Raw genomic sequence first — 230,686 nt, forward strand, 5'->3', positions numbered from 1 at the left:
GGGCCGGGCCGGCCCGGCGTCGAGCAGCACGGCCTGCAGCACTCGGCCGTCGGCGGGCGCCAGCCGGGACGCCGCCGCGGCGAGCTCGTCCTCGACGCGGTCCGCGGACACCGGGCCGTCGGTGGTGACCCGGCGCAGCACCGACGCCGCGGGCACCGACCCCACCGGGCCGAACGTGAGCGCGGGCGGCGCGGCGGCCCGGTCGAGCCGGGCCCGCAGCGCGTCGTGACGGTCGAGGACGGCCTGCAGGGCCCGTTCCAGCGCCGCCGCGGCGGGCGCCGCGGGGAGTTCCACGACGACCGACATCCGGTGCTCGTCGGCGAGGGGGCCGCGCTCGGCGAACGCGCGCATGATCGGCGTCAGCTCGACCGGGCCGACGCCGTCGGCGTCCCCGGGTGCCGCGGTGGGCCCGCCGTCCGCATCGGTGACGACGGTCGTGGCGGCGGCCGCCAGCGACTCCACCGTGCGGTGCGCGAACACCTCCCGGGGGGTGAACGGCAGGCCCTCCCGGCGGGCGCGGCTGACCAGCCGGATCGCCAGGATGCTGTCGCCGCCGAGCTCGAAGAACGACGTGTCGAGCCGCACCGACTCGACTCCGAGGATGTCGGCGAACAGGGCGGCCAGCGTCGTCTCGGCGCCGCTCGCGGGCGGTCGCGCCGGGCTGGCGGCGGCCGGGTCGGCGCCGAAGCGGGGGGCGGGCAGGGCGCGCCGGTCGACCTTGCCCGACGGCGAGAGCGGGAGCGCGGGCAGGAAGGTCAGCGTCGCGGGCACCATGTGGTCGGGAAGGGTCGCGGCGGCGTGGGCACGCAGGGCCGCGGCATCCGGTTGTGCGCCGTCGGCGAGCACCAGGTAGGCGGCCAGGTACCGGCCGCCGGGGCCGTCGGTGCGGGCGGCCACCGTGGCCTGGGCGACGCCGGGGGCGGCGAGCAGGACGGACTCGATCTCGCCGAGCTCGACCCGGTGGCCGCGGATCTTGACCTGGTCGTCGACGCGGCCGAGGAACTGCAGCGCCCCCGACGGCAGCCGCCGCATCAGGTCGCCGGTGCGGTAGAGCCGCGCACCGGGCGGCCCGTAGGGGTCGGCGACGAACCGGGACGCGCTCAGCCCCGGCCGGTTGAGGTAGCCGCGGGCGAGCTGCGCCCCGCCGATGTACAGCTCGCCGGGCACGCCGAGGGGGGCGAGGCGCAGGTTCTCGTCGAGGACGTGGCAGGTCGTGTTGGCCACCGGCGACCCGACGGGGACGGCGCCGACGGTTCCAGTCCCGTCGGGGGCGGCGTCCACCGGGTGCAGCAGGGCGCCGACCGTCGTCTCGGTCGGGCCGTACTCGTTGATGACGGCGAACCGGTCGTCCGCCGGCCGCCTCCACTTCCACTGGTCGAGGGCCTCGCCGCGCAGCTCCTCGCCGGCGATGACGAGGGTGCGCGGGCCGTCGTCGGCGAAGCGCACCGACGCCAGCAGCGGCAGGTGACTCGGCGTGATCTTGAGGAAGGTGGCCGCGCCGGCGGCCCGGGCGATGGCGTCCGGCGAGTCGGCGCACAGCTCGACCGCGCCGCCGCAGGTCAGGGTCGCCAGCAGCGGGGTGACCGAGAAGTCGAACGAGATCGAGGAGTGCATGAGGGTGTGGCCGGCCAGTCCGGGGAAGCGCGCCACGGCCCAGTCCAGGTGGTTGGCGAGCGCCCGGTGGGCGACGACCACGCCCTTGGGCACGCCGGTCGACCCGGAGGTGTAGATCACGTACGCCGGGTGCTCGGGGTGCAGGGGGGCGACCAGCTCGGCGTCGGTCAGGTCGTGGTCGGGCAGCGCGCCGAGGCGGGCGAGGGTGTCCGCGGCGTCGAGCAGCACCGCGCGCAGGCCGTCGACGGCGGGCAGCGCCCCCTGCCCGGCGGCGGTGGTGAGCAGCAGGACGGGCCGGGAGTCGGTCAGCATGAGCCGCACCCGGTCGGGCGGATAGTCCGGGTCGACCGGCACGTAGGACGCGCCCGCCCTGGCGACGGCGAGCACCGCCACGACCATGTCGGCCGAGCGCGGGATCCCCAGCGCCACCACCGACTCGGGGCCGGCGCCGTGCTCGACGAGCAGCCGGGCCAGCCGGTTCGCCCGGCGGTCGAGCTGCCGGTAGGTCAGCCGCTCGCCGTCGGCCAGGACGGCCGGCGCGTCGGGCGCCGCCGCCGCCTGGGCGGCGAACCGTTCGGGCAGCAGCTGCGGCGCCGGGACGGCGGCGGTGTCGTTCCACGCGACGAGGAGCTGGTCGCGCTCGGTGTCGCCGAGCAGCTCGATGTCGCGCAGCGCGACGTCGGGGCGGGCGAGCACCACGTCGAGCAGCCGGTCGAGGTGACCGAGCAGGCGGGCGACGAGGGCACGGGCCGGGCCGGTCGACGGGTGGTTGGCCTCGACGGTGACGGTGTCGCCGTCGATCTCGACGGCGAGGGTCAGGTCGAAACGGGCGTCGTCGCCGGGCACGTGCCGGCGCCGTGCGCTGATCCCGGCCGCCCGGAACGGCTCCAGCATCGAGGCCCGCAGCGAGAGCACGACGCCGAACAGCGCGGCGTCGCCCCGCGCCCGCTCGGGGTCCGCCGCCCGGCCGATGTCGTCGAGATCGACGTCCTGGTGGGCGTAGGCGGCGAGGCAGACCCGGCGCGCCTGGGCGACGACGGCGGCGAAGGTGTCCGCGTCGTCCAGGCGCAGCCGCAGCGGGATCGTGTTGCCGAGGTAGCCGACGACCTCGGCGCCCCCGTCGACGTCCCGGTTGACGACCGGCACGCCGATGACCACGTCGCGCGCCCCGCCGTAGCGGCGCAGCAGCACGGCGACGGCGGCGGTGAGGATCATGAAGGTGGACGCGCGGTGCTCGCGGGCCGCCTCCCGGAACCGGGCGGCCAGCCCGGCGCCGAGCACCCGCGTCTGGTCGACGCCGCCGGCACCCCGGTCGGCGGCGGTGAGCTCGGGCAGGACGAGCGGCTCCGGCGGCGGGTCGAGGACGCCGCGCCAGAAGGCGAGCCCGGCCGCGGGGTCCTCCGTCACCGGGCGCAGCGCCACGTCGGCGAACTGCGGCGCGGCGGGCAGGACGGCGCAGCGATCGCGCAGGAACGCGACCAGCTCGCCGAAGAAGATCGCCGTGGTGCTGTCGTCCCAGGCAATGTGATGGGCGACGACGATCAGAGTCAGTGCCTGCGGGCCCGTGGTGAACAGGCCGAGGCGCAGCGGGGAGTCGGCGGACAGGTCGAACGGGGTCGCGGCGAGCGCGGCGCACAGCTCGCCCGCGCGGGCGGACCGCTCGCCGGCGGGAAGGTCGGTGAGGTCCCGCTGGTCGACGACCGGCGCGAGCGCCGGATGGACCACCTGAACCACCTGGCCGGCGCCGTCCATCCGGTAGGTCGTCCGCAGCACGTCGTGCCGGGCGACGACCGCCTCGGCCGCGGCGCGCAGGGCGTCCGCGCGTACCGGTCCGGTCAGGTCCAGCGCGAGCCGGACGTTGTAACCGGTCGTGCACGGGTCGAGGTTCTGCAGCGACCACATCCGGCGCTGTCCGGCGGACAGCGGCCGGTCGCCCCGGGCGGACGTCCCCCCGGCACCGACCGGCGCCGAGGTCGAGCCGGGCGCCGATGCGGATGTGGCGGCGGATACAGGCGTGGGCGCGGAGGGGGGTGTGGACGCGGGGGGACCGCTCGGGCGCGGTGTGGAGGCGAGGCCCTGTTCGGCGAGTCGCCGCCGGGCCAGCTCACGGCGCAGGGACCGCGGGTCCTTCGCTCGCTCGTCGACGCTCACGGCGCGGCCGTCCGGCCCCGGCCGTCCCGCGCCACAACCGGCCCCTCGCTGTTCGTCGGGTCGAAGAAGTGACCGCCGTCGTCGTCGAACGGGTTCACGGCCATGCGGCCAACCTCCGATTTCATCGCCTTCGGGCATGCGGAACCAAGCCGTTGGCTCTGTGCGTCGCAACGGCGAAGAGAGAACGGATCAGAGAACGAATTGGCGCAGGGGAAAGCCCAGGTTCATCTCGGTCGGGTGAACACGAGGGCGACCCTGGCGCTAAGATCGGCGTCGCCTGGGTGGCATGCCTCCGGGCTTCGCGGAGATCGGGCCCACCGAGGCGGTGATCCGGTGGTGCGCGGAGCCGCGGGTCGGGTGTGTCCCGTGGGCGTGACACCTCCCGTCAGCGGTGGCCAGCGGCGCGCGTCGATAAGGTTAGGTTTAGCTAAGCTGGTGCCAGCTTGCAGTCGGTCATGCCTTCTGTCAAGGGAACGGCCCCTACCGACCCGGGCCGCGGGCAGCGCCAAGGACCCGGCACGGCCGGCCGAAGCCGCCGATCCGCAGGTGTTGGCTGCCAGCCTGGGTAGGCGATGACGCTCTGACGGCCTGTCCGCGCCACGCGATCCGGACCAACCAGGCGTGGACGTCGGAACACAGCGTGACCATGGAACTCGAGATCGCCATAACCCGGCGCCTCCGAGACACCGGAGTTCGCAGCCGACGGCGTGGCGGCGGAGTAAACACGACACCAGAACCGCCGCTCGCCGAGGATCGTCCACGACGCAGAGTCGACCGGAGCGGAGAGAAACGTGCTCCACCGGGCGCGTGACGCGGTTCCGCGGAACCCCGTGATGCAACAGGGCGGGGATGGGATCAGACTGCGATCTTCCCGTACCCCACCGATCACGCGCAGATGCGGAGATCGGTCCGCGGCAGTCCCCGGCCGGCGGGTAGCAGGCCGGGGACGGCGGCGGGGCCGTCCGAGGAGGCGGCGGCACGGCGCGATGCCGGCACCGGCGCCGGCATCAGTGGACGACGTCGAAGACGTTCTTCTGCAGGCCGTTGGCGTAGACGCCGTGCTCGACCAGGGTCAGCTTCTGGGTGTCCTTGTCCGTGGTGCTGAACAGGCGCTTGCCCGCGCCGAGCAGCAGCGGGAAGACGAGCAGGTGGTAGCGGTCGATCAGGCCCGCGTCGGACAGGCCGTGGTTCAGCGAGGCGCTGCCGTGGACGATGATCGGGCCGCCCTCGGTCCCCTTCAGGGCGGCGACCTCGTCGAGCGAGCGCAGAATCGTGGTGTCGCCCCAGTTCGAGACCAGGCCGTCCTCGGTGAGGGTGGTCGACACGACGTACTTCGGCATCGTCCTGTACTCCGCGAACTCCGCCATGTCCGGCCACACCGGACTGAACGCCTCGTAGCTGACCCGCCCCAGCAGGATCGCGGTGGCCTCCTGCTGCTCCCGTCCCTTGATCTCGAAGGCCTCGGGGAGAAACTCGACGTCCTTGAAGGTCCAGCCCGCGTTCCGGTAGCCGGCTTCGCCGCCCGGGGCCTCCACGACGCCGTCGAGCGAGATGAAGGCGGTGCTGATCAGGGTACGCATCCAGGTCTCCGTCATGTCTCGTGTCCGGTGGTGGGGACATGAAAGCGTGTCCGCCGCGCACGGCCTCCGGCCGGGTTCTGGCGTCGGACGCGGACGCCGCCACCCCGTCCCCACGCGGGACGGGGTGGCCTGTCTGGTGCCTCGGTACCCGCGCGGGCCTAGCGGGTGATCGGCGTGACGTCCAGGGCTCGGGTGTGCTCGTTGCGGACGGCGCTCAGCTCGTTCGGGTCGAGCCCGAGCAGCGTGAGGATGGTCGGGGCGATCGAGGTGGTCTCGACCGGAGCCCCGTCGACCCGGCCCGCGTGGGCGCCGGCGCCGGCGCCGGAGACGACGAGCGGGACGTTGCGGTCCTGCGGGTCCGCGCCACCATGCTCGGCGATCTTGCTCGTGCCGCCGGTGTAGACCACGCCGTGCGCGACGATGCCGACGACGTCGGGATGGCGGGCGTCGCTCGCCGGGACGCCGAAGAAGCGGGCGGCGCCGGCGCCGGCGTACGCCGTGGTGAGCCCGGAGGCGGGCAGCGTGCGGCTCGCGCCGCTGATCGTGTTGCCGGTGGCGTCGTGGGAGAGCACGAAGGTCCGGGCGAAGTCGGCGGCGGCCTGCGACCGGTCGCTCAGCCAGAGCTGCAGGATGTCATCGTCCGTGGAGAAGGCGACCAGGTCGGCTGCGCCGGGGTGCGCCTTCGCCCAGTCCGCGTTCAGCGCCTTGATGACGGCGCCGTCGTCGATGCGGGTCAGCGCGTTCGGGTCCGTCGGCGACTGGGCGTGCTTGGCCGACAGAATGATCACGGTGCTGTCCGCCTGCCCCGTCCGCGTCAGCTCGGCGACCAGGGCGCCGACCTGGTGGTCGACGAAGTCGAGCGCGCCGGCCAGCAGCGGCCCCGGCTCGGTGCCGCCCGGCAGGTAACCGCCGGTCAGCCCGTCCGAGGTGGGCAGCTTCTGCGCGGTGGAGACCGACTGGAGGTTCAGCCCGAAGATCGCCGGGGTAGGGACCCGGCGGGTGCGGCCGTGATCGTACCCGTCGATCTCGTTGCGGACCGCGGTCACCTTGTACGCGTCGTACTGCCGGGTGGCCGCGTTGTCCTTCGTCCAGTCGCCGCCACCGGGGTAGCCGAGAGCGGTGCTGTTGATCTCAGGAGTGAACAGGTCCTGGACGCCGGTGCCCGACGGGCCGTTGAGGATCTCGTAGGCGGGATGTTTGTCCGACCAGGCCGTGCCCAGGCCGTGGGTGCGGGCCACCTCGAAGACGGTGTTCGCCGTGAGGTAGGAGTGCGGGTAGACCGGCGTGCAGGTCTTCGGGTCGACCGGAAGCGTCTTCGGGTCCAGCAGCGTCCGGGGCGACCCGGTCATCGACAGGATGCTGCCGGGCAGCCCGGCGAGACCCTGCCCCGCGTCCAGGGAGCTCGGGTCGCGGTCGGCGGCCTCGGTGAACGCGACCTCGGCACCCGGCTTCGCCCCGGCACAGGACGTCGTGCCGGCGGGCAGCAGGCTGTGGTTGAAGGTGTCGTCGTAGTAGATGCCCGTGGTCGCCGGATTGCCGCCCGTCACCTGAGCGATCAGCCCGGGGAACGAGTCGGACGGCACCGGGGTCGACGCGTGAGTGTACGAGACGCCGGCGCCGACCAGGCCGGCCAGCGCCGAACCCGGATGCGTCCGGACGTACGCGCTGAGATCCGCCTGGTGCAGTCCGTCCACGGACAGCAGCAGGACGTGCCGGACCGGAGACCGGGTGTGCTCGGGTGACCCGGCGACCGCGGGCGTGGCGGCCGAGAACGCCACCAGTCCGGACAGGGCCAGCCCGGATGCCGCCATCCCGACTGCCCGTCGGGTGGGAGAGCGGAACACGAATTCCTCCTCGAACGCACCGGACCATACCGGCGCGCTCCGTATTGCTAGCCCGCCCGGATGGCCGATCGTCGACGCCCGAGAGAACTGAGAGGTAAGAAATCACGCGTGCTACGCCGAATTTCTCGCCGCTTCTCATCCGTCACCCAAGAAATGACTGTCCGAGGCTTTTCACATCGTCCTCACATCAGCCATTCTGTAAAGCGGCCGAGCTCTCGCGCAAGATCGACAAGGCGCCCGGGAGACCGGTCAGGCGAGCAGGTCGTGGACCGCCACCGGGGTGAGGCCGGCCGCGCGGAGGTTCGCGACGATGCGGGGAAACGCCGCGACGGTGCCCGGGTAGCCGAAGTGCATGCTCACGATGGAGCCCGGTCGGGTGCCGGCCCGGACCCGCGCGACGACGGCGTCGGCTCCCGGGGAGGTGTAGTCGAGCGGGTCGACGTCGAAGTCGACGACCGTGCGGTACCCGGCGGCGCCGGCCTCGGTGAGGATCAGCGGTGTGGCGGTGCTCGTGCCGGAGGGTCGGAAGTAGCGGCCCTGGGTCGGCGCCAGGCGGGCCAGGACGTCCCGGCAGCCCGTGATCTCGGCGGCGACCTGGTCGGCCGGCAGTGCGGTCAGTGTCGGGTGGGTGTAGGTGTGGTTCGCCAGTTCGTTGCCGCCCGCGAGGATGGCCGGGACGAGATCCTGGTGGGCATCCAGCCATCGCCCGACGGCGAACACCGTGATCGGCACGGCGAGCCCGCTGGCGTCGGCGAGCAGCTGATGGGCCAGGGTCAGGTCCTGGCCGGTCTCGTGCGGGCCGAGGTGGAAGGTGAGCGCGACCCGGGGCCGATCCCGCGGACCGTTGGCCACCGCCACCGCGCTGCCCCCCGGGACCAGGCCCGGGCCGCCTGGGTCCGCAGCCGCCGCGGACGCGGCCGATGGGCCGCCGCCGGCCGCGGCGGATGCCGGCGACGGTGCCGACGGCGGCGACGAAGGCGATGGTTCGGTGCGGGTGGATCCGTCGGCGGCGCAGGCCGCCAACCCAGTGGCGGCGACCATCGCGCCGGCCCCGGCGAGGAAGCGTCGACGCGAGGAATCACGGGAGTCCGGCTCGGGCATGGGCGCAGGCTATCCGGCACGGAGGTGCGGCCGGCCGGCCACATCCGGCGGAGCCTGAGTGAGCCGCCAGCCGGGGGCCGCCAGCCGTAGGCCGCCAGCCGTAGGCCGCCAGCCGTAGGCCGCCAGCCGTAGGCCGCCAGCCGGCGATCGCCGGCCGGGGGCGGTGTGCGGTCAGCCGACGGCCCGAGAGGTGCCGAACATGGTGTCCAGGGTGACCGGCTCCAGCTGACGCTGCTCGATCAGCTGCTCGATCTGGTCGAACAGGCCGAGGACGGTCTGGTGGTTGGCGTGGCCGAGCATGATCGTTCCCGGCTGGAGGTACTGCCGGGCGAGCCCGATGAGCTGTTCCGGGCTGAGCAGGGTCGAGTCGCCGAAACTGCCGTCCCACAGCAGGATCCGGGTGTACCCGAGTTCGCCGGCGAGTCCGTCGACGTGATGGTTGTGGGCACCGTAGGGCGGACGGAACCAGGGTCGGCTGGTGATGCCGAAGGTCTGCTGGATCCACTGTTCGTTCTTCTCGATGTCGGCGCGGATCGCGGCGTCCGTCTCGTGCAGCAGGTTCTTGTGGGTCCAGGTGTGGTTGCCGATCTGCAGCTGGCCGGTCTCCACCAGCGGACGCAGGACCTCGGCATGACGATCCCACACCGCCCGGTAGGCGCCGTTCGGCGAGAACGTGATGGGGATCTTCGATCGCTGGGCGAACGCCACGTAGCCGGCGACCGTCGAGGCGTCGTAGCCGTCGTCGATGGTCAGGGCGATTCTCCGGGTCCGGCCGGGCGCGTGCGAAACGACGACCGGACGGCCCGGATGCGGGGCGGGAATCGGCGCGGGCGACGGCGCGGGGCCTGCGTCGGCTCCCGGGACCGCCGCGGCGATCGGCGCCGCGGTCGGCGAAGGCGACGCGGCCGGCGAAGGCGACGCGGTCGGCGCGGTTTCGGGAACGGGGGCCGCGGAGTCCCTCGACGCGGAGCCGGTCGAGCATCCGACAAGAGCCTGCGCCGCGCCGATGCTCAGCAGCGACAGAAGCACTCTTCGGTCCATAGTCCGACATTCTATGAAACATGATCATGGTTGGGCCCGCGGTGTACCGCACCATCGCGCGACAGCGCGGAAGGATTGACGCCAAAACGGCCATCCGCCCGGACAGTCACAGGTCAGGATTCGTTCGGACCGGGAAAGATGCGGTGGCCCGTGGGTGGCTGCAGCAGGTCGACGGGACCGGCGTCGGCTGGCATGGCTAGGCTGACCGCGTGGCAGCCAGGGGATCCCCGACTCGCCACCGCGACCGGCACGCGTTCCGGCAGCGGGGGCTACTGCTGGCGGCCGGGGTGGTCACAGCGATCGTCGCTGTTGTCGCAGTCGCCCTGATCGCCTCCGGCGGCGGCGGCGCGAACGCCGAGGCGTCGCACGACCACGCGACCGCCTCCTCGCCCAGGCCGCCCTCGCACCTGCCGGCGGGCCCGGCCTCCGCTCAGGGCGACGACCCGCAGCCGGCCGTGGACGTCTACGCCCACGCGCATGGCGGGATGCTGAGCCCGGTCGTGAAGGACGATCCGGCGCTCGTCTACGTGCCGAACCTCGCCGACGGCACCGTCAGCGTCATCGACCAGCAGTCCCTGCGCGTGGTGGCCTCCTACCGCACGGGACGCGCCCCGCAGCACGTGGTCCCGTCCTGGGATCTGCGGACACTGTGGGTGAACAACAACCTCGGAAACAGCCTGTCACCGATCGACCCGCGGACCGGGCGGCTCGCCGGCCCGGCCGTGCCGGTCGCGGACCCCTACAACCTGTACTTCACCCCCGACGGCACGAACGCGATGGTCATCGCCGAGGCGATCCACCGCATCGACTTCCGCGACCCGCACACCTTCGCCCTGCGCCACAGCCTCGACGTGGGCAGCCTGTGCGCGGGCGTGAACCACGTCGACTTCTCCCCGGACGGCACCTACGCGATCGCCACCTGCGAGTTCGCCGGCCGGCTCGTCAAGATCGATCTCGTGCACCAGAGCGTCCTGGGTTACCTCGACCTCGGGCGCAGCGCCGCCCCCCAGGACATCAAGATCGAGCCGGCGGGCCGGATCTGGTACGTCGCCGACATGAACGCAGGCGGTGTCGACCTCATCGACGGCGACGCCTTCACCAAAATCGGCTTCGTCCCGACCGGGCCGGAGGCCCATGGGATGTACCCCAGCCGCGACGGCCGCTACCTCTACGTCGCCAACCGGGGCGGCATGATGACCTCCGACATGGTCCCGTTCCCCCACCACGGCGACCAGGGCTCCGTGTCCGTGATCTCCTTCGCCACCAGGAAGATCGTCGCCACCTGGCCCATCCCCGGCGGTGGCACCCCCGACATGGGCAACGTCAACGCCGACGGGACCCGGCTGTGGCTGTCCGGGCGGCGCAGCAATGTCGTGTACGTGTTCGACACCGGCGGCCAGGGCGGAGCGGACCCGACGACCGGCCGGCTGCTGACCGAGATCCCCGTCGGCCACGAGCCGCACGGGCTCGCCGTCTGGCCACAACCCGGGCGCTACTCCCTCGGCCACACCGGAATCATGCGCTGACGTCCCCGACCCGCCGGGACGCCCGGCTGCCGGACGCGGCCCGCGACTTCGTCTCCGCCACGGCCGCCAGGGACTAGGTTGTTGATGTACCAACAATCGCGCGACCGGCGAACCCCCACCGGTTCGGCGACATCCCGGTGCGGGTCGCCGAACCGGTCCGGCCACAGGAGGCACCCATGAGCGACCAGCAGGTACGGATGATCGTCCTGTCGACGGACGATCTCGAGGAATCGATCAAGTTCTACACCGAGACCCTCGGCTTCCCGCTGAAGTTCCGCGACGGCGCCCACTACGCGGCTCTCGACGGTGGCTCGGTGACCCTCGCCCTGGCCACCGCCGTCGATCACCCCATCCACGGCCAGGTCGTCGTGGGCATCAAGACCGACGACGTCGACGGCGCGGCCAAGGCGATCGAGGACAACGGCGGCGCCATCGTGAAGGGCCCGTACGACGACGCCCACGAGCGCCGCGCCGTGGTGTACGACAACAAGGGCAACGGCCTGGTCTTCTACAAGCCGCTCCCCCGCTGACGCACCCGTGATCCGCTCCCGCGCGGGCCAGGCATCGGCCGGCACGGGAGCGGATCACACCGACCGACGGCGGGGGCTGCGGTCGACCCCACGATGGTTCGCGTCCTCGTCGCTAGAGACGAGCAAGATCAATCTTGACCGGGAAAGGCGCGACGGCGTCGACGACGCCCGTGAAGACCTCACCGTCACGGTAGGCCCCGGTTGCCGGGTCGAGGACGTAGGTGTGGACGACCGGGACACCGGCGGGAGGCTGCTCGACCCTCCAGTAGTACGAGATCCCCGCCCTGGCGTACTGCTCGGCCTTGACGATCCGGTCGGTCGTCTCCGAACCCGGCGAGATCACCTCGGCGACGAGCAGAATGTGCTCGGGACGCGCCGGCATGATGTCGATCGTGTCAGCCCGATACAGGACGACGTCCGGACGCCGATTCGTCAACGGCACGTCCTGAAGCCGAACATCGAAGTCGAAGTCCGCGTTCCAGTCCGGCCCGGCCGCGGCCTCCAGCGCCACCGCGAGAATCTTGATCAGGCGATTGTGCCGCTTGGACGCGCTGGGACTCACGACGACCATCCCGTCCACGATCTCGATGCCCGCGCGCTGCTCCTCGGACCAGGAGTCGTACTGCTCCGCCGTGACCTGCTCGTGCATCCACGCGGGAGCGATCATCTCCGCGGTGATGACACACCTCCCTCAGAAGGCCCGACAGGCCTGATCCCTGCGAACCAGCGTAGCGCGGTCACCTGCCGGTGTCGGGCTGCAGTACGCGTCGGCGATGACGGATTCCCGGCGGGCAGGTCTCGGCGCTACGCGGCGGGCGCGGGGGCGCCGAGGTCGGCGAGCAGGGTCTCGAGGACCGACTCCTCGTGGATGGCGACCCCGCAGGCGATCATGGATGCGGCGAGCTCCGGATCCCAGACCGCCTCCACCGGCTCGCCGCGCAGGGCCAGTGCCGGAGCTGCACGGCGCTGGGACTCCCCGACCGCCCGTTCGTAGTCGTCCGCGGACATGCGCCACGGCTCGGCGCCGAACCGGGTGGCGACGCGGTTCGCGAGCGCGACCCCCGGCCAGTCGAAGTCGCCGTGGTAGCTCAGCCGCGCGCCGGTGTCCCGCAGGCGTCCGAGCAGGTCGAGCACGACCGTCGACGGGTTGCCCGCCGTGCACACCAGCGCCACGTCGGTCAGCCCGGCCGACGCGGCGGCCTCCACCACCCGCGGGTTCTCGCAGACGCGGACAAGCGCGCCCGCCGCCCGGCTGCCCCCCGTGCCGGCGAGCGTGCCCCACTCGACGACGGCGACCTCGCGCAGCGTCAGATGGGTCTCCTGGCCGTGGTCGGCCCGCTCCACGAGGCCGCGTTCCCGCCAGCCCGTACCGGCCGGCCGCAGGCCCTAGGTGAGAACCGTGGAGGACACCTCGTCGACGACGACCCCTGCGGACCGCCACAGCGCGCGACGGGCGGGCGCGTCCCGGGTGGCCGACGCGGGATCCTCGCCGGCGGCCGTCGCGATCCCACGCAGGACGAGCCGGGCGAGGACGGTGCCGTCGTCGAGCCCGTGGGCGGTGCCGGTCACCTGCTGGGCGAGCTCGCCGCGACCGACGACCCGCTGCTCGGTCCCCGCGCGTCGCACGACCACGGCCAACGCCGTGACGGCCTGGGCGAGCAGGTCCGAGGCGCCCTGCGGGCCAAGGCGGGTCAGGCTTCCGGTCTGGCGGACGGCGTTGAGCCACCGGTGGGGCCACTCCTCGTCGCTGAGCGCGCCGGCGGCCTGCCCCGCGTCGACCCAGACCTCGTCCCAGGCATCGCGGCTGGCCCGCCGGGCACCGGCGCGGTCCTGCACCGGCTGACCGAGCGCGGTGAGCACGCCGACGACGCCGCGCGCCGCGGCCGAGGCACGAAGCCGGGCGTCCAGCAGGTCGAGGCGGATCGCCGCCGCACCGTCGCGCAGCGGGACGGTGCCGCCCAGCAGCTGGCCGAACGCCTCGCGTTCCTCGACGGTGACGTTGCCCAGCCGCAGGATGCCCCGGGCCTGCAGTCCGTTCGCCTCCAGCCGCCGGCGGGCGGAGTCCCACAGCCGGCTCAGCGCCGGCTGCCCGAGCCAGCCGGCGGTCGCCGCGGGCAGCGACGCAGTCAGCGCGTTTTGCGGTGCGGCCGCGACAGGTCGTGGCGCGGTCACGGCGCGACCAGGTGGATGCGGTGGCCGTTCCACTCGTAGTGGAGCGTGGCGACGCCACGGACCAGGGGATCGCGCAGGCACTCGTAGATGTGCAGGCTGGGCACTGCCGGGGCGTTACCCCACAGGCGTTCGCTGGTCAGGATGAAGTCGAGATCGAGGTCGACGAGCAGTTCGAGCAGCTTCGCGTGGGTCGGCTCGTCGACCTTCGCGAACGCGTCGTCGAGCAGGATCATGCGCGGGACCCGCGGCTCGTTCTGGGCGAGCGAGGTGAAGTGCGCGGCCGCCGCGGCGAACAGGACCAGGTAGGACACGACGCGCTGCTCGCCCTGGCTCAGGCCGGTGCGGGGGCCGAGCCGGCGTTCCCGTCCGAAGGCGTCGGTCACCCGCACGTCGAAGGCATGCCAGTCCCGGTAGTCGAGGGCCTTGCGCAGGTGCGCCGCGTAGCCCGCGGACGGGTCCGCGGCCCGTTCGGCTTCGATCAGCCGCTGGAGCGCGCCTCGAGGCCGGCCCGCTCCGCGGCGTTGACGCCGTCGGCGAAGTCGACGAGCAGGTAGAGGGGCGCACCCGTGCCCGGGGCCCGGTCGTGAGCGCAGTACCGGGAGCGGGGCGGGGCGGGGCCGGGTCGGCCTGCGCGAGCACCGCGCGCTGCCGGTCACGGGTCTCGCCGAGCTCCCGCTCCCGGTCGCGGACCGTGCTGACCGCGGCGTCGCGCGCGTTGTCGACCATGCGGACGACATCCGCGAGGAGCTCGTCGGCGAGGCGTTCCACCTGGTTCGGAAGGTCGCGGGTGGCCTCGGCCCTCTCCGCGCGCACCTCGGCCGTGCCGACCGCCTCGTCGGCCGCGTCGGCCTTCGCCCGCGCCACCCCCACGGCCCGCAGCTCGTCACGCAGAGTCGCCGCGGCACGGAGGCGGGCCCTGACGGCGAGCCGCACGTCCCGAAGCCGGCGCTCGAGATCGTCCGCGCCCGCGCGCACGACGGCGACGTCGACCCTCGACACCTCCGGGGTCAGGCCCTCGACCGGGGACCGCGGCGCCGGTCCCAGTAGCGCCGCGTCGATGCCGGTCCTCGGGGTTCCCCAGCGTCGGACAGCGTGTGGGGTGCTGAACTGCCGTGCAGGGGACTTCGCATAATGGCTGGCTGTGACCACTGCCCGTTCTTCTGCTGACGCCGCGCGTCAGGCGGTGGTGGAGGGGGTGCTGGAGCGGATCACCTTCGTCAGCGAGGAGACCGGCTACACCATCGCCCGGCTGGCCACCGAGCGGTCCGGTCCGGACCTGCTGACGGTGGTCGGCCCACTGCTGGGTGCGCAGATCGGGGAGAGTCTGCGGCTGACCGGGCAGTGGGGTAGCCATCCCCGGTACGGCAGGCAGTTCCAGGTGCACTCGTACACCACGGTGCTGCCCGCGACGATCCAGGGCATTCGCCGCTACCTGGGCTCGGGGCTGATCAAGGGGATCGGGCCGGCGATGGCCGAGCGGATGGTCGCGCATTTCGACACCGACATCCTGCGGATCATCGAGGAGGAGCCGGCCCGGCTGATCGAGGTCCGCGGGCTGGGACCCAAACGCACCAAGAAGATCGCCGATGCCTGGGAGGAACAGAAGGCGATCAAGGAGGTGATGGTGTTCCTGCAGGGAGTGGGGGTGTCCACCTCCCTCGCGGTGAAGATCTACAAGAAGTACGGCGACCAGTCCATCGGCGTCGTGCGCACACAGCCCTACCGGCTCGCCACCGACGTGTGGGGAATCGGGTTCCGGACCGCCGACACCATCGCCCAGGCGGTCGGTATCCCCCACGACAGCCCCGAACGGATCAAGGCCGGCCTGCAGTACACCCTCTCGCAGGCCGCCGACGACGGGCACTGCTTCCTGCCCGCCCCGAACCTGATCACCGATGCGGCGAAGATCCTCGAGGTCGAGCGGGAACTGATCGGCCCGTGCCTGGACCAGCTCGCCGCCGACGAGGGTGTGATCCGCGAAGGCGTCCCCGCCGGGGACGCCACCGTCCCGGCGGTCTACCTGGTGCCGTTCCACCGCGCGGAGACGTCCCTCGCCGGCGGGCTGCTGACGCTGCTCACCTGCGCCGAGGAGCGGTTGGCGTCGTTCGCGGACGTGGACTGGGACAGGGCGCTGGGCTGGCTGCGGGGCCGGACCGGTCAGGACCTCGCCGACGAGCAGGCGGAGGCGGTCAGGCTCGCGCTCACCCGCAAGGTGGCGGTGCTCACCGGCGGGCCGGGCTGCGGCAAGAGCTTCACCGTCCGGTCGGTGGTGGAACTCGCCCGGGCCCGCAAGGCCCGCGTGGTGCTGGTCGCGCCGACCGGGCGGGCCGCCAAACGGCTGGCGGAACTCACCGGCCACGAGGCCTCCACCGTCCACCGGCTGCTGGAGCTGCAACCCGGCGGCGACCCCAGATACGACCGGGACAACCCGCTCGACGCCGATCTGGTGGTCGTCGACGAATCCTCGATGATGGACGTCATCCTGGCCAACAAGCTGGTCAAGGCGGTCCCGCCGGGGGCGCATCTGCTGCTGGTCGGTGACGTGGACCAGCTTCCCTCCGTCGGCGCCGGGGAGATCCTGCGCGATCTGCTCGCCGCCGACGCGATCCCCAGGGTCCGGCTGACCAGGATCTTCCGGCAGGCCCAGCAGTCCGGCATCGTCGTCAACGCCCACCGGATCAACGCCGGAACACCCCCGCAGCTGACCGGTTTCAGCGACTTCTTCTGGTTCACCTGCGAGCCGGCCGACGACTCCGGCCTGCATCCGGCGGAGGAGACCGCGAAGATGGTGGTGGACATCGTCGCCCGCCGGATCCCGCAACGTTTCGGGCTCGATCCCCGCCGCGACGTGCAGGTGCTGGCGCCGATGCACCGCGGGCCCGCCGGAGCCGGAAACCTCAACCTGCTCCTGCAGGAGGCCCTCACCCCGGCCCGCGAAGGCGCACCCGAGCGCCGCTACGGCGGGCGGGTGTTCCGCGTCGGCGACAAGGTCACCCAGCTGCGCAACAACTACGACAAGGGTAAGGCCGGGGTGTTCAACGGCACCGTCGGCGTCGTCACCGCCATCAACACCGAGGACCAGACGCTGACCATGCTCTCCGACGAGGACGAGAGCCTCGTCTACGACTTCTCCGAACTCGACGAACTCGCCCACGCCTACGCCGTCAGCATCCACCGCTCCCAGGGCAGCGAATACCCCGCCGTCGTCCTTCCCCTCACCACCTCCTCCTGGATGATGCTGCAACGCAACCTGCTCTACACCGGCGTCACCCGCGCCAAGAAGCTCGTCGTCCTGGTGGGCTCCCGCAGGGCGCTCGCGGCCGCGGTCCGCACCCCGGGCGCCGGGCGTCGCCACACCGCCCTCACCCACCGCATCGCCCCGTCGGTCGAGCCTGCGGCGCCGCGGACCTGAGGTACGACGTTCGGCTGGCACCCGCCACGGCTGGGCCGGCCGATCACCGGCCGTCTGGCCGCGCCGGTCAGCCGGCCAGCTCCGCGCGCTCCCCCAGGTCGGCCAGTTCGGCCAGTTCGGCCAGCCACAGGTCCGGCAGTGTCTCGTGGCGGGGGACGCTCTCGCTCGCCGTGAAGGTGGCACGGGCCTGCTCGCCGTAGCCGAACAGGCCCACGGTGAGGTGCTGGCGGCCGACGAACAGCGGAGGCAGCCCGACCAGTCCGGTGACCGGCCGCCCCGCGACGGCCAGCCGGCCGCGCAGGCTCCCCGGGTTGGAGGCGACGAGGGCGACCTCGCGGGTGCGCGAGCCCGAGCTCGCGACGTGAGCGAGGAAACGCTGCGAGGCACCGGGCGACAGCTCGGCGAGGGCCAGGTGATGACGCTCGACCACCCCCAGGCCACCACCCCGCTTCAACCGGCGCGTGCGCGCGGCGACGCGGGCGAGCCGCCGGCCGGGATCCGGTTCGCCGCAGGGCAGGGGGACGCGGACCCCGGTGGTGAAGTTCGACAGCAGGTCCTGCTCGGCACTGGTCCGGATGCTGACGGGCATCAGCGCGTGGATGGGTCGACGGGTTCGGCCCCATTCCGGCAGCGACCACTGCCGCAGCGCGCCGGCGAGGGCCGCGAGAAACACGTCGTTGACCGTGACCGCCTGCCGGCGGGCGATCCGGCGCAGCGTGTCGAGTTCCGTCGTCGCCCAGGTGTGGCGGGCGGGGCCGCGCGACGGTCCACCCCAGGCCGCCAGGGCCCGGGTGGGCGCCAACCCCTGCAGGTTGCGACCGGCCAGGCGCAGGTAGTCGCCCGCCCGGGGGGCGGGAAACGCCGACGGCAGGGCCAGACCCGCCTCGTCCCCCTCGCCGAACAGCAGCTGTAACGCCCGGTAGAGGGCGCCGCCGTCCTGGTGCACGTGACTGGCCCGGTAGAGCACCAGGGTGCCGGGAAGGCAGTGCCCGCGCAGGAGGTGGAGCATCCACGGCGGTCGAGCGAGGTCGACGGGCCGGGTGGCGAGCCGGTCGATCGTGCGACGCACGCCGTCGTCGCCCGACCCCTCCGGGACGGTGGTGACGGTCACGTGGTCGTCCACGTCGACGTCGCCACGCGAGGCCCACCGGGGCAGGGTCTGCGTGGCCTGCGACCCACGACCGCGGCGGTCCCCGGCAGCCGCCGCGGCAGGCGCCGCGGCGGCATGGAGTCGTTCGGACAGCCGTGGCGCCCCGCGCAGCCGGTCGGCGACGTGCGCCCGCAGTCCGGCGAGGTCCAACGGCGGGCCGCCGACATACAACAGCGCCCCGATGTCGAGGAACTCACCGGGGAAACGGCGGGTGAAGGCCAGATAGGCGTGATCCCCCATCGTCAACGACCGATCGTGCACGGAGCCATCATCCTGCACAGCGCCATCCCCTCCGCGGTCGGGCATTCCCGGGGAATCATCGCAGCAGCCCGCGTTCCCGCGCTCTCCTCAGTCGGGGTAGGGATTCCTCAGGACCATGGGCGTGCGGGCGATGTCCAGTGCCGGTTGGGGGAAGCGGGGGCCTGCCGTGTAGTAGCGGGCCCGGGTCCGACCGACCGGTTCCAGGACTCCGGCGGTGGTGAGGTCACGGAGATCTCGTTGCGCCTGCTGCAGGCTCAGGCCCTCGGCGTGTTCGTAGCGTGAGCGGCGGACGCGTCCGGCCATGGCCACGTCGTGCCGGGCGGTGACGACCCGCTCGTCCAGACCGGTGGTCTCCGCGAAGGCGGCGAGTGCGCCCCTACCCGTCCGGAGCGGTCGAGTCGGCCCTGGACGGTCTGCGCCTGCTGATGGTAGGCGGTCAGGTTGAAGCGGATCCAGCTGGAGACGTCCTGGTCGGGAAGGTACGTCGGGCCCCGGTCGGCGAGTTCGCGGTAGTACTCCCAGGCGGCAGCGAGGGCGGCCGCCGCCGCCGCGGTGTCGTCATGAGGTCATGGCGCAGGTGGCGGCCGTGGGCCGTGGCAGAGTCCGGGCATGCGCGAGCCACGCGACGTCGTCGACGACCTCGAACACCGGTCACACGTGCGGCCAGCCCGGACGAACGGGGTGGCTCAGCAGGATCGGCGGCCTCCGGCGGGCGAGGACCGGTTCGCGGGCTACGGGGTCATGGGCCTTCCGTTCCGTTCCGGGCACGTCCTGGGTCTGCGCCGGTTTCCGGCGTCCTCGCTCGGCCCCGGCTACCGGTCGGTCTGGCATCGCGACCCCGCCGGCCGCTGGACCTTCTACCAGGACCAGCCCGCCGAGCTGGCCTGCACCCGCTACTTCGGCTCGGCCGTCGACGAGGTGCGCCAGGGCCCGATCCACCTCGACTGGACTGGTCCGCGGACATTCCGTGTCACCGCCGCCGACGGCGATCTCGACTGGACGGTGACGGTCGGGGCGACACCGGTGACCCGACTCTTCAGCACCCTGGGTTCCGCCCTGCCGGACCGCGCCTGGCGTTCCCGCCCGCTGCTCGGCGCCATGTCGCGGCTCGCCGGCGCCGCGCTCGGGGCGGGCCGGGTACGGCTGACCGGCCTCGCCCCGGACGGGCAGCAGTTCGCGGCCCATCCCCTGCGCCTGTGGGTCGTGACCGACAGCGCCGCGACGGTCCGCGGTGTACGTCTCGGCGAACCGGGGCCGATTCCCGCCCAGGCATTCCTTCGCGATTTCGCCATTCCGCAGCGCGGAGTCCTCGTCGTCGGGCGGGCGGTTTTCAGTGACCCAGGCGCTACCGTCGCGAGTCGCTGACTCGCTGGCTGGCAGTAGGCGGCGAGGAGAACTTGGCGGTGACGTGTGTCTGAAGGAGGAGACTTGAGTACGCCACTCGACACCTTCGAGATCCTGGTCGACCACGAGGCGGCGACCGACGGCCCGACTCTGCGGCTGGCACCGAACGCGACACTCGACGACGCGCTGGCTGCCGTCGCCGGGATCTTCGCGCACGAGACCAGGTTGGAAGCGATTCGGCTGGCCGTCGGCGGGCGTTCGATCGGCAGCACCTCCCGGTCGTACCTGCGCCTGTTGTTCGGATTAGGCGCACCCGGCGCGGGCTTCACCACGACGCGCGGCATCGGGGACAGCGACGGCGCGACACTTCCCGGTTCCTCGACCCGGTTTGTCGTGCTGCGGTACCTGTGCCCCACCGATGCCGCTCACCCGGCCGAGTTTCGCGTTGTCCATGACGACGGCAGCCCGCCCCGCTGCGTGGCCTGCGACGCGGCAATGGGACTCGCGACGTGACGCTCGGGGAAATTGCCCGGCCGGCCCAGGCACTGCTGTCGGGTCGGTTGCTGCTGGTGGGTTACGTACCCACGGCTGCCGGCGCGCTGGCCGTCCTGACGTTGGTGTGGGCAGGAGCCCCGGGCAGCCCGCCGTCGGCACACCGGGCCTGGCAGACCGCGACCGACGCCAGCGCAGGCGAGGTCGTGGTGGTCGGCATGGCGCTGCTGGTCGTCGCGCTACTCGCAGCGCCGCTGCAGTTGTCGATGGTGCGGGTCCTCGAAGGCGGTTGGCCCCGATGGCTGGGCCTCGACCTCGCGCGGCGCCGCCAGGTGCGCCGACGCCGCCAGTTGGCGACGTTGGCGGTGCCCACCGTGTCAGGAACGGCGACCGCACCGTCCGTCGAGGAGGTCCAGCGGGCCGGGGCGGTCGCCGTGCGGCTGCGGACCCACTATCCGAGCGCGGAGTATCTGGTCCGTGCTACCGCGCTCGGCAATGTTCTGGCGTCCATGGAGGACACCGCCGGACGCGAGTATGGATGGGACGCGGTCGTGGCCTGGCCTCGGCTCTATCCTTTGCTCGGCTCGGCGAACCGAGCGATCGTTGACGACCGGCGCGACGGCTTGGACGTGGCGGCCCGGCTGACCGTCACCTTCGCCGCCGTGGCAGCCGCCGCGGTCGGGTTGCTCGCCACAACCGGGTGGTGGTTGCTGATAGCGGCGGTGCCGCTGCTCGCCTCGGCTGCGGCCTACCGAGGCGCGGTGGCGGCGGCAGTCGCTTACGCCGATGCCGTGCGAGTCTGCTTCGACCTGCACCGCTTCGATCTCATCGCGGCCGTCCATCTTCCTTTGCCGGCGAATCGAGGCGAAGAGGTTGCGGTCAGTACCGCGCTGAGCGTGCAATGGCGGCAGAACGTCACGACAGCGGTGACGTACCAACACCCCTGACGATTCCCACAGCGGGGGTGAACGGTACGACCGCCCAGGACGAACGGCATGGCACGCAGGTGGACGGGGAACTACGGGGATGACGACACAGCGCGCCGACCAGCTTCGCGGCCTGGGCCGGTGGGAAGAGGCGCTCACGGCCTACACCGACCATCTCGCCAGCCACCCCGACGACGTCGGGGCGCGGTTCGGTCGAGGGTTGGCGTTGCTCGCGGTGGGGCAGGTTCCAGCCGCGGTCGACGAATTGAGCTGGGTGTTGGTTCGCGCCCCTGGTAATGCCGACGCCAGGTACAACCGGGCAATCGCCTATTCGCTGGAGAACCGCGTCGCCGAGGCTTTGGCGGACCTCGACCGCCTGATCGACGACGATCCCGAAGCGTGGTACCTGTGGTCGGATCGCGGCGGGGTGCGGGCGCGCTCCGGCGACCTGCGCGAAGCGCTGGCGGACCTGCGAGAAGCTGTTCGGCTCGGCCCCGGCGAACCAGCCGCCCATCTCAACCTCGGCGTGGTCCTCCAGGCCGACCCGGAATCGATCGACCAGCTCGCCGAGGCCCACACCCACCTGTCGATCGCCGCCCGCGCCGGACTCCCGGCCGCAGCCGCCGCCCGAGACGACGTCCGCGACCAGATGTTTCTGCGCATCGACCCTGACCTGCGCAACGACGTCGTCGGTCACCTGCTCGACCTCGACCTCGGATCAGACGGGCAGGTGGCCGAGCTGGTCAAGGAATGGCCCTTCCTGCTGTCCCGACGCTTCCTCAAGACCATGGAGACCCTCGCGCAGGAGCATCCTGATGTGGTCTCCCCCGTCGCGTGGCGACGAATCGCCGACCTACGCCGGTTGGCATCAGCCGCGAGGCCGGCGGCGCCCAGTCGCGGAGCAACTGCGGCCCAGGTCGACCGCTCAGACCAGGGCGTCGCCCGCCGGCCTGCCGACGACGACGGCGGCGACGGCGGCGGCGACAGCCAGGCCGAGGTCGCTCGCTACCAACGACTGGCACGCCGACTGCTCGCTCTCGAAGCCGAGGGCGCGCTGACCGCAGCCGCCGAGCTGGCACCCGAGGTGACAGAACTCGCGCGGCGGATCTACGGCCAGGGCTCCGCCGAGCACGGCCAGCAGTTGGCCAACACCGCCGTTCTGCTGTACCGGACCGGCTCGACGCAGGAGTCTCTCGACGCCTTCGACCGCGCGCTCAGCGTCCTGCAGCGAGGTGACAGAGCAAGGCTCCCAGGTCTGCTCGCCAGCTACGGCACCGTGCTCACCGAGCTGGGCCGGTTGGACGAGGCGACGACGGTCTACGAGCAGGCGCTCGGCATCCTGCGCGACGGCGAGGCGACGGTCGCCCCCGCCGACGCGGCCCGCGTGTTCCGCGGCCTGGCTGCAGTCCTGGTCGGCAACGGTCTGCCCGGCGAGGCCGAGTCGGTGCTGCGGGAGGCCGTCGACGACCCGCGCTTCGAGACCGCCGACGCAGTCGACGCGCTGGCGCGGCTGCTGACCAGCCTCGCAGAGGTGATCTTCGACCGGGGAGCGCCAGCCGATGCCGTCGACCTGTGCGAGCGGTCGCTGCGGCTGCTACGCGACGCGCACGGCGACGTCCACCCGCGAGTCGCGCAGTCGATGCGTGACATCGCGCGGGTGTGCGAGGCGGCCGGCCGTACCGACGACGCCCGCGCCTGGCTCACCCGTTCCCTCCACGTGTGGCGGCAGCTGGACGCAGGCGTCGCCGATCGCGCCGAGCAGGCGCTGACCGAAAGCGATCTTGCCGCGCTGAACGCCTCGGTCGGCGCCCGTGACGACGCGCTCGAGGCAGCCGCGGCGGCGCTGGCGACCGTCGCCGCGTTGGACGACCCGCTCGACCAGCAGATACCCGAGGTGCTCGGGAGAGTCGCGGCCGCGTATTTCGGGCTCGGCGACATCGAGGCGGAGCTGCGGGTGCGCCAACAGGTCGTCGACGACGCCCGCCGTCGCCCCGGCGGGCCGCGCGGGCACCAGCTCAATGCCGTCGCGGACGTCTACTACCGGATGGAACGGTACGACGAGGCGCGCGCGTGGTACACCGGCGCGCTCTCCTACGTCCGAACGCACACTCCCGACGACCAGACGGCGCTGTTCGCGATCAGCCACAACCTCGCCAACGTCCACTACCGCACCGGTGACTTCGCCGCGTCCGTCGAGCTGCACGAGCAGGCACTCGCGACGCTGCGGGGGCACTGCCGACCCGATGACCCCCGGCTGGTCGAGGAACTGGTCGAGCTCGCAGAGGCGTACGCGGACGACGGTCGCGGGCAGGAGGCGGCTGCTCGCCTCGCAGCGGCCGTGCCCTACCTCTCGGCGCTACCGCGTCTGGAGGCGCGCGCCGCGGTACTCGCCGAACAGCTCGCCGCCGACCGCAGCGCCACCGCCGACAGCACCAACAGCACCACCAGCACCGACGACGCGGCCGTGGGCGCACTCACGCCCGGCTGGAAGCGCTATCGCCTACTTGCCGAACAGGCGCGCGAAGCCACCGACAGCGGCGACCTCGCCGAGGCCGAACGACTGCTCGACACCGCGCTGTCCGTCGCCAAGGATGCGGTCGGCCGGCGCGACCCGGACGTGGCGGCGTTGCAGTCCCGACTCGCCGAGACCCAGTCTGCGCGCGGCAACCTCACCGGAGTTCCAGAGCTCCTGCGCGATGCCCTCGACATCCTCACGACTGCCGACGAACGGGACGAGACCCGCATCGACAACGTCCGCCTTCAGCTCGCGCTGGCCCTCGCCGCGACCGGCAAGGACCAGGCTGCCGCCGAGCACCTGACCGTGCTCGCCGAACGCGCATCGGCGCTGCGCGGCAGCATGCTGGGGCAGACTCACACCGCTCTCGGCGGCGTCAGGCAACGGCAGGGAGACGTCGATGGCGCTCGGCAGCATTTCGAGCAGGCCCTCCAGCTCGCCGAGCACCGCGATTCCAGCACGGACAACCGGGTCACCGCTCGCACCAACCTGGCCTCGCTGCTACTCAACAACGGGCAGTCCGCGCTGGCGCGGCCACTGACCGAACAAGCTGTGGAGCTCGCGGCGAACGCCTGGGGTCCGGACGACCTCCGCACGGCGGAGGCGCTGCTGGTGTATGCCATGGCACTGCGCGCCGAGGGCAGCTTCGCGCAGGCCGAGACGTTCGTGCGGCACTGCCTGGGCCGCCTCGAGCTGGCGCACGGGCGCGGCAGCCCTCGGACCGCCAACGCGCTGAACGAACTCGCGGTCTGCCTCACCGGTCAGGGGCACCCCGAACGCGCCAGATCCTTTATCGAACTCGCCCGCGCCGCTTTGTCCGGCTCCGGTCAGGACGACACCGCCCTGCTGCTCAGCCAGGCACGGATCGTGGCCGAGCTCGGCGAGATCGACCAGGCGATCGAGCTCGCCACGACGGCCACCGAACGCCGCGGGCGGGAACTGGGCAGCCAGCACCCCCGCTACGGCGCGGCCCTCGGGATCCTCGGCGAGCTGGAACTTCTGAACGGAAACCGGTTCGCCGCGTCACAACATCTGACGACCGCGATTCAGATCGTCCGCGCCGCCCTCGGCGACGACCATCCGCTCGAGCTGCAGCCCCTGGCTCCACTGGTGGCGCTCTATCTGAGTATCGGCGCGCACCGGACCGCGATGTCGTTGGCCGAATCGGCGGTGCGGATCGCGGGGGCCGTCTACGGGCCGACGCATCCCGGCTGTGCTCTGCACCTCACCCAGCTCGCCCGTTGCCAGGCGGTCACCGGCAGCCCTCGCGCCGCCCACCAGCTGCTACGTGAGGCGGTCGACATGGCGCCCACGGCGACGGGCAGCCTGCTTGCCCTCGCGCACCTGCAGGCGGCGCTCGGCGAACGAGACGCCGCCAGGCAGCTGTTGGACCGAGTCGTCACGATCGAGGACGAGCGGCTGGAAGACGTTCTGTCCAGCAACTCCGAACGAGCCAGGACCGTCTATCTCGCGCAGCGGTGGGCCACGGTCGAGGCCTACCTCACCGTGGTCTTCGCCGACCCGGACGTCGGGTCGGACGTCGGGTCGGACGTCGGGTCGGACGTCGGCGACGGTTCCGCCGCGGCCGAAGCAGGCCAGCCTGGTCCCATCGGCGCCGCGCTCGCGCGACGGCTGTGGGACCTCGTCGCCGGACGCCACGCGCTGAATGCCGCCTACCTTCGGTACGAGCGGGAGATCGGGCTGCGCGGGGACGCGCCGGAGCTAGCCGGAATCCTCCGCGAGTTGGCGCGGGTGCGGGCTCGGCTGGCGCGAACGGAACTGGATCGGCGGCCGTCCGGCGACGGGCCGGCCGAAGCGGACCGTCTTCGGCGGCGTCGGGAGGAACTCGAGCGACTGCTCGCCGGCCGCCTGCCCTTGCGGGACCGCGACACCCGGCTCGGCTCGGTCGATCTCGATCGGCTGGTCGAACGGCTTCCGGCAGACGCCACTCTGGTGCATTTCGTCCGCACTGCGGTGGTCGACTTCGCCAACGCAGCGCTCGGTCACCCGCCTCGGCACCGCGCCCCGGAGGGCGACCTGTTCGACGTCAGCCATCCGATGCGCTATCTGGCCTTCGTCGTCGTGCCCGATCCCGAGACGCCGCTTGAGGTGGTGGACCTCGGCCCTGCCGGGCCGATCGACGAGCACGTCGCGGGTTTGCGTAGCCTGCTCGACTCCGGCCGGCTGCCGGCCGAGGCACCCGACCAGGCCTTCCGTCGCGCCGTCGCGCGCGAGACGCATGCCCTGGCCCTCTGCCGGGCGCTGGTCGACCCGATCCGCCTGCACCTGAACGGCGCGGGCAGCACCCTCCTGGTCGTCGCGGACGGCGACCTGACCCAGCTACCACTACAGATACTGCCGACCGCAGGGGGACGGCGATTGATCGACGAATTCACCATCAGCTACCTGGCGTCGCCACGTGACGTCCTGACCTGGGGACCGTCGAGACCCGGGACCAGCGGACCGTCCCTCGTGCTCGCCGACCCCGACTACGACCTCGCTTCGTCCCGTCCCCGTCCAGGTTCTGCTGGCGACCAGGGCACGCCGTATTTCCCTGCACTGCCGTCGACCCGGTCGGAGGGGCAGGCGATAGCCGACCTGCTGGCCGTCGCACCGCTGCTGGGTACCGACGCGCTGAAGGGCTTCGTGGCCGACGTCCGCTCGCCCCTCGTGCTTCATCTGGCCACCCACGGTCTGTTTCTGCCGGAACCGACCAGCGCCGACACGAGCCACTACGAGACGTTTTACGTCCTCGACGTTCCCGGCGAAGGCGTCTTTCCGCTTGCCGGGGAGTTTCCGGCCGCCGCCGAGACACCCGCCGGCCTGCCGGCAACCGGCACCGATCCGCTGCTACGCTCGGCGCTCGCGCTGGCCGGCATCAACACGTGGCTGTCCGGTGGTGCGACTCCTCCCAGCGCCATCGACGGGATGCTCACCGCCGACGACGTCTGCGCGCTCGACCTTCGGCACACCCGACTCGTGGTCCTGTCCGCCTGCGAGACGGGCCTTGGGGCGAACCGGCGGGAAGAAGGCGTCGTGGGGCTGCGATGGGCGTTCGCCGCCGCCGGTGCCCGAGCCGTCGTGACCAGCCTGTGGCGCGTCGCGGACAGCGCGACCGCGGACCTGATGACCACCTTCTACCAGCGACTTCTTGACGGCGCCCCAGTTCCCGTCGCACTACGGGACGCCCAGACCGGGGTCCGCGACAGGTTCCCAGACCCCTACCTGTGGGGAGCCTTCGTCTGCCACGGCGACCCGGCCGCGTTGTTGCGATGAACTCGATCCCGACGACAGAACCCGGCCCATCACCAACAACCACCATGTGATTACCGACAGGCTCACTCGAAAGACGCCAGCGCACGCCACGACGGGCGCGCCATGTGAACGTAATCTGTCACTTACGTGTTGTGAATACCGGTTTGTGACGATCGAGCGATGGTGGGCCTCGAGTTCCGGCTGCTCGGCCGCGTCGAGGTGTACCGGGACGGTCAGCCGGTGGACCTCGGCGGGCCCAAGCATCGCGCTGTCCTGGCCTCGCTGCTGCTCCGCGTCCGCCGCGTGGTGTCGGTCGATCAGCTCATCGACGACCTGTGGCCGCAGCAGCCCCCGGCCCGGGCGGCGGCCACGGTGCAGGTCTTCGTCTCCCAGCTGCGCCGGGCACTCGAACCCGGCCGTTGCCGTGGCGAGGCGGCGACCGTCCTGGTCACGGCGTCGCCTGGCTACCTGCTCGACGTCTCCCCCGACGCCGTGGACGCGCATGCCTTCGCCGACCTGGTCGTGCGCGGCCGGGCGGCCCTCGACGCCGGGGATCCCGAGCGGGCGGCGCGGGTGCTGCTGCGCGCCGAGGGGATGCTGCGCGGGCCGGCACTGGCCGACGTCCCGGTCACCCCGTTCGTCGGGGCGGCGGCGGCCCGGCTGACCGAACTGCACCTCGGCGCGGCCGAGGACCGGATCGACGCCGAACTCGCCCTGGGCCGGCACGCCGCTCTCGTCGCCGAGCTGGAACAGCGGGTGCGCAGCCACCCGCTGCGCGAGCGGCTGCGGGCACAGCTGATGCTGGGGCTGTACCGGTGCGGGCGGCAGGTGGACGCGCTGGCCACCTATCGCGAGACCCGCCGGGTGCTGCGTGACGAGCTGGGGCTCGAGCCGGGCGTGCGGCTGCGCGAACTGGAACAGGCGGTGCTGCGGCAGGACCCCGGCCTGGCCTGGCAGCCGCTCGCGCCCGCGCCCGCACCGCCGAGCGTGCCCGCCACGGCGGCCCAGGCGGCGACGCCGGGCCGCCGGAGGACGACACCGGACCACCGGGCACCGTCCGCGGATCGGCCGGGCAGGGTGCTCGTGGTCGACGACACCGCCGTCAATCGCACGCTCCTGGCCGCCGCGGTGACCGAGCTCGGCCACGAGGTGGAGACGGCCGAGAACGGCCACCAGGCGCTCGAGGTCCTGCGGGCCGCCGATGACGGTACGCGCGGATTCGACATCGTCCTGCTGGATCTGCTCATGCCGGTGCTGGACGGCTACGCGACCCTGGCCGAGATCAAGGCGGATCCCGCCCTGGCCGCCGTCGGTGTGATCATGGTGTCGGCGGTGCCGGAACTGGAGAGCGTGGTGCGCTGCATCGAGCTGGGCGCGATCGACTACCTGCCGAAGCCGTACAGCTCGACGATGCTGCGGGCCCGGCTGCGCGCCTCCCTCCAGGCCAGACGCTCGACCGCCGAGCGGGAGTCCGCCCTGCGCACCGAGATCGCCACGCTGCGCGCCGAGGTCTCCCGGGCTCGGACCGGCACCGCACCCGAACACCGATGACCTCCGCGCCGACGACCTCCGCGCCGACGACCTCCGCGCCGATGTCGCTGCGCGGCCTGGTCCGTAGCGGTGTCGGCATCGGCGTGGTCCTGCTGGCCGCGCTGCTGCTGGTCAGTCTGAAGGCCGAGAGCAGCACGCGGCAGGCGGCCTCGGCCGAGGCCCGGCGGTCGCAGTCGCTGCGCCTGGCCTACGAACTGCGGCAGACCTCCGACGACCTGACCCGGATGGCGCGGACGTACGTGGTCACCGGTCAGCCGCGCTACCGCGCCTGGTTCCAGGAGATCCTGGAGATCCGCGACGGCACGGCGCCGAGACCGCAGAACTACGGCAACATCTACTGGGACGTCGTGACCGACACCGGCCGGCGGCCCTCGCCGTCCGGTCCCCCGGTCGCCTTCGCCACGCTGGCCGCACAGGCCCGGTTCACCCGCCCGGAGCTGGACCTGCTCGCCACGGCCAAGGCGCGGTCGGACGCCCTGGCCACCGTCGAGGAGCAGGCGTTCACCCTGGCCGTCCACGGGGGTGCGGCCAACCGCCAGCGGGCCACGGACATCCTGTTCGACGCGTCCTACCTGCGGGCCAAGGACGAGATCATGCGGCCGATCGGCCAGGTGCTCACGCTCGTCGACACCCGCACGGCCCGGGAGACCGCGCGGGCGACCGACCGGGCCCGGGCCTGGTCGGCGGCCGCGATCGCGGCGGCGCTGCTGCTGCTCGCGGGGATGGCGGTGTTCGCCGCCGTGACCCGCCGGGCGGTGCTCCGCCCGGTCGCGGAACTCGACGCCGCCACCGCCCGCATCGCCGCCGGGGCGCCCGACGTCCGGGCGCGGGTCGCCGGAGTCGGCGAGCTGCGCACCCTGGCCAGGCGCTTCAACGAGATGACCGAACGGTTGTTCCGCACCGCCGACGCCCTGCGCGACGCCGCTTCCACCGCCCAGAGCGCCAACGCCGCCAAGAGCGCCTTCCTGGCCACCATCAGCCACGAGATCCGGACCCCGATGAACGCGGTCATCGGCATGTCGGGGCTGCTGCTGGACAGCCGTCTGGACGCCGACCAGCGCCACCTCACCGAGGTCGTCCACGACAGCGCCCACGCCCTGCTCCTGCTGATCAACGACATCCTCGACTTCTCCAAGATCGAGGCCGGCCGCCTCAGCCTGGAACAGGTTCCGTTCGACGTCGCCGCCTGCGTGCAGGCCGCCCTCGATCTCGTCTCGGCCGATGCCGCGGCCAAGGACATCGCTCTGGCCTGCACCCTCGAACCCGGCACCCCGCAGGCCATGGTCGGCGACCCCACGCGGGTCCGCCAGATCCTGCTCAACCTGCTGAGCAACGCGGTGAAGTTCACCGAACGAGGCGAGGTGACCGTCACCGTCGGGGCGGCGCCGCGCGGCGCCGAAGGGCTGGGCGGCACCGACGGCACGTACGCGTGGCGCTTCCTGGTGCGCGACACCGGCATCGGCATCCCGGCCGGCCATCTTGAGTCGATCTTCGAGGCGTTCACCCAGGTCGACACCTCCACCTCGCGGCGCTACGGCGGGACCGGGCTGGGCCTGGCGATCTGTCGCCGGCTGTGCACCCTCATGGGCGGGACGATCACCGCCGCCTCCCCGCCCGGAGCCGGCACCACCATGACCGTCACCGTGCTCGCCGCGGCGGCGACGGTGGTACCGCACCACCCGGACCGACCGATCCACCCGGCCCCGCTGCCGCTCCACCCGGCCCCGCTGCCGCGCGCAAGGACCACCGCGGCCCTGCGGCTGCTGGTGGCCGACGATCAGGCCGTGAACCAGCGACTCGTGCTCCGTCAGCTCCACGGCCTCGGCCACCGTGCCGACCTGGTGAGCAGCGGCGCCGAGGCGGTGGCCGCGGTCCAGCGCGGGCGCTACGACGTCGTGCTCATGGACGTCCAGATGCCCGACGTCGACGGCCTGGAGGCCACCTGCCGGATCCGGGCTCTCTGTGACGGCCGCGGACCCTGGATCATCGCGCTCACCGCCAACGCACAGGCCGGCGCGCGGGAGGCCTGCCTGGCGGCCGGCATGGACGACTACGTCACCAAGCCGCTGGTGACCCCCGACCTCGTCGCCGCGCTGGCTCGGGCCCGGCCGCCGGGGGGCCGGCCCGTGCTGGACCCGGGCGCGCTCGAGCGGCTGCGTGAGCTTCTCGGTGGGAACGCCGCGGCCCTGTCCGGCCTGATCACCGACTTCCTCACCGACACGTCGGTGCTGGTGGACACGCTGTCCGCGACCGGCTGCGACCCCGACTCGGCGCACCGCGCCGCGCACACGCTGAAGGGCCTCGGCGCCACCTTCGGGGCCACCGACCTGGCCCGGTTGTGCCAGCAGGTCGAGACCCACACCGGTGCCGCCGGCGAGGTGGGCCCGCTGGTGCGGAAGATCGTCGCCGAACACGAACGCGTGGCCCGCGCCCTGCGCGCGCTCGACTGAGGCCGCCCGAGCCCCGCTGAGACCGCCCGAGCCCCGCCGAGGCCGCCCGAGCCCCGCCGAGACCGCCCGCGCCCGGCGGTGGCGGGGCCGCTTGGCCGTTGCTTAACACTTGCTTAGCGGCCGGATGTTGGCTGGTCGGCAGGGGTCAGCGTCGCTCCCGTCGCCCGTTCGTCCGTGTCCTCGGACCCGCGCCCGCTGAAAGGCCAGCCTGCGATGAGCACCGTCAGTCCCCCGCACGAACCCGCAACCCACCACCTCGACGACACCGGGTCCGCGAAGGAGACCCTGGAGGACTACACGCTCCGGTTCGCGCCGCGCAGCTACCGGCGTTGGGGCACCGGCATGGTCGCGATCTCGGCCCTCGGCGGCATCGCCTACCTCGCGGACTTCGCCATCGGGGCCAACATCGGCATCTCCTACGGAACGACGAATGCCCTGTGGGGCATCGGCGTCTTCGCCGTCGTGATCTTCCTGACCGGTTTCCCCCTGGCCTACTACGCCGCCCGCTACAACCTGGACCTCGACCTGATCACCCGAGGCAGCGGATTCGGCTACTACGGCTCGGTCGTCTCGAACGTGATCTTCGCATCCTTCACGTTCATCTTCTTCGCCCTCGAAGGCTCGATCATGGCCCAGGGCCTGAAACTGGGCCTGCACATCCCGCTGTGGCTTGGCTACGCGACCTCCACGATCATCATCTTCCCGCTCGTGGTCTACGGCATGAAACTGCTCTCCACGCTGCAGCTCTGGACCACACCGCTGTGGCTGGTGCTGATGGTGCTGCCGTTCGCCTACCTGTTGATCAGCCATCCCGACTCGATCAGTGGGTTCTTCGACTACGGCGGGCAGGACGGCAAGGGCGGCTTCAACCTCGGCTCGGTCTTCCTGGCCGCCGGCGTCTGCCTGTCGCTGATCGCCCAGATCGCCGAGCAGACCGACTACCTGCGCTTCATGCCGCCGCGCACACCGGAGAACTCGCGCCGCTGGTGGACCGCGATGGTGCTGGCCGGCCCGGGCTGGGTCGTCTTCGGCGCCATCAAGCAGATCATCGGCATGTTCCTCGCCGTCTACATCATCGCGAACGTCGCGGACGGCGCAGGCGTGGCCAACCAGCCGGTGCACCAGTTCCTGGAGATCTACCAGGACATCCTGCCGCACTGGGCCGCACTGGCCCTCGCCGTCGCGCTCGTCGTGATCAGCCAGGTCAAGATCAATGTCACCAACGCCTACTCCGGCTCGCTGGCCTGGACCAACTCCTTCACGCGAATCACCAAGACCTATCCCGGTCGGCTGGTCTTCCTCGGCTTCAATCTGGCCGTGGCGCTGATCCTGATGGAGGCCGACATGTTCAGCTTCCTGAACACGATTCTCGCGTTCTACGCCAACTGCGGCATGGCCTGGATCGTCGTCGTCGCCTCCGACATCACGTTCAACAAGTATCTGCTCAAGCTCTCTCCGCTGCAGCCCGAGTTCCGCCGCGGCATGCTCTACGCCGTCAACCCGGTCGGCTTCGGGTCGATGGTGCTGTCGGCCGGCATCTCGATCATCGACTTCTACGGGGGCCTCGGCTCCGGCCTCAAGCCCTATTCCCCGCTCGTGGCGATCGTGCTCGCGCTCGTCCTGCCGCCGATCCTGGCCGTGGCCACGAAAGGCCGGTACTACCTGCGCCGCACGGACGACGGCATCGACCTGCCGATGTACGACGAGCACGGCAACCCCTCGGGCGAGACCCTCAGCTGCCACGTCTGCCACCAGGAGTACGAGCGACCGGACATGCTCCGGTGCCAGACGCACGATGCCTACATCTGCTCCCTCGACCTCTCGACCGACAAGGTCGGCGACCACGTGCTCCCGGCCCAGTCCTCACTCGTCCGTCCACGGAGCTGAACGTCTGGTCAGGTTACTGAGCAGACCTTTGACTGCGGATCGGGGTGCCGTGACGATGGACACACCTCGCTGCCCCCGTTCCGAGAGCGGCGACATCTCAGAAGGGTGCGCCGTAACCATGGTCATCCGTGAGCAGTTATACGTCGGCGGCCGCTGGGTGGGCAGCGACTCCACCGAGACTCTGACCGCGATCAACCCCGCGACCGAACAACCACTGGGGGTGGTGCCACAGGCGTCCGCGGAAGACGTCACCCGGGCGATCATGGCCGCGCGCGAGGCCTTCGACGACGGCCCTTGGCCCGGAATGAAGCCGTCCGAACGGTCCCGCGTACTGATGCGGATGGCCGAGGTCATGCGGCGACGTCAGGCCGAGCTCGTCGACCTCGACGTCGCCGAGGTGGGTCGAGCTCGGATGCTGGCCGAGTCGGTCTTCGTCGACGTGCCGATCGAGCACTTCGAGGACATGGCCGAGCGGGTGCTGCTCTCGTTCGAGTTCGACGAACCCATGCTGCCCTACGAGACCCCGCTCGGCGTCGGCCAGGGCGTCGTGCGCCGCGAGCCCTACGGCGTGGCTTCGATCATCACGCCGTACAACGCGCCGTTCTTCCTGGCCGCCTTCAAGCTCGCACCGGCGTTGGCCGCCGGGTGCACGACCGTGCTCATGCCGTCGCCCCACACTCCCCTGTCGGCGTTCCTGGTCGCGGAGATCGCCGAGGAGGCGGGCCTGCCGCCGGGAGTGTTCAACGTCGTCACCGGCACGCCGGCGGCCGGTGAACTGCTCACCTCGCACCCGGCGGTGGACATCGTCAGTTTCACCGGCTCCGACACGGTCGGTCGCAAGATCGTGAAACAGGCGGCGGACACGCTCAAGAAGGTCGTGCTCGAGCTGGGCGGCAAGTCGGCGAACATCGTCTGCGAAGACGCCGACCTGACCAAGGTGATTCCCGACGTCGTCATGAACTTCACGGTGAACTGCGGTCAGGGCTGTTCGATGCTGACCCGGACCCTCGTGCACGAATCGATCCACGACGACCTCGTCGCGGGTCTGAAGAAGGCCATGGACCATGTCAGAATCGGCGACCCGGCCGACCCGACGGTGACCATGGGCCCGCTCATCAGCGCCGCCCAGCGGGACAAGGTGGAGACGCTCATCCGCGCCGGCCTCGACGAAGGAGCGCAGCTCGCCTACGGCGGCGGCCGCCCGACCCACCTGCCGAAGGGCTTCTTCGTCGAACCGACCGTGTTCGTCGGGGTCGAGAACTCGATGACGATCGCGCAACGCGAGTTCTTCGGGCCGGTCACCGTCGTCATCCCGTTCCGGGACGACGACGAGGCTGTCCGGCTGGCGAACGACAGCGACTTCGGACTCGGCGGCGGAGTCTGGTCAGGTGACCCGACGCGGGCCTACCGCATCGGGGGCCGGATCCGCGCAGGCATGGTGTCCCTCAACGGCGGCACCGGCGGACTGAGCCCGCACGGACCCTTCGGCGGCTACAAGGCCAGCGGGATCGGCCGCGAATGGGGCAAGTGGGGGCTGTCCGAGTTCCTGCAGCACAAGTCGCTGGTGTGGCCGATGGCGTCGGGCTAGGTCGCGTATGTGGTTGTGATCAGGCGGCGTGATGGTGCCACCTGACTCCGGATCGTCGAGGCATGGCCGTGGGACGGTGTGGTCGTGGGCGTCGGGGTCGCCCTGACGTCGGGGTCGTCGGTGACGTCGGGCTGGCCGCCGGCGGCGCCGGCGCGGTTCCGCGGAACCGTCGGCCGCGGTGCCCCCACCGTGATCACCGTCCTGCGCGTGCCGACGCGCCAACGACGTCCAACCGAGATACCCAGGAGTACCCCGCGGCCCGACCGGAGGAGACAGCAAGCGAACGTGGACGCAGAGTCATCGAAATCCTGTGCGTGCATGGCGCGCGGCTGGGTTTCGATGTGGCCCGCGAATATCCGGTTCCGGGCGGCCGGCTCGACGTCGTCTGGCTTGCAGCCCAGGGCTGCGCGATACCGAGATTCGAACGTCCGCTGCCAGTGGTCGGCTTCGAGGTGGAGTCGGGCCACCGGACGCGCAAGTACATCAAGGGCGATTACCTGAACCTCGCTGATCTTGGCGCCGGGCTCGGAGTCATCGTCCTCCTCGGAGACGGCGAGAAGGTGGCGGCAACCCGCCGATTCGCGGAGACCTTCATCGACCGGCCCGGCCCGCGGATCCTCGTCTGGTCCGAGCAGGACGTGTACCGGCTCCCGCCCACGAGCCCCAGGCACCGGTCATGACACCGGACACTGCCGACCAGGCACCGTCTGGCGGCCGGCCACCGTCGGCGACGACGCGGGCACGTCGCAGGCGGCGACGAATACCCATCCCGGGAAGTACGGCGCGTTGTGGGCCTGGCTCCGTGCCCAGACCGCGGATCGTCCCCCCTGCACCTTCGCCGAGATCGAGGACATCATCGGCATGCCCTTGCCGCCGTCGTCCTGGTGCACCGGCGCGGCGGCCGCGCTAGGACTGCGCCGGTCCCGCGGGGCAGCGCGAGGCGGTGTGGTCGGCGAGCCGCTCGAGTTCGTGGGCGTCCCGGGGCTGCCCGCAGCTGCGGCAGATGTCCACCCGCGCCGGCGCCGGGCGCGGCGGCGCGTCGAGCGAACCGAGCTGCGCCGGCCCCATGACGCTCAACAGGAAACGGTAGAAGCGGCTGGGCCGGTCCCCCACGCCACTCGCCGTGCCCAGCCCGCCCACCGTGCCCGTCTCGTCCGCTCCGGCTGCGCTGCCGACGGTGGTGCTCCCCTGAACCTTCATCCGTCGCCCTCCCTCGTCGGCGCCGCGGGTGTCGCGTCGCGGGCCGAAGCTTGGCACCCAATTAGTTCGTGCGCATAAGAATCGTACGCGATCGCTTCGTCGGCGTGCCAGGTATCCTGGACCATGACGCACGCCACGAAGGGAGGGACCGGCCCGTGATCGAGGACGACGCAAGCATCGGCGAGGACCTCGGGGAGGACCCCCTCGCGCTGGACCGGCAGGTGTGCTTCGCCCTGTCCGTCGCGTCCCGGCTGGTGATCGGGGTGTACCGGCCGCTGCTGGAGCCCCTCGGTCTCACCCATCCCCAGTACCTGGTGATGCTGGCCCTCTGGGAACGCTCACCGCGCTCGGTGAAGGACCTCGGCGCCGCCCTGCTGCTGGACTCGGCCACGCTCTCGCCGCTGCTCAAGCGGCTGGAGTCGGCGGGCTACCTGTCCCGGCGCCGGGCCGCCACCGACGAGCGCCTGCTGACGCTCGAACTCACCCCGGCCGGCAGCGCGTTGCGGCAGGAGGCCCTGAAGATCCCCCACGCCGTCGTCGATCGGCTGGGTGTCGAGGTCGCCGATCTCCAGGAGCTGCACGGCGCGCTCACCCGGATCATCGAGGCCGCCCGCCAGGTACCGGCCCGCCGACCCTAGATCTTCGCGGCCGGGGTGAGGACGGCGGCGAGGAGGCCGGGGAAGCGTGCTTCCAGGTCCTCGTGGCGGATGGTGATGACGCGGCGGCGGCCCTCGACGGTGGTCGTGGTCAGGCCGGCATCGCGCAGCACGCGGTAGTGGTGGGAGACGGTCGGGGCGCCGACCTCGACCCCCTGGGCGATCACGGCGCAGTCGACCGGGCCGGTCCGGGAGTACATCGCCTGCATCAGCGCGAGCCGGACCGGGTCGGCCAGGGCGGCAAGGACCGTGATCAGGTTGATCGAGTCACGGCTTGGCTGAGGGAGCTGTCGAGACACCGCAGGCTGCCCGCTTCAGCCTCTCGGCCGACCAGTCGGCCGGTCACCCAGCCGGTCGGTTCGCCAGCCACCTCGCCGACCGCCCGACCGGTCGCTTCGCCGATCCCGATGCTTTGACACCCATCGAACGTACCCCTAGCCTCACCTTGTGACGGTTCGACAAGGATCGAATAAAGAGCCCGGGAGCGACGAGCCCGGGAACGACGAACCCGAGGACGACGAGCCCCGGAGCAAGGACGGACTGCGCGGCTGGCAGCTCGGGGTGCTGGCGGCCGGCACGTTCACGCTCGGCGTCGACGGGTTCGTGCTCGCCGGCCTGCTGCCCGCCATCGCCGACGACCTGTCCGTGCGCGTGTCCACCGCCGGCCAGCTCACCACGATCTTCTCCGTCACCTACGCGGTCGGCTCGCCGGTGCTCGCGGCCCTCACCGGCCGCTGGGACCGGCGCCTGCTGCTCGGCGGCGGGCTGGCGCTGTTTCTGCTCGGGATGGCCGGCCAGGCCCTGGCCCCCTCGTACGCCGTGATGGCCGCCGGGCGGGCCGCCGCGGCCCTCGGTGCCGCCGCGTTCCAGTCCAACGCCTACGTCATGGCCGGCATGCTCGCCGGCGGCGCACGGCGCGGGCGCGCGCTGGCCGCCGTCACCGCGGGGACCTCGCTCTCGACGGTGCTCGGGGTTCCCTTCGGCGTCCTGGCCGGGCAGTGGTTCGGCTGGCGAGCGGTGCTGTGGGTCATCACGGTGCTCGCGGCGCTCACCGCGCTCTGCGTGCCCCTGCTGCCCCGGGCCCACGTCCCGCCGACGAGCATGCGCGCCCGGCTGGGCGTGCTGACCCGGCCGCCGGTGCTCATGGTTCTGCTCGCGACGGTCGCGGTGGTCACGCCGCCGTTCCTGCTGATCTCGTACCTTCCGGTCGTCCTGGGCATGGACGGCACGGACGGCCGGCTCGTGGTGATCCTGCTCGCGTTCGGGCTGGGCAGCCTGACCGGCAACCGGCTGGTGGGACGCCTGGTCGACGGTCGCGGCGCGCTGGGAGTGCTGCTCGTCGCCGTCGCCGGGCTCGCCGCGTCGTTCGCCGTGCTGGTGCCGGCGCGCGAGGAGTACGCAGCGGCGCTGGTCGTCCTCGTCGCCGTCGGCGCCTTCCAGGGACTGTCGATCACACCGCAGCAGCACCGGCTCTTCGTCCTCGCCCCGGACGTCGCCACCGTCGCCCTCGGTCTCAACGGCTCGGCGATCTACCTCGGCAGCGCCCTCGGCGCCGCGCTCGGTGGCGTGACCCTCGACGCGGCCGGGGCGGCCACGATCCCGGCCACGGCCGCCGTGCTGGCCGCGGTAGCGCTCGCCCTCATCGCCACCACCGCCCCGGAACGACGGCGTCGATCCGCCGCCCCGCCCGTGGCCACACCCGCCATCGCCACCGACTCCCACAGCCGATCATGAATTCGCATCACGACCGCTGAACGACGTGCCGCGGAGTGGGTCCGGCCCCGCGGTAGTTCAGGGGGCGGTGGCGACGAAGTCGGCCGTCGTGACGGGGACGGTGGCCAGGGGGCCCGTGACGTCTCCGACCAGAACGGTCCAGCGCCTGCTGGTCCTGTCGATGCCGCCGGTGGGCGAGTTCTGCGGCGCCCACACGATGTCGCGCGGGCCGCAGGAGTAGTAGCCGACATAGTCCGGATGGTTCTGCGGGGATCCCCAGGCGCCGCCGTCGCGCAGCCGGCAGCGGTCCCCGTTGGCCAGATCCAGGCCGAGCGGGACGGGGTTCCTGGGCGGGGAGACCCGGGCGACGAGCGACTGGGCCGTGAGCGCGGCGAGCGTGGCCGAGTAGGGGTCGCGCAGGCAGAGCATCCGGCGGGCCTGGGGTGTCGGCCAGCAGGCATCGGCGCCGGCGGCGCTGGGCGAACAGTAGTAGATGTCGCCGCTGACGGCGGCGGGCGACGGGTCCGCCCGACTGGTGTCGCCGCAGTCGATCGGCGCGTCCGGATCATCATCGTGCCCGTCGACGGTCCAGCCCCTCGCCGGTTGTCCGCTGCGCCCGACCGGAGCCAGGTTGACCAGCCGCGTCACCGGGCCGCCGCGCGCGCCGGCCGCCCCCGAACTTCCCGCCCCGGCGCCTGTCCCCGCGGCCGAAGCCGTCCCCGCGGCCGGCGCCCTCGTCGCAGCCGGCACCCTCGTCGCGGCCGGGACCGTCGTCGCGGCCGGGACCGTCATGGCGGTGGAAACCATCGGCGGCGTCGTCGCAGCCGCCTGCCCGCCAGGCCGCCCCTCGCTGGCACAGCCTGCAAGCACCGTGACCGACGCTGTCACGAAGACGGCCGCCCACCGGCGCAGGCCTGTCTCTCGCCGACCCGTTCTGCCTGCCCACACGTCCGCCTCCCGGCCAGGTCCCGCCGAGTCGACACGTGACCCGACCCGCGGAATGTAAGCCGCCCGCGGCCCGCTACCGCGCGCCCTGTCCGACACCCGACGACCGCACGCCAGGTTCTTCTCCACGGGCTGGAGTTGCGGCGTCTCGGGCCGAGGGTCACCGTCCCCGCCTCTGGCAGCCGGCCCCCGGCTGCTCGAGATCGCGCCGACCGCACGCGCTGGTCCTGTCACAAACCCGTCAGCTTCCCGGCGGTCGAGGTCGAGCCGACGATAGTGGCCGCACTGCCATCCACGGCGGTGCGTGCACGAGTTCGAGGGGGACGCACAATGACGGTGGACGAGCCATCACCCGGCATGCCAAGGCGGACCCTTCTGGTGGCCGGACTGGGGTTGGCGGCCGTCACGGCAACGGCCGCGCTGTCCTCACCTGCCGAGGCGTCAGGGATATGGCACCCCGACTGGCGCTTCTGCAACAAGTGCTTCGGCCTGGTCCGGAACCTGCGGCAGGTCCACAACCGATGCCCCGCGGGCGGCCTTCACGTGATACAGGGCTGGACCTTCAGGATACCCTTCACCAACAGCACCGACCACCACGCCGGCGAGACGGCGTACCAGCAGAGCGACTGGCGGCAGTGCTCGTCCTGTGGCCTTCTCTACTACCACGACTTTCCAGGTGTCTGCGCCGGGCGCGGCAGCGGGCCGCACACCGGCGTCTACCCGCAGAACCTTCTCTGGCACGACCGGAACCCAGTTCCGCGGGACTTTCAGAGCGCATGGCGCTTCTGTTTCAAATGCAGCTCGCTCTATTTCGATGGATACCAGCCGAATCGCGGCGTCTGCCCAGGGAATCCGGGATGGGGACATGCCGCCGCCGGCTACCTGTTCCAGCTGGAGGTGTACTCGTACACCTGAGTACCTCTTCTTTCTGAGGTCTGCGGGCACCGGTGACGAGACGCAGGATCTCGCGGAGCGGTACCGGACCGCGATCCGGCCACTCCGGACGAGGCCCCGTCGTTCACTTCCTCGCGGTCAGGCGGCGAGCCGCAGGGGGAGCGTCTGCAGCCCGCGGATGATGCTCTGGTTTCGGTATGTCGGCGTACTCCCGATCAGAGCGAGCTCGCTGGTGCGCTCGAGAAGCAGACGGAAGATGATCTCCGCCTCCATCCGGGCCAGGGGGGCGCCGAGGCAGTAGTGGACACCCGTCCCGAACGCGAAGTGGCGCGCGGCCGGAGTGGATCCCGCGTAGCGGGCGACCAGGAAACGGTCCGGCTCGTCGAAGGCGTCCGGATCTCGGTTCGCCGAGCCGACGAGCAGCAGAGCGCCCTCACCGCGGCGGAACTGTCGTCCACCGACCTCGGTGTCGCGCAACGCCGTCCGCGGGATGAACTGCACCGGAGAGTCGTGCCGCAGCATCTCCTCGACCGCGGCGGGGATGAGGCCGGGGTCCGCGCGCAGAAGTGCCAGCTGGTCGGGGTGCTGCACGAGGGCGAGAACCCCGCCGCCGATGAGGTTGACCGTCGTCTCATGCCCGGCCACCAACAACACGGCGCAGAGCGCGAGGACCTCGCTTTCGGTCAGCGCATCCTCCCCGAGGTGGATCGCGACGAGCTGGCTGACGAGATCGGTGCCCGGCCTGACCCGGACGCGCGCGATGAGGTCCCGGAAATAGGCGTCCAGCTCCCGCGCCGCCCGGCGGCGCTCGGTGATTTCGTCGGGAGTCAGCAGAAAATCCGGGTCGATGCCGCGAATCAGCGTCTCCGACCACTCGCCGAATATTTTTTCGTCCGCGGCCGGAACGCCGAGCAGTCGGCATATCATGCGGGTCGGCACGGGCCGGGCCAGTGCCCTGATCGCGTCGATCTCACCAGCCTCCAGCGCCGCATCCAGCAGCCCGGCGACGAAGGAAGTGATGTCGGGGGCAAGCTCGACGAGAGTGCCGGGCGTGAACGTCCTGCTGACCAGTCGACGTAGCCGCGTGTGATCTGGCGGATCGGATCGCAGGAGCGACTCCAGCCCGTCGTCGGCGTCACCGTCGGGACGGAAGGGGCTGATGTTCTCCTTGTAGCCGTGCCCGAAGGCGGGGTCCTGGAGCACGGCGGCGGTGTCGCCGTGCCGGGTGACCAGGGTCACCCGGTGGCCCGCCAGGTCATGCCCGGCCAACGGGTCGGCCTCGCGGATGGCTCGGTAGGTGGAGTAGGGATCGACCTGGCGCGCGGCGTCGAAGGCCGCCAGCAGCGGCGAGCGCCGCTCGCTGGCAGAGCGTGAGGCCGGGACGGTGGCCATCTCGTCAACTCCCTGTCTACGCGTGCGTGGCGTCACCGACGCAGTCCGATCCTGCGGTACGAATGGTGACGGCGGGCACCGGTGCCCTCCCCCGCCGGGTCGTTGACACCTGCAGATCTTCAAGAGATTCCCTGCCGACAGATTTCGTCACGATTGTGGCTATGACCGGCCGGTCATGTCCAATAGGCACTCCGAATCGGCCGATCGGTTTCGGCACGGGATTTTGATGGTGCGTCCTTCGTCCGCTCGCATGTTTCGCGACAGGGCCGAGCGTGATCGTGGGGATCTGCGTTGTTCGGCACCACGAGCTGCGTGTGCAACGCTGGGCGGACCTCGTCGATCCCGGGCGGATGAGGCGTGGCCACGCGACAGGCGGTGCGGCGCCGACGTGCCAGCGATCGAGCGGCTCCCGGGAGACTACTGGCCGCGTCGGTGAATCTCGCGAAGCGGGTCGCGCCCGAGATCGCGGTGTCAGTAGGCGAGGAAGAGGATCTCCTCTCGGCTGTATTCGTGGCTGGGATGCTGCTCGGCAAGATGTTCCTGGGTCTTGCGGACCAGGTCGTCCTCGTCGACGCCCTCGATGTGCTCACCACAGGGGCAGTTGAGCCTCTTCACCGCGACTCGTCTCCTCTCTCACCTGGCGGTCGTGCGGCCGCCCCTCCAGTATGTGCACGCCGCAGGCGCCAGCGAGACCGTCTTCCCATTCCGCCGGGCCGCGCCGGAGTGAACATGGCGTCGAACGGCGAGCGGAGCCGCCCAAGGAGCAGCGGTTCTCCTCGACGGGGGCGTGGTCCTGCCCGAGGGCACGACCTGCTCACCAGTCCCGTAGGGCGAGACAGCGCTGGCCCTCGTACGTGTCCATCATCAGGGCCTGATACTCGGCGAATGGTCCAAGCCCGACGGCGGCTCGTCGTTCGTCAAGGCGGTCCAGATCAGCGATCGGTTGGGGCTGCAGCCCGCCATCACCGTCGGGTCCGTACCAGAACTGGGTGCCGTAGAGCTGGGGTTCGCCGCGGGCACGCCGGACCCGGTCGGTGAGACACCCCAGGTCGGCCGAGGACGCCTCGCCGGCGTCGACAGCCGCGACCAGCAGGGTGAGGCAGTCGGCCTGGAAAGCGTGGTCGTGATCGGCATGTTGGGCCAGCAACCAGGCGTCGTGCGCGCCTTTCTCACCGACCAGGGATCGGCCCGGCCAGCCATGCTCGGCGACAACGCGACGCAGCCACGCGGTGTTGTCCTCGTCGACCGCGCCACACTCCGCCGGTTCTTCCTCGCTGATGCGGTCGCTGCGGCGAGCCGTCCACGCCCTGCGCATCGCCTGGTCCGCGTCGACCCGCCGCGCCAACTCGGCCCGCAACCCTTCGTCCACACGGCCAGTGTGCAACGGCCTCCCGCGAATCGGACGCGTCTCCTCCGCTCACGCCCAACCCAGTGCGGCCGGGCATCGTCGGCAACCGCGACCACATGATCGTTATCCTGGCGGACGGACCAGCGCGCCCCGTCAGCGGCCCCGGCGGGTGTTGAGCCGGGCGGCCTGGCGCGTCAGGTGGTCGCGCTCCGCGATGGTGGAGGCCGCGTGGGCCGCCTCGGCGTACAGACGTGCCGCCGTCGCCAGGTCGCCGTCGCGTTCGTGGAGGTACGCCGCCACCGCGGCGTGGCGGGGCAGTGCGTCGTCCAGCGCGGCCAGCGCCGCCAGGCCGGCGCGTGGCCCGTCCGCCTCGCAGACGGCCACCGCGCGGTTGAGCCGGACGACCGGGCTGTCGGTCAGGCGGGCGAGCTCGTCGTACCACTCGACGATCTGCACCCAGTCGGTCTCCGCGGCGGTGGGCGCGTCCGCGTGCAGTGCCGCGATGGCGGCCTGAGCCTGGAACTCGCCCAGCCGGTCGCGGGCGAGGGCGGCCTGCAGGATCGCGACGCCCTCGGCGATCAACGCGGTGTCCCACCGGCCGCGATCCTGCTCGGCGAGGGGCACCAGGCTGCCGTCGGGCGCGGTCCGGACCGCGCGCCGGGCGTGGTGGAGCAGCATGAGGGCGAGCAGGCCCGCCACCTCCGGATGGTCGATCGCGGCCGCGAGCTGCCGAGTGAGCCGGACGGCCTCGACGGCGAGGTCGACGTCGCCGGAGTAGCCCTCGTTGAAGACCAGGTAGAGGACGCGCAGCACGGTGGCGACGTCGCCGGGCCGGTCGAGGCGCACACCGGACACGGTGCGCTTGGCCCGGCTGATGCGCTGCGCCATGGTCGCCTCGGGGACCAGGTAGGCCCGGGCGATCTGGCGCGTGGTCAGTCCCCCGACGGCGCGCAGCGTGAGCGCGACGGCGGACGACGGCGTCAGCGACGGATGGGCACACAGGAAGTAGAGCTGGAGCGTGTCGTCGACCGCGGACGCGGGTCCGGGCGCCGGCTCGTCGTCGACGAGGCCCTCCCGACGGCGGCGCGCGACGTCCGCGCGGGTCGCGTCGAGGAACCGGCGCCAGGCGACGGTGACCAGCCAGCCCTTCGGGTCCCGCGGCGGGTCGGCCGGCCAGACGCGGACCGCCTCGACCAGCGCGTCCTGCACGGCGTCCTCGGCCGCCGCGAAGTCCGCTCCGCGGCGGACGAGGATCCCGAGCACGCCCGGCGTGAGGCTGCGAAGCAGGACCTCGTCCACCCGCGGAGGTCCGTTCACTTGAAATGGCACTCTGTGACGGTGTGCGTCGCGGACAGGAACGGGCGCAGCTCGAGCCACTCGTGGATCGGCCTCCCGCCCGCCCCGGGGGCGGCCGACAGCTCCCCGGCCAGCTCCACGGCGCGCTCGTAGCTGTCGACGTCGATCACCATCCAGCCGGCGACGAGGTCCTTGGTCTCGGCGAACGGGCCGTCGGTGACCGGCGGGCGGCCCTCGCCGTCGTACCGGACGAACGTCCCCGTGGGGGCGAGCGCCAGGCTGTCGACGAACTCGCCGGTCCCCTCGAGCCGGGCCGCGAAATCGTTCATGTACTGCACGTGGGCCGAGACCTCCTCGGGCGTCCACTGCTCCATGGGCACGTCGTTGACCGCGGCCGGGGCGCCGCGGTAGTGCTTGAGCAGCAGGTACTTGGCCATCGTGGTTCTCCTCGGTGCTGGTGCGACCCTCTCGTCGCGTTCTCCCCCGGGACGGAGTCAACCACCGGTTCTCGACATCGCCGCCGCATCTTCTTGGCGCTCTCGGGGGCGAGTCCGGGTGAGCCGTCGCGCGGTGTCCGGATCTGCGGCGTCGGGCGGGGGGCGAGACCATCCCGCGGCGTGCGGCGTGCGGCGAGCGGCGAGCGGCGACCGGGATCGGGATCGGGATCGGCTCGGTCGCGCCGGGGACAGCCCGCCGCACGGGCAAATGCGGGGAATCTCCGCTGCACGGGACCGTCGTCGACGAGGGCCAGGGCGGCGCACAGGTGAGCCAGGAACCGATTGTCTCAGCGGAACATCCGCGATGGCGCCGGGATTGAACGCGACATGACTGTGTCTTCGAGTGATACGGCGCCGCCGAATCGTGCGGCATCTTCAGGTGTTACGGCAACTTCGGGTGTTGCGGCGTCCGCGGGTGTTGCGGTGGCGCCGTCCCCGTTGAGTAGCGAGCGCCTGCTGGACGGGACGGACGCCGCGCCGCTGTTCACGCCGTTCTCCCTGGCCGGCGTCGAGCTGGCCAACCGGTTCGTGATGGCGCCGATGACCCGCAGGTTCTCCCCGGGCGGCGTGCCGGGCGAGGACGTGGCCGGCTACTACGCGCGGCGGGCCGCGCACGTGGGCCTGATCGTGACCGAGGGCACCTACGTGGATCATCCCTCCGCCGGGAGCAGCGACCGGGTGCCCCGGTTCTACGGCGACCAGGCGCTCGCCGGCTGGCGCCGGGTCGTCGACGCCGTGCACGCGGTGGGCGGGCGGATCGTCCCGCAGCTGTGGCATCTCGGCGCCGGCCGCGAGGCGGGTGCTCCGCCGCATCCGGAGGCGGCGGTGTTCTCCCCGTCGGGCCGGCGGGGCGACGGGACGGTGGTCGGCGACGAGGCCAGCACCGCGGAGATCGACGAGGTGATCGCCTCCTTCGCACGCGCCGCGGCCGACGCGCGCCGCGCCGGATTCGACGGCGTCGAGCTGCACGGGGCGCACGGCTACCTGCTGGACCAGTTCTTCTGGCTGCGGACCAACCGGCGCGCCGACGGCTACGGCGGCAGCCTGGCCAACCGGGCCCGGCTCGGGGCCGAGGTCGTCGCCGCGGTCCGTGACGAGGTGGGCCCGGACCTCCCGGTGATCTACCGGTTCTCCCAGTGGAAGGGCGGCGACTACGACGCCCGTATCGCCGAGAACCCCGAGGAGCTCGAGACGCTGCTCACCCCGCTCGTGGACGCCGGCGTCACCGTGCTGCACGCCTCCACCCGCCGCTACTGGCAGCCGGCGTTCGACGGCTCCCCGCGGACCCTGGCCGGCTGGGCCAGGAACATCACCGGCCTGCCCACCATCGCGATCGGCTCGGTCGGCGTGCCGACGGCCTTCCGCGGCGACGACGAGAGCCCGGCGGCGACGCTGAGCCTCGCCCCGCTGCTGGAGCTGTTCGAGCGCGGCGAGTTCGACCTGGTCGGCCTCGGCCGCGCCCTGCTCTCCGAACCCGCCTGGGCCACCAAGCTGCGCGATCGCCGCCTGGCCGAGATCCGCACCTACGACAGCGCCGACGACTCCCGCCTGACCTGACCACCGGCAGCCGGGGCCGCCGGCCGCCGGCGGCGACCTGACGTCCGGCTGCCGGGACGTCCGGCCGCCGCCACCGTCGACCTCGCGGCCCTCGGGCGAACTCCCGATCGCCCGAGGGCCGACGGGATCTGTCGTGACCCGGACCAGGAAAGTGTTGCACATTCATGGCCGAGAAATGTCCGTGGCCCCGGCGAGGATTGCGGTTTCCGGGCGCCAGAAGTAATGTTCGCATGCGCCATGACGGTTCGTACGCGGGAGGTACGCCGTACGGCATTTCCCGCCCGATCGGCGCACCGGCCCGCGCCGCGCCCCCTTCCGGATCGCGGTCCTCTTCGGCAGGAATTGCCACGCACCCCGAGGGAGTCACGGTGACCGCTATCCGTACCGCGCCCCACGACATCCGCCCGGCCAGCCCCGTCCTCGGCGCCGAGGTCGTCGGCGTCGATCTGGCCGGTGGCGTCGACGACGCCACCGCCGAAGCCCTGCGCGAGGCGTTCTGGCAGCACAAGGTCCTCGTCTTCCGCGACCAGCACCTCTCGCCCGACGCGCACGTGCAGGCAGTACGGATCTTCGACGAGCCCTTCGACCACCCGAAGTGGCTGTACCGCCACGAGGACAACCGGCTGGTGTACGACTTCCAGCTGGAGAAGGCCGGGGGCGCCTCGACCTGGCACGTCGGCGGCACCTGGCGGACCCCGCCGTTCCATCTGGAGTCGCTGACCTACCAGGTGGTCCCGGACATCGGCGGGCGCACGCTGTGGGCCGATCTGCAGGCGGCCTATGACGGCCTGTCCGAGCCGTTCCAGCACCTGCTGGAATCCGTGAGCGCCGTGTACAACGCCGATCCGGGCGACGGGACCTACAACCGGCCGCCGGTGACCGAGACCGTCGAGCACCCGGTCGTGCGCACCCACCGCCACACCGGTCGCAAGGGACTCTTCCTCAGCTCGTCGGCGCTGCGGCTGACCGGCGTCGGCCCGGCCGAGGGCGCGGCCCTGCTGCCGTTCCTGCTGGCGCACGCCTCCTCGCCCAACTACACCGTCAGCTTCGGCTGGAAGCCCGGGGACTTCGTGACCTGGGACAACCTGGCCACCTGGCACTTCGCGGTCAACGACTACGACGGCCCGCGCGTCTACCGCAAGGTCATCGGCGGCTGACCCACGGCCACGGCGGGTTCGCCCCCCCAGCTTCGATCGCCGCCCCGCCGGCTCCGACAGTCGAGGAAACCCTGCTATATGGGGCGGGACCGCGTCTCTACCGTCGGTCTCCGTTTGCCCGAAGGCCGCGCCGAGCTTCTTCATCGCCGACGGTGATCCGACGTGCGACAGCACCGACTGGGCGACGATCCGCGGAAACTGGGTGTTCGGCCTGGCCAGCGTGACCGCGAGCGTCCGGGCGTCGACCACCGAGGTCGACGCGATCCGCCGGGCGTAGCCGGCAGCGGCCGAGCCTCTGGCCGGGTCGGCGTCCACCTGCCAGTTGTACTGGACGGCCGCGGCGTCGAAGGGCGTGCCGTCCGAGAACGTCACCCCGTCGCGCAACGTCAACGTCCCGTGCACGTTGTCGTTGGTCGTCAGTGACTTCGCAATACGATTGCGCAGTCCGCCCGACGTGTCGAAGGCGATGAGCGCGTCGTCGATGGCGAACCGCTCGTCGGTGCCGCTCTGCGGGCCGGCGTCCGCGACCGTGCGGTACGGGGACAGATCCTTGATGGCGGCATCGGTGCCCGACCACACCCAGGTCAGGGTCCCGCCGTGCGTGGGCGCACCGTTGGTTCCCCCGGTGCCCGTGCCCGTGGTGGACGACGATGCGCCGCCCGCGCCCGCCAGGAGGACGGCTGCAACACGCACAGCCGACGCCGCGGGTGTCGGCGCGTCGCTACCCCGCCTGCGACTCGAAGAGTGATTGCCTGACTTCAATGCGTATTCGATGGCGTGGCGAGGGTCGGCCACCGTCCGGGAGGCGTCGATGGGTGCGGTGCGGGCGATCAGGGTCGCGGCGGCAGCGACGGTGATGGCGGCGGCGACAGTGACCGGCGCCGTCCTGTCGTCCGGAGTGGCGGTGGCTGCCGCACCCGCTGCCGGGCCCGTACGGCCGGTCGATCTGGGCGCCCTGCCGGGCATCACCCACAACGGCGCCACCTCGATCAACAACCGCGGTGACGTCGTCGGCTCCGGCTACAGCAGTCCGTACGACAGCCACGGATTCCGCTGGTCGCGGGGGGTCCTCACCGCCCTGCCCGACACCGCGCGAGCACCCCTCCTGATCAACGACGCCGGGCAGATCGCCGGTGTCCTGCCGGGTCGCTTCACCTCGTCCGGCTTCGTGATCCGTCCCGACGGCGCCGTGGTCGATCCCGGGTTCACCCCGGTTGACCAGAACGAGCGCGGCCAGGTGGTCGGGACGGGTCCGGCCGGCGGGGGGACGCACGCGATGAGCTGGCGCGACGGCCGGACCGTCGATCTCGGCGCGCCCGCGGGCTACACCAGCCAGGCCATCGCGGTGAGCGACAACGGGTGGATTTTGGGTGAGCTGCAGCGCAAGGACCACCCCGACGACCAGTTCGCCCGCTGGTTGCGCGGCCGCTGGGTGCCGCTGCCCGGCCCGCACGGCCGCGCCGTCGACATCAACGACCGCGGGGACGTCGTCGGCTGGGCCACGACCCCGGCGGGCATCACCCACGCCACGCTGTGGCAGCGCGACCGCGCCATCGACCTGGGCCCCGAGGACGCGGCCCTCAGCCAGGCACTGGCCGTCAACAACGGCGGCCAGATCGTCGGCTCCACGTTCGATCCGGACACCGACGCCGGGCACGTCCTGCTCTGGGACCATGGCCGCCAGAGCGACCTGGGCACGTTCGGCGGCTCCTTCGCCCGGCCGCTCGCCCTCAACGACCGGGGCGACGTCGTCGTGCAGACCAGCACCGGAGCCTTCCGCTGGCGCCACGGCCGGACCGTGCGCCTCGACGGCTCCGCCGAACCGGCGGCGATCAACAACCTCGGTCAGGTCGTGGGCTCCGTGCTCCGGCCCGACGGCACGAGCCACGCCGCCCTGTGGAACTGACCGACCGGCGATCCGTAGGCAATCCGTTCGGGGAAGTACGCGTTCCGCCAGGTGGTCCGAATCAGTTGGGTTGCGTGCCGTCCGTCCAATTCTTCCAATAATCTCCAGCCATCTCCCTCGGGGTTCACCGAGAATCACGGAGATCGCAGGGAGATCACACGCAAATCACCGTGTACTTGCCGCTCGAATTTTCCAACCATTTTTGCCGCGAACACGCCGACCACAATCCTTCCGGTCAGCACCACGCGCCGCTAGCCTTTTCACTGCAAGGAGATGGTCAACAATCTCGATGACGGGAGAACCATGGGAAGACCGCTGAAGGGGAAAGCTGCCGCCGCCGGCCTGTCCGCCGTGGCGGCGGTCTGCATGACGGTGGGGCCGCTGGCTTCGGGCGCCTGGGCCGGCGGACATGTTCCGCCGCCAGCCGTCAACCAGTGGCACGGCCCGGACCGCTGGGACTGGAACAGGAACAGGCCGGTTCAGAACTGGGACCGCCAGAACTGGGACCGTCAGAACTGGAACCGCCGGAACTGGTGGCGTCAGGACCAGAGCCGTAGGGGCGGATGGTACCCGGACAGGTGGCACCCACAGCCAGGTCCGGGTTGGTACGGCCCGCGGGACCGGGATCAACGGCCGATCGTGATCGTCCGATAGCGCGATAGCACGGAACATCGCCCGGCCGGCCGGCGCCTTTGCGTCGAATCGGCCGGGCGGGTGCCGGCAACACGGCCGGTGAAGGCAACACGGCCGGTGAGAGCAGCCCGTCGGTGAGGGCAACACGGCCGGTGGAAGGCGACCCGCGTCCGTCGGCATGATGTCCGGCCAGCCGAGGTGTTTTCGCGTTTCTCCGCCGACCCCGGGATCGCCGCGCCCGGCTTCGGACGACGACCCCCGACCTGCGTCAGACGAGGCTGCCCACCTCTGCGGCGGCCCGCGCGGCGAGCAGTGTGTTGCGCAGCAGCATGGCGATGGTCATCGGCCCGACGCCGCCGGGGACCGGGGTGAGCCGGCCGGCGACCTCGCGCACGGCGTCGAAGTCGACGTCGCCGCGCAGACCCTGCTCGGTGCGGTGCATGCCGACGTCGATGACGGTCGCTCCGGGCTTCACCGCGTCCGCTCCGATGATCGCCTGCTTCCCGGCTGCGACGACCAGCACGTCCGCGCCACGGCAGACGGCGGCCAGGTCCCGGGTGCGGGAGTGGCAGATCGTGACGGTCGCGTTGCGCCCGACCAGGAGCTGGGCGACCGGGCGGCCGACCAGCTCGGACCGGCCTACGACGACGGTGGGAGCACCGCTGAGCTCCACGTCATAGGCGTCGAGCAGCTCGATGATCCCCGACGGCGTGCAGGGCCGCAGGCCGGGCAGGCCACGGGCTAGCAGGCCGACGCTGGCCGTCGTCAGGCCGTCGACGTCCTTCTCCGGGGGAATCCGGCCGACCAGGGCCGCGCCGTCGAGCCCCTCGGGAACGGGAAGCTGCAGCAGGATCCCGGAGACGGCCGGGTCCGCGGCGAGGGAGTCCAGCAACGCGGCGATCTCGTCCTGGGGGGTGTCGGCGGGCAGGTGCTGGTGCAGGTCCGCCATGCCCGCCTCGACGCAGGACCGACGCTTGCCGCCGATGTAGACCGCGGACGCCGGGTCGTCGCCCACCAGCACCGTCGCGAGGCCCGGCTGGCGGCCCGTGGCCGCGCGGAACTCGGCGACGTCCCGGGCCACGTCCGCCCGCACCCGGGCGGCAACGGCCTTACCATCGATGATCACAGCGCTCATGTCGGCCTTTCGCCCTCACGTTGTCCGGTCGGATCCGCCGTCGCGACCCGGCTCGCCGCCCCGCCGCGCGCCGCGTCACGCGGCCGGCGTCGGCGACGGCCCGACCGAGCACGCTACGCCATCGCGGCCCGGCGTGACCTGCGGGCATCGCCGGCCACCCGTCGAGAGGCCTAGCCTCGACGGGTGGCGGAATCCGTGAGCTTCGATCGCATCGCCGACCGATACGACGCCACCCGGGGCGGTGAGGAGCGGGGCCGGCTCGTTGCCGAGGCGGTCGCCGCGCACCTGCCCGGGCGGCGGTTGCTGGAGATCGGTGTGGGCACGGGACTGATCTCGCACGCCTTCGCCGCGCGGGGCCGGTCGGTGGTCGGCGTCGACCTGTCGGCCCGCATGCTCGCGCAGGCCCGTGGGCGGCTGCCCGGGCGGATCGTCCGCGCCGACGCGGCGGCCCTGCCGTTGCGCACCGCCACCGTGGATGCCTGCCTCGCCGTGCACGTCCTGCATCTCGTCGGGGATCCCGATCGGGTCCTCGCCGAGGTCGCCCGGGTGCTGCGGCCCGGTGGTCGGCTCGCGGTCGTCGGCGCGGGGCAGCACGAGAGGCACAGCGACGTGACCGCCGTGCTGCGAGACCTCGACGAGGCGCTGCGAGCCGAACGACCCCGCCGAGACCGGCCGGAGCTCCTGCTGCCGGCCGCGCAGCGCAGCGGGCTGCGGCTGGTCGAGGAGTTCTCCTTCGCCCGGGAGGAGCGCGAGACGCTCACCCCGGCCGAGGCCCGCGCGCAGATCGAGAGCCGGGTGTGGTCGACCCTGTGGGACCTCTCGGATCGACAGTGGGCGACGATCGTCGAGCCGGCCGTGGCCGCGCTGCGCCGGCTGCCCGACCCCGACCGGCCTCGGCCCGGCGGCCGTAGTTTCCACGCGATGATCCTGCGACTCGCGGACGGCGGCGGCCGGACGGCGGAAGGCGGATCAGGTGCCGAGCGGGCCCGCGGACAGTGACCGCACCATCGGCAGGCTCGGGGCGGCCACCGCCCCGAGCCACAGCCGCACCTCCCGGGCGGTGCACAACCGCACCACCCGGGCCGCGGCACCGTGCGTGTCGAGGGCCCGCAGCAGGCGGACCCGGCTGTCGCGCGGGTAGTTCCACAGCCAGCGCAGGAACGCCAGGTCCAGCTTCTCCGGGCACCCGGGGGCGGCGTCGGGACGGTTGCGCCCACGCCACCGGGCCCACCGGCGCAGTACCCGGGTGATCGTGATTCGCCGCGGCAGGTCGAGGAAGACGATGAGCTCGGCGGCGGGGATGCGCAGGTCCAGCGTGCCGCTGTAGTTGCCGTCCATCACCCACGCGGGCTTCGCGACGAGGCTGGCGACGATCGCGCGCCACTCGTCCACCGGCGTCGCCACCCAGCCGGGCCGCCAGAAGTGCCGGTCGAGGTGCACCGCCGGCAGGCCCGCCTGGCGCGCGAGCTCGCGGGCGAGGGTGCTCTTGCCGGCGCCGCCGCTACCGACGACGAGGACCCGCTGGACGTCGGAGGTCATCGACGGCGGGCCCTGCCTGCCCGTCCCGAGCGCATTCACGACGCCATTGTCCCACCGAGGCGATCGTTCCGCGTGCGGAACGTGCCGCTTCGACCCACCCGTGCCCACCCGGACGGCAGGGCCGCCGACGGTGCAGGAGAGGGAACCGGAGGTGGTCACGGTGAGTGCCGCCCGGACGGTTCAGCCGAGGCCGCGGGAATCCTGCTTGAGCGCCGTGTCGATGGTGAGGGCGGCGGCGACGACCATGCTGTGCAGCGGCTGCGGCAGCGGCCGGTGAAGCTGGACGACGTAGTTGTCGGCCGTGGTGAACATCGCCCGCGCGAGGCCCTCCCAGGTCTTGGTGACCCGGGCGACCTCGACGTCGTTCTGGTCGACGATCGAGAAGTTCCACGCCCGCCAGTTCTCGGCCTTGATCGCGCCGATCGTCGTGCCGCCCGCCTGCAGGTCGAACCGGATCTTGCCGAAGACGTTCTGCTGCGCGATGACGCCGAGCTCGGACCCGTCCGGCAACGAGACGATCACCTTGGACTTGAACACCTTCGCCGGGCGGTGCAGGAGCAGCTGGACGGTACCGGCGGCGTCGCGGACCTCCAGGCGGTGGGAGAAGAACTGGTCCCACGAGGTGAGCACCCGGGCAGCCTTCTTCAGCGCGCTCTGGCCGACCTCGACGACCGAGCCGATCTGTTTGCCGCCCTGGTCGAAGACGGCGTACTCGTTGGTCACTTCAATGATCTTGGACTTCTGGTTGACCACGAGCACGGGCTCGCTGAACAGCGTCCCCCCACCCGGGCCCGCCGGTTGCACCCCGGCCTGCTCCTGGACCTGCCGCTGCACCTGCTCGGCGCTGTGCTTCGTGTACACCGCGCCCGGCTGCACTCCCAGTGGCGCGCCCCACGCCTGCCCCGGAACGGCCGCGGCCTGGTCCTGCCCGTACTGGCCGATCTGCCCGCCGGGGCCGTACTCCCCGCCCTGGCCGTACCCCCCGCCCTGGCCGGGGGGCGGCTGGGTGTGCTCGGTCCACTGGCTTCCGTCCCACCATCGGGATCCGTGCTGCCCGCTCGGATCGGCGTACCAGCCGGGCGGGATGGTTTGCGTCATGGGGTCACTCTGGCATCCTCGGCCGGCGACGGGCCAGGCCCGTGCCGATGTCGGCATCCCGACTGCTCAGGGGCCACGTCGCCGCGGCGCGTCGTCGTCCCACGCCTACCGGGTCACAGCGGCTTCTCGGTGACCAGACCGCCGTCGACATGCAGACGGCGGGTGACCGCGACGGTGTCGAGCATGCGGCGGTCGTGGGTGACGAGCAGCAGCGTGCCGGTGTAGCCGGCGAGCGCCTGTTCGAGCTGTTCGATGGCGGGCAGGTCGAGGTGGTTGGTGGGCTCGTCGAGGACCAGGCAGTTCACTCCGACGGCCTGCAGCAGCGCGAGACCGGCCCGGGTCCGCTCCCCCGGCGACAGCGAGTCGGCGGGGCGGGTCACCTGGTCCGGCCCGAGGCCGAACTTGGCGAACAGGGTGCGGACCTCGGCCGCGGGCCAGGTCGTCGCCCGTTCGGCGACGGCGAGGGCGGTGGTCTCGCCGCGGAACAGGCCCCTGGCCTGGTCGATCTCACCGAGTCGCACACCGGCGCCGAGGGACTGGTTGCCCGCGTCGAGCGGGAGCCTGCCGAGCAGGGCCGAGAGCAGGGTCGTCTTGCCGGCGCCGTTCGGCCCGGTGATGACGATCCTGTCGGCCCAGGCGACGGTGAGGTCGATCGGGCCGACGGTGAAGGTGGGCCGGTGCACGACCGCACCGGTGAGGGTCGCCACGACGTCGCCGGAGCGGGGAGCGGCCGCGATCGACATGCGAAGCTGCCACTCCTTGCGCGGCTCCTCGACCTCCTCCAACCGGTCGAGGCGGGACTCGATCGACCGGACCCGCGCGGCGCTCTTCGTCGCCGCCTCGATGCGCGCGCCCCGGGCGGCCCGGTCGTTGTCGGACATCCGCCGCTTGGCCCGCACAGAGCCTCGCACGGACTGCTCCCGCTGGCGCTGCGCCTGCGCGGTAAGACCGTCACGCTGGTCGGCGTAGTCCTCGTAACGCTCGCGGGCCTGCCGCCGGGAGACCTCGCGGGCCTGCAGGTAGGCTGCCCACCCGCCGGCGAACAGGGCGAGGCCGTGCTTGTGCGGGTCGATCTCGGCGACGCTGTCGATGGTGCGGTCCAGGAACTCGCGGTCGTGGCTGACGACGACGAGCGCACCGGACACGCCGCGGACGAAGCGTTCGAGCCGGTCCAGCCCGTCGAAATCAAGATCGTTGGTGGGCTCGTCGAGCAAGGTGATGTCGAACCGGGACAGCAGGACGCTGGCAAGCGAGCCGCGGGCGGCCTGCCCGCCGGACAGGGCGGTCGTCGGGCTGTCGAGGGCGTCGGCGGGCAGGCCCAGCTCGGCGCAGACCTCCTCGGCGCGGACGTCGAGGTCGGCGGCGCCGAGGGCGAGCCAACGCTCCAACGCGATGCTGTACCGGTCGTCGGCGCCGGGGGCGCCCGCCGACAGCGCCTCCCCGGCGGCGTCGAGTTCCCGCTGCGCGGCGCCGACCCCGGTGCGGCGGGCGAGGAACGCCCGCAGGGTCTCGCCGGGCAGCCGGTCGGGTTCCTGGGGCAGCAGGCCGACGCCCGCGGTCGGCGGCGCGAGATCGACTCGCCCCTCGTCGAAGGGGACCAGGCCGGCAAGGGCTCGCAACAACGTCGACTTTCCGACGCCATTCGGCCCCACCACCCCGAGCCGGTCACCGGGTGCGACGGTGAGCGAGACGCCATCGAGAACGGTCGCCCCACCGCGGGTGACGGTGAGGCCGGAGGCGACGAGAGTTGCAGACACCCGGCCAGTCTCGCGCATAACCGGTGCGCATCGGCCGCCCGCCCGCGCACCGCGGCCACGAGGGCAGCCAGGCCGCGCATCGTCATCACCCGAACCCGGGCAGGGCGAGCTGCTCGTCATGGCAGCTCGGCCCGGCAGGCTCGGCCGGCGCCGCCGGCCCGGCCACCCCGTCAGGCTGCGGCGCGGACCCCGCGAAGTGCCGAACCGGACGCGGCACCGCGGCTCCGATACGGGCCCGCTCGGCGAGCTCCCGCACCTGCGCCGCGATCCGATCCCGGTAGGCTCGCGGCGCGTACGCCCCGGACCCGTAGAGGCGGCGGTACGGGCCAACCAGCGCGGGATGGTGCTCGGCAAGCCAGGCCAGATACCACTCCCGCGCACCGGGCCGCAGGTGCAGCACCAGCGGCGTAACCGACGACGCCCCCGCCTGCGCGATCTGCTCCACCGCCCGGGCGAGCGCCGCCGGGGAGTCCGTGAGATACGGCAGGATCGGCGCCATGAGGACGCCGGTGGGGATCCCGCGCTCGCCCAGCGCCGCGCACGCCTCCAGCCGCCGCCGGGGATGCGGGGTCCCGGGCTCGACGAGCCGCCACAGCTCGTCGTCGACGAAGCCGACGGACAGTGCGACGCCGACCTGGGTCACCTCCGCGGCGGAAGCGAGCAGGTCGAGATCACGCACGATGAGCGAGCCCTTCGTAAGCACCGAGAAGGGGGTGCGCGCGTCACGCAGGGCGGCGAGGACACCCGGCATGAGCCGGTAGCGACCTTCAGCCCGCTGGTAGGGATCGACGTTGGTGCCCATCGCGACGTGCTCACCGCGCCACCGGGGTGCGGCGAGCTCCGCACGCAGCCGCTCGGCGACGTTGACCTTGACGACGATCTGGGTGTCGAAGTCGCGCCCGGTGTCGAGATCGAGGTAGGCGTGGGTGCCCCGGGCGAAGCAGTACCGGCAGGCATGGGAGCAGCCCCGATAGGGGTTCACCGTCCAGCGGAACGCCATCCGCGATGCCGGCGCAACCCGGTTGAGCACGGACCGGGCGTGGATCTCGTGAAAGGTCAGACCGGCGAAGCCGGGGGTGTCGAACGTGCGGGTGACGGCACCCCGGGCGAGCAGCGACGGCGCGCTCGCACCAGCCGCGACGGGCTGCTCGGTGGCGGCGAGCCGGAGGTTGTCCCAACGCATGCCTCATGGGAACATGCGTTCGACAGAATGTCCAGTCCGGGAGACGTCCCGCCCGCGAGAGGGCTGCGGACCGAGTGGGCTGCGACCCTTGGGCCGCGTATGCGGTTGCGATCAGGCCGGTTTGTCTGCGCTGCTTGATCCGGATCGTCGAGGCATGGACGTGGGGACACACCAAGGCCATGGAGGTCGGGGTCGCCTCCGGCGGCGCGGCGCGGCGCGGTTCCGCGGAACACCATGATCACAATGAGTCGGGCTCGGACCGGCCATCCCCGCACCCAACCGATCACACACAGATATGAAGATCGGCCCGTGACAGTCCCGGCCACACGGCGGCCAGCAGATGCTGGAGATTAATCACCGTTCGCCCGGCCCACAACCGTCATCAACCTCCAGCAGTTTCCGACGCAACCGACAGGCACCGGCCATCACGCAGCTCCCCCACATCACCCCTTGATCACAAACAGATACGCGCCCCAGGGCCGGCGGCCCGCACGAGGGCGCCGACCTCGGGCGGGCGGACCTGGGGAAGGCGAGCTCGGGGAGGCTGCGGGGATAGTGAACGGATGCGGCTCAGCGGCCTCGAGGCCCGGAAGCGGTTCGCGGCAGCCCGGGTGGCCCGGCTGGCCACCGCCGGCGCGGACGGTCAGCCGCTCGTGGTTCCCGTGACCTTCGCCGTCGAAGCGGGAAGCACGCCTGACGAAGCGGGAAGCACGCCTGCCGAAGCGGGGGGCGAGCCCCGCGAGCTGGGAAGCGCCGGCGGCGACCGCGGCGGTGCGGGGCCGCCCGCGACGATCGTGACCGTCGTCGACCACAAGCCGAAGAGCACTCGGACCGGGCTGCGACGCCTGCGCGACATCCACGCCAATCCGCTGGTCAGCTTGCTGGTCGACCACTATGACGACGACTGGGCGCGGCTGTGGTGGACCCGGGCCGACGGGCTGGCCAGCATCGTCGAGGTCGGGGATCCGCGGCACGCCGCGGCCGTCGCGGCCCTGTCCGTGCGCTACCGTCAGTATCGACAGGTCCCGCCGACCGGTCCGGCCATCATCGTGGCCGTGACCCGCTGGTCCGGCTGGTCCTATTCCGTGTCTCCCCCGCCCACGTGAACCGCGCCGGGTCCGTCCGTCCCCGCTCCCAGGCCCCGGGAACTCGCCGGCATCAGGCGCGGGGGCGGTCCCAGCCGGCGGGCAGCGCGTCGGGAGTCTGCCAGGACGGGTCCGGGCGGAAGTCGGTCCAGGTGCCGTCGAAGGGGAACGCGCCGGCCTCCACCAGCCGCAGCAGCCGCTCCCCCTCGGACCGCACCGCGTCCGGGTCGGGCACCCAGTAGTGCTCGGGGAAGGCAAGACGCTCCTCCAGCTCGTGTTCGTCCTTCCACTCCCAGGTCCGCTCCGGCGTCACCCACAGGTCGAGGTCATGATCGGTGGTGTCGACGCCGACGAGACCGTCGTGGCGCCAGGCGACGGCGGGCTCCTCCAGGTTGATGTACCAGCGGACGAACCTGCCCTGCCAGTCCCAGAACCACCACACCGAATTGGCTCCCTGCGGCGGGACCAGCATGAAGATGTTCGGCCCGCGCCAGACGGTCGTCGTCATCACCGTCGGCTGGCGGATCCACTCGGCGAAGGGCATGTCCCGCAGCCCGCGGCCGTCCGCGCTGAGTTCGACTGCCATCGGGCAGCCGTGCGGGATCCACAGCCGCAGGCCGCGCTCGTCATGGCCGACAACGTGGCCGGTACGGACGAACACCAGCCGCTTCGTGGTGAACGACCGGTGCACGACCACCTCACCCGGGCGGTACGGCCCGGCCGCCGTCAGGCTCCGGGCGGCCCCCTGTGTTGCCGGGTCCGCAGCGAGGCGGGAGGCCGGGTCGGTCGGAGACCTCCCCGCGGACGAGGCCCCCGCCGGCAGGGGCGGCGGCGAGGCGGGACCGTTGACCGCTGGGCTCTCCGGCATCGTCACCGCCTGACTGTACGGCGAAGGCACGTGCGGGCCGCGACGTGCCGCCCGCCCGCCCGTTCCCGCCGGCGCCACCACGTGCCACGAGCCGCCGCGACGCCCACGCCCGCTCCGACCCCGGTGTTCTGGCGATCCGCCGGTTCTGGACCGGATCTGGTCACCCGCCGCTGGCCCCCCGCCTGGTAGCCGACCCGTCTGCGACGGGCGCGCCGTTCACGAGGAGGTCGGCCCGCCCGGCGACGTCCTCGGCGGCGAAATACCGGTCCTCGTGGCGCGCCCAGCGATCCCAGTGCGGGGCGAAGGTGTGCCCGTCCCGGGCAAGCGCGCGCCGCCGCCGCACCGGCCCCGGCGCCGCGACGCACACCAGCCCGCTGAGCAGGGGTGATGCAGCCCGCGCACCGGCACCGACGCCCTCGACGACGAGAATCGCGGTCGCCGGGTCCAGCGTCTGTCGGGGGCCGTATCGTCCCTCGTGCCAGTCGTAGCGGTGCCAGCATGCCCGCTCCCCGCGGGCAAGCGGGCGCAGGATCCGCGCGACGAGCTGGTCGATGCCGGCGTCGAGCCCGTCCCAGCCGTCGTACAGGTCGTCCATGCGCAGCACGGGCGCGTCAAGGCGCTCGGCGACGGCCCGCGCGAGCGTCGTCTTACCCGCGCCGGAGCGCCCGTCGACGGCGAGCACCCGCGCCTGCCCTGCCCGCGCCCGCCGGCCGACCATCCACTGCGCGATCTGCACCGCCGGGCCCGTCCCGACGCTCCCGTCAGCGCCACCGTCCGCCACGCCGCGCCTCCCCTCCCCGACCGCCTCCCCGCCGGCCCGGGTCGCGTCAGGGGGAAGAGGTTCTCCGGCGGACCGGTGTCCCAGCCGGTATCCCGACCGTCGAGCACAACGTGCACAGAGCACCGCCGTGCGGCCATCCCCGGAGTGTCGATGTGACCGTACCGGCCGGCGGGGTCACGAGCCGGCGTCCGGCCGGCCCGACCAGTCCTCGCGGCTGACGGCGTAGATGGTGTGCGTCTCCTCGTGCAGGTACTCGGCACCCGTCCGGCGCATCCCGAGGCGCTGCGCGACCCGGACCGAACGGAGGTTCGCCGGGACGATGGCCGCGCACACCCGCTCGAGTTCGGGCCGTAGCCGGAGCACCCAGGTGATCGCCGCGGCAGCCGCCTCCACCGCGTATCCACGTCCCCACCAGGGCCGACCGATGTACCAGAGCGCCTCCACGCCCGGCCAGCCCGGCTCGTCCCACAAGCCCGCCCGCCCGACGAGGGTCCCGCTCGCCCGCTCCACCACCGACCAGGGCCCGACCCCGGTGAGCAGCCAGCACCCGAGGCAGCCGGCCATCTGGTGCCACACCGCATCCGGCGACGTGACCGGCCCGCCGACGTGGCGAGCGAACTCGGGGTCGGACCAGATCCGGGTGAACCCGTCGACGTCACCGTTCTCGATCGGCCGCAGAATCAGCCGCGACGTCGTCAGCGTCGGAATGGTCACAGCGGGGTCGTTACGCTCACGGCGTTGATCTGGAACGCCCCTCTGATGTCAGCTTGGGAGTATCGGCACTCCGAGCAATCGACCCGACTCGGACCGCCCTGTGGATAGACGCCGTCACGAACGGCGAAGCGCATCCAGGACCTCGTACGCCGCGTCCAGCTCGTCGTCCGTTGCATCGTGCGGTTCGTAACTCTGACCGCGGATGTAGTCGACAAATTCCGGCTCAGGCGCGATCCCGTACGCGTCAAGGTAGTAGGCGATCCCGTCCGACCAGACCCACGAACCATCGGAACGATAGCTCATCGGCATGACCTCCCCTTTCGAGAGATCGAGCGGATCCGTGGCGAGAGCGGTAGTACGCAGTAGAAACCGAGCACTCCGCAGGAAATGGAGAATGCCTTCCTTCTCCGCCTGGTCGGACACAAGCGCGCGTTGCGAAAAATCAACAGCGCCGTCTACATAGGAGTCATACAGCCGGGCTACGCGCGGACTCCGTCCACGGACTTCAGACATGGTCACTTCCCTGGCCGATCCGGATCGAAGCTGCGCCAGCTGCCCTCTTCGGTGGCCTTCGCACCATACCAGCTTCGTGTCTCGACACTGTCGACCACAGGCACCCCGCGATGGTTGACCCAGACCGGGCCCGTCGGTGCCTCGACCCGCACGCCCAGCTCGTTGGCCAGACCCTGGGCGATCGGCCTTCTTCCCGCTCCCGTGGAGCACGACAGCAGCCGCACGGAGCGGCTCTGCCAGGTTTCGTCGACCCGGATGAGATCGGCGAGATCCGCTGCACCGAGCTTCTCCTCGCCCACCCGGAATCCGGCCGAATTGCCGTGTAGATCTGCCGTATAGAAATCCGGCCGTGGCCTTGTGGTGAGCGCCGATTGGCGCAGCCGCTCGTCGGTCACCTCGAAGAAGGCACGGCCGGCGGGGGTCGGCAGACTCTCGTCGTAGATCTTCCCGAGTCTGCCCTCGAGCCTGGGAGCCTCGCCAGGACTTCTCGCGTCCCGGCTACTCGCACCGTCCGACAGTCCCAGTCCCAGTCCCCTTGGACTTTCCGCGGCTGCCGCCGCAGCACCCCCACGATCGGAGGTCGGACCTACCGGCAACATCCGATCAACCGCTTGATCGAGTTTTGCAAGTTTCTCCTCGATCGCGGAGGCGGCACCCGCCGACCTTGAGGAGGGCGGCTCCGGTGAACCGGCACGTACATCTCTTTGCCGGGCCGGGTGCTCACGTGCATCCAGCCTGGAGTCGATCCGTGCTCGGTCACCTGACGGGGCCGCCGGCGAGCCAGGGCCTCCTTCACCGCCAGCCCGCGCCGCCGAACTGTCCAGCAGGCCGAGTTTCCTCTCGATCTCGGCCGCCGACGATGGTGAATGGCCGGAGTCCCTCCGGCCTGCCGGCGCCCCGACGTCCAGTAACCCTTCATCACGGGCCATCGGCACTCACCGCACCAGTATTGCCGCTCGTGCCCTTCCACTGCCAGGCAGATCGGATGGGAAGGCCAGGGCTACTTGCGGAGGACAAGCCGCCCACAGTGCCGTGCCGCGGCTGGCCAGCCCGACGAGGGTGGATCCCGCGACACGGCACAGTCTTGCCTGATCACTACTTCGTCCCCCGGCCCCACCGTCCCTCGCAGCCGCCGGCGATCACGCCGGTGTCCTCAGTACAGGAACAAGGGCGGACTGTCAGCCGGCGGGCTGGAGGGACCAGCCGCGGTCCTCCTCGAAGTTCGGCGACAGGGCTACCAGCGGCGGGAAGATCAGTGCCGGGTGTAGTCCGAGGGTGAGGTCGTTCTCGACGACGCCGATGGTCACCGTGCCCGGCCGCGGGCCGTCGACGATCCGCCATTCACGGGCCTCCGGGAGGGGGCGGACCCGCTCGAAGACGTCCGGGGAGCCGTCGAAGCCGACGAAGAGCGGCGCGGAGGTCTGCCGGATCGTGTAGGTGTTGTTGCCGTTGCTGCCGTTTCCGGTCTGCTGGATCTCCCATTCCTGCCCGGGGCCCTCGCCCGGCAGGAGGAAGATGTTGTTGCGGTCGGGCGCGCTCAGAGTCAGGTTCTCCCGGCCGTCGATGCGGATCCGGTACACGCCGTCAGCGATCTTTCCCACGGTCAACCCCGTTTCTGGTCGTCAAACAGCCGGACGTGACACGGCCGGCTTCGGGCGAGATGATGCCACGCCGCGGCGGGATCTCCCCTTTCGCGGCCGATACCGGCATGGTGCCGGTGTGGCGGGTGCTGCGACGCGCTCGGGCAGGTGGATGCGCGGTGAAACAGGAGGTTCGGAGGTGAGGTGCGCGGCCCGTGGCGCCGGCCACCATCATGCCCGTGCACGGTCCGGCAGGTCGTGCGCGCCACACCCGGATTCCGCGAGTACGCGAATTGACCACGACCGGGTTTTCTCGTCGCTCTCGTACTGGCCCGTCCCCCGATCCCGCCGCTTCCCGTCCTTGCGGGGAAGATCGATGATGAGGTCGAGGCCGTCCGTTGAGCCACACGACGAGATCACGCATGGGCGATGAGGTATTTCCACCGGGCTCGCGGAGGGAAAACCACCAGGCGAAGGCGGTGAATGCGCCGCAAGACACTCTGGCCGACTACGCCGCGGACGACCAGGGCGGGTCATCCACGGCGCGGGCGGCCGGTCCGCAGCAGCCGGCCGCACGTCCGGTCGGTCGGTCGGTCGGTCGGCCGGTCAGTCAGTCAGTCAGTCAGTCAGAACTCCCGAGGGGCCCCGGGTGGGACGGTCGTGGCTAGTCGATTTTCTCGAAGCTCCAGCCCTTGTCCTCGCCGAAGGACGGCGAGAGCGCGATCAGCGGCGGGAAGACGAGCGCCGGGTGCAGCCCCAGCGTCAGCCCACTGTCCGGCGCGCCGATGGTGAAGGTTCCGGACTGCGGGCCGTCGATGATCCGCCATTCGCTCGGCTGGCCGGACACCCGAACGCGTTCGAAGGTCTCCGGCTCGCCGTCGAAGCCGAGAAAGTGCGACGAGTCCGCCGGACGGATCACCCAGGTCTCCTTCTCCGTCTTCTGGACGTGCCATGCCTGCCGGTCGGTACGCTCCGGCAGAAGAACGGCATCACCGCCACCGAAGGCGGTCAGGATCTGCCGCCCGTCAAGCGTGATGCGATAAACACCGTCGCCGACACCTGCCATGCTCCACCCCGTTTCCTGGTGCGCGGACAAACCAACCGACAAGCGTCGAGGTTCCTCGCGAGAATCACCATTGATGTCAAATCGATTGTTCGTGGGTGGGATCCCGCCGTCAACCTGAATGAGGATTTCAGATCGGATCCGTGACGGACACGTCGAGATCCTTCACGAACACCAGGGATAACCCGGGCGAAAAAGCTCCACACTTCCTGCCCGACGGCGGCAGAACATGGCAGGTGCGCCGAGCAGGTGACGAATTCCCCCAAACACCCCGTCGCCGTCAGCCGGGCGGATCCTGGGCTCGGTCGTCGAACGGACCGGGCGGGTAGATCGCTCGCAACCGCCCGTCGAAGTCCTCGGCAGGGTTCCAGCGGTGCAGGAAGGGTCCGAGATCGCGGGCGAGAAGGTTCCGGCGGGCGTCGCCCGGCGTCGGTAGCACGCAGGCGGCGAGCGCCCGGGGCCGGAACTGACAACGTGTGCCGGCGCGGACGAGCAGCTGCCAGAGTTCCTCGCCGAGCAGGGCCCGCATTCCCCGCCGGACAGGTCGGATGACATCGGACATTCCGCAGGGTTATCGCAGCCGACGAGACCGACGCCGAACCGAGAACGGATTCGGGTGACTGCCGTGACGCATTGCACCGGTATGAGACGAAGATCCTCATTGACGTCGCTGTCGCGCCGTCTGAGCGCCGTCGCGGCGGCCGTTGGCGAGGATGTGCCGCAGCTCAGTGGCGGTTCGCCGGCCTCGGAAACGCCGTCAGCCGCCAGCAGTGCGCCGCGCGAGCACGAGCCATCCAGCGCCTCGGGCGCTGCCACGGCAGGGACGAGCTCAGGGACTCGACCGGCAACCGGTGTCCCGCCGGTGACGGGGGCTCGGTCGGCGACATGGACCCCGCCGGCGACGCGAACCCGGGCGGCGACGGGGACCCGGGCGAGGTCGCCGACTGCGATGCGGACAGCGCGTGAGCGGGTGCCGGTGCGGGTGCGGGTGCGTGCATGGGCGCCGGTGCCGCTGCGGCGCGGGCGGCGCGGCGGCGCAGGGCGGGGATGACGGCGGCGAGTGCGCCGAGAGCGAGGGCGGCGGTGTGGCCGATCCCGTCGAGCTCGCCGTCGGTCACCCCGTACATCATCGCGGGGGCGACGGCGACGAGCGTGGCGCCGGCGACCGTGCGCAGCCGGCGGGGGGTGGGCAGCGCGACCAGGGCGGCCAGCGCCGCACCGGCGGCGTAGCTCGGGCCGACGTCGAGCACGTGCAGCGCGCTGGACGGCAGGTCACCGGTGACGACCCGAAGCCCCAGGATCCCCTCGGAGATCAGCGTCGCCGCGGTGTGGCCGCCGAACGCGACCGCGAGCGCCGCGACGCTTCCGACCGTCGCCTCCAACCCGCCGACGGCCAGGGCGGCGAACGCCAGCCACGGCGCCACCGGCCCGTCGGTCACCCAGGGGATGCTGCCGACGAGGACTCCGACAGGATGGTGCAGCATCTGGTGCAACGTCGTGCTCGTCGCCCACTGCCAGCGGGTGGCACGATGCGGGTCGACTCCGCGCAGCACCCTCGCCGCGAGGAGCAGGGTGAGCAGGGCGGTCGTCACCGGGAAGCGCCGCGGCGAAGCGTGCAGCCACGACAGCGCCGCCCTCGCCGCAGTCCGGTGGTCGGCCGAACCCTCGCGCGACGACGCCTTGCGCGACGACGACGCCTTGCGCGACGGCAGGGCGGCGGCGCGCGGCGAGGCGGTGGTCAGGTACGCGGCGTCGCGGCGCCCACCCGGCAGCATCACCGAACACCCCCGCCCCACGAGGATCACTGTCACCGTCATGACATCGTGACCTCCCGGGGCATTCCCTGCCACCCGTCGCGGCAGCGTGGATGTGCCCATCGCCACATCCACCCGCGGCGGGCCGGGTCAGGCCGCCGCGGGGACCCCGGTGCCCGGGCGGAGTGCCGCACGCGCCGCCGGCAGCCCGACGGGGACGCCGGACGCCGGCGCGAGCGCCCAGGCCAGGCCGTCGCGCAGCGCCGGGCGCCAGACGCCGAAATCGTGCGCGCCGGGGCGAAGCCGCAGGCGGACGGTGAATCCCGGCCGCGCGCCCAGGATCGACGCCATCGCCCGGGTGTCCCCCAGCGCCTCGTGGTCGCCGAGGCCGCAGTCGAACCAGATGCGCATCGGCGGGTCCGGCGCCAGGGTGGCGGCGTAGCGGGCGGGGGTGTTCGCCTCGACGACCTGGGCGAGGTCGAGACGGTGGCCGAACAGCCCGACCATGCCCCCGTCGTGGGTGGGCCGGTCCATGCCGGACATGTCGACGATCGTTCCGACCAGGTCACGATGGCGCAGGCCGAGGTTCAACGCGCAGAAGCCGCCGGCGGACATGCCGGCGAAGACCCGGTCGGCGCGGTCGGGCAGGGCACGCAGCCGGGCGTCGACCGTCGGGATCACGTCGTCGACGACGTAGGTCTCGATGTGCTCGCCGGGCCGGTCGACGCATTCGCTGTCGTCGAGCCAGCCGTGGCTCAGCCGCGGGGCGACGAGGATCACCGGCCGGTGGTCGTCCGCGAGCCAGGCGCCGGTCTGCGCGGCCCGGTTCGCCCGGTACCAGTCGACCGGCACCCCCGGCGAACCGTGCAGCAGGTAGACCACCGGAAAGCGGGCGTGCGGCTCGGTGAAGTACTGCGGCGGCAGGTAGACCAGCGCCTGCTGGACCCCGAAGCCGCTACGGACCCCGGGCACCGGCAGGTCGACGACCGAACCGTGCGGATGGGTCCGCGCCGGTGTGGCGGTGACCGCGTCGTGGGTCGACGCGGTCGGCCAGGACCTGACCCCGATCACGTCGTCGACCCGCGGCAGGTACCCGTAGTGGGCGTTGACGAGGTCCGCGGCGGTGGCGAGGGTGAGCACGACGGCGACCCCCGCCATCCCGGCCGTGACGGCCCGCCGTCCGCGCCGCGCGAACCGCAGGCAGCCCACCCAGGCCGCCAGCGTCGCGCCCGCGAACGCCAACAGGAACCACTTCCCAATGATGACCAAGGAGCCCACACCACACCCCCGCAGCGCCGTCCGAGTCCGCCCGCAGTCCGTGTCCGAGTCCGCTCACCGGCGGGGTCAGGGGGCGCCCGACGCCTGCGTCGGTTCCTCCTCGGGCAGGTGGGGCTCGCGGCCGGGGCGGCGGGCGGCGGCGAGCAGCGCGCCGGGGCGAGGAAGGTGGTCGCGCCAGCGGGGCCAGACGAGGAACGCCTCGGCCTCGAGCATCGCCAGGGCGATCCGCGGCAGTTCGGCGGTCGACGGATAGCACACGAACCGGGGCTGCCAGGTGGGCTGGAACTTGGCGTTGAACCGGTAGAGGCTGTCGATCTGGAACCAGCGCGACAGGAACATCAGCGTGCCGCGCCAGGAGCGGACCACCGGCCCGGCGCCGAGGCGCTCGCCGCGTTCGAGGGCAGAGCGGAAGAACGCAAAGTTCAACGACACCCGCGCCACGCCGAGCTGCGGCGCCTGGCGCAGGGTGCTGACGATGAGGAACTCGTTCAGGCCGTTGTCGGCCGCACGGTCGCGCCGCATGGCGTCGAGGGACAGCCCGTCACGCCCCCACGGCACGAAGTGCAGCAGCGCGCGCAGCCGCGGCTCGGCGTCGGACGAAATCCCTGCGGCGGACGGAATCCCTACGGCGGACGCCGATCCGTCGGGCGCGGCCCCGGTGCCGGCGTCCCGCGCCGGGCTCTCGTAGGCGAGGACGACGACGCAGTCGCCGTCCTCGCCGTCGCCCAGGCGGCCGAGTGCCATCGAGAAGCCGCGTTCGGTCTCGCTGCCGCGCCATGCCGCCGCCTGGGCCTTCAGCCGCGCGACGTCGGGCGGCGCGAGATCGCGAACCCGACGGGCGACGGCCGTGTACCCGGCGCGTTCCACCCGCGCGACGGCCTGGCGGACGTTGCGCATCGCCCGACCGTCCAGAGTGAACGTGGCGGCGTCGACCACAGCCTCGTCGCCGAACTCCAGCGCGGTCAGTCCGGCGCGGGTCCACGCCGTGCCGCCGGCCTCCGAGCAGCCGATCACCGCCGGGGTCCAGGCGTGGTCGGCAGCCTCGCGCAGGAACTCGCGGATCGCCCCCGGCCATGCCTCCCGGTCCCCGAGCGGATCGCCGCTGGCGAGCATCACGCCGGAGACCACCCGATAGGCCACGCACGCCTTGCCGGACGGCGACCAGATCACCGACTTGTCGGAACGCAGCACGAAGTAGCCGAGCGAGTCGGCGTCACCGTGCCGAGCGAGCAACGCCCGCACCCGCGCCCGGTCCTCCTCGGTCAGCCGCGGCCGCGGCTGGGGTGGACGCAGCGCCAGGTAGCCGGTGGTGCCGATGGTCACCACGCCCAGGGTGAGCAGCACCCGGTCGGCGAGGTCGGCGAACCGGTCGGAGGTGAAGTGCAGGGGGCCGGGGACCCCGACGAGCCCGAGCACGATCTGTTCTAGCTGGGCCGACCAGGCGTGCGGGCCGGCGATGCGGTGCTCGCGCAGGTGCAGCAGCAGGAAGCCGATCACGATCGAGACGGCGGTGAGCAGCAGGCCGACACCAAGGGCCCGCCAGCGGGTCGTCGGGTCGCCCTTGGCCCGAAACTCCCCGCGCACCAGCACGAGCGCGCCGAACAGGGCCGCCGACGCCGACGCCTCGTCGTAGTCGAGCCCCTTGGCGACGTGCAGCAGGACGCTCAACCCGAGCAGGACGACGACGGCCCGCCACGCCCGCCGCTTGCGCCGACGCAACCCGGCGGCGAGCAGGACCAGCAGCATGCCGACGACGACGGTGAAGGCCGCCGCCTGCCGGGACGCAGCCGCCGGCAGCAGAACCCGCAGGTCCGCCAGGCGGGACCGCCATTCGGGGGTCAGCGCGGACACCACGTCGGCCAGCCCGACGGCCAGGGTGAGCAGCGCCGCGACCCGCGGCACCCACGGCCGACCCCACGCTGGCAGGCCCGGACGCCGGCGCCCGCGGGCGTCGCGCGGACCCGGCCGGAGGGCGCCGGGCCCGCCGCCGGTCTCGCCGGCGGCGTCCGGGCCCGGGTGGACCCCACGGGCCACGACCGACCCGGGCACTCGGGCGGTGAAGGGCGCGCGCCCCCGCGCACGCCGCCGACCGAGTTCCGTGCCGGGTCCGGCCCCGCTGGAGCTACTCATGTATGGCATCGTCCCCCGAGGTCACGACAGCGATGGCAGATGGTCCGCCGAGACGATAAACCGCCGCTCGATCGCTCCCGCGACGAACCACCCGAACGTGACCGTCCGGTACGCAAAAGCCGGCAGGACGGCGTCGCAGACCTGCGGCTCCCGCGACCGGGGTAGCGCCGACATCACCCACCGTGCCCCCAATACGGGGTGGAACGCACCACTACCGACCAAGGTGCACGCATCGCGGTCACCCGGCACGGATCCGCACTCCTGCCGCCCGGGTGTCCCGTGGTGTGCTGTTCGGCACCCCGCCGGCACGGGTCACGCAGGGCGCGGGAACGGGGGGCACCGCAGCGACGCCGGAGACGGAGCGACGGGGGAGACGGATGGCCCGGTCAACGACGGAGCACGGGAGCGGATCGCCGTGCGGGTGATCTCGATCGTGAACTACAAGGGCGGTGTCGGGAAGACCACGCTGACCGCGAACATCGGCGCCCAGATCGCCGCCTGGGGGAAGCGGGTCCTGCTCCTCGACCTGGATCCGCAGGCCAGCCTGACCTTTTCGTTCTACCGACCCGAGCAGTGGCGGGCGGCCCTCGCCGACAACCGGACGATCAAGCAGTGGTTCGAGGCGTGGCGGATGGACGGCCCGGTACCGCCGTTCGCCCCACTGATCACGTCGCCGGCGGTGGTGAACTCCCGCATCGCGCAGGGCAGCGGGGCGCTCGACCTGATCGCCTCTCATCTCTCCCTCGGCGACGTCGAGATGAACCTCGCCGCGCGCCTCGGGGGCGCGCAGGCGCATCGCTCGACCCGCCACTACTTCGACGTCTACCTGCGCCTCGCCGCCGGGCTGGCGACTCTGCCCTCAACCGCCTACGACCTGGTCCTGCTGGACTGCCCGCCGAACTTCGGTGTCATCACCCGCGCGGCGGTCGCGGCCAGCGACCAGCTGCTGATCCCCGCACGCCCGGACGAGCTGTCGACCCTGGGCATCGAACACCTGCAGTCCCGGCTGCGCCGGTTCATCTGGGAGTTCAACCGGATCGTCGACCTGCAGTCGGACCTGCATCCGGCGGTGAAGAAGCTGGAGCCGATCATCCTCGGGGTCGTCTTCACGATGGTGCAGTACTACTCGGGCAAGCCGATCGCGGCCCTGCGCCCCTACATCGCGCAGACCCGGCAGCTCGGGCTGCCGGTCTTCGAGGCGATGGTCCGCGAGAGCAACCACCACTTCGCCGGGGCGGCGCGCACCCAGCTTCCCGTCATCCTCTCCGACCAGGTCACCCCCGCTCTCGCCTGGGAGCTGCACCGCCTCGTCGAGGAGTTCCTCAAGCGAATCAGGACGCCTGCGCCGTGACCAACATCCGCAACGCCCCCGGATCAGCCGGAGCAGCCGGAGCAGCCCCCGAAGCCCTGAACGCCCTCGGGTCCGTCGGGATCCCGGAAGCCGCCCGGCTGAGCACGCTGCTCCTGCGCCAGCTCGCCGACCTGGTGGCCGGACTCGACGACCACCAGGTCGGCGCGCTGCTGGCCGGCCGGGCGCGGCTGACCATCGTGGCCGCGCCCGGCCCCCGGGCGGCGGATCCCGCCGCCGACCCGGCCGTGTCCTCTCCCGCGGCGCTCCGCGACACCGCTGCGCGGCGCACCGCCGCACCGTTGTCCGCCGCACCGTTGTCCGTCCCCCCGGCGAAGGCGAAGACCGGCCCAACAGCCAGGACCGGCCCGAAGACGAGGACCGGCCCGAAGACCGAGGCGCCGGTCTCGGTGGACGTCGAGGCGCTGCGGGCGGCGCTGCTCGGCGCGGCGAGCCGGGAGGAGGCCGCCGAGCACCTGGCCGCCCTCGGCCGGGTGTCGGTGCCGCAGCTTCGGGCGCTGGCCGGCGCCCTCGGCGTCGACGGGGTCGGCGGAAAGGACCCGAAGACAACCGTCATCCGCAAGATCGTCGACGGCACCGTCGGCTTCCGGCTCAGCTCACAGGCGATGCGGAGCGAGGAGGCCGACCTCTAGCACGGCGGCCGGCGCCTGAGCAGGGAGACCGACCTCCCCCGAGCGAGGGGGCCGACCCCTGGCCAAGGAAGGCGGCCTCGGAGACCCACGCCGGGCCGGTACGGACCCGTTCGGGGCCCGCACCGGCGACCGGCAGGGTCAGCCGACGTGCGCCGGGGCACCCTCCACGTTCGCCGCGGACTCCCGCCCGGCACGGATGAACACGAAGATCACCACCGCGGCGATCGCGATGAGGATCGCGCCCCAGAGGAACGCCGTGGTGTAGCCCTCGATCTGCGACTGCGCGAGGGCGGCCGGACCGTGGCCGTGGCCGTCGAGGTAGCTGCCGACGGCGGTCGCGTAGACCGTGTTGAGCAGAGCGGTTCCCAGCGAGCCACCGATCTGCTGGGTGGTGTTGACCAGGGCGCTTGCGACCCCGGCGTCGTGTGCGGCGACGCCGACGAGCGCCAGGCTCGACAGCGGGACGAACGAGAAACCCATGCCGAAGCTGATGAGCAGTTCCGACGGCAGCACGTGGGCGACGTAGCTGGAGTCGACCCCGATGGACAGCAGCAGCGCCATGCCGACCGCGGCCATCGTCGTCCCGACGCCGGCGAGCACCCGCGGACCGACCCGCGGCAACAGCTGGCTGGCCGCGCCCGCGGAGACGATGATTCCCGCGCTGAACGGCAGGAAGGCGAACCCGGTCTTCAGGGCGCTGTAACGCAGCGTCTGCTGGAAGTAGTAGGTCAGGAACAGGAACATCGCGAACAGTCCGGCGCCGATCAGCAGCGAGGCCAGGAACGACCCACCGCGGTTACGTTCCCACGCGACCCGCAGCGGCAGCAGCGGAGCGGCGGAGCGCGCCTCGATGACGACGAACGCGGCAAGCAGCGCCACCGAGCCGATGAGCAGCCCGAGGGTGCGGGCGTCGCTCCAGCCGTCCTCGGCGGCCACCGTGAAGCCGTAGACGAGGGCGACGAGGCCAGCGGTGACCGTCACCGCGCCGGGCAGGTCGTAGCGGGCCTCGCCCTCGGCGCGGCTCTCCCGCACCACGGGCACCGCGAAGAACGCGGTGACGAGCGCGATCGGCACGTTCACGAGCAGGCACCACCGCCAGGAGGCGTACTCGGTGAGCAGGCCGCCGACGATGAGCCCGATCGCGGCGCCACCACCGGAGATCGCGCCGTACACCCCGAACGCCTTGGCCCGCTCGCGGCTCTCGGTGAACGCGACGGTGATCAACGACAGCGCCGCAGGCGCGAGCAGCGCGGCGAACGCGCCCTGCAGGGCCCTGGCGGCGAACAGCAGGGCGGCGTTGGGCGCCAAACCGCCGAGCGCCGAGGCAAGCGCGAAGCCGATCAGCCCCCAGACGAAGGCCCGCTTGCGGCCCAGGTAGTCGGCGATGCGGCCGCCCAGCAGCAGCAGACCGCCGAAGGCGAGGGTGTAGGCGGTGACCATCCACTGCCGGTTGGCGGTGGAGATGCCCAGGTCAGCCTGGGCGTGCGGCATCGCGATGTTCACGATCGAGGCGTCGAGCACGACCATGAGCTGCGCGACGGCGATGATGCACAGCGCCAGCCACCGCCGGGGATCGGGCTCGCCGTCGGCCACGCTCACCCGGGGATCCCCGGCCTTGCGGTCGACAGTTGTGGTCACAGGAGGCTCCTTGCCGGAGAGGACGAGCTGCTGGGACATCGAGCGGACGTTCACATCAAGCGGGACGTTGCACATCAGGCGGAAGGCCGTCCCGCGCAGGCAGCGGTGACCGGCGCACGGGACAGCGACGCGCGGCGGCACACGGAAGCGGATGCCGGCCACTCACGTCGGGCTGGCGTCAGGTGGTGGAACCGCGCGGGTGGGACGCGGCGGGGTGGGTGTGACACACGGGCTGGGTCGGCGCCATCATCGCCGCCCCCTGGTTGCCCTCTCCACTCGTTTTCAGGTCAGCTGGGCGGCATGCCAGGACCAACCCGCCGTCGCGCGGGTGTTCGAATCCATATTAGCTCAGGTGTTCGATCCCCATCGCGGGTGGGGCCGATCGACCGGCGAGCAGCGGAAGCACCACGTCATCGACGACGTGGTCGGCGAACGCCTCGTCCAGCGGCTCCCCCGTGACGAGCAGGCGAGTAAAGATCATCGCGAGGATGACCTCGACAAGCACCGCGGGTTCGGTCTTCGCGAGCAGTTCCCCCCGCTGCGCCGCCCGCTCGAGCAGGCAGCGACCGAGCTCCACCTTGCGTTGCAGGATGTTGGCCTGGATCACCGCAGCCAGCCGGGGAGACTCGCTGGCCGCCCGCAGGACGCCGACGAGCAGCGCCCCGCCCGGACCCGAGGCGGTATCGATCATGAGGCGGACCTCGGCGGCCACGTCGTCCCGCAGGCAGCCGGTATCCGCGGGGACGTGATCGGCGGGACCGTGCCGACGCAGCGCCTCCACGACCATCTCGTCCTTGCAGGACCATCGACGGTAGATCGTCGCCTTGCTGGCCCGGGCCCGGGCCGCGACGGCGACCATGCTCATCCGCTCGTAGCCGACCTCGACGAGCAGATCCAGCGCCGCGTCCAGGATCGCCTGCTCGCGGGACTCGTCCCGGGGCCGACCCCGGCCGGTGGCGGCCGGTGGCGAAATGGCCTGCCACCCCCTTCCCTCGGATCAACGCCCGGCGGACAACTCCGGGGCGGGTCACCGGCTCCCCCGACGGGTTCCGCGCGACCATGAAAACAGTACCGTACTGTACCGAAAAAACTGCCCCGTGGATCCGCATGGCGTCGGTCACATCCCGCCGACGCCTCGACCCGCCATCCGGCGCCGGACTGGCGGCAATCCTCCCTATCCGGGCAGGCATGATGGCACGCGACCCGCCCGTCGCCCGGACCGCCAGCCGCCGCCCGGCCCCCGAGAGGACCGCCGCCATCCACCACGTCCCGCACCGCCTTGTGGCTGCGGCCACGGGCGGCCTGCTCGCCCTGGGCCTCGCCGTCGCCGCCTGCTCCCGGCACGACTCCGCCCAACCCGTAACGCCGACGCCGACCGGCGGTCCCGGCCGGGTTGGTGGCCCGGCCGGGACACGCGACCAGGTCGACGGGATGTGGGTGCTGCGGGACGTGCCCTACGCGCGGGTGTCGCCCGCCCAGCGGCTGGACCTCTACCTCCCCGAGGCACCCACCGCCGCCGGCGCACCGACCGCCGCCGCGACACCGTCCGCCGCCGGCGCACCTCGCGCCGAAGCGGGGCTGCCGGTGGTCATCACCATCCACGGCGGCGCGTTCGCGCTCGGCGACAAGCACGACGACCTGCCCGTGGTCCGATCCCTGGTGCGCGCCGGCTATGCCGTCGCCAGCCTGAACTACCGGCTCTCCGGTGAGGCCCGCTTCCCCGCCGCGGTCCAGGATGTCAAGGCCGCGGTGCGCTGGGTGCGCGCGCACGCCGCCGACCACGGTCTCGACCCGGACCGGATCGCGGCGAGCGGGGCGTCGGCCGGGGCGTACCTCGCGGTCATGCTGGGGACGACGCCGGGGGTCACGATGTACGACGACCCGGCGCTGGGCAACCCCGGCGTCTCCAGCGCCGTGCAGGCCGTCGTCGACTTCTACGGCCCGGTCAACTTCGGTTCCATGGACGACCAGCTTCGCGCGAACGAGCGCTGCGCCGCGTCCGACGCCGGGCACGACCGCCCCGACTCGCCGGAGTCCCGCTTCCTCGGCCGCACGGTGGCCGCCGCGCCCCAGCTCGTCCGGGTGGCGAGCCCCCTGAACTACCTCGGCCGCGCCCCCCTGCCGCCGTTCCTCATCGAGCATGGCGACGCCGACTGCACCGTGCCGCACCGCCAGTCCCTCGAGCTCGCCGGGGCGCTACGGGCCGCCGGCGCGCCGGCCGTCGAGGTCACGATCGTCCCCGGCGCCGGTCACGGTGGCGCGTTCCCGACCGCCGAGCGGATGCCCACCGTCCTCGCCTTCCTCTCCCGCACGCTCGGTCACTGACCCCCCCGCCACCCCCGCACCCACGTCACCGGCCAGCGCCGCTGGTGACCGCCACCCCTCCTCGCGCAGCAAGAACCACGATCGGGATCAAGGGTCCTCCGGCCCTGCCCGGCCCGGCCACCCGGCCTTCCCACGAGTGGCGTTCGGCGCGTCACCGCAGGTCACAGCACGGGCATGGTGGACGGTGTCGGGGATCACGGTGGCGAGAAGGGTGGCAACGATGGCGCAGACCGCAGGCCGCACGGACGGGGCAGGCCAGCCGAACGCTGACGGTCGGTCGGACGTCGTTCAGCCGGAGGCAGTTCAGCCAGATGCGGACGGCACGGGCGGCACAGGCGGCACAGGCGGCACAGGCGGCACAGGCGGCACGGACGGCACAGGCGGCACGGACGGCATCGTGGTGGGGGTCGACGGCTCGCCGGGGTCCGCCGCCGCCCTGCGCTGGGCCGTCGACGAGGGTGCGCGGCGCCACCTGCCGGTGACGGCGGCACTGGTCTGGGACGCCGTGGGGGAGCCGCGCGCGGTCTTCGACACCGCGGGCGTCGCCGACCGTGCGGGGCTGGCGCAGGCCGCGCGGCGGGTTCTGGCGGACACGGTGGCGGCGGTGCGCGTCCCCGACCCGGCGGTCACGGTGACCGAACGCGTCGAGGAGGGCAGCCCGGTGCCGGAGCTGCTGCGGATCGCGACCGGAGCGCGGCTCGTCGTCGTCGGCGAGCGCGGGCCCGGCGCGCTGCACCGGCTGGTGGCGGGGTCGGTGTGCCAGGGGGTCGTCCACCACGCACCGCTGCCCGTCGTCGTGGTACGCGGCGGCGCCGACCGGTCCAGCGCGGCGGCGGGCGCGGCCGACACGGCCGCTGCGGCGGCGACGTCGGTGGACGAACGTCCGGTGGTCGTCGGCGTCGACGGGTCTGCCGGTTCGCTGCGGGCGCTGCGCTGGGCGGTGCAGGCCGCCGCCGTGCGTAAGACCGCCCTGCGCGCCGTACATGCCTGGTATCTCGACGTGCCGGCGTACCTGGGGATCTACACGGACTTCGGCTCCGCGCTCGCCGAGCAGGCGCAGCACACCCTCGACGACGCCGTGAACACGATCATCGCCGAGCAGGGAGGCCGCCTGCCGGTCCAGGTGGTCAAGGAGACCGTCGCCGACAGCGCCGCCCGGGCCCTGCTGCGCGCCGCCGCCGACGCGCAGGTGCTCGTCGTCGGCAGCCGCGGCCACGGCGGGTTCGCGGAGCTGCTGCTGGGCTCGGTCAGCCACCAGTGCGTGGCGCACGCCCCCTGCCCGGTCGCCGTGATCCGCTAGGAGCGGGATGCGTCACTCGCGCCAGCGGGATAGTTCTGGTACAGATATTCTCTGTACCAGAACTAATCTTCTGACCTGGTGAGGCGCCATGAGCCCGTTGGCCGAGATCGTCGCCATCACCGCCGTCTGCGTGGCGTCCGGCTGCCTCGGCAGCCTGCTGGGACTCGGCGGCGGCACCTTCGTCGTGCCGATCCTGACGCTGGCCTTCGGCCTCGACGTGCGCCTGGCGATCGGCGCCTCGGTGATCTCCGTGGTCGCCGGCAGCGCCGCGGCGTCACCGCGCTACCTCGACGAGGGCTTCGCGAACCTGCGCGTCGCGGTCACCCTGGAGGTGGCGACGGTGAGCGGCGCCGTCGCCGGTGCGCTGCTCGCCGGGCATCTCGGCGCCCGCACGCTGTACACGGTGTTCGGGGTCGTGCTGGCCTTCAGCGCGGTGCAGATGCTGCGCAACCGGCAGGACCGCGCCGGCGCGGCCGTGCCGGACGACCGCATCGCCGACGCCCTGAGCCTGCACGGCACCGGAACCGGAACCGGTGCAACCAGCACCAGCACCGGCACCAGCAGCGGCAGCGGCGCCGGCACCCGAACGGCCGCCGGTACGGTCGTTCGCGACGTCCGTCCCTACCGGGTCACTCGCACCGCGACCGGCCTGACCATGATGACCGCCGCCGGAGCGGTCAGCGGCCTGCTCGGCATCGGCTCGGGGGCGATGAAGGTGCCGGCCATGGACCTCGCGATGCGGCTACCGCTCAAGGTCTCGACGGCGACGAGCAACCTCATGATCGGGGTGACCGGCGCGGCGAGCGCCGTGGTCTACCTGCAGCGGGGCGACGTCGTGCCGGCCCTGGCCGGCGCGGTGGCGCTCGGGACCGTCGTGGGCGCGCACCTCGGGTCGCGGCTGCTGGCGGTGGTACCCGTCGGGGCGTTGCGAGTGATCTTCCTCGTTGTCCTGCTCGTCATCAGCGTCCAGATGCTGCTGCGGGGCCTCGCGTGAGGGCGCTCCAATCGCCTGACCGGCGGTCCACCGGCCGGGCGTCGGAGCCGACGTCGCCGGCGGGGGCACCCGAGGCGGGTGCCCGTCAGGTCGCGCTGGTGCTGCGGATCGGTGGGGCGCTCGGAGCCGCGCTGGTGCTCGCCGGGCTCACACTCGCCGTCGCCCAGGGCGGCGCGAGCTGGCTGCACGGCCCGGGCGGGGATCCCCTCGGCGCCGACGCGGCGATGCGGCTGACCGACCTCAGTGGCGGGCTGCGCCACGGGCGGGCCGGCGCGGTCATCCTGCTCGGCACGATCGTCCTGGCGGCGACGCCGGCCGCCGGCGTGATCGCGGCCGGACTCGCCTGGTTGCGGGCGCGCCGGGGGTGGCTGGTCGGCGCAGCCGTCGTCGTGCTGCTACTGCTCGTCCTCGCCGGTGCCCTCGGCGCCGCCGAGTAGCGCGGCGGACGCTCAGCCGGCGCCGCTGGAGCGTCGGCGACGCGATGTGCGCGTGTCTGAGGGACAGTCCACGCGGCTGGACGCGGCCGCGTCCAGCCGGCAGGCCGATGCGCCTGCCGGCCGACCGGATGTCCATCGCCGATCCTCCCGCGCGGCGACGGCGAAATTCCATCGACAGCCGCGGGTGGGACGAGCATCGTGATCGCCGTGACCGACGAAGGCCCCGCGGCGACCCGCGGCGTGGTGCGCACCTACGACGCCGAGCGGGGCTGGGGCGTGATCGACGCGCCGGAAGTCCCGGGCGGCTGCTGGGTCCACTACTCGATGATCGAGATGGACGGCTACCGGGACCTCGTCGCGGGCAGGCAGGTGACGTTCCGCTGGGAGCCGGTTGCCAACCAGGACGGCTACCGGTTCCGGGCGCTCACCGTGTGGCCCGGGACGGGGTCGCAGGCCGCCGAGAAGGCGTGACCGTGCACGACGCGCCGCGAACCGCCCCCTGAAACGGACCTGGTTGTCTGGCCCGGCCTTACGTGGGGGTCGCGGGCCTTCAGCGGCCTACGCGCTCGTGGTGGGCACGCCGCAATACTCACCGCCTTTCGCCAGCAGACGCACCGCCGCGACGGCAGCGCCGCGGACGCCCACGTGATTCCGAGCTTTGCTAAGGTTTCTCCCACGTCTTGAGTGCCAGCGTTCAGCCCCGGCTTGCTGGCCGGCAACCCTCCTTATGCAGCGGGGTGCCCCGGGTGGTGACGAGGCCGCGGCAACCCCGCCGACGGCAAGTGCCGACCCTGTGAGGGTCCTACCAGGAGCGATGATGACGTCGATCATCTCTGCCGTGTCCCCGTCCCCTGCCCGGCAGGCCTGCCCCGACCAGCCGACCGGGCAGCGGATCGGCCGGGCACCCACCGGCGGCGAGCCCGCGGGTCACGAGCCCGCGGGTCACGAGCTCAAGGATCACGAGCTCACGGGCGCCGCCGAACTTTCGGACGCCCATCGGGTGCAGGGTGACCCGCCCGGTGCGCTGCTGGCGGTGCAGGGAGCGGGGCTGGGCGTGCCGCTGGTGGGCGGCGGCTGGGCGGAGTACGTCAACCTCGACCACGCGGCGAGCGCGCCGTGCCTGACCACGGTGGCCGAGCACGTCGCCCGGCTGCTGCCCTACTCGGCGAGCGTGCACCGCGGCGCCGGCTTCGCCTCCCAGGTGTGCACGACCCTCTACGAGGGCGCCCGGCGCGACGTCGCCCAGTTCGTCGGCGCCCGCGACGGTGACCTCACCGTGTTCACCCGCAACACCACCGATGCCGTGAACCTGCTCGCCCGGTGCCTGCCCGCCGCCGACGTGGCCGGCGGGGTCGTCGTGTTCGACGTGGAGCATCACGCGAACCTGCTGCCCTGGCGCGCCCGCGCGGGCTACCGGACCGTTGCCGCCCGGTCGACCCTGGCCGAGAGCCTCGCCGCGCTCGAGGCCGAGCTGAGGGCCGCGCCGACGGCCCTGCTCGCGGTGACCGGTGCCTCCAACGTCACCGGGGAGACGCCCCCGCTGGCCCGGCTCGCCCGCCTGGCCCACCGCGCCGGCGCACGCATCTTCGTCGACGCCGCCCAGCTCGCCCCGCACCGGCGCCTCGACATGGCCGCTGACGACGTCGACTACCTGGCGTTCTCCGGGCACAAGCTGTACGCGCCGTTCGGCGCAGGAGTGCTGGTTGGGCGGGCCGACTGGCTCGACGCCGCGCCCCCCTACCTGGCCGGCGGCGGCGCCGTCCGCGAGGTGAGCACCGACGCCGTCGACTGGGCCACCGGCGCGGCCCGGCACGAGGCCGGCACCCCCAACCTCGCCGGCGCGACCGCGATCGCCGCCGCGTGCCGCACGCTCGCCGCGCTCCCCCCGGGCGCCTGGGAACGCCACGAGGCGGGCCTGCGCGCGCGGCTGCTCGACGGGCTCGACGGGCTCGACGGTGTCGTGATCCACCGCATCTGGTCCGACCCCGAGACCATCCCGAACAGCACTGGCGGCCGGCGTACCGGTGACGGCGCCTGGCAGGACGCGGTCGGCGTCGTCACGTTCTCGTTGCCCGGGCACGACCCGGCCCGGGTGTCGGCGTACCTGTCGGCCGAGCACGGCATCGGGGTGCGCGCCGGCCGATTCTGCGCGCACCCGCTGCTGGCTCGGCTGGGTGCGCCGGGCGGGGCGCTGCGCGCCAGCATCGGCGTGGGCACGACCGCCCACCACATCGATCGACTGATCGCCGCGGTGGCACGGTACCTGCGGGTCGGGCCCGGCTGGGGCTACGCCCTGCGCGACGGGCAGTGGCAGCCGACCCCGGACGATCGGCGGCTGCCGGACTGGGCCGAGGAGTACGCGGCCGCGGCCGTCCACGACCTCCCGGCCGCGCCCTGCGGGACCTGACGACCTCGGCGACCCGGCGCCGGCCGGCTCCGGGCGGTCAGGGCCACCGTCCGTCCGGGGCCTGGCGGACGCTCCCGGTCGGACGCTCCCGGGCGGTTGGCGGCTCGCCCACCATGCGCCGGGTCACGCCGAGGCCCGGGCCTCCGGGTCGGGCTCCTGGGTGACCGCCACCAGCAGCTCCTCGGCGCTGGACGGGACGAGTCCGTCCGACCTGCCGGCGAAGTAGCGGCGGGCGAGGCTCGCCGCCGACACGTGCCGTGCGCCGCTCAGGCCGGCGTCGCGGGCCAGCGCCAGCATCTCCTCCGGAACGAAGAAGCTGATGAAGGGCGTGCCGGCGGCACGCGCGGCGCGCTCGGTCGCCTCCCGCACGGGACGTTCCGCCGGTTCGACGAGCTCCAGCGGCAGCATGAACGACATGGCCAGGGTGGAGCCGGGGGCAAGGGCCGCGACCTGGCGCAGCGTGGCCGCGGTCGCGTCCCTGGTGAGGTACATGACGACGCCGGCGGAGGCGACCACCGCCGGGCGACCCGCGTCGAAACCGGCGCCCACCAGGCCCTGCCACCACGACTCGCCCGCCTCGAAGTCCACGGGCACGAACCGCAACCAGGGCGGGACGCCGAAACCGAGCTCGGTCAGCCGCCGCCGCTTCCACTCCTGCGGACCCGGCCGGTCGACCTCGAACACCCGCATGCCGGCGGCGAGCTGCGGCCGACGTTGGGCGAAGGTGTCCAGGCCGGCACCGAGGATGACGTACTGGTCGACGCCGAGGCCGGCCTGCTCGACGACCAGATCCTCGATGACACGTGCCCGCGCCACGATGGAGGCCCGGGTGCGGCGGGTGGTGGAGGGGTCCATGTCCGGGCGGCGCGGCCATCCGTCGGCCGGGGCCGCCAGCCGCAGGCCGAGCTCGTCCTCGAACACGTGCGGCGGCGGGTCGGCCTGGACGTGGACAGCCCGCCACAACGCGACCCGCACCGCCGTGCTGTCCGGCTCCGCGGTTCGCAGCCCGTTGGTCATCATGCCGCTCCTCTCGACGATCCGTCTGCGGCGGCGCCCGGTGTAGTGCTTCACCGCGCGGATGGGCCTCAGCGCGCGAGCGCACGTCGATCGATTCGGGTGGCCGCTTGGTAGGATGCTAGCATTCTAAGATGTACCGAGCTCGCCCAGAGACGCACAATGTTCCCGGCCGAGGAGGCGACCCATCGCCGGAGGGAACGCCCGAGGCGCGCGCCGAACCCGGCACGGGGTGCTCCTCCGACGACGGGACGTAGAGAGCACCGGCGCCACACGGCCCGATCACGACCCAGGGTTACAGCTTTCCGCACCCATGGTCACCGTGGTCGAAACTCACCTTTTATCGACCCGAAACCCCCCGTCGACCGCCGAGCTGGACAGTGTTGGCGTGATGAACATCGGAACGTCCGCGGACGCCACCTGGCGTGGCGCGGTCGCCCGGTGCCCCAAGACGATGGAGCACGGCCCCTGCGGAGGGGTCCGGTCCGACGGTCGCTGCGAGGTCCCGGATTTCGGTCGGTGCCCCTTCCTGGACGCCCTCGCCGCCTGGCCGTACCCCGCCCCGCCCGCCGTCGCCCCGTCGCTCGTCGCCCCGCCAGTGGCCGCCGGATCCGTCGCGGCCTTGTCCCCGGCCGTTCCTGCGTCCGACGCGCCGGACGCCGCGAGCCGACCGGCCCTCTCCGCACCGGCCCGGCCCGCACCGGCCCGCGCCGCCGCGGCGGCGGCGTTCGTCGCGGCCGCGGCGGTGCGACCGGTGATCGTGGCCGACCTGCCGGCGGCGGCGCTGTCCGCGGACAGCCTGCGCGCGTGCGGCGCCCAGCTCGCACCGGTGGCCGACGCCTGCCTCATCGGCGATCACGGCGATGCCCGCGTCCAGTTCCCACCGTCCTACCGGGCCCGGCTGCTGACCGACGCCGGCGTGCCCGTCTGGGCCGGGATCAACTGCCGGGACCGCAACCGGGTGGCGATCGAGGGGGAGATCGCCGCCTGCGTCGACGCCGGCGTGACCGGACTGCACTGCGTGACCGGCGATCATCCGGCGCTCGGTCACCGCGCCGACGCGGTCGGCGTGTTCGAGCTGGACAGCGTGGACGTCGTCGGCCTGGCCCGGGACCGCGGGGCGCTGGTCTCGGTGGCACACGCGCCGGCCGCACCGCCCGTCTCCCGCCGGACCTCCCGCCTGCTCGCCAAGGCCGACGCCGGAGCCGAGGTGGTGTTCGTCGACCACTGCGGCGGCCCGGCGGCGGTCGGCGACGCGGTGGCCGAGCTGCGCGCGGCCGGGTTCGGCGGCCTCGCGCTGGCCTGCGTGCCGGTCGTGACGAGTGCCGCGACCGCCACCGTCGTCGCGTCGTTCGCCGGCGGCCGCCTGCCGGCCGGCTACCTGGAGGAGATCATGGCCGCGGACGATCCGCACGCCGCCGGTACGCGCGCCGCCACGAAGCTCGCCGGCCGGCTGCTCGACCTGCCCGGCGTCGACGGGATCAATCTCTCCGGTGGCGCGCAGCCGGGCCACGAACCGGCGGCGGCCCGCGCGACCGCCGAGATCGCCCGCCGCATCGTCGGCACCCGGGCACGGACGTCATGAGCTGGCTTCGCGGCGCGATGACCGCGCACGGCGGCGTCGTGGACGTCGAGCTGTCGGGCGGCGTCATCGGGCGGGTCGTCCCGAGCGGCGCGGGCGCCGAGGTCGTCCGGGTCGGCCCGGGTGACGTCGACCTGACCGGCCAGGTGCTGCTGGCGTCGTTCGTGGAGCCGCATGCGCATCTGGACAAGGCGCTCACCGCGTCGCTGGCCCGCAACGTCACCGGTGATCTCGCCGGCGCGATCGCGGCGATCCAGACCCTGCTGCCCGCCTCCACGGTCGAGGACTTCACGACCCGGGCCGAGGCGGCGCTGCGCATCCAGCTCGCGATGGGCACCACCCACGTCCGCACGCATGTCAACGTCGGGGTGCAGTCGGGCATGCGGGCGCTGGAGGCGCTCGTCGACGTGCGGGAACGCTGGCGCGGCCTGGTCGACCTGCAGCTCGTCGCTCTCGTGTCCAACCCGCTGGACGGCCAGCCCGGCCGCGACCTGCGCCGCGCGCTGGCCGAGGGAGCCGACGTGGCCGGCGGCTGTCCGCACCTCGACCCGGAGCCGCACCGCGCGGTCGCGATCTGCCTGGACGCGGCCGGTGAGGCCGGCCGACCACTGGACCTGCACACCGACGAGACCCTCGACCCGCGACTGCTCACCCTCGCCACGCTCGCCGACCTGGTCGGCCGCACCGGTTTCCCGCACGGCGTGACGGCGAGCCACTGCGTCAGCCTCGCGATGCAGCCCCCGGACGTGCAGGTCCGGGTCGCCGAGCAGGTCGCCGCCGCCGGCATCGCCGTCGTCGCGCTGCCCCAGACCAACCTGTTTCTGCAGGGCCGCAACCACGCGGTCGGCACCCCGCGCGGGCTGACCGCCGTCGCGCCGCTGCGCCGCGCCGGGGTGACCGTGGCGGCGGGCGGCGACAACCTGCGCGACCCGTTCAACCTCGTCGGCCGCGGCGACGCGCTGGAAACCGCGTCGCTGATGGTCACCTGCGGGCATCTCACCCCGGACGAGGCGCTGGCATCGGTGAGCGACGCGCCGCGGCGCGCCCTCGGCCTGCCGGCCGTCTCGCTCGCGCCGGGCAGCCCGGCCGACCTGGTCGCGCTGCCCGCGGCGAACGCCCTCGAGGCGCTGGCCGCGGCCGGCGAGCAGCGAACCGTCTGGCGGGCCGGCCGGATCGTGGCCCGCACCACCGTGCACGCCGAACTCGCCGAACCACAGCGACCGGCCCCGCGCGCCGAGCCGGTCCGGCGCCCCGGGACCGAGCCGTACGACGCCCAACCGGACCAGTGGGAGGCCGCATCATGACGATCGCCGACACCACCGCCGCCGACACCACCCCCGCCGACGCCACCACCGCAGCCAACTCCGCCGGAGCCGACGCACCGGCCCTGCACTTCGCGGGGGTACGCAAGCGGTTCCGGGACGGCACCGTCGCGCTCACCGACACCGACCTGACGATCCACCCCGGCGAGTTCGTCTCGATCGTCGGACCGTCGGGGTGCGGCAAGAGCACCCTGCTGCGCATCGCCAGCGGACTGGACGAGGCCACCGCCGGAACCGTCGACGTGGCCTCGACGAACGTCGGCTACGTCTTCCAGGACGCCACCCTGCTGCCGTGGCGCACCGTGCACGACAACGTGCGGCTGTTCGCCGAGCTGGAGCATCTCGACAAGGCCGAACGCGAACGCCGGGTCGCCGACGCGATCAGCCTCGTCGGCCTCACCGGCTTCGAGAAGCACCTGCCCCACGAACTGTCCGGCGGCATGCGGATGCGCACGTCGCTGGCCCGCTCGCTCGTGCTCGACCCCTCGATCTTCCTGTTCGACGAGCCGTTCGGCGCGCTGGACGAGATCAGCCGCGAACGCCTCAACGACGAGCTGCTGCGGATGTTCCAGCTGCGCCGGTTCGCCGCGCTGTTCATCACCCACTCGGTGGCGGAGGCGGTGTTCCTGTCCACCCGGGTGGTGGTGATGAGCGGCCGGCCGGGACGGGTGAAGGCCGATCTTGCCATCCCGTTCGACTACCCGCGCTCGCCGCACCTGCGCTACAGCGCCGAGTTCGCCGCCCTGTGCGGCGAGGTCTCGCAACACCTCAGGAGCGATTCATGAGCGTGACGGTGCCTTCCGTGGTCGAGACGGACGCGACCGGCGACGCGGCCACGGCGACGCCGGCGACCGACGTGACACCCGCCCGCCCACGGTCTCGCCGGCGTGGCGCCGGGCTGGTCAGCTTCGTGCTGCTGCCCGGGGCGGTGTTCGCGGTGTTCATCGGCCTCTGGTACGCGGTGTCCGACGGCGTGCTCAACGACCAGCAGCGGTTCATGCTGCCGCCGCCGCACGAGGTCGTCCGGGTCGGCTTCCTCGACTGGTCGAACTTCACGACGATGATGAGCGCGCTGCGGCTGACCTGCGAAGTCACCTTCTCGGGGCTGGCCATCTCGATTGTCATCGGGGTCGCCGTCGCGGTGGCGATGAGCCAGGCCAAGTGGGTCGAGAACTCGCTGTACCCGTGGGCCGTCGTGATCCAGACGGTGCCGATCCTCGCGCTCACCCCGGTGCTGAGCTTCTTCTTCGGGTTCGCGCTGACCAGCCGGATCATCGTCTGCGTCATCATCGCGTTCTTCCCCATCGTGTCGAACACGCTGTTCGGGCTGCAGTCGGTCGACCGGGGCATGCACGAGTTGTTCAGCCTGCACCACACCGGCAGGCTGACTCGGCTGTGGAAGCTGCAGCTGCCGGCGGCGCTGCCGTCGATGTTCACCGGATTCCGCAACGCCGCCGGCCTGTCGGTCATCGGCGCGATCGTCGGCGAGTTCTTCTTCAAGCAGGGCGAGCCGGGGCTCGGCACGAACCTGTCGGTGTTCACCTCCCGGTTGGAGGGCGAGCGCCTGTGGGCGACCACGCTCACCGCGAGCCTGCTCGGCGTCGCGGTCTTCGTCTTCTTCGGCTGGCTGGCGCGGCGCGTGGTCGGCCGCTGGTACCAGCCGAAGCGCGGCTGACCCACTTGGCGCGACCCACGCGACGGCGGCGCGCCCTGCGCGCCGCCGCTGCCCGCCGCCGCGCCCCCACCGCACCACACTCACCGGCCCGAACGGCCTATGAACTCGGGGAGACCTAGTTGACCAGATCTCGGCGACGGCCCGCGCGGCTCGTCGCGCTGACCGCGACCGCGACCGCGCTCGCCCTCACCGCCGCCGCGTGCGGCAGCGGCGGCAGCGACGGGGGGTCCACCGGCGCCGCGGCCCCGTCCGCGGCGGGCGCGGCACCGGCGGCGCTCGACCTCAAGGCCGCCGGCTGCCCGTCGACGATCGTGCTGCAGACCGACTGGAACCCGGAGTCCGAGCACGGCGGCCAGTACCAGCTCCTCGGGCCGAACCCGAAGATCGACGCGGGCAAGAAGTCCGTCACCGGTGAGCTGACGGCCCACGGCGGCGTCGACACCGGGGTGAAGCTGGAGATCCGCGCCGGTGGCCCGGCGATCGGCTTCCAGACGGTGACCTCCCAGCTCTACAAGGACTCCGGGATCACGCTGGGCTACCTGGGCACCGACGAGCAGATCGCCCTGTCCAAGACCCAGCCGACCGTGGCGGTGCTGGCGGGTCTGGAGAAGAGCCCGCAGGTCATCCAGTGGTCGCCGGACAAGCACCCGGACTGGAAGACGATCGCCGACATCGGCAGGACCGACACGAAGGTCCTGTACTTCCAGGGCGCGTCCTACATGGACTACTTCACCGGCTCCGGCATCCTGAAGAAGGGGCAGGTCGACGGCAGCTACGACGGCACGCCGACGAACTTCGTGGCCTCCGGCGGCGCCGACGCGGTTCAGGGCTTCGCGACGTCGGAGCCCTACACCTGGTCCCACGAGGTGCGCTCCTGGGACAAGCCACTGAAGTACCAGCTGATCGCGGATGCGGGCTTCAACTTCTACCAGCAGGCGATCGGCGTCCGCAAGGACAAGCTCGACGCGCTCAAGCCCTGCCTGAGCAAGCTCGTCCCGATCATGCAGCAGGGCATCGTCGACTTCATGGCCGCCCCGGCAGCGACGAACAAGCTGATCCTCGACCTCGTCGACAAGTACAACAACGGCTGGGTCTACTCCCAGGGCGTCGCGGACTACGCGGTGCAGACCATGAAGTCGCTGGGCATCGTCGGCAACGGGGCCGACAGCACCCTCGGGGACTTCGAGGACGCGCGGCTGCAGAAGCTCATCGAGATCCTCGACCCGATCTACCAGTCGCAGGGCAAGCCGATCCTGTCCGGGCTCAAGCCGGCGAACCTCGTCGACAACAGCTTCCTCGACACCAAGATCGGACTTGGTACCTGAGCGATGTCGGATTCGACCCTCGCGGCGTCGCGCGGCCGGGCCGGGGAGCGCGCGCTCCCCGGCTTCGGCCGGGCGGCGCTGCCCGCCGTGACCCCCCTGGACCCCGGTGTGCTCGACGCGCTGGCCGCCGAGCTCGCCACCGTGGTCGGCGCCGACGCCGTGCTGCGCGACGAACCGGCCCGCCTGTCGGCCTCGACGGACTGGGCGCACATGAGCCCGGTGCTGGCGCCGCTGCTGCCCGGCGGTGTCGCCGACGTGGTGGTCCGCCCGCCCGACGTCGCCGGGATCGCGGCGGCGGTCGGGGCCGCGCACCGCCACCGGGTGCCGGTGACCGTGCGCGGCCAGGGCACCGGCAACTACGGGCAGGGCATCCCGCTGTTCGGCGGGCTCGTCATCGACACCACGGCAGCCGCCCGGATCCTCGCGGTCGAGGACGGCTGGCTGACCGCGGAGGCCGGCGCGTCGTTCGTGCTGATGGAGAAGGCCGCCCTGGCCACCGGGCAGGAGCTGGCGATCCTGCCCTCGACCGTGGGAAGCACGGTCGCCGGATTCATCGCCGGCGGCTCCGGCGGCACCGGCTCGATCGCCAACGGCGCGATCTGGGACGGCTACCTGCGCTCGCTGCTCGTCGTGCCGTGCACCGACGACGCCGTCCCGGTGGAGGTGCCCTTCCCGGACAACACCGCGATGGCGCACGCGTTCGGCGTCAACGGGGTGATCGCGCAGGCGACCGTGGCGCTGCGTCCCGCGCGCCGCTGGACCGGACTGTTCGCGTCCTTCCCGGAGCTGGCCGGCGCCGTCGCCGCCGGCGAGGAGCTGTTCGACCTGGCGCCCACGCCGCGGCTGCTCTCGCTCGACGAGGCCGGGATCATCGCGACCTACCGGCCGGTGGACCCGGCGATGCCCGCCGACCGGGTCAGCCTGCGCGGGATCGTCACCGAGGACAGCGTCGCCGCGGCGAGGGCCGTCGTCGAGCAGCACGGCGGGCGGGTCGACGCCGTGCGCCCCAAGGGCCCGGCGCACATCGCCTCGCTGTCTTACAACCACACCACCTACCGCGTCCGCAAGGTCCGCCCGGAACTCACCCACCTGCAGTGCATGGGCCCCGGTCTCACCCGACGCCGCGCGGAGGTCGCCGCGCTCGCCCCCGAGTCGCTCATCCACCTGGAGGGCTTCCTCACCGCGAACGGCCGCGACTGGGTCTCGATGCTGTTCCTGCGCTACGACGGGCCCGACGACCTGTACGAGCGGATGGCCCGGCTGGCCGACGTCGAGGTGTACGTCGACGACCCGCACACCTGGGAGCTGCACCACGGGCGCCTGGACCTGGTCCGTGAGGCCGCCGCCCGGTTCGACCCGGACGGCCTGCTCAACCCCGGCAAGCTCCCCGCCCCCACCCCCGCCACACCGTCCTGAACCGTCGCGTCGACGCACGGCGACCAGCGCGAGGGCGAACAGCCACCATGCGAGCGGCGACCGAGGACGGGTGGCGAAGGTCATGCGTCAACGCTAGGACTTACCCGGCCCCGATGTCGAACAGATGTTCGGATCCGTGACCGAGTGGGCCGCGGGCTCAGCCGAAAGTGTTGACCTTCGTCGGGGTCACGGCGATGCTGTAGCGGTGCTCGCCGGGCGGGGTGAGCTTGCGGATGTCATCGGCCGTGCGGCCGCGGCTCTCGGCGATCTTCGCGGCCCAGGTGTAGTCGTCGTCGAGGATGACCTCGGCGGTGCCGCGGACCTCCACCGTGCGGTAGACGTTGGTGATGTCCAGCAGGAACAGCGAGCACTGCGGCGTGCGCTGCAGGTTCTTCAGCTTCTGCTTGTCCGAGCTGACCGAGATGCGGAAGACGCCGTCGTCGAGCAGGTAGCCCACGGCCGTGGTCTGCGGAGCGCCGTCGGGGCCGAGGGTGGTGAGGATCGCGACCTCGGCGTTCTGGGCGAGGTCGCGGTGGGTCTCTGGGATGAGGGTCACCGGAAAATCGTACGCACACCGCGCTTTAACGGGATGACGGCGGTCCGGGCATGAATGTCGGGACCACTGGAGCGGTCTCGGTCTCCGGTCGGCCGGTCGCGCCGGCTCGGCTCAACGGTCCCGGCGACGGGAGGCGAGGACGACCTCGGCGGTGTTGCGGCCGCTGGCGCCCCACACACCGGCGCCGGGGAAGGTCCCGGCGCCGGTGAGGTAGAGCCCGGCCACCGGCGTGCGGTAGCGGCTGAGCTCGCGTTGGCGGCCGAGCAGCGCGGCGACGACGCCGCCCGGGAAGGACGGGGCGTACCCGCGGGGCAGGGAGAACTCGCGCTCGTAGTCCGGCGGGGTCATCGCGCGCCAGTCCCGCACGGATGCCACCAGCCCCGGGTCACCCAACGAGGCCAGCCGGCGCAGCCAGGACCACGGCTGGGTCGAGTCGGTCCAGCCGCCGCGCAGCGTGTACGGCGTCCACAGGACCTCCAGGCTCAGCAGGTGCGCGTCAGCGGCCGGCCGCAACGACGGGTCGAGCACCGACGGCGTGTTGACGAGGAACATGGGCGGGTCGCTGACCAGCCCGCGCCCGCGCGCCGCCGCGGCGGCGACCTGCTGGGAGACGGTGGGGCTGACGATCGTCGTCGGCACCTGCCGGGCCTCGGCGGGCAGCACGTCCGCACCGATCCGCGCCACCGCGCGCAGCGCCGGCAGGGCGGTGACGACCGCGTCAACCTTGGACTCGTAGCCGTCGACCGCGGGCGCCGCGGCCCAGCGGGCATGCAGCCGGGCGGCGGCCGGCACGCCGTCGAGCCAGTCGACGAGCAGCGTGCGCGGATCGGTCGCCGTGACCACCGTCGGGGCGCTGACCTCGCGGCCGTCGTCGAGACGCACGCCGCGTACCCGACCGTCGCGGACCAGGACACCGCCCACCCGGGCCCCGGTGACCAGCAGGCCGCCGTGGGCGCGCACGCAGGCGGCGAGCGCCGCGGGCAGGGCGCCGCTGCCGCCCACCGGGCGGCCGACGCCGACGAGGTGGCGCATCGCGAAGCCGAGGGCGCCCAGCCCACTGCCGGGCGCGTCCGGCGCCAGGCCCCACACGGCCGGTCCGTTCGTGCCGGCTGCGGCGATGAGCCACGGCGGCAGACCGAACGAGGTCAGCACGTCGAGCAGGCTGCGCCGGGCCCAGTCCAGCACCGCGGCGCTGCCGCGCAGGCGGCGCCGCGCGGCGGTCGCCGCGATCGCCGCGGTGCTCGGGCGGGTGCCCTGCACGGACTGCACGAGCCGGGCGGCGGGCAGGGCCACGTCCAGGTAGCGCCGGTAGGCGGCCGCCGCCGCGGGGTCCGTGCGGGCCAGCCCGTCGATGGTCCGTTCGACGCTGCGCCAGTGGACGAACGCCGGCTCGTCGCCCCAGCCGACGGCGATGCCCATCGGGTCGACGTCGAGGTAGCGCAGCCCGTACGCGCCGAGTTCGAGGTCGTCGACGATCCCGCTGGCCAGGACCATCGTGTGGTCGCAGTTGCAGATGTTCACCCGGGCACCGATCGCGTCGACGGTCGCGGCGCAGCCGCCGAACTCGCCGCGGGCCTCGACGACGACGACCGACCAGCCCGCCCGGGCCAGATAGGCGGCGCAGGTCAGCCCGTTGTGACCACCCCCGACGACGACCACGTCCGCCTTCGCGGGCAGGTCGTCGGCGGAGGACAGCCCGGACGGGGGGCACTGGGCGGTGCGGGTCACCGCGTCGGTCGCGGGTCGAACCGGGCGATCTCGGCGAGCGACTGGCCCGCCGCGACCACCATCGCCTCGTAGAGCCGTTTGCCGCGCTCCGCGGTGGCCCCGGTCGGGTCGCCGATCGTTCCGTCGGTGCCGAAGTCGTCACTGAGCCACCCGAACGAGACCGCACCGCCGAAACGGACCCGGTCGAACGACGCGAGCTGCTCGGGGACGCTGCGCACCCCCAGATCGAGGCGGACCAGGTCGGGACGCAGGTGCAGCAGCAGCGAGGTCTCGTCGATGCCGGCGTGGATGCCCATGCCGAGCTCGGCGGCCGGCGAGGTGCCGCCGTGGTCCGCCGGCAGGGACGGGTGCATGACGAACGTGCGCAGCCCGTGCGCGAGGCGGACGTCGCGGCTGGCGACCTGCAGCAGCGCGCTGTTGCCGCCGTGGCCGTTGAGGAACACGAGCCGGCGCACCGGGGTGGTCGCGAGGCAGCGGGCCAGGTCGTCGAGGACCGCGAGCAGCGTCGTCGCCGACAACCACATCGTGCCAGGCGACCAGGCGTGCTCGTTGGACTTCGAGTAGGCCAGCGCCGGCAGCAGCCACAGGTCACAGGCATCACCGAAAGCGTCGACGGCATCCCGGGCGAGCGACTCGGCGACGACCAGATCGGTCGACAGCGGCAGGTGGGGGCCGTGCTGCTCGATCGACCCGACGGGCAGCACGGCGACCGCGTCCGGCGAGAGCCCGGCGGCCTCGGGTGCACGTAGATCGGCGAAGTGGCGGCTCATGCAGGCTCCTCGGACGGGGACGGGCCAGGCCGGCCCGAAGCGGGGGTGCGTGCCGGGGCCGCGGTCGGCAGCCGGGGGGCCACGTCGCGGGCGAAGCGCTCCATCTGCTCCCGGACCCGGTCGTAGGGATCACCGGGCATGCCCGGAAAGATCACCAGGTCGGTCAGGCCGAGCAGGTCGTCGAGGGCGACGATGTGCGCGGCGACGTCGTCGGCGGTGCCGACCGCCCACGGCCCCTGCGCCATCGAGTCCTCCAGAGTGGGGACGAACGAGCCGTCGGCGGGCCGCCCGTCCGGGCCCACATAGCCCCGACCCCAGCCGTAGGGGGCCAGAAAGCGCCAGAACTCGTCATGGCCCGCGCGGACGGTGGCCATCGCCTGCGCGCGGGTGTCGCCGACGGCGACGTTGAGCACGAGCATCCGCCGTTCCCCGCGTTCGAGCGGCCGACCGTGGACCTGCTCGAACGTCTCGGCGAACGCCCGCCAGTCGGCGGCGAGGCGGTGTCGTTCGCGCAGCCAGAAGACGCCGCCGAAGCCGCGGGTCGGCGCGGCGCGCAGCGTCGGCGGGCTGGTCACCGCCTGCCAGGTCTGGAACGGATAGCGCGGACGGGGCACCAGGGTGAGCTCGCGGACCTCCCCGCCGCGGTCCGGGATCCCCGGCGGCGGCACGCAGAAGTGCCTGCCCGAGTAGCTGAACCGCTCGTGGGTGAACGCGGCGTGCAGGACGTCGAGGCTCTCCTCCGTGATCTCCCGGTTGAGCCGGTCGGCCGCCGCCGCCGACGGGTTGTCGTAGGAGCCGACGGACACCGCTCCCGCCGTCAGCGGCAGCATCTCGCGGGGCACGGTCCCGCGGCCGACGCCGAGGATTCCCCGCCCGCCGCTGAGGTTGTGCAGCAGCGCGAAGTCCTCGGCCAGGCGCAACGGATGCCACTGGCCGACCACGTTGAACATCGTCCCGATCCGGATCCGGCCGGTGCGGGCGGCGAGGAAGGCGGCGAACATCAGGCCGTTCGGCACGACCTCGTAGCCCTCGTGCTGGAAGTGGTGCTCGGTCAGCCAGAAGCTGTCGTAGCCGAGCCGCTCGGCCAGCTCCCCGCAGGACAGCAGCTCCCGGTGGGCGTGCTCGATCGCCGCCTGGTCGTAGCGGCGCTCGGTGGGCTCGGTGCCACCGAGCCCGGCGTCGGCCATCTCGACGCCGCCGAAGAGGAACACGCCGATCCGCACGCTGCCTCCGAATGTTGACGGGATCAACATCGTCGCGCGGGTGCGTGACGGGGCCGTCAGCTCCGAATTTCGGCGGCGCTAAACGTATGGCCGCCCAGGTGGTGGGGGTCAGGCGTTCTGCTGGACGACGACGAGGCGCACCTGCTCGCCGTCCAGGCCGCGCCAGCGGTGGCGCACTCCCCCGGCGTAGTAGACGCTCTCGCCGGCGGCCACGGTGTGCAGCACGCCGTCGACGTCGACCTCGATGCGGCCGGAGACGACGTAGACGAACTCCTCGCCGTCGTGCTGGAAGTAGTCGTGGAACGACGCCGGGGCGCCGGTGTACTCCGAGGGCAGCATCGCCCGGGCGCCGCGCACGAGGCTGCGGACCGACCCGCCGGGCGAGTCCACGGCGACGGTGTCGTGGCGCACCACGCTGACCGGTTCGACGAGGGGGACGTTCGCCTCCGCCGCGGCCATCAGGGCCTGGGCGCTGGTCCCGAGCGCGGAGGCGATCGCGGTCAGCGACCGCATGCTCGGCCGGGCCAGCCCCCGCTCGAGCTGGCTGAGGAAGGGATGGCTGAGGCCGGCCCGGCCCGCCACGTCGACGAGGGTGAGGCCGAGTGCGTGCCGCTGCGCGCGGACCGCCCCGCCGAGCCGGACGCCCACATCCTCCGCGAAAGCGGTCACGACGCGGCCGCGGCGGCGGCCACCACCGCGTCGAGCAGCCCCCGGTCCGCGCCGGGCGGGCCGACCAGGGCTAGTCCCACCGGTCCGCCCTGGGTCCTGGGGGTCGGCAGGACGCAGCTCGGCAGGCCGTACGCACTAGCCACAACGGTGCAGCCTAGCGTCGCCTGGCGCCAGGCGTCCCGATCACGCGCGCCGCTGCCGCGAAGATGGCCGGGACCGCCGGCGGCGGGCAGCACGAGCCAGGTGTCGGCGCCGAGCCGGTCCAGCAGCCGCGCCCGCCCGGCGGCGATCTGGCGTCGGGCGACGCGTTCGGCGCCCGCGTCGACCCCGGCGCCGAACCGGAATCGCTCCTCGACGTCGGCACCCAGCGCGCGGGGGTGCGCGGTGATCCAGGCACCGTGCAGCCGCCACGCCTCGGCGGCCTGCACCACGCGGAACGCCGCGACCAGTCCCGGGATGTCGCCGAGCTCGTGGACTCCCCCGGTGCGGACGTCCGCTCCCAGCGCGTCGGTGAGCGTGCCGACGGCCGCGGCCGGCAGCGGCCCCGCCACGAACAGCCGCGCCGCCGGCCGGGGGGCACCTGCCGGCGGCGGCAGCAGGACGTTGCCGACCGCGCGCAGCAGGCCCGGATCGGCGGTGAGCCAGCCGACCGCGTCGAAGGACGGGGCGAGCCCCAGCACGCCGCCTGCCCCGACCGTGCCATGCGTCGGCCGCAGCCCGTACAGCCCGCAGACGGAGGCGGGCACCCGGATCGACCCGGCCGTGTCGGTCCCCAGCCCGACGTCGGCCTGCCCGGCGGCGACCGCCGAGGCGGGCCCGCTGGTCGACCCGCCGGGCACCCGGTCGGGGGCCGCCGGATTGGGCGGGGTGCCGTAGTGCACGTTCGCCCCGGACAGGGAGAAGGCGAGCTCGTCGGTCTGCGCGATCCCGGCGATCGCCGCGCCCGCGGCCCGCAGCGCCCGGACGGCCTGCGCGTCAACCGGCTCCACCGGCGCCTCGGCGAGCCATCGGGGGTTGCCCGCGCCGATCCGGTACCCGCCGACGGCGAAGAGGTCCTTCACGGCAACCCGCAGCCCGTCCAGCGGGCCGCAGCCGGTCGGCGCCAGCAGCGGGTCACCGTGTTCCCGCCACACAGCCCGCGGCCACCCGTCGTCCAGGCTCACCGACGCCCCTCCGGCGGTTCCATCCCCGGCGGGTCCGCCGACGGGACGCCGGCCCACGAGGCGCCGGCCACCGGAGCACCGGAGAGGTTCCCGTCACTCATCGGGGAGACGCAGGCGGCGATCACCCGCCAGCCGTCGTCGGTGCGGGCCCACACCTGGGTCTGGGTGCTGAGGCCGACGATCCGGCCGTCAGGTCCCAGCCGCTCGTTCGTCGACACGGTGACGACGGTCTCCCCGGGGCTGCGCACCACGTGCAGGGCGCGCAGCCGGCGCGGGCCGGGGGTGGGCCGGGCTGCCCGGTAGGCCGCGAGCGCCGACGGCCCCACCAGTGGCCCGTCCCCGTCGACGCGCACCACGTCCGCACCGGTGGAGAAGGACGCCTGCTGGGTTGCCACGTCCCCGGCCATGAGGGCCCGTTCGTAGGCCGCGAAGGCGGCGCCGAGTGCCGGGTCGATGGCGGCCAGCTCCGCCGGCGCCCCCTCTTCCGCCTGCGCCCCCTCCTCCGCCGAGACGGCCGCCGCCGCCGACGCGGCCGCCGCCGTCTCAACGCCGAGGGGACGCAGAATGCTGAAGTCGGCGAAGTCGTGGCGCAGCGCCGGACGGCGCAGCAGGTCGGTGCCGGGGCGGCCGGGCGCCTTGCCGGCGGCGACCGCCTCGAACGCGTCCGCGGTGCGGCGCAGGAAGTCCGGGCCGACCCGGTACCGCAGCGTGTGCGCGGGGTAGATGTCCCGCACCGAGCCGGCCAGCCGCGACGCGAGGCTGCGCAGGGTCGCGGCGAACACGTCGACCTCGGCGTCGGGCATGTGCACCCAGAAGTCGCCGGTGATGAGCGTGTCGCCGGCGAACAGCTGGCCGTCGCGCTCGTCGAACAGGCACAGCGAGTCCGGCGAATGGCCGGGGGTGTGCAGCACGGTGAGCTCCCGGCCGCCCAGGTCGATGCGCTCGCCGTCGGCCAGCGCGACCGGCGCGGGCCCCGCGGGCACGGTCCAGGCGTCGGCGGACGGTGGCAGCGGGCGCGGCGTCGTCTCCTCGGTGAGCAGGTGGAAGAACCGCTCGTCGTCGGCGCGCAGCCGGGCGTAGGCGGCGTACTGCTCGCGGGCGACGGTGAGGTAGGCGGTCAGCCGCTCGGCGGGCACCGGTGCGGTCACCGCCGGTGTCGCCAGCGGGTGCGCCGCGACGTCGCGGAACAGCCAGTTGCCGCCGCGATGGTCGTCATGACCGTGGGAGTTGACGGCAAGGATCGGCCGGTCGGTCAACGACCGGGCCGCCGCGTGCACGTCGGCGAGCCCCAGCCCGGTGTCGACGAGCACCGCCCGCTCGTCGCCCTCGACCAGAAAGCAGTTGACGTGGCCGGGCTCGGCGACCAGCCAGGTCCGGGCCGCGACGGGCCGCAGCGCGAACCAGTCCGCCGCAGCAACCGCCACCGCGTCGACGCCGGTCATGGCGCGGTGGACGGCACGGTCGACGGCCTGGTGGACGGCACGGTGGACGGCACGGCGGCCAGGACGGCGCGGTCCTCGTCGTCGGTACCGGCGAGGGGCCCGCGGCGCACCATCGCCGCGAACCCGTCGTCCGGGCTCATCAGGGTCAGCGCATACAACCGGCCCGGTCCCGTGTTGGTGATGTGGTGCAGGGACGTGGGCGGAAGCACCAGCGTGCCGCCGGCGGCGACGGCGACCTCGGTGCCGTCGCAGACGGCCACCCCGTGCCCGCGCAGGAACACGAACAGCTCGGTGGACGCCGGATGACTGTTGGGCGGCTGCGCCCCGCCGACGTCCCAGGACTCCAGGATGACGGTGACCGGCGAGACCTCCGGCCCGGCGAGCACGCCGAGGCGCACGGTGTCCCCGGCGCTGATGTGGTGCATCTCCAGGGCGTCCGGGGTGATCAGGATCGGGGTGGTCGGCACGGCTTCACCCCTGCCCGGCGGACTCGGCGAAAGCGACGGGATCGACGGGATCAGCGAGGGAGTCGGTGAACGACGCCGAGGAGGCGACGAACCCGAAGCACTGGGCGACGTTGTAGACGGTGGCGTCGTGGCAGAACGGCGGTGACGTGGTCGCTGCACAGTCCTCGAGCAGCACGACGTCGTAGCCGAGGCAGGCCGCGTCGGTCAGGGTGGCCAGCACGCACTGGTCGGAGTTCACTCCGGCGAACAGCAGCGTCGTCACCATGAGGTTGCGCAGCACGGCGTCCAGCGGCGTGTCGAAGAAGCCGCTCATCCGGTACTTGTCGACGTGCACGTCGCCGGGCTGCGCCGCGAGCTCGTCGACGATCGCCGCCGACCAGCTACCGGCCTGCAGCGTCGGGCTGCCGCCGGGGCGGGCCGGCGCGCCGATGCCGCCGCTGGCCCCGTCCGGGTTGTAGACGTGCAGCACGCCGGGCGGCAGGTTCGCCGCGTCCGGCCGGTTGCCCCAGTTCAGCCAGACGACGGCGACGCCGGCGGCGCGCAGCACCGGCAGGACCCGGCGTAGCGGTGCGATGGGCCGGCGCGCCGGGGTGATGTCGACGCCGATCGAGGCGAGCCAGCCGTCGGGATGGCAGAAGTCGTTCTGCATGTCGACGACGACGACGGCGGTGCGGGTCAGGTCGAGGGTGAGCCGCTGCGGGCGGGCGTCGACGGTGACCGGCAGCGGCGCGACCGGGGCGCGGCGCAGATCGACGTGTTCGGACGACACCGCCCACGAGTTCCGGGGGCCACCCAGCCGGATGTTGACCACGCGAACATCCTGCGGCCGGCCGTTTGCCGCGGCATTACCGAGCCGTTGCGGCCCGGTGGCGACCGCCCTGGGCGCCGACCCGATCGCGATGCTTGCCCGGGATGCCAGCTCGGGATGCCAGCCCGGCAGCTCGGGAGGCCAGCCAGCGACGCCCGCCCACGACGCCCGCCCGCGATGCCGGTGGGCGTCGCGGCTACCCGATGCGGCCAGGGATGCGCTGGTCACGACGGTAACGACGCCGACATCGGGGCGTGGCAGGGTTCCGGCCCGTGACTGTCTTGCACAGCGGCATCGGGGTCCCGGCGGGCGAGCCCTACCTGCCGTCCCGGCCGGACGAGGTCTGGTGGGGGCTGCTGCCGAACGCGGCGAGCCGACCGGTGCTGACCGTGCCCTCCGGGCAGGCCGTCCGCATCGACACGATCAGCCACGAGGGCCTGCTCGCCGACCAGGGCGGCGATCCGCGGGCCTTCTTCGGCGCCGCGGGCATTCCGGCCGACGCGCTGCTCGACGACGTACTGGCGCTGGCGGGCAGCGGCCGACGCCACCAGCCCGACGTCGCCGGCCCGCACGTGGTCACCGGCCCGGTGGCCGTGGCCGGGGCCCGGCCGGGGGACGTCCTGGAGGTCGAGGTGCTCGACCTGGTCCGCCGGGCCCCCTACGGGGTGATCAGCAACCGGCACGGACGGGGGGCGCTGCCCGGCGAGATGCCGATCGCGCCGCCGGGCCTGCCGCCCGGGGCCGCGGTGCCGCCGGTGTGCCTGGTCGCGCACACCCGCGGCGAGGCCGGGGTGCTGCCCGTGGGCGACGGCCGCGAGATCCGTTTCCCGCTGCGCCCCTTCCTCGGGATCATGGGGGTCGCGGTCGCGACGACCGGACCGGTCCACTCGGTGCCGCCCGGGCCGCACGGCGGCAACCTCGACATCCGCCACCTCGGCGTCGGCGCCCGTCTCTACCTGCCCGTCCAGGTCCCGGACGCGCTGTTCTACGCCGGGGATCCGCACTTCGCCCAGGGCGACGGCGAGGTGGCGCTCACCGCGTTCGAGGCACCGCTGCGCGCCCTGCTGCGCCTGACCGTGCACTCCGACGAGTCCGTGCGCCGCACCGCCGGAGCCCTGAGCGCGCCGTGGGCGCAGACCGACGCGCTGCACATCGTCGCCGGGCTCGACCCGGACCTCGGCGAGGCGATGCGCGCGGCCACCCGCAACGCCGTGGCGTTCCTGCGTGAACGGTTCGCGCTGCCGCCGCAGGTCGCCCTGGCCTACCTGTCCGCCGCCGGCGACTTCGCGGTGAGCCAGGTCGTCGACCAGGTCGTCGGCGTGCACTGCTGCATCCGCCGTGACGACCTGCGCGGACTGGACGGATCCAAGGGGCCGGGCGGGCGGGACGGATTGGACGGACCGGACGGCGACATCAGCGGATGAGACGACGCGGCAGCGGATACCCTCGGCTTCTGAGCGGTTCCGCGGGCGTCGGAAGGTGGTCCGGGTGGCGATGGCCGAGCAGGTCGAGGTGCCGCTGCTGCGCGGGCTGATCGGGCAGGCGCTGCGGCGCCGCCGGCTGGCCCAGCAACGCACCCTGCGCGACGTCGCGGCGGCGGCGCTGGTGTCGACGCCCTACCTGTCCGAGATCGAACGGGGCCGCAAGGAGGCCTCCTCGGAGATCCTCGCGGCGATCTGCCGCGCGCTCGGCGTGCGCCTGACGGACCTGCTCGACGAGGTACGCCTCGAACTCGCCCGCGTCGAGCCCGAGATCGCCCCCGCCGCGCCGCCCGCCCCGCCGGCCGAGGTCGGCCAGCCGATCACCGCGCAGCTGAGCGTCTCGCGCCCTTCGTGGGCGTCACTCCCGTTCCAACCCCGTGCCGCGGCGGGCGGCCTGCTCGCGGGGGACGGTCTACTCGCGGGGGACGAGGCGGCGATCTGGGACGGCGACGGCACCGTCACCGGTCCGGGGCTCGCCTCGTCGGCGCACCAGCACGGCGTGTCGCCGAACCTGGGGCTCTCGGCCGGGTACGAGGCCGTGCTTGGCGCGGGCCGGGTCGTCGTGCCGGCCGGCGCGCGGGTCGGCCGCCGTTCCTCCCCCGGGTGCGCCGCCGGAGCAATCCGCGCCGCCCGCCGCGGGCTCCCCGTCTGTGCCGGCCGGCCCGGCGGGCCGACGAACCCACGGCCTGTGGGCGGGCCGACCGTCCGCCGGTCGGCTTCGGTCGTCCTCGCAGGCTGACCGTCGGACACCCCGGGAGGGCGGCATGCGGTTCCTGGTCATCACCCTGATTGTTCATCGGCCGGACCCGGTCACCGGCATCACGCCGTCCGCCCGGGACCGGTTGCGCGAGGTGGTCGACAGCGCGGTGCTCGCCGAGGAGCTGGGTTTCGACGGGTTCGGCGTCGGTGAGCGGCACGAACGGCCGTTCATCTCCTCCTCGCCGCCGGTCGTGCTCAGCCACCTCGCGGCCCGCACCTCGCGCATCCGGCTGTTCACCGCGGTGACGACCCTGAGCCTGCTGGACCCGGTGCGCGCGTACGAGGACTACGCCACCCTCGACAACCTCTCCGACGGCCGCCTCGAACTGATCATCGGCAAGGGCAACGGCACGGCGCAGCGGGAGCTGTTCAACGTCACCCCCGAGGACCAGTGGGACCGCAACGCCGAGTCCTACGAGCTGTTCCGCCAGATCTGGCGGCAGGACACGATCACCGCGCAGCCACGCTACCGGCCCGCGCTGCACGAGGCCGAGGTCTGGCCGCGCCCGTACCAGCAGCCGATCCGGGTCTGGCACGGCAGCGCCACCAGCCGGGAATCGGTGGACCTCGCCGCCCGCTACGGCGACCCGCTGTTCTCCGCCAACGTCACCAACCCGATCGAGCCCTACGCCGAGCTGGTCCACTACTACCGGCAGCGCTGGGCGGAGTACGGCCACGACCCGGCGCTGGCCGCGGTCGGCGCCGGCACGGCCGGTTTCCACGTGGCCCCCCGCTCGCAGGACGCCGTGGCCGCCTACGCGCCTGTGTTCGCCGGGCAGCTCGCCTTCCAACGTTCGATGGGGATGGAGCCGGTGTTCCCGACCCTCGAGGACTTCATCGAACGCAGCTCCGCGCTGATCGGCAGCCCCCAGCAGATCATCGACAAGGTCCACCGCTACCACGAGCAGTTCGGCCACAGCGTGCTGCACCTGCACGCCGAGGCCGGCGGCCTGCCCCCCGCCGAGCACCGCGCGAGCCTCGAGCTTTTCCAGTCCGAGGTCGCCCCGGCACTACGCCGCACCATCCCCGACCCGCCGTGGCCCTGGGCGCCGGTCCTGCCCGAGGCAGCCGTGACCGCGGCCGCGGACTGACCTGAGCGTCGGCGTCGAACCCTCCACAGCGGCGGTTGGCGCCGGTGGGGAGTCAGAGGTCTCCGTAGCGCGTTGTCGATCGTCGATGACCTTCACAGCCGCCGGACGCGCAGCACGCAGGTCAACATCGGCAGGGCGCTGCCTGGCAGGGCACGGACGGCCGGCAGTGCGCGGCGCAGTTCGGTCAGCATCGCCGGGTCGGGCTCGACCGCGATGACGTCGGCGCCCAGCGCGAGCAGCGTGGCGGTCAGCTTGCCGGTTCCAGCGCCGAGATCGAGCACGCGCGGACCGGGCGCGCGCCCGAGCGCCCACCGCACCGCCGCCTGGGCGTAGTCCGGGCGGTGCTCGGCGTACGCCACCGCCGCGGCGCCGAACGACGAGCCGAGAGGTGGCCGGCCATCCTGGTCCACACGATCACCCTAGCGGTGCTGCCGAATCGAGGCGCCGAAACTCGGTGGTCCGGGCGCTCGCACTTCATCTTCGTGTCCACCGGCAGTGTGCAGCGCGGCTCCAACGCCGCTGCCGCGCCACGCACCTGCCCAGGCTGGCGAGACACATCCACCGCCGCGTCGAACTCCCCCGGCAGGAGATCGTAGGTGGCCGGATCGCGACGATCACCGCGAACCAGCTGCACACCCTCGGCGGCCTCACCCGACTCACCACGGGCCAGGCACACCACGTTGTCACCCTCGTCGCGCGCCGCCTCGGCCACAGCCCGACCGAGCCAGGCGGTACCACCCAGGACGAGCAGTCTCATGGCACACATTCCACTGCGCGATGATCCGTGGCATTACCAGATTCCGCGGTCGTCGAACGAACGGTCCTTCTCAAGCGCCTGTCACCACAACCTACGATCAATCTGGAAACCTAGATTCAGGACACCGCCCGGTGATCCGACCTGACGGGATGATCCGCGGTCGGATCACCGGGGTGAGGTCACGCCGCGCCGGTTACGGGGCGGACCGTGGTCGACTTGCGGCTGGTGATGACGTCGTCGACGAGGCCGTACTCCTTGGCCTCGGCGGCGCTGAAGATCTTGTCGCGTTCGGTGTCGCGGCGGATCTCGGTCTCGCTGCGGCCGGTGTGCCGGGCGAGCAGGGTCTCCTGCAGGGCGCGGACGCGCAGGATCTCGCGGGCCTGGATCTCCAGGTCGCTGGACTGGCCCTCCCCCTGCGCCGACGGCTGGTGGATCAGGATCCGGCTGTTCTCCAGCGCGAACCGCTTGCCCGGCGTCCCCGCCGCCAGCAGCACCGCCGCCGCCGACGCCGCCTGCCCCATGCAGATCGTCGAGATGTCCGGCCGCACGAACTGCATCGTGTCGTAGATCGCCGTCAACGACGTGAACGACCCACCCGGCGAGTTGATGTAGATCGAGATGTCCCGGTCCGGATCCTCCGACTCCAGGAACAGCAACTGCGCCATCACGTCGTTCGCCGACACATCGTCGACCTGCACGCCGAGGAAGACGATCCGCTCCTTGAGCAGCTTCGAGTACGGGTCCATGCCGTACTCGCCGCGCGACGTCCGCTCCACGATGTTGGGCAGGACATGGCGGGCGGACGGCGCGCCGCCGCCCGCGTGGATCGGCCGGGCGGCGGTCATCGGGCGCTCCCCGCCGGGCCGAAGCCGGTGCGGCCGGCCGCGCGGCGCGGGCCGATCCCGGCACCGCCGACGCCGCTGGGCACCTGGTCGGCCCGTTCGACGACGTGGTCGACCAGCCCGTAGTCGCGGGCCTCCTCGGCGGTGAACCACCGGTCGCGGTCGGAGTCGGCCTCGATCTGCTCGACGGTCTGGCCGCTGTGGAAGGCGATGCGCTGCTGCAGCGTCCGCTTCGTGTACAGCATCTGCTCGGCCTGGATGGAGATGTCCGCGGCCGTGCCGCCGATGCCCCCGTGCGGCTGGTGCATCATGATCCGGGCGTGCGGGAGGGCGTACCGCTTGCCGGCGGCACCGGCGCAGAGCAGGAACTGGCCCATCGAACCGGCGAAGCCGAGAGCGACGGTGGCCACGTCGTTGCCGACGTACTGCATCGTGTCGTAGATCGCCATGCCGGCGCTCACCGAACCGCCCGGCGAGTTGATGTAGAGGTGGATGTCCGAGGTCGGATCCTCCGCGGCCAGCAGCAGCAGCTTCGCGCTGATCGCGTTGGCGACGGCGTCCTCCACCACGGCGCCGAGGAAGACGATGCGGTTCTCCAGCAGGCGACCGAACACCTGGTCGTCGCCGGTGGCGGCGCCGCCGGCCTGGGCGGCCGGGCCTCGGGCCCGGCCAATGCCGGGCCCCGCGTGCGCCGTCGATGTTTCGATCATGAGACGTGTCCTCCCGCCGGCCGGGTCGGGACTCGTCGCGCACGACGAGAAGCCGGCCCTTCCAGGGTCACCGGAAAAGCCGCCGCCGGACCGGCGGTCTGCCTGCGGCAGATCTGCTCCTGGCAGACAGGCCTCAGTGCGGCCCGCACCACGGCCGCCGCATCCCTCACCCAACGTCCCGGGCCGGGCCGGGCCAGCGCCCCGCGCTGACAGCGGCCAGCGCGTCAGCGGTCGTCGCCGCCGAGCGGGTCGTCGAGGAAGTCGAGGAACGAGTCGTCGAGGTCCGGCCGACCGCCGGCGAGTCCCGGGGCCGGACCACTGCGATCGGATCCGTCCGCGTCGCCGTCGGTCCGCAGGGACCGGGCCGTGTCGTCCCGCAGACCGATCATGAAGTCCTCGGCGAGGCGGACCTGCTCCTGCAGCGAGGCGAGCTTCTCCTCGGCCAGGGTGACCCAGGTCTGCAGCCGGTCGTGCAGCTCGGCGCGAAGCTGCGGAGGAAGCCCCGGCTGCGCCATCCGCTCACGCAGAGTGAGCAGCGAACGCATCTCCTCCACCGTGAAACCCAGGGGCTTCATCTTCTTGATCAGAAAGAATCGATCGAGGGCATCGTCGTCATAGAGCGGAAAACCGCCCTCCGAGCGGCCCACGGCGACGAGGAGGCCAGCCTCCTCGTAGAACCGGGCGGTACGCAGGGACAAGGTCACCAGGGTGGCGACGTCACCGATCTCGTAGCGCCCGTCGCGGGCGTCGGCGGAAGACCTGGCGCTGCTGGTTGTGGACAATTCAACCCTTATCAGGTGAGCTTGGCGGCTGGTGTTCAGATATCTAGCGTCTACGCGTGGGCAATCCGCGGCTACACACAAGCGGTAAAGATCTGGTAATCCCTGCCCCACCGTGCGTCCCCGCCGAGGCCGGCTCCCCGAGGCCCCGCGCGCGATCTTCCGTAGCCGAGACCGGGGCGGGGCCGCGGCGAGCGTCGGCACACTGTCCGAACCCGTCGGATCCAGCGCCAGCCGGAGTGCACCGGAGCCCGCTCCGTCGCGCTGTGTAGCCGGAACATCCGGCGGGCCGATGTGCCCCACCGACCTACCGTAGCCGCTGACCTGGCACTACACGCCCAGGCGCGGCCGGCCGCCGAACCGGAGGGACGCCTAGCGCTGGGTCACGCTGATCTGTCGGCGTCGCCGTGCAGGCCGATGACGAAGTCCTCGGCGACGCCGGCCTGCTGGCGCAGGGTGGCGAGCTTCTCCTCGGCCAGCACGACCCAGGTGCGCAGCAACTCGCGCAGCTCGGCCCGACGGGCGTCGGAGATCTTCGGGTCGGACAGCTCGTCACGGACGGACAGCAGCGAGCGCATCTCCTCGAGCGTGAATCCGAGGGATTTCATCTTCTTGATGACCAACAGCCGGTCGACGGCCTCGTCGCCGTAAAGGCGGAAACCGCCCGGCGTACGGCCGGCGGTCGTGAGCAGCCCGGCCTCCTCGTAGTACCGGACCGTGCGCAACGAGAGCCCGACCCGCTCGGCCACCTCACCTATCTGATACGTGGTTCCGCGGGCCGCACGGAGCGCGGATGGATCGCGACGCGTCGTGGACAAGGTGACCCTCACGTTAGTGGCTCGACGCCGGGAGCAAGGCTGATAACAGACGACTCTACGACGTTCCGGACAGCGGGCCGATACGGGTCGCTTCGGCCCACCGCGCACCGCCGGACGATCCTCCGTGCACCGGTGCGGATGGTGCGTCCACGCCGACGCCGCCGACCGGGTGGGCGATCGCGGACCCACCGCGACCGTCATCACCTGCGCCACCTGCCCGGCAACGGTCGACGCGGGGATCGCGAACGGGCAGGCTCTTCCTCGGGCCGAGCTCTGCGGCGGGGTGGAGCTCTGCGGCGGGGCCGAGCTCCGCCGCGAGGCCGAGCCCGGACGCCGCCCGTCTCGGGCACCATTATCGGCATGATCCGGCCACCGGGCCGGCGGAGCAGGGAGAGCGTTGTGCTGACCAGGATCGACCATGTCGGGATCGCGGTGGTTTCACTGGCCGAGGCGATTCCGCGCTACGAGGAGGCGTTCGGCCTCAAGGTCGTGCACCAGGAGGACAACGACCGCCAGGGTGTGCGCGAGGCGATGCTGCTGGTGCACAGCGGCGAGGTCGGCAACTCCTACGTCCAGCTCCTCGAGCCGCTGCGCGAGGACAGCCCGGTGGGTAAGTTCCTGGCCAAGCGGGGCCCCGGCATCCACCACATCGCCTACGGCGTCGCCGACATCGACAGCGCCCTGGCCGCCCTGACCACCACCGGCTTCGACCTGGTCAACAAGACGCCGGTACATGGCACCGCTGGCAGCCGGATCGCCTTCGTCCATCCCAAGGGGCTCGGCGGGGTGCTCACCGAGCTGGTCGAGGCCGCCGAGGGCCACTGAGCGCCATCGAGGCCAACGAGGCCACCGAAGGGCCGCGGAGCCGAACAGCTGGAAGGAGTAGCGGGTGCGGATCGTGATCGCGGGGGCCCACGGCCGGATTGCCCGGGCGCTGAGCCGCCGGCTGCGCGCGCGGGACGCGACGGTGATCGGGCTGATCCGCAATCCCGACCATCGCGGCGACGTGCGTGCGGCGGGCGCCGAGCCCGTCCTCGCCGACCTGGAGTCGATCGACGCCGCGGCGTTGGCGAGCCACGTGCGCGGCGCGGACGCCGTCGTCTTCGCGGCCGGCGCGGGACCGGGCAGTGGCGCGGCCCGCAAGGACACCGTCGACCGCGCCGCGGCGGTGCTGCTCGCCGACGCGGCGCGGCTCGCCGGGGTCCGTCGCTACCTGCTGGTCTCCTCGGTCGGGGTCGACGGGCCGCCGCCGGCGGGCACGGACGCGGTCTTCGCGGCCTACCTGCGGGCCAAGGCGGCGGCCGAGGAGACGATCCGCGGCCGCGATCTGGACTGGACCATCGTCCGCCCGGGCCGGCTCACCGACGACGAGCCGACCGGCCGGGTGCACCTCGCCGCCGGGGTGGACCGCGGGGAGATCCCCCGCGAGGACGTGGCCGCCGTGCTCGCCGCCCTGCTCACCGCCCCCGGCACCGCCGGGATCACCGCCGGGCTGGTCAGTGGCGAGACGCCCGTGGCACAGGCGGTCGCGCAGCTTTCCTCCGCCTGACCCGCACCACGCCGGGAGCGGGTGCCGGCACCGCCGTGCGGCGGAAGTAGCCGCTTCCTTCCTTGTCTCCTGCCTCCTTCCTCCTTCTTCCTTCCTTGCCCTTCCAGAGGGTCTCCTGTCCGATTCGTCCCTCCGGAAGGGCAAGGAGGCCGGGGCTGGTGGTCCGCGGTGCCGGAGCACGGCGGTCAGCGGCGGCCTGCCGGGGCGGCGAAGGCGGCGCTCGGGATCGGGTCGAGCGGTGTCACCGAGGAGCCGTTCCACTGGTAACGGACGGTTGCTCCGCCTGCGGTCGGGCAGCACATCGGATCACCAGGCTTGTACAGGTCGTACTGCAGGGCCACCACCCGGTCGGTGGACCAGATCCAGCGAATCGTCGCGCTCGACTGCGGCGAGTCGTAGCCGATGAACGTCCCGCGGTGGAAGAAGAACGCCCGCTGCGGGTGCCCGTCCGCGGAGGTCGAGAGCAGCCCGACGATCACGCTGAGGTCACTGTTCTGGTCGAAGCCGCCCAGCGAGATCGGGGTGTACCCGGCGGCGCGCACGACCGAGGACGCCTTGGCCACGCTGAGCGCGGGTGCTCCCACCGCACTCGGCGCGGCCGAGGCGCTGCCGGCCATTCCGCCTACCAGAACGAGTACACCGATCATCACTGAAACGGCAAGTCCGCGACGTAGAGTCATGAGACCCCCCAGGTTCCGTGTTGACCCGACCACGCTAGATGCCCTCTTCGACGGCCGCCGCCCCGGCAGGGTCTATGGGCGTAATGTCGCCCGGTTCGATCGCAATCGCCTGGCACTTGCTGCGCGGGTTGTCGCGGGTCGGGGGGCTACGGGTCGCCAGCCGCGAAGCGCGCGGGTCGGGGGGCTACAGGGCCTCGGAGCGCGGGTCTCGGGGCGCGGGTCTCGGGTCAGCGGCTGAGGCGGGCGGACGGGCCGCGGCCGTGGCGGCGGCCCGCGACCCAGCTGACCGCGGCCAGCAGCCCGGGCGTGCGCTGGAAGCTGGTCAGCGTCGTGCCCGGCAGCGGTAGGCGCAGCGTGGCCACCGAGCGGGGGCGGGCGAACTCGCGCAGCCCCTCGGCGCCGTGCACCCGGCCGAAGCCACTCTCCCCGCTGCCACCGAAGGGCAGGGCGGGAATCCCGGCGAAGGCGAGCACGGCGTTGACAGACACCATGCCGGCGTCGAGTCGGCGGGCGATCTCGTCGCCGTGGCGACGGGAGAACACCGTCGCGCCCAGGGCGTACGGGGTGCCGTTGGCCAGAGCGACGGCCTCGTCGACGTCGGCGACGGTGCGGACGGTGACGACGGGACCGAAGGTCTCCTCCTGCACGGCGGGGCTGTCCTCGGGGACGTCGACGAGGACGATCGGGGCGATGAACGTCTCGCCCACCGCGTCGACGCCGCCGAGCAGGGCCGTCGCCCCGCGGGCCAGCGCGTCGCCGACGTGGCGGCGCACGACGGCGGCCTGGCCGGGCATCGTCATCGGCCCGTAGGAGGCGTCGGGACCGCCGCCCGGGCGCACCGTGGCCAGCGCCCGGCGGACCTCGGCGAGGAACTGCTCGGCGACGGCCGCGGTGACGTAGATCCGCTCGACGCCGGCGCAGGTCTGCCCGGCGTTCGCCATCGCCCCCCAGACGGCCGCCCGGGCGGCGGCGACCACGTCGGCGTCGTCGGCGACGATGCACGGATCCTTGCCGCCGCACTCCAGGATGACCGGGGTCAGCGACTGCGCGCAGGTCGCCATGACCGCGCGGCCGCTGGCCGCGGAGCCGGTGAAGGCGATCTTGTCGACGCCCGCGGCGCAGAGCGCGGCGCCGGTGTCGGCGAACCCGGTCACCACGCCCAGCACGCCGGCGGGGGCGGCCGGGTTCGCCGCGGCGAAGGCCTGCGCCAGCCAGCTGCCCAGCGCCGGGGTGTACTCGCTGGGCTTGAACACCACCGGGTTGCCGGCGGCGAGGGCGTAGGCGATCGAGCCGACCGGGGTCAGCAGCGGGTAGTTCCACGGGCCGATCACCCCGACGACCCCGAGCGGGCGGTACTCCACCCGGGCGGTGTGGTTGGCCAGGAACGGACCGGGCAGGACCCGGCGCGTGCGCAGCACCCGCCCGGCGTGACGGGCCGCCCAGCGGATGTGCTCCAGGGTGAGCAGCAGCTCGATGCGGGCGTCCGCGGCGGTCTTGCCGTTCTCCGCGTGCAGCAGCTCGACGAGCTCCCGGTCGTGGCGGGCGAGGTGAGCCGCCCAGCGCAGCAGGTGGTCGCGGCGCCCCGCGGCGCCGAGCCCGGCCCACCAGGGGGCCGCCGCGCGGGCCGCCGCCACCGCGGCCGAGACCCGCCGCGGGGAGGACATCGGGAAGCGGCCGACGACCGCGCCGGTGACCGGATTCGTCGAGGCGAACGTCGACTCCGAAGCACTCCCGGCCTCGGCGGCCGGACCAGCCGCGACGGCTGCGGACGCACCGACGCCCAGGACCACGGCGTCCAGAACGGTCGGGGTGCTGCCCACGGCCGGCTGGTCGGGCACGTGCGCCGCCTCCGCCTCGTGGCCGACCACCTCAGCCGGCGAGGTCGACGCAGACTGTCGCACCGCACGCCCCCCGGTGGTCGTCACGGACCTTCCCTGCCGGGAAACCCCTCCGGACCAAGCATAGGTCGCCCGCGGGCCGAGGTCGACTACAGGAAGGAGTCGCGGTAGGCGGTGAACCACTCCCGCTGGGCCCGCTGGTCGGCCGTCTCGTCCGCGCTGACGTTGCCGAACATGGTCACCGGGGCCGGCGGGTCCATGGCGAGGCAGGCGCGGCGCAGGTCCCCGGCGGCGTCGTCGGCGTGCTCGCGAACCTCGTCGAACCAGCCTGCGCTCACCTCGGCGGCCAGCAGCAGCCGCAGTCGCTCGATGGGGTCCCGCGCCCGCCAGACGGCGAGCTCCTCGGCGGGCTGGTACCGGGTCGCGTCGTCCGACGTGGTGTGCGGCGCCATCCGGTAGGTGTTGGCCTCGATGAGCACCGGACCGCCGCCGCCGCGGGCGTGCTCGAGCGCCCAGGTGGTGACGGCGTGCATGGCGAGCACGTCGTTGCCGTCGACGCGCACACCGGGGAAGCCGAACCCGTCGGCGCGCCGGGCCAGCTGCATCGTCGACTGCCGCCGGGTCGGAGTGGAGATCGCCCACTGGTTGTTCTGGCAGAGGAACACCACCGGGGCGCCGAAGCTCGCCGCCCACACGAACGCCTCGTTGGCGTCGCCCTGGCTCATCGCGCCGTCACCGAGGTAGACCAGCACGGCGCCGTCGCGGTCCGGATCGCCGGTGCCGACCGCGCCGTCGAGCACCATGCCCATGCCGTAGCCGACGGCATGCAGGGTCTGCGAGGCGAGAACGATCGTGTAGTTGGCCATGTTGTGCTCCGCCGTGTCCCAGCCGTCGTGGCTCACCCCGCGCAGCAGGCGGATGACCTCGGCGGCCGGCACCCCACGGTGCCAGGCGACGGCGTGCTCTCGGTAGCTGGGGAAGATGAAGTCGCGCGGCCTGACCGCCGCCGCGGAACCGACCTGCGCCGCCTCCTGCCCACGCAGCGGAATCCAGAGCACCAGCTCACCCTGCCGTTGCAGGGCCGTGGCCTCCTCGTCCAGACGGCGTGCCAGCACCATCGACGAGTAGAACTCCCGGCACAGGTCGTGGTCGGCGAGGACGGCGAAGCGGGGGTCGGTGACCCGGGTGCCGTCCGGCGCGAGCAGCCGGACGCCGGAGTCGGCCGGCTCCGGCGGTGGCGACGGCACCGCCGCAGGCGCGGCGGCGGCCGCCGCTTCCGGTGGCCGGGCGGGCCGCGCCGGCCGCTCCGCGGTCAGCCCCGGCCCGCGTACGACATTCATACCGAGTACCTCATCCCCACCGGAAGATCGCAGGACGTCCTACGATCGGAGACCATCGAAAAAAGACCGGTATACCGGTAAGAGAGTACGCGGTCCGGGTTGGACGAGAACGCCGGATCCCCTTGTTCATTCACGTTGTACTCCTACCCAGCCGGCCGCCCGGGATTCCAAGGACGTCCTACGATCGGAAACCATCGAGAGGGAAACGGTCACAGTTGTGAACTCGCTCGAAACTCGAGTGGCCGTTACGTCGCCCGCAGGTAAGGAGCACATTTCGGCCGCAGCCCGAGCTCCTCCCGCCGGCGGTCCACCAAGGGCCGTCCGACCAGTCGGAAAGAGGACCGGCGGTCGGCCTGATCGGCGCGTCGGATCGGACCGACGGACGCCCGGCACACGGTGTTCGCCGGCCCACACCGGCGCACAATGGCCCCATGGCTGGCAGGACGGGACGTGTCCGTGTGGTGTTGGAACGGTCCGGCGGGCTGCTGGGGCGGCCGGTACGGCGGGGGCTCGACAGCGCCGATCTGCCCGAGCCGGAAGCCGCCCAGCTGTGCGCGCTGGTGCGAGGTGCGGTCCCACCGGGCCAGGCACCAGCCCGGCGGGCCGGGGGGGCAGAGGGGGCAGCGCGGCGGGGCGGGCCGACCGGCAGCGGGCGGGGCGGGGGCGCGGACCGCTTTGTCTACACCCTGGAGGTCGACTACACCCCCGAGATCGACCACGCCCACGACATCGACCACGCCCACGACATCGACCACGCCCCCGACGTCGACCACGCCCCCGACGTCGAGCACCCGCCGCGGGTCGGCCAGCAGGGCGAACGCGTCGTGCGGACCTTCTCCGAGCCGGTCCCCGAGGACCTGCGGCCGCTGCTGGCCCTGCTGCGGACCGCCCCCCTGCTTCCGGCCGGTGGCCGCGACACGCCACGCTGACCCGCCGATCCCACCGGACGGAAGCCCGCCCCCGGGAGGAGGGAAATTCATTCGCCGGACGGCCGTGTACCGGGCATCCTGAGCAGGCAGAGCGGAAACGACCTCGAGTCGGGCTACCGGACCAGGCCGACACCTTCACTGAAGGCGGCGACAAAGGCGCGACAGGACTGAACAGGGACTGGACAGGACTGGCATGAATGCGCAGAGCATGGGCTTCCGTGGCCGGCGTAATGCGCGCGCCGACTGTTCCGGCAGCGGGCAGGACATCGTGATACCGGCGCGACGCCCTGGTGCCGGGGCGCCCACCAGAATTCCGGGCGACCGGGATGAACGCATTCGTTCGGCCGGACGTGAACAGCATGGACCCACCCCCGTCGAGACGAGAGGAGGAACCACCCGATGAGCCCCGTCGCGACGCTCGGCGCAGCGGCGCATCCGATCTGGCTGTGGACCCGGCCCGAGGAGGTCGAGAGCGCCGCGCTGGACCAGCTTCGCAACGTCGCGTCCCTGCCCTACATCCATCACCACGTCGCGGTGATGCCCGACGTGCACCTCGGTTACGGCGCCACGGTCGGCTCCGTCATCGCCCTGCGTGACGCCGTCTCCCCCGCCGCCGTCGGGGTCGACATCGGCTGCGGGATGGCCGCGGCGCGGACCAATCTCACCGCGGCCGACCTGCCCGACGACCTCGGTCCGCTGCGGGCCGCGCTGGAGGCGGCCGTCCCGGTCGGGATGACCAGCCACCGGGAGCCGACCGCGCGGGCCCGGCGCCAGGACGACCTGTGGAGCACGTTCGGCGCGCTGCACCCGCGCGTGGCCGGGCGGCTGGCGAGGGCCATGAACCAGCTCGGCACCCTCGGCTCGGGCAACCACTTCCTCGAGGTGTGCCTGGACACCGACGACGCAGTCTGGATCATGCTGCACTCCGGTTCGCGCAACGTCGGCAAGGAGCTCGCCGAGGGCCACATCCGCGTCGCCAAGCAGCTCGAACACAACGCCGGCCTGGCCGACCGCGACCTCGCCGTGTTCCTCGCCGGCACCCCCGAGATGGCCGCCTACCGCCACGACCTGGACTGGGCCCAGACGTACGCCCGGCGCAACCGGGACCTGATGCTCGCCGCGGCCGTCGAGGCACTGCGCGGCCCGCTGCCCGGGCTGCGCGTGCCCACCCCGCCGGCCGACGGCCCGCACGCCCGCGACCGAGACTTCGCCCTCGTCAACTGCCACCACAACTACGTCGCCGAGGAGCACCATTTCGGTGCCGACGTGCTCGTCACCCGCAAGGGCGCCATCTCCGCCAGGGAAGGGGAATACGGCATCATCCCCGGTTCGATGGGAACCCGGTCCTACCTGGTCCGCGGGCGGGGAAACCCCGACTCGTTCCATTCCGCCAGCCACGGTGCCGGCCGCACGATGAGCCGCAACCGGGCGCGGCGGACGTTCACCGTCGACGACCTCGCCGCCCAGACCCGCGGGGTGGAATGCCGCAAGGACGCCGGCGTCCTCGACGAGATCCCCGCGGCGTACAAGGACATCGACACCGTCCTGGCCCGTCAGAGCGACCTCGTCGAGATCGTCGCTCAGCTGCACGCCGTGCTCTGCGTGAAGGGCTGACCTTCACGGCACGTGGACGGGGGCCGTCGCCTCGGACGGCGGCCCCCGCGACCTCGGCCGACGCTCCCCCGGGGCTCCCCGACCAGCTCGCCCCCGTCCGGCCGGCTCGTCGGCACCGCCGTCACCACCCGGCACGGCCCGCGGCGCTTCAACCGCCGTTTCACCCGCCGGCTCCGCGCCCGGGGGTGTCCGACGAACGATGGACGTGCCTCGGCGGTCTCGCCGACCGAGGTGGGAGGAAAAGCTTGCATCGGCGCCCATGTCGGTCTTTCGGCCCCCTCCGCGCGCACGGGTGATTCGACCGCCCCGTCCATACGGATTATCGGTGACTGACGCCGGGTAAAAACAATCCGGCCGATCCCGACGACATCTGACCGGGACGGTGGCGTCCGCGCACGTCGCTGGGGGGCGTGATGCTTTCTCGACACCGAGCCGCACGACTCACGGTTGCGGCACTGATCGGTGCCATTGTGATGGTCGGCGCCAACCAGCCGGGCATGTCCGTGCCGACGGCGGCGCCCACACCGCCGCAGGGACAGCCGCTTCGGGACCCGCCGCAGTACGTGAGTCAGGACGGCGTCCTGCGGGTCCGTATCCTCGTGGAGCGCCGCCAGGTCGAGTTGGCCGGCCACCGGCTGTGGGCGCTGACCTACAACGGCCTGTACATGCCGCCGACGCTGCGATTCCGGCCGGGCGACCGGCTGGATCTGACGATGGTGAACCGCGTCCGCCCTTACACGAACCTGCATATCCACGGGCTGCACGTGTCGCCAGCCGGAAACTCCGACAACGTCTTCATCCACATCCATCCGGGCGAGACATATCATTACGTGTACCAGTTCCCTCGGACCCTGACGCCGGGGACCTACTGGTACCATTCCCATGGGCATCCGCATGCCGCGTCGCAGGTCGCCGGAGGGATGTCGGGAATCATCATCGTCGACGGCCTGCAGCGGTACCTTCCGCCGGATCTCCGTCACATCACCGAGCACGTCGTCGCCCTGAAGGACTTCCAGGTCCAGGGCGACGCGATCCGGACCGAGGACCTGCACATCGGAGCGGCGACGAACCGCACGGTCAACGGCCAGCGGAACCCGACCATCCAGATCCGGCCGGGCGAGACCCAGCTGTGGCGGCTGGCCAACATCAGCGCCAACATCTACTACCGACTGCGGCTGCCGGGGCAGCGGTTCCACGTGATCACGCAGGATGCGAGCCCCGTCACCCGGGTCTGGTCCGCGGACACTCTCGTCATTCCGGCCGGCGCCCGCTATGACGTACTCGTGCAGGGCGGCCCGGCCGGCCCCACCGCACTGGAAACCCTCGCCTACAACACCGGACCGGCAGGCAACAGTTTTCCCCGGCAGGCCCTCGCCACCGTCGTCTCCAGCGGTCCGGCGATGCGACCGGCGGTGTTGCCCACCACCTTCGACCCGAGACCGCGGACGGACCTGGGCCGCGCTCCCATCGCCGCGCGCCACACCATCGTCTTCTCGGAGAACAGCGCCGGAACCCAGTTCTACATCAACGGTCGGACCTTCGACGAAAACCGGGTCGACATCCGGTCCAGGCTCGACACGGTCGAGGAATGGACCGTCCGCAACGAGTCCGACGAGCAGCACTCCTTCCACGTGCACACCAACCGCTTCCAGGTGATGAGCATCGACGGCGTACCGCATCACGCACTGAGCCTGCAGGACACCGTGAACCTCCCCGCGCGGGGAGAGGCGGTCGTGCGGATCCATTTCACCGACTTCACCGGAAAGACGGTCCTGCACTGCCACATCCTCAACCACGAGGACATGGGCATGATGGCCGTCCTCCAGATCGTGAGATAGGCCGCCGCACGATGATCGCCATGACGAAGGAGCGCAGGAATGCGACCCTCGGGCGCGTGCCTCCGCCGCAGGCATCAGACATAGGGATCAGACCCAGGGATCAGACGTAGGCCTCGTCGACGTAACACCAGCGCCAGTCCTCGCCCGGTTCAAACGAGCGGACGATGGGGTGGCCGTGTTCGACGGCGTGGGCGCTGGCGTGCCGCGCCGGCGAGGAGTCGCAGCAGCCGACGTTGCCGCAGGTCAGGCAGAGCCGCAGGTGTACCCAGCGGCCGCCGGTGCGCAGACATTCGCCGCAGCCCTGGGGCGTCGCCGGCTCGACGTCGCGGATCGCCGACAGGTGAGGGTCCTGGATGGTGGTCATCGGCCGCTCCGATCCTCGTCTGGCCGGCACGCACGAGCGGTGCGCGCCGATGTCGACTATGCCCGGCGGGGGGCTCTGACACCTCCCGGGTGCTCTGCGGGCCCTGGGTGCTCGGCGGCCCCTGGGTGCTCGGCGGCCCCTGGGTGGCCGGCGTGCCGCCCTTGGTGGCCGGCTGCGGCCCGGCTCGTCGCGGACTGCACCTGCGGGGTCCGATCAGGCGGCGTCATGGAAGATCAGGCCGAGGGCGTGGCGGCGGCCCGATCGGACGGTGCTGACCCCGTGCCGCACGGGCGAGGCGGACCAGCCACGCGCCGAGGGGACCGGCCGATCCCGGGTGGTGAAGATCAGGGCATGCCCGCGCGGGAGGATGTGGGCCGTGCCCCGAGACTGGGCCCGCATGCGCTGCTCGACGAGCAGAAACTCGCCGCCGGTGTAGTCCGCGCCGGGGGTGTCGAGGCCGATGACGACCTGCAACGGGAAGACCAGCTCGCCGTACAGGTCGCGGTGCAGCGCGTTCCAGTCGCCGGCCCGGTAGCGCAGCAGCAGCGGAGCGGGCAGGCGCTGCCCGGCACGGTGGCAGGCGGCCAGCCAGGCGTCGAGGGTGTCCGGCCAGGGGGCGGCCCGGCCCAGCCGGGCGGCCCATCGCCTGGCGACAGGCAGCAGGAACGGGTAGAACGCCGCGCGCAGGGACCCGACCGGCGGGGGAAGGGGCTGGTCGAAGTAGCGGTATTCCCCCGACCCGAAGCGGTGGCGGCCCATGTCCACGGTGGATCGAAAGTGGCCGGGCTCCTCGTACAGACGCACGAGGTCGCGGCACTGCGTCTCGGTGAGCACCGCGGCGGTGAGGGCGCTGCCGGTGGCATCCAGCTGCGCACCGATCTCCGCCCACTCCAGGGCCCGTACGCGTTGCGCGGCGCCGACGGTCGATGACGGCGGTGATTGCGTCATCCGAACTCCCCGGCCGAGCCGGCCGGCACGCTCGCCGCGGTGGCCCCGCCGGCGAGGTCCAGCGTCGGTGCGAGCGCGCCCTCGTGGCGCAGCAGGAACTCCTTGCGATCCAGTCCGGCGGCGAAGCCGCGCAGCGTGCCGTCCGCGCCGATCACTCGGTGGCAGGGCCGCACCAGCAGCAGCGGATTGGCGCCGACCGCCGTGCCGACCGCGCGCACCTCCCCACGCCCGGCTCCGATGCGGGCGGCGAGCTGGCCGTAGCTGATCGTCGTGCCGTAGGGGATCGCCTCCAACGCCCGCCACACCCGCTCCTGGAAGCCGGTGCCGCCGGTCTGCAGGGTGAGGGTGAATCTGCGCCGTTCGCCCGCGAAGTACTCCTCGATCTCGCCTGCGACGGCGACGAAGGGCTCGGCGGCGCGGCGCCAGTGCGGCGCGGGAACCGCTGCGCCCCGCTGCCCCGGCAGGGACAGCGAGGCCAGGGTGAGCCCGCCGGGTGCCTGGTCCGTCGCGGTCCCCACCAGCAGCAGCTCGCCCACTGGGCTCGCCAGCGTCGTGTAGAGCATCACCGCTCCCCTCTCGATCCAGTCCCGCCCATCGGGACTGCTTCGCCCACCGGGCCTGCTTCGCCCCTCGGGCCTGGTTCGACGTGCGGGCCTCGTTCGACGTGCGGGCCTGGTTCGACGTGCGTGGTCAACTCGGACCAGGCACCGGGCCCGCAGCCGTCTTCCGCCGCGTGCCGGCCCGGGCGGGCACGGCCGGCGCGCAGACCCACGCGCGTCAGTCTGGATGGATCTCCGCGGGTGGCTGCTGCGGCCCACACGTGGTGCGCCGCATAGCTGCGCCAGGGCGCCCAGGCGGCGGCGCGACCCAGGTCGACGTCGCCGCGGCGGTCCGCGGCACGCAGGGCCGCGTCGCCCGGCGGGAGCACGTCCGGGTCGCCGAGGGCACGCATCCGGAGGTAACCCGCCGTCCAGGGCCCGATGCCGCGCAGCGCCAACAGCGCCCGGTGCGCCTCGTCGCGGTCCACGCCGGCGTCGAGGACCACGGAGCCGTCCGCGAGTGCACCGGCGAGTGTCCGCACGGTGTCCCGGCGCCCCGCCGGCATGCCCAGCTCCACCAGACCAGCGCACGCGATGGTGTCGACCCGGGGGAACAGCACGGTCAGGCCGCCGCTCGGCGTGGCCAGCGGCTCGCCGTAGGCCGCGAGCAACACCGCGCCGAGGCGCCGCCCGGCGGCCACCGACACCTGCTGGCCGAGCACGGCCCGCACGGCGAGCTCATGTGGGTCGGCGGCACCGGGGGCGCGTAGTCCGGGCAGGCGGCCCACCTGCGCGGCCAGGGCGGGATCACCGGCGAGCCGGTCGGCGACGGCGAGCGGGTCGGCGTCGAGGTCGAACAGTCGCCGGACCCGGCTGACGGCGCTGCCGAGGTCCCGCAGATCGCTCAGGACCAGCCGGCAGTCCAGCCAGCCGGCGTCGTCGCCGGCCGGGCGCTCGGCCACCTCCGCGACGCCGTGGCCGTGGGCCAGGCGCAGGGTGCGCCGGTAGGTGCGCCGGCCTCGCTCGCCCACGACCTCCTCCATCCCGGGCAGGGCCCGGGCGGCGAGGTAGTCGAACAGGTGACCCGCCTCGTAGGGCCGGCGGTAGCCCAACCTGAGGGTGAGACCACCCTCGTCGGGGCGGCCGCCCGGACCCGCCCGATCGCCGCGGTGCCGGCCGGACGGCACGACCCGCGGCGGCCGTGGGCCGCGCAGCTCGAGGGGCGTCGCCGCATAGACCGTCCGGACGGTGTCGTTGAACTGGCGGACGCTCGCGAAGCCGGCGGCGAAGGCCACCTCGGTGGCGGGCAGCGCGGTGGTCTGCAGCAGCAGCCGCGCGGTGTGTGCACGCCGCGCTCGGGCCAGGGCGAGCGGCCCGGCGCCCACCTCGGCGGTCAGGTGCCGGTGGAGCTGGCGCGCGCTGTAGCCCAGCCGGGCGGCGAGGCCGGCCACGCCCTCCCGATCGACGACACCGTCGCCGATCAGGCGCATCGCCCGGCCGACCACGTCCGCGCGGACGTCCCACTCGGCCGAGCCTGGCACCGCGTCCGGCCGGCACCGCCGGCAGGCCCGGAAGCCCGCGCCGTGCGCCGCCGCGGCCGTCGGGAAGAACCGGACGTTCGTCCGCTTCGGCGTCACCGCCGGGCAGCTTGGCCGGCAGTAGATGCCCGTCGTGGTCACGGCGAAGTAGAAGGCGCCATCGAATCGGGCATCCCGGCTGGCCACCGCCTCGTAGCGGCCCTCGTCCGTCCTCATGCCCCCACTCTCGGCGCGACCGGCTCCGGATGCTGGCGGGAATCGGACGTCGTGCCCGCTCGTCGGATCGGCGACGTCAGACGAGCGGCTTGCGCAGGACGACGAAGTAGAGGTCGGGCCGCAGCGGCCGACCGAACCGCTCGTCGGCGTACGGAAACGGTCGGGTGGCGGTGGTCGGTTGGTACCCCTTGCTGCGGTACCAGCCGATGAGTTCGCTCCGCTGGGCGATGACCTGCATCTCCATCCACGACGCCGACCACGCGGCGACGGCGTGCCGCTCGGCAAGCCGCAGCAGCGCCCCACCCACTCCGGCCCCCTGCCGGGTGGGGCTGACGGCGAACATGCCGAAGTAGGCCCCCGTCACCGCGGTGACTCCCGCCGCGGTGGTCCCCTCGCCCTCGCCCGGTTGGGCTACCAGCTCACCCGTCCGGACCACACCGGCTCCGCCCTGCGCCAGCGGCTCGATGCGCCGCTCAACGTGGCAGCAGCCCACGAGAAGACCCGAGGGCTCCTCCGCGAGCAGGACCGTCCCGTGCGGTGCGGTCAGGGCGGCACGCACCTCCTCCACATCCGTGCGCTGGCCTCCGACCAGGTCGGCCTCGGTGGTCCACCCCGCTCGGCTGGGCTCCCCGCGGTACGCGGACTCGACGAGAGCGACGATCGCCGCCGCCTCGACGACGCTGTCGGTGGCATGGCGAAACGCCACGTTCGCGGGCTGGGGACGGGAGACCGATCGCATCTGCCCATCCTCACAGCTCAGCAGGCGAATCCCCCGACAGGGCCAGAGACACCACGGTCCGTGACGGCGCGAGCGTTCGTTTGCCACTGGTCGCGGCGGCCAGCTGGGGCAGCAGCGTCCCGAGGGGACCGTCGACACGGACCGTCGCCCGACTGTCGCCGCGGGTGGGACCCTGGTTGACGATCGCGACCGGAATGTCGAGCTCGGCCGCCCGCAGGACGAACCGGTATCCGGACATGACCGTCAGCGACGATCCCAGGATCAGCACCGCACGCGCGCTCTCGACCAGATCGAACGCCTGCGCCACGCGGGGGCGCGGCACGGTGGCGCCGAAGAACACCACGTCCGGCTCCAGCCGCTCACCGCCGCAGCCCCGGCAGCCGACCATGACGAAGCGGTCGACCGCCTCCGCCGACAGGGTGACGTCACCGTCCGGGTTGGTGGGGGCGCCGGAGATGCGGAAGCCCGGATTCGCCGCGCTCAGCCGCTCGTCGAGGTCGAGGCGCGGACTCACCTGCCCGCAGTCGCCGCACACCACGCGGGAGAGGCTTCCATGAAGATCGATGACCTGGCGGGAGCCGGCGCGCTGGTGCAACTCGTCGACGTTCTGGGTGATGATGCCGGTGACCAGCCCTGCCTGCTCCAGGCGGGCCACCGCGCGATGGCCCGCGTTGGGCTCGGCCCTGGCGACCTGCCGCCAGCCGGCATGGCTGCGCGCCCAGTAGCGGTGACGCGCCCCCGGTTCCTTGGTGAACTGCTGGTAGGTCATCGGGGTGTGGCGGCGCAGCGCCCCGTTCGGGCCCCGATAGTCCGGGATACCGGAGTCGGTCGAGATCCCCGCCCCGCTCACCACGGCGACGCCGCCTGCCGCGACGAGGGCGCACAGCCGGTCGAACGCCTCGCCGTCGTTGGTCGTCTTTACTCCCACCGCTCCCATGCTGCCCGATCGCGCGGCCGCGGACCCGTCCGAGCCGACTGGTGACCTCCGAGCACGGGTCGTACCGTTACGCCGGGTAGACCTGTACCGAGGTGATGACCGATGAACAAGCAGGTCAGCAGCGCCAGCAGACCGCCACGCGAGCGGCGGGACACCCCCGGCCCCGCCGTGGCGTCCCCCGAACGGCGCACGCCGCGCGTCGCCGGTGCGGGGGACGAAGTCGCACGCACCGGAGCTGAACGGCTGTCAGCGTGGGAGGCCGCGCAGGCCGCCGTCCACCCGGGCCCCGAGGCGCCCGTGTGTGGCGCGGCGGGACAGCTCGCCGGACCCGAGGAGACGATCGAGGCGGAGATCGTCCGGTGCCTGCCGGGGGCGGTCGCACTTGTCCGGACACCGGCCGGCACGGAGGAGATCGGTCTCGGCCTCGTCCGAGCCCAGCCGGGCGACGCGGTGCTGGTCCACGCCGGGGAAGCAGTCAGCGTCCTCTGACCAGCAATGCCGTCGGACCGTGGGGCCCGTTCGGGCGAGTCGATACACGCGGGGCGGGCGGTGCACAGACCGGTCCGCCCGGTCGGGCGGGTCGCGCGGCGCAGCAGGGACGCCGGTGCGGCCGAGCGTGAAGGGGGCTACCGATGAGGACGGTTCAGGCGCGGCTCGACCGGGCGGCGGCGATCGCCGACGCGACGATCTACCGGCACGATCCGGGCCATCGCCGGCGGGCCGGGGGGAGCGGGTCGGGCGGGCTCGTCGGGGTGCTGACCCCGGCCGCCTATGCCGTGCGCCATCCGGCTGACCGGGCCTACGCCCACGCCGAGTGCCTGTTGGAGGCCGGCCCCGACGCCGTGCTGACCGCACAGGTCCGCTGGCTGCAGATCACGACGCGGGAGCAGCACGTCCTCCGATCGGGCGGTGCCAGCGGCAGGTCGGACGCGCCCGTCGACGCCGACCCCGACGATCAGGCCGATTTCCTGCCCCACGAGGTCGACGAGGACGTGACGGTCGCGGACCTGCTCGCCGCGCGCCCCGGCCCGATCGGTCGTCCCCCGACTCCGTCGACCGGAACCTGGCCTCGCGGCTGGCTGCCTCATCTCAGCGCCCCCCGCCCGGCCCCCTGGGAGCCGGCCGCCGCGGCGGCGGACGGGCCGGGTAGGTCCAGGTCGGGGGCACACACGGTGCAGCTCCAGGCGCCGTCCGGCCGCCAGGTCCGGACAGTGGATCACGGTGGGACGGCGCCGACCCGGATCACCTGGGACACCTGGTCCGCCCAGGCGGAGCTGCGACTGAGCGCGGGGCTGTATCCCGGTCCGCACCCGCTGGTGCGGCTACGCGCGGAGCTGGTCAACACCTCCGGCTGGCCGCCCCACGCCGATGAGACCGGCGGCCGTGGCCCCGTGGGGTGGGCCGCCCGGACGCCGCGCGGGCAGGCGTTGCGCCATGCGCTGATCGGGGCACACGTGATCCTCGGCACGGACCAGGGTCGCTTCGTCTCCCTGAACGCGCCCCCCGACTGGGCGGCCGATGTCGCGCAGGACTGCATCAACGATGGCCTGTGGCCTGCGGTGGTCGGCGGTCCGGGCGACGGTCCGGGCGGCGGTCCGACCGCTGTGCTGCTCACGCCGGTCCGGATCTCGGACGATCCGGGTCCCTCCCCGGCGTGACGGGACCGTCGGCGTGGTGGCGGCGCCCCGGAACCTGGCCGAGATCCGTTATGGCCGGGGGCCGCGATCCAGGTCGGCCGCAGCCGACGGAGCGGGGTCGCCGGCGGCGGGGGCGGTGGCGGCACGACCCTCGCCAGGGGCCGACGGCGGCGGGTCGTCCGCCGGGAGCTGCTGGTCGGGCACATCGGTGAAGGTGACGTCCACCTGCTGGAAGCTCTTGAACTGCTCCGCCTTGGCATAGGAGGTGTAGGCCCGACGGTCGGAATCGGTCAGCTCGACGTCGTCGGTGAACGGGGTCAACAGCGCCCGCGGGTAGAGCCGGCCCGCCCGCACCGCGTTGATCTCCATGGCGAGGACCACGACGACGGCGAGGAAGTACAGCCAGGTCATCAGCCCGAGAACGAGCCCGAACAGGCCATAGACCTGGGTGGAGCCCTTGAGCTGGTGGGCGATGTAGTAGCTGCCCAGCGTCTGCACGAGCTGCCAGCCGAGCGCCGCGAAAACCGCCCCGGGCGCGATCTCGCGGACTCGGACGGACCGGGCGGTCAGGACCTTGAAGGCGACGAGGACCAGGCCGGCGTTGCCCGCCGTGGAGATGACGACCGCGAGTACCTGGAACCCGGCGGCCAACCGGCCGAACGCCGAGGCCCCGGTCGTGACGCTGGAAAGCACGGTCGTCATCAGCACACCGAGGCCGAGCAGGCCGATGAGGCTGAGGCTGCGCAGTCGGGCGAAGAACGGGTTCGGTCGGGCGCGGCGCGGTACCGCCCAGACGGTGTCGAGGGCGTTGCCGATCGCCCGGGCGACGCCGAGGCTGCCGGAGATGGCGCCGAGGACGCCGACGGCGACGGCGATCCCGCTGCCCTTGAGCGCCTGCACGTCGTCGCGGAGCTGATCGCCGATGATCGGGAACTGGCTCAGCGTCGAGGTCACAACCTGTTCCTGCAGGTCGGGATGGCCGTGCAGGACGAAGCCCAACCCGGTCGTGAGCAGCAGCAGCAACGGGAACAGCGACAGGAACGCGTAGAAGGTGATCAGGGCGGCGAGGTAGCCGCCCTGATCGTCGGCGAACTTGTAGATGACGGCGATGACGAACCCGACGCCACGGTTGCGTTGCTGGGCCCGGTCGATGCGGCCACCGAGCGCCATCCCGCGCCTCCCAAGGCCGTCCGTCGTCATGAAGCTGTCCCCCGTCCGGGTGGGCCGCATACCCGCTGACCTGCCGGTAAAGCGTTCCGACGGGTTGACAACGGACCTCCCACCACCTTGCGCCCGAATCGTCGCCATGGCTGGCCCGATCGGGTGATGCGCCGGCCGCGCGGCCGGGCTCCACCCGCATCCCCCGATCCGGGCGGCACCGCCGCGGGCTCCCTCCGCCGGCTCATCATCGCGTTGACGGATGGGCGCCCGTGGCCTTGGCTGATGCCGCCACCCTACGGACCTGATCGATCACAGGACAGCGACGGTCCACCGCCCGAAGGGAGTCCGCGGATGCGACGAGGTCTCAGGGGGATCGTCCCCGGCATCGGCGTGGGCCTGCTTCCCCTCGCCGTCCTTCCGATCCTGGCCGTGTCCGGCCCGGACGGGTCAGCCTCCGCGGTTCTGGCGCCGCCGGCAGACCACCCGTTCGTGCCGCCCGCCGACGCGGCCTCGACGCCGCCCGGACGAGGTGACACACCCGGCGACGAGCCGACCTACCTGATCGCCGATCTCGGACCGGTGAACCGGTCCGGCGCGAGCGGCACGGCCACCGCGACCCTGCGGGGGAACCTGCTGAGCATCCGGATCGCGACCCACGGGCTGGCGCCGGGACTGCCGCACCCCCAGCACATCCACATCGGCGGCAGCCATTCCTGCCCCGGCCCGGACGCGACGGGCACCGGCGCGGGGGGCCAGGTCCGTTCGGGCGATGCGAAGAAGTTGATCGGCGCCATCGCGGTGTCGCTCACCACGACCGGCGACACCGGCCCGGACAGCTCCTACGCGTTGGACCGCTTCCCCGTCGGCGACGCCGGCTACCAGCGCACCATCACCGTCTCTCCGAGAGTCGCCGCGCAGCTGCGCCGCGGCGAGGGCGTGATCGAGCAGCACGGTGTCGACGCGAACCACAGCGGCCGCTACGACGGGGCGGCCCGCAGCGACGTGAAACCCGAGCTACCCGAGGAGGTCTCCAACTCGGCCGCCTGCGGCCGACTCGTCACGAGCCCCACCGCGGTCCCGGTGGGCGGCGTGGCAGCCGGCGGCGGCGGGACCGCCTGATCCGATCCGGACACCGAGACGGACACCGGCCCGGATCACCGTCCCCCGACGCCGCCCACCGCATGGCCCGGTTGCGCCTGGGAGTCGCCCGAGTCGACGTCGACGTCGGCGCCCGCCCGTCCTGACGCCGCCGCGGGATAGATCCCAGTCTGCTCGGTGGCGTCGATCGTGGACTGCCGCCCGTCGGCGAAGCCGAGCTGCACGATCTGGTGCGGGATGACCAGGTCCAGCGCCCAGTCGGTGAGCACCCTGACCCGGTTGGACCCGTTGTTCAACGCGTACGCGTGGTACGCCCGGGTGACCACGGCCGCGGGTAGACCGTGCAAGGTGACCCCCAACGGGTTGGCCACCGCGTCACGCCCGCCCAGATCGACCACGAATCCGAGATCGCGGTGCCGGTATGGCCGGGCGGTGCCGTGGCCCAGGGACGCCGCCACGTTGCGGGCGGCGGCCGCAGCCTGGCGCACGGCATGCTGGGCGGTCTGACCGGCCGGGGCGCCCGAGCGGGTCACGTCCGGCACCGCGGCGGCGTCGCCCAGCGCGAACAGGCCATCCACCTCGGGGACGCGGAAGCAGTCGTCGACGACGAGGCGACCGTGCGTGGTCGGCAGGCCCAGCTTGGCCACGAGCGGGCTCGGGGACACCCCCGCGCACCAGACCACCGTGTGGGTGTCGATCGTCTCGTGGCGGTCGGGGGCCTCCGCCTGGCCGAGGCGGACGGTGCGCTCGGTGACCTCGTTCACCGCCGTCCGCAGCCGGAGCTCGACGCCGCGGGCGGTCAGCACGTCGGCGGCCCGATGGCCGAGCGCCGGCGCCAGCTCGTGCAGCAGGCTCGGCGCGTGGTCGACGAGCACCCAACGGACCTCGGCGGCCCGCACCCGCGGATAGTTCACCACCGCGCGCCGGCTGAAGCGGGTCATCTGCGCGGCGAGCTCCGTGCCCGTGTACCCGCCGCCGACGATCACGAAGGTGCACAGGGCACGCCGGCGGGCATCGTCGGTGGTGGCGTCGGCCCGCTCGAACTGCCGCAGCACGTGGTCGCGCAGATGGACGGCCTCGGCGAGGTTCTTCAGGCCGATCGCGTGCTCGCGCACGCCGGGGATGTCGAAGGTCCGCGTGACCGAGCCGGGAGCCAGCACGAGCCGATCCCAACCCAGCTCGTCGACGGTGCCGTCGCTGCCCTGCACAGTCACCGTGCGGGCCCGGGTGTCGACCGCCACGGCATGGCCCAGGCGCAGCACGGTGCGGCGCAGCGCTCCCCGGGTGGCCACCGCCAGATGCCGCGGCTCCACCGAGCTCGCGCAGACCTGCGGCATCAGGGAGGTGTAGAGCAGATGGTCCACCGGGGAGACGACGGTGAGTTCCGCCGCCGACGTCGGCAGCAGACGCTCCAGCCGCCGCAGCAGCCGCAGTCCGGCGAACCCGCTGCCCACCACGACCACGCGGGACGCTGCCGCCCCGGACCCGGCGGCGGCCCCGGCGGCGGCCCCGGCCGGGTCGGAGGAGGAGCTCACCCGATCGGCCGCCCTGCCGGCACCCAGGAATCGACGCAGGGGCGCCGGCAACGACGACGTTGATGGGGGCACGTTCCACCTCCGGAGGCCGCACAGGGCGGTAGCGGTCGGGCGAGGACAGGCGCGGGCGCGTACCGGCCCGAGGAAATGCGGACCGCGCCGGCCACCTTCCCCTGCGTGCCCGGCCATGCGGCCAGGCAACCGCCCGCCGCAGCGGTCTCGCTCCACCCGATCGGTTTTCGTGATCATGGATGCGGAATCACGTCAACACCGTTGATTATCTTGCTGGACGTCCAGAGCTCCGCCGCCGCGCGACGGCCTTCACAGCCGCCGGACGCGCAGCACGCGGTGCCGAACGACGGGCCGAGATGTCGCCGGTCATCCTGGTCCACGCGATCACCTCATCTGTGCTGGTCGCACAGATCCCGGCACCGCGTCGACCCGACTACTGCTTTCTTCCCTCGACGTATCCCTGGGCCGCCTGCACGTACTGGTGTCCGCCGGCACGGTAAACCAGTGCGGCCCAGATGTTGGTGCCCGTGAAGGTCTCCGAGCACCAGGCGCCTCCCGGGGCGGAGCCGATGGTGCCGGTCTGACCGAGATCCGAGCCGTTCGGGGTGGTACCGACCTGGCCCAGGACGGCGTACTTGCCATTGGGCCGCAGGTTGCGGAACTGCACGATGAACTGGCCAAGGGACGGGCCCGCCGACCTTCCCCAGATGACGAGCTCGGCCGCGTCGTCCTGCTGGCCGTTTTCATCCACGGGATAGCGCGTGGCCGTCGAGTCGAGGGGGACGATCCGCCACCCGGGCAGGTTCTGACTGCAGAAGCCCTGGGATGCGGACGCAGGCGAGGCGCCCGCAAAGGTCAGAACTGACGCAGCCACCCCCACCAGGGCGACGACCAACAGCCGGCGTAGACGCATGAACGCTCCTCAAAGCGAGAATGGATGCGCAAGCGGTCGACTCGTCACAACTACCGGCGCAGCGTCATTTTTCGCGTAAAGAGGGCGAGCGTCAAGCTTTTCAAAAACCCTACGAGACACCACGGGCGGGTCGGCGTCAGATTCGGCGCGGCTGCCGTCAACCCGGACGACGGCCCGATGTGCTGCCCTGGAGTTTCGACCGGTAAAATGCCAAGAATACGGCAGACAATTCCTGTCGAATGTCGACCTGTCGGCTACCCGACATCTTCTTGCCGGCGTGCCTGCGGTTCGCGGCGCCGGCATTGCTGCTCTGGAGCCCGGCAACCTGCGGATGTGGTTCTCGGATAACCCGCCGGGGAGGCGGCCAGGCATGGCTGGATGACGACAGCCTGCCCCCCAGCCCGGCCGAGGGAGACGAGCTGACGGCGACCGGGAAGGACTGGGTCAGCATCGTCAGTGAGGCACAGGACCATGTGGCAGGCATCCAGCTAGAAGCCTGGGCCACGGAGCCCCCCCGCCAGGAGGACTGGGAGATCTCGGAGGACTTCCAGGTCAGCGCCTTGATCCTAAATCGAGGAGTTCGACAGCGTACGACGGCTGTTCACGACGGCTGTTCGCGGTCGAGCGCTTGCGCCTGGCGGTGCGGCCTTGGTCAGGATCCTGGTTTAGACAGTGACGCTGACGTGGTGGCGGATGTCCCAGCGGCAGGCGCGCCCGGCACGGCGGAGCGCACCCCATCTCGCACGATCTTCTTCACGAGCATGCCGCCCGGCTGGTCACGTAGAGAATCAGACAGTGCCACGGTGTTGGAGCAAGCGGGGCGTCGCCAGCGGCTCGACGAGCCCCACGTTCCCGACCCATCGGCCATCTGGCCCAGGGAAGCTGGGATCGGCAGCAAGGACAGGATCAGCCTTCACTGAGCCCGCCATGACCTTGATCGGCGTTGTTCCGCCCAGCGCCCCGCAATGCCCGCGGCCCGGAGCTTCCACCCCGGCGCGCCCATCCCTGCGACCTGGTGCCACACCCGCTCGTTGGCCGTCACGAATGCAGTCAGCGCGCCGTCGTCTACCCAGGTGGGGAAGGTGGCGCCCCACGCCTCGGCTTCCTCGACGCTGTGACCGGCGACCATGAGCAGGAAGGCGACCATCGCCAAGTCCACCCACGGCGCGCCCCGGCACGCTCAGGCCCAGTCAACGATCACGGCCCGCTGGCCGGTGATCAGAATGTTGTGGCGGTTGAGGTCGGTGTGTAGCAGGGCCTCGCCGGTCATGGCGGGTTCCTGGCCGTAGTGCCGTTCGACTCTGGCCGTGGCGTGCGGTGGCAGGGGGATGCACTGGAGTCGGTCAAGGGCTGCACGGAAGAGGGGAAGGTCCGGCGAGCCGGGGGTGAAGTCCGCGTGCCGCCCTGCCACATGTTCGAAGCCGAGGACGGTCCACCCGTCCGCCTTGACGTGCCACAGGAGCTCGGGCGCGATGTCCCGCACGTACGGGTTGGTCGCAGCCTCATTTCGCAAGGACGGGGCGAAGGGCCGGCCCTGCGCCGCCTTGACGAACACCAAGCCGCTGTCGGTCTCCAGCGTCGCCGTGAGGTCGGAGCGGCCCCCGTCGGCAGAGTGGGACGCCATGACACGTCCCGCCCGTTCTTCTACCTCGCGCCGGACCGTGCTCGGCAGTTCGGCCCACACGATCCGGGTCACGGCGCTCCCTTCGATGGCGTTACAGGAGATCAGCCGGAGTCATGGCAGGGGTGATTACACGTGGTGTTGCACGACGGCTTGCCGTCACAGTCCCCCGGCAGAGCCCACATGCTCTCGTCCACCTCGTACCCGGTGGCGCGCGCGGCGGTACGACGTGGCGAGCCTCGACGATCAAGGCTGTTCTTGCCTCGGCTGCTGCTGATCGACTTCGTGCTGAGTCGGGCACGTCGACTTGATCGGTAGCGCCTGGACGCAACGAGACAAGGATCATGGCCATCAAAATCGCTACTGGGGATCAAGGTGGCCGCGACTCTCACTGATCAACGCACGTCATTCTGAGCATCAACACGAAGAATATTTCGATCATGACCCCCTTACCCTTCAGTGATCTTCCCCCTGGGCAAGCCACCCGGTCCGTCGCGCAGGACTTTCCGGAGTGCAGGCGGACAGTGACGCAGTGTCGGCTGAGTCTTCCCTAGCCGAGGTAGGGAGTCGACTGGCGGGCAAAGAAGTGATCGACTCGCAGACGCATGGACGGATGCAAGTTCAACGTGTCGAGTTCCTCCACCGCGACGAAACGCGCCTCCTTTGCTTCGCTGCCGTCCGCCAACAGTGTCCCGCCGGTCACCCGAGCTTCAAAGCACACCGCGAACTGCTGCCGGACCTCTCCATCGTCGTAGGCGATCACATGCCGCGGGTCCGTGTAGGTCCCCAGGATGCCGATGATCTCTACGGTCAGCCCGGTCTCCTCCCCGACCTCTCGCGCTGCCGCTTCGGGCAGGGATTCGCCCACCTCCATCTGCCCACCCGGGAGCGCCCACCGGCCGTTGTCCGATCGGCGGATGAGCAGCACCCGGCCCCGCTCATCGGGAACGACGACGGTAGCCGCCGGGACGATCGAATTCGGCTTCGGTGCGGCCGGATCGTTGTAGAAGTCCCTTCTAGCCACGGTGGACCACGCTCCCCTCTACCGGCACGGAGCCGGAGTACACCCGGTCGAAGCTGCTCATGTAGTGGTCGAACAGCCGACCGCCCGGGATCCGCTGGACATGGACCACGGGGCTCTGAGCGGCCGGAGCTCCGAACACGTGGGTGTTCGCGAGCAGGACGTCATCGAAACGGTAGATGGAGCTGTAGAGCGTCGTACTGTGCAGATGGATGTGAACCCCTGGCGCCCCAATGGCGTCTTGCAGGTGGGTCAGAGACAGCTTGATCCGAGCGGACACCCCGCCGAACACCCCCTCTTCGGCTCCCCGTGCGGCCACTGCCTCCGAGTCAGGATCACCGAGGAGCACGCGCACGCGCACACCGTTCTCCGCCTTGTGGATAAGCCGCTTGGCGAGGTCGGGAGTGCCATCGGTCAGGAACAACCCGGCGTAGACCAGGACATCGACGCAGTCCTTCGCCTGGTCGAGGAGCGATGCCCAGAGGTTCAACGGGACGGCGCCCCGGTGGGGGTACAGGGTGACGAACTCGGCTCGGCTCGCCGAGTCCTGGCGCGCGTCATCAACGAGGGCAGGCCAGAGGTACGCCGGATCTTCCTTGAGCAGTGCCGCGACTTCGAGAGCCGTTCGTCGGCGCGGTGTCCTGCCCTTCGAGAGCCAGCGTTCCGCCGTCTTGTGATCAACACCTACCGCTTCGGCCAGGCTCGCAGGATCCATTCGTCTACTCGCCAGGGCGGCGCCCAGACGCTCATTTCGCATGCCGACTCCGAAAGGACGCAACGGGACGCCTTGCCGGGCGCCGTGACATCCCCAAGCGTCCCATGCGGGCGGTAGCAGTGTCCTCCGTACTGCGTGACGCTCGTGTGGCGTTCCGTCCGGGCAGCTATCCCCAGCATCGGCCCCCGGGCGGGGCGCCTACTGGCACCGGGCGCGCTTCAGCTACGGGCGGGCGTGCCCGGTGTCCTCGACCAACAGGAGGCGGGCGGATGGGCGTGACCAGGGGGCCGGAAGGGGGCGACCGTGGCTGACAAGCGGAGCACCCACCGGTCAGGCGGGACACTAGATGAGGCACTCCCGGATCCGACTCATCCGGTACAGCTACCGGCGATGCCGGGCGTCAACGTGCACCACACGTCAGGCCGCACTACGGCGATCGTCGACACCGGCGTGAGACTGGCCGACATCATGCTTGCCCTGGGCGACGTGGCGCCAGGCGCTCGCCTGGTCGAGGCGATCAGCAACGTCGGCACCACCATGCTCGTGTTCGATCAGGACGTCCCGCAGGACGGTGAGGCCACCTGATGATGGTGATCGTCGACTTCGCCAACCCTGACCGGGCAACCGCCCATGTGACGGTGGACGAGACCGAGCCCGGCCATGACGCGGTAGCCCTCGCTCGACGCTTCCGCGACGCCATCCCGTACGCGGCCAGGGTGCGACTGTTCAGGCCCGGCGGTTCCATCGATACGGACCGGGAGGGGGCTCCGACCCCCGGGGAGGTCCTGGAAGACGTCGTTAACCGTCTGCTTGCCAGTAGGCGTGTGGTTCGACCTGCGAGCGGCGGCGAGGAGTCACAGACCGCTTGACCTGCACCAACGGCCACCAGGACTATGACGTCCGCGCCTGGTGGCCGTCGTCAGGCCATCCGATCAGCCTGCCAGAGCTTCTACCGACGCCAGAGCGACGCCCGTTCCCGACCGGCGCAGTCGGCCCGACGATGGCGCGGCGTACCTGCGGACGGTCGAGATGGATAGGCGCAACCGGGCCGCAGCATCGGCGAACGACACCGCGGTATCAGGCCCCTGATCAGGGGGGCGGGCTCGATCGGCTCACTGGTCACCAGGGGGGCGGGCTCCACGACAACGGGCGCCAGGGGTGGCGCCAGGGTGGCGGCATCGGTCGGGGTGCCGCTGATGCTGGTCGCGGTCGGGGCGCCGTACAGGTCCCGGATGATCTGCTCACGACTGGCCGGGCGCCGCTCCCCGATCTCGTGGCAGAGCCGGACCATGACCGCGGCTCGCTGGGTGGGTGTGAGCCTCATGACTGCACACCCGCAAGCGACCGGGCCAGGGCCCGCACAGCCGACGGGACCGCGAACCGGCCCAGTTGCCCCCTGGCAGCCTCGACCGCCCACGCTGGCGGTTCGGGTAGGGCCGACAGGTCCGGCCGTGGTGACGGCTTGAGCCGGTTCGTGGGTGCGGTCGACGGGGGCAGGATCGTGGGCCCTGTCCTTCTGATCTTCGATGCTGCCTGGCGCGCTCGCGCGACAGCCGCCCCTGCTGGTACGCGGGTTCCGCCCGGCAGTGCCCACGATCCACGTTCTACCGCGCGTAGAATCTGGCGGGTGCGACGACAGGTGCAGACGGCTTCCGCGCGTCCCGGCGGCGCCCGGCGGAACAGGTTCGCCGCCGCGGTCGGCGTCGTCGCCGCGATCCTTCCCGCGCTGCTGCTGGCCCTGGCGGCCCCCGCCGCGGCGCACTCCAGGCTCGTGGCCACCACGCCGGCCGGGGACAGCGTGGTGGCCACCGCCCCGGGCGAGATCACGTTGACCTTCAACGAGTCCGTCTCGTCCCGCTACACCCACGTCGCCGTGACCGGCGCCGACGGTGCCAGCGTGATCAACGGGGCCACGATGGTCGAGGGCGCGACGGTCCGCCAACCGCTCATGGCGCTGGCCGGCGGGCGCTACACGGTCTCCTACCAGGCCGTCTCCGAGGACGGCCATCCCGTCGGGGGGACGTTCACGTTCACCGTCGCCGGACGGGCGAGCTCCCGGGGCGGCGCCGCCGGCTCCGCGTCGGCGGCCGCAGGCGGCGGGCCCGCCCCCGGCGTCGGCGCGGCCACCGCCACGACCACACCTGGCGCGGGGATCGCGGCGGTTCCCGGCGGGTCCGCCTCGACGGCGCCCGCCGCCGACGCGCACGATGGGGGCGGTGGGGACGGTGGGGGTGTCGGCGGGGCCCTCTTCGTGGTGATCACCGCCGTCGTCGTCCTCGTGGTCGGCGGCCTGCTCGTCTTTCTGATCCTGCGCCGTCGTCAACCCGGAGCGCGCTGACCATGGACATTTCGGCCTCGACGGGCCCGCCCGCCTCGACCGACGACCCCGTTGCCGCGGAGGTCCGCCCGCCGGGGGACGCCATCGCGGCACCGGCGACGGCCGCGCCGACGGCTACCCGGCCCGTGGGTGCAGTGCGGCCCGTGGGTGCCGTGCCCCGCGCGCTGCCCGTCGCGGCGCTGGCCGGCTGTGCCGTGCTGGCTCTCGTCGTCGGCTTCGGCCCGGGTCCGCTCCGGCTTCCCGGGCTGCCCTCGTCAGGCGAGGGCACCTACTGGGCGTTGCCGTTCGCCCGGCTGGTGGGCCGGATCGCCTCGGTCGCCACGCTCGGCTGGCTGCTCGCCGCCGCGGTCCTGCTTCCGGCCCGGCGCGTCCCCGTGCGCCGCGACCGCGAGCCGTCCAGTGCGGACGATGCGCCGGCATCGCTCGCCGACGACACTGCCCCGCGCACGGACGACGCGGCCCCGCGCACAGGCGAGGCCGCCCCGCGCACAGGCGAGGCGGCCCCGCGCACAGGCGAGGCGGCCCCGCGCACCGGCGACGTGGCCACACGCGCGGGGGCGCAGGCGAGGGCTCGCTCGGATGACCGGCCGCCCGCCGGCCTGCCGGAACGCGCGGCCGGGTCCCGGCAGCGGCCGCTGACGTCGACCGCGCGCCGCTGCGGGCGGTACGCGGCCGATGCCGCGGTCGTGTGGATGATCGCCACACTGGCGGAGCTGGTGTTCACCCTGTCCGACGTCTCCGCGCAGCCGGCCGGGGACGTGCTCGACCTGCACGCGCTGCGCTCGTTCGTCGCCTCGACCGAGCAGGGGCGCGCCCTGCTCACCGTCGCCGCGCTCGCCGCCGTGGTGGCGATCGTGGGCCGCACGGTGACGACGACGACCGCGGCCGGCGCGCTGCTCGCCGTCGCCGCCGTCGGGCTGCTGCCGCCGGTGCTGGCCGGGCACGCCGCCACGTCTGGTGACCACGCGATCGCGGTGGTAGCGCTCGCCGTCCACATCCTCGCCGCGTCGGCGTGGGCGGGCGGGCTGCTGGGGCTGTTGTCCGCCGTGCGGCTGCCCGCCGGCTCCTTCGGCCCGGCGCTGCGGCGGCACAGCCGGTTCGCCGCCGGTGCGGCGGCTGCCACCGCGGTCAGCGGGATCGGCGGGGCCGCGCTGCGGCTCGGCGGCCTCGCGCCGCTGTGGGAGACCCGCTACGGCCTGCTCGTCACGCTCAAGGCGGTGGGCCTGATCACCGCGGTCGCGCTGGGCGGCCTGTTGCGCCGCCGGGTCGTCGACCGGGTCACCACGGCCACGGCAGAGACTGGAACGACGGCGAACACGCGAACCGCGGCAGAGACTGGAACCACGGCAGGGGCGGTCGGTCGGTTCGTGCGGCTGGCGGGCGTGGAACTGATCGTGCTGACGGCGACGCTGGGCCTGGCCGTGGGGCTGTCCCGCACGGCGCCGCCGGTGGACGACGCCCTCGTCCCCGCCGACCCGACCCGGGCGCTGCTCGGCTACCCGATGCCGCCGCCGGTGTCGGCCGCCCGGCTGGCCGGCGACTGGCGGATCGACTGGGTGTTCCTCAGCGCCTGCGTGCTCGCCGCCGGGCTGTACCTCGCCGGGCTGCTCCGCCTGCGCGCCCGGGGCATCCGCTGGCCGGTGGGGCGCACCATCGCCTGGCTGTGCGGTCTGGCCGTCGTCGTCTTCGCCACCTCCAGCGGGCTGGGGCGCTACGGGCCCGTCCTGCTCAGCGTGCACATGACCCAGCACATGCTGCTGAGCATGTGCGCCCCGATCCCCCTCGTCCTCGGCGCGCCGGTGACACTGGCGCTGCGGGCGATGCGTCCCGCGCGGGCCCCGCACCGCAGCGGGCCGCGGGAGTGGCTGGTGGCGGTGCTGCACTCGTGGCCGGTGCGGGTGCTGACCCATCCGGCGTGGGTGACGGCGAACTTCATCGGCAGCCTCTACGTGCTGTACATGACGTCGCTGCTGACCACGCTCATGCACAACCACCTCGGTCACCTCTACATGAACGTGCACTTCCTCGCGGTCGGCGTGCTGTTCTTCGAGCTGCTCATCGGGATCGACCCGTTGCCGCGGCGGCTGCCGCACCCTGGGCGGATCATCATGCTGCTGAGCGCCGTGCCGTTCCACACCTTCCTCGGAATAGCGATCATGAGTGAGTCGTCGCTACTCGCCGCCGACTGGTACGGCCGGCTGGTGCGGCCGTGGGGCGTCAGCGCGCTCAGCGACCAGCACACCGCCGGCGCCATCGTCTGGGCGTTCGGCGAACTGCCGACGTTCGCCGTGCTCGTCGTGCTTGTCATCCAGTGGTCGCGGATGGATGACCGGCGCACCCGGGCCCGTGAGCGCCGCATCGCCGCCGCCGGCGACGTCGACGCGGAACTCGACGCGTACAACGCCTACCTCGCCCGACTCGCCGACGGCCCGACCCGCCGCCGAACCGCCGCGACGGTCAGCCCGGCGGTCAGGATGACGACCACGCCTCCCGCGCCCCGGACCGCCCCGGACGACGAGGGTCGCGGCGGACGCCAGGCGACCGGGGGCGGCGGCTGACGGCACCCGCAGCCGGGTTCTCGGTGGGCTCCCGGCGGGTTCTCGCTGCGCGCCGTGCCCGGGGAGACATTCGTCGCCACCCGTCGCCCCCGCATCCGCCTTTCGCCGAGAGTGGCGCGAGCCGAGGGCATGGACGCGTAACCGTGAACGAAATAGCCCAGCGCCGGTTCCCGCCGTATTGGCAGTGCATTGTCCCCGCAAATCCCGGTCCGCGGCCGGCCACCAGCGGAATGTCGGCACGGCTGGGCGACCCGTCGAATTGCGGTACGCCCGCCCTCGTCACGACCCCCGGAAAAGCCCTCGACAACGGGTCCGGACGTGGCGTCCTCGCCGTCGACACCGCGGGAGAAGAAATTTCTCGTTACGATCTCCGAGACGGCCGGTAATCCGCCGCCGATCCGCAGACGCCGTCGCGCGGCGGCCGCGACGGAGGAGCAGTGACGTGTCGCAACCGCCCCCTGAACCGGGCCCGGTCCGCCGCCGAACTGTACGCAGGCGGGCCATTGTCCCAGGGCAGGGACGGGGCCCGGGCCGGTGGTCGCAACGGCTGCCCCGCGGCGCCCGAGGGGCAGATCGCGACGGGTTCGCCGCTTTTCTGCGGGCGGAGACCACCGGCGGGCTGCTCCTGCTCGCCGCGACGGTGGCCGCCCTGGTCTGGGCGAACACCGCCCCCGGCACCTACCACACGGTCTGGTCCACCCCGGCCGGCCTCGGACCGTCCTGGCTACACCTCGCCGACATGCACCTCACCGACTGGGTCGCCGACGCCCTGCTCGCCGTGTTCTTCTTCACCGTCGGCCTCGAACTCAAACGCGAACTCACCCTCGGCACCCTCGCCGACCGCCGCAGCGCCGCACTCCCCGTCGCCGCCGCCGCCGGCGGCATGCTCGCCCCCGCCCTGCTCTGCCTCGCCCTCACCCACCACACCCCCGGCGCCGGACACGCCTGGGCCATCCCCGTCGCCACCGACATCGCCTTCGCCCTCGGCGTGCTCTCCCTCGCCGGCCCCCGAGTCCCGCCGGGGCTACGCACCGTCCTGCTCGGCCTCGCCGTCGCCGACGACCTCGGCGGCATCCTGCTCATCGCCCTCGGCCTCAACCACGGCATCAACCCCGCCTGGCTCGCCACCGCCACCACCCTGCTCGCCACCACCGCCCTCGCCCACCACCGCCGCTGGACCTCCCCGCTACTGCACCTCCCCCTCGCCGCCGCCGTCTGGATCAGCCTGCACGCCGCCGGCATCCACCCCACCGTCGCCGGCGTCGCCCTCGGCCTGCTCGTGCGCGTCCACCCCGACCCCGACGAACCCGAAGCACCCGCCACCCGCCTCGAACGCCACCTCGGCCCGATCAACGCCGCCGTGATCCTCCCCGCGTTCGCCCTGTCCGCCACCGGGGTCTCCCTCACCCCGCACGCCCTGCTCCACGTCGCCACCGACCCGATCAGCCGAGGCGTCGCCGTCGGCCTGCTCGCCGGCAAACTCCTCGGCGTCCCCGCCGGCGCCTGGCTCGCCGTCCGCCTCCACCTCGCCCGCCTCCCCGACGGCGTCCGCTGGCGCCACCTGGTCCCCCTCGGCCTACTCGCCGGCATCGGCTACACCGTCAGCCTCCTCATCACCCGCCTCGCCCTGCCCGACCCCACCGCGGTCGACGGCGCCTCCACCGCCATCCTCACCGCCTCCGTCGCAGCCAGCGCCCTCGCCCTCACCGCCCTGCGCAGCCCGCTCGCCACCGTCGGCGCCCCGGCCACCCGCGGATCGAGCAGGCCAGCCACGCAGGTCGGCGGCGTGGCCGGACCGATCCCGCAGACCCGGCGGGAGTCCGACGGCGGCCCGACCGGCGGGCAGGAGCCGCCCCCGGCGCGGGTCAGGCGCGCCCCCCCGGCGTCCCCCCACCCGCGGTGACCTCATCCCGCGCGTCGGGTGTGTCGCCGGTGCCCGGCCCGGCGCTCGGCGCGGCGGGCCCGGCACCGGGTGCCGACAGCGCCGACAGCGCCGGCGGGGCCGATGGCGCCGGCAGGGTCCGCACGTTGCTCTGCGTCACCGAGGGGCGACGCGCCGCGGCGAGTTCGCCGCGCGACGCCGCGGCGGACAGGTGCCGGCGGGTCAGCAGCCAGACGAGTTCGAGCAGGACCCCCGCGCCCGCGGCGATGCCCGCACCGGTCCACGGGCCGGTCGTTCCCACCAGCGACAGCTGGAAGAACTCCTGGCCGAACGGGATCACCAGGACCAGCACGAAGGCGACCGCCATGGTCAGGACCAGGGCGATCCGCCACCACGTGTAGGGGCGGGCGACGATCGCCAGCGCCCACAGCGCGACGAGGAACAGCGTCAGGGTCGCCATCGACGTCTCAGCGTTCAGATCGTCGTAGATCGACCGCGCCACCAGGTAGGACGCCATGGTCGCCGCCGCGGCGAGGATCCCGGCAGGCAGCGCGAAGCGCAGCACCCGGCCGACGAAGTCCGGGCGGGCCCGCTCGGCGTTCGGGGCGAGCGCGAGGAAGAACGCCGGGATGCCGATCGTCAGCGAGCCGAGCAGGGTGAGATGCCGCGGCAGGAACGGGTAGGGCACCCGGGTGACGACGACGAGGAGGGCGAGCAGAACCGAATAGACGGTCTTCGTCAGGAACAGGTTCGCGACCCGTTCGATGTTGCCGATGACGCGGCGTCCCTCGGCGACGACGGACGGCAACGTCGCGAAGCTGTTGTCGAGCAGGACGATCTGCGCGACGCCGCGGGCCGCCTGGCTGCCCGAACCCATCGCGACGCCGATGTCGGCGTCCTTGAGGGCGAGAACGTCGTTGACGCCGTCGCCGGTCATCGCGACCGTGTGCCCGCGCGACTGCAACGCGGCGACCATCGCCCGCTTCTGCTGCGGGGTCACCCGTCCGAAGATCGAATGGGTCTCCAGGGCGTCGGCGAGGCCGGCGGGATCGGTCGGCAGCGTTCTCGCGTCCACCGGCGCGTCGGCGCCGGGCAGGCCCAGGGAACGGGCGACCGCGCCGACGGACAGCGCGTTGTCCCCGGAGATCACCTTCGCCGCGACGTTCTGCTCGGCGAAGTAGCGCAGCGTGTCCGGCGCGTCGGCCCGCAGCCGCTGGGCGATGACGACGATCGCGACCGGCACGACGGCCGCCGGGACACCCGCCGGGTCGGCAAGCGCGCCGTCGAGCGCAGCGGTGAACCGACCGAGCAGCAGTACCCGCAGGCCGCGCGCCCCGTGGCCGTCGACCTCGGTGAGCACCGGATGACCGGCGGGCAGCAGCACGTCCGGCGCGCCGAGCAGCCAGGTGGCGACGCCGCCGGCCGGGTCAACCAGGGTGGCACCGCTCCACTTGCGGGCCGAGGAGAACGGGGCGTCCGCGCGCACCGTCCAGCCCGCCGGCGCCGGGTAGGCGTCGATGATGGCCTGCATGCTGGGGTTCGGCCGGGTGTCGGCGGCGCCGAGCGCGCCGAGCACCCGGCGGGCCGCCTCCGCCGCGGGGCTGCCGTCGGCGTCAGTAGCCGCGGTCGCACCGGCAGCCACAGTCGCACCGGTAGCCACGGTCGCACCGGTAGCCGCGGTCGCACCGGTAGCCGCGGTCGCATCGACGATGCGTAGCTCGGCGACGTCCATCGCCGCCTCGGTCAGGGTGCCGGTCTTGTCGAGGCAGACGACGTCGACGCGGGCCAGCCCCTCGATCGCCGGCAGTTCCTGAACGAGACACTGGCGGCGCCCCAGCCGTACCACCCCGACGGCGAAGGCCACCGACGTGAGCAGCACGAGCCCCTCGGGCACCATCGGCACCAGGCCCGCGACCATCCGGCGGATCGCCTCGGGCAGGTCGTCGTCGTTGACGAGGATCTGGCTGATGATCAGTGCGACGCCGGTCGGAATGATCATCCAGGTGACGACCCGCAGGATCGTGCTGACGCCGGCGCGCAGCTCGGAGTGCACCAGGGTGAACCGGCTGGCCTCCTCCGCGAGCTGCGCGGCGTAGGCCTCGCGGCCCACCCGGGTCGCCCGGAAGGCTCCCCCGCCCGCGACCACGAAGCTGCCGGACATCACCTGGTCACCCGGCTGCTTGTGCACCGGGTCGGCCTCTCCGGTGAGCAGCGACTCGTCGACCTCCAGGTGCTCGGCCTCGACGACGACGCCGTCGACGCCGATCCGGTCGCCCGGCCCGAGCTCGATGACGTCGTCAAGGACGATCTCGGCCACGGCGAGCGGCGCCGCGACCCCGTCGCGGCGCACCACCGGCCGGGACTCCCCGACCACCGCCAGGCGGTCCAGGGTGCGCTTCGCGCGCAGCTCCTGGAACAACCCCACCAGGGTGTTCGCGACGATCACGCCGCCGAACAGGGCGTCCTGCAACGGGCCGACGACCAGCACGAACGCCAGCAGGACGCCGATGATCGCGTTGATCCGGGTGAACACGTTGGCGCGGACGATCTGCCCGAGGGTCCGGCTGGAGCGCAGCGGCACGTCGTTGACGTGGCCGTCGGCGATCCGCTCGGCGACCTCGGCCGCGGTCAGCCCGGCGGCGGCCGCGACGGCCGCCACGGATCCGACCTCCCCGCCCGACGCGTCCTCACGGCCCGACGCACCTTCACGGCCCGACGCGTCCTCACGGCCCGACGCGTCCTCGCCGGTCGCCGTGTCCGGGTCGTCGTGCCGCCCCGGAGACGGCCGCGCTCCCGCGACCCCTGGCCGATTCATGGCGTCCTCCACGCTCCGTCGCGGCCGCCGCCAGGAGCTCGGCGGCGGCGTCGGGCATCGCCTGCTGGGCCCGGTCCGGCGGACGGCCGGCGCGCGCACCACGGATCCATGCGCGTGCCCGGGGACGGCCACGTCCCGGCATGCCGCGTCCCCTCGGCGCCGTGTTCCCCGTCACCGCGCCGAGCAGGTACCCCGCACCCCCGCCCACCGCGCGTCGCGTTCCGTACGCCGCATGGGCCGCGAGCCCACCGTAGTTGACGCGACCCCGGCGGGTCCGGCAGCGGGTCGTCAGTCGGCCGCGGCACCCGCGTCCGCGCTGATCGCGCCGCCGGCGAGCAACGCCAGCAACAGCAGCCCCAGCGCGACCCGGTACAGCACGAACGGCGCGAAACTGCGGGTCGAGATGTAGCGCAGGAACCAGGCGATGGCCGCGTAGCCGGTGGCGAACGCCACGACCGTGGCGACGATCGTCGGTCCCCAGGACACCTCTTCGCCGTCCCCGCCTTCGCGGTCCCCGCCGATCGACTTCAGCTCGAACACGCCGGAGGCCAGCACCGCGGGCATCGCCAGCAGGAACGAGTAGCGCGCGGCCGCCTCCCGGGTGTAGCCGAGCAACAGCCCGCCGCTGATCGTCGCCCCCGACCGGGACACGCCCGGGATCAGCGCGGCCGACTGCGCCAGCCCGTAGAGCAGGCCGTCGCGCACCGACAGGTCGCGCAGGGTCTTGCGCGGCCGCGGCAGCGAGTGCCGCCCGCGCGGGCGCCCCTTCGAGGCGTACCAGTCCGCGCCCCCGAGGATGAGACCGAGCACGATCAGCGTCGTCGCGATCAGGCGCAGGTCGCGAAACGGGCCCTCGATGGCGTCCTGCAACGTGACACCGAGCAGACCGATCGGGATCGTGCCGAGGAGGACCAGCCAGCCGACGCGGGCGTCGGTGTCCTTACGCATCTCGCGGCGGGTCCACGACAGCGCCCAGGCCCGCACGATCCGCGCGATGTCCCTCCGGAAGTAGATCAGCACCGCGGTCTCGGTGCCGATCTGGGTGACCGCGGTGAACGCGGCGCCGGGATCGTCCCAGCCGGCCAGCGCGGCGGTGATCCGCAGGTGGGCGCTGGAGGAGACGGGAAGGAACTCGGTCAGGCCCTGGACGAGCCCGAGGACCGTGCCCTCGAAGTAGTTCACGGGCGCCGACCGGAGCCCGCGGGCCCCCTGCGCCCACCGCACCCGGGCTGTCCGCCGGGCCAGGACTGCCCGGCGGACCACAGCTGCCTGCCGGGGCGGGGCCACGTGCCGGCCGGCGGGTCACCCGCCCGCCGGGTCCGGTCTGGTCGCGTCATCCGTCTGCACCCCTCCACGTGCCTCACGCTAGCGGAGCGCGAAGCACACTCTCAGGGCGGGCAGCACGGCCACATCGCCGCCCGCGGCCGCGGCGACGCGCCCGGATCGCCGGCATCGTGCCTGGTAGGGTGCGTGGCACCTCGTCGTCCGGTTTCCGACCATCGTGGCTGGTATGGGCGGCGGTCGTCGATGCGTTCGCCGCGCGTCGGCGGCTCGGGCGGTCGCCGCGACGGCGTCCACGCCCGAGCCGGACGTTGCCGGGCCTCGTCACCCCGCCGGATTCGCGCCCGCTGCGCGCTGTGGCCCGCGGACGCATCCATGAACCTTTCTCACGACGACGCCGCCGTCCCCCCGGACGCGCCCCATCCCCTCACCGCGTCGCCCCACCGTTTCCCGCGTCGGACGCCGGCCACCGCCACCGGCCCTCGACGCGCGACCGCCCTGCCCCACCTGGGCCGTTCCGGGCGAAGCCACCCCGGCGCGACGCACCGACCCGCCACCCCCGAACCGCCTTCCCTCGGACCGACCTCCCCCGAACCGACGACCCCCGAACCGACGACCCTCAAGCCGACGACCCTCGAGCCGACGACCCTCGAGCCGAGGTCCCCCGAACCGGTGTCTGCTGGGTCCGCCTCCCCCGTCGCGGCCTGTCCCCGGCCGGCAGAGCAGTCCATCCCGACGGGCTCATCGCCCGTTCGGACCATGCCCGCACCACCCGCACCACCCGCCGCTCCCGACGGCGTGGCGACCCGCGGTTACGGCGCGTTGGTGGACCAGCCGGGCGGGTGGGTGCGCGTCGCGGCCGGACTGGTGGGGCGGCTACCCATCTCGATGCTGGGTCTGGGCAGCCTTCTGCTCGTGGCGGACGTCACCGGCTCCTACGGCCAGGCCGGTGCCGTCAGCGCGACCCTGGCCCTGGCCGGCGCCCTCGCGGGTCCCGTGATCAGCCGGCTCATCGACCGGGCCGGCGCCCGCCGGGTGCTGCTCGTGCTCACCGGCCTGCACGTGCTCGCGGGTGCCGTGTTCGGGTTCGTGGTGCTGGTCCGGGCGTCGACCGCGATGGTGCTGGCCGCGGCCGCGCTGACCGGCGCGACACTGCCCCAGGTCGGCGCGGTGGCCCGGGAACGCTGGGCCACCCTGCTCGCGGGCTCGCCCACCCTCCAGTCGGCCTACGCCCTGGAGTCCGTGCTGGACGAGGTGGCGTTCGCCCTTGGGCCCGCCGCGGCCGGCCTGCTCGCCGGTGCGCTGCCCCCCGCCGGGCTGATCGCCGCCCTGGCCTGCGCGGCGACGGCGGTACCGCTGTTCGCGGCCCTCCCGGCCCCGGATGCGCCCCGGCCCGTCCCGACCATGCCCGCCACCGTCACCACACCCGGCGCCCTGCCCGCCACCGTCACCACGCCCGCCACCGTCACCACGTCCGCCACCGGTGCCCGGCCCGACGCAGGCACCCCACCCGACGCCGGCACCTGCGCAATGGCCGCCCCCCGATCCGTACCGGTGGCGCTGCTGCCCGGCATGCCGTCAGTGATCATCGTTTTCGTCGGACTCGGCGGATTCTTCGGCGCCGGTGAGGTCGCTCTGATCGCGCTCGGCCGCGAGCATGGTTGGGGAGCCGGCGCTGGGCTGCTACCCGTCCTGATCACCGTGGTGAGCCTGCTCAGCGGGCTGGTCTACGGCGCGCGGCCGGCCACCGGCGACCCGGTGCGCCGGTTCGCGCTTGCGGGCGTGGCGCTGGCGGTGGCGGCGGTGCTGATCCCGGCCACCGACCGGCTGGTCCTGGTCGTGGTGGGGGCCGGCCTCGTCGGCCTCCCCCTGGCCCCGCTGATGATCCTCGGAAACACCGTCGCCGGACGGCTGGTTCCCGCCGCCCGGCGGACCGAGGGCTTCACCTGGCTCACCGCCGGAACGAGCGTCGGGGCAGCGGTCAGCTCGCCGCTGTGCGGGATGGTCGTGGACGCCGCCGGGGCGCGGCCGGCGACCGTCGCCATCCCGATCTCGGCCGGGTTGGCCGCCGTCGGCGCGCTGCTCGCGGCGCGGTCCGACACCGCTCGATCCGACACCGCATGAGGCGACACCGCCCGATCGGACACCGCGTGAGCCGACACCGCCCGATCCGACACGCATGAGCCGACACCGCACGGACCGATCCCGCGCCCGGTCCGCCGTCCCGGACCCGAACGGCTGACCCGATCCGTGCGGCGCCGTCCGCGAGCGTGCATCGCCGATGGCTTCACCGTCGCGCCATATATTCGCACGGGAAATCTCACCTTCCGTTCATCTTCGGACCGCATGGTGTCATCGGAACGCGGGGTCCGTCGACGCATGCCCTGATCCGCGCCACGGGTGGCCGAGCCGCTGCGACGGCGTCGGATCCACGCGTGCAGCACGTCCACGGCAGCAACGGGAGGTCCGATGATGAACCATCTGCTCGCAGGAGTGATCATCGAGGTGGTCGGGACAGCCGTCATCCTCGTGCTGACCACCCTGGTCCGTCGCTGGCTTGGTGTGCCGGGCGGCCAGCGGGCCTGACCCGGCGGTCAGCGGGCCTGATCCGGCGGTCAGCGGGCCTGATCCGGCGGTCAGAGGGCCGCCCGCCGCCTCGGCCGGGCCACCTCGCCGCCTCGACCGGGTCAGCCCGGATCCGGCGGGTCAACGCGGGCCGGGTGACGTCTGGGCACTGTGCCGCCTCGCCGCCCGCCAGGCCGCGAAGGTGGCCGCGCCGGCGGCGCCCAGCGCGATGCACCAGCCGACCGGCCCGACCGGGCGGGACCCGAACAGTGCGCTGAGCACGGGCATCTGCACCAGCACGGCGAGCACGACCACGTTGGCGATCGCCGTCGTGATGACCAGTGGGTCCCGGCCCGCGAGGGTCAGGGTCTGGCCCAGCTGGGCCCCGACGAGCGCGAGCAGCGCGACGGTCGACGCGCGCCGCCGGCTGCCGGTCAGCCGGGCGAGCAGCCAGGCGGCGCTCGCTCCGCCCGCGGTCGCCCCGCCCCGGATCAGCAGGATGCGTCGCAGCGGGCCGGTGAGCCAGTCGGTCGCCGCCACGCCGCCGCGGCGGACACCCCCCGGCCCGGCCGGGCTGGTCCTGGGCAGCGCCCGCTCGGCAGCCTCGCCCGACCGGGGAGACTCCACGCCGTCGACGGCGCAGGGCCGACCGCCCTGCGGCGCACGACCCCGGACGGCGAGCGCCATCGCCGGGGCCATGTCGGTCAGCAGGTTGACGAGCAGGAGCTGGCGCGGACTCAACGGCGCCGTCCCCCCGAGGGCCGTGCCGAGGACGGTGAACGCGACCTCCCCGGCGTTGCCGCCGACCAGCACGGACACCGCATCGGTCACCGCCCGCGACATGCCCGCGCCCTCCTCGATGGCGTCGACCAGACGCGTGACGTCGGCGTCGGTGAGCAGCAGGTCGGCGGCGCCGGTGGCCGCCGCCGACCCGTGGCCGCGGACGGCGACACCGACGTCGGCGGCGCGAATGGCGGCGGCGTCGTTCGTGCCATCCCCGGTCATGGCCACGACGTGGCCACGCCGGCGCAACGCGAGGACGAGACGCACCTTCTGCTCGGGGGAGATGCGCGCGAACACCGTCGCCTCCTCCACCCGACGTGCGTAGTCCTCGTCGCCCAGCGCCGCCAGCTCCGCGCCGGTGACGATGTGGTCGGCCCCCGGGACGCCGAGCTCGGCGGCGATCGCGCCGGCGGTCACCGGGTGGTCCCCGGTCACGACGAGCACCCTGATACCGGCCTCGACCAGCCGGCGCACGGCCGGAGCGGCCGACGGTCGAGGCGTGTCGGCCAGGCCGAGGAAGCCGACGAGTTCCAGGCCGCGCAGCTGCTCCGCCCGCATCGGGGCGGTCCGCGCGAGCGTGGTCCGACCGGGTGACGGGTGGTCCGCACGGGCGACGGCGAGGACGCGGAGCCCGCGCCGGGCCAGGTCCTCGGCGACCGACGCCGCCGCGCGCCGCCGGACGGGCCCCAACCCGCAGCGGTCGAGCAGCACCTCCGGGGCACCCTTGACGGCGAGCTCCACCGTCCCGTCCGGGCCACGCAGCAGCGTGGCCGCGTATCCACGCGCGGTCTCGAACGGCGTCTCCGCCAGGCGCTCCCCCCACGGGGCAAGTCCACGGGCGGCGTCGAGCACCGCCCGGTCGGTGGCATGCGGCACCGGCCCGCCCGGCGCGGGACTGGCCCCGGCCGCGATCCGATGTACGGCTGCCGCGGCCGGGTCGGTGGCGGCGACCCGACGCCACCGGGCGGCGGCGGGCACACCCGCGGTACCGTCCGGCCCCTCCCGGGCGCCGCCCGCGCGGACCACGACGTCGCGCAGCACCAGCCGCCCCTCGGTGAGGGTGCCCGTCTTGTCGAAGCACACGGTGTCGACGCGGCCGAGGGCCTCGACGGTGCGGGAGGAGCGGACGAGCACGCCGAGCCGGGCCAGGCGGCGTGCCGACGCCATCTGCGCGACGGTGGCGACCAGCGGAAGCCCCTCGGGGACCGCGGCCACCGCCACGGCCACTCCGGCGTTGACGGCGGACCGCAGCGACGTGCCGCGCAGCCAGGACAGGCCCGCCACGGCGACTCCGCTGATCGCGGTGAGCGGCATCGCCAGCCGGGTCAGGTCGGCGAGCCGGGCCTGCACGCCCGGCGGCCCGCCGTGGCCGACCGCCGCCTGCCCCGCCCGACCGGCCTCGGTCGCCGCGCCGACGGCGACCACCACCGCCCGACCGGACCCCGCAAGCACGGTCGTCCCCTCGTAGAGCATGTTGCGCCGCTCGGCGAGTGCGGCGCCCGGCGTCGGGGCGATGTCCTTCACGACGGGCACCGACTCCCCCGTCAGGGAGGACTCGTCGACCTCCAGGGACTCGGCGTGGACCAGGCGGGCATCCGCGGGCACCACGTCGGCGGCACGCACGTCGACGAGGTCGCCCGTACGCAGGTCACTCGCGTCGACAAGTGCGGTCCCCGCCGTCGTCACCAACCGGGCCAGCGGGGTGTGCCGGGCCACCAGGCGGCGCATCACCGCCTCGGCCCTGGCCCGCTGCGCGCCGCTGACCACCGCGTTGGCCACCGACACGCCCGCCACGAGCGCCGCGTCGACCGTCGAGCCGAGCACCGCGCTCGCGGCGGCCCCGACGAACAGCACCGGGATGAGCGGATCGCGCAGGTCGGAGAGCACTGCGCCGGGGAGGCCACGGACGGTGGACGCCATCGAGCCCAGGGCCCGTCCGGAGGTCGGGGACTCGTTGGTCCCCGCGGCCGGCCGGCCCGTCGGTGCCGGACCGTCGGACCGCGCCTCCACGGTCGTGGTCCCCTCGGGCGGGTCCGGCCGAGGGGAGTCCGGTTCGGCGGTGTCGGCGACGGCCAGATCCGCCGGGTCCCGCGGACCGGCGGTCAGCCGGCGTCGCACGGTGTCCGCGGACAGGGCATGCCAGTCCGTGCGCCAGGTGGGCGCCGGCGGGTTGCGCCGGTCGGCGCGGCTCGCCCCGAGCGCGCCGAGGGCCATCGCGGCGAGCGCGGCGGCGCTGACCGGCCCGCCGCGCAGGAGTGCCGCGGGCCGGATCAACGCCGCCCGGCCCTGGCCCGTACCGGCGTCCTCGCGTCCCAGACCGGCGATGGTGGTGAGGACGGCCAGGGCCGATGCGGAGTGGGCGAGCGTCGCCGACCGACTGCTGACCGCCGCGGCGACCGGCGGTAGCTGCAGGATCCGCCAGGCGTCGGTCAGCCCGTCCGCGCAGATCAGATCCGCGGACCAGGGCGGCCGGGCACCAGGGGTGTCCACTCCGACGGCGACGTCCGCGCGGAACAGCGCGTCGGCATCGCCGGGAGCGACCACCGACGCCTGCGGTCGTTCACCCCCGGCCACGACGGCGACCACCCGGCCGGCCGCCTGCAACCGCCAGACCTCGGTGTCCGCGGCCGTGCCCGCGGGCAGCACGGTGTCGACGAGCGCGGCGAGCTCGGCCGTGCTGGCGTGGGCGGTGAGCACGACGGTGCCGCACGACCGGGCGGCGCGCAGGAGCGCCTCGGCGAGACCGTCGAGTTCGGCGCCGAGGACGGCGCGGGCGCGACGGCGTCCGACGCGAAGCTCGACGGGTAGTCCGGACGGGTGCAGCGCCGAGCGCGGCCCGCCGGCGTGCACCGCGACCATCCGGGCGGACCCCTCCCGCGCGACGACGTCGCCCGGCTGGAACATCCGCCGCGGGTCCACCTCGTCGACCAGTCGGTCCGTGCGCGACCACGTGGCCGCATCGGCGGCGGACAGCACCCGCATCCGCTCCCCCAGCAGGACCGGCGCGCAGACGACGACGGCGTCGATCCGATCGAGTCGTCGCAGGCTGGCGGCGTCGAGGATCAGCACGTCCCGAGCGGACAGCCGGCGCGCCGCCGTGGCCGCGAAGACCTCACGGCCCAGTCGGGCCGCTCGCGGCACGGCCGCCAGTACCAGCTCGCCGCCGACCCGCGGGGAGCCCGTCGCGAGCAGACCGGCCGCGCCGACCGCGAGCCCGACGGCGGCCATCCGCTCGGCGCTGCGTTCGAGCGGGCCGGCGGGAAGCGGGCGGGGCCGGTGTCCCCGCGCGCCGGCGCCGAGCTCGCCGGGCGACGGGGTGTCCGGGAAGGCTCGCCGGCCTGGGACCGCACCGACCGACTCGGACGCAGCCGCGGGCGAGACACCAGACTGGTCCGCCTGGGCGGTGCGGCGCAGCAGGTCGGACTGGCGCCGGAGGAACACCGCCCGTTCGGCGAACAGCTCGCCGACGGCCGCCGCCCGGTGGGCCACGCCGACGACGAGGATGTCCGGGCTCTGGGTCACCGCGCCCGCCCCCGCGCCGAGCAGGCCGATCACCAGGTCGGCACCGCGCTGGCCGAGGCGGCGTTCGACTGCCCGCCGGACCCACGGTTGGTGATCCACGAGCGCCACCACGGCTCCCGCCGCGCGCGGTACCGCGGGTACCCGGCACACTCGGGCCACCACAGCGACGCCGAGCGCCGCGGTGTCCACGCCGAGCGCGATCATCGCGGCGGCCACCGGCTCCGGATCCCCCGGGTAGGCGGAACCATCCTGATCACCGTCCACGCCGGCCCGCGTGTACCCGGCGTCCGGGCCCGGCTCGCCGAGGGCACCCTGGCGCAGGACTCTCTCCGCCGCGTCGACGGCCTCGACCAGCTCCGCCACGTCCACCCGATCGGAGTCGAAGCTGATCAGGACCCGCCCCAGGGCCTCGTCGACCTCGGCCCAGTCGACGCCGTCCAGGCGATGCAGTGCGGCGACGACCGCGCGGTGCAGCCGGCGCCGGTGGGCGTCGGCGACCGCCGGATCCGGCTGGGTGCCCTCGGGCCAGGGCGGATGAACCTCGATGTGCGCGTCGCCGTCCCGAGTCCACACGTGCCGCGGTCGCCGCTGCGACCGGGTCAGCTCGGTGCTCAGCGTCCGCACGAGCACCGCCGCCGCGGCCCTGGCCGCGGTCGGGCCGGGCAGTCTCACGTGCGGAGGATCAACCTCGAAGGCGAGGCCGAGCCGCGCCGCCGCTGTGACCGTTGTGACCAGACCGCTCGGCGCCAGACCGCTCGGCACCAGGACGCGAGGAACCACGCCCCCGGGAACCGGGTTCGTGGCGGCCGTTCTCGCTGTGGCCGTCGCGGTCGGACAGCCCGCCGGGCCCGTGTTCGGCATGCCGGAACCGGCGCCACAAACCGCGCGGGCCGAGTCCGGTGGGCAGCTCCGCGCTGATCTCGACCTCGGCCTCCCGCTCCCGCGCAGGAGCAACCTGCGATCCCACGGCATGCCCGGCCACATAGGTGCCGGCCGCGATGGCCAACGCCACCGGCCACTCGATCAGCTCGACCACGGCCAGGGTGCCCAGGCCCAGGTAGTAGGCGGTGCGTCCCGGGGAAGGCAGGCTCAGCGGCCCCACCCGGACCTGGCCGCCCGGCGCGGGTGGGGGGGAGACCTCGAAATGGGCGGTGACGAAGGGAAGTCGTAGTGTCGCCGTACGTAGCTCCGTATGAGTGTCCTCGCGGCGAGACGCCCGGGTGGCCCTCCCCACCGGCGTGGAGCTCACCCGAAGGGCCGAGGAAGCTGTCACCCGGCTGCCTGCGGGATTTCGGACGGTGCCGCGTGCGCTCACCGCGCGGCCCGACGTCGTCGCCGTGCCGCGACCCGATGCCGGCCTGGTCACGGAGGCCCGCGATGTCGTGGGACGCTTCGCCGCGGCGGCCCGGCTGCTTGCAGCGCGGGTCGTGGTGCTCCCGGCGGCCGCCACCGACCGGCCGCCGCCGGCGTCACCCGACGCCGACCTGTCCGTTGCGGAGTCGGCGACCGCCGAGGCCGTGCTGCCGCGCCCGGACGCCGCCCGGGTCGGCGTCGACCGGCTGGCGGGGCCCGTTCGGGCGGCCCCCGCCCGCGCGGTGGTCGACCGGGCGGGCGTGGTCCCTCCCGCGGTCTGCGTGGTCGTCCCGACGGAGGCCGACTCCGTCGGCGCCGCCGCGGCGGACCGACCGGCCGGGGCTGCCGCCCGAGTCGCGCTCGCCCGGGTGGAGCCGGCGCGCGCGGGGGAGGACTTCGCGCTCGCCGGGCCCGACTGTCCCGCCCTCGCGGTGCCGGCCCTGGCGGTGCTGGTCTTCGCCTCGGTGGCTCCCTCTGCGGCGGTCCTGCCGGCGCCGGACTTCGCGGTGGTGGTTCTGGCGGTGGACGTCCTGGACGGCCCGGTCCCGGAGCCGGATCGTGCGGACCCGGGCGTGGCAGCCCCGGACTCGGCAGGTCCGGATGTTGAGGACCCGGGCGTGGCGGAACCTGCGCCGACGGAACCTGCGCCGGTGGCACCTGCGCCGGTGGCACCTGGGGGCGTGCCGGCCGAACCTGCCTGCGATGCCGACGCCCCCGCGGACGCCGGGCCTGGCCGGGAGCCGCCGTCGCCCGACGATGCGGCATCGTCGGCAGGTGACTGCGAGGCAGACAGGGAGGTCGGGCTGACCGGGGTCCCGGCGACGGTGCTCTGGCGCGTTCCAGCGCTGCTCGGCCCGGCGCCGTTCCTGGAGCTCGTGCTTGCCATGGAGCGCTTCCTCCCCGTCAACCAGCCGGCCGTTGACTCCGAGGAGTCAGCGGACTGCGTCGATGGGTGCACAGCCTCGCAGCTTCGACGCCGGAGCGCTACCGCTCACCGCAATGATGCGACTACTTTTCGTTGCGACGTGCGCGGGCGGAGCAGCGCCGGGCGGTACGGCCGCCCGGCGCTCAGAAGGCCGCGAAACCGGTCGCAAGCAGCCCGAGCGCCTCGTCGAGGATTGCGACCAGGTCCGTGCCCTCCTCCCGCAGCCACTGCTCGTACGCGGTGACTGCGACCCCCAGGTGCGCCGCCGCGACCGCCTGCGGCGTCAGGGCGTCTGCCGGCTGGCCGACCCGGCGGGCGACGAACTCGGCGAGGACGCCACGCCAGCTCGCGTAGCGCAACGTCGAGTGCGCCTGCAGGGCGGGGGTGCGCAGGATGAGCGTCATCCGGCGACGCAGCCAGGCACCCTCCGCGGGCGGATAGGTGTTGAAGTCGAGAATCGCCCGGCGCAGCACGGCAACCGTCGGTTCGCCCGCCGCGGCGGAGGCCAGCGACGCGCGCATGACCTCGAGCTGGCCGTCGAAGTCGCCCCAGGGGACGTCGTTCTTGGAGGCGAAGTAGCGGAAGAAGGTACGCCGCCCGATCCCGGCCGCGCGGGCGATGTCGTCGACGGTGGTCTCCTCGAACCCACGCTCGGTGAAGATCTGCAGGGCCAGGTGTTCGAGCTCCGCCGCGCTGGTGGCGGGCCGGCGGCCGGTGCGTCGACCGTCGGCACCCATGGTCACACCGGGGGGCATCACTCGCCCCTCACCCCACTTCACTTCACTTTCGACACCGAGTGCCTTTAATGTCCGAGGCGGCGGGTGACGCCCGGTCGTCCCGCGTCGCGGGCACGCCGGACCCGTTGGCCGGCGGGCCGCACCCCACCTGCTACCCACCATCACCGTAGAGGAGATCGATGCGGCCCGGGGAACCGGTGGGCGCACCGCCCGTGCGCGCGGTGGTCCCACCCACCCGGCTGAGCCAGGCGATCGTCCTGCGCGGGGGGCGGCGCGCGCCCTCCCGGGTCCTGTTCGGACCGCACGAGACCAACCTGGGCCGGGGGCGGGCGTTGTCCGAACGCCATGTCGCCTACTACGAGCGGCGGGCGGCGGGCGGCGCCGGCGTCATCGTCACCGAGACCGCCTCGGTGACCTCCGACGACTGGCCCTACGAACGGGCCCCCCTTGCCGCCGAGTGCGGGTCCGGCTGGGCGGCTGTGGCCCAGGCGGTCCGGCCGCACGGGACCGTGCTGCTGGCCGGTCTGGGCCATGCCGGCGGGCAGGGATCGAGCGCATGGTCGCAGCAGCCGCTGTGGGCCCCCTCCCCGGTGGCCGACGTGGTGAGCCGGGAGGTCCCAGCCGAACTGGACAGCAGCACGATCGCGAGCATCGTCGCGGGCTTCGCCGCCGGGGCCGGCCGGGCGGTGGCGGCCGGGCTCGACGGAGTGGAGATCGACGCCGGGGTGTTCTCCCTGCTGCGGCAGTTTCACTCGGGGTTGACCAACCGGCGTGGCGACGACTACGGCCGGGACCGGCTCCGGCTGACCCGGGAGGTCCTGACGGCGGTCCGCGCGGCCGTCGGCGACACGCCCATCCTCGGCCTGCGGCTGTGCTGCGACGAGCTGGCGCCCTGGGCGGGCATCACCGCGGACCTGGCGGCCGGCCACGTCGGTGCACTGGCCGACCTTGTGGACCTGCTCGTCGTCGTCCGTGGCGGCCCGTTCGCGACGGGTGCGTACCGGCCCGATGCGGCCACCCCGCCGGCCTTCAACACCGATCTCGCCCGCCGGATGCGCCGCGCCGCCGCCGGCCGGGTGCCCATCGTCCTGCAGGGCAGCGTGGTGGACACCGCCGACGCCCAGCAGGCCCTCGACTCCGCGGCCGCCGACGTCGTGGAGATGACGCGCGCGCTCATCGCGGAGCCGGACCTGGTGGCGCTGGTCCGCGCGGGCCAGGGCCACCGGGTGCGTCCGTGCGTGTTGTGCAATCAGGCGTGCCAGGTCCGGGATGTCCGCAACCCACTGGTGAGCTGCATCGGCGAACCCGCGAGCGGCCACGAGACCGTCGAGCCCGGGCCCGGCGGACGCGCCGCGACACCGGTGGACGTCCTCGTCGTCGGCGGCGGCCCGGCCGGGCTGGAGGCTGCACGCGTGCTGGGCGCCCGCGGGCATCGGGTCCGACTCGCCGAACGCGGCGCCCACCTCGGCGGGACGCTGCGGATCGCCGCCCGTGGGCCCGGGCTCCACCGGCTCGCCGCGCTGGCCGACTGGTGGGCGGCCGAGTGCCGCCGCCTCGGGGTGCGGATCGACCTGGACACCGACATCGGCGTGGAGGAGATCGACCGGCAGCGGGCGGCCGGCGGCGTGGTGCTGCTCGCCACCGGCTCGGTCCCGGCGCCGCCCACCGCGCGGACCGACCTGCCCGCCCCCGACGCCGACGCCACGACAGAGGTCCTCGACGTGGTCCACGTCCTGGCGGCGGGGCCGGCGGCCCTGCCGCAGGGGCCGGTGGTCGTGCATGACCCGCTCGGGGGTCCCGTGGGGGTGGCGACCGCGCACTGGCTGGCCGAGCTCGGCCGGCCGGTCACGATCGTGACGCCCGACCCGGTGGTGGGCGCCCGACTGGCCGCCGGCGATCTCGCGCCGGCGAACGTCCGGCTGGCCCGCGCGGGCGTCCGCCGGCAAGTGCGGACGTCGGTGCGCGCGATCGGTCCGGACGGGCTGGTACTGGAGGACGCCTGGACGGGCGAGCGGCAGATCCTCGCCTGCGCCGCGGTCGTCGACTGCGGTCCCCGGCTGCCGCGGGACACCCTGCACTCCCTCCGCCCGGACCTGCCCCGGGCGGGGGACGCGATCGCGCCGCGGACCATCCTGGCGGCCGTCCTCGAGGGCCGTCGCCGAGCACGGGAGATCGGCGCCGACCGGCCCGACTCCCCCCGACCGGACCATGACCTCCCCCGCCCCGGCCGTGTTCGACCCCCCCGGTCGGATGATGCCCCGGGCGGGCCGACGGGGCCGCAGGGGCCGCAGACGTCGGGCGGGCCCCGGAGGCCGCAGGGGCCGCACAGGGGTGGGGCTGCGGGGTCCGGCGGCGCGGGGGGTGGTGAGGCACCCGGGCTCCTCACCCCGCAGCGGATCGGGCCGCTGACACTGCACAACCGGATCGTGTTCTGCGCGCACCTGACGAACTACGCCGACGAGGGCCTGCCGAACGTCCGTCACGCCGCCTACTACGCCGCCCGGGCAGCCGGCGGAACCGGGATGGTCATCACCGAGGAGCTCACCACCCATCCGGGCGACCGGCCCTACGAGAAGATGATCCGCGGTTTCGATCCGGCGGTGATCCCCGGTCTGCGGCGGATCGCCGACGCGGTCCACGCCCACGGGGTACCGATCCTCGCCCAGCTCAATCACAACGGCGGGCAGTCCGCCTCGACCTACACCCGGCTGCCCGTCTGGGCGCCGAGCGCGGTGGCGGACCCGATGTTCCGCGAGGTGCCCAAGGCGCTGACGGAGTCGGAGATCGCCGAGGTGGTCGCCGGTTTCGCGCGCACGGCCGCACACGCCGCGGCGGGCGGGTTCGACGGCGTCGAGATACAGGGCTCGCACAGCTCCCTCATCCGCGGGTTCCTGGCGCCGGCGACGAACCGGCGCACCGACCACTACGGCGGCCCGCTCGCGAACAGGGCCCGACTGCTGCTGGAGGTCATCGAGGCGGTGCGGACCGCGATCGGCCCCGGCCGGGTCCTCGGCGTACGGCTGTGCGGAGACGACGGGGTCGAGGGGGGCATCACCCTCGCCGAGGCGGTCGCCGTCGCGACGATGGTCGAGGCCACCGGCGCGGTCGACTACCTCAACACGGCCATCGGGGTGGCGACCTCGACGCTGCCCCTGATCGTGCCGAGCATGCAGGTCCGCCCGGGCTACGCGGCGCACATCGCCGCGGCGATCCGGGCGGCGGTCGACCTGCCGGTCGTCGCCGTCGGCCGGTTCACCGACCCGGCGCAGGCCGAGCGGGTCCTGGCCGCCGGCCAGGCCGATCTCGTCGGGGTCGTCCGCGGTCAGATCGCCGACCCCGCCTTCGCCGCGACGGCCCGGGCAGGGGGGCGCGGCCGGAGTGGACGCGGCGACGACGGCCGAGACCAGGACCACCGGCACCAGGAGGACCACCGGGAGCGGGACGACCGGTCTGGCGGCGGCACCTGCGTGGCCTGCAACCAGGAGTGTGTGGGCCGGACGGGGCGCAATCGCTGGCTGGGCTGCCTGGCCAACCCCCGGGCAGGCCGGGAGGCGGTGACGCTGGCGCCACCGCGTCGGCGCGGACGGCGGGTGTACGTCGTGGGGGGCGGCCCCGGGGGTCTGCGGGCCGCTGTCACCGCGGCCGCGCGCGGGCACCGCGTCACCGTGGTCGAGCGTGGCGATCGGCTTGGCGGCCAGATGCTCCTCGCCGCTCAGCTGCCCGGCCGCGGCGGGCTGCGCGCTCTGGTCGACGACCTCGCCGTCCGCCTTGGCGGGCTCGGCGTCGAGGTGCTGCTGGGTACCGTCGCCGACACCGATCTCCTGCACGCCGCCGGCCCCGACGCCGTCATCCTCGCCACCGGATCCCGACCGGCCCGGCCCGACTGGGCGGGTGACGATCCACGGATCGTCGGCGTGCGAGAGGTGCTGACCGGCCAGGCCCACCCGCGCGGGCGGGTGCTCGTGGTGGACAGCACGGGTTTCCACCAGGCCCCGTCGATGGCGGAGCTGCTCGCCGCCCGCGGCGCCGATGTGACGGTGATCAGCGACGCGATGGTCGTCGGCCAGGATCTCGGCCTCACCCTGGACCTGGAGCGGTGGAACCGACGAGCGGCCGCCCTCGGTGTCCGGCAGGCCGGCGACCTCGTGGTGACGGATGTCGGCGACGCCGGTCCCGCTCCGGCGGGATCCGCTCCGTGCGGTCCGCCCGACGCGTCCCGCCGCTCCGGTCGGGTGGGCCAGGCCGGTCGCGCGGACCATGCCGGCGAGCTGACGGTGAGCGTCACGCACCATCCCACCGGGGCGGTGCGGCGCCACGCGGTGGACTGGGTCGTCCATACCGAACCCCCCCGAGCGGAGGACTCGCTGTGGTCCACGCTCCGGGTGAATGCCCCGTTCGAGCTACACCGGGTCGGCGACTGCCTGGCCCCACGGCGCGCGCACGCCGCCATCCTCGAGGGTGACCGGGTGGCCCTCCTCCTTTGAGTAGCACGAGGCGGGAGTAGCCGAGGCGGCGGAGTAGCCCGAGGCGGCGGGGCCGCAGCTCATCGAGCCGCCCGCTCGGACAACTCGGCCTGCTCGGGCTGCTCAGCCCGCTCGGGCTGCTCGGCACGCGTCGCTACGGGTTCGCCCCGACGGCGGGCCAGGCACCAGCGGCCGCCCGAGTTCAGGCCGCGCAGAGCCCGGCGGACCGCCGGGACCTGGGTGGCACGGTGCACCCGGTAACGCCACGGCGGCTGCGGACCGTGACGCCCGGCCATCGCGTAGGCGAACGACACCGCGTCCAGGTGGCCGTCCCGGCCGCCCACCTCGTTGCTCTGCGCGTCGCCGTCCCGGCCGAGGTGGCGGTCCGCCTGCTCGAACCAGGTCATGCTGGTCCGCGCCGCCGCCTGCACCGGGCGCAGCGCCAGCCGACCGCGGGCGTCGAAGGACCGCAGTGCGGCGGTCAGGTCGTCATCGTTGTCGTCGAGGATCCGCGCGAGCATGACCGCGTCGACGATCGCCAACGCCGTCCCGGATCCCAGGGTGAAGTGGGTCGTATGGGCGGCGTCCCCGAGCAGCACGACGTTGTCGTGGTACCACCGCTCGTTGCTGATCTCGGAGAAGCGCTGCCAGCGGGCGGTCCGACCGCGGCACTGACTGATCAGGCCGTGGCCGTCCAACGGCTCGGCGAAGATCTTCTCCAGCTCTCGCAGGGTGTCGGCGTCGCCACGCCGGTCGAAGCCGAGCCCCGCCCAGGTCCGCGGGGTGCACTCGACGATGCACGTGCTCAGGCCCGCGCTGGACGGGTAGGCGTGGCACCAGATCCAGCCCGCCGGGGTGCGTTCGAAGTCGAAGGCGAAGGTGTCGAAGAACCGGTCCGTCCCCAGCCAGATGTAGGGATTGCTGCCGGTCGTGAGGCGGGTCCCGAACGGGTTTCCACCGGCCTGGCGCACCCGGCTGTTGGCGCCGTCGGCGGCCACGACCAGGTCGGCGTCGGCGAACGGAGGCAGACCGTCGACCTCGTGGCGGTAGGAGATCCTCACCCCGAGTTCGGCCGCGCGCCGCGCGAGGATGTCCAGCAGCGTCGCCCGCTGCATGCTGAAGCCGTATCCGGCCAGGTAGGCCGCGCCCGCCCCCGCGACGCTGATGCGCTGCTCCTGCCAGAGAGTGGACTGCGCCCGGATCTGCCGCGCGCTGCGCGGATCGTTGCGGAAGAAGACGTCCAGCAGGTTGTCCCAGTAGACGACCCCCCAGCCGTAGGTGGCTCCCGGGGGGTCTCGTTCGATCACCGTGACCTCGTGTGCGGGATTGCGCAGCTTCGTCGAGATGGCGAAGTACAACCCCGCCGGTCCACCACCCACGCACACGACGCGCATACCAGATCCTCCCGATCCGCACCCGCCTGGTCAGCGGTGCCCTACCGCGGCCCGAAAACGACGACATGGCGGCGGCCGACCGCTACGGCCGGTCCGTCGCCACCTCGTCCCCGGATGAACAGAACACTCGTGGTGGGTGTCGTGACAGTTGGTTGGAACGTTGGGCCGGACTTCTGACGACGGCCTGGCCAGCCGCTGGGCTGGCGCAGGTCGCCGCAGGTCGCCTCGGGGCTACCAGCCCCAGCCGCCGCCCCAACCACCCCAGCCGCCCCAGCCGCCTCCGCGGCCCCAGCGGCTCCAACCCCAGCCACCCCAACCACCCCAGCCGCTCCAGCCACCCCAGCCGCCGCCCCAGCCGCCGACGAAGAAGCCGACGAAACCGGTCGCCTGCCGGAACGATCCCTGAGCCTGAAGGGCTGGTGCCTCATATGTTGCCTTCATGCCGGGTTCCCCCCGTCTGCACTCGGATACCTTCTCCTGGGCATGCCCGGCCCTTGGTGTTCCTCGTTCAAGGCCGGATACACGACCTTCGACCGAGCAAATTCCATTCTGCTTCCTGCGGGTACATTGAGGGTTCACCCACGGTCCGTTGCAGCCGGTCGCAACGGCGTCCGCGGGTCTCTGCCGCCAGCGCCGGGGATCACCGCTGGTCGCGAGTCGCCGAGGAGAGACAATTCGCTCTATGGCGCTGTATGGCGACAAAGCCAGCGGAATTCGTCGACGCGCCGGGCTCCGGGACTGCACCCGGCCTGGTCCGAGCGGAGCGATGACGTCGCGCCAGTTCACGATCCGCGGCGGCGAGGCCAGGCTGCGCTGTGACGACACCGGCCGCGGTCCCGTCCTCATCTTTCTCAACGGTGCTTTCGGCACTCGGCGGGACTGGCGGCGTGTCCTGGACACAATCGGCGGCCGGTACCGATGCGTCACCTTCGACGCGCGCGGGCGTGGCAGGTCCTCACAGGCTCCCGAGTACTCCTTCGACGACGATCTCCGTGATGCCGCCCGCGTCGTCGACGCGGTCGGGACGGGTCGGCTGGCCGGGAGCCGGGGCAGCGCGACAGGGCGGCCGGGTTACCATAGGTAAGCCCATCATCTGGGAGATCCTGTCCAGATGATGAGATACCTGTCGGGAGAGGCCCCTGAGGGGACACCCCGCCGGTGTCCCCGGCGGGCCGCGACAGTCGGTCGGCGTCGGGGACTCTGACGGCCCGCCCGCCGCCGCGACCCGGCCTGGCGGGCGGGCCGTCGACCCCGGCACCCGCCATCCCGCCACGCCGCCATCCCGCCACGCCGCACCCACCACGCCTTGCCCGGGAGCCCCCGCGACCCCTGCGCACCTGACCGGGCGGCGGCCCGACCGCACGTCCCGCGGGCGGATCACGGCCGACGCCGATGGCAGCCGGCGCAGGCAGAGGCACGCAGCCGCCGGGCCGCGCCCACCCGTCCGCAGAAGGAATCGAGAAGCCGCCATGACGACCGCCGCCGCCCCGCCGCAGCTCGCCGCCCGCGCCCGCGCGGTGCGCACCTCCCCGGTGCGCGAGATCCTCGCCCTGACCGCCCGGCCGGAGGTGATCTCCTTCGCCGGCGGTCTGCCGGCCCCCGAGCTGATCGACGCGGACGGCATCCGGCGCGCCTACGACCAGGTGCTCACCGACGAGCCCCGGCGGGTGCTGCAGTACTCCACCACCGAGGGGGACCCCGATCTGCGGGCGGCGGTCGCCGCCCGCCTGGCCCGGCGCGGCCTGCCGACCGAGCCCGACCACCTGCTGGTCACCACCGGCTCCCAGCAGGCCCTGACGCTGCTCGCCGCCGCGCTGCTCGAACCCGGGGACGCCGTCGTGGTGGAGGACCCGACCTACCTCGCCGTGCTGCAGTGCTTCGGCTTCGCCGGGGCCCGGGTGTTCGCGGCCCCCACCGACGATCAGGGGATCATCCCCGACCGACTGGCAGACCTCGTCGCCCGGGAGCGCCCCCGGCTGCTGTACGTGGTGCCCACGTTCCAGAACCCCACCGGACGCACCATGGCCGCGGACCGCCGCCGCGCCGTCGCCGAGGTCGCCGCCCGGCAGGGCCTGTGGATCGTCGAGGACGACCCGTACGGCGAGCTGCGCTACGAGGGGACGGCGCAGCCGTGGATCGCCTCGTACCCCGCCGCGGCCGATCGGACGGTGCTGCTCGGCAGCTTTTCCAAGACCATGGCCCCGGGCATGCGGCTGGGCTGGCTGCGCGCACCGGCGGCGCTGCGGCGCGCCTGCGTGATCGCCAAGCAGGCCGCGGACCTGCACACCTCGACCGTCGACCAGGCGGCCGCCGCCCGCTACCTGGCCGAGGCCGACCTCGACGCCCACCTCGCCCGCATGTGCGCGGTGTACCGGGAACGGCGCGACGCGATGCTCGACGGGCTCGTCGGGGCGCTGCCGCCCGGTAGCTCCTGGAACCGGCCCGAGGGCGGCATGTTCGTCTGGGCTCGTCTGCCCGCCGGATACGACGCCACCGCCCTGCTGCCCGCCGTGGTCGCCCACGACGTCGCCTACGTTCCCGGCGCCCCGTTCTTCGCCGGCGCGCCCGACCCGGCGGCGCTGCGCCTGTCGTTCACCACGCACGCGCCCGCGCGCATCGCCGAGGGGATGGCCCGCCTCGCCCGCGCCCTCGGCGGCCAGTCCGCGACCGGGTGAGGTCACCCGGCCCTCGCCCGCTGGGTTGCGTGCCGGGCGGGCAGCCGGGCCGCGCTGCGTGGCCGCGCTCAGGCGCGGATCTCCAGGGTGGCGCACTTGATGCCGCCGCCGCCGCGGCGCAGCTCGTCGAACTCGACCCCGATCGGCTCGAACCCGCGGGTCCTCAGGTCGGCGGCGAACCCCTCGGCGGCGGCGGAGAGCACCACGTGCCGCCCGTCGCTGACGGCGTTGAGCCCGAACACCGCCGCGTCGGCCTCGCTCACCCTGATCGCGTCCGGGAACAGGGTGGCGAGCCGCCGGCGGGCGGCGTCGTCGAAGGCCGCCGGCAGGTAGGCGACGAGGTCATCGTCGAGGACGCACAGCGCGGTGTCGAGATGGTAGAAACGCGGGTCCACCAGGGTCAGTGAGTGCACCGGGCGGCCCAGCACGCGCGCCGCCTCGGCGTGCGCGGCCGGCTCCGACCGGAACCCGGTGCCGGCGAGGATCATCTCGCCGACGGGCAGGAAGTCGCCCTCGCCCTCGTTGCAGAACGCCGGACGGTACACCCCGCCCGGGGCCAACCTCGCCAATCGCCGCAGGTAGGGCGCCTGTTCGCCGCGCCGTTCGGGATGGCGGAACAGGACCCCGAGCGCCCGGCCGCCGACGACGAGCCCGCCGTTGGCCGCGTAGACCATGTCGGGCAGGCCCGGCAGCGGCTCGATCAGCTCCACGGTGTGCCCGAGGTCGCGGTACAGCGCACGCAGCGCCTCCCACTGCGCGCAGGCCCGCGCGGTGTCGACCGGGCGGTGCGGGTCCATCCACGGGTTGATGGCGTAGCGGACGTCGAAGTAGGTCGGCCGGCACATCAGGTACCGGCGCGCGCGGGCCCGGCGACCCCCGGCACACGACGACGTCATCCGCGACTCCCGGGACCGACAGGTGCGCTGCCACCGTCCGACTCAACGCGCCATCCCCCGGCGCCGTTCCGCCGGTCGGATCGGCTCGCGGATCGGTCGGGAAAGACCTCGCCCAGCCAGTCGGAACGGACCTGGGAGGTTCTGACCCGTCGGCGTCGGACTTCGGCAGAGAAGGTGTTTTGGACCGTCGGTCAGCTGATTCTTCGTAGCGGCCGGGGGCCGGTGTGCGGGGGGTGTGCCGGTCGTCGCGGCGCCGCACCGGCGGCCCGACGTGTCGGTCGCGGTCAATCATCTCGCCGCGGACCCCGCGAGACGATCGGTTCCGACGCGGAAGCCAGACTGCGTACTGCCAGCTCAGCGGCCTGCCCGGGGGAACGCCCAGGCCGAGGGTCATCGGCGGTGAGCCCAGGCTAAAATGCCGAATCATGACGGGGGCGCGGAGCGGAGTTCTGCCGGCTGGCCGGCCACGTGACCGGTCGACGGTCACCATCGTACGTTGATTGTCGACCGTGGCCAGGTTGCCGCAGCGCTTCCTGGCTACCTGATTGGCGCGAAACTGGGCGCGGGTGCGGGCGGACTGGTGCTCACCGGCCGGCACCGTCGGCTGAAGCGTCCGGTGGCCATTAAAATTCTTCCCGGGGGTTCGGAGTACGCGCCGGGGAGTTTCGAGACCGAGGCGCGCCTGCTCGCAGGGATGGATCATCCGCATATCGTGCGGGTCTTCGACTATGTGGAAGCCGACGATCTCCTGCTGATCGTCATGGAACTGTTGGACGGCGGTACGTTGACCCGTCGACGTGCCACGCTGGATCCGCAGGGAGCCTGCGCGGTCGGGTTAGCTGTTGCCGCGGGGCTTTCTCACGCCCATATCCGTGGGGTGCTGCACCTGGACATCAAGCCCGGCAACCTGCTGTTCGACGCGGCCGGAACACTGAAGGTCGCCGACTTCGGCATCGCGAAGATGTTCGAGGGAACCGCGGTCACAGCGACCGCGGTGGCCGGCACACCGTCCTACATGGCGCCCGAACAGATCACCGGCGGTCGACTGAGCCCGGCCACGGACCTCTACGCCCTCGGCGTCGTGATCTACCAGCTTCTGACCGGCGCACTCCCCTTCGACCCGACCCTGCCCGTCCGCGCGCTCTTCCAGCAGCACCTCACGGCCGCACCACCGCCGCTGACCGGCGTGCCCGCCCCCATCGCGCAGGTCGTCCTGCGGGCGTTGGCCAAGGACCCGACCGACCGCCAGCCCACGGCACAGGCCTTCGCCCTCGACCTCGCCAGGGCCGCCACCGCCATCCATGGCGCCGGCTGGACGAGCCGCGTCTGGCTCCCCCTGCATCTCGACGACCTGGTGAGCAACGCCGCCGACCAACCACCCGAGCCGGCCTCCCTGCCACCGCCGCCACCGCTGGCCACCCAGCCGAGCGCTCCGGGGGCAAGCACTCCCCGTCCCGACGCTCCCTCGTCCCGCAATCCCGATCCTGGCGGACGGACCAATCCGCGGTCACGGCGACGGCGCATCACGATCGCGCTCGCCGTGGCCTTGGCCGTCGCGATTCCCACCGTGCTCGTCGTCCTGCTGAACCGGCCCGACCCCGCCCCCGAGTCCGTCCGCCCGACCCTCGTGGCCATTCTGCCTGAGCCTGCGGCCACGCCGCGGGCCGAAAGCTTCTCCGCCGACGGCCACACCCTCGTCGTCACCACCGACTCCACCGTGCGGATGTGGAATATCACCGATCCGGCGAATGCCTCGTTCCTCGGCGGTTTCCGTGATTTCGCAAAGTCGGTCGGACGGGTGTCGATCCTTTCTCCCGACGGTCGCATCCTGGCTCATTCCGGCGTTACCACCGACGGCCAGCGAGCGATATTTCTATGGGACGTCACCCGCCCGGGAAGTCCGGTCAGCATCCAAACCGATACCTTCACCGGAGAATCGGGCGGAGACAACGGGAAGTTCGTCAGGGGGATGGCCTTTTCTCCCGACGGCCTCCGTCTGGTCGCCGTCGGCGGCAACGAGATAATGTCCTGGGACCTCGCCCATCCCACCTACTCGCCTTCCGATGCGACCATTAGCACCGGGGCCGCCGCCGCAAACCTCCATGAAAGCATCGCCGTGGGGCTCTCCGCCGACGGCCGCAACGCCGCCACCGCGGACCTCGACAACCAGGCAACGGTGCGGATATGGGATACTCAGCACATGGAGCACCTCGTCAACACCGTCACCTTTCCCACCAGGGGCGGTAAGGCGCGGTCGGTCCTGTTCCTCGACACCGACACGGTCGTCGTCACAGACGACGTCGGCACGGTGACCCTCTGGGATACCGCCGATCGGGCGAACCCAGCCACCATCGCCTTTCCCGACGGCGGGACCGGCCCGGTGGACGAGGTCCTGCTCTCCTTCGACCGCCATACCCTCGTCACGTTCGCCTGGGGCCGGGGAGAGATCCAGCGGTGGGACGTATCCGATAGGTTGCATCCCCATCGCACCGCCACGTTGCGCTCCGACATCGGGGCGGTGTCGCCAAAAACGATGGCGATCTCCACCGATGGTCGGCTCTTTTCTGCTGTTGATCCCGGGAAAGATGCCGTGAACCTGTGGACGCCGGGGTGAGATCGGCACCCGCCGCGCACTCCCGCGGCCGGCGTGGTAGCCGTCGAGCGGAGGCCGGCGTCCGCCGGCGGTGCCCTGCGGACCTCGTACCCGGCTCCGCCGGGCCCTTGGGGCAAGAAGTACGTTCATCCGAGGTGGTCGCTGGCGCGTGCGACCGCACGGACGCCGCGCCGGTCGTGGCACCGGGTGCACGGACCCACCGTCCGGTCCCCGTGTTGATGCAAAGGCAGGACACGAGGGAGATGTCAACCTTCAAATCCGACCCGGCCGGCCCTGCCACCCCAGGGGCACCCGCCGACCGGTCCGGGCCACTCTCTCCCGCCGCGGGTGCGGCGCCGGGCGGAGGCGCCCCGCAGCCACGGCGCACCCGCCCCGCCCCGCGGCGCCTGCAGGTCGTCCGGGTGGCCCCGCTGGCCGACGACATGGTCACCGTGACCCTGGGCGGCCCCGCACTGGCCGGTTTCGCCCTGCCCCGGCCCGCGCACCACATCAAGATCTTCCTTCCGGTGGACGGGCAGCGGGAGCCGACCGTCCCGGCGTGGGGCCCGGACGGACGGCCGGTCTTCCCCGCGGGTCAGCCCCGCCCGGTGGTCCGGACCTACACCCCGCGACGGTTCGACCCCGACGCCGGTGAGCTGGACATCGAGATGCTGCTGCACGCGGGGGGCCCGGCCGGGCGATGGGCGGCCGGGGCCCGCCCCGGCGACCATCTCGCCATCGCCGGTCCGGGGGGTGGTTACGAGGTCCCCACCGGCGCGGCCCATCACCTGCTCGCCGCCGACGAGACCGGCCTGCCGGCGCTGGCGACGATCCTCGAACGGCTGCCCGCGGCGGCAGGCGTCACGGTGCTGGCGGAGGTCCGCGACGCGGGCCGCCACCGTGACCTGCCGGTCGCCCCGGCGGCCACGGTCACCTGGCTGCACCGCGGCACGCGGGTCGCCGGCGAGCTGCTCGCCGAGTCCGTCGCGGCGGCCGTCCTGCCGGCGGGCACGGCGGCCTGGGTGGCCTGTGAGGCCTCGGCGGTGCGCCGGATCCGCCGCCAGCTGCTCGGCTCCGGACTGGACCGCGGCCAGATCTCCACCCGCGGCTACTGGCGGCTGGGAGCGGCGGACCATCCCGACCACGACTTCGGCGAGGCGGACCTCGCCGACATCGCCCGCAGTGGCGGGGGCCGCGGGAGCCGGCTGCGTAGCACGCTCGGGCCACTGAGCAGCCGCGCCCGCAGTGCCGCCCGGGAGGTGCGTGCCGCGATGCGCGATCGCGGTGACGACCGGAGCCGATGACCACAGCCGACACGCCGCTGAACGGCGCCGCCCCCGCCCACGGTGCCCCGACCAGCGCGGCGCCGGCCAGCGCGGCGCCGGCATCGCGGTCGGCCGTCGGCGCCGCGAACGGACCGCGGTCGGGACCGCCGGTGCTTCGCTGCGCGGGCGTCGCCCTGGTGCGCGAGGGCCGCGAGCTGCTCGCCGACGTCGATCTGACGGTCCGTCCCGGGGAGCACTGGGCCCTGCTCGGCGCGAACGGGGCGGGTAAGAGCACGCTGCTCGGCCTGTGCGGCGCGGTGCGCCACCCCACCCGCGGCAGCGTGGACGTCCTCGGCCACCGGCTGGGCCGGGTCGACGTCCGGACGCTGCGGGGCTGGATCGGGCACGTCGATCCCCGCCATCCGCTGCGCTCGCCGCTGACCGTCGAGGAGGTCGTGCTGACCGGTGCGGCCGGATCGATCGAGCTCGTTCCCCGCTGGCGGCCCACCGAGGCCCAGCGGCGGCGGGTGGCGGAGCTGCTCGGGCTGCTGGGCATCGCCACGATCCGGCACGCACGCTGGCCCACGCTGTCCCAGGGCGAACGGGGGCGGACGCTGATCGCGCGGGCGCTCGTGCCCCGGCCGCGGCTGCTGCTGCTCGACGAGCCGGCGACGGGCCTCGACGTCGCGGCCCGCGAACGGCTGTTGACCAGCGTCGAGACGCTGGCCGGGGAGTTCGGCGAGCTGGCGAGCGTGCTGGTGACCCACCACCTGGAGGATCTGCCGGTTACGACGACCCATGCCATGCTGCTGCGCGGCGGGCGGGCGCTGGCGACCGGCCGGGCCGACGACGTGCTGACCACCGAGCTGGTCAGCTCCTGCTTCGACCATCCGATCGCGGTCCGCCGGGAGGACGGCCGCTGGTCGGCCCGCGCCCCGCGCCGCACGGGCTGACCAGAAGGTTCGACCTCACTGACCCGCGCCCATCCGGGAACCTTTCACGAAATCGGACAGTTTGACGGGAGCCGCACCGGGGATACAACCCGCGATCACACCGGCGAACAGGAAAGCGGCGCACCCCGGCACCGCCGCCGGCCACGGCAAAATTGCGGAGGCTCTCGTGCTCTGGTTCATCCTCACCATGATTCTGCTTGGGCTCGTCGCTGGCGCAGTCGCCCGCCTGGTTGTTCCGGGTCGCGACGCGATGAGCATTCCGGCGACGATTGTCCTCGGCCTTGTCGGCTCCTTCATCGGTGGATTTCTCGGTTACCTCCTGTTCGGCCACGACTTCGACGAGGGCGCGTTCCAGCCCTCCGGCCTGATCGGCTCCATCATCGGTGCGATCATCGCACTGCTGATCTACCGCGCCGTGCACGGCCGTCGGCCGGTGCACCACTAGTCTCCGCTGAGCCTGCGCCCGGCGACCCCGCCCACCAGCGGCGTCGCTCCGGGTCCGGGAGCTGCTCCCGAGGGCCGACCGGCCAGTCCGGTCGGCCCTTCGGCGTGCGCGGGGTCGTCCGCGGACGCCTCCCGCGCCCGCCGCAACCGTCGCCGGCCGGGCACGACGGCCGCCGATTCCGGCCCAACGCAGCCGTCACCCGCCGGACGGAGCCATTACCCGGGAGGCCGCGTCACCGGGCGACGGGGCCACCGGTCCCGGTGCACGCCGCCCCGGGCGCCGGCCGGCCGGAATCCGGGTGCAGCGGGCGCTGTCCGACCGATCCCGGTTTTGCCGACCGTCGAACCCCACGCGCGCAACCGTGAAAACACCAGGCGCGTCCGGCCGACGAAACGGAACGTGCCCGGGTGGCGCCCCAGAAGGCCGTCAGCATACGGCCGACCTCTCGGACACGGTCGGTCCAGCGCGGCCGAAACGTCCGTGCCAGGAGCAAAGGGAGCTCCACCACGACGGACGAACGGGCCCGTGGCAGGCTGACGGCACGACACGGCAGCGCCCCAGCCGGGCCGCGGACGTCGGCGGAGAGGCACCTATGGCGGAGGACGACGCGACGCTGCCCGACGGGGACCACCACGAGGATCGGTCGGACCCGCCGGGGGACGGCCGCACCGGCGGCGCGGCCGGGTCCGCCCGGTGGCTCGAACCGACCGAGCCCACGCGGGCCCGCTTCACCGGTTCGCCCCGGCCCGGCGATGACGACGGCGACGAGGACGGCCGCGAGCGGGCCGTGGGCGTCGGTGCGGTGCCGGTCCCACGAACGATCTCCTCCCCCCGTCGGGGCCCCGCGCCCGGTGTGCCGCGCGACCCGCTGCGACTGCCCCGCCGGATCGGGCCACCCCCCGGTGCCACCCCACCGTTGCTGGAGGCGCCGAGCGTGCCCGTGGGGCTGCGGGAGTGCGCGGGGTGCGGCGCGCCGGTGGCCCGTCCGGGCCAGTCGGGAACGGTCGCGCTCGAGGGCACCTGCGGGGGATGCGGCCACCGCTACTCGTTCACCGTCAAGCTGCGTCCCGGCGAGCGGGTCGGCCGTTACACCGTGCACGGAGTGATCGCCCATGGTGGCCTCGGCTGGGTGTACGCGGCCACGGACGACAACCTCGGTGGCGACGACGTGCAGGCCTGGGTGGTGCTCAAGGGACTGCTCGACGCCGCCAACCCGGAGGCCCGGCGGATCGCGGAGGGCGAGCGGCGCATCCTCACCACGGTGTCCCACCCCGCGATCGTGAAGATCCTCGACTACGTCACCCACGAGGGCGAGGACTACATCGTGATGGAGTACGTGCCGGGGATCTCCCTGACCGGGCTGGCCGACACCGGGCCGCCCGGTCCGGATGGGCGACCCGCCCCACCACCCCCCGCGGACGTGCTGCGCTACCTGCTGCGGGTGCTGCCCGCGCTGGGCCACCTGCACCGGATGGGCCTGGTCTACTGCGACTTCAAACCGGACAACGTGATGGTCACCGCGTCCGGGGTGAAGCTCATCGACCTCGGCGGGGCCCGCCGCCTCGACGACATGGTCTCCGGCTACCTGTCCACGCCGGGCTACCGCGCGCCCGAGCTCGACGACGACGGCGAACGCCCCGGCGGCGTCGCACGGGCCGCACCGTCGGTCACCACGGACACGTTCGCCGTCGCCCGGACGCTGGCCCGCCTCGTCCTCGGCCGCTTCCCCGGGTTCGTCGACGCCTACCGGCACGTGCTGCCCCCGCGCCGGGCCCACCCGCCGCTGCGGGAGTTCGAGTCGCTGGACCGACTGCTGCGCCGGGCCACCGCGACCGACCCACAACGACGCTTCCAGAGCGTCACCGAACTGGCGGACGAGCTGGTCGGCGTGCTCTACGAGATCGTCGCCCGCACGGAGGGGCCGGTTCCGCCGCTGGCGAGCCGATGGTTCGACGCCGCCGGGCATCCCACCGGGGAGACCGGCCCGACCGGACCCCCCGCCGCCTGGGAGGTGCTACCGGACCTGCGGGTCGACCAGGACGACCCGCGCGCGCCGGCGCTGACCGCCGGCCCGGAGGAGGACCCGGCGGCGCTCGCCGCCCGGCTGGCCGCCATCGTTCCGGTGACCACGGAGGTGCGCCTGGCGCTGGCCCGGGCGCGGATCCGCGCCGGGCAGCTCGGCGAGGCGGCCCGCGCCCTGGACGCCGCGGCCGCGGCGGCCCCCCGCGAGTGGCGCGTCGACTGGTACCGGGGGCTGGCCGCCCTGGTCGCGCGGCGGCCCGGGCAGGCCGCGGCGGCCTTCGACCGGGTGTACTCGCAGGTTCCCGGGGAGCTCGCCCCCCGCCTCGCCCTCGCGACGGCCCTCGCCGACGTGGCGACCACCGCCGGCTCCGCCCGGGAGCGCCAGGCGGCCCGGGAGCGCGCGGGCGAGCTGTTCGACGTCGTCGGCGCCATCGACCCCGGCGTCACCAGCGCCGCGTTCGGGCTGGCGCGGTGCCGGACCGACCCGACCGGCAAGATCGACGCCTATCAGCGGGTGCCCCGTTCCTCCTCCGCCTACACGGCGTCGCGGGCCCGGATGATCGGCGTCCTGGTCGCCCGCGTCCCCGGAACGGACTCCCCGGCGACCGGCTCCGCGGCGCTGCTACGCGCCGCGGCACTGCTGGCCGATCCCCTGCTCGACCTCGGCGAACGACGCCGCGCCGAGCTGCGCCGCGACATCTTCACCGCCGCCCTGACGCTGGTCCCCGCGGGCCATCCACCGCCTGGCTCGCCCCGGCCCCCGACCCTGCTCGGTCGGCCCATGGTCGAGCGCGAGCTGAGGTTCGGGCTCGCCGAGACCTACCGGGAGATGGCCCGTCTGACCCCCGACCGGGCCAGCCGCGTCCGGCTCGTCGACCAGGCAAACCACGCCCGCCCCCGCACCCTGACCTGACGCCCTGCCCCCGTGATCCGCCTCGGCCACCCTGGCCGATCCGGCTGCCGGCCCGCCGGGCTCGTCTCAGGAGGTGTCGGCGTCGGCGAGCGGCGGGCGGCCCGGGACGCGCAGCCCGGGACGCAGCCACTCGTCGTACAGCCGTGACCAGGTGCCGTCGAGCATGATCTGCCGCAGCACCCCGTTGACGAACGCCACGAACCCGTCGTCCCCCGCGGTGTCACCGGTGATCGGCATCGCGATGCCGTAGGGCTCGTCGAGCCGCCCGCCGGCCGCGAACGCCGCCCCGAACGCCTGCGGGCCGAGCACCGTCGTGTAGGGGTCCTGGGCGGCGAGCCCGGCGAGCAGGACGTCGTCGCCGACGATCGCGTCGACGTCGCCGTGCTGGAGGGCGACCAGGCAGTCGGCGATGCGGGAGCGGGTCACCACGCGCGGGGCGGGCGTCGGCAGCCGCGCGAGCTTCTCGCTGGCCGTGCTGCCCGCCGACGTGCACACCGGCCGGCCGGCGAGGTCCGCGATGCCGGTGAAACCCGCCTCCTGGCGGACCAGCAGCCGCAGGGTCGATTCGTAGTAGACGCTGGAGAACCGGACCTGCCGCTTGCGCTCGCAGGTGATGGTCATCGTCGCGACGAGCATGTCGACCATGTTGGATCGCAGCAGGTCCTCCCGCTCCGACGTGGTGACCGCCCGGAACTGGATGTGATCGTCGACGTCGTCCGGCCCGAAGATCGCCGCGGCGACGGCGCGGGCGATGCCGACGTCGAACCCCTCCAGCCGCAGGGTGCGCCAGTTCATCAGCCCCGCGGGCGGTGCGTCGGTGACGATGCCGACCCGCAGGTAGCCCCGGACCTGGGCGATCGCGCGCATCCGGCTGCCGGTCGGCATGTGCCCCGGTGCCGGCAGCGGGTCCAGCGGCGGCTCCGTGGAGCGCACCGGCCGGCCGTCCTGGCGGCAGGTGCCGTCCGGATTGACCGCCCCGGCCGGCGCCGGTGTCGGCTCGGCCGGCGGCGCCGGGGAACGCGGCAGCGGGCCGGCCTCGATCGGCAGCGGGCTGCGCGCCGTGCTGCAGCCGGCACCGCCCACCAGGGCCAGGCAGCAGGCGAGACCCGCCGCGACCAGCCAGGCATCCCGGCGCAGGCGAGCACCGCGGCACCGGCGGGCGCCGTCGCGGAGGCTCACAGGAACTCCCGCAGGCGTGGCCACATGCCGGCCGCGGCGGCGACGATGGCGGCGAGCACGAGGGCCGGGCCGGCCAGCCGCAGGGCCCGCAGGGCGTCGGCCGCGCGGCGCACGTCGCCCTCGAACCGACCGCGGGCGGAGTCGACGGCCACGTCCAGCTTGCCGAGAAAACGGGTGAACGCGGCCGTGTCCGGCCCGAGCGTGCGGGTGACCGCCTCGCCGAACGTGTCGGACGAGCGCGCGTCCCCACCGGTGGAGCCGGCGTCCCCGGGAGCGTGGGCGGCGGCCACGACCGAGTCGGGCGAGGAGGCCAGCAGTCTCACCACCGAGTCGCGCACCCGCAGCCAGGACCGCAGGTCCGCCTCCAGCCCGGGTGGCAGGTCCGCACCCTGGCGGCTGTCGAGCGCCACGACGAGGGAGCCTCGGCGGGTGACCGGCTCGGGCGGCAGCCGGTCGCCGGTCGCGTCGAAACCCAACCCCCGGGTCACCCAGGCGAAGTGCTCGTCGAAACGGACGCCGTTGCCCAACGCGGTCAGCGACAGGTTCTCGTCGACCCTGGCCTCCAGGGTCAGGGTCTTCGAGCGCGCGAGCAGCGTCATCTGCCGATAGCCGGCGTCGCGGGCGGTGTCCAGGCGGGTCTGCTGGGTGCCGAACGCCACCGCCGTCCAGACGACCGCCGCCAGCACCGCGCCGGTCGCGATCACCAGACCCGGGTTGATCAGGCGGTTCGTCCGGCGCACCAGCAGCAGCTGCACGCCGATCAGCGAGCCCAGCGCGAAGGCGGCGGTGATCACGATGGCCCACTCCCCCTGCGACCCGGTGGCCCGCTGGTAGGCGAGGTCGACGGCGTCGGCGTAGCGGGCGACGAGAACCTCGGTCGAGGGGAGGATCTCGGTGCGCATCATGGTCGAGGCGGCCCGCAGGTTGGCCTCGCCCACGGACAGACCGGCGCGGTTGTTCGCCCGGGCCCGCTCCACCATCCCGTTGTAGACGGGGATGCCCTGAGCCAGCAGGTCCAGGGGGCACGCCGGGGACGCCATGCCCCGCGAGGCGCCATCCGACGCGCCCCCAGACGCACCGGCCGGCGGGCGCGCCCCGTCGGACTCGCCCCCCGATGTGGACCAGGGTGGTTCCATCCCGCCGGCCTGGTCCACCCCGTCGACCGGGCCGTCCGGGGGGACCGTGAGATCGTCGCCGTCGCCGACTCCCGCCGCGGCCATCGGGTCGGGAGCGAGTGCCGCCGGGTCGGCCGCGGCGGGGACGAGGGGCCCGAGTCGGGGATCCGGATCCGAGGCGCACAGCCTCGGGTCGAGGCGGCGCAGGTCGAGGACGTCGCGGGCGGCCTCGGCCACGCTCGCCTCGAAGGGCTGGCCGGCCTTGATCCCGTCGTAGCGGGCCCGCAGCTCCGCCGCCGGCTCCCTTTTGTCGACCAGCAGTTCGACGGGGGCGAACAACTCGGCGGCTGCGGCGGCGTCGGCCTGGGACAACGCGGCACGCAGCTCCTGGGCCGTGGCCAGCGCCCGCCCCTGCCGGGTGACCAGGTCGTCGGTGGCGTCGAGCCGGTGGGCGACAACCCCGCGCAGGGTCAACCCGAACAGGGCCAGCGCGACGACGAGCACGCCGAGCAGCCCGACCAGCCGGACGCCGGCGTCGCAGTGTGCCGCGACGGTGCGCGCCAGCCGCGCGGCCTGGCGGAACCAGCCCGGGCCGGGCGGGACGGGTGCCCTGGGAGCCCTGCCCTCGCGCCGTCGCCGGACGCCCCCGCGGCGCCGGGATTCCGGCCCTCCGCTGGGAGCAGGCGGCGGCGACGCCACAACCGTCACAGTCACCGAGCGTATAGGCATCTCGCCGATCCGGTTACTTCAAGCAGGGATCTCATCCCGGTCGGGCGGGAAAGGCGTCATAGATGACGCAGGCGATCGTCACGAACGTCGACGGCAGGGACCGATCGTGCCGGGCGCGGCAGGGCCGGGCATCGGCCCGACGGGGTGACATCCCAGCAGGCCGTATCGTCGGTAGCCGCAACGCCGGGCGAGCACCGAGGAGCGACGTGTCGACGATCCCATCTCCCTCCCGCTCGTCCCCGTCCCCCCCATCGCCCTCCCGCGACGAGCCCGCGGGTGCGGTGGGACCGCCGGTCGAGCCGCCCCCGGGGATCACCGACGCGCGCCTCGCCCGGCAGATCGCCTTCCTGCTGGAGATCGACCAGCTCAAGTCGGTGCTGCGGCAGAGCCACCTGATCGACCGGTCTCGGCGGGAGAACGACGCCGAGCACTCCTGGCATCTGGCGATGCTCGCCGTCGTCCTCGGCGAGTACGCGGCGGCGGAGGTCGACCAGGCGCGGGTCATCCGCATGCTGCTGATCCACGACCTGGTGGAGGTCTACGCGGGCGACACGTTCCTGTACGACACGCAGGCCGCGGCCAGCCAGGCCGAACGCGAGCGGGCGGCCGCCGACCGGCTGTTCCCGCAGCTTCCCGGTGACCAGGCCGACGAGCTGCGGGCGCTGTGGGACGAGTTCGAGGAGCGGCGCACCCCCGACGCCCGGTTCGCCCGCGCCCTCGACCGGGTGCAGCCGCTGCTGCTGAACTTCTACACCGCCGGGAGCACCTGGCTTCCGCACCGGGTGAGCAGGGCGGACGTGCTGGCTCACCAGAAGACCGTCGAGGACGGTTCCCCGGCGCTGTGGGCCTACATCCGCGTCATGATCGACGAGGCGGTGCGCCGCGGGTACCTGCTCGCCTGACGGGCCAGCGTGTCGGCCTTGCCTGCCGGCCCACCCGGGCCGCCGGAAGGGCAGCCCGATCCGAGACGGCCGTCCGATCCGAGACGGCCGTCCGATCCGAGACGGCCGTCCGGTGCGAGACGGCCGTCAGGACAGCCCGCAGCGCTGCTGTGAGGTGTATTCGCGCAGCGCGGTCGCGACGGCGGGAAGGACCGGTACCAGGCAGAACACCGGGTTGCGCCAGAGCTGGCGGTACTCGCCGTCGCCCGCGTCGGCGTCGGATTCCAGCGCGTCGCTGTGGGCGTGGGCGACGGCGGCGGGTGCCGCCTGGCCCAGCACGCCCGCGAGCCACGGCCGGTCGGCCATGATCCTCGCCGCGGCGACGGCGAGCCCGGGGTCCACGGAGTCGCGGACCACCAGGCCGTTGGGGGCGCCGACCGTCGGCGTCGGCTGGTTCATCCCGGTGTACGTCCCGCCGGCGATCGTTCGGTCGGCGAAGATGCCCGGCGCGCCGTCGCGGCGGACGAACCCGGCCCCGGCGACCCGCTCGTAGTACCGGTCCCAGTGGGTGCCGAAACCCTCGCGGTACTGGTCGATCGGGAGGAGCTGCAGGTCCCCCGCGGCGCCGCCGAGCCGGCGGATCCGCTCGTCGAGGACCTCCGACGGCGCCGCCACCCAGACCACCGCCTGCACCGGGTCCGCGGCCGACGCCGGATCGGTCAGCGACCCCATCCCCTCGCCGAGCGACTGGTAGACGACGTGCGGCAGCGGCAGCGCCGGCGGCGTGAGCGCGCACACGTTGTCGAACAGCACGTCGTTCATCTGCAGGGAGCCGGACAGCTCCAGACCACCGGAGACGGTCCTGCCGCACAGGTCGCGCAGGTTCGACACCTCGCCGCGGCGGACGATGACGTGCACGAGATCGAAGTAGGCGGGCCCGAGCGTGCGCAGCCGGTTGACCTGGTTCAGGGTGCCCCGGCGGAACCGGGCCGCACTCTGGTAGTCGAACTGGTAGATACCGAAGGTGGCGTCCACGGCCACGTTGAGCTGGACCATCGCGAGGGAGCACGCGGCGGCCCCGTCGTCCTGAAGCCGGTAGAGGTTGTCGGCGCTGCCGTCGGTGGCGACCGGGTCGACGGTCAGTCCCCAGCCGGGATGGCGCCGGACGAGCTCGCGGCCCAGCTCCTGCGCGACGACCCAGTACGGGGAGTTCGCCTGCCCGGTGTAGATCTTCACATTCCGGCAGTGCGTCCCAGGATCGTGGGAGCTTCCCCGCGCCGGCACGAGCAGCACGACGAGCAGCGACGCTGCGAGCAGGCAGACCGCCAGGGCGGCGGCCGTCCGCGGCCGTGTCCGTCGCCCTGCCGGTGACGATGACGACACCCCGGTACCCCCGCCTCTCCCCGATCCCCGTCCCCCACGGCGACGACCGCCACGGCGCAGGCGGGTCCGATGTGCGCTCAGTATGCCCGACATATGCAGGCACCTTCACGCTGGGAGACCGACCGGCGTCACCGCGTCGGCGTCACCGCGTCGGTGTCACCGCGTCGGTGTCACCGCGTCGGCGTCACCGCGTCGGCGTCACCAGCGCGGTCTTGCCGAGCACGCCGCGCGGCGGCATGGGGCGGGGCACGGGGTGGAGGCGGGGAGCGGGAGACGGGAACGAACGCGGGCTCAGGCGTCCAGCAGGGACTCCAGGAACAGCACGGTGCGCGCCGCGACGCAGCGCCGACCTGCTCCGGTGAGCACGTCGTGGCCGCCGGGGACCACGTCGAGTTCGGCGCGCGGCGCGGTCCGGGTCGTCATGCGTACCAGGGGCAGCGGGCTGATCTCGTCGTCGGTGCCGTGCAGCAGCAGGATCGGCAGGTCGGGCAGGGCCCGCGGCGAGGGCTCCTCGACGAGCAGGCCGGCCACGGGCAGGTGCAGCAGCGGCAGGCCGAGCAGGACCAGCCCGTCGGGACGGACGGCGGGCGAGCCGACCATCGCCAGCGCCGCCAGCGCGCCGGTGTCGGAGCCGAGCAACACGAAGGGCGCGCCCGGGACCCGTCCCTCGACCAGGGCGGACACCCGGTTACCGCCGTCGGGGACGACGGTGAGCAGGTAGCCGTCGAGCGCCAGCCGGTCGGCGAGCGCGTCGAAGACCGCCGGGTCCTCGCCGCGGCCGGGCAGGGCGGCGATCGTGGCGCGGATGTCGCGGCGGGCGACGGTGGCGCGGGCGACCGGCCGCACGGGCGTCGTGACGGGGCTGCGCGGGCCGGGGGTCGCGGTGGCGGTCGCGGTGGCGGCCACGAGCGGGCGCGCGGCACGGGGCGCCGCGACGGCGGGATACCCGCCCGCCGGCCGATCGGTGAGGGACAGGGGTTGGAACGGCGACATCATCGGCGCCTGGTCTCCTTTGGAGGAAACGGATCGCCGCGGCCTGATGACCGGGCGTGCCGCGGACGCGGCAGGAGCATGGTCGTGCGTCGGGTGGCCGATCGGGCGGGTCACGCGCGTGGCATCCGGGCGGTGGACCGGTCCCCCGCCTGTCCCAGGGCCGAACGCGACGATGCCGGCTCCGGGGACACGGCCGGGCTCACCGGCCGACGACCGGGGCGGGCCCGGCGGCCCGGATGGGGGCGGGTAGTGCGGGAGTGCGGGCCGGGAGGTCTCGGCGCGGTGGCGCCGCCGACGTCCGACGGATGCGTGTTCGGCGACGGGCCGAAGTCCAGTCGGGGAAGCTTCCGGCGGATCAGCTCAGCGACAGCGCCATGAGGACGATGACGGCGTCAGGGAGACGTGGCTGAGTCGAACGGACTGACGTGCGTCCACAGACATGGTTACTACCCTCGGTAGTCGCACCATCATCCGTCAACGGGTTCTCGCTGTGCGCTGCATCACTTTCGTGGATCACAGGGCGGCGGAGCGCGCAACGACGGCAGGGGCACCACCCGATCGGGTGATGCCCCTGCCGTGACTCGCCCGCGGCGCCGCGGCGCCGCGACGGGGCTCACCCCCGCCGGGTGCCTGGGCCCGCCGCCCCCACCAGCCCGGGCCCGGTGAACCGGACTCGAGCGGGCGTGGACCCGGGCGGCCATGGTGCCGCGCTCAGACGGCCGCCGCGGCCTTCGCCTTCGCGAAACGCTCGGCGACGTCGGCCCAGTTGACGATGTTCCACAGGGCCGCCGCGTAGTCCGCCTTGACGTTCTTGTACTGCAGGTACCAGGCGTGCTCCCACGCGTCGAACACCAGCAGCGGGGTGTTGCCGACACCGACGTTGCTCTGGTGGTCGTACACCTGCTCGATCAGCAGCCGCTGGCCGGTGGCGTCGTAGGCCAGCACCCCCCAGCCGGAGCCCTGCACCGTCGTGGTCGCAGCGTTGAGCTGCGCCTTGAAGGCGTCGAAGGATCCGAAGTCGGTGGTGATGGCCTCGCCGAGCACGCCGTCCGGCTTGTCGCCGCCGTCCGGGGACAGGTTCTCCCAGTAGATCGAGTGGAGAATGTGCCCGGAGAGGTTGAACGCGAGCGTCTTCTCCAGGCCGACGATGGCGCCGAAGTCGCCCTTGTCGCGCGCCTCCGCGATCTTCTCAAGGGTGTCGTTCGCACCCTTGACGTAGGTCGCGTGGTGCTTGTCGTGGTGCAGCTCGACTATCTGTCCGATGATGGACGGTTCCAGTGCGCCATAGTCGTACTTCAGGTCGGGCAGCGTGTACGTCGCCACTAGAGCACGATCCTTTCCGTTCGCAAGGGATTTGTTCGGGGGCACCCACGGGGGGACTCCCGGCGGTTCAGGTGGGCGGTTCCGGCGACGTCGGCGGCCACCGGCCGGGCAGCCGGGGTCGGCGGGGCCTGGCGATGCCCATCGACCCTCTCCTCCTCCGGCGAGCCGCCGAGACGCCCATCCTGTGGACGTCGACGTCAGGTGCTACGAACGCCCGCCTGGACACTATCGCCAGGAGGATCGGTCCTGCATAGCGAGACCGGACACCGTCACGCGGGAAGGATCGTCCGTCGCTCCGGCCAATAACAGCCGGTGACGGCGACGAGGAGGTGGGCGGGATTCGGTGACCCAGGGAACAGCCGAGCGAGCCGGCCGGGGTGCCACCCCGCACGAACGTCCCGAGAATTCCCGGCGCCGCCCGTCCGGCCCCGCCCGTCCGTGCGCCGCACGGGCGGGCGGACCGCACCAGGACCGGCCGGGCAGCCCGCGAAGCACCCCGGCCGGCAGGGTCGGTCGTCGGGCGCCGCGCCCGCGTGGACCGCAGGCGCGCGGGGGTGGGCCGGAGCATGCCGCGAACCCTTCCCGCCGACGGGGCGACTGTTCCGACCTCCGCCCCCGACGCCGCGGTCAGTCGTCCTCGTGGATCTGCTGGCTGAGGTAGTTGGCCGCGCCGAGCTGGGAGATCAGTTCGAGCTGGGCGTCGAGCCAGTCGATGTGCTCCTCCTCGGAGACGAGGATCTGCTCCAGCAGGACCGCCGAGCCGATGTCGCCGCGCTCGCGGCTCAGCGCGATGCCGCCACGCAGCACGTCGACGGCCTCGAATTCGCCGGACCGGTCGATCTCGAGCTGCTCGGGAACCGTCTCGCCGATGCGCAGTGTGTGCAGCCGCTGCAGATTCGGCAGACCACCGAGGTAGAGGACACGCTCGATGAGCTGGTCGGCGTGCTTCATCTCGTCGATGGACTCGTGGTAGTAGTGCTCCGCGATCCGCCGGTAGCCCCAGTTGCGCTGCATCCGGCTGTGCAGGAAATACTGGTTGATGGTTGTGAGCTCGTTCGTCAGCACACTGTTGAGCAGTTCTATGATTTCCGTGTCGCCACGCGTCGCCATCGGTTCCACACCTTTCCGTCGACTGTTTCCAGCCGGACGTCCCCACACCGCGCCGGGCGGGGCGGCCAGCTGCTCCGGTCACCCCGGCGGCCCGCGACCGGACACCGACCATCTGCGACGACGAGGCCACAGATCGACCGGACCGGGCAGGCTTACGAACCTCGAGGCACCAGCAAATCACAAGGATGCGTAATTCGCAGCGAGCCGACACTCCCGACCGGTCACAACGATCGGAACATCGCTACGGGTAAGGCTGCCCGAAGTAAGGAGAGGCTACCCGTAGGTGGTGTGCACGGCGGGGACGATCCCTCGCAATCACAACCGGCTTCACCGCCGGGCGATCTCTGGTAATCGACCTGCGATGCCCCCCGCGCCCACTAATACGGCGGGACGGGAGGAGCTCAGCTTCCGGGCAGACGGACCAGGCCGAGATAGAAGTCGTCGATCCGGTGCAGGGCAAGGATGAAGGCGTCGAAGTCGACGGGCTTGGTGACGTACGCGTTCGCGTGCAGGCTGTAACTGCGCAGCACGTCGGTCGGGGCGTCCGAGGTCGTCAGGACGACGACCGGAATGGTCAGCAGGGCCGGATCCTCCTTGACCGACAGGAGAACCTCCCTGCCGTCCATCCGGGGCATGTTGAGGTCCAGCAGGATCAGATCCGGCCGGGGTGCCGCGGCATCGCGCAGGAAACGCATCGCCTCGACGCCGTCGGAGGCCACGTGCAGCTCGTGGTCGAACCCCCGGTCCGTCAGCGCCTCGGTGACCATGAGCGTGTCACCGGGGTCGTCCTCGACGAGCAGGATCCGAAAGGAGCGAACGGCGGTGGCGGACACGGCTTCGCCTCTCCTGGCAGTCGTCGGCGTCCCGGGAGGACGGGCGCGAGGTCGGCGCTCCCGCGCCGTCGCCCACGATATCGCCGGGCGCCCGGTTCGACCGGACCTGTCCGCGGGCCGTTGCCGGCCTGGCCCGGGCGGGCGGCGGGCCGCCCGCCTCCCCACGTCACGCGGTGTAACAATCCCGCCACGACCTCCGCCGCGCGGAGGGGGCTGGTTCGCGCGGCGGGTGCCTGCCCGGCCGGCGCCGCACCAGTTCGGGCCGGTCGGTCGGGAGGAGCCGCGTTCGATGTCCACGAACCAGCGCGCCACCGCCGTCCTGTTGCTGGTCTGCGCGGTGTGCGGCGCGGTCGGCCTCACCGAGTTGCGCCATGCGCTCGACTACCCCGAGGTGCTCAGCGCGCCCCCGGCCGACACCCTCGCGGTCGTGCGGGAGCACTGGCTGGCGATCGGCGTCGGTGTCGTGCTTGCCGGCGTCGCCGCCGGACTGCTGCTGCCGATCACCGTGGGGATCGTCCGGCTGCTGCCGCGCGGCCCGCATCGCCCCCTGCTGACCGTGTTGGGCGCGGCGACCGCCGGCGCGCACCTCACCGGCCTGCTGTTCTGGCTGATCACGGTGCCGGCGCTGGCCCGGCGCGCGGCGATCCCCGCCCAGGCGGACCACGCCTCCGCCGTCTTCGACACCGCACGCACCCTGTTCGGAGTCATGATCGGCGAGGTCCTCGCCTGCCTGCTGACCGCGAGCTGGACGGTCGCCCTGCTGACGCGCGCGGCACGGGCCGGCGTGACCCGGCGGCCCGCTACCCGACCGGCGTTGCCGAGAGTGGCCGGCGTCGTTCTCACGGGTTGGGGCGGCCTCGCCGCGGGGGGTGTGCTCGGGGGGGTCCTGCTGCCGTTCGGGGTGGATGCCGCGGTCACCGGGCGCGTCGTCGGAGAGCTGGTGTGGTACCTGTGGCTCGTCGGGCTGGCGGTCGCCGTCGGGCATCTCGATCCCGGGTGGCTCGCGGCGGACCCGACCGCGGCGGCGGCGGCCGACGGCCCTGCGTTGCCCATCGAACGGGTGGGCGGCGACGCGGCCCTGCCCGCCCCGGCCCTGCCCATGGTGGAGCTCCCCGTCGCAGACCTCCCCGTCGCAGACCTCCCCGTCGCAGATCACCCCGTCCCGGCCCTTCCCGTCGCGGACCCAGCCCCCGCCGGGGACCCACGTCCCGCCGCCGCCGTCGCCGGGCGCGACACCCGACTCCGCGAGCCGCAGTCGGCCGACGACGGCTTCTTCGACGCTGCCACCGAGATTTTCTGGGAGGATCCGACCGCCGGTGGTGGCGGGGCCCGTTCGGGCCGGCCGGGCCGTGGAAGCACCCATCGGCAGGAGCCCGACGGCTCCGGCCCGGCTGATCCCGCGCTCGCCGACGCCAGCACCGATCCCGACCGCCGACCACTGCGCGCCGCCGCCCAGCCGGCGGGTCGGCTGCTCGGCGACGACGCTCCCACCGACCCGGTGATCGACGTGCCCGCCGGCGAGCGCCCCGACCGGGCCACCGGACCAGCGCCGCGCGATGGCCCGACCTGAGTCGGCGACACGCGCACCGCCCGCGGGAAGGAGACGGATCCGGTAGCCGTCAGTCCGGGCACAGCGCGTCGACGACGGTGCGCGTGTCCGCCCCCGAGGCGGCGGCCCGCGCCCGGCCGGCCTCCCTCGCACCGGGCCCCCACTGCGGGGGGCGCGGCGGCAGGACCTGCTGGGTCCGCCCCGCCTGGTGCACGTTCCAGCCGTCCCGATCGCAACCGGTCACGGTCCACGGCACCGGTCCGGCCGGCCCCACCCCCCGGTCGGCTGGGCCCGTCCCCCCGTCGGGCGGGGCCATCCCCTGGTCGGGCGGGGCAGCCACCCAGGCGGCCACGTCCCGCATGGCGACGTCGAGCAGATGGCCGCCGCCGCGGAGCACGGAGGCGGCCACGGCCACCGCGGCGAACAGACCGGTGAGCGGGTCGGCGATGGCGTCGCCGCAGAACACCGGACTCACGGCGTCCCCGCCGGAGCGGTCCCACGCGACGAGACCACCCGCCACCGCGGCATCGTCGCCGAACGCGACGGGGTCCGGGCCCGGATGGGTGTCGACATAGGCCCGCCCGTAGCCGGTGATGCTCACCCAGGTACGCCCCGGTCGGGCGGCGACGAGCTCCCCGGCGTCGAGCCCGAGCTGGGCCAGTGCCCGCGGCCGCGACGACTCGATGACGACGTCGGCGCGCTCCACCAGGCGCCGCAGCAGGGCCCGGCCGCCCGGGGTGGCGAAGTCCAGGGCGACGCTTTCGTGGCCGGCGTGCAGCCAGTCGTAGAACTCCGGGTCGCCGCCACGTGCCCCGTCCGGTCTGTGCACGCTTTCGACCTTCACCACCCGCATCCCGGCCTCGCCGAGCAGGTGCGCGCACAGCGGACCCGCCCACATGGCGGACAGGTCGACGACCAGCAGTGGTTCGGCGCCGACACCTGCCGCGGCACCCGCGGCACCGATCCGGGGCGATGCCGGTGCCGACGGCGTGGGCCGGGCGGCCCGATGCGGCCGCGAAGCCTCGATCGACCGGCACAGCACTGTCCGAACCGGCCTGGGTCGGCGGGGCCCGCCCAGCTCACCGGCCGGGATGGCGAGCAGCCGGGCGATGTCGACCACGTCCGCGGCCGGCCGGGCGGCCACCGCCACGCTCAGCGCCGTCCACGCCTGCTCGACGGGATGCAGGCACGGGTCGGCCGACACGAGCCCGAGCTGGTCCCCGAGTGCGCCGACGAGGGCGTCCACGGCGTCCACGTCGTGGGGCCGCGCGAGGTTCACGGCGATCCAGCCGTCCGCGGCCGGCAGCAGCCGGCAGCTTCCGTTCGCCGACCAGGTGCCCCGGCGATGCAGTCCCAGCAACGCGGCCCGGCCGCCCAACAGCGTGGCCACATCGGGCCACACAGCCCGGCCGAGCTGGCGGGACAGCTCCCCGAACAGCCGGGCCGCCGCCTCGGCGCGGCCGAGCACCGGCCCGTCGGGAACCAGCGGGGCCCGTCCGGGCGGGCCCGTGAGCCACATCAGCCCACTGGCCGCCCACCTCAGCGCGGCCGGCAACCCGGCCGTCCCCTCGGCTCGGGCCGCGTTCGGCGCCGACGGGTCGGCGGCGACCGGCAACCCCTGGCCGGCGAGCATCGACCGCAGCTCGTCGAGCAGCACGTCGGGCCCAGGCTCGACGGAGCCCGCCGGGTGTGTACCCCGCGCGGGCCCTCCGGCTTGTCCGGCCAGGGCGGCATCCGCCGGAGGCGTTGCTGGCGACGACATCTCGGCTCCCTGCACGATCGCGGTTCCCTGCGCGCCGGTCCCTACTCGGCGGTGCATGCACGGCGATGCGTCGCGATGGTCTGTGCGCGACGCGTACGCGATGGTGCGTGCACGGTTGGTACATGCGCGGTGGTACGTGCGCGGTGGTACGTGCGCGGTGGCGCGGACAGGCGGGTCAGTGCCTTTCCTGGGTCGTGCCGGCCGCCGGAGTCTCGCCGCACTGGACGACGACGAAGCCCCCCCGACCGGAGTACTCGATCTGCGCGAGCTCCCCGGAGCTGCGCCCCACCAGGTTGCCCATCTTGAAGGTGGACACGACCCGGGTGCGCACGCCCGCCGTCCAGGCGACGGCCGCGTCCCGGTCGACACACACCGGCTCGTCCGTCGGAAGCACCAGCGGAGAGCCCAGGCAGAGCACGGCCACCCCACCCGTGCCCGAGACCTCGGTGTTGAACACCCCACCAGCGATCATCGCGCCGAGGCCACCGGAGGTCGTGGTCACCTTGTAACGCACCCCGGACTCGAGCGCGAGCAGGCTGCGGCCGTTGACCGTCAGGCTGTCGTGGTCGAGGGTGAAGATCGAGATGTGGCTGCCCGACTCGGCGAACCAGACGGTCCCGCGGCCGGTGACCTTCATCAGGTCCTGGCCCTCGCCGGTCACCGCCCGCCGCAGGAAGCCGCCCACGCCCTGGCCCTTGTAAGCGAAGTCGAGCCGCCCCCGGTAGGCCACCATCGACCCCTGCTTGGCGTAGGTCTGCCCACCGTCGAGACGGACCCGCAGCATCCGGTCGCCCTCCTCGAGGGCGAACGGTGGGCCCGCGGGCTGTCCGTTCGCGAAATGTCCCAGCGGGTGTGTCATGCCTCCATTGAACGCCCCGCCACCCCTCCGTTCGGGCGGTACGTCCCGACGCCGGAGGGCTGTGCCGCCGCGGCCGGCCGGAATGCCGCGTCCGTCCCAGGACCCGGACCAGGGTCGCGTTCTCCCTTCGGGCGGCCACGAGTGCGCCCCGCGTCGGAAGGAGGCCTCGGCCCGGCAAGCCGGCAGGACGGCGTCCCCGGCTCCGCGTCGACGGCACCGCACGCGATGGCACGGCACGCGATGGCACCGCACGCGACGAAATCAGTCGCGCGGTGGTGTGTACATCCCGGAACGAGGGGAGAAACGGGATATTGAGTTCCTGCGATGAAACGGTGTGCTATGCGAGCTCTGGGTGCGGTAACCGCGTTCTGTGCCGTCCTGCTCGTCGGGGCCGGCGTCGTCGGCCGGCAGACCGCGGACGGTCGGTGGGGTTACGTGGTGGTGATCGTCCTCGCCGCGTTGGCGGCCGTTCTCGCCGCGCGCCTGATTCCCGGTCGCCACCATGGCGCGGTCGAGCTGGACTGCCCGCGCTGCCGCGGCGAGGGGCAGGCCTTCTACGGCCGGGGCCGCGAGACCTACCGGCGCCGCTGCCGCGTCTGCCACGGCCGGGGCTCGGTGCGACACGGCCAGGCGAGTGCGATCCGTTGGCCGGTTCCGGAGACGGCCGGGGACCCGCCCACCCTGCCGCTGGCGGAACCGGAGATGAGCACGTCGGCACGCTGAGCGCTCAGGACGCCCTCAGACCAGCATGAGCAGCATCCCGCAGGCCATGATCAGCCGAGACGCGGCGGGGGTGATCGGGGCGGGGGCGACGTCCCAGGCCGGCCGAACCCGGCGCAGCAGCGGGCCGCCGACGGCCGCGACCGCCGCGACGGAGAAGACGACGGCGAACCAGCCGGACAGGTCACCGAGGTCACCGAGGTCGCCCACCGGCCACCGGCCCGCGCGGGCCATGCACGCCATCGCCAGCGCCTCGACGACGAGCATCGAACAGCACGACCAGCGAGCCGGCTCGCAGCAGGCGGGGTTCGTCAGGACGAGGACGAGGAACACCCCGGCGAGGGCGAGATAGGTCAGCGCGAACGCCCCCGAGGACGCCACCCCGGAGGGACCGACGAACATGATCGCCATTCCCGCCGCGACGATCGTGTGGCCGATCTCGACCGGCACGAACGCGGCCGCCCGACCCCGCAGCACCTGGCGGACGAACGCGGGGACGTGGTGCGCCCGGCCCTCGTCGGTGACGATCCGGGTGGCGTGGAACAACGCGACGATGCCCATGGCGACGGCGGCGACGAGCGCCACGGCCGTCGGAAGCTGTTGCGGGGACAGCGCCGCGGAGTGGTGGTGCGTCACCGCGGCGGTTGGCAGGTGCCGGACGCCCGGCCGCACGCCCGGACGGTGCCCCCGCCCGCGACCCACCCGCTCCCCCTGCGGAGCAGGCCGCCGGGCATCTCAGCCCACGCCCAGGGCGAGTTCCGCGTCGACGAGCTCGGTGATGCGGCCGGCGCGCGCCTCGTCGACGATGACCTGCAGCTGCTCGACGCTCATCTGGATCCGCTGGCCGAAGTCGTCGGTCAGCACGATGCGGCGCTCGGCGGGCGCGGCGTGGTCGACGAACAGTTCCGGACAGCCGCAGCTGCACTTTCCGCAGAAGGTCAGGACGTGGCGGGAGTTCTCGGCTGCGGGCATGTCGACTCCTGGATCGGAGGAGGGAGCGATGGCGCCAGTTTAGAGATCCACAGATCCCGTTGTCCCTACGTTCATCAGGTTTCCGGCAGTTGTCGTTTTGTTCACTAACGTTTGCTCATGGACAGCCGCCGCGCGTGTCAGCAGGCGGATCCGCACCGTCCGAGCCGTCCGAGCCGTCCGAGCCGGGAGCGCGGCCCACGCCGCCACCACCGCCAGTACCCGCCCCACCAGCACCCGCCCCACCCGCCGCCGCCACGCGGCCGGCCGCCCGGGCCGTCGCCACGAGACCCGAGGCGACACCGCCGCCGCCCATGTGCGGGTGATCGTGCACGACCGGCGGGCACAGGTTCTCCTTGACCACCCGGGAGCTGACCCAGCGCAGGAGGTTCTGGGCGGAGCCGGCCTTGTCGTCGGTCCCGGAGCGGCGCGCCCCGCCGAACGGCTGGCGCCCGACGACCGCCCCGGTCGGTTTGTCGTTGATGTAGAAGTTGCCGGCGGCGAAGCGCAGCACGTCCTCGGCGCGGGCGATCGCGGCGCGGTCGGTGGCGATGACCGCGCCGGTCAGCGCGTAGGGGGACGTGGCGTCGACCAGGTGCAGGACGTCGTCCCAGGCGCCCGGCCGGGAGTCGTCGTAGACGTGGACCGACAGGATCGGGCCGAACAGCTCGCGGGTGAACCACTCCCGGCCGGGGTCGGTGCCGACGAGGATCGTCGGGCGCACGAACCAGCCGACCGCGTCGTCGCACTGGGCACCCGCGAGCACGGTGACGGTGGCGTCGCTGGCGGCGCGGGTGCAGGCGGCGGCGAGCCGGGTGTAGGCCCGGGCGTCGATGACGGCGCCGGTGAAGTGGTCGAAGTCGTTGACGTCGCCGACGGACAGGGCCTCGGTGGCCGCAGCGAGCTCGGCGTCCATCCGCCGCCACAGGCTCGCCGGCACGTACGCCCGCGACGCCGCCGAGCACTTCTGCCCGCTGTACTCGAACGCACCGCGGACCAGCGCCGTGCGCAGCACGTCGACGTCGGCCGAGGGATGCGCGACGACGAAGTCCTTGCCGCCGGTCTCCCCCACGATCCGCGGGTAGGACCGGTAGCCGTCGAGGTTGTCCGCGACGGCCCGCCACAGCCGGGTGAACACGGCGGCGGAGCCGGTGAAGTGCACGCCGGCGAGGTCGGGGTCGGAGAACACGACGTCGCTGACCGGCTCCCCCGAGCCGCCGACGAGGTTGATGACCCCGGGCGGCAGGCCGGCCGCCTCCAGCAGCCGCATGAGGAAGTGCGCGGCGAGCGCCTGGGTCGGCGCCGGTTTCCAGACGACGGTGTTGCCCATGAGCGCGGGCGCGGTCGGCAGGTTCCCGGCGATGGCGGTGAAGTTGAACGGCGTGACCGCGTAGACGAACCCCTCCAGCGGACGCAGGTCGAGCCGGTTCCACTCGCCGGCGGCGCTGCGCGGCTGGGCCTCGTGCAGTTCGGCGGCGAACATCACGTTGAACCGCCAGAAGTCGATCAGCTCGCAGGCGGCGTCGATCTCGGCCTGCTGGCAGGTCTTCGACTGGCCGAGCATGGTGGCGGCGTTCAGGGTGTCGCGCCAGGGGCCGGCGAGCGCGTCGGCGGCGCGCAGGAACACCGCGGCCCGGCCGGTGAAGCCCAGGTCGCGCCAGGGCCCCGCGGCCAGTTTCGCCGCGGCGACGGCGGCGGCCGCGTCGGCGTGGGTGCTCTCCCGCAGCGTGCCGAGCACCCGGCGGTACGCGTGCGGCTGGACGACGTCACGCGGCGCCCCGCCACCCGGGCGGCTGTGCCCTCCGATGGTGTTGGTCAGGTCGAGGTGGTCACCACCCAGCCGGAGCAGGGCCCGGCGTAGCCCGGCGCGCTGCGCCGAGCCGGGGGCATAGGTGCGGACCGGTTCGTTGTCGGCCACGGGCACCGACCCTGCGACCACTCCTGCCGCCACGGCTGCCCCTCCTCCCTCCCCGCGCCTGCCGTGCACGGGCCTGTGAACGGTGCCCGGCCGGACGCGGGCCTCACGAACCATGCCCGGCCGGGCGCGGCCTTCAGCAACCGTGCCGGCCACCCAGCGCCCGCACGGCCAGCAGCAGGTTGGCGGGCTTCTCCACGAGCCGCCGCGTCAGGTAGGGCACGCTGTCCGGCCCGTACGGCAGGTACACCCGCACCGTCGCCCCACCCGCCGCGAGCCGCCGCTGCTCGCCCGGCCGCACCCCGTGCAGGAGCTGGTACTCGTACGTCGTCGGCGCCCGCCGCAGCTCGGCGGCCAGCCGACCGGCCACGCCGATCAGCGCCGGGTCATGGGTGGCGATCATCGGGTATCCCGGCCCGGCGAGCAGGATGCCCAGGCAACGCGCGTAGGCGGCGCGGACGGACGGCCGGCCGCGGTGCACGATGTCGGCCGGCTCCCGGTAGGCCCCCTTGCACAGCCGCACCCGCGAACCGGCCCGGGCCAGGTCGCGGCAGTCGCCCTCGGTGCGCAGGAGCTGGGCCTGCAGCACCGCGCCGACCGAGGGGAAGTCCCGGCGCAGCTCGACCACCGTGTCCAGCGTCGCATCGGTGGTGGTGTGGTCCTCCATGTCAACGGTGACGGTGGCGTTCACCGCCGCCGCCCGGGCGCAGACTTCCGCGGCGTTCTCGTAGGACAGCTTGCGTCCGTCGCGCGGCACGGCCTGGCCGAGGGCGGACAGCTTGACCGACACGTCGAGCCCCGCGGCGATGCCCGCCCGGTCGGCCAGGTCGAGCAGGCGCAGGTAGGCCAGGACCGTGGCGAGCGCATCGTCCGGCCGGGTCACCCCCTCGCCGAGCAGGTCCACCGACGCCCGCAGGCCGAGATCGGCAAGCCGCGCGGTCGCGGCGACGGCGTCGGCATCCGTAGGGCCGGCGACGAACCGGTCGATGATGCCGGCGGCGAACGGACCGTGGGCGAGTACGGCGCGCACGGGCGGGCTGCCGACCAGACGGGGAGCGAGGCGGCGGATCACCGAGTCCCCTCGCGCGACAGCAGGCAACGATCCAGGCACACCCAGTAGCGTCACGTAGTCGACGAGTCCTGTCCAGCCCGGCACCGCACCGGCACCGGCACCGGCACCGGCACGAGGTTCAGACGACGGAGTCGTAGCCGAATCTCCGCAATGCGGCGAGGATCGTGTCGTCGGACACGCCGGACAGATCCTCAACTCTGCAGAAGAGCAGCACGCCCGCGTCGTCGATCTGCGGCGGCTCCGAGCGACCCCGATAGCGCGCCGCGCCGGTCGGATCCGACAGGACGACCTCGATGCGGCCGGCGTGGACGCGGACGCCGCTGACCTGCTGGTGGGGTAGGACGTGTTCCTCGGCCCCACGGCGGTACCGCAACGACGTCTCGTCGAGCACGAGCACGTCGGGTCGGCAGAGAAGACAGACAAAGGCGGCGGCCCAACATCCGAAGAAACTGGACCAGAGGACGGCCGGTACGTAGGCCCAGGCGGGAAGACCGATGGCCGGTCCGAGGATCCAGGGGATGACGGCTGCCGCGAGCGCTCCGGCCGAGAGAGCGCCGCCGACGGCCCGGCGCAGCGGAGCCTCGCGATACCGGATCGACCCCGTCGCCTCGACCGAGTCCGGCTGCACCGGCCGAGCCACCCACGGCTCCCCCGGCCGGTCGTGCACCACGATGCCCGTCGCGTCGGTCGCCGGCTTTTCCACCTGCGCACGGACGGCGCCGTCCGGTGCTGCGGACGCGCGGGGTGTCGACGGGCCGTCGGTTGTCGACGCGGCGTCGGACTCCTGCGGCGACTGCCGGAGTTCGGTTTCCGCGGCCCGCAGGGCCGCCAACCCCGCATCGTCGGTCAGGCGGCGCTCCGGATCCTTGTTCAGAAATCCCAGGATGGCGCTGGCCAGCGGTTCGGGAGCCCGCACGAGGCGGGGATGTTCGGCGAGAACAGCCTGGATCGTAGCGGCTTCGGTCGAGCGGGAGAACGCTGAGAATCCCTCGACCGCGTAGTAGAGGGTCGCCCCCAGTGAGAAAAGGTCACTCGCCGGCAGCATCCGGGTACCCGCGAACTGTTCCGGCGCCATGTAGGCCAGCGTCCCGATCGGCCCCTCCGTGATGGTCGGTTCGGAGGCATGGACGGCGACCCCGAAATCGACCAGCACCACGCGACCGCCCTCGTCGACCAGAATGTTCGCAGGTTTGACGTCTCGATGGGTGATCCCTGCCTGGTGGGCGGCGACGAGCGCGGCCAGCACCGCGACCCCGATCCGGGCGGCCTCGCCGGGCGGTAATGCGCCGCGTAGGCGGATCGCCTCCGCCAGTGAGACGGACGGAACGAACTCCATGATTATCCAGGGCAGGCCCTCGTGCCGAACCACGTCCAGCACGGTGACGACGTTCGGATGGTCGCGAAGTTTCGCGACCATCCTCGCCTCCCGCTCGACCCTGGCCAGTATGCGCGCCGTGTTTTCACGGGAAGCAGCCGGAGACAGGCGCACCTCCTTGGCCGCCACGGTGACACCGAGAATCTCATCGAATGCCTGCCAGACCGTTCCGTAGGCACCGGCGCCGAGTTGCGCGACGAGCCGATACCGCCCAGCCACCCTGCGGTCGACGGTATCGCCGATACCTGCGGTCACACGCCTTCCCTTCACCACGGTGCTCGGCAGCCCTGGCAGAGCTTTCCACTATAGGCGAGCATCAGCGGAAAGCAGCGGTCGGCCCAGTGGCGATGCAAACAACAGATCCGTGATGCTAGGGTTCCCCGAGGTGCGCGTTCTCGCTTTCACCGGTTCAGGGAAGGGGGCGCGGTGGGAACAGGCAGATCACCGGGCGCACCGAACCTCGCTGGCCGGACGTTGCGCGAGTGCAGGTCCTGGCTACGAAACGGCGCGCGGACCTTGGCGGCGGTGCTCGGCCCGGGCATTCGGCCGTGGCTGACCGGCCTGACGTTGCTGGCCATCACCGCCGCGACCGGGCTGTGGGCAGCGGCCGGCGGCATGGCCGGGTCCGACCGCGCAGGAGGAGCCGCCAGCAAGCCGGCCGGGTCCCGGACGAGCGTCATGCAACACTTCGCACCGTCCACCACACCGTCGTCGTCCCACTCGGCCACGCCCTCGCCGTCCCAGGCTCCGCCGACCGCCTCGGTACCCGTGGCACCGTCGCGCCTCACCGCCACCGGCGGACAGGGCATGGTAAGGCTGTGCTGGACCGCGTCGTCAGGCGCCGACGCCCACACCCTCTACTACCGCGACACGACCGCCGGCCAGGGCTGGGCCCGCATGCCATACCCGATCACCGGCACCTGCTACACCGCCGAACAACTGACCGACGGCCACACCTACGAATTCCGCATCACCGGAAGCAACAGCACCGGCGAGTCCGCGCCGTCCCCCGTCGCCAGGGCCATCCCGGTGGCCACGTCCCCGCCGCCGTCCCCACCAACCGGCCTGACGGCGACGCCGGGGAACGGCACCGCGCGACTGTGCTGGACCGCGTCGTCAGGCGCCGACGCCCACACCCTCTACTACCGCGACACGACCGCCGGCCAGGGCTGGGCCCGCATGCCATACCCGATCACCGGCACCTGCTACACCGCCGAACAACTGACCGACGGCCACACCTACGAATTCCGCATCACCGGAAGCAACAGCACCGGCGAGTCCGCGCCGTCCCCCGTCGCCAGGGCCATCCCGGTGGCCACGTCCCCGCCGCCGTCCCCACCAACCGGCCTGACGGCGACGCCGGGGAACGGCACCGCGCGACTGTGCTGGACCGCGTCGTCAGGCGCCGACGCCCACACCCTCTACTACCGCGACACGACCGCCGGCCAGGGCTGGGCCCGCATGCCATACCCGATCACCGGCACCTGCTACACCGCCGAACAACTGACCGACGGCCACACCTACGAATTCCGCATCACCGGAAGCAACAGCACCGGCGAGTCGGACTCCTCGAACACGGCCGTTGCCACACCGCACGGCTGAGACGCGAGGATCCGCGGCGCCGGGTTTGAATGCGTCTGCCTCCGTCTGCCCGGGCCCACTGGCGTCCCGACGGTTCGACATCGGCTGCTTTCGGCTAGTACGGCACTAATACTAGAGTCGGCGAAGGTTTGTCAGGACGCGGTCGAGCAGCGCCAGCTCGGGCGCGCCGGTGGGCATCGTGAGCTGGGAGATGTCGACGAGGCGGTCGGCCGCCGCGTCGGCGACGAGGACCCGGACGACACCCACCGGTAGGCGCAGCGCCGCAGCGATCTCGATCACCGACTGCGGCTGCACGCACATCGCGACGATCGACTTCTGTTCCAGCAGCAGCGCGGGCAGCCGCGCCCGGCCGAACGGCGTCGTGGTCACCATGGCCTCGAGCGCCAGCAGGCGGGACGGCCGCGCCCGGCCGCGGGTCGCCGTGTACGGCCGGACGAGTTCCCCCGACGGCTCCACCGCGTCCCCGTTCATCCGTTCACCGCCTTTCCCGAGGCCATGGCTGTCATCGACGGACGGTCGGCGTCAGACGCTCTCGCGCGCGTCGGCCCGCCGCGCCGGGGTCAGCGCCTCCCGGGTGCGGGCGACGAGCACCGTCATCTCGTACCCGACCAACCCGATGTCGCAGGTACTCGTGGCGAGCACCGCCAGACAGGAGCCCTCACCGACGGCCATGAGCAGCAACGACCCCTGCACCATCTCGACAACCGTCTGGGTCACCGAACCGCCCTCGACGAAGTCCGCGGCCGCCAACGTCAGGCTGAACAGTCCCGAGGCGATGGAACCGAGCTGCACCGCCCGCTCGCGGGGGAAGCCGCTGCACACCGCGAGCAGGTGACCGTCCGAGGACGCGACGATCGCGTTCGCCACTCCGGGCACGAAGTCGACGAAGTTGTTGACAAGCCAGTCGAGTGAGGGGTTGTCCGGCTCCGCGTCGGTCACGGCTGTCCTCCAGGCTGCGGGTTCGGGGGCAGGGGAATCGGGGGCAGGGGAATCGGGGTCGGGGTTCGTTCGGATGGGGCTTCGGCTGTGCTCAGCCGCCTCCTTCGTCGTCCTCGACGGCGGCGGGTCTGGTTCCCCGGGCGTGGTGGACGCCTTCGTAGAGCCTGCTCAGCCGCCCGCGGATCCGCTCGGGTGCGAAGCCCGGGTCCGGCGTCGTCGACGACGGGGAGGCGGAGCCGAGGAACACGCTCGGACCGGTCCCGCCGCCGGCCTGCTCGGTCGGCGGACCGAGCGGGATCCGCCCGGGGATGGGCACGGTCTTCGGGGTGCGGATCGGCAGCCCGGACGCTGTGGTCGTCCGCCGCGGCCCGGCGACCGACCCCGCACCGGATCCTGTCCCGGCACGGCGAGACGACGACCCAGGCGACGACCCAGGCGACGACGGCCCGGGCTTCGACGCGGCGAACGGCCCCGTCCCGGCGGCCTGCTCGGGTGTCGCGACGGGGAACCGCCCCCGATTCGGGGCCGGCGTCGCGTCCGACTCTGACGCCGCGACCGGTCCAGGCACCACCACCCGTCCAGGCACCGCCACCGGTCCGGGCTCCGCCACCCGTCCAGGCACCGCCACCGGTCCGGGTTCCGCGAACGGATCGGCGGCCACGGCCGAGCCGGCCAGCGGCTCGGAGCCGGCATGCGGCCCGGCTGCGTCGAACGCACGGGGCGCGGCGAACGGCTGGGAGGCCCACCGCTCGACTCCGTCCACCCGGGCAGCGGGCGGGATCGCCTGGCCGGGCGCCACGGCAAGCTCGTCCCGGACGAACCAGTTGAACGGCTCAGCCGACTCACCGAAGGGCGGCGGCTGCACCCCGGGGGCAACGGCGAGCTGCGCCCACACCCCGGCGAAGGGCGATCCCGCGGCCGACGTCGCGGCCGCCGCCGTCGCCGTCGCCGCCGAGGGTGCGGGCGCTGCGGCCACGGCCCAGGCCGGATGGTGTGCCGGGGCCGGGAAGGCCGACAGGAGGGTGGGGGGCACGGCGAGGTCGACGTCCACGTCGGAGGTGTCCGTGGTGGACGAATCGGTGCTGGACGAAACGGTGCTGGACGAAACGGTGCTGGACGAAACGGTGGGCTCCGCCGCGGCGGGCACGTCGGCGGGGGCGACGGCGGTCGCCCGGATCGGCTCGACCGCGGGCGTCGCGTCCTCGGCGGCGCCCGGGTCGGGCTGCGCCGCGTCGGCACGTGCGCGGCGAGCGGCCCGTGCGCGTCGCCGGTCGAGCGCGGCGACGGCCTGGGCGATCGAGGGCAGCCCCGCCGCCTCCCCGGCCGCGGCTGCGGCCGGGGCCGGGGCCGGGGATGGTGCGGCAGGGCTCGCCTTCGAGCTGCCGGTGGGTCGGTCGACGCCGTCGCGGTCGGCGAGATCCACAGGGTCCGCGAGATCCACAGGGTCCGCGGGATCGGCGGGGTCCGCGGGATCGGCGAGGTCGTCGAGGTCGTCGTCGGTGAGATCGACGCCCCGTGGCCGGAACCATTCGCCGGTCGGCGTGTACGGCGCGAAGCCATCCGACGCGGGCTGCTCGCCGGGCGCGGGCTGCTCGCCGGACGCGGGCTGCTCGCCGGACGCGGGCTGCTCGCCGGACGCGGAGACGTGACCGAAGCCGGGGCCAGCACGGAGCGAAGACAAGTCGCCGTGCGAGGACACGTCGCCGAGGGAGGACGGGCCACCGAAGGTGGTGCCGTGGCCGTCGCCGTCGGTGCGGACAGCGCGCCGCGGCAGCGGCTCGGCGGAGCCGTCGGTCATCGTGGCGTCGATCAGCGGGACGCCCGGGTGAGACGCCGGCGCGGCGACGGGACTGCGCCGGGCCGCGACCGGCGGGAGGTCGGCGAGCGGTGCCGCCGGCGCACCGGGCAGGCCGGTACGGGTCAGCTCCGCGCTGGACAGCGCCAACCCGGACGGCGCCGACCCGGGTATCGCCGCCCCGGGTGTCGCCGCCCCGGGTAGCTGCCCGCGCCGCACCGGCGCGGGCGGGCGGGCGGCGGGGGTGGAGCCGGGTGCCACGAGAAGCGCCGCGGGCAGCCGCACGCAGGCCCGCACCCCGCCGGCGTCCGAGCGGCTCAGCCGCACCTCGATGTCGTGGCGGTCGGCCAGGCGGGCGACGACGAACAGGCCCAGGCGCTGGGCGATGGAGAAGTCGAACAGGGGCGGGTCGGCGAGACGCTGGTTGACCGCGGCGAGCTCGCGCTCGGACATCCCGAGCCCGCCGTCGTCGATGGTGATGAGCACCCCGCCGTCGTCGAGGGCGGCCGCGAGGTCGACGGACAGGTACGGCGGCGAGAACTGCGCGGCGTTCTCCAGCAGTTCGGCCACCAGGTGGACGACGTGGTTGACGGAGTCGGCGGCGATCCGCGCGTCCGGCACGTCGACGATCTGGATCCGCTCGTACTGCTCGATCTCGCCGAGGGCGGCCTGCAGCACGTCACCGAGAGGCACCGGCCCGGCGCGGCGCCGCCCCGGCCCGGTGCCGGCGAGGACCAGCAGGTTCTCGCTGTTGCGGCGCATCCGCGTCGCGAGATGGTCGAGCCGGAACAGGTTCTCGAGCTGCAGCGGGTTCTCCTCGGCGGCCTCCAGCCGATCGATGAGGGCGATCTGCCGCTCGATGAGGCTCTGGCTGCGCCGGGAGAGGCTGAGGAACAGGCTGTTGACGTTGCGGCGCAGGCTCGCCTGCTCCGCGGCGAGGCGCACCGCCTCCCGCTGCAGTTCGTCGAAGGTCCGCGCGACCTCGCCGATCTCGTCGCGGGAGTCGATCCCGATCGACCGGATCGTCGTGTCGACCTGCTCCGGGTTCGCCGACTGCAGCTCGGAGATCAGGTGCGGCAGGCGCACCTGGGCGACGTCGAGGGCGCCGCTGCGCAGGCGACGCAGCGGGACCGTCATCGTCCGCGCGATCAGCAACGTCCACACGATCGCGCCGACGGTGATCACGAGAAGAAGCGCACCGATCATGGCGGTGCGCCGCCAGGCGTCGGAACGCAGGTGCCCGGCCGAGTGGCTGACGTTGTCGAGCAGCTCGGACTCGACGGTGCGCAGCAGCTCGATGTGGGTCGTGCTGGCCGCGAACCACTGCTCGGGATCGATGTCGAGGTCGGTCAGCCGCTGACGCTGGACGGCCCGTTCGGAGATGCGCTTGACCGTCAGCACCGCCTGACCGTTGACGATCTGGTCGAAGCGGGCGCGGTCGTCGGGGCGGGCGGCGGCGCGGAAGCCGTCCTGCGCCGCCTGCTCCTGGGCGATCAGCCCGGCGAGCCGGTCGGAGGCGCCGAAGGCGAATCGCTGCGCGAAGCTCGTGGCGAACAGCTCGCCGCGGATCTCGGAGTCGATCTCCTTCAGCGCCGACACGTCGTTGAGGACGGTCGCGGCGTACCGCAGGTCCTCGTCGTCGCGGTCCTGCCCGATGCGGTCGTCGAGGCCGAGCAGGTCGGTGATCGTGGTCGAGTACTGACGGAAGATCGCGTCCGTGGACAGGCCGCCGGTCTGCACGGACCGGCGCAGCGCGGGCAGGCCGGCGAGGTCGCCCTCGGCCCGGTCGGCCACCCGCCCGGTGCCGGTGCCGAGATCGCCGACGGAGGTGCGCAGGGTGCCGCGGAGCCTGCCCATGGCCGCGTCGACAGCCCGCTGCTGGCCGTCGAGCCGACCGGTGAGCGAGGTCTGCGGGTTCGCACCGCGGCCGCTGCTGATGAACCCGACCGCGAGGTCACGTTCCAGCTGGAGCTCGTGCACCGTCGCCGTGACGTCGCGGCCGAGCCTCGCCGCGGTCACGTCGCGGCCGTAGCTGGCGGCGTTGGACAGCCAGGTCGCGCCCGCGAGGATCCCGAGCGCCAGGAACGCCGCCGTGGGCACGGCCAGCGCGGCGAAGAGCTTCCCGCGTACGGGCAGGTCGCGCAGGCTCATCCGCCGGCGCCGGCGCGGCCGGGCGCGTCGGCCACCCGTCCCCGGACCGCCGGAGGCGACCGGCGGCGGCGTGGAGCGAGCCGGGCCCCGACCCCCGTCGAGGCCCCGACCGGCGCCGCGGCCCCGACCTCCACCGCGGCCCTGCCTCGCGCCGAGATCCCGACCCCCGTCGGGGACCCCTCGGGCGGTGTCCGGCGGCTCGCCCGTCACGTCCCGCCCCTTTCTGGCTCGATCACGCGCCCCGTACCTCTCCGCCTCTCGAACGCCCGAATCCCGGCCCCGGAACCCCGGGCGGCGCCTGGTGAGCGCCACCGCCGCACGGGGCCCAGCGCACCCGACCGCGCGACGCCTCGGCATCGCCGCGGTTGACGAACCAAAAGGCTATTTGCGCACCGGACGCGACTGCCAGCGGGGTCACTTGACGAACGGGCGGGCAATCGTCCGGGATGAGCCAACCCCGCTGCGACTGACCGGCGTCAAACCACTAGTGTCGTCGCGGTCGCAGTAGCTTTCACTCCTCACTCCAGCCGGGCGCACGGGGAGCGTGATGATCCACGGTTTTCGAAGGGCGGGCGCGGCGGGTGTCGCGCTGCTCTGCCTCGCCGCACTCGCGGGCTGCGGCGGTGGCGACAATCCCGGGCCGCCGGTGGTTTCCGGCGAGGTCAAGATCGGCCTTCTCGCCCCGTTGACGGGCGGGAACACGGAAGCCGGCCGCGACGCCCAACGGGGAGCGGAACTCGCCAGCCGGCTCATCAACACCGGAGAAGGCTGGTCCGGATACTCGCCCGGGCGAATCTGGGGACCCACCGGTCACGCCCGACTATCGATTGTGACGTTGGACACGAAAAGCGATCGCCAACGCGCGGCGGACGGTGCGTCAACACTGGTGAACGGCGACGGCGTGGCCGGCATCGTCGGAGCGTTCGGCGCCGAGGCCACTCTGGACGCCAGCCAGCGGGCCGAACGGCTGCAGACGCCGTTCCTCAGCGGCGACGCCGCGAACACGGCCCTCACCGAGCGCGGGCTGAGTTGGTTCTTCCGTGCCGGACCCGACGCCGCCGACTACGGCGGCGCCTTCCTGTCTCTGCTACGAAACGCCGAACTGCCTGGTCAGGAGCGTAGACGGGTGGCCGTGCTGTACAGCAACGACGCGACCGGCACCGACCTGAACTCGATCATCGCCGAGTACGGGGAGGAGGCCGGGTACCAGATCGTGGCAAGCGCGCCCTACGAACCAGGCGACGCCGATCCCGCCGCCGCGGTGGGGGCCATCCAGGCCGCGGCGCCCGACGTCGTCCTGCTGGCCACGGCCGCCGGCGCCGGGGAAAGGCTCGGAAACGCGTTCCGGACCAGCGGGTATACGCCGCCCGCCGTCGTCGTTTACGGCGCCCCCGCGGAGGCCGCCCGGCTCGCCGCAATACCCGGGTTCGCGGGCCGGGTGAGCAGGCAGGTCTCGTGGTCACTACCCATCACCCGCGCCAACCCGCTCGCCGCGGCCGTCACCGAACGTTATCAGCACGACTTCGGGGTGGCGATGACGGCCGAGGCGGCGACCGCCTTCACCGCGGTGACAATCTATGCCCGGGCAATCGAGGACGCGGGCAGTTCGGCCCGGGAACGGATACGCTCCGCGCTTGTCGCGATCGACCTCCCGGGGTCCGCGACCATCATGCCGTGGAACGGCGTCCGTTTCGACGGAACCCACCAGAACACTCTTTCCGCAACGGCCGTCGAACAGGACACCGACGGGAGCTTCGCCACCGTCTATCCACGCGACCTGGCCACAACTTCGGTCAATTGGCCGCCGCCGGGAAGCGCCGCCCCAGCCACCGCCCCGTCCTCGGCCGGATCGGGAACACGGGCGGCATCCACCGGAGCACGGAACGGTTAGGCCCACGGGTCATGCGCCATCCCATTTGGACATACGGCAACGAATCGTGCGAGGCCGGCGCTGTCGGGGAGGCCGGCACCGTCGGACAGACCGTTCAAACCGGGCAGGCCGGGCAGGCCGGGGAGGGGAACGCACCGGCGGACGGCCCCCCGCCGACGCTGGTGACGTTCACCGGCGTCGAGAAGCGCTACCCGGACGGCACCCAGGCCCTCGCCCCGGTCGATCTGGCGGTTCGTGACGGCGAGTTCGTGAGCATCGTCGGCGCCTCCGGCTGCGGCAAGAGCACCCTGCTGCGGCTGGCGTCCGGGCTGACCACGGCCACCGCCGGCGCCGTGTCGCCGGCGACCGGCCGGATCAGCTACGTCTTCCAGGACCCGACCCTGCTGCCCTGGCGCAGCGTGCGGCGCAACGTGGAGACCCTGGCCGAGCTGACCGGGGTGCCCCGCGCCGAGTACCGGCCGCGGGCCGCCGAGGTCATCGACCTGGTGGGGCTCGGCGGGTTCGAGCGGCACCGGCCCCGCTCGCTGTCCGGCGGGATGCGGATGCGGGTGTCGCTGGCCCGCTCGCTGGTGCTCTCCCCCGACCTGTTCCTGCTGGACGAGCCGTTCGGCGCCCTCGACGAGATCTCCCGGGAGCGCCTCGGCGGCGAGCTGCTGCGGCTGTTCGAGCTGCGCCGCTTCGGCGCCGCCCTGTTCGTCACCCACTCCGTCGCGGAGGCGGTGTTCCTCTCGACCCGGGTCCTGGTGATGTCGCCGCGCCCGGGGCGGGTGGTGGCCGAGTTCGCCGTCCCGTTCGGCTACCCGCGTCCGGCGGAGCTGCGCTTCCGGGAGGACTTCACCCGGTTGACCGCCGCGGTCTCGCGCCGCCTGCGCGACGGGGAGGCCGGGTGAGCGTGCCGGGGGGCGTGGGCGGGCGTGCGAGGCCCGGGCAGGGAGGCGGACCCGTGCCCGCACCCGGCGGGCGGCGCGGCGCGGGCCGGATGACGGCCCTGGTCCGTGCCGCGAACCGGGCGTTGCGCACCGGGCGGCCGCGGGCGAGCTGGCGCGACCGCCTCGCCCCGCTCGTCCTGTTCGCGATCCTCATCGGCGTCTGGTACTTCGTCAGCCTCGTGGTCCTCGACCCCGACCGCCGGTTCCTGCTGCCGAGTCCCGACTCGGTCGTGCGCGTCGCCTTCCTCGACGGCGACAACCTCGCGCAGCTGCTGCGGGCGCTGTGGCTGTCGACGTCGGTGGCGCTCATCGGCCTCGGGGTGTCGATCGTGCTGGGGATGGCCGTGGCGATCGCGATGAGCCAGGCCCGGTGGATCGAGAAGTCGGTGTACCCGTACGCGGTGATCCTGCAGACCATCCCCACCCTGGCGCTGGTACCGCTGATCGGCTTCTGGTTCGACTACGGCTTCCTCAGCCGAGTGATCGTCTGCGTCCTCATCGCCCTGTTCCCGGTGATCAGCAGCACGCTGTTCGGCCTGCAGTCGGTCGACCAGGGCATGCTCGACCTGTTCCGGCTGCACCGGATCCCCCGCTGGCGCCGACTGGTGTCGTTGCAGCTGCCGGCCGCGATGCCGGCGACGTTCGCCGGATTCCAGGTCTCCGCCGGGCTGTCCGTCGTGGGGGCGGTCGTCGGCGACTTCTTCTTCAAGCAGGGCAGGCCGGGCATCGGCGTCCTGATCGATCTCTACCGGGCGCGGCTGCTCTCCCAACAGCTCTTCGGCGCGGTCCTCCTCGCCTCGCTGCTGGGCGTCGTCGTGTTCACGTTCTTCGGCTGGCTGAGCCGGCTGGTCACCGGCCGCTGGTACGGCGCCGAGACCCCCTGACGGCCGCGGGTGGCCGCGCCCACCGCTCACGGTGGCGCCGGCCGGCCCGCGGGGCTGTGTCACACCCGGGCCGCGGAGGTTCCACGGCCCCGGGGTCTTCACGAGAGGGAGCACCATGGGACGTTTCCGACGAGGAGCCGCCGTCGCCTTCGGCACGGCGCTCGCCCTGACCCTGTCGGCGTGCAGCGGGGACTCCGGCGGGGGGTCCGCCGCCGGATCCCCCGGCGGGGGGTCCACCTCCGCGGCGCCGGCCGTCGCGTCCGGCGGCGCACTCGACCTGACCGGCGCCTGCCCCGCCACCGTCGTGGTCCAGACCGACTGGTTCGCCGAATCCGAGTACGGATTCCTGTACAACCTGCTCGGGCCGGACGCGAAGGTCGACACCGGCAAGAAGCGGATCACCGGCTCCCTCGTCTCCGGCGGCAAGGACACCGGGGTGAACATCGAGGTCCGGTTCGGCGGCCCGGCCATCGGCTCCGAGCAGGTCAGCGCCCAGATGTACCTGGACAAGTCGATCAACCTGGGGATCGTCTCCACGGACGAGGCCATCCAGAACTCGGCCTCCCAGCCGACCAGAGCGGTGTTCGCGCCGTTCGAGGTCAGCCCAGGAATGATCATGTGGGACAAGAGCAAGCACCCGAACTTCACGACGCTGGTCGACATCGGCCAGACCGACACCAAGGTCCTGTACTACGAGACCGACGCCTACATGCAGTACCTGCTCGGCGCCGGCATCCTGCGCCGGGGCCAGGTCGACGGCAGCTACGACGGCTCGCCGTCACGCTGGGTCGCCGAGGACGGCAAGGTCGCCGAGGCCGGCTTCGCCACCTCGGAGCCCTACATCTACAAGAACGAGCTCGGTGACGGGCACAGCTACGACGTCGACCTCCAGCTCGTCAACGACACCGGCTACCCGGTGTACGGCCAGGCGCTGTCGGTCCGTACGGGCGACGAGGCGAAGCTCGCCCCGTGCCTGAAGAAGCTGGTCCCGATCGTCCAGCGCTCACAGGTCGACTTCCTCGCCCACCCGCAGGCGGCGAACGGGCTCATCATCAGGGCGGTCAAGGCGGACAAGGCGTCGGTGTGGAACTACTCGCCGGGGCTCGCCGCGTTCGCCGTCCAGACGATGAAGGACCGCGCGCTGGTCTCCAACGGCTCGAACGCGACGATCGGCGACATGGAGCAGAGCCGTGTCGCGCGGATGATCCAGATTCTGACCCCGATCTACGCCGGCCAGAAGAAGCCGGTGCGCAGCGGCCTCACCCCCGCCAACCTGTTCACCAACCAGTACATCGACAAGAGCATTGGACTTAGGTGACCGATCCCGCCGCCGTCGCCGCACCCGCTCCCGGCGTCCACGGCACCACCGCCACCGCGGCCACCACCGCCATCACCACCACGGCCGCCACCACCGCCACCACCGCCACCACGGCCGATCCGACGAGCGCCGGGAGTCCGGCGAGTTTCGTGCTCCGGGCCCGGCATGTGCTGACCATGGGCGCGGCCGGCCATGTGCGCGACGGCGCTGTCGCGGTGGTCGACGGGCGCATCGCCGCGGTGGACGGGTACGCCGCGATCGCGGCGCGGTTCCCGGGCCTGCCGGTCCTCGGCGACGGCGGCGGGATCATCACCCCCGGCTTCGTGAGCTGCCACGGGCACTTCTCGGAGGGCCTGGTCACCGGCATCGGGGAGACCCACACGCTGTGGGAGTGGTTCGTCCACGTGGTCGAGCCGATCGAGGCGCACCTGACCCGCGAGATGGCCTTCGTGGGCACCGTGCTGAAGGCGACCGAGATGGCCCTGTCGGGGGTGACGACGGTCGGCGACATGTTCTGCTCCGCGCCGGGCCGCTCGCCGGTCACCCCCGGGATCGTCGACGCACTCGACGTCGTCGGGGTGCGCGGGGACGTCTCGTTCGGCCCGGCGGACGTCCCGCACGACCGCTCGATCGACGCGATCGTCGCCGAACATCACGCGCTGGCGCAGGCCGCGGCGGCCTCGCGGCGCACCCGGTTCCGGGTGGGCCTGGCCACCATCCCGGCCAGCAGCGACGCGCTGCTCGCGGCCACCCGGTCGCTGCTGGCCGAGACGGACCGGCTGCACGTCCACCTGCACGAGGTCCGGGAGGAGGTGACGGCGTCGCGCACGAGCCGCGGGGCCAGCTCCATCGAGGTCGCCGCCCGCCTCGGCCTGCTCGACGCGCAGACGGTCGCCGCGCACTGCGTCTGGCTCTCCGACGACGACGTCGCGCTGCTGCGCCGGCATGCGGTCGCGGTGGCGCACTGCCCGGTGTCGAACATGATCCTGGCCAGCGGGGTGTGCCAGGTGCCACGGCTGCTGCGGGACGCGGTGCCCGTCGGCCTCGGGGTGGACGGCGCGGCCAGCAACGACAGCCAGAACATGCTCGAGACCGTCAAGGCCGCGGCGCTGCTACAGAAGGTGCACCACCAGCAGGCCGACGTCCTGACCGCGCCGGCGGTGCTGCGGATGGCGACCCTCGGCGGCGCCCGCGCCCTCGGCCTCGACGACACCGTCGGCAGCCTGGACGTGGGCAAGGCCGCCGACCTGGTGCTGTTCGCCGAGGCGAGCCCGTCGATGGCGTTCGTGCACGACCCCTACCAGGCCGTCGTGTACTGCGCGGGCACCCGGGACATCGCCGGGGTCTGGGTCGACGGCGAACGGATCGTCGCCGACGCCCGCATCCTCACCGCCGACCTCCCGGCGATCCTGCCCCGGGCCCGCGAGCTCGCCGTCGAACTCGCCACCCGCGCCGGCCTCGCCTCGGAACTGGCCATCACCTAGATCGTGTATCCGATTGTGATCTGACAGCCTGTCTGTGCCACGAGATCCGGGCCCGTCGAGCGTGGATGCGGGAACACGTCGTGATCATGAAGACCATGATTACCGGAGTTGAGGCTCGTACGGAAGCATTCCCCGCACCCCACCGATCACGCACAGATACGAACATCGGTCACGGTCGTCTCCGTCACCCCGCAGCCAGCAGATGCAGGAGGTTTTGGGCGCCGGCGGCGGCGAAGACCGTCACCAACCTCCTGCAATTGCCAACGCAACCACGACCGGCACCAGTCACGGCGCCTTCCACCCACCACCCCATGACCGAAAGTGGGTACGCGCCCTGGTGCTGCGAGGGGTCTCGGAGACGGTCGATCAGGGGATGGGACCTGCAGGCAGATCCTCTCCAGTTGCCACCTTCGCGGTGAAGGCGTTGACGGCATCGATCCGGTTGGTAACACCGAGCTTGCCGTAGATCGACCCCAGGTGCTTTTCCACCGTGCGGTGCGACCTATTCAGCCGGATGCCTATCTGACGACTGGTCAAGCCATCCCGGACCAGGTGCATGATCCTTCCCTCGGTGATTGTCAGTGGGGTCGGCCTCTGCTGCTGGAGTCGCCTCGCCTTGCCATCCATGGCGATCAGAAGCGGGTGGAGAGCGAGTATCAACTCCCGCTCCTGGTCCGTGAACGGGCCATCGTCCCGCCCCAGGGCGAAAGAACGCATCGTACCCGGAGGCGAGTCCAGGGGGATCGCGATGTGATCATAGAAGTTGACCGCGGCGTAGATATCCGAGCCGGCCTCCGATGATTTCCATTCCCGTAGGGAGATCCAATCCGTCACCGTCAGCGGCCGACGGTCGGAGGTTTTCACGTAGTGTCGGATCAGCGGGTGCCGTCGCATATTGCGCAAGGTTACCGCGGTGATCTCGGATGCATCGATTCGAGTTGTCGGCCAGCCAACACCAAGCGCGCCATCTTTCGACATACCCACCTCGGAGAATACGCACACAGGGCACTCCAGAACGTCCTGCAGGACCTGCGCCATCACCCCGTAGTCGATCTCCGCCGGATGGCGACTGTAGAGCTCGCGAGCAAGATCGAGAACCTGGTGGTACCTGCGAGGACTGATCATCGTGCATCCCCGATCGCTACGTAGTTCTACTCATTCCGTTTTAGCTGGGCGGGACCTAGTGTCGCACCTGAGGCCATGCCTGGCGGCCAGTTTTCCCGGGCCGCTCTCGACTGCGCGCAGCGGTGAACCAACGGACCGGAGCACCCGAGGGACCACGACGGACTGCAACCTCGCGCAGGACTAGGTCCGCTTCTGACGCCGATCAACCGCTGCGCCGACTCCACCAGGCACTCGACGAACCCAGGAGTGAGAGTTGACAAGACTCGGAAGACAGGCGGGGGCCGCGGCAATGCCTCGTCGACCACGGAAACGGATTCCGACCGCATTCGGCCAGGCGGGGTCAGCGGCTCCCCGTCGGTTTCGCGCTACGTCCGGTCCCGCTTCAAGGCTGATAGCTGTCGCCGGGGTCCTGACGGTCGCCCTGCTTGGCGTCGCGGCGGTACCGGCCGGCGCGGCCACCTCGTCTCCGCCTCAGCGACTGCCTGGCAATGCGGACAGCTTCGAGCGGACCTTCCAGCCGGCATACGACTATGACAGCGACGGCTGCTATCCCACCCCTGCGATCGGCCCCACCGGAGTGCTGAACAGCGGGCTCAAGCCAACAGGCTCGCTCGGTGGCAGCTGCCACGACCGCAGTGACCTCGACAACACCAACGGATACTCCCGCCATTACTGCAGCAATGGCTGGTGCGCAATCCTCTACGGGCTCTACTTCGAAAAAGACCAGTTCACCTTTGCCGGAGGCGGCCACTGGCACGACTGGGAACACGTCGTCGTCTGGGTACAGAACAACCAGGCGAAATATGTCGCAACCTCGGCACATGGAGAATTCGACACCTACCCGGCCAGCGCGATCCGCTGGACCGGCACCCATCCGAAGATTGTTTACCACAAGGACGGCGCGTCAACCCACAGCTTCCGTCCCGCAAGATCTGGTGACGAGCCGCCGGAGAACGCCTATCACACGTGGCGCTTCCCGGACCTCGTCGGCTGGAACGGATATCCCGCCGGACTACGCGAGAGACTGTCCGCAGCCGACTGGGGAAAAGCTACCTTCGGCCTGAAGAACGGCGAGTTCTTGAAGAATCTCCTGACAGCCAAGCCGAAAGCCGTCACCTTCAACCCCTTCAGCTCCTGCTCCATATATCAAAACTTTGCCACTATTCTGAAATGCCTGGCGGCAACTGAAACGCGGTCCTGATTCTCCTGGCGATGACCGTCGATGTCAGTGATAGTGGGTCGATCTCAGCCTCGGGGGGTGAGGTCGGCGACGAGGACGGGGTCGAGGCCGCCGGGGGTGCCGTCCGGCTCGGTCTTCGACACGGTCAGCCGGGCGGCGCGGCCGTCGAGCTCCAGCACGGCGAGCTGGCTGTCGAACCAGGGGCCGTCGGTCACCTTCCAGCGCAGCGCCCGCCGCGGCACGCCGGCCAGTCGCGCGACCGCGCCCGAGGCGACGGCGAACGGGGCTCGGCGGGACAACGCGTCGATCCGACGGATCCCGGGGCCGAGCGGGTTGCGGAACGGCGAGCAGACCGCCTGCCAGACCGGCACGCCCGCGCCGCCCGGACTACGCGGATTGGCCGGACCGACCTTCGACAGGTCCGCGCGGGCGAGGTAGGCGTGGTGAACGTCGCCGGACAGCACGACGACGCTGGCCGGGGCGGGGCCGTGCTCGCCGGCGCTGACGGCGCGCAGCAGCTCCGTCATCGCGTCGAAGGACGCGCCGAACGCCGCCCAGTGTTCGAGGTCCAGCGCCTGGCGCAGCCGCTCGGCCGCGGCGGCCGCGCGGTGGCCCCACCGACCCGCCGCGATCTGCTCGTTGGCCGCCTCGACGTTGTGGATCAGTGGGCTGAGCAGGTACGGCACCGACGTGCCGAGCAGCAGGTGGTCGACCTCGCCGGTGTGCTCGGTCTGCCGGCGCACCCAGGCCCACTCGGCGGCGTCGACCATCGCCCGCGTGCCGTCCGCCGCGACGACCCGCGTCGCCCGCGAATCGATCACGACCAGCCGGGTGCGGCCCAGGTCCCAGCGGAAACTCCACCGCACCGCCCGGTCGGCGTCGACGTCCGCCTGGTCGGGGCGGGGCCGGTCGGCGTCGGCGTCCGACCGCCGGGCGAAGGCGCGCAGCAGGTCCTCCGCGGACGGGCCGGGGCCGGCGGTGCCCGTCGGGCCGGTCGGGCCCGGCGTGCCGGCCGCGACGACGGCGCGGTGGACCGGGTCCCGGTCACGCTCCCGCGGGCTCAGGTTGCCCAGGTGCTGGTACAGCCAGTAGGCCATGATCCCGCCGGTGATCCGCGCGTCCCACCAGGGCTCGGTCCTGATCCGGGCGCGCCACGCCGCGGAGATGTTCCAGTCGTCGCGCACGTCGTGGTCGTCGAAGATCATGGCCGTGGGGACCGTGGACAGCAGCCAGCGGATCTCCGGCTGCGACCAGGCCTCCTGGTAGAGCCAGGTGTACTCCTCGAAGTCGGCGATCTCCTCCCCCGGCGCGGTGGCGACGTCGCGTCGCCCCCGGATCCGCGCGGCGGTCCGCGGGGAGACGTGGTCGGCGTAGACCTGGTCGCCGAGCAGCAGCAGGGCGCCCGGCCAGCTGGCGGGGTCGCGCGTGGGCAGCTCCAGCGCGAGGGCGTGCAGGGCGTCCGTGCCCAGGCCCTGGCTGTCGTCGTCGGCGTTGAGGGTGAACGGCGGCTCCTGCGGCGCGGTGACGCGGCACGAGCCGAAGACGATCCGCACCGGCGCGTCGCCGCCGACGGGCCGCAGCAGGCTCGGCGGCGCCCCGGGCTCGGGCCAGACCCGCACGGGCGCCGGCTGCGTGGTCCCCGTCAGCCACACCTCGTACGGGACCGGCTTCCCGGGCACGAGCCCCTCGGCGACGACCAGGCCGTAGTGGTGCCCGGCCACCTCGAACGTCGACGCGCGGCCCGCGACCCGTCCCACGGGGGCCTCGCCCGCCGCGTCGTGGACGGTCTCGCCCCCGCCCTGCGAGGGGATGGCGAGCAGGATCTCGCAGGCGGCATCGGTCTCCACCCAGACGGTGACACCGGAGCCGTCCGGGTGGCGCTGGATGGGACCGAGGACGAGACGAGTCATTCGTCTACTCTCACCCTTCCCACCCCCCGTCCGTCACCCGCCTCGACCGCACGCCCGCCCCCAGGCGTCCGGATCACGGGTGCGCCGGGCAGGTGTGTTTCACCGATGCGACCGGGGGGCGAACGGGGGGCGAACGGGGGGCCGGCGGGCGCAGACAACGGCGCGTCGCGCTGCTAGCGTCGTCAACCGTGAGGTCACACGTCGGACATCCGCGACGGTTTCGCGCCGCCGTGCGATGTTCCGTGGGATGCCCGAACTCCGGCGTCCAGGCCGTCCGGCGGCCGCGCGGCACCGCCCGCCTCGTGGCGTTCTCCGGTCGCTGACCGGGCTGTTTCGTCGCGACCGTTCGTCGGCATCCCGTCCACCGACCCCGGGCGCGCCGGCGCCGGTGACCGGCCCGGCCGACGTCCCGCCACGGGCCGCGGCACGCTCAGGCCACGTCCGCGTCACAACCACGTCACGTCCCTTGGTGGTGGACGGCGGCCCGGCGAGCCCGGCATCCTGCCGCCCGCACCCGCAACTGTCGCCCCATCACAGCGCAGCCCTCACCACGGCGCAGCCCTCACCACGGCGCAGCCACACCACAGCGCAGCCACACCACAGCGCAGCCCTCACCACAGCGCAGCCACACCACACCGACACGGGGAGAGTCACCCAATGAGTGCCGAGAGCTGGTCGTTCGAAACCCAGCAGATCCACGCGGGCGCGCAGCCCGACCCGGCGACCGGCGCCAGGGCGGTGCCGATCTACCAGACGACGAGCTACGTCTTCCGCGACACCGACCACGCGGCCGCCCTGTTCGCCCTCGGCGAGCCCGGCAACATCTACACCCGGATCATGAACCCGACGCAGGACGTGTTCGAGCAGCGCATCTCCACGCTGGAGGGCGGCGTCGGGGCGCTGGCGACCGCGTCCGGACAGGCCGCCGAGACGCTGGCGATCCTCAACCTCGCCGAGTCCGGCGACCACGTGGTGTCCTCGTCCAGTCTGTACGGCGGGACGTACAACCTGTTCCACTACACGCTGCCGAAGCTCGGCATCGAGGTCACCTTCGTCGCGGACCCGGACGATCTGGAGCAGTGGCGCGACGCCGTCCGCCCGAACACGAAGGCTTTCTACGGCGAGACGATCGGCAACCCGCGCGGCGACATCCTCGACACCGCCGGGGTGTCCGAGGTCGCCCACGCCCACGGCATCCCGCTCATCGTCGACAACACGCTGGCCACCCCGTACCTGTACCGCCCCCTGGAGCACGGCGCGGACATCGTCGTGCACTCGGCGACGAAGTTCATCGGCGGCCACGGCACGGCGATCGGCGGTGTCATCGTCGACGGCGGCCGGTTCGACTTCGGCGCGTCCGGCCGCTTCGCGAACTTCACCACGCCCGACCCGAGCTACCACGGGCTGGTCTACTGGGAGGCGCTCGGCCACGGTTCCTACATCGCCAAGGCCCGCGTGCAGCTCCTGCGCGACATCGGCGCCTCGATCTCGCCGTTCAACTCGTTCCTGCTGCTGCAGGGGCTGGAGACGCTGTCGCTGCGGGTCGAGCGGCACACCGCGAACGCCCAGCGGGTGGCCGAGTGGCTCGAGGCGCGCGACGAGGTGAGCTGGGTGGCCTACCCCGGGCTGCCGTCGTCGAAGTGGTACGACCGGGCGCAGCGGGTGCTGCCCCGCGGCGCGGGGGCCATCCTGTCGTTCGGCATCGCCGGCGGGGCCGCGGCCGGGCGGAAGTTCGTCGAGGGGGTCGAGCTGTTCAGCCACCTGGCCAACGTCGGCGACGCGCGCTCACTGATCATCCATCCGGCGACGACGACGCACTCCCAGCTCACCGAAGCCGAGCAGGCCGCGACCGGGGTCACCCCCGACCTGATCCGGCTGTCGGTCGGCATCGAGGGGATCGACGACATCCTCGCCGACCTCGACGCGGGGTTCCGTGCGGCCAAGAGCTGAGCCGACAGGCGCCGGTCCGGCCGCCGCGCCGACCGGACCGGCGTCGCAGACGGCCTCCCCCGACGGGGCGACCCTCGACCCCCGTGACGGGACGCCGCAGGACGACCGGATGCTGGCCGTGTCCGGCGCGTGGCGGGCGGGGGTCGACCCGGTCGGGCGGCGCCGCTTCGCCGAGCTGCCCGGCCCGCTGCGCCTGGAGCGCGGCGGCGCGCTGGCGGGCGTGCGGGTGGCGTACGAGACCTGGGGCCGGCTGGACGCCGACGCCGGCAACGCGGTGCTCGTGCTGCACGCCCTCACCGGGGACAGCCACGCGGCCGGTCCCGCCGAACCGGGCCATCCGAGCGCGGGCTGGTGGGATGGGCTGATCGGGCCGGGCCGCGCGCTCGACACCGACCGGCTGTTCGTCGTCAGCCCCAACGTCCTGGGCGGCTGCCAGGGCACGACCGGTCCGGCCACGACCGCGCCGGACGGCCGCCCCTGGGGCGGGCGCTGGCCCGAGATCACCATCGCCGACCAGGTCGCCGCCGAGGTGGCGGTCGCCGACGCCCTGGGCGTGCGGCGCTGGGCGGCCGTCGTCGGCGGGTCGATGGGCGGGATGCGGGCGCTGGAGTGGGCCGTCGGCCATCCGGACCGGGTCGGGCGGGTCGTGGTGCTGGCCTGCGGCGCCACCGCGACGGCGGAACAGATCGGGCTGTACGCGGTGCAGGTTCGCGCGATCACCGATGATCCGGGCTGGCACGGCGGCGACTACTACCGCCTGCCGACGGGGCAGAGACTGACCGCGGAAACGGGGAGAGGGCCGGACGCGGGGACGGGGCCCGCCGCGGGGATGGGCCTGGCCCGCCGGATGGCCCAGATCAGCTACCGCAGCGAGGAGGAGCTGGAGGATCGCTTCGCCGCCCGGACCCGCGCGGACGGCCAGTTCGAGGTGGCCTCCTACCTCGACCACCACGCCGGAAAGCTGGCCCGCCGGTTCGATGCCGGCAGCTACGTCACCCTGACCCGGGCGATGATGACGCAGGACGTCGGGCGGGGCCGCGGGGGGTTCGCCGCGGCGCTGCGCGCCTGCCCGGTGCCGTTCACCGTCGCGGGCGTCGACTCCGACCGGCTCTACCCGCTGCGGCTGCAGCAGGACATCGCCACGCTCACCGGCGTCCCGCTGCGCGTCGTGCACTCCCGCAGCGGCCACGACGGCTTCCTCACCGAGACCGACCAGGTCGCCGCGCTCGTCCACGAGGCCCTCGGCGCGATCTGAACCGGCAGCCCGGGAGGGTCACCCGGCTCGTCACCTTCAGCGTGTAAGACCTCCATCATGGCGACTCCCTTCACCGGGCCGGCCGGTGCAGTCCGTCCGGGCGGGCTGTTCGCGGCCATCCGCGCAACGCTGCCGAGCCTCGTGCCGAGCGAGCAGCGGGTGGCCGAGGTGTGTCTGGCCCGTCCGGGGGAGGTGGTGGAGTGGTCCGCGGCCCAGCTCGCGGAGGCGGCGGGGACCTCGGCGGCCACCGTGGTCCGGGCCTGCCAGTCGCTGGGCTTCCGCGGGTTCCAGCACTTCCGGGTGGAGCTGGCCCGGGAGGCGGGGGCGGCGGCGCTGCGCGGCGAGGTCGGCCGCGCCGGCGCCGGGGATCCGGTCGAGCGCCTGGTCGACACCGTGTTCGAGGCGGCTGCGAAGGTGCTCGCCGACGCGTTGGGGCCGCTGGACCGCGCCAGCCTCACCCCGGCGGTCGACCTGCTGGACTCCGCCGGGCGGCTGCTCATCGTCGGCAACGGCGGCTCGGGACCCGTCGCCCAGGACGCGGCGCTGCGCTTCCTCAGCATCGGCCGCCCCGCGGAGGCGCCGGGTGACTCGATCATCCAGGAGATTGCGGCCCGACTGCTCGCGCCCACCGACGTCTGCCTGGTCATCACCTCCTCCGGCGCGAACGAGCCGACGCTGCGCGCCGCCGAGGCCGCCCGCAGCGCCGGCGCCCCGGTCATCGGGATCACCAGCTACACGTCGGGCCCGCTGGCCGAGATCGCCGACATCACCCTCGTCATCGGCACGCCCGACTGGCCGGTCGGCACGGACACGATCGCCAGCCGGCTGGCGTCCCTGCTGCTGCTCAACGCGCTGCAACTCGCCGTCGGGCTGCGCCGGGAGAACGACCCGCAACGAGCGTCGTCCCTGGTCCCGGACGTCCTCGGCCACTCGGTGCGGGCCGAGCCGGCAGGTCCGCCGGAGCCGTAGGGGGCCGAGCACGGCGACGGGCCCAGGCAGCGATGGACACCTGGCCGCAGGTACACATTCCACCGATCTTCTCACTGTCCGTAGCAGGCAAGGGCGGCACCGTCAGCGCCGTGACCAGGTCGAATCGTGCCCCTCTCGCCAGACGCCAGGCCGAACCGTTGCGATAAGTGACCACCGTCCGTTTCCCGTCCGTCGAAGACCGTTCATCTCGGTGTTCGACGCTGCCCAGGTAACAGGAAACCGGGAGCTGTCCTGCTTCCGGAACGGACGTTACCTGGAGTGCTGGTGGCAGAGATCCGGATCGAGGGCCTGACGAGGACCTTCGGCGATGTCCGCGCCGTGGATGACATCTCCCTCGAGGTGGCCGACGGCGACTTCCTCGTGCTGCTGGGCCCGAGCGGGTGCGGGAAGACGACGCTGCTGCGGATGATCGCGGGCCTGCTGGAGCCGAGCGAGGGCCGCATCCTGCTCGGCGAGCGCGACATCACCCACCTGCCGGCCCGCCAGCGTGACCTCGCGATGGTCTTCCAGAGCTACGCGCTCTACCCGCACCTGTCCGTCGAACGCAACATCGGTTTCCCGCTGCGGGCCGCCCGCGTGCCCCGGGCCGAGATCCGCCGCCGCGTCCGCGAGGTCGCCGGGCAGCTCGAACTCGACCACCTGCTCGCCCGCCGACCCCGCGAGCTGTCCGGCGGTCAGCGCCAGCGGGTCGCCCTCGGCCGCGCGCTGGTCCGCGACCCGCAGGCGTTCCTCATGGACGAGCCGCTGTCCAACCTCGACGCCAAGCTGCGCACCGCCACCCGCACCGAGCTCACCGCCCTGCACCGCCGGCTCGGGCGCACCTTCGTCTACGTCACCCACGACCAGGTGGAGGCGATGTCGATGGCCACCCGGGTGGCGCTGCTCAGCGGCGGCCGGGTGGAGCAGGTCGGCACGCCGACGGAGGTGTACGACACCCCGGCGTCCGTGTTCGTCGCGGGCTTCCTCGGCGCGCCGCCGATGAACCTGCTGGCGGCCCGCATCGAGGCGGCCGGCCCGATGCTGACGGTGCAGGCCCCGGGCCTGCGCCTCCCGCTGTGGCCGGGCACGGCGCCGCAGCGCGAGGTGACCCTCGGCATCCGCCCGGAAAGCCTGCGTCGGATCCCGGCCGGCAACCCCACCGCCGAGCACCACCCGGACGCGGAGATCGACGGTGTCGTCACCGCGATCGAGAACCTGGGCAGCGAGGAGGTGGCCTGGTGCGACGTGCACGGGCAGGCGTTGGCGCTGCGCGGGCCGCGGCCGATCGGACTCGCGATCGGTGACCGGACCCGCCTCGGCGTCGACCCGGCCCGCGTCCACCTGTTCGACCGGGCCAGCGGGCGTCGCCTGACCTGGCAGCAGCCGACCGACCAGCCGACGGTGACGGCCGCCGTCGCCGCCGGGACGCCGGTACTCCCCGATCCGACCACCGCGACTCCGGCCGCCGCCGGCGTCTGACCCGCCGCATCCGAGCCACCCGCCACACCCGAGCCACCCGCCACACCCGAGCCACCCGCCACACCCGAGCCAGGACCCAATCGATCCCCCAGGGAGCATGACCGTGGCCCGACCACGCCTGCTGCGTGCCGCAGCCGGCCTCGTGCTGATCGCCGCGCTGGCCTCCGCGTGCGCGACCTCCTCGTCGACGCCGTCCAGCGCGAACGCCGGTGCCGGCGCGACCGCGACGATCCCCGAACTCGCCGCCGACCAGAAGGTCTCCATCGTCTTCGAGAGCTACAACCTCACCAGCACGGGCACCTGGAAGCCGATCATCGAGGGGCTGCTGCGCGACTTCCAGGCCGCGCATCCCAACATCACCGTCAAGGGCCAGCCGCCGCAGAGCACCACGAACGGCGACTACGTCACCAGCGTCAAGAACCAGGTGCTCGCGGGCAGCCCGCCCGACGTCGCCCAGGTCACGTTCGACGCGCTGCGGTTCGCCGCCGGCAGCCTCGGCGCCCAGCCCCTGGACACCCTGGTCGGACGGGACGCCGTGCAGGCCAACTTCGGCGGCGCCCACCCGTTCGCCCCCACCGCGCGCACCCTCGGCGACGTCAACGGCAGGACCTACGCGGTGCCCTACGTCTTCTCCACCCCGGTGCTCTGGCTGAACAGGACGCTGTTCACCCAGGCCGGGCTGGATCCGGCCAACCCGCCGAAGACCTGGGCCGACGTCAGGACCGCCGCCCTCGCCATCAAGGCCAGGACCGGCAGGGACGGCATCGTCGTCGACTGCCTGACGAAGGCCGCCGTCTGGTGCTTCCAGAGCCTGGTCCGATCCTCGGGGGGTCGGGTGATGTCCGCGGACGGCCGGACCCTGTCGTTCGGCGACGCGCCGGCCGTCGCGGCGGTGTCGACCGCGGCCGACCTGGCCCACAGCGGCGCCATGCCCAACCTGGACCAGCAGCAGGCGTTCAAGGCGTTCAGCGGCGGGCAGCTCGGGATGATCCTGGAGACCAGCGCCGTGCAGGGGCTGTTCATGGCCGGGGCCAGGGCGAACAACTGGGAGCTCGGCGCCTCGCAGGAGCCGTCGTTCGGGTCGAAGCCGGTCGTCCCCACCAACTCGGGCTCCGGCCTGGCCGTCTTCAGCAAGGACCCGGCCAAGCAGCGCGCCGCCTGGGAACTGATCAAGTTCCTCACCAGCGACCACGCCTACACCCAGATCTCCTCGAAGATCGGCTACCTGCCGCTGCGCACCGGGCTCATCGACGACCCGAACGGCCTGCAGGCGTGGGCGAAGGCGAACCCGCTCATCAGGCCCAACCTCGACCAGCTCACCCGGCTGCAGCCGTGGGAGTCCTTCCCCGGCGACAACTACCTGCAGATCAGCGACACGATGATGTCCGCGGTCGAGGGCGCCGTCTTCGGCGGCAAGGACCCCGCCGCCACGATGGCCGCCGCGCAGAAGCAGGCCACCACCCTCCTGCCGCCCAAGTGACCCCGACGGACCTGCTCGCCACGTCCGCGGAAGGGACGCCCGTGCTCTCCCTGCCCGCCTCGAACGCCCCCACGCCCACCCACACCCTGATCCAGATCAGCGACACCCACATCGTCCGACCGGGCGAGCTGCTGTACGACAAGGTCGACACCCACGCCGTGCTGGCGGCCGTCCTCGCCCAGCTCGAGGCGTCCCCGCTGCGGATCGGCGTCCTGCTGCTCACCGGCGACCTGGCCGACAGCGGCGATCCGCTGGCCTACCGGCGGCTGCGGGAACTGGTGGAGCCGGTCGCCGCCCGGATGGGGGTGCCGGTCCTCTACGGGATGGGCAACCACGACGCGCGTGGCCCGTTCCGGGCGGGGCTGCTCGGCGTGGAGCCGACCACCGAGCCCTACGACTACACGCACTGGGTCGACGACCTGCGGGTCGTCGTGCTCGACAGCACCGAGCCGGGCCAGCACGGCGGTCTCCTCAGCACCGCCCAACTGGGCTGGCTCGCCGACGAGCTGGCCACCCCGGCGCCCGCCGGGACGGTGCTCGCCCTGCACCACCCGCCCGTGCCCTCCCCGATCGCCGCGGTGAACACGCTGCTGCTCGCCGAGCCGGAACGCCTCGCGGCCGTCCTCGCCGGCAGCGACGTGAAGATCGTGCTGACCGGGCATGCTCATCACGCGTCGGCGGGCGTGCTCGGCGGGGTCCCGGTGTGGGTGGCGGGTGCCACCGCCTACCGGGCCCAGGTGGTGGGGCCCGCCGACCGGATGACGGGGCTGGTGGGCGGCGAGTACACCCGGGTCGACGTCTACCCGACCGGCGCGGTGGCCACCACGGTGCCGATCGGCCCCGCCGACGTGCTCTACGACATGAGCCTGGACGATCTCACCCGCCACGCCGCCGAGTACACCGCCCACGCGGCCCAGGCCACCCACGCCGCCCTCTAACAGCCCAGCGAGAACAGCCCAGCGAGCGCGCGGGAGCGCGTAGCCCCGTGCGTGGCCCGGTCGGGCCCCGCACGGGGGTGGCGTCCGTCTGCCGGAGAGGAAGTTCCAGACCGTGTTTGTCGAAGTCGCGCCGTCCGGCGCCGCGAGGATCTCCGGCGGCGGTGGGGCCGCGGTGGCGCTCCCGGCCCGGCGGATCCAGGCGGCCCGCCCGCCGCTCGCCCGGCGGGCGCTCGGCGCCCTGCCGCCCTATCTCTACCTGCTGCCGGGCCTGGCCTGCCTGGTGCTGTGGACGTACAAACCGATCGTCGAGGCCGTCCAGCTCTCCTTCTACCACTGGAACCTGCTGCCCACCTCGCCGCGGACCTACGTCGGGCTCGAGAACTACCGGCGGGTGTTCACCCTCCCCCAGTTGCGCGGCGCCGCCACGAACACGCTCTGGTACATGCTCGGCCTGATCCCCTTCTCGATCATCCTGCCCACCGCCGTCGCCCTGGGAATCCGGAACCTGGGCGGCCGCTCGCGGTCGACGTACCGTGCACTGATCTTCCTGCCGATGCTCATGGCGCCGGTCGCCACGGCCGCGGTGTGGCGCTGGCTGCTGGACCCCAAGGGAATCGTCAACCACGCGCTCGGACTCGGCTCCTACAACTGGCTGCGGGAGGAGCGGACGGCGCTGCTTTCCATCCTCGCCATCTGTGCCTGGCAGATCCTCGGTTTCGCCACCCTCGTCGTCTCGGCCGGCCTGACCGGCATCAGCGCCGACTACGCCGAGGCGGCCGAGATGGACGGCGCCTCCCGCTGGCAGGTGACCCGCTGGGTGACGTTGCCGCTGCTGCGCTCGACGCTGCTGTTCATGCTGCTCATGACGGTGCTGCTGTCCGGCCAGTGGACGTTTCCGCTCCTCGACGTGCTCACCCAGGGCGGGCCCGCGGACTCCTCCACGAACGTCTACTACCTGCTCTGGGAGTACGGCTTCCGCAGCCTCGACTCCGGTCTCGCCTCGGCCGCCGGCATCGCGTTCTTCGCCATCTTCGCCGTCGTCGCCGCAATTCTGGTGAAACTCGCCGACCGCTACAGCTTCGCCGACAACTGAGCGGCGCCGCGCCGCCCCGACCAACGCCCGTCCGCCGCCCCGACCGACACCCGTCTGCCCCGCCGAGCCGAGGACACGAACACGATGAGCAGCGTGCGGACATCCCGCCTGCGGGCCGCGACCAGCCATTCCATGCTCGCCCTGGTGAGCCTGATCAGCCTCTTCCCGGTGTACTGGATGTTCGCGAGCTCGTTCCGCCGCCGCGGCGACACCTTCGACCAGTCGTTGCTGCCCTGGCCGCTGAGCCTCGGTAACTACCGGCAGGTCTTCGACAGCCTGGACGTCGTGGGCCTGCTCGGCAACACCCTCGTCATCGCCGTCGTCACCGCCGCCGGCCAGCTCGTCGTCTGCCTGCTCGCCGGGTACGCCTTCGCCGCCTGGGAGTTTCGCGGCCGGACGGTGCTGTTCATGGCGTTCGTGGCGACGTGGCTCATCCCGTTCCAGGTGACGATGATCTCCAACTATCTGGTGCTGTCGAACCTGGGCCTGCTGAACACGCTCGCGGGCGTCATCGTGCCGAACCTGTGCTCGGCGCTGGCCGTGCTCATGCTCCGCCAGCACATGCAGGCGTTTCCGCGGGAGCTGCTCGACGCGGCCCGCATCGACGGACGCGGGTCGTGGACGACGCTGTGGACGGTGGTCGTGCCGAACCTCCGCCCGGCGTTGGCGTCGCTGTCGATCCTGCTGTTCATCTCCGCCTGGAACGAGTACTTCTGGCCCGCGCTCGTGCTTCAGCGCGCGAACTCGGTGATCCAGCTCGGCATCCGCGGCTTCCTCACCCAGGAGGGCGACGACTGGGGCGCGGTGATGGCCGCCTCGGGCCTGGCCTGCCTGCCGGTGTTCGCGCTGTACCTCGCCATGCAGCGCCAGGTCATCGACGCCTTCGTCCGCTCCGGGCTGCGCTGAGAACGCCCGGGATCCGCAACGCCCGAAGACCGGAACGCTCGAAAACCTGTGGTGGGCCCGGACGGACTACCGCCATGCTGGCGCCATGCCTGGCACACCCCCCGACTGGACCATGCCGACACTTGCCGGCGGCAGCGTGCGGCTGGAACCGATGCACGCCGGCCACGTCGACGGTCTGGTCCGCGCCGCCACCGAGAACCGGCGGACCTACGGCTTCACCGACGTCCCGGCGACCCCGGAGGCGATGGCCCGGTACGTGGCGACGGCCATCGCGGAACGCGAGCGCGGCCTGGCGGTCCCGTTCGTGCTCCGGGAGCGGCCCGCCGGCCCCGGCACCGCGGGTACCGGCGGCGCCGATTCCGGCAGCGCTGATTCCGGCAGCGCTGATTCCGGCAGCGCTGATTCCGGTAGCGCTGATTCCGGTAGCGCCGGCCGGATCGTGGGCGCCACCCGTTTCCTCGACCTCGGCTTCTGGCGGCCGGCGACGAACCCTGCCGGCGCGAACCCGGCCGGCGCGGACCCGACCGACGGGGCGGAGCGAACGACCTCGTTCCACTGGGCGACGACCTCGGACGGAACCACGGCCGCCCACACCTCGATCACCACCACGACCACCACGACCACCACGACGACGACCGTCACGTCGACGACCCCGGCCGGCGGCGCGGCTGCGGCGAGACCCGCCGGGGCGCCGCCGTCGTCGGACGAGCTGCCGTCGGTGGCGGAGATCGGCTGGACGTGGCTGGCGGCGTCGGCGCAACGCACCGCGGTCAACACCGAGGCGAAGCTGCTGCTTCTCGGCCACGCCTTCGACGCGTGGGCCGCGCTGCGGGTGTGCCTGAAGACCGACGCACGCAACGCCCGCTCCCGCGCGGCGATCGAACGGCTCGGCGCCCGCTTCGAGGGCATCCGCCGCGCCCACGTACTCGCCTCCGACGGCACGGCCCGCGACTCGGCCTACTACTCGATCGTCCGCGCCGAGTGGCCCGTCGTACGAGCCGCCCTGATCGCCCGGCTGACACGCCCCTGATCCCGCAACCCCGGCACCCACCCTTACTGGGGACTACCGAGTGTAGTCAATATCCCACGGAAGGACCGCCTCCCTCCCCGGGGAGGGAGGCGGTTGGACCGGTGCTGTCAGCAGATCGCCACCAGTCGTGTGCACCATCGACGGCCGGCCAGCACTCGGTCCACACAAAGATCGAGGATGCCGCCGAGCAGGAGTTTCCGCGATCCTCGAGCCCCGAGGCGCCCCTCGAATCCCGGTATTCCTCCCGCAGATCCACACAGCCGGCCGGCGCCCGACCCGATGGGCGTGAATGCTTCACGTCCAATGGCGACCGGAGTTACGCAACGGAGTCGCCACCGAGTCTTTGAAGATCGACGACTACGAAGATGACGGTATCGGTTTCTCCGTGCCGCCAAAAGAGTTATGGTCTCCCGGTTGCATCAATGGGCTGATGCTTGCCCCGGGGGAAATGCATGACACTTCCATACTCGGCCAGACCGCCGCGATGACTCCCGCCGAGATCCACCGCGCCGAAAACGCCGCTGAACAGGTAGAGACGGGCGACGCGCCACGTACCCGCGACCAGGACAGGCGCCTGCAGCTCGACCGCAAACTCAGCCTCCTCGATCCGGCTCGTGCGGCCGCTCGTCCAGCCGGTGACGGGCAGCCTGACCAGGCCGCCGCACCAGAGGAGACAACGGAGCGCGGCAATCGAACGCCCGGCGGCGAAAAGCGGCCGCCCGGCAAACATTCAACCGGCGAGAATGCGGACATCGAATCCCGCGGCGGGGCGCCCCCCGCCCAGAGAGACTCGTCCGGCCGCGGAGAGTACTCCGGGACCGCAGCGTCGACCCACACCGATGCCCGTGCCGACACCACACCCCGGGCGCCGACCGAGAGAGCGACGGCCCCGGATGCCCGATCAGCGGTGCGATGGGCGGCACGAGAGGCACCACCAGCACTGGAGCGCGACGATCCGCGCCTGACGCCGCGGGACACCGACAACAGTCCGGAACGCCTCGCACTGCGACAGAAGATCGTGACGGATCTCCTGGGCGACGTCCAGCCCCCGGAACGGGGTCGGCCCGCCCTCTACCTGCTGGGTGGCGGTGGAGGATCCGGCAAGAGCCGGTTGGCCGCGGGACTCACCGAGAAGACCATCCTGCCGGCGGAGAACGTGGTGCGCCTGGACCCCGACGACGTCAAGAGGCGCATTCCGGAGTTCGAGGAGATCAGAAAGCTGCGTGATCCGCGCGCTGCGGACGTCGTCCACGAGGAGAGCAGCACGCTCACCAGGCAGGCATTCGCCGAGGCGCTGGACCGCGGGGTCGACATCATCTTCGACAGCGTTCTCGCCGACGCGGAGAAGGGGATCGCCCGTATCGACGCCGCGAAGGCGCGCGGATACCAGGTTCACCTCTATGGCGCGATCGCGGACGTGGAGACCGCCATCCAACGCGCGATGGCCCGAGGCGAGGAGACCGGCCGGTACGTACCGGTCGACCGGCTCCTCGCGGCGCACCGCGGATTCGCGGAGGCCTTCGACCGGTACATCGACCGCGTGGACACCGCCGTCCTCTTCGACACGAACGGCGACGAGAAGGTCATCGCAGTGAAGGAGCTCGGCGGGGAGTTCACGATCGTCGATCAGACCGGCTGGCAGAACTTTCTTCGCAAGCGGGACATCAACCCGGCCGCCACCGGTCCAGCCTCGTTGTACGGCGACGCCGGTCCGCACTCCACGGCAGCTCATGACCAGCCGCCCCGGGACATCGCAGTCGCGGAACCGAAGACCGTCGTGGAAGGAGATGACCATGCCTGACGAGGAGACCGACGAAGAGTACCAGGCCCGCCTGGACCGTGAGCACAACGAGAAAATTCGGGGATTCACGAAGTTCTCGCCGGAGACCGTCGAGAAGATCCGGGAGCAGGAACGCCAGCAGGACGAGGACGAGCGGCGGCGGCTCTTCGGCGACGACGAACCGGCGGTGTGGATCGACCGTTACATCGACCCGTGACGGGCCCCGCCGGGCGCGGGCCCGACTCCCGCGCGGCCAGCGGACGGGCGCGCCTGCACGGTGATGCACCATCCCGTTCGTCGACCACCCGGTTCGCAGCAGATCCCCACGTCGCCCGGCGTGCCCGTGAGGCGCCGGTGGTGCAAGGTGGAGATGCCGCGTGAGCGGGGACGTTCAGGGTGAACGCGTCGAAGGGATGTGCAGGTGCGCATGGCGTGGATCAACGATGACACGATCGCGGGACCGTCGACGGTGGCCGCATGACCGCCCAGGGTTCCACGGGTCGGCTGCTGGCCAGGCTCGTGTCGTCGGTACCGGCCACCATCAGCCCGGCGGACGCTCGTGCGCGGATCGCCGCGTACTACGCCAGCTACGCGGCGGGTGACGTCGCGGGCCGCGAGGCGCTGTTCAGCGACGACTGCCTCGTGGAGGATCCGGCCGGGTACGTCGTCGCCCGCGGTGCCGACGCCCTGCACCGGTTCTTCGTCGAGGGCATCCCCCCGGACTGGTCGGTCTCGTTCCGGCTCGACCGCGTCGCGGTGGTCGGCAACGAGGCGGTGGCCACGACGCTGTCGGTGATCGACGCCGGCGCCCGAGGCGGGCTCGAGAACGTCGTGACGACGCACTTCGTGTTCGACGACGCCGGTCTCATCCGCAGCCTGCGCACCTTCTTCGACGCCGACTCGATGAACGATCCCCCGACGAGCGGCCTCTCGGGGAGCGTCCCCTCGGCGAACTGACCCCGCACGCGGCGAGGCCGGGCCCGCGGTGCGGACCCGGCCCCATGCCGATCTGGTCAGGCCACGCCGACGGGGGCGCGGCTGTGGGCGACCTGCTCGCCGGCCACGTAGGCCATGGTCATGCCCGTCCACAGCGTGGTGCCGCCGCCGGGGTAGCCCCAGCCGAGCGGGCTCGCCGCGGCGTTGCCCGCCGCGTACAGGCCCTCGATGACCCCGCCGCGCGCGCGGCGGACCTGGCCGTTGACGTCCGTGCGCAGGCCGCCGTTGGTGCCCAGCGTTCCCGGGTAGATGCGCACGGCGTAGTACGGGGCGCGGTCGACGGGACGGATCTTGGAGCCGGTCATGCCGCGCGGCCGGTCGAAGCGCGGGTCGACGCCGTCGGCCGCGTACTTGTTGAACTCGGCGACGGTCTCGGTGAGGTGGTCGGCGTCGATGCCCAGCTTCTCGCCGAGTTCGGCGATGGTCTCGCCGGTGACGACCCAGTCGGGGATGGGGTCGCCGGGCTTGAACGACAGGATCTGCTTGCGCGAGCGGACACCCTCGTCGAAGACCATCCACGCGATCTCGTTCGGGAAGTCGATGGTCGTCGCGTCGAACTCGCCGAAGGCGTGGGCGAAGTCGTGGTACGGCTGGGCCTCGTTGACGAACCGGTCGCCGTGCGAGTTGACGATGATGGTGCCGCCGGCCGCCCGGGCGTCGTCGAAGGTCGGCAGCGGGACGCCAAGCGTGAGGTCGGTCGGGTCCATCATCGCGCCGGAACCCCAGAACGAGTGCATGTTGCCGAGCAGCGCCCCGGCCTCCATGCCCATGATCTGCCCGTCACCGGTCGCGTGCTGGGGGCTGATCGGGTAGAGCTCGAAGCCGATGAACGCGGACACGAGCTCGCGGTTCCACTCGAACCCGCCGCTGGCGAGCACGACGCCGCGCCTGGTCTCGATGGTGGAGGTCGTGCCGTCCGCGGCGGTGACCCGGATCCCGCGCACGACGCCGTCCTCGCCGAGGAGCTGCTCGGCGCGGGTCTGCATGCGCACCTCGACGCCGCGATCGAGGACCCCGCGCAGCAGGCCCGCGACGATGGCGCTGCCCTTCGTGCGGACGTCCTCGCGGTTGCGCCGCTCCAGCTCCTCCGGGGTGCGCTCGCGCTGCCCGATGTCCTCGGCGAGCATGTTGCGGGCCACCTGACCACGCACGGCCACCTTGGTCTGGATGCGGGCGGCCCAGTCCGGGAGCAGCTCACCCACGGGGAAGGGCAGCGGCTCACACGAGCGCCCGCCGTACTTCTTCCCCGGGATGTCGTAGGCGGCGTAGTAGTCGGGGTACTTCGCCATGGTCGTCATCTTCAGCGGGGTGTGCGTCTCGATGTACTCGAGCATCTCCGCGCCCCGGTCCACGCACAGCTCGAGCAGCTCGGGGTCGGCCACCCGGCCGGAGAGGCGGCGGATGTAGGCGAGCGCCTCCTCCCGGGTGTCGGAGATGTCGAACTCGGCCTGGTGGGAGTTCAGCGGCACCCACACGATCCCCGCCGAGACCGACGTGCTGCCCCCGACGACGCCGGTCTTCTCCAGCACCAGCACGCGCGCCCCGGCGTCGGCGGCGCGGACCGCCGCGGTGAGCCCGGCGGCGCCGGTGCCCACCACGACGACATCGGTGGTCTCGTCCCAGGAGGTGGGGGTCGTGTCCATGTAGCTCCTCGTCATCGCGGCTCTGCGTCAGCGTCCTCGTGCGGCGGCGGCGCCGTCGCCGCCCCGTGGCACGCGGATCGTCAGAGGCCCACGAAGGTCCTCGGAGGCACGCAGCCCGGGGCCGGCCGGCGGGGTACGCCCCCGTCGGGGAGAGGAATAGAGCATCCTGAACATAACCGCGCTGTCAGAAGCGGGCAACCCGCGACGACCCAGGCACGTCCGGTCTGCGTGCCGCTGGCGTCGAGTGCCCAGGTGATCAGCGGAGGGCGCGACTCCCCGTGCGTGGCTCGAATGTCAGAAACAGATGACCGGCCTGGCCCGGGCCGGTTCAGGTGGAGCCGGCGGGACGGGAGTTCCACGCCTCACCCGCGAGCGCGACCGCGGCCCGTGGAAGGCGGCGCGCTCATCGCTGCGACGGCCCCCCGGCCACGCAGCAGCCCTGCCCTTCCAGAGGGTTTCATGTCCGATTCGTCCCTCTGGACAGGCAAGGACGTCGGAGGCTACTCGAAGTGGGGGGGCTGGCCGGTGGCTTCGAGGACGGACATCCACAGGTCGCCGGCGGGGTCGACCTGGTTACGCTGGCTGACGGCGAGGGCGATCGGAATGTGGATGAAGCGGCGGCGCCAGCGGCCGACGACCATCTCGGTGCGCCCGGACATCGCGGCGTGCACGGCGGCATGAGCGAGCCGGATCGTGTAGACGTTGTCGTACGGGTTGGCCGGGACGCTGCGGATCAGGTAGCTGGGGTCGATGTACTTCAGGTTCAGCTCGACGCCCTCGTTGGCGAAGTGTTCGGTGATCCGGCGGGAGAGCACCGGACCGACGTCGTGCAGCTTGCGGTTGCCCGACGCGTCGGAGCCCTCGGGCTGGTCGGTGATGAGCTCCTGGCCGGCGCCCTCCGCGACGACGACGACCGCGTGCCCGCGCTCGACCACGCGGCGGCGCAGGTAGTTCAGCAGGCCGCCCTCGCCCTCCAGCTTGAACGGCAGCTCCGGGATGAGCACGACGTCGGCGTTGCTCTTCGCCAGGGTCGCGTAACAGGCGATGAAGCCGGAATGCCGGCCCATCAGGCGGACCACGCCCATGCCACCGGGAGCGGACGTCGCCTCGGCATGCGCAACACGGATCGACTCGGCCGCCTTGCCGAAGGCGGTCTGAAAGCCAAAGCTCTGATCGATGTAGGGGATATCGTTGTCGATCGTCTTCGGGATGCCGACGACGGCGATCTTCTCGCCGCGTTCGGTGGCCACACGGGAGATTTCCTTGGCGCCCCGCAGGGTGCCGTCCCCGCCGATGACGAACAGAATGTTGATGTTCATGCGGGAGAGACAGTCGACGATCTCGCCGGGGTCCTGCTGGCCGCGGGAGCTGCCGAGAATCGTCCCGCCGTCGTCGTCGATGTTCGCGACGCTCTCCGGGGTCAGATCGACGACGTCGTGGCCGTAGCGGGCGATGAAGCCCTGGTATCCGTTGCGGAATCCGAAGATCCGCCGGACGCGGTAGTGCGAGGTCAGCTCCAGCACCAGCCCGCGGATGACGTTGTTCAGCCCGGGGCACAGACCGCCGCAGGTGACGATGCCGACCCGGGTCTTGGACGGGTCGAAGTAGATCTTCCGGCGCGGGCCGGCCGGCTCGAACCCCGGTAGCTCGGCGAGGTCGACCTCCCGGGCGGCGATCATCGACGTGGTGTCGTCGTAGAGGACCTTGTCCGCCTCGTCGATGTAATGCTGTGTCGTCGGCCGTTCCCCCAACAGGGGCATAAGAGGAGAATCTATCCGGCAGGCCCCCAGGGTCTTCACCGACAGATCGGCATTATCCACAAGCAGTGGCGCACCCACCGTTGCCCGGCCCTCACGTCTCACTCGGCGCTTCGTCTCTTGGCGACTTCGCTCCATACATACCCCGGGCGGCCCGGCGACGGACGCCGCCGATCAACCCAGTTCTGCCAGACCGAGACTACCGGGCCAAACCAGCCGTCACGGGGGCATCGCCGGGTCAACCCGGCCACCAGCGGACCGAAACATGCGCTTCATCGCCCGGAAACCGGCGAAACGCCCGCCGAACCCACCCCGTACTTGTCCCCGGCGGACACCTCTGTGCCCGCCTGCGAGCCGGCCGCCCGAGCCGGCGCCGACGGCCGTCCCCCACGGGTGCGAGGGCCGTCCGAGTGGCCGGACCTGCGCGAACCCGGCCCGGCCCCGCGCGCAGGTCGGAGCGCGATCGCCCTGCTCGCGGTGCCCGCCGGGCAGTCGGAGCCGGCGCCACCAGCATCGGCGCAGAACAGCTCGGGCCCGCCTGTCACCCCGTCCGCGGGCCGTCCCGTCTGCCGACTGGCCCGTTCTCCGACCGCCCCGTCGGTGGACCTTCCTGCCCTGCCACCGTTTCGTCCGTCCGATCGGGCCGTACCCGGAATGCCGTGTCTCGAGACCATTCGCTGCAATAGTTGTCTGATTCGCGGTCCGCCGGGCGTCACCGAGGCATGTCAGGAAGATGACGGCGACGACCCGTGGCGATCCGGCTGGCATCTGCCGGACACGGGCGTTCTCCTCGGCCGGCCGCGCCCCCCGTTCCACCGAGCCGCCCGGATCACACCCCACGGTGTCGTCGCCTCACCACCCGTCCGGGCAGCGTCGTCGCCGGACATCAGCACGACAGTCGGACCTCAGAGCGAGGGTCGGACGGCAGAGCGACGTCGCCGAGGAACGGGGTGGTCCCGCTCGGCGACGGGACGTCGGACCCCTCCGCGGGGGTCGATCGGACCGGTGTGGCGGCGGCCTTTCGGCGCCCTGGATGCGGTCCGGTCGCCCCTGCCCCACCGCCGGCCGATCCGGGAAGCTCAAACCACGCTCACGCCGACCACGGGGGCGCCACAGGCTGACACCGGACTCGGGATCGTCGCACCACCGTCGGTCCGCCACGGACCAGCGGTCAAGGATGCGGCGTCACCCGACGCAGACGGCTGCGACCCGCGGAGGGATCGGGTCGGAGCCAACCAGGCACGGCGCGGCGGCCACCGACGCGATGGCGAGCGTGTCGGTGGGGACCGACCGCCGCGCCGTGCCCGGACCTCATCTCGCGAAGAGCGGCGGGCAGGGAACTACTCCGCCTTTCCACCGCCCTCGGCGCCGCCTCCTCCCACGCCGCGACATGTAGTGGATCATGGTGTTCCGCGGAACCAGCACGACCTCGATCCCAACAATCCTGGCGTGTCCAAGGCCCGCAGCCGGGCCCTCAGCCCGGTCCATCGAGACGCCACAGACGCAGGCCGCCCTGGCCAAACGTCCACACACTGCGCACCCCGGACTCGCCGAGCCAGCCGCAGGCATCGACCCGCCCCTGGACTCGCAGGGCGGCGACCCACTCGGCCGAGCGCAGATCGAACACCCGCACCACGTTCGCCCCGTCCACGGACGCGAGCATCGTCTGATCACCACTGACCGCGAACGCCGTCACCCCGCCCGCATGCCCGTCGAACGACCCCGTCCGCGCCCCGCTCCGCAGATCCCAGACCGTGATGGACGCCAGCGGGCTCTCGTCGCCGGGCTCGCGATCCCCGATGGTGAGCAGTCCCAGAATCGGACCTCCCCGATCGCGCTCCCCAGAAATCCGAGCCCGGACGCGTGGTGCAGTGTTCCGCGGAAAACCTGGATCATTGAGGCCGGGACCGACGTGCTCGTCCAGGACGACCGTCTCACCGGGAGTCGGCCCGCTCGGCGAAACACGAGGTCGGCCTGGGAATCGCAGCGGTACGGCGGGAGGTGATGCCGCCTCGGCGATCGGGAAACCGGCGGTGTTGTCGGACGCAGGCCGTAGTGTCGCCTCAGGCGGAGGCACAGACCTACAGCCGGCCCGTGGCCGCCGCGCCCTGACCCCGCTTGTCCGCCCGAGGAGCCGATGTCCGTTGTCCGCCCGTGACCAGGTGCGCAGCCGGTCGCTTCGGCTGTTGGACTATCTTGCCGCGCTCGCCGCCGAACGGCGTGGCGCCCCCCGCCGCCAGCTCGCCGACTACTCCCCCGCCCCGATCGGCCCGGCCGCCGTGCCCACGCACGCGGACGTCCGCCTCGGCCCGACGGCCCGGCGCGACTCCTGGCTGGACATCGACCGGACGGCGCCGCCCCGGCCACCGGCCTGGCCACGCGCGCTCGACGCCATCCTCACGTCCACCGGGGTGAATCCGGACGCGCCACCCACGCTCCCCTCCCCCGCTCCCCCCGCCAGGCCCAGCAGGCCCGACGGCACCGGCCCGAACGTCGCGACCGGCGTCGATACAGGCGCCGGTGTCCCGGTGCAGGCGGCGGTGCTCGCGGAGCCGGCCACGCGGCACGGCGATGCCGCGGCCTCGCTGACGGATCCGACGCCCGAATCTGAGCCGCCCGATCCGCGGGCCGCGTTGCTGGACGCCTGGGTGCGTGACGTCTGGCGGCCCTGGGCGCCGGGGGCGCGGGCGGCGCGGGATGCCCGCGCGCTCTACCAGCGCCTGTTCGACCTGCGGCTGGCCCTGCAGCGCGACGACGCCACCACCGAGCTCGTGTGGGGGCACGGCGTGCTGTGCTGGCGGGTCGGCGACGCCGTGATCAGCCATCCGCTGCTCGTCACGCGGATGGTGGCGACGCTCGATCCCGACTCCGGCGTCATCCGCCTGCATCCCGACGGGCCGACGAGCCTGGAGACCGAGCCGCTGCACGGCCTCGGGCTGCCCGGCCTCGACGAACTCTCCGCCCTGCGCGACCGGCTGCGCGGCGCGCCGGTGGATCCATGGGACGCCCCCGGCCGCGCGGAGGTGTTCCGCCAGATCATCGCGCCGCTCGGGCTGGACGCCCGCCTCGTCGAGGGGCCGGTCCTGCCGTCGCCCGGTGCGGCGCCCGTCCTCGTCGACACCTGGGTGCTGTACGCGCGGCCGCGGCCCGCCCTGCAGGCGCAGTTCTACGGTGACCTGCGCACCGCCCTCACCGAACGCGACGTCATTCCCGAGGCGATCGCGGCGGTCGTCGCCGAGGAGGCGCTCGTCGCCGAGGCCCTCGGCGGCGACGGCGCTGGCGCTGGTGACGGGCCACCGTCCGGCCCGGGTCGCTGGGACCGCGGCGGTCCGGGCGCGGCGCCGGGCCTCGGTGTCGACGCCTCCGGTGGCCTGGGCGAGCGGCTGCTCATGCCGCTGACGGCCAACGCCGACCAGGAACGGATCGCCCGCCAGCTCGCGGTTTCCCGCGGCGTGACCGTGCAGGGCCCGCCGGGCACCGGCAAGAGCCACACCATCGCGAACCTGATCTGCCATCTCGTCGCGCACGGGCAGCGCGTGCTCGTCACCGCGCAGGACGAGCAGGCCCTCGGCGTCCTGCGCGCCAAGATTCCGCCGGAGCTGCGCGACCTGAGCGTCGCCGTGCTGGGGTCAAGCCGCGCCGACCTCGACGAGCTGCGTGCCGCCGTGGTGGAGATCTCCGGGGCGCTCAGCGACGTCGACCCCGCGCGGGAGACCGCGGCCGTCAAGGCGCTCGCCGAGGAGCTCGACGCGGCCCGCGCCCACGCCCGCACTCTCGAACTGCGCATGATCGACCTGCTGGCGGCCCAGGCCCGCGAGTTCGAGCTGCCGCACGGGCGGGAACGGGCCCCCGCGGTGGCGGCGTGGCTCGCCGAGCGGGACGGCGAACTGTCGTTCATCCCCGACCGGCTCGACCCGACCCGGGCGCTGCCGCTGGACCCGGCGGAGCTCGCGCTGCTCTACCGCACGGCGCGCGAGATCGGCCCCGCCGACGCCCGCGCGCTCGCCCAGGAGCAGCCCGACGCCGCCGCGCTGCCGGACGCGGTCGCCCTGGCGCGGCTGTATGCCGAACTCGACGAGGTCCGCGACGGCCTCGCCGACCTGGAGCTGGCGGGCCTGTCGGTCACCGCACTCGACGCCCTCGGCGACGCCGGGGCGCAGGCGCTGGTGGACGACGCCCGCGATGGCGCCGAGCGGGCGCGGCGGCTTTCGGCCGGCTGGCTCACCGCCGCGCGGGCGCAGTGCGCCGACTCCGACGCGCAGGCCGAGTTCTGGGCCGCGCAGGCCGCGGAGCTGGCGGCCGAGGTCACGCGGCTGCGCGGGCTCACCGCGCGGACCTTCGGCCGCCCGGTCGAGGTGCCCGACGGCGACCCGCGGGTGCACCTGCGCCTGCTCGGGGAGCTGCGCGAGCGTTACGCCGCCGGGCGCGGGGTGCCGCGGCTCGGCGGGCGGGAGCTGCGGGAGCTGCGCGACGCGGTCCGCGTCGACGGGCTCGTCCCGCACACCGCGGACGACGTGGCCGTCGCCGAAGCCGAGGTGCGCCGCCGTCAGGCGCTGGCCGCCACGGTGTCCCGCCAGGGCGCGATCGCCGCCGCCCTCGGCGGCGAACCCGTGCAGGCCGGTGCACTCGACGTCCTGACCCGGCTGGACGCAGTTGCCCGAGACCTCGCCGACGCCGTCGACTGGGAACGGCGGGGTCGCCCGGAGCTCGCCGCACGGCTGCGCGCCGTGGCCCCCGGCGCCGGTGACGGCAGTGATCCGGCCGCGCTGTCCCGGCTGGCCGACCTGCTCGCCGCCGCGGCCGGCCGCCGCCGCGAACAGGAGGTCACCGCGCGGCTCGCGGCGCTCGCACGGACCCTCGACGACGGTGGCCGCAGCCCACGGGCCGGCCGGCTGTGGGGCGAGCTGCAGCAGGCGCTGACCCGCCGCGACCTCGCCGCCTGGGATGCGCTGCTCGGCGAGGCCACCCGGCTGGCCGCGCTGCGTCCCGACGCGGCCGCGCGCACGCGCCTGGCGGAGCGGTTGCGTGCGGTCGCGCCGCTGTGGACCGACGCCATCCTCGACCGCCCCGGCGACGCGGCCGCCGCGGCCGGTGGTGACCCGGCGCGGGCCGCGGCGGCGTGGCGCTGGCGGCAGGCCCAGACCTGGCTCGACGACCTGCATGCCGACGGCGATCTCGCGCTGCTCGGCCGCCAGCTCGGCGACGCCTCCGAGCAGGCCCGCCGGCTCGTGCTCGACACCGCCCGCCGGGCCGCCCGCCTCGGGCTCGCGACCCGGCTCGGGGATCCGCAGCGCCGCGCGCTCACCGGCTGGGTGCAGGCCCTCGACCGGCTGGGGAAGGGCACCGGGAAGTACGCCCCGCACTGGCGGGCGCAGGCCCGCGCCCACATGCGCGCCGCGATGGGCGCCGTACCCGTGTGGATCATGCCGACGTATCGGGTGATGGAGAGCTTCGACCCGGGATCCGACGACCTCTTCGACGTCGTCATCGTCGACGAGTCCAGCCAGTGCGACATCCTCTCCCTCGGCGTGCTCAGCCTGGGCCGGCGCGCCGTGGTCGTCGGCGACGACGCCCAGACGAGCCCGGAGGCCGTCGGCATCGACCGGGCCCGGGTCGGGGCGCTGATCGACGCCCACCTGCCCGACGTGGCCCAGCGGTCCCTGCTCGACGTGGAGGCGAGCCTCTACGACACCGCCGCCCGGGTGTTCCCGCGGACCGTGGTGCTCAAGGAGCACTTCCGCTGCCTGCCCGACATCATCGGATTCTCCAACCGCTTCTACGACCATCAGATCCTGCCGCTGCGGGAGGATCCGGAGCTCGCGATCGGCGCCGCGCTGCGCCCCGTGCGCGTCACCGACGGCGCCCGGACGCAGACCCGCTTCGGCGACGCCAACCCGGCGGAGGCACAGGCGATCGTCGAGCAGGTCCTCGCCTGCTGCGCCGACCCCGCCTACGACGGGATGACGATGGGCGTGGTCACCCTGCTCGGCGCCGGGCAGCCTCGGCTCATCGAACACGCCCTGGTCGAGCGGCTCGGCGAGCGGGAGTTCTCCCGGCGGGCGCTGCGCGTCGGCGACCCGTACCAGTTCCAGGGCGACGAGCGCGACGTCGTGTTCGTCTCCGTCGTCGCCGATGACAACCGTTCCGCGGCCACTCGCCGCCGTGACCTGCAGCGCGTCAACGTCGCCGCGAGCCGCGCCCGCAACCAGATGTGGGTGTTCCACACCGTCGACCCGGCGACGCTGCGCGAGGACGACATCCGCCGCCAGCTCATCGAATACACCTACGCCGGCGCGACGCCGCAGGCCACCGGCCGCCTCGTCGACCGCTGCGAGAGCGAGTTCGAACGCGCCGTCCTGCGCGAGATCCTCGGCCGCGGCTACCGGGTCCGCCCCCAGCACCCCGTCGGCCGCTACCGCATCGACCTCGTCGTCGAAGGAGCACCCCGTCCGCCGGCACCCGACGGCACGGGCGCCGGGCGCGTCCGCGGCCCCCGGCTCGCCGTCGAATGCGACGGCGACCGGTTCCACGGCCCCGACCAGTGGGAGGCGGACCTGCGCCGCCAGCGAATCCTGGAGCGGCTCGGCTGGACGTTCATCCGCATCCGCGGCTCCGAGTTCTACCGCCATCCCACCCGCACGCTCGACGGCCTGTGGCGCCGGCTCGCCGAGCTCGACATCCACCCGGATGTGGGCGACTGAACGTCACCGCCCGGTCACCACTCGGTCAGCGGTCCGCGCCGGGCATGCCCGCCCGCGGGGCGATCTCGTCGACGAGCCCCCAGGCCAACGCCTGCTCGGCGTCGATGGGATGCCCGCGCAGGATCAGGTAGGCGGCCCGCTGCGGGCCGATCCGCCGCGGGATGCTCGCCGTTCCCCCGGCACCGGGGACGAGCCCCATCGCCACCTCGGGCAGCCGGAACGTGGCGTCAGGGGTGGCGACGACCCGGCCGCAGAACGCGGGCAGTTCCGCCCCCGCGCCGATGCAGAGCCCGTGGACGTAGGCGGTCACCGGCAGCCCGGTGGCCAGCAGCCCCAGCGGGATGCTGCGGGTGGTGCGCACGGCGTGCGCGCCGACCGGATCGAGCATCGTGCCGAACTCCGTCAGGTCGCCGCCGCTGGAGAACGACGGCCCCGTACCGGCCAGCCGGATCTCGGCGAGCTCGCTGTCGGCGGCGGCCAGCCCGAAGGCGGCGACCAACCCGTCACGCAGGCTGATGCTCACGGCGTTGTGCACCCGCGGCCGGTTGAGGATGACCGTGAGCACCGCACCGTCCCGCTCGACCAACACGGCTGGTGCCGCCGTCGACCCCGGTGCCGCCGAGGCCGCCGGTGTCCCCGGAGTGCCGGGAGTGCCCGGAGTGCCCAGAGTTCCGGGAGTTCCGGGAGTTCCGGGAGTTCCCGGTGTCGCGGTCCCGGCGGTCGCCGTCGGGGTCGGGTCCGTCGTCACGTCGGCCGCGGGCGCACTGTCGGCGGGCGGGACCGCGGCGGCGGAGGCCGCGGCGGCCGGGTCCAACCCCGGCCGGGCCGCCGCGCGCGCACTCTGCCGGGCCCGTCGCCGGGCCAGCCAGCCGGCGAACTCCGGGCCGGCCTGCAACGCCGAGTAGGCGAACGACTCGGCGACGACCGCGTCGCGCACGTCGATACCGGTGCTCAGGCGCAGCAACTGCACCAGCGCGACGGCGGCGTAGGGGTTCGCCGCGGTCGCGGCGGCCAGCGCGTCCACCGCGGCGTCGATCCCGTCCGGCGCGGTCACCCACGGTCGCGGCGCACCCGGCTCGTCGGTGAGCAGGATGTCGAAGCCGCAGGTGGCGATGCCGTCGGGCACCCACCGCAGATCCTCGGCCACGGCGACGCAGACGCAGGGCAGCCGGCGGCCGAGTGCGCCGACCCTGATCGCCGCGGGGGAGGCGGCGTCGACGATCAGGATGGGCCGGCCCCCGAGCGGGCTGAAGGCCTCCGGATCGGACTGCAGGTCCGCGAGCACTGCCTCGGGGTCGGTGACCCGCCGCCCACCCACGCCGTCCAGACCGTCGAGCAGGTCTGGCCCCACCGGGCTGGGGCTGACGACAAGTGGGTCGGCGTCGACCGGTTGCGCGGCCGGCCCGGGCACAGGAGTGTTCACGGACGATGACGCTAGTGCCCCGGCGCCGCGGATTCGCGCAGTCCACCTCGCCGGACCGCCGGCGGCGGGGCACCGCTACGGCGTGACCGCAGCCGGAGCCCGCACTCGCCTCGGGCGAGGCCGTCGGGTGAAGCCGTCGGGTGAAGCCGTCGGGTGACGCCGTCAGGCGGGATGGCCCGGCTGCATGTCCCGGACCTGTTGGAAGCCGAGCTGGGTGAACGGCCTGCCGGCCGCACCGTCGACCGGTTCGAGAACGAACGCCGTGTGGTCACCGACGCCGACCCGGGTGTGCACGGGGCCGGCGAACCACGCGCGCGGCTGCATGAGGACGGGCAGTCCGAACGGGCCCTGTCGCCAGGCGCAGCGCGCGAACTTGTCGATCTCGTCCCCGGTCTGTTCGCCGAACAGCGTCGCGAGCCCCTCGTCGGCCTCGTCGAGGAGGTGGACGGCGAGGTGACTGGCCGCCAGGGCGATCCGGTGGGTGTGGTTGGCCTGCGAGATGCACAGCAGGTACCGCGCCGGCTCGATGCTGCACTGGGTGTGGAAGCCGACGAGGCAGCCGCTGCGCTCCCCGTCCGGCGCCGCCGCGGTCACGATCACCATCGGGTAGCTGATCGCACTCACGGCCTCGTGAAACACGCTGGGCTCGGTCATCGACTGTCACGCTCCTCCCATCGGGCGGCCTGGTCAACGCCCACGCGGACTACCCGACCTTGCCCCGCCCGGACCACCGGCGACCCGCGACCCGGCCGCCCGTGCGGTCAGCCGCTGGTGGCCGACCGCGGCTTCGGCCCGGCGGCGCGCATGTTGACCAGCCGGCCCAGCAGCTCGAACCAGAAGGGGGCACCGGCGGTGAGGGCAAAGCAGGAGATCGCCAGTCCGGCGATCTTCAGCGCCCAGCCGCCGACCGTGTGGGGAACCTCCCTCGGGTCGTCGCGGTCGTCGCTCGCCCGGACCCACCCGATGGGCAGGGCGAGGCCGGAGGCATCCCGCACCGACCTGATCGCGATCTCGACGGCGTCGCCCCCACCGGCGTCGCTCCCACCGGAGTCGGAGGTGCCGCCGGTCGCCTGGTCGCCGGACCGCGTGGCGTCCTTCGTGTCACCGGACCCGGCACCGCTGGACCCCGCGTCGCCCGAACCTGCATCGCCCGTGGAGCCGGCGTCGGCGGGCTGGCCGAGCTGGCTCTGGCTCGCGGTCACCGCCGCGTCGCGCACGGTCCCGTCCTGCCACAGCGTGCGGGAGATGGCGACCGCGTCGAGGTTGAACACAGCGGCCAGAACGATCGCGTAGGCGAGCAGGAACACGGCGACCCGCCGCTTGTACCACCCGGACAGGCGGTCCATCGCCTCGTCATACCACTGCGCCAGCTCGGTGACGATCTTCTCGCGGTCACCGCCCGTTCGGACCACCGCCGCGGTCAGCGCCTCCTTCGCCAGGGAGGGCGGCAACGCGGCCAGCCCGTCCTCCAGCGTGCCGACCGTCCCGCCGCCGACGGCGGACACCAGGGCGGCGGCCACGACCCGCCCGGTCGGGTGGTCCGCCGGCATCGCGGCGTACAGTGCCCGGGCGGTCCCCTCGTCCAGCGAG

General features: G+C 73.0%; 184 protein-coding genes, 1 pseudogene and 1 riboswitch (2 of these 186 only partly in view). Of the genes and pseudogenes, 82 read left to right on the plus strand and 103 right to left on the minus strand.

The window, feature by feature from the left end; genetic code table 11:
- From FRAAL_RS18240 to FRAAL_RS18260, 5 genes are all read right to left on the minus strand, one after another.
- Positions 1-3,765: the 5' portion of a non-ribosomal peptide synthetase gene (locus tag FRAAL_RS18240; protein ID WP_041939460.1), read on the minus strand. Its footprint begins 1,080 nt before the window's first position; only the first 3,765 of its 4,845 coding nucleotides appear in the window; it begins with the start codon at positions 3,763-3,765; its stop codon lies off the left edge, out of view.
- 1,007 nt (positions 3,766-4,772) lie between these two features.
- A complete protein-coding gene (locus FRAAL_RS18245; RefSeq protein ID WP_011605301.1) occupies positions 4,773-5,345 on the minus strand; it encodes a dihydrofolate reductase family protein in 573 nt (190 codons plus the stop codon).
- Positions 5,346-5,503: 158 nt separating this feature from the next.
- A complete protein-coding gene (locus FRAAL_RS18250) occupies positions 5,504-7,189 on the minus strand; it encodes an alkaline phosphatase family protein (RefSeq protein ID WP_197537208.1) in 1,686 nt (561 codons plus the stop codon).
- A gap of 249 nt (positions 7,190-7,438) precedes the next feature.
- Entirely contained in the window at positions 7,439-8,290 is an 852-nt protein-coding gene (locus FRAAL_RS18255) for a polysaccharide deacetylase family protein (RefSeq protein ID WP_041939461.1), read from the minus strand.
- A 171-nt stretch (positions 8,291-8,461) separates the two neighbouring features.
- The gene (locus tag FRAAL_RS18260) at positions 8,462-9,331 is read right to left on the minus strand and encodes a polysaccharide deacetylase family protein (protein ID WP_041939462.1); all 870 of its coding nucleotides are present in this window, start codon (positions 9,329-9,331) and stop codon (positions 8,462-8,464) included.
- Between the two features lie 209 nt (positions 9,332-9,540).
- Between FRAAL_RS18260 and FRAAL_RS18265 the strand changes: the two genes are divergently transcribed.
- Both FRAAL_RS18265 and FRAAL_RS18270 read left to right on the plus strand, forming a co-directional pair.
- A complete protein-coding gene (locus FRAAL_RS18265; RefSeq protein WP_011605306.1) occupies positions 9,541-10,857 on the plus strand; it encodes a YncE family protein in 1,317 nt (438 codons plus the stop codon).
- A 176-nt stretch (positions 10,858-11,033) separates the two neighbouring features.
- Entirely contained in the window at positions 11,034-11,387 is a 354-nt protein-coding gene (locus FRAAL_RS18270; RefSeq protein WP_041939463.1) for a VOC family protein, read from the plus strand.
- Positions 11,388-11,499: 112 nt separating this feature from the next.
- On the opposite strand, the gene FRAAL_RS18275 is transcribed toward FRAAL_RS18270, so the two are convergent.
- The 4 genes from FRAAL_RS18275 to FRAAL_RS35610 form a co-directional block, all read right to left on the minus strand.
- Positions 11,500-12,054, minus strand: coding sequence for a Uma2 family endonuclease (locus FRAAL_RS18275; protein ID WP_011605308.1), 555 nt, complete (start codon positions 12,052-12,054; stop codon positions 11,500-11,502).
- Between the two features lie 137 nt (positions 12,055-12,191).
- Entirely contained in the window at positions 12,192-12,731 is a 540-nt protein-coding gene (locus FRAAL_RS34275) for a DUF2399 domain-containing protein (protein WP_011605309.1), read from the minus strand.
- Positions 12,732-12,773: 42 nt separating this feature from the next.
- Positions 12,774-13,559, minus strand: a complete 786-nt coding sequence (locus tag FRAAL_RS34280) for a TIGR02679 domain-containing protein (RefSeq protein ID WP_011605310.1) — start codon at positions 13,557-13,559, stop codon at positions 12,774-12,776.
- Positions 13,556-14,296 carry an SbcC/MukB-like Walker B domain-containing protein gene (locus FRAAL_RS35610; RefSeq protein WP_083866836.1) on the minus strand — a complete coding sequence of 247 codons (741 nt, stop codon included), beginning with the start codon at positions 14,294-14,296 and terminating at the stop codon, positions 13,556-13,558. The genes FRAAL_RS34280 and FRAAL_RS35610 overlap by 4 nt, the downstream gene beginning before the upstream one ends.
- Before the next feature lie 404 nt (positions 14,297-14,700).
- Between FRAAL_RS35610 and recD2 the strand changes: the two genes are divergently transcribed.
- Complete coding sequence (recD2, locus tag FRAAL_RS18290) at positions 14,701-16,971, plus strand: SF1B family DNA helicase RecD2 (RefSeq protein WP_011605313.1); 2,271 nt, start codon at positions 14,701-14,703, stop codon at positions 16,969-16,971.
- 67 nt (positions 16,972-17,038) lie between these two features.
- On the opposite strand, the gene FRAAL_RS18295 is transcribed toward recD2, so the two are convergent.
- The gene (locus FRAAL_RS18295; protein ID WP_231861715.1) at positions 17,039-18,361 is read right to left on the minus strand and encodes a wax ester/triacylglycerol synthase domain-containing protein; all 1,323 of its coding nucleotides are present in this window, start codon (positions 18,359-18,361) and stop codon (positions 17,039-17,041) included.
- A 108-nt stretch (positions 18,362-18,469) separates the two neighbouring features.
- Complete coding sequence (locus FRAAL_RS36415; RefSeq protein ID WP_231861071.1) at positions 18,470-18,685, minus strand: hypothetical protein; 216 nt, start codon at positions 18,683-18,685, stop codon at positions 18,470-18,472.
- 306 nt (positions 18,686-18,991) lie between these two features.
- Between FRAAL_RS36415 and FRAAL_RS18305 the strand changes: the two genes are divergently transcribed.
- The 9 genes from FRAAL_RS18305 (at position 18,992) to FRAAL_RS18350 (ending at position 35,070) form a co-directional block, all read left to right on the plus strand.
- On the plus strand, positions 18,992-19,747 hold the full coding sequence (locus FRAAL_RS18305; RefSeq protein WP_083866837.1) for a hypothetical protein: 756 nt from the start codon (positions 18,992-18,994) through the stop codon (positions 19,745-19,747).
- Positions 19,748-19,810: 63 nt separating this feature from the next.
- A complete protein-coding gene (locus FRAAL_RS18310; protein WP_041939465.1) occupies positions 19,811-20,239 on the plus strand; it encodes a hypothetical protein in 429 nt (142 codons plus the stop codon).
- Positions 20,236-21,165 (plus strand): hypothetical protein, encoded by a 930-nt coding sequence (locus FRAAL_RS18315; protein WP_011605318.1) that lies wholly within the window; start codon positions 20,236-20,238, stop codon positions 21,163-21,165. The genes FRAAL_RS18310 and FRAAL_RS18315 overlap by 4 nt, the downstream gene beginning before the upstream one ends.
- Before the next feature lie 79 nt (positions 21,166-21,244).
- Positions 21,245-26,935, plus strand: a complete 5,691-nt coding sequence (locus tag FRAAL_RS18320; RefSeq protein WP_011605319.1) for a tetratricopeptide repeat protein — start codon at positions 21,245-21,247, stop codon at positions 26,933-26,935.
- A 159-nt stretch (positions 26,936-27,094) separates the two neighbouring features.
- Complete coding sequence (locus FRAAL_RS18325; RefSeq protein ID WP_011605320.1) at positions 27,095-28,465, plus strand: BTAD domain-containing putative transcriptional regulator; 1,371 nt, start codon at positions 27,095-27,097, stop codon at positions 28,463-28,465.
- A complete protein-coding gene (locus tag FRAAL_RS30570) occupies positions 28,462-30,915 on the plus strand; it encodes an ATP-binding protein (RefSeq protein ID WP_011605321.1) in 2,454 nt (817 codons plus the stop codon). Before FRAAL_RS18325 ends, FRAAL_RS30570 begins: the two co-directional genes overlap by 4 nt.
- A 213-nt stretch (positions 30,916-31,128) precedes the next feature.
- Positions 31,129-32,802, plus strand: a complete 1,674-nt coding sequence (locus FRAAL_RS18335; RefSeq protein WP_050997171.1) for a purine-cytosine permease family protein — start codon at positions 31,129-31,131, stop codon at positions 32,800-32,802.
- A 118-nt stretch (positions 32,803-32,920) separates the two neighbouring features.
- Positions 32,921-34,390, plus strand: coding sequence for an aldehyde dehydrogenase family protein (locus FRAAL_RS18340; protein WP_011605323.1), 1,470 nt, complete (start codon positions 32,921-32,923; stop codon positions 34,388-34,390).
- A gap of 314 nt (positions 34,391-34,704) precedes the next feature.
- On the plus strand, positions 34,705-35,070 hold the full coding sequence (locus FRAAL_RS18350) for a hypothetical protein (RefSeq protein ID WP_041939467.1): 366 nt from the start codon (positions 34,705-34,707) through the stop codon (positions 35,068-35,070).
- A 226-nt stretch (positions 35,071-35,296) separates the two neighbouring features.
- Here the strand turns inward: FRAAL_RS18350 and FRAAL_RS18360 are convergent, their stop codons facing one another.
- A complete protein-coding gene (locus FRAAL_RS18360) occupies positions 35,297-35,590 on the minus strand; it encodes a hypothetical protein (protein ID WP_231861073.1) in 294 nt (97 codons plus the stop codon).
- 155 nt (positions 35,591-35,745) lie between these two features.
- Between FRAAL_RS18360 and FRAAL_RS18365 the strand changes: the two genes are divergently transcribed.
- Positions 35,746-36,228, plus strand: coding sequence for a MarR family winged helix-turn-helix transcriptional regulator (locus FRAAL_RS18365; protein WP_011605326.1), 483 nt, complete (start codon positions 35,746-35,748; stop codon positions 36,226-36,228).
- On the opposite strand, the gene FRAAL_RS18370 is transcribed toward FRAAL_RS18365, so the two are convergent.
- On the minus strand, positions 36,225-36,545 hold the full coding sequence (locus FRAAL_RS18370) for an ArsR/SmtB family transcription factor (protein ID WP_011605327.1): 321 nt from the start codon (positions 36,543-36,545) through the stop codon (positions 36,225-36,227). The two genes, FRAAL_RS18365 and FRAAL_RS18370, sit on opposite strands and share 4 nt — an antisense overlap.
- Positions 36,546-36,693: 148 nt before the next feature.
- Between FRAAL_RS18370 and FRAAL_RS18375 the strand changes: the two genes are divergently transcribed.
- Positions 36,694-37,980 (plus strand): MFS transporter, encoded by a 1,287-nt coding sequence (locus tag FRAAL_RS18375; protein ID WP_011605329.1) that lies wholly within the window; start codon positions 36,694-36,696, stop codon positions 37,978-37,980.
- Positions 37,981-38,037: 57 nt separating this feature from the next.
- On the opposite strand, the gene FRAAL_RS18380 is transcribed toward FRAAL_RS18375, so the two are convergent.
- Positions 38,038-38,751 carry a hypothetical protein gene (locus FRAAL_RS18380; RefSeq protein WP_231861074.1) on the minus strand — a complete coding sequence of 238 codons (714 nt, stop codon included), beginning with the start codon at positions 38,749-38,751 and terminating at the stop codon, positions 38,038-38,040.
- 483 nt (positions 38,752-39,234) lie between these two features.
- Between FRAAL_RS18380 and FRAAL_RS18385 the strand changes: the two genes are divergently transcribed.
- Positions 39,235-39,819 (plus strand): hypothetical protein, encoded by a 585-nt coding sequence (locus tag FRAAL_RS18385; RefSeq protein ID WP_173402694.1) that lies wholly within the window; start codon positions 39,235-39,237, stop codon positions 39,817-39,819.
- 117 nt (positions 39,820-39,936) lie between these two features.
- On the opposite strand, the gene FRAAL_RS18390 is transcribed toward FRAAL_RS18385, so the two are convergent.
- The 5 genes from FRAAL_RS18390 to FRAAL_RS18405 all read right to left on the minus strand — a co-directional run bounded on the left by FRAAL_RS18390 (position 39,937) and on the right by FRAAL_RS18405 (position 44,271).
- Entirely contained in the window at positions 39,937-41,190 is a 1,254-nt protein-coding gene (locus FRAAL_RS18390; RefSeq protein ID WP_011605333.1) for a cytochrome P450, read from the minus strand.
- Between the two features lie 471 nt (positions 41,191-41,661).
- Entirely contained in the window at positions 41,662-41,805 is a 144-nt protein-coding gene (locus tag FRAAL_RS30980) for a DUF1059 domain-containing protein (protein WP_011605334.1), read from the minus strand.
- A gap of 199 nt (positions 41,806-42,004) precedes the next feature.
- Positions 42,005-42,559: a DUF6624 domain-containing protein gene (locus FRAAL_RS18395; protein WP_050997173.1), complete on the minus strand. Its 555-nt coding sequence runs from the start codon at positions 42,557-42,559 to the stop codon at positions 42,005-42,007.
- Between the two features lie 132 nt (positions 42,560-42,691).
- Positions 42,692-43,837 carry an RNA polymerase sigma factor gene (locus FRAAL_RS18400; RefSeq protein ID WP_041940717.1) on the minus strand — a complete coding sequence of 382 codons (1,146 nt, stop codon included), beginning with the start codon at positions 43,835-43,837 and terminating at the stop codon, positions 42,692-42,694.
- 14 nt (positions 43,838-43,851) lie between these two features.
- Positions 43,852-44,271, minus strand: coding sequence for a YciI family protein (locus tag FRAAL_RS18405; protein WP_011605337.1), 420 nt, complete (start codon positions 44,269-44,271; stop codon positions 43,852-43,854).
- A 498-nt stretch (positions 44,272-44,769) separates the two neighbouring features.
- Between FRAAL_RS18405 and FRAAL_RS18410 the strand changes: the two genes are divergently transcribed.
- Both FRAAL_RS18410 and FRAAL_RS18415 read left to right on the plus strand, forming a co-directional pair.
- On the plus strand, positions 44,770-45,888 hold the full coding sequence (locus FRAAL_RS18410) for an NADH:flavin oxidoreductase (protein ID WP_011605338.1): 1,119 nt from the start codon (positions 44,770-44,772) through the stop codon (positions 45,886-45,888).
- A 368-nt stretch (positions 45,889-46,256) separates the two neighbouring features.
- The gene (locus tag FRAAL_RS18415) at positions 46,257-47,045 is read left to right on the plus strand and encodes a TauD/TfdA dioxygenase family protein (RefSeq protein ID WP_011605340.1); all 789 of its coding nucleotides are present in this window, start codon (positions 46,257-46,259) and stop codon (positions 47,043-47,045) included.
- A 171-nt stretch (positions 47,046-47,216) separates the two neighbouring features.
- Here the strand turns inward: FRAAL_RS18415 and FRAAL_RS36160 are convergent.
- Positions 47,217-47,840: pseudogene (locus tag FRAAL_RS36160) on the minus strand (ABC transporter substrate-binding protein); the annotation flags it as partial.
- Between the two features lie 16 nt (positions 47,841-47,856).
- Between FRAAL_RS36160 and FRAAL_RS18425 the strand changes: the two are divergent.
- Positions 47,857-48,951: an HAF repeat-containing protein gene (locus tag FRAAL_RS18425; protein ID WP_055751714.1), complete on the plus strand. Its 1,095-nt coding sequence runs from the start codon at positions 47,857-47,859 to the stop codon at positions 48,949-48,951.
- A 901-nt stretch (positions 48,952-49,852) separates the two neighbouring features.
- Here FRAAL_RS18425 and folD read toward each other — a convergent pair.
- On the minus strand, positions 49,853-50,719 hold the full coding sequence (gene folD / locus FRAAL_RS18430; protein WP_011605343.1) for a bifunctional methylenetetrahydrofolate dehydrogenase/methenyltetrahydrofolate cyclohydrolase FolD: 867 nt from the start codon (positions 50,717-50,719) through the stop codon (positions 49,853-49,855).
- A 183-nt stretch (positions 50,720-50,902) separates the two neighbouring features.
- On the opposite strand from folD, the gene FRAAL_RS18435 reads away from it, so the two are divergent.
- Positions 50,903-51,718: a class I SAM-dependent methyltransferase gene (locus tag FRAAL_RS18435; protein ID WP_011605344.1), complete on the plus strand. Its 816-nt coding sequence runs from the start codon at positions 50,903-50,905 to the stop codon at positions 51,716-51,718.
- Here FRAAL_RS18435 and FRAAL_RS18440 read toward each other — a convergent pair.
- The 4 genes from FRAAL_RS18440 to FRAAL_RS18455 form a co-directional block, all read right to left on the minus strand.
- A complete protein-coding gene (locus tag FRAAL_RS18440; RefSeq protein WP_011605345.1) occupies positions 51,689-52,297 on the minus strand; it encodes a P-loop NTPase family protein in 609 nt (202 codons plus the stop codon). The genes FRAAL_RS18435 and FRAAL_RS18440 overlap by 30 nt on opposite strands.
- A 141-nt stretch (positions 52,298-52,438) precedes the next feature.
- Positions 52,439-53,356 carry an LURP-one-related family protein gene (locus FRAAL_RS18445; RefSeq protein WP_011605346.1) on the minus strand — a complete coding sequence of 306 codons (918 nt, stop codon included), beginning with the start codon at positions 53,354-53,356 and terminating at the stop codon, positions 52,439-52,441.
- 113 nt (positions 53,357-53,469) lie between these two features.
- On the minus strand, positions 53,470-55,113 hold the full coding sequence (locus FRAAL_RS18450) for an ABC-F family ATP-binding cassette domain-containing protein (protein WP_011605347.1): 1,644 nt from the start codon (positions 55,111-55,113) through the stop codon (positions 53,470-53,472).
- A gap of 85 nt (positions 55,114-55,198) precedes the next feature.
- On the minus strand, positions 55,199-56,296 hold the full coding sequence (locus FRAAL_RS18455; protein ID WP_011605348.1) for an Rv2578c family radical SAM protein: 1,098 nt from the start codon (positions 56,294-56,296) through the stop codon (positions 55,199-55,201).
- A gap of 563 nt (positions 56,297-56,859) precedes the next feature.
- On the opposite strand from FRAAL_RS18455, the gene FRAAL_RS18460 reads away from it, so the two are divergent.
- Positions 56,860-57,402 carry a TIGR03668 family PPOX class F420-dependent oxidoreductase gene (locus tag FRAAL_RS18460; RefSeq protein WP_011605349.1) on the plus strand — a complete coding sequence of 181 codons (543 nt, stop codon included), beginning with the start codon at positions 56,860-56,862 and terminating at the stop codon, positions 57,400-57,402.
- Between the two features lie 52 nt (positions 57,403-57,454).
- Here FRAAL_RS18460 and FRAAL_RS18465 read toward each other — a convergent pair whose 3' ends face one another.
- The 11 genes from FRAAL_RS18465 to FRAAL_RS18515 form a co-directional block, all read right to left on the minus strand.
- Positions 57,455-58,249, minus strand: a complete 795-nt coding sequence (locus FRAAL_RS18465; RefSeq protein ID WP_157892138.1) for a ribonuclease FAU-1 family protein — start codon at positions 58,247-58,249, stop codon at positions 57,455-57,457.
- A 160-nt stretch (positions 58,250-58,409) separates the two neighbouring features.
- Positions 58,410-59,030: a nucleoside/nucleotide kinase family protein gene (locus FRAAL_RS18470; RefSeq protein ID WP_157734420.1), complete on the minus strand. Its 621-nt coding sequence runs from the start codon at positions 59,028-59,030 to the stop codon at positions 58,410-58,412.
- A 174-nt stretch (positions 59,031-59,204) separates the two neighbouring features.
- Complete coding sequence (locus FRAAL_RS18475) at positions 59,205-59,744, minus strand: GNAT family N-acetyltransferase (RefSeq protein ID WP_011605352.1); 540 nt, start codon at positions 59,742-59,744, stop codon at positions 59,205-59,207.
- 114 nt (positions 59,745-59,858) lie between these two features.
- Positions 59,859-60,257: a hypothetical protein gene (locus tag FRAAL_RS18480; protein WP_063822721.1), complete on the minus strand. Its 399-nt coding sequence runs from the start codon at positions 60,255-60,257 to the stop codon at positions 59,859-59,861.
- A 2-nt stretch (positions 60,258-60,259) separates the two neighbouring features.
- Entirely contained in the window at positions 60,260-60,652 is a 393-nt protein-coding gene (locus FRAAL_RS18485; RefSeq protein ID WP_157892139.1) for a DUF8616 domain-containing protein, read from the minus strand.
- A 783-nt stretch (positions 60,653-61,435) separates the two neighbouring features.
- Positions 61,436-61,858: a ricin-type beta-trefoil lectin domain protein gene (locus FRAAL_RS18490; RefSeq protein ID WP_041939471.1), complete on the minus strand. Its 423-nt coding sequence runs from the start codon at positions 61,856-61,858 to the stop codon at positions 61,436-61,438.
- 643 nt (positions 61,859-62,501) lie between these two features.
- Positions 62,502-62,903, minus strand: a complete 402-nt coding sequence (locus FRAAL_RS18495; RefSeq protein ID WP_011605358.1) for a ricin-type beta-trefoil lectin domain protein — start codon at positions 62,901-62,903, stop codon at positions 62,502-62,504.
- Positions 62,904-63,180: 277 nt separating this feature from the next.
- Positions 63,181-63,462, minus strand: coding sequence for a hypothetical protein (locus tag FRAAL_RS18500; RefSeq protein WP_157734419.1), 282 nt, complete (start codon positions 63,460-63,462; stop codon positions 63,181-63,183).
- A gap of 163 nt (positions 63,463-63,625) precedes the next feature.
- Positions 63,626-64,717, minus strand: a complete 1,092-nt coding sequence (locus tag FRAAL_RS18505) for a rhomboid-like protein (RefSeq protein WP_041939472.1) — start codon at positions 64,715-64,717, stop codon at positions 63,626-63,628.
- An 87-nt stretch (positions 64,718-64,804) separates the two neighbouring features.
- Positions 64,805-65,932: an alpha/beta hydrolase gene (locus tag FRAAL_RS18510; RefSeq protein WP_011605361.1), complete on the minus strand. Its 1,128-nt coding sequence runs from the start codon at positions 65,930-65,932 to the stop codon at positions 64,805-64,807.
- A 66-nt stretch (positions 65,933-65,998) separates the two neighbouring features.
- Positions 65,999-68,062: a phosphatidylglycerol lysyltransferase domain-containing protein gene (locus FRAAL_RS18515; RefSeq protein ID WP_231861076.1), complete on the minus strand. Its 2,064-nt coding sequence runs from the start codon at positions 68,060-68,062 to the stop codon at positions 65,999-66,001.
- A gap of 415 nt (positions 68,063-68,477) precedes the next feature.
- On the opposite strand from FRAAL_RS18515, the gene FRAAL_RS18520 reads away from it, so the two are divergent.
- A complete protein-coding gene (locus FRAAL_RS18520) occupies positions 68,478-69,413 on the plus strand; it encodes a ParA family protein (RefSeq protein WP_011605364.1) in 936 nt (311 codons plus the stop codon).
- Complete coding sequence (locus FRAAL_RS18525; RefSeq protein ID WP_011605365.1) at positions 69,410-70,063, plus strand: hypothetical protein; 654 nt, start codon at positions 69,410-69,412, stop codon at positions 70,061-70,063. The genes FRAAL_RS18520 and FRAAL_RS18525 overlap by 4 nt, the downstream gene beginning before the upstream one ends.
- Positions 70,064-70,201: 138 nt before the next feature.
- Here the strand turns inward: FRAAL_RS18525 and FRAAL_RS18530 are convergent, their stop codons facing one another.
- Together FRAAL_RS18530 and FRAAL_RS18535 are read right to left on the minus strand one after the other, a co-directional pair.
- Positions 70,202-71,701, minus strand: coding sequence for an MFS transporter (locus tag FRAAL_RS18530; protein ID WP_041940719.1), 1,500 nt, complete (start codon positions 71,699-71,701; stop codon positions 70,202-70,204).
- Positions 71,702-72,044: 343 nt separating this feature from the next.
- On the minus strand, positions 72,045-72,674 hold the full coding sequence (locus FRAAL_RS18535) for a TetR/AcrR family transcriptional regulator (protein WP_041939473.1): 630 nt from the start codon (positions 72,672-72,674) through the stop codon (positions 72,045-72,047).
- Positions 72,675-72,889: 215 nt separating this feature from the next.
- Between FRAAL_RS18535 and FRAAL_RS18540 the strand changes: the two genes are divergently transcribed.
- The 6 genes from FRAAL_RS18540 to FRAAL_RS18565 all read left to right on the plus strand — a co-directional run bounded on the left by FRAAL_RS18540 (position 72,890) and on the right by FRAAL_RS18565 (position 79,164).
- Positions 72,890-74,026 (plus strand): alpha/beta hydrolase, encoded by a 1,137-nt coding sequence (locus FRAAL_RS18540; RefSeq protein WP_231861078.1) that lies wholly within the window; start codon positions 72,890-72,892, stop codon positions 74,024-74,026.
- Positions 74,027-74,423: 397 nt separating this feature from the next.
- A complete protein-coding gene (locus FRAAL_RS18545) occupies positions 74,424-75,326 on the plus strand; it encodes a universal stress protein (RefSeq protein WP_011605369.1) in 903 nt (300 codons plus the stop codon).
- An 88-nt stretch (positions 75,327-75,414) separates the two neighbouring features.
- Positions 75,415-76,320: a sulfite exporter TauE/SafE family protein gene (locus FRAAL_RS18550; protein ID WP_011605370.1), complete on the plus strand. Its 906-nt coding sequence runs from the start codon at positions 75,415-75,417 to the stop codon at positions 76,318-76,320.
- Positions 76,317-76,757, plus strand: a complete 441-nt coding sequence (locus FRAAL_RS18555; RefSeq protein WP_011605371.1) for a DUF1634 domain-containing protein — start codon at positions 76,317-76,319, stop codon at positions 76,755-76,757. The genes FRAAL_RS18550 and FRAAL_RS18555 overlap by 4 nt, the downstream gene beginning before the upstream one ends.
- Before the next feature lie 207 nt (positions 76,758-76,964).
- A complete protein-coding gene (locus FRAAL_RS18560; protein WP_231861079.1) occupies positions 76,965-77,228 on the plus strand; it encodes a cold shock domain-containing protein in 264 nt (87 codons plus the stop codon).
- A gap of 205 nt (positions 77,229-77,433) precedes the next feature.
- A riboswitch (SAM riboswitch) is annotated at positions 77,434-77,548 on the plus strand.
- A gap of 47 nt (positions 77,549-77,595) precedes the next feature.
- Positions 77,596-79,164, plus strand: coding sequence for an aminotransferase class V-fold PLP-dependent enzyme (locus FRAAL_RS18565; RefSeq protein WP_231861081.1), 1,569 nt, complete (start codon positions 77,596-77,598; stop codon positions 79,162-79,164).
- A gap of 123 nt (positions 79,165-79,287) precedes the next feature.
- Here the strand turns inward: FRAAL_RS18565 and FRAAL_RS18570 are convergent, their stop codons facing one another.
- Positions 79,288-80,184 carry a class I SAM-dependent methyltransferase gene (locus tag FRAAL_RS18570; protein WP_308204154.1) on the minus strand — a complete coding sequence of 299 codons (897 nt, stop codon included), beginning with the start codon at positions 80,182-80,184 and terminating at the stop codon, positions 79,288-79,290.
- A 385-nt stretch (positions 80,185-80,569) separates the two neighbouring features.
- Between FRAAL_RS18570 and FRAAL_RS18575 the strand changes: the two genes are divergently transcribed.
- The 6 genes from FRAAL_RS18575 to FRAAL_RS18600 all read left to right on the plus strand — a co-directional run bounded on the left by FRAAL_RS18575 (position 80,570) and on the right by FRAAL_RS18600 (position 87,498).
- A complete protein-coding gene (locus FRAAL_RS18575) occupies positions 80,570-81,763 on the plus strand; it encodes a methylenetetrahydrofolate reductase C-terminal domain-containing protein (RefSeq protein WP_083866841.1) in 1,194 nt (397 codons plus the stop codon).
- Entirely contained in the window at positions 81,760-83,064 is a 1,305-nt protein-coding gene (locus tag FRAAL_RS18580; RefSeq protein WP_041940721.1) for an amidohydrolase family protein, read from the plus strand. Before FRAAL_RS18575 ends, FRAAL_RS18580 begins: the two co-directional genes overlap by 4 nt.
- The gene (locus FRAAL_RS18585; RefSeq protein WP_041940722.1) at positions 83,061-83,867 is read left to right on the plus strand and encodes an ABC transporter ATP-binding protein; all 807 of its coding nucleotides are present in this window, start codon (positions 83,061-83,063) and stop codon (positions 83,865-83,867) included. Before FRAAL_RS18580 ends, FRAAL_RS18585 begins: the two co-directional genes overlap by 4 nt.
- Positions 83,864-84,757 (plus strand): ABC transporter permease, encoded by an 894-nt coding sequence (locus FRAAL_RS18590; RefSeq protein WP_083866842.1) that lies wholly within the window; start codon positions 83,864-83,866, stop codon positions 84,755-84,757. Before FRAAL_RS18585 ends, FRAAL_RS18590 begins: the two co-directional genes overlap by 4 nt.
- A 119-nt stretch (positions 84,758-84,876) precedes the next feature.
- Positions 84,877-86,082, plus strand: a complete 1,206-nt coding sequence (locus tag FRAAL_RS18595; protein WP_011605379.1) for a hypothetical protein — start codon at positions 84,877-84,879, stop codon at positions 86,080-86,082.
- Positions 86,083-86,085: 3 nt separating this feature from the next.
- Entirely contained in the window at positions 86,086-87,498 is a 1,413-nt protein-coding gene (locus FRAAL_RS18600) for an FAD-binding oxidoreductase (protein ID WP_011605380.1), read from the plus strand.
- 157 nt (positions 87,499-87,655) lie between these two features.
- Here the strand turns inward: FRAAL_RS18600 and FRAAL_RS18605 are convergent, their stop codons facing one another.
- From FRAAL_RS18605 to FRAAL_RS18645, 9 genes are all read right to left on the minus strand, one after another.
- Positions 87,656-88,054, minus strand: a complete 399-nt coding sequence (locus FRAAL_RS18605; RefSeq protein WP_011605381.1) for a PPOX class F420-dependent oxidoreductase — start codon at positions 88,052-88,054, stop codon at positions 87,656-87,658.
- 111 nt (positions 88,055-88,165) lie between these two features.
- Positions 88,166-89,782 (minus strand): phytoene desaturase family protein, encoded by a 1,617-nt coding sequence (locus tag FRAAL_RS18610; protein ID WP_011605382.1) that lies wholly within the window; start codon positions 89,780-89,782, stop codon positions 88,166-88,168.
- Positions 89,779-90,552, minus strand: coding sequence for a creatininase family protein (locus FRAAL_RS18615; RefSeq protein WP_011605383.1), 774 nt, complete (start codon positions 90,550-90,552; stop codon positions 89,779-89,781). The genes FRAAL_RS18610 and FRAAL_RS18615 overlap by 4 nt, the downstream gene beginning before the upstream one ends.
- On the minus strand, positions 90,549-91,775 hold the full coding sequence (locus tag FRAAL_RS18620; RefSeq protein WP_157892140.1) for an LLM class flavin-dependent oxidoreductase: 1,227 nt from the start codon (positions 91,773-91,775) through the stop codon (positions 90,549-90,551). Before FRAAL_RS18620 ends, FRAAL_RS18615 begins: the two co-directional genes overlap by 4 nt.
- Before the next feature lie 108 nt (positions 91,776-91,883).
- A complete protein-coding gene (locus tag FRAAL_RS18625; protein WP_041939474.1) occupies positions 91,884-92,444 on the minus strand; it encodes a helix-turn-helix domain-containing protein in 561 nt (186 codons plus the stop codon).
- On the minus strand, positions 92,441-93,607 hold the full coding sequence (locus tag FRAAL_RS18630; protein WP_157892141.1) for an amidase family protein: 1,167 nt from the start codon (positions 93,605-93,607) through the stop codon (positions 92,441-92,443). The genes FRAAL_RS18625 and FRAAL_RS18630 overlap by 4 nt, the downstream gene beginning before the upstream one ends.
- On the minus strand, positions 93,604-95,049 hold the full coding sequence (locus FRAAL_RS18635) for an AtzH-like domain-containing protein (RefSeq protein WP_011605387.1): 1,446 nt from the start codon (positions 95,047-95,049) through the stop codon (positions 93,604-93,606). Before FRAAL_RS18635 ends, FRAAL_RS18630 begins: the two co-directional genes overlap by 4 nt.
- Positions 95,046-95,516 (minus strand): cupin domain-containing protein, encoded by a 471-nt coding sequence (locus FRAAL_RS18640; protein ID WP_011605388.1) that lies wholly within the window; start codon positions 95,514-95,516, stop codon positions 95,046-95,048. The genes FRAAL_RS18635 and FRAAL_RS18640 overlap by 4 nt, the downstream gene beginning before the upstream one ends.
- A 4-nt stretch (positions 95,517-95,520) precedes the next feature.
- Positions 95,521-96,552, minus strand: a complete 1,032-nt coding sequence (locus tag FRAAL_RS18645) for a cysteine hydrolase family protein (RefSeq protein WP_231861083.1) — start codon at positions 96,550-96,552, stop codon at positions 95,521-95,523.
- A gap of 44 nt (positions 96,553-96,596) precedes the next feature.
- On the opposite strand from FRAAL_RS18645, the gene FRAAL_RS18650 reads away from it, so the two are divergent.
- From FRAAL_RS18650 to FRAAL_RS18660, 3 genes are all read left to right on the plus strand, one after another.
- Entirely contained in the window at positions 96,597-97,748 is a 1,152-nt protein-coding gene (locus tag FRAAL_RS18650) for an acetamidase/formamidase family protein (RefSeq protein ID WP_041939475.1), read from the plus strand.
- A gap of 70 nt (positions 97,749-97,818) precedes the next feature.
- Positions 97,819-98,544 carry a helix-turn-helix domain-containing protein gene (locus FRAAL_RS30575; RefSeq protein ID WP_231861716.1) on the plus strand — a complete coding sequence of 242 codons (726 nt, stop codon included), beginning with the start codon at positions 97,819-97,821 and terminating at the stop codon, positions 98,542-98,544.
- Between the two features lie 25 nt (positions 98,545-98,569).
- Positions 98,570-99,655 carry an LLM class flavin-dependent oxidoreductase gene (locus FRAAL_RS18660; RefSeq protein ID WP_011605392.1) on the plus strand — a complete coding sequence of 362 codons (1,086 nt, stop codon included), beginning with the start codon at positions 98,570-98,572 and terminating at the stop codon, positions 99,653-99,655.
- Between the two features lie 92 nt (positions 99,656-99,747).
- Here FRAAL_RS18660 and FRAAL_RS18665 read toward each other — a convergent pair whose 3' ends face one another.
- From FRAAL_RS18665 to FRAAL_RS18685, 5 genes are all read right to left on the minus strand, one after another.
- Positions 99,748-100,065 (minus strand): class I SAM-dependent methyltransferase, encoded by a 318-nt coding sequence (locus FRAAL_RS18665; protein WP_231861085.1) that lies wholly within the window; start codon positions 100,063-100,065, stop codon positions 99,748-99,750.
- Between the two features lie 526 nt (positions 100,066-100,591).
- The gene (locus FRAAL_RS18670; RefSeq protein ID WP_011605395.1) at positions 100,592-101,257 is read right to left on the minus strand and encodes an ATP-dependent Clp protease proteolytic subunit; all 666 of its coding nucleotides are present in this window, start codon (positions 101,255-101,257) and stop codon (positions 100,592-100,594) included.
- A complete protein-coding gene (locus FRAAL_RS18675; RefSeq protein WP_041939476.1) occupies positions 101,254-101,964 on the minus strand; it encodes an ATP-dependent Clp protease proteolytic subunit in 711 nt (236 codons plus the stop codon). Before FRAAL_RS18675 ends, FRAAL_RS18670 begins: the two co-directional genes overlap by 4 nt.
- 224 nt (positions 101,965-102,188) lie before the next feature.
- Positions 102,189-102,746 carry a MerR family transcriptional regulator gene (locus FRAAL_RS18680; RefSeq protein ID WP_011605398.1) on the minus strand — a complete coding sequence of 186 codons (558 nt, stop codon included), beginning with the start codon at positions 102,744-102,746 and terminating at the stop codon, positions 102,189-102,191.
- A 380-nt stretch (positions 102,747-103,126) separates the two neighbouring features.
- A complete protein-coding gene (locus FRAAL_RS18685) occupies positions 103,127-103,561 on the minus strand; it encodes a MerR family transcriptional regulator (protein WP_041940731.1) in 435 nt (144 codons plus the stop codon).
- Between the two features lie 399 nt (positions 103,562-103,960).
- Between FRAAL_RS18685 and mce the strand changes: the two genes are divergently transcribed.
- Positions 103,961-104,386, plus strand: coding sequence for a methylmalonyl-CoA epimerase (gene mce, locus FRAAL_RS18690; protein WP_011605401.1), 426 nt, complete (start codon positions 103,961-103,963; stop codon positions 104,384-104,386).
- A gap of 64 nt (positions 104,387-104,450) precedes the next feature.
- The gene (locus FRAAL_RS18695) at positions 104,451-105,110 is read left to right on the plus strand and encodes an NAD(P)H-binding protein (RefSeq protein ID WP_011605402.1); all 660 of its coding nucleotides are present in this window, start codon (positions 104,451-104,453) and stop codon (positions 105,108-105,110) included.
- 185 nt (positions 105,111-105,295) lie between these two features.
- On the opposite strand, the gene FRAAL_RS18700 is transcribed toward FRAAL_RS18695, so the two are convergent.
- From FRAAL_RS18700 to FRAAL_RS18710, 3 genes are all read right to left on the minus strand, one after another.
- Positions 105,296-105,757 carry an LppP/LprE family lipoprotein gene (locus FRAAL_RS18700; RefSeq protein WP_306281197.1) on the minus strand — a complete coding sequence of 154 codons (462 nt, stop codon included), beginning with the start codon at positions 105,755-105,757 and terminating at the stop codon, positions 105,296-105,298.
- Positions 105,758-106,017: 260 nt separating this feature from the next.
- Positions 106,018-107,628, minus strand: a complete 1,611-nt coding sequence (locus FRAAL_RS18705) for an aldehyde dehydrogenase family protein (RefSeq protein WP_011605405.1) — start codon at positions 107,626-107,628, stop codon at positions 106,018-106,020.
- Positions 107,629-107,777: 149 nt separating this feature from the next.
- Positions 107,778-108,968, minus strand: coding sequence for a thiamine pyrophosphate-dependent dehydrogenase E1 component subunit alpha (locus tag FRAAL_RS18710; RefSeq protein WP_157892142.1), 1,191 nt, complete (start codon positions 108,966-108,968; stop codon positions 107,778-107,780).
- Positions 108,969-109,399: 431 nt separating this feature from the next.
- Here FRAAL_RS18710 and FRAAL_RS18715 point away from each other — a divergent pair, with 431 nt between their 5' ends.
- The 3 genes from FRAAL_RS18715 to FRAAL_RS18725 all read left to right on the plus strand — a co-directional run bounded on the left by FRAAL_RS18715 (position 109,400) and on the right by FRAAL_RS18725 (position 113,349).
- The gene (locus tag FRAAL_RS18715; protein ID WP_162137479.1) at positions 109,400-109,897 is read left to right on the plus strand and encodes a protealysin inhibitor emfourin; all 498 of its coding nucleotides are present in this window, start codon (positions 109,400-109,402) and stop codon (positions 109,895-109,897) included.
- Positions 109,898-110,296: 399 nt separating this feature from the next.
- Positions 110,297-111,511: an RtcB family protein gene (locus tag FRAAL_RS18720; RefSeq protein WP_011605409.1), complete on the plus strand. Its 1,215-nt coding sequence runs from the start codon at positions 110,297-110,299 to the stop codon at positions 111,509-111,511.
- A gap of 497 nt (positions 111,512-112,008) precedes the next feature.
- Positions 112,009-113,349, plus strand: a complete 1,341-nt coding sequence (locus tag FRAAL_RS18725; protein ID WP_231861088.1) for a multicopper oxidase family protein — start codon at positions 112,009-112,011, stop codon at positions 113,347-113,349.
- 100 nt (positions 113,350-113,449) lie between these two features.
- On the opposite strand, the gene FRAAL_RS18730 is transcribed toward FRAAL_RS18725, so the two are convergent.
- From FRAAL_RS18730 to FRAAL_RS18755, 6 genes are all read right to left on the minus strand, one after another.
- On the minus strand, positions 113,450-113,713 hold the full coding sequence (locus FRAAL_RS18730; protein ID WP_011605411.1) for a UBP-type zinc finger domain-containing protein: 264 nt from the start codon (positions 113,711-113,713) through the stop codon (positions 113,450-113,452).
- A gap of 213 nt (positions 113,714-113,926) precedes the next feature.
- A complete protein-coding gene (locus tag FRAAL_RS18735) occupies positions 113,927-114,661 on the minus strand; it encodes a 2OG-Fe(II) oxygenase (RefSeq protein ID WP_011605412.1) in 735 nt (244 codons plus the stop codon).
- Positions 114,658-115,224 carry a methylated-DNA--[protein]-cysteine S-methyltransferase gene (locus FRAAL_RS18740; RefSeq protein ID WP_011605413.1) on the minus strand — a complete coding sequence of 189 codons (567 nt, stop codon included), beginning with the start codon at positions 115,222-115,224 and terminating at the stop codon, positions 114,658-114,660. The genes FRAAL_RS18735 and FRAAL_RS18740 overlap by 4 nt, the downstream gene beginning before the upstream one ends.
- Positions 115,224-116,954, minus strand: coding sequence for an AlkA N-terminal domain-containing protein (locus tag FRAAL_RS18745; protein WP_011605414.1), 1,731 nt, complete (start codon positions 116,952-116,954; stop codon positions 115,224-115,226). The genes FRAAL_RS18740 and FRAAL_RS18745 overlap by 1 nt, the downstream gene beginning before the upstream one ends.
- Before the next feature lie 76 nt (positions 116,955-117,030).
- Positions 117,031-117,693: a GNAT family N-acetyltransferase gene (locus FRAAL_RS18750; RefSeq protein ID WP_041939479.1), complete on the minus strand. Its 663-nt coding sequence runs from the start codon at positions 117,691-117,693 to the stop codon at positions 117,031-117,033.
- A 10-nt stretch (positions 117,694-117,703) separates the two neighbouring features.
- A complete protein-coding gene (locus FRAAL_RS18755) occupies positions 117,704-118,630 on the minus strand; it encodes an NAD-dependent protein deacetylase (protein WP_011605416.1) in 927 nt (308 codons plus the stop codon).
- 102 nt (positions 118,631-118,732) lie between these two features.
- Here FRAAL_RS18755 and FRAAL_RS30580 point away from each other — a divergent pair, with 102 nt between their 5' ends.
- Together FRAAL_RS30580 and FRAAL_RS18765 are read left to right on the plus strand one after the other, a co-directional pair.
- Positions 118,733-119,119: a hydrogenase assembly protein HupF gene (locus FRAAL_RS30580; protein WP_063822648.1), complete on the plus strand. Its 387-nt coding sequence runs from the start codon at positions 118,733-118,735 to the stop codon at positions 119,117-119,119.
- Between the two features lie 143 nt (positions 119,120-119,262).
- Positions 119,263-120,288, plus strand: a complete 1,026-nt coding sequence (locus FRAAL_RS18765) for a hypothetical protein (protein WP_011605418.1) — start codon at positions 119,263-119,265, stop codon at positions 120,286-120,288.
- Positions 120,289-120,336: 48 nt separating this feature from the next.
- Here FRAAL_RS18765 and FRAAL_RS18770 read toward each other — a convergent pair whose 3' ends face one another.
- A complete protein-coding gene (locus FRAAL_RS18770; protein WP_231861090.1) occupies positions 120,337-121,467 on the minus strand; it encodes a YihY/virulence factor BrkB family protein in 1,131 nt (376 codons plus the stop codon).
- Between the two features lie 312 nt (positions 121,468-121,779).
- Here FRAAL_RS18770 and FRAAL_RS18775 point away from each other — a divergent pair, with 312 nt between their 5' ends.
- Positions 121,780-122,547, plus strand: a complete 768-nt coding sequence (locus tag FRAAL_RS18775; RefSeq protein ID WP_011605420.1) for a hypothetical protein — start codon at positions 121,780-121,782, stop codon at positions 122,545-122,547.
- Between the two features lie 35 nt (positions 122,548-122,582).
- Here the strand turns inward: FRAAL_RS18775 and FRAAL_RS18780 are convergent, their stop codons facing one another.
- The 7 genes from FRAAL_RS18780 to FRAAL_RS18800 form a co-directional block, all read right to left on the minus strand.
- On the minus strand, positions 122,583-124,061 hold the full coding sequence (locus FRAAL_RS18780) for an NAD(P)/FAD-dependent oxidoreductase (protein ID WP_011605421.1): 1,479 nt from the start codon (positions 124,059-124,061) through the stop codon (positions 122,583-122,585).
- Between the two features lie 245 nt (positions 124,062-124,306).
- Entirely contained in the window at positions 124,307-124,453 is a 147-nt protein-coding gene (locus FRAAL_RS33165; RefSeq protein ID WP_157892143.1) for a hypothetical protein, read from the minus strand.
- Positions 124,454-124,506: 53 nt separating this feature from the next.
- Positions 124,507-124,986 (minus strand): hypothetical protein, encoded by a 480-nt coding sequence (locus FRAAL_RS18785; protein ID WP_041939480.1) that lies wholly within the window; start codon positions 124,984-124,986, stop codon positions 124,507-124,509.
- 913 nt (positions 124,987-125,899) lie between these two features.
- Positions 125,900-126,133, minus strand: coding sequence for a hypothetical protein (locus FRAAL_RS30585; RefSeq protein WP_157892144.1), 234 nt, complete (start codon positions 126,131-126,133; stop codon positions 125,900-125,902).
- A 33-nt stretch (positions 126,134-126,166) separates the two neighbouring features.
- Positions 126,167-126,682, minus strand: a complete 516-nt coding sequence (locus FRAAL_RS18790; RefSeq protein WP_011605426.1) for a protein kinase family protein — start codon at positions 126,680-126,682, stop codon at positions 126,167-126,169.
- 475 nt (positions 126,683-127,157) lie between these two features.
- Positions 127,158-127,631 (minus strand): NUDIX domain-containing protein, encoded by a 474-nt coding sequence (locus tag FRAAL_RS18795; RefSeq protein WP_011605427.1) that lies wholly within the window; start codon positions 127,629-127,631, stop codon positions 127,158-127,160.
- The gene (locus tag FRAAL_RS18800) at positions 127,624-128,385 is read right to left on the minus strand and encodes a hypothetical protein (protein ID WP_041939481.1); all 762 of its coding nucleotides are present in this window, start codon (positions 128,383-128,385) and stop codon (positions 127,624-127,626) included. Before FRAAL_RS18800 ends, FRAAL_RS18795 begins: the two co-directional genes overlap by 8 nt.
- Positions 128,386-128,733: 348 nt before the next feature.
- Between FRAAL_RS18800 and FRAAL_RS18805 the strand changes: the two genes are divergently transcribed.
- From FRAAL_RS18805 to nhaA, 5 genes are all read left to right on the plus strand, one after another.
- A complete protein-coding gene (locus FRAAL_RS18805; protein WP_041939482.1) occupies positions 128,734-128,928 on the plus strand; it encodes a hypothetical protein in 195 nt (64 codons plus the stop codon).
- Positions 128,928-129,212, plus strand: coding sequence for a hypothetical protein (locus tag FRAAL_RS18810; protein WP_011605431.1), 285 nt, complete (start codon positions 128,928-128,930; stop codon positions 129,210-129,212). The genes FRAAL_RS18805 and FRAAL_RS18810 overlap by 1 nt, the downstream gene beginning before the upstream one ends.
- A 758-nt stretch (positions 129,213-129,970) precedes the next feature.
- Positions 129,971-130,681, plus strand: a complete 711-nt coding sequence (locus FRAAL_RS18820) for a copper resistance CopC family protein (protein WP_231861092.1) — start codon at positions 129,971-129,973, stop codon at positions 130,679-130,681.
- Positions 130,682-130,683: 2 nt separating this feature from the next.
- On the plus strand, positions 130,684-133,239 hold the full coding sequence (locus FRAAL_RS18825; RefSeq protein WP_231861093.1) for a cytochrome c oxidase assembly protein: 2,556 nt from the start codon (positions 130,684-130,686) through the stop codon (positions 133,237-133,239).
- 442 nt (positions 133,240-133,681) lie between these two features.
- Complete coding sequence (nhaA, locus tag FRAAL_RS18830) at positions 133,682-135,142, plus strand: Na+/H+ antiporter NhaA (protein WP_011605435.1); 1,461 nt, start codon at positions 133,682-133,684, stop codon at positions 135,140-135,142.
- On the opposite strand, the gene FRAAL_RS18835 is transcribed toward nhaA, so the two are convergent.
- Positions 135,105-137,936: an HAD-IC family P-type ATPase gene (locus FRAAL_RS18835; protein WP_083866843.1), complete on the minus strand. Its 2,832-nt coding sequence runs from the start codon at positions 137,934-137,936 to the stop codon at positions 135,105-135,107. The two genes, nhaA and FRAAL_RS18835, sit on opposite strands and share 38 nt — an antisense overlap.
- Positions 137,937-138,224: 288 nt before the next feature.
- Complete coding sequence (locus FRAAL_RS18840; protein WP_011605438.1) at positions 138,225-139,118, minus strand: undecaprenyl-diphosphate phosphatase; 894 nt, start codon at positions 139,116-139,118, stop codon at positions 138,225-138,227.
- Between the two features lie 858 nt (positions 139,119-139,976).
- Between FRAAL_RS18840 and FRAAL_RS30590 the strand changes: the two genes are divergently transcribed.
- Complete coding sequence (locus FRAAL_RS30590; RefSeq protein WP_085949678.1) at positions 139,977-141,341, plus strand: MFS transporter; 1,365 nt, start codon at positions 139,977-139,979, stop codon at positions 141,339-141,341.
- 582 nt (positions 141,342-141,923) lie between these two features.
- On the opposite strand, the gene FRAAL_RS18850 is transcribed toward FRAAL_RS30590, so the two are convergent.
- The 3 genes from FRAAL_RS18850 to mftR all read right to left on the minus strand — a co-directional run bounded on the left by FRAAL_RS18850 (position 141,924) and on the right by mftR (position 149,102).
- Positions 141,924-146,759, minus strand: a complete 4,836-nt coding sequence (locus FRAAL_RS18850; protein WP_011605440.1) for an HAD-IC family P-type ATPase — start codon at positions 146,757-146,759, stop codon at positions 141,924-141,926.
- A gap of 10 nt (positions 146,760-146,769) precedes the next feature.
- Positions 146,770-147,336 carry a hypothetical protein gene (locus FRAAL_RS18855; protein ID WP_231861095.1) on the minus strand — a complete coding sequence of 189 codons (567 nt, stop codon included), beginning with the start codon at positions 147,334-147,336 and terminating at the stop codon, positions 146,770-146,772.
- A gap of 1,172 nt (positions 147,337-148,508) precedes the next feature.
- Positions 148,509-149,102: a mycofactocin system transcriptional regulator MftR gene (gene mftR, locus FRAAL_RS18865; RefSeq protein WP_011605443.1), complete on the minus strand. Its 594-nt coding sequence runs from the start codon at positions 149,100-149,102 to the stop codon at positions 148,509-148,511.
- A gap of 179 nt (positions 149,103-149,281) precedes the next feature.
- Here mftR and FRAAL_RS18870 point away from each other — a divergent pair, with 179 nt between their 5' ends.
- Positions 149,282-153,586: a mycofactocin system FadH/OYE family oxidoreductase 2 gene (locus tag FRAAL_RS18870; RefSeq protein ID WP_011605444.1), complete on the plus strand. Its 4,305-nt coding sequence runs from the start codon at positions 149,282-149,284 to the stop codon at positions 153,584-153,586.
- Positions 153,587-153,645: 59 nt separating this feature from the next.
- Here FRAAL_RS18870 and FRAAL_RS18875 read toward each other — a convergent pair whose 3' ends face one another.
- Positions 153,646-154,959, minus strand: a complete 1,314-nt coding sequence (locus FRAAL_RS18875) for an FAD-dependent monooxygenase (RefSeq protein ID WP_011605445.1) — start codon at positions 154,957-154,959, stop codon at positions 153,646-153,648.
- A 231-nt stretch (positions 154,960-155,190) separates the two neighbouring features.
- Entirely contained in the window at positions 155,191-155,400 is a 210-nt protein-coding gene (locus FRAAL_RS33990) for a keywimysin-related RiPP (RefSeq protein WP_011605446.1), read from the minus strand.
- Positions 155,401-155,725: 325 nt separating this feature from the next.
- On the opposite strand from FRAAL_RS33990, the gene FRAAL_RS36165 reads away from it, so the two are divergent.
- Both FRAAL_RS36165 and FRAAL_RS18885 read left to right on the plus strand, forming a co-directional pair.
- On the plus strand, positions 155,726-156,043 hold the full coding sequence (locus FRAAL_RS36165) for an alpha/beta fold hydrolase (RefSeq protein ID WP_011605447.1): 318 nt from the start codon (positions 155,726-155,728) through the stop codon (positions 156,041-156,043).
- A 385-nt stretch (positions 156,044-156,428) separates the two neighbouring features.
- A complete protein-coding gene (locus FRAAL_RS18885; RefSeq protein WP_011605448.1) occupies positions 156,429-157,634 on the plus strand; it encodes an aminotransferase-like domain-containing protein in 1,206 nt (401 codons plus the stop codon).
- Positions 157,635-157,702: 68 nt separating this feature from the next.
- Here the strand turns inward: FRAAL_RS18885 and ddaH are convergent, their stop codons facing one another.
- Positions 157,703-158,530, minus strand: a complete 828-nt coding sequence (gene ddaH, locus FRAAL_RS18890; RefSeq protein ID WP_011605449.1) for a dimethylargininase — start codon at positions 158,528-158,530, stop codon at positions 157,703-157,705.
- A gap of 496 nt (positions 158,531-159,026) precedes the next feature.
- On the opposite strand from ddaH, the gene FRAAL_RS18895 reads away from it, so the two are divergent.
- The 5 genes from FRAAL_RS18895 to FRAAL_RS18915 all read left to right on the plus strand — a co-directional run bounded on the left by FRAAL_RS18895 (position 159,027) and on the right by FRAAL_RS18915 (position 166,721).
- Entirely contained in the window at positions 159,027-161,144 is a 2,118-nt protein-coding gene (locus tag FRAAL_RS18895; RefSeq protein ID WP_011605450.1) for a WD40 repeat domain-containing serine/threonine protein kinase, read from the plus strand.
- A 242-nt stretch (positions 161,145-161,386) separates the two neighbouring features.
- Positions 161,387-162,427 carry a siderophore-interacting protein gene (locus FRAAL_RS18900; RefSeq protein WP_011605451.1) on the plus strand — a complete coding sequence of 347 codons (1,041 nt, stop codon included), beginning with the start codon at positions 161,387-161,389 and terminating at the stop codon, positions 162,425-162,427.
- The gene (locus FRAAL_RS18905; RefSeq protein ID WP_083866846.1) at positions 162,424-163,341 is read left to right on the plus strand and encodes an ABC transporter ATP-binding protein; all 918 of its coding nucleotides are present in this window, start codon (positions 162,424-162,426) and stop codon (positions 163,339-163,341) included. Before FRAAL_RS18900 ends, FRAAL_RS18905 begins: the two co-directional genes overlap by 4 nt.
- 187 nt (positions 163,342-163,528) lie before the next feature.
- Positions 163,529-163,786 (plus strand): GlsB/YeaQ/YmgE family stress response membrane protein, encoded by a 258-nt coding sequence (locus FRAAL_RS18910; protein ID WP_041940742.1) that lies wholly within the window; start codon positions 163,529-163,531, stop codon positions 163,784-163,786.
- Between the two features lie 592 nt (positions 163,787-164,378).
- The gene (locus tag FRAAL_RS18915) at positions 164,379-166,721 is read left to right on the plus strand and encodes a serine/threonine-protein kinase (protein ID WP_011605455.1); all 2,343 of its coding nucleotides are present in this window, start codon (positions 164,379-164,381) and stop codon (positions 166,719-166,721) included.
- Between the two features lie 66 nt (positions 166,722-166,787).
- Here the strand turns inward: FRAAL_RS18915 and FRAAL_RS18920 are convergent, their stop codons facing one another.
- Positions 166,788-167,900, minus strand: a complete 1,113-nt coding sequence (locus FRAAL_RS18920; protein WP_231861097.1) for a glutamate ABC transporter substrate-binding protein — start codon at positions 167,898-167,900, stop codon at positions 166,788-166,790.
- The gene (locus tag FRAAL_RS18925; RefSeq protein WP_231861098.1) at positions 167,897-169,723 is read right to left on the minus strand and encodes a GlnX family signal transduction membrane protein; all 1,827 of its coding nucleotides are present in this window, start codon (positions 169,721-169,723) and stop codon (positions 167,897-167,899) included. The genes FRAAL_RS18920 and FRAAL_RS18925 overlap by 4 nt, the downstream gene beginning before the upstream one ends.
- Positions 169,724-169,950: 227 nt before the next feature.
- Here FRAAL_RS18925 and FRAAL_RS18930 point away from each other — a divergent pair, with 227 nt between their 5' ends.
- Entirely contained in the window at positions 169,951-170,646 is a 696-nt protein-coding gene (locus FRAAL_RS18930) for an HD domain-containing protein (protein ID WP_083866847.1), read from the plus strand.
- A 126-nt stretch (positions 170,647-170,772) separates the two neighbouring features.
- Here the strand turns inward: FRAAL_RS18930 and FRAAL_RS18935 are convergent, their stop codons facing one another.
- The 5 genes from FRAAL_RS18935 to FRAAL_RS18955 form a co-directional block, all read right to left on the minus strand.
- Entirely contained in the window at positions 170,773-172,008 is a 1,236-nt protein-coding gene (locus FRAAL_RS18935) for a TAXI family TRAP transporter solute-binding subunit (protein ID WP_063822649.1), read from the minus strand.
- Between the two features lie 291 nt (positions 172,009-172,299).
- Positions 172,300-173,004, minus strand: a complete 705-nt coding sequence (locus FRAAL_RS18940; protein WP_063822650.1) for an alpha/beta hydrolase — start codon at positions 173,002-173,004, stop codon at positions 172,300-172,302.
- A 708-nt stretch (positions 173,005-173,712) separates the two neighbouring features.
- Positions 173,713-174,324, minus strand: a complete 612-nt coding sequence (locus FRAAL_RS18945; protein WP_041939484.1) for a superoxide dismutase — start codon at positions 174,322-174,324, stop codon at positions 173,713-173,715.
- Between the two features lie 627 nt (positions 174,325-174,951).
- A complete protein-coding gene (gene bfr, locus FRAAL_RS18950; RefSeq protein WP_009737569.1) occupies positions 174,952-175,434 on the minus strand; it encodes a bacterioferritin in 483 nt (160 codons plus the stop codon).
- Between the two features lie 401 nt (positions 175,435-175,835).
- Positions 175,836-176,267 (minus strand): response regulator, encoded by a 432-nt coding sequence (locus FRAAL_RS18955; protein ID WP_011605462.1) that lies wholly within the window; start codon positions 176,265-176,267, stop codon positions 175,836-175,838.
- Between the two features lie 289 nt (positions 176,268-176,556).
- On the opposite strand from FRAAL_RS18955, the gene FRAAL_RS18960 reads away from it, so the two are divergent.
- A complete protein-coding gene (locus FRAAL_RS18960; protein ID WP_041940745.1) occupies positions 176,557-177,837 on the plus strand; it encodes a hypothetical protein in 1,281 nt (426 codons plus the stop codon).
- A 49-nt stretch (positions 177,838-177,886) separates the two neighbouring features.
- Here the strand turns inward: FRAAL_RS18960 and FRAAL_RS18965 are convergent, their stop codons facing one another.
- Together FRAAL_RS18965 and FRAAL_RS18970 are read right to left on the minus strand one after the other, a co-directional pair.
- Positions 177,887-179,473 (minus strand): CoA transferase, encoded by a 1,587-nt coding sequence (locus tag FRAAL_RS18965; RefSeq protein WP_011605464.1) that lies wholly within the window; start codon positions 179,471-179,473, stop codon positions 177,887-177,889.
- 280 nt (positions 179,474-179,753) lie between these two features.
- Positions 179,754-180,437, minus strand: a complete 684-nt coding sequence (locus FRAAL_RS18970; RefSeq protein ID WP_011605465.1) for an AIM24 family protein — start codon at positions 180,435-180,437, stop codon at positions 179,754-179,756.
- Positions 180,438-180,776: 339 nt separating this feature from the next.
- Here FRAAL_RS18970 and FRAAL_RS18975 point away from each other — a divergent pair, with 339 nt between their 5' ends.
- Positions 180,777-181,160, plus strand: coding sequence for a cytochrome C (locus tag FRAAL_RS18975; protein ID WP_231861099.1), 384 nt, complete (start codon positions 180,777-180,779; stop codon positions 181,158-181,160).
- 15 nt (positions 181,161-181,175) lie between these two features.
- Here the strand turns inward: FRAAL_RS18975 and FRAAL_RS18980 are convergent, their stop codons facing one another.
- The 5 genes from FRAAL_RS18980 to FRAAL_RS19000 form a co-directional block, all read right to left on the minus strand.
- Positions 181,176-181,829 carry a DUF5134 domain-containing protein gene (locus tag FRAAL_RS18980; RefSeq protein ID WP_231861101.1) on the minus strand — a complete coding sequence of 218 codons (654 nt, stop codon included), beginning with the start codon at positions 181,827-181,829 and terminating at the stop codon, positions 181,176-181,178.
- A gap of 63 nt (positions 181,830-181,892) precedes the next feature.
- On the minus strand, positions 181,893-182,129 hold the full coding sequence (locus tag FRAAL_RS18985; RefSeq protein WP_011605468.1) for a hypothetical protein: 237 nt from the start codon (positions 182,127-182,129) through the stop codon (positions 181,893-181,895).
- Positions 182,130-182,244: 115 nt separating this feature from the next.
- The gene (gene pruA / locus FRAAL_RS18990; protein WP_041939485.1) at positions 182,245-184,077 is read right to left on the minus strand and encodes an L-glutamate gamma-semialdehyde dehydrogenase; all 1,833 of its coding nucleotides are present in this window, start codon (positions 184,075-184,077) and stop codon (positions 182,245-182,247) included.
- 100 nt (positions 184,078-184,177) lie between these two features.
- On the minus strand, positions 184,178-185,071 hold the full coding sequence (locus FRAAL_RS18995; protein WP_011605470.1) for a proline dehydrogenase family protein: 894 nt from the start codon (positions 185,069-185,071) through the stop codon (positions 184,178-184,180).
- Positions 185,072-185,231: 160 nt separating this feature from the next.
- Entirely contained in the window at positions 185,232-186,743 is a 1,512-nt protein-coding gene (locus FRAAL_RS19000) for a serine/threonine-protein kinase (protein ID WP_157892146.1), read from the minus strand.
- A gap of 270 nt (positions 186,744-187,013) precedes the next feature.
- On the opposite strand from FRAAL_RS19000, the gene FRAAL_RS30595 reads away from it, so the two are divergent.
- Complete coding sequence (locus tag FRAAL_RS30595; RefSeq protein WP_011605472.1) at positions 187,014-188,090, plus strand: fibronectin type III domain-containing protein; 1,077 nt, start codon at positions 187,014-187,016, stop codon at positions 188,088-188,090.
- A 111-nt stretch (positions 188,091-188,201) separates the two neighbouring features.
- Here the strand turns inward: FRAAL_RS30595 and FRAAL_RS19010 are convergent, their stop codons facing one another.
- The 3 genes from FRAAL_RS19010 to FRAAL_RS34290 all read right to left on the minus strand — a co-directional run bounded on the left by FRAAL_RS19010 (position 188,202) and on the right by FRAAL_RS34290 (position 192,975).
- Positions 188,202-188,561 (minus strand): DUF742 domain-containing protein, encoded by a 360-nt coding sequence (locus tag FRAAL_RS19010; RefSeq protein WP_011605473.1) that lies wholly within the window; start codon positions 188,559-188,561, stop codon positions 188,202-188,204.
- Positions 188,562-188,612: 51 nt separating this feature from the next.
- Positions 188,613-189,029, minus strand: a complete 417-nt coding sequence (locus FRAAL_RS19015) for a roadblock/LC7 domain-containing protein (protein ID WP_011605474.1) — start codon at positions 189,027-189,029, stop codon at positions 188,613-188,615.
- 91 nt (positions 189,030-189,120) lie between these two features.
- Positions 189,121-192,975 (minus strand): sensor histidine kinase, encoded by a 3,855-nt coding sequence (locus FRAAL_RS34290; RefSeq protein WP_011605475.1) that lies wholly within the window; start codon positions 192,973-192,975, stop codon positions 189,121-189,123.
- Between the two features lie 547 nt (positions 192,976-193,522).
- Here FRAAL_RS34290 and FRAAL_RS19025 point away from each other — a divergent pair.
- The 5 genes from FRAAL_RS19025 to FRAAL_RS19045 all read left to right on the plus strand — a co-directional run bounded on the left by FRAAL_RS19025 (position 193,523) and on the right by FRAAL_RS19045 (position 199,481).
- Entirely contained in the window at positions 193,523-194,866 is a 1,344-nt protein-coding gene (locus FRAAL_RS19025) for an ABC transporter substrate-binding protein (RefSeq protein WP_041939487.1), read from the plus strand.
- An 11-nt stretch (positions 194,867-194,877) separates the two neighbouring features.
- Positions 194,878-195,756 carry an ABC transporter ATP-binding protein gene (locus FRAAL_RS19030; RefSeq protein WP_157734301.1) on the plus strand — a complete coding sequence of 293 codons (879 nt, stop codon included), beginning with the start codon at positions 194,878-194,880 and terminating at the stop codon, positions 195,754-195,756.
- An 89-nt stretch (positions 195,757-195,845) separates the two neighbouring features.
- On the plus strand, positions 195,846-196,679 hold the full coding sequence (locus tag FRAAL_RS19035) for an ABC transporter permease (RefSeq protein ID WP_011605478.1): 834 nt from the start codon (positions 195,846-195,848) through the stop codon (positions 196,677-196,679).
- Between the two features lie 115 nt (positions 196,680-196,794).
- Entirely contained in the window at positions 196,795-197,997 is a 1,203-nt protein-coding gene (locus FRAAL_RS19040) for a hypothetical protein (RefSeq protein WP_011605479.1), read from the plus strand.
- The gene (locus tag FRAAL_RS19045) at positions 197,994-199,481 is read left to right on the plus strand and encodes an amidohydrolase family protein (RefSeq protein ID WP_050997178.1); all 1,488 of its coding nucleotides are present in this window, start codon (positions 197,994-197,996) and stop codon (positions 199,479-199,481) included. The genes FRAAL_RS19040 and FRAAL_RS19045 overlap by 4 nt, the downstream gene beginning before the upstream one ends.
- A gap of 366 nt (positions 199,482-199,847) precedes the next feature.
- Here the strand turns inward: FRAAL_RS19045 and FRAAL_RS19050 are convergent, their stop codons facing one another.
- Positions 199,848-200,606 (minus strand): helix-turn-helix transcriptional regulator, encoded by a 759-nt coding sequence (locus FRAAL_RS19050; RefSeq protein WP_011605481.1) that lies wholly within the window; start codon positions 200,604-200,606, stop codon positions 199,848-199,850.
- Between the two features lie 289 nt (positions 200,607-200,895).
- Between FRAAL_RS19050 and FRAAL_RS31895 the strand changes: the two genes are divergently transcribed.
- A complete protein-coding gene (locus FRAAL_RS31895; protein WP_083866849.1) occupies positions 200,896-201,807 on the plus strand; it encodes an NPP1 family protein in 912 nt (303 codons plus the stop codon).
- 44 nt (positions 201,808-201,851) lie between these two features.
- On the opposite strand, the gene FRAAL_RS19060 is transcribed toward FRAAL_RS31895, so the two are convergent.
- Entirely contained in the window at positions 201,852-203,696 is a 1,845-nt protein-coding gene (locus tag FRAAL_RS19060; protein ID WP_011605483.1) for an alkaline phosphatase D family protein, read from the minus strand.
- 657 nt (positions 203,697-204,353) lie between these two features.
- Here FRAAL_RS19060 and FRAAL_RS19065 point away from each other — a divergent pair.
- From FRAAL_RS19065 to FRAAL_RS19125, 12 genes are all read left to right on the plus strand, one after another.
- Positions 204,354-205,646 (plus strand): bifunctional o-acetylhomoserine/o-acetylserine sulfhydrylase, encoded by a 1,293-nt coding sequence (locus FRAAL_RS19065; RefSeq protein ID WP_011605484.1) that lies wholly within the window; start codon positions 204,354-204,356, stop codon positions 205,644-205,646.
- Between the two features lie 109 nt (positions 205,647-205,755).
- Entirely contained in the window at positions 205,756-206,901 is a 1,146-nt protein-coding gene (gene metX, locus FRAAL_RS19070) for a homoserine O-acetyltransferase MetX (RefSeq protein ID WP_050997411.1), read from the plus strand.
- A gap of 57 nt (positions 206,902-206,958) precedes the next feature.
- On the plus strand, positions 206,959-207,870 hold the full coding sequence (locus FRAAL_RS19075) for a MurR/RpiR family transcriptional regulator (RefSeq protein ID WP_011605486.1): 912 nt from the start codon (positions 206,959-206,961) through the stop codon (positions 207,868-207,870).
- A gap of 285 nt (positions 207,871-208,155) precedes the next feature.
- Positions 208,156-209,349, plus strand: coding sequence for an ABC transporter ATP-binding protein (locus tag FRAAL_RS19080; protein WP_083867024.1), 1,194 nt, complete (start codon positions 208,156-208,158; stop codon positions 209,347-209,349).
- A 97-nt stretch (positions 209,350-209,446) separates the two neighbouring features.
- Positions 209,447-210,829 (plus strand): ABC transporter substrate-binding protein, encoded by a 1,383-nt coding sequence (locus tag FRAAL_RS19085; RefSeq protein ID WP_011605488.1) that lies wholly within the window; start codon positions 209,447-209,449, stop codon positions 210,827-210,829.
- Positions 210,826-211,767, plus strand: a complete 942-nt coding sequence (locus FRAAL_RS19090) for a metallophosphoesterase (RefSeq protein ID WP_011605489.1) — start codon at positions 210,826-210,828, stop codon at positions 211,765-211,767. The genes FRAAL_RS19085 and FRAAL_RS19090 overlap by 4 nt, the downstream gene beginning before the upstream one ends.
- Positions 211,768-211,879: 112 nt before the next feature.
- Entirely contained in the window at positions 211,880-212,860 is a 981-nt protein-coding gene (locus FRAAL_RS19095) for a carbohydrate ABC transporter permease (RefSeq protein ID WP_083866850.1), read from the plus strand.
- Positions 212,861-212,944: 84 nt separating this feature from the next.
- Positions 212,945-213,766 carry a carbohydrate ABC transporter permease gene (locus tag FRAAL_RS19100; protein WP_011605491.1) on the plus strand — a complete coding sequence of 274 codons (822 nt, stop codon included), beginning with the start codon at positions 212,945-212,947 and terminating at the stop codon, positions 213,764-213,766.
- 85 nt (positions 213,767-213,851) lie between these two features.
- Complete coding sequence (locus FRAAL_RS19105; protein WP_011605492.1) at positions 213,852-214,796, plus strand: GNAT family N-acetyltransferase; 945 nt, start codon at positions 213,852-213,854, stop codon at positions 214,794-214,796.
- Positions 214,797-215,139: 343 nt separating this feature from the next.
- The gene (locus FRAAL_RS31900) at positions 215,140-216,597 is read left to right on the plus strand and encodes a zeta toxin family protein (protein ID WP_157734300.1); all 1,458 of its coding nucleotides are present in this window, start codon (positions 215,140-215,142) and stop codon (positions 216,595-216,597) included.
- On the plus strand, positions 216,590-216,793 hold the full coding sequence (locus FRAAL_RS19120; protein WP_011605494.1) for a hypothetical protein: 204 nt from the start codon (positions 216,590-216,592) through the stop codon (positions 216,791-216,793). The genes FRAAL_RS31900 and FRAAL_RS19120 overlap by 8 nt, the downstream gene beginning before the upstream one ends.
- Before the next feature lie 260 nt (positions 216,794-217,053).
- A complete protein-coding gene (locus FRAAL_RS19125; protein ID WP_011605495.1) occupies positions 217,054-217,533 on the plus strand; it encodes a nuclear transport factor 2 family protein in 480 nt (159 codons plus the stop codon).
- 56 nt (positions 217,534-217,589) lie between these two features.
- On the opposite strand, the gene FRAAL_RS19130 is transcribed toward FRAAL_RS19125, so the two are convergent.
- The 3 genes from FRAAL_RS19130 to FRAAL_RS19140 all read right to left on the minus strand — a co-directional run bounded on the left by FRAAL_RS19130 (position 217,590) and on the right by FRAAL_RS19140 (position 222,635).
- Positions 217,590-219,230, minus strand: coding sequence for an FAD-dependent oxidoreductase (locus FRAAL_RS19130; RefSeq protein WP_011605496.1), 1,641 nt, complete (start codon positions 219,228-219,230; stop codon positions 217,590-217,592).
- 485 nt (positions 219,231-219,715) lie between these two features.
- Positions 219,716-221,053 carry an ATP-dependent 6-phosphofructokinase gene (locus FRAAL_RS19135; RefSeq protein WP_041939492.1) on the minus strand — a complete coding sequence of 446 codons (1,338 nt, stop codon included), beginning with the start codon at positions 221,051-221,053 and terminating at the stop codon, positions 219,716-219,718.
- A 1,393-nt stretch (positions 221,054-222,446) separates the two neighbouring features.
- On the minus strand, positions 222,447-222,635 hold the full coding sequence (locus FRAAL_RS19140; RefSeq protein ID WP_157734299.1) for a hypothetical protein: 189 nt from the start codon (positions 222,633-222,635) through the stop codon (positions 222,447-222,449).
- A gap of 481 nt (positions 222,636-223,116) precedes the next feature.
- Here FRAAL_RS19140 and FRAAL_RS19145 point away from each other — a divergent pair, with 481 nt between their 5' ends.
- A complete protein-coding gene (locus FRAAL_RS19145; RefSeq protein WP_157892147.1) occupies positions 223,117-227,673 on the plus strand; it encodes a PDDEXK-like endonuclease domain-containing protein in 4,557 nt (1,518 codons plus the stop codon).
- A 25-nt stretch (positions 227,674-227,698) separates the two neighbouring features.
- Here FRAAL_RS19145 and FRAAL_RS19150 read toward each other — a convergent pair whose 3' ends face one another.
- The 3 genes from FRAAL_RS19150 to FRAAL_RS19160 form a co-directional block, all read right to left on the minus strand.
- Positions 227,699-229,096, minus strand: a complete 1,398-nt coding sequence (locus FRAAL_RS19150) for an enoyl-CoA hydratase/isomerase family protein (RefSeq protein WP_011605501.1) — start codon at positions 229,094-229,096, stop codon at positions 227,699-227,701.
- Positions 229,097-229,258: 162 nt separating this feature from the next.
- Positions 229,259-229,750 (minus strand): flavin reductase family protein, encoded by a 492-nt coding sequence (locus tag FRAAL_RS19155; protein WP_011605502.1) that lies wholly within the window; start codon positions 229,748-229,750, stop codon positions 229,259-229,261.
- Positions 229,751-229,857: 107 nt separating this feature from the next.
- On the minus strand, positions 229,858-230,686 hold the 3' portion of the coding sequence (locus FRAAL_RS19160; RefSeq protein ID WP_041940750.1) for a hypothetical protein. It continues 506 nt past the right edge of the window; the window shows 829 of its 1,335 coding nt (coding positions 507-1,335); its start codon lies beyond the right edge, outside the window — the gene reads right to left on this strand; the stop codon is at positions 229,858-229,860.

The organism is Frankia alni ACN14a, assembly GCF_000058485.1.
GTDB lineage: Bacteria > Actinomycetota > Actinomycetes > Frankiales > Frankiaceae > Frankia > Frankia alni.

Bases quoted from the DNA above. Each gene is read 5' to 3' on its own strand.
- FRAAL_RS18970 (WP_011605465.1), bottom strand. From the start codon at position 180,437: ATGACACACCCGCTGGGACATTTCGCGAACGGACAGCCCGCGGGCCCA.
- FRAAL_RS31895 (WP_083866849.1), top strand. From the start codon at position 200,896: ATGCCTCGTCGACCACGGAAACGGATTCCGACCGCATTCGGCCAGGCG.
- FRAAL_RS18335 (WP_050997171.1), top strand. From the start codon at position 31,129: ATGAGCACCGTCAGTCCCCCGCACGAACCCGCAACCCACCACCTCGAC.
- FRAAL_RS18320 (WP_011605319.1), top strand. From the start codon at position 21,245: ATGACGACACAGCGCGCCGACCAGCTTCGCGGCCTGGGCCGGTGGGAA.
- FRAAL_RS18730 (WP_011605411.1), bottom strand. From the start codon at position 113,713: ATGACCACCATCCAGGACCCTCACCTGTCGGCGATCCGCGACGTCGAG.
- FRAAL_RS18740 (WP_011605413.1), bottom strand. From the start codon at position 115,224: ATGCTCTACACGACGCTGGCGAGCCCAGTGGGCGAGCTGCTGCTGGTG.
- FRAAL_RS18710 (WP_157892142.1), bottom strand. From the start codon at position 108,968: ATGAATGTCGTACGCGGGCCGGGGCTGACCGCGGAGCGGCCGGCGCGG.
- FRAAL_RS18750 (WP_041939479.1), bottom strand. From the start codon at position 117,693: ATGCGATCGGTCTCCCGTCCCCAGCCCGCGAACGTGGCGTTTCGCCAT.
- FRAAL_RS19050 (WP_011605481.1), bottom strand. From the start codon at position 200,606: ATGATCAGTCCTCGCAGGTACCACCAGGTTCTCGATCTTGCTCGCGAG.
- FRAAL_RS18260 (WP_041939462.1), bottom strand. From the start codon at position 9,331: ATGGACCGAAGAGTGCTTCTGTCGCTGCTGAGCATCGGCGCGGCGCAG.
- bfr (WP_009737569.1), bottom strand. From the start codon at position 175,434: ATGGCGACGCGTGGCGACACGGAAATCATAGAACTGCTCAACAGTGTG.
- FRAAL_RS18810 (WP_011605431.1), top strand. From the start codon at position 128,928: ATGATGGTGATCGTCGACTTCGCCAACCCTGACCGGGCAACCGCCCAT.
- FRAAL_RS19100 (WP_011605491.1), top strand. From the start codon at position 212,945: ATGAGCAGCGTGCGGACATCCCGCCTGCGGGCCGCGACCAGCCATTCC.
- FRAAL_RS18360 (WP_231861073.1), bottom strand. From the start codon at position 35,590: ATGAAGGTTCAGGGGAGCACCACCGTCGGCAGCGCAGCCGGAGCGGAC.
- FRAAL_RS18720 (WP_011605409.1), top strand. From the start codon at position 110,297: ATGAGCCCCGTCGCGACGCTCGGCGCAGCGGCGCATCCGATCTGGCTG.
- FRAAL_RS18635 (WP_011605387.1), bottom strand. From the start codon at position 95,049: ATGACCGGCGTCGACGCGGTGGCGGTTGCTGCGGCGGACTGGTTCGCG.
- FRAAL_RS18245 (WP_011605301.1), bottom strand. From the start codon at position 5,345: ATGCGTACCCTGATCAGCACCGCCTTCATCTCGCTCGACGGCGTCGTG.
- FRAAL_RS19075 (WP_011605486.1), top strand. From the start codon at position 206,959: ATGGCGACTCCCTTCACCGGGCCGGCCGGTGCAGTCCGTCCGGGCGGG.
- FRAAL_RS36415 (WP_231861071.1), bottom strand. From the start codon at position 18,685: ATGGCCGGACGCGTCCGCCGCTCACGCTACGAACACGCCGAGGGCCTG.
- FRAAL_RS18985 (WP_011605468.1), bottom strand. From the start codon at position 182,129: ATGCCCGCAGCCGAGAACTCCCGCCACGTCCTGACCTTCTGCGGAAAG.
- FRAAL_RS18940 (WP_063822650.1), bottom strand. From the start codon at position 173,004: ATGATGTCGCCGTTCCAACCCCTGTCCCTCACCGATCGGCCGGCGGGC.
- FRAAL_RS19025 (WP_041939487.1), top strand. From the start codon at position 193,523: ATGATCCACGGTTTTCGAAGGGCGGGCGCGGCGGGTGTCGCGCTGCTC.
- FRAAL_RS18390 (WP_011605333.1), bottom strand. From the start codon at position 41,190: ATGGCCACCGTCCCGGCCTCACGCTCTGCCAGCGAGCGGCGCTCGCCG.
- FRAAL_RS18425 (WP_055751714.1), top strand. From the start codon at position 47,857: ATGGGTGCGGTGCGGGCGATCAGGGTCGCGGCGGCAGCGACGGTGATG.
- folD (WP_011605343.1), bottom strand. From the start codon at position 50,719: ATGAGCGCTGTGATCATCGATGGTAAGGCCGTTGCCGCCCGGGTGCGG.
- FRAAL_RS30580 (WP_063822648.1), top strand. From the start codon at position 118,733: ATGAACAAGCAGGTCAGCAGCGCCAGCAGACCGCCACGCGAGCGGCGG.
- FRAAL_RS18670 (WP_011605395.1), bottom strand. From the start codon at position 101,257: ATGACCGCCGCCCGGCCGATCCACGCGGGCGGCGGCGCGCCGTCCGCC.
- FRAAL_RS18875 (WP_011605445.1), bottom strand. From the start codon at position 154,959: ATGCGCGTCGTGTGCGTGGGTGGTGGACCGGCGGGGTTGTACTTCGCC.
- FRAAL_RS30570 (WP_011605321.1), top strand. From the start codon at position 28,462: ATGACCTCCGCGCCGACGACCTCCGCGCCGACGACCTCCGCGCCGATG.
- FRAAL_RS35610 (WP_083866836.1), bottom strand. From the start codon at position 14,296: ATGTCGTCCGCATGGTCGACAACGCGCGCGACGCCGCGGTCAGCACGG.
- FRAAL_RS18445 (WP_011605346.1), bottom strand. From the start codon at position 53,356: ATGACGCAAACCATCCCGCCCGGCTGGTACGCCGATCCGAGCGGGCAG.
- FRAAL_RS18580 (WP_041940721.1), top strand. From the start codon at position 81,760: ATGAGCTGGCTTCGCGGCGCGATGACCGCGCACGGCGGCGTCGTGGAC.
- FRAAL_RS18975 (WP_231861099.1), top strand. From the start codon at position 180,777: ATGCGAGCTCTGGGTGCGGTAACCGCGTTCTGTGCCGTCCTGCTCGTC.
- FRAAL_RS18700 (WP_306281197.1), bottom strand. From the start codon at position 105,757: ATGATCGGTGTACTCGTTCTGGTAGGCGGAATGGCCGGCAGCGCCTCG.
- FRAAL_RS19155 (WP_011605502.1), bottom strand. From the start codon at position 229,750: ATGACCGAGCCCAGCGTGTTTCACGAGGCCGTGAGTGCGATCAGCTAC.
- FRAAL_RS18585 (WP_041940722.1), top strand. From the start codon at position 83,061: ATGACGATCGCCGACACCACCGCCGCCGACACCACCCCCGCCGACGCC.
- FRAAL_RS18615 (WP_011605383.1), bottom strand. From the start codon at position 90,552: ATGAGCCGCCACTTCGCCGATCTACGTGCACCCGAGGCCGCCGGGCTC.
- FRAAL_RS33990 (WP_011605446.1), bottom strand. From the start codon at position 155,400: ATGAAGGCAACATATGAGGCACCAGCCCTTCAGGCTCAGGGATCGTTC.
- FRAAL_RS18540 (WP_231861078.1), top strand. From the start codon at position 72,890: ATGATGGCACGCGACCCGCCCGTCGCCCGGACCGCCAGCCGCCGCCCG.
- FRAAL_RS19140 (WP_157734299.1), bottom strand. From the start codon at position 222,635: ATGCTCGCGTCCGTGGACGGGGCGAACGTGGTGCGGGTGTTCGATCTG.
- FRAAL_RS36165 (WP_011605447.1), top strand. From the start codon at position 155,726: ATGACGTCGCGCCAGTTCACGATCCGCGGCGGCGAGGCCAGGCTGCGC.
- FRAAL_RS18405 (WP_011605337.1), bottom strand. From the start codon at position 44,271: ATGGCCAAGTACCTGCTGCTCAAGCACTACCGCGGCGCCCCGGCCGCG.
- FRAAL_RS18515 (WP_231861076.1), bottom strand. From the start codon at position 68,062: ATGAGTAGCTCCAGCGGGGCCGGACCCGGCACGGAACTCGGTCGGCGG.
- FRAAL_RS18800 (WP_041939481.1), bottom strand. From the start codon at position 128,385: ATGCGAAATGAGCGTCTGGGCGCCGCCCTGGCGAGTAGACGAATGGAT.
- FRAAL_RS18590 (WP_083866842.1), top strand. From the start codon at position 83,864: ATGAGCGTGACGGTGCCTTCCGTGGTCGAGACGGACGCGACCGGCGAC.
- FRAAL_RS18825 (WP_231861093.1), top strand. From the start codon at position 130,684: ATGGACATTTCGGCCTCGACGGGCCCGCCCGCCTCGACCGACGACCCC.
- FRAAL_RS30575 (WP_231861716.1), top strand. From the start codon at position 97,819: ATGGCCGAGCAGGTCGAGGTGCCGCTGCTGCGCGGGCTGATCGGGCAG.
- FRAAL_RS18340 (WP_011605323.1), top strand. From the start codon at position 32,921: ATGGTCATCCGTGAGCAGTTATACGTCGGCGGCCGCTGGGTGGGCAGC.
- FRAAL_RS18305 (WP_083866837.1), top strand. From the start codon at position 18,992: ATGCGCGAGCCACGCGACGTCGTCGACGACCTCGAACACCGGTCACAC.
- FRAAL_RS19130 (WP_011605496.1), bottom strand. From the start codon at position 219,230: ATGACGAGGAGCTACATGGACACGACCCCCACCTCCTGGGACGAGACC.
- FRAAL_RS34290 (WP_011605475.1), bottom strand. From the start codon at position 192,975: ATGAGCCTGCGCGACCTGCCCGTACGCGGGAAGCTCTTCGCCGCGCTG.
- FRAAL_RS18570 (WP_308204154.1), bottom strand. From the start codon at position 80,184: ATGATGACCAACGGGCTGCGAACCGCGGAGCCGGACAGCACGGCGGTG.
- FRAAL_RS19060 (WP_011605483.1), bottom strand. From the start codon at position 203,696: ATGACTCGTCTCGTCCTCGGTCCCATCCAGCGCCACCCGGACGGCTCC.
- metX (WP_050997411.1), top strand. From the start codon at position 205,756: ATGCTGGCCGTGTCCGGCGCGTGGCGGGCGGGGGTCGACCCGGTCGGG.
- FRAAL_RS18725 (WP_231861088.1), top strand. From the start codon at position 112,009: ATGTCCGTGCCGACGGCGGCGCCCACACCGCCGCAGGGACAGCCGCTT.
- FRAAL_RS18755 (WP_011605416.1), bottom strand. From the start codon at position 118,630: ATGGGAGCGGTGGGAGTAAAGACGACCAACGACGGCGAGGCGTTCGAC.
- FRAAL_RS18715 (WP_162137479.1), top strand. From the start codon at position 109,400: ATGGCTGGCAGGACGGGACGTGTCCGTGTGGTGTTGGAACGGTCCGGC.
- FRAAL_RS18745 (WP_011605414.1), bottom strand. From the start codon at position 116,954: ATGAGGACGGACGAGGGCCGCTACGAGGCGGTGGCCAGCCGGGATGCC.
- FRAAL_RS19105 (WP_011605492.1), top strand. From the start codon at position 213,852: ATGCCTGGCACACCCCCCGACTGGACCATGCCGACACTTGCCGGCGGC.
- FRAAL_RS18270 (WP_041939463.1), top strand. From the start codon at position 11,034: ATGAGCGACCAGCAGGTACGGATGATCGTCCTGTCGACGGACGATCTC.
- FRAAL_RS18960 (WP_041940745.1), top strand. From the start codon at position 176,557: ATGTCCACGAACCAGCGCGCCACCGCCGTCCTGTTGCTGGTCTGCGCG.
- FRAAL_RS19035 (WP_011605478.1), top strand. From the start codon at position 195,846: ATGACGGCCCTGGTCCGTGCCGCGAACCGGGCGTTGCGCACCGGGCGG.
- FRAAL_RS18735 (WP_011605412.1), bottom strand. From the start codon at position 114,661: ATGACGCAATCACCGCCGTCATCGACCGTCGGCGCCGCGCAACGCGTA.
- FRAAL_RS18785 (WP_041939480.1), bottom strand. From the start codon at position 124,986: ATGCGTCTACGCCGGCTGTTGGTCGTCGCCCTGGTGGGGGTGGCTGCG.
- FRAAL_RS18505 (WP_041939472.1), bottom strand. From the start codon at position 64,717: ATGACGGTGACAGTGATCCTCGTGGGGCGGGGGTGTTCGGTGATGCTG.
- ddaH (WP_011605449.1), bottom strand. From the start codon at position 158,530: ATGACGTCGTCGTGTGCCGGGGGTCGCCGGGCCCGCGCGCGCCGGTAC.
- FRAAL_RS19040 (WP_011605479.1), top strand. From the start codon at position 196,795: ATGGGACGTTTCCGACGAGGAGCCGCCGTCGCCTTCGGCACGGCGCTC.
- FRAAL_RS19120 (WP_011605494.1), top strand. From the start codon at position 216,590: ATGCCTGACGAGGAGACCGACGAAGAGTACCAGGCCCGCCTGGACCGT.
- FRAAL_RS18915 (WP_011605455.1), top strand. From the start codon at position 164,379: ATGGCGGAGGACGACGCGACGCTGCCCGACGGGGACCACCACGAGGAT.
- FRAAL_RS19030 (WP_157734301.1), top strand. From the start codon at position 194,878: ATGCGCCATCCCATTTGGACATACGGCAACGAATCGTGCGAGGCCGGC.
- FRAAL_RS18885 (WP_011605448.1), top strand. From the start codon at position 156,429: ATGACGACCGCCGCCGCCCCGCCGCAGCTCGCCGCCCGCGCCCGCGCG.
- FRAAL_RS18600 (WP_011605380.1), top strand. From the start codon at position 86,086: ATGTCGGATTCGACCCTCGCGGCGTCGCGCGGCCGGGCCGGGGAGCGC.
- FRAAL_RS18500 (WP_157734419.1), bottom strand. From the start codon at position 63,462: ATGTCCGATGTCATCCGACCTGTCCGGCGGGGAATGCGGGCCCTGCTC.
- FRAAL_RS18550 (WP_011605370.1), top strand. From the start codon at position 75,415: ATGAGCCCGTTGGCCGAGATCGTCGCCATCACCGCCGTCTGCGTGGCG.
- FRAAL_RS18910 (WP_041940742.1), top strand. From the start codon at position 163,529: ATGATTCTGCTTGGGCTCGTCGCTGGCGCAGTCGCCCGCCTGGTTGTT.
- FRAAL_RS18835 (WP_083866843.1), bottom strand. From the start codon at position 137,936: ATGAATCGGCCAGGGGTCGCGGGAGCGCGGCCGTCTCCGGGGCGGCAC.
- FRAAL_RS18325 (WP_011605320.1), top strand. From the start codon at position 27,095: ATGGTGGGCCTCGAGTTCCGGCTGCTCGGCCGCGTCGAGGTGTACCGG.
- FRAAL_RS19125 (WP_011605495.1), top strand. From the start codon at position 217,054: ATGACCGCCCAGGGTTCCACGGGTCGGCTGCTGGCCAGGCTCGTGTCG.
- FRAAL_RS18465 (WP_157892138.1), bottom strand. From the start codon at position 58,249: ATGCCGGAGAGCCCAGCGGTCAACGGTCCCGCCTCGCCGCCGCCCCTG.
- FRAAL_RS18905 (WP_083866846.1), top strand. From the start codon at position 162,424: ATGACCACAGCCGACACGCCGCTGAACGGCGCCGCCCCCGCCCACGGT.
- FRAAL_RS19010 (WP_011605473.1), bottom strand. From the start codon at position 188,561: ATGAACGGGGACGCGGTGGAGCCGTCGGGGGAACTCGTCCGGCCGTAC.
- FRAAL_RS18455 (WP_011605348.1), bottom strand. From the start codon at position 56,296: ATGCGTTGGGACAACCTCCGGCTCGCCGCCACCGAGCAGCCCGTCGCG.
- FRAAL_RS18255 (WP_041939461.1), bottom strand. From the start codon at position 8,290: ATGCCCGAGCCGGACTCCCGTGATTCCTCGCGTCGACGCTTCCTCGCC.
- FRAAL_RS18775 (WP_011605420.1), top strand. From the start codon at position 121,780: ATGCGACGAGGTCTCAGGGGGATCGTCCCCGGCATCGGCGTGGGCCTG.
- FRAAL_RS30590 (WP_085949678.1), top strand. From the start codon at position 139,977: ATGCCCGCACCACCCGCACCACCCGCCGCTCCCGACGGCGTGGCGACC.
- FRAAL_RS18660 (WP_011605392.1), top strand. From the start codon at position 98,570: ATGCGGTTCCTGGTCATCACCCTGATTGTTCATCGGCCGGACCCGGTC.
- FRAAL_RS18480 (WP_063822721.1), bottom strand. From the start codon at position 60,257: ATGTCTGAAGTCCGTGGACGGAGTCCGCGCGTAGCCCGGCTGTATGAC.
- mftR (WP_011605443.1), bottom strand. From the start codon at position 149,102: ATGGGTGCCGACGGTCGACGCACCGGCCGCCGGCCCGCCACCAGCGCG.
- FRAAL_RS18575 (WP_083866841.1), top strand. From the start codon at position 80,570: ATGAACATCGGAACGTCCGCGGACGCCACCTGGCGTGGCGCGGTCGCC.
- FRAAL_RS18495 (WP_011605358.1), bottom strand. From the start codon at position 62,903: ATGGCAGGTGTCGGCGACGGTGTTTATCGCATCACGCTTGACGGGCGG.
- FRAAL_RS18385 (WP_173402694.1), top strand. From the start codon at position 39,235: ATGACGGTGGACGAGCCATCACCCGGCATGCCAAGGCGGACCCTTCTG.
- FRAAL_RS18770 (WP_231861090.1), bottom strand. From the start codon at position 121,467: ATGACGACGGACGGCCTTGGGAGGCGCGGGATGGCGCTCGGTGGCCGC.
- FRAAL_RS18900 (WP_011605451.1), top strand. From the start codon at position 161,387: ATGTCAACCTTCAAATCCGACCCGGCCGGCCCTGCCACCCCAGGGGCA.
- FRAAL_RS18295 (WP_231861715.1), bottom strand. From the start codon at position 18,361: ATGGGGGATCACGCCTATCTGGCCTTCACCCGCCGTTTCCCCGGTGAG.
- FRAAL_RS18675 (WP_041939476.1), bottom strand. From the start codon at position 101,964: ATGATCGAAACATCGACGGCGCACGCGGGGCCCGGCATTGGCCGGGCC.
- FRAAL_RS18765 (WP_011605418.1), top strand. From the start codon at position 119,263: ATGAGGACGGTTCAGGCGCGGCTCGACCGGGCGGCGGCGATCGCCGAC.
- FRAAL_RS18380 (WP_231861074.1), bottom strand. From the start codon at position 38,751: ATGACGGTCCCGGCCGCGACGACGGTCCCGGCCGCGACGAGGGTGCCG.
- FRAAL_RS18870 (WP_011605444.1), top strand. From the start codon at position 149,282: ATGCGGCCCGGGGAACCGGTGGGCGCACCGCCCGTGCGCGCGGTGGTC.
- FRAAL_RS18460 (WP_011605349.1), top strand. From the start codon at position 56,860: ATGCGGCTCAGCGGCCTCGAGGCCCGGAAGCGGTTCGCGGCAGCCCGG.
- FRAAL_RS18275 (WP_011605308.1), bottom strand. From the start codon at position 12,054: ATGATCGCTCCCGCGTGGATGCACGAGCAGGTCACGGCGGAGCAGTAC.
- FRAAL_RS18805 (WP_041939482.1), top strand. From the start codon at position 128,734: ATGCCGGGCGTCAACGTGCACCACACGTCAGGCCGCACTACGGCGATC.
- FRAAL_RS19065 (WP_011605484.1), top strand. From the start codon at position 204,354: ATGAGTGCCGAGAGCTGGTCGTTCGAAACCCAGCAGATCCACGCGGGC.
- FRAAL_RS19085 (WP_011605488.1), top strand. From the start codon at position 209,447: ATGACCGTGGCCCGACCACGCCTGCTGCGTGCCGCAGCCGGCCTCGTG.
- FRAAL_RS30585 (WP_157892144.1), bottom strand. From the start codon at position 126,133: ATGGTCGCCTTCCTGCTCATGGTCGCCGGTCACAGCGTCGAGGAAGCC.